This window comes from Streptomyces typhae, assembly GCF_009755605.1.
Lineage (GTDB): Bacteria > Actinomycetota > Actinomycetes > Streptomycetales > Streptomycetaceae > Streptomyces > Streptomyces typhae.
Genome location: NZ_WPNZ01000004.1, coordinates 287,459 through 508,939, shown reverse-complemented (window position 1 = coordinate 508,939; position 221,481 = coordinate 287,459). Strand labels below are relative to the sequence as shown.

Below are 221,481 nucleotides of genomic sequence, written 5' to 3'. Positions count from 1 at the left end.
GCGGAGGAGGTCAAGGTCGGTATCCAGATCCTGGAGTCGCTGAATCTGCGTCAGCGGCGTCTGGAGATCGTGTCGTGTCCTTCGTGCGGGCGTGCGCAGGTGGATGTGTACAAGCTGGCCGACGAGGTGACGGCCGGGCTTGAGGGTATGGAGGTGCCGCTGCGCGTGGCGGTGATGGGCTGTGTGGTGAATGGTCCGGGTGAGGCGCGTGAGGCGGATCTGGGTGTGGCGTCGGGCAACGGCAAGGGGCAGATCTTCGTGAAGGGCGAGGTCATCAAGACCGTGCCGGAGTCGAAGATCGTGGAGACCCTGATCGACGAGGCCATGAAGATCGCCGAGCAGATGGCGGCCGAGGGTGTCCCGTCCGGGACACCCGACGTCACGGTCGGCCGGTGAGCGCGTCGTACGACCAGTGAGACGGTGAGTCGATCAATCAGTAAGGGGGCCCGAGCATGACCATCCTGGAGACGATCAGGGGGCCGCGCGACCTGAAGGCGCTGTCCGAGGCCGAACTGGGTGAGCTGGCGGCGGAGATCCGGGAGTTCCTGGTGCACGCGGTCGCCAGGACCGGCGGCCATCTCGGGCCCAACCTGGGGGTGGTGGAGCTCACCATCGCCCTGCACCGGGTCTTCGAGTCGCCGGTCGACCGCATCGTGTGGGACACCGGCCACCAGAGTTACGTGCACAAGCTGCTGACGGGTCGTCAGGACTTCTCGAAGCTGCGCGGCAAGGGCGGCCTGTCCGGCTATCCCTCGCGTGCGGAGTCCGTGCACGACATCGTCGAGAACAGCCACGCCTCGACCGCCCTCGGCTGGGCCGACGGCCTCGCCAAGGCCCACCAGGTGCTCGGCGAGCACGGGCACGTCGTGGCCGTCATCGGCGACGGGGCGCTCACCGGCGGCATGGCCTGGGAGGCACTGAACAACATCGCGGCCGCCAAGGACCGGCCGCTGATCATCGTCGTGAACGACAACGAGCGCTCCTACGCGCCCACCATCGGCGGCCTCGCCAACCATCTCGCGACCCTGCGCACCACCGACAGCTACGAGCAGGTCCTCGCCTGGGGCAAGGACGTCCTGCAGCGCACGCCCCTGATCGGCCGCACCCTGTACGAGTCGCTGCACGGCGCCAAGAAGGGCTTCAAGGACGCCTTCGCGCCGCAGGGCATGTTCGAGGACCTGGGCCTGAAGTACGTGGGGCCCATCGACGGCCACGACACCAAAGCCGTCGAGTCGGCGCTGCGGCGTGCGAAACGCTTCCACGGGCCGGTGCTCGTGCACTGCCTGACCGAGAAGGGCCGCGGCTACGAGCCCGCCCTCGCCGACGAGGCGGACCGCTTCCACACCGTCGGCGTCATGGACCCGCTCACCTGCGAGCCGCTCGCTCCGGCGGGCGGGCCCTCCTGGACCTCGGTGTTCGGCGAGGAGATCGTGCGGATCGGCGCCGAGCGCGAGGACGTCGTGGCGATCACGGCGGCCATGCTGCACCCGGTGGGGCTCACCGCGTTCGCCGAGGCCTATCCGGACCGGGTGTGGGACGTCGGGATCGCCGAGCAGCACGCCGCTGTCGCCGCCGCCGGGCTCGCCACGGGCGGGCTGCACCCCGTCGTCGCCGTCTACGCCACCTTCCTCAACCGCGCCTTCGACCAGCTCCTGATGGATGTCGCGCTGCACCGGTGCGGGGTGACGTTCGTCCTCGACCGGGCCGGGATCACCGGTGTCGACGGCGCCTCGCACAACGGCATGTGGGACCTGTCCGTCCTCCAGGTCGTCCCCGGCCTCAGGATCGCCGCGCCCCGCGACGCCGACCAGCTCCGGTCCCAGCTGCGCGAGGCCGTCGCCGTCGACGACGCGCCGACGCTGCTGCGGTTCCCGAAGGAGTCGGTGGGCCCGGCGATTCCCGCCGTGGGGCGGGTCGGGGGGATGGACGTGCTGCGCGGGGAGGTCGGTGCCGGTGCCGGTGCAGGTGCCGGAACCGTCGGCGCCGATGGTCTCGACGGCGTCGACGGCGCCGACGTCCTGCTCGTCGCCGTCGGCGTGATGGCGCCCGTGTGCCTCCAGGCCGCCGAGCTCCTCGCGGAGCGCGGCATCGGCTGCACGGTGGTCGACCCGCGCTGGGTGAAGCCCGTCGACCCGGAGCTGCCCCCGCTGGCGGCGCGCCACCGGCTCGTGGCGGTCGTCGAGGACAACAGCAAGGCGGCCGGGGTCGGCTCGGCGGTCGCGCTGGCCCTGGGGGAGGCCGAGGTGGACGTACCCGTGCGGCGCTTCGGCGTACCCGAACAGTTCCTGGCGCACGCCAAGCGCGGCGAGGTGCTGGCGGACCTGGGGCTCACCCCCGTCGAGATCGCGGGGAGCATCGGCGCGACGCTTGCCCGCAAGGGCGCCACCGGGGTGGCGGGTTCGGGCACTCGGGCCGTGGTGCCTGGCCAGGAGAGGACCGCCCCCAAGGGCCGGAAGAGGCCTGCGGCGGCCCGCAGGAAGAAGGCCGCGGTGCCCGGCGGGGCGGGTGCGGCCGACGCGCCCGGCGAGGTGGGTGAAGCTGCGGCGCCCCGCGGGGCGGGAACAGCCGACACGCCCGGCGGGGCGAGCACGGCCGCGGCGTCCGCCGAGGAGAACCGAGCATGACGAGTGCGAGCCGAGGAGAACCGGGCATGGCTGGTGCGAGTGGGGCGGGCGTGGCCGGCACGGGCGGGCCGGGCGTGGCCGACACGGGTGGGTCAGGTGTGTCCGGTACGGGTGGGTCGGGCGTGGCGGATACGGGCGGGTCAGGTGTGTCCGGTACGGGTGGGTCGGGCGTGGCGGACACGGGGGGGGCGGGCGTGGGCGACACGGGTGGGTCGGGCGTGGTGGACACGGGTGGGTCAGGTGTGTCCGGTACGGGTGGGTCGGGCGTGGTGGACACGGGCGGGTCAGGTGTGTCCGGTACGGGTGAGTCGGGCGTGGCGGACACGGGCGGGCCGGGCGTGGGCGACACGCACGGGCCAGGTGTGGGCGACACGGGCGGGCCAGGCGTGGCCGGTACGGGTGACTCGGGCGTGGTCGGCACGGGCGGGTCGGGCGCGGCCGGTACGGGCGGGCCAAGTGTGGGCGACACGCACGGGCCAAGTGTGGGCGACACGGGCGGGTCGGGCGTGGGCGGTGTGGGCAAGGGGTTCGATCTCGGAGGGCTGCTCGCCGCGCGTGGCGGTGAGCGGTACGACCTGCATGCCCGGTACCTCAACCACCAGCTGCCGCGCATGCTGCACACCATCGGCTTCGACAAGGTCTACGAGCGGGCCGAGGGCGCGTACTTCTGGGACGCCGACGGCAACGACTACCTGGACATGCTCGCCGGGTTCGGCGTCATGGGCCTCGGCCGGCACCACCCCGTGGTCCGCAAGGCCCTGCACGACGTCCTCGACGCCTCCCTCGCCGACCTGACCCGCTTCGACTGCCAGCCGCTGCCGGGCCTGCTCGCCGAGCGACTGCTCACCCACAGCCCGCACCTGGACCGGGTGTTCTTCGGCAACAGCGGCACCGAGGCCGTGGAGACGGCCCTGAAGTTCGCCAGGTACGCCACCGGCAGACCCCGCGTGCTCTACTGCGCGCACGCCTTCCACGGTCTGACCACCGGCTCCCTCTCGGTGAACGGCGAGACCGGTTTCCGGGACGGCTTCGCCCCGCTGCTCCCCGACACGGCGGTGCCGCTCGGCGACCTCGACGCGCTGCGCCGCGAGCTGGCCCGCGGGGACGTCGCCGCGCTGATCGTCGAGCCCGTCCAGGGCAAGGGCGTGCACGAGGCGCCGCCGGGCTATCTGCGCGCCGCGCAGGAACTGCTGCACCGGCACAAGGCGCTCCTCATCGCCGACGAGGTGCAGACGGGCCTCGGCAGGACCGGCGCCTTCTACGCCTACCAGCACGAGGAGGGCGTCGAGCCCGACCTGGTGTGCGTGGCCAAGGCGCTGTCCGGCGGCTATGTGCCGGTCGGCGCGACCCTCGGCAAGGACTGGATCTTCAAGAAGGTCTACTCGTCGATGGACCGCGTCCTCGTGCACTCGGCGAGCTTCGGGTCCAACGCGCAGGCCATGGCGGCGGGGCTCGCCGTCCTCGCGGTCATGCGGGACGAGAAGGTCGTCGAGAACGCGCGGGTGACGGGGGAGCTCCTGAAGTCACGGCTCGCCGCCCTCGTCGACCGCTACGAGCTGCTGAGGGAGGTGCGCGGGCGCGGCCTCATGGTCGGCATCGAGTTCGGCAGGCCACGGTCGCTGAAGCTGCGCAGCCGCTGGGCGATGCTCCAGGCGGCGCGCAAGGGCCTGTTCGCGCAGATGGTGGTCGTACCGCTGCTCCAGAAGCACCGCATCCTCACCCAGGTCTCCGGCGACCACCTGGAGGTCATCAAGCTGATCCCGCCGCTCACGGTGGGGGAGCGGGAGGTCGACCGGTTCGTCGAGGCCTTCACCGCCGTGATGGAGGACGCGCACGGCGGCGGCGGGCTGATGTGGGACTTCGGCAGGACACTGGTGAAGCAGGCGGTCGCCGGCAAGTAGACGGCCCCCAGGGGCGACTCTCCGAAGGCTTTCCGAAGACTGCCCGAAACCTCCCCGAAGACTCCCCGAAGGTTTTTGCCTCAGAGGCAAGAAAGTTGCCCCTGAGGCAACGCTCTGGCTGAATCGGAGCATGAACCCCGCCAATTCCGCCGATCCCGCCGAAGCGGTACCTGCGGTCGACGCCCTGCCCGCCGTCGCCCCCCAGCTCCGGGAGCTGCGCCGCCGCGCCGCCCTCACCCTGGAGGCGGCGGCCCGCGCGGCCGGTCTCTCGCCCGCGCACCTCTCCCGCCTGGAGACCGGACAGCGCCAGCCGTCGCTGCCCATGCTCCTCGCGCTGGCCCGTACCTACGGTACGACGGTCTCCGAGCTGCTCGGCGAGGCGCCCGCGGACCGGGACGCCGTCGTCCGCGCCCCGGACATGGAACCCACGGCGGCCGGCGGCTGGACGTACTGGCAGGCCGGCGCGCCCGGCCGGGGCATGCAGGCGCTGCGCGTGCACGTCCCGCACGGCGCGCAGGGCGACATCGTGCGGGTGCACGCGGGCGAGGAGTGGCTGTACGTCCTCACGGGGCGGCTGCGGCTCAGGCTCGGCGACACCGCGTACACGCTCGCCCCCGGGGACAGCGCGCACTTCGACTCGCTGACCCCGCACCGGATCGCCGCCGCCGACCCCGGCGGGGCCGACTTCCTCTTCGTCCACACCTTGCTGCAGAGCCCCGCCACCGCGCTGTGTCTCGGCGGCACCACCCAGGGAGGCAGACATGACGGAATCTGAACCGCGGGAGCCCGAGCGCCGGATGGCCCTGGAGGAGAAGTTCCCCCGCGCCCTGTGGGTCCGGCTGATCATCTATGTGGCCGTGGGGCACGTGTTCGCGTTCTTCGTCTATCTGCTGTTCGTGCTCGGCGGCAAGAACCAGTGAGGCCGGTGGGGCCCGTGCGGCCCGCGGCGGCCGGGCCCGGCCGTCAGTCCAGCAGGCGCTCGCGCAGCCGCTCCCGTGTTCCCGGCGTGAGGCCGAGGCCGCGCGTGAGGTAGGTCTCGGTGTCGCCCCAGGTCTGCTCGACGGTCTCGAAGGCCGCCGCCAGATACTCGGCGCGGGCGTCGAACAGCGGGCTCAGGAGCTCCAGGACCTCGGGGGACATCGCGTCCGCCGCCGAGCTGCTGCGGCGCACCTTGTACCGGCGGTGCGCGGCGTTCGACTTCAGGTAGTCCGCCAGGATCGCGTCGCGCTCCACGCCGACCGCGAGCAGCGTCACGGCTATGGAGAGGCCCGCCCGGTCCTTGCCCGCCGCACAGTGCATGAGCGCGGGAACGCTGTCCTCGGCGAGCGCGCCGAGGACCTGACCGTGCTCGGCCGTGCGCTCCCTGATGATCGTGCGGTACGAGGAGGACATCCGGCCCGCGGCCCGCCCGTCGGACAGCGCCGTGCGCAGCTGGTCCAGGTCGCCGTCGCGGACCATCTTCCAGAACGCGGCGCCGTCCGCGGGGTCGGACAGCGGCAGGTTCACGTTCCGCACGCCCGGCAGTTCCACGTCCGGGCCCTCCAGACGCTGGTCGGCGGCGTTGCGGAAGTCGAAGACCGTGTGCAGGCCGAGCGAGGTGAGGAACGCCGCGTCGGCGGCCGTGGCGTGCGCGAGATGGCCGCTGCGGAACAGCACGCCGTACCGCGTCCTGCGGCCGTCCACCGTCGGCAGCCCGCCCACGTCACGGAAGTTGCGCACGCCTGCGAGATCGGGCTCGGTCGACGGGACCTGCTGCGTCACTGGGGCTCCTCCTGCTCGGGCGGCGGCACGCGCCGGTCGTGGCGCCCTCGGCGAATCGTTGCGGCATCGGCGAATGTTGCGGCTTTGTTGCGCCTTCGACGATACGACATGGGTTCCTGAGGCAATCAGTCGTGCCGCAGGGGTGACCGGAGGCCCCCGCGGGGCGCGCCGGGACCGTGCGCGCGGGAGTACGCAGACGTTGCCCGGCGGACGCAGGGGCTCGAAGATGTGCGTACCCGGGCGTGCCGGGCATACCTGTGCGGATCCGTCCCGGCGGCTCCCCGGCGGCTGTGGAGGTGTGGTGATCGAAGTCGGCGCGGACGCCCGTACCTGGCTCCTCTCGGGCCCCGCCAGCAGCTACGCCCTGCGCCTCACGGACCGTGACGAGCTGCTGCATCTGCACTGGGGCCCGCGCATCGCGCTCGCGGACGCCGAGGCACTGGCCGCCGCGCCGGTGCCTCCCGAGCGGCCCTTCGAGTCCCGGCTCGACGGGCACGAGGAGTACCCCGTCGAGGGCGGCCCCCGCTTCGTGCGGCCCGCCCTCTCGGTGCGCGGCGCCGGGGTGCGCGGCACCGAATGGTCCTTCGCGACCTCGTACAGCGACACGGACGAACTGACGCTGACCTTCACCGACGCCGTGCACCGGCTCCGGATCACGCTCGGCTACCGGATGCGCGGCGACGTCGTGGAGCGGTACGTGGCCCTCGGCCACGAGGGCCCCGCGGGTGCCCCCGCTCTCGACATCCTGCGCGCCGACTCCGCGACCTGGACCCTGCCCGTGCGCGAGCACTGGCGCCTGTCGCAGCTGCACGGACGCTGGGCCGCGGAGTCCCGCCTCCAGCGGTCCGAACTCACCTACGGCGAGCGGGTCATCGGCAGCAGGCGCGGGCACACCGGGCATCAGCACCTGCCCTGGGTGGCCCTCGACGCGGACGGCGCCACCGAGGAGCACGGCGAGGTCTACGGCTGCGCCCTCGCCTGGTCGGGGTCGTGGCGGATCGCCGTGCACCAACTCCCGGACGGCGCCGTGCAGATCACCGGCGGCAGCGGGCACGACGACTCCGGGCAGCTGCGGCTCGCACCCGGCGCCACCGTCGTCACGCCCGTCTTCGCGGGGCTGTGGAGCGGGCGCGGGTTCGGTGGGGCGAGCCGCGCCTGGCACGCGTACCAGCGCGAGCACGTCATCCCGTACGGGGGCGAGGTGCGGCCAGTGCTCTACAACTCCTGGGAGGCCACCGGCTTCGACATCTGCGAGGAGCAGCAGCGGGAGCTCGCCGGGCGCGCCGCCGCGCTCGGCGTGGAGCTGTTCGTCGTCGACGACGCGTGGTTCGGGGCGCGGGTGTCCGACCGGGCGGGTCTCGGCGACTGGACGCCCAACCCCGACCGCTTCCCGCACGGGCTCGCGCCGCTCGCCGAGGAGGTGCACGCCCTCGGCATGCGGTTCGGGATCTGGGTCGAGCCGGAGATGGTCAACGCCGACAGCGACCTGTACCGCGCCCACCCCGACTGGGTGCAGCACCACCCCGGCCGCACCCGCACCGAGTACCGCAACCAGCTCGTCCTCAACCTGGCCCGCGACGACGTCCGGGCCCACCTGTGGGAACGCCTCGACGCCCTGCTGTCCTCCGCCCCGATCGACTATGTGAAATGGGACTTCAACCGCTGCTTCACCGACCCGGGCTGGCCCGGCGCGCCGGATCCGCAGCGGCTGTGGGACGCGCACGTGCACGCCTTCTACGACCTGCTCGACCGGCTGCGGGCCGCGCACCCCGGCGTCGCCTTCGAGTCCTGCTCGGGCGGTGGCGGCCGCGTCGACCTCGGCGTCCTCGCCCGTACCGACCAGGTCTGGACGTCCGACAACACCGACCCCCTCGACCGGCTCGCCATCCAGCACGGCTTCAGCCAGCTCCACCCCGCGCGCGCCATGGCCGCCTGGGTCACCGACAGCCCCAACACCCAGCTCAACGGCCGCGTCAGCCCGCTCCGCCTCCGCTTCGTCAGCGCCCTCGCCGGGGTACTCGGCATCGGCGGCGACCTGACCCGCTGGAGCGCGGACGAACTCGCCGAGGCCCGCGCGTGGATCGCCCTGTACAAGGACATCAGGACCGTCGTCCAACTCGGCGACCTGTACCGCCTGCGCGCCCCCGACGGCGGGCCGAGCGCTGTGCAGTACGTGCTCGGGGACGAGGCCGTGGTGCTCGCCGTGCTCCCCGCGCAGGCGTACGGGCAGGAGCCCGCGCCCCTCAGGCTGCGGGGCCTCGACCCGGCCGCCGCGTATCTGTGCCGCGAGACGGGCGCGGTGCACCGGGGCGCGGTGCTGCTCCACCACGGGCTGCGCACCGGACTGCGCGGCGACCTGGACGCGGCGGTGTTCCGGCTGCGGCGGGTGCGGGCCGACCAGGGTTCCGGCGCGTATTCCGGGTTGGTGGAAACTTGACCAATGGCTTATCTCACCCCCCGTCAACCCCTTATTACGGTGGCGTAGGTCACTTGGCGGAAGGAAAGATGTGACGACGTGACAGCAGAGTCGACAACCTTCAGAAAACACGCCATCACGGACACCTACACCTCCTACGCAGCGGTCGGCGACAGCTTCACCGAAGGCGTGGGGGACCCCGGGCCCGACGGCGCCTTCGTCGGCTGGGCCGACCGGCTCGCCGTCCTGCTCGACGACCGCGTGCCCGAGCACTCCTTCCGGTACGCGAATCTCGCCGTGCGCGGCAAACTCCTCGACCAGATCGTCGCGGACCAGGTCCCGCGGGCCAAGGAGCTCGGCCCCGACGTGGTCACGTTCGCCGCGGGCGGCAACGACATCATCCGCCCCGGCACCGACCCCGACGAGGTCGCCGAGCGCTTCGAGTCGGCCGTCGCGGACCTCGCGTCCGCCGTCGGCACCGTCGTCGTCACCACCGGCTTCGACACCCGGGGCGTGCCGCTCCTCAAGCATCTGCGCGGCAAGATAGCCACGTACAACGGCCACGTCCGCGCGGTCGCCGACCGCTACGGCTGCCCGGTGCTCGACCTGTGGTCCCTGAAGTCCGTACAGGACCGGCGCGCCTGGGACGCCGACCGGCTGCACCTGTCGCCCGAGGGCCACACGCGCGTCGCCATGCGGGCCGGACAGGTGCTCGGCATCGAGGTGCCCGCCGACCCGGAGCAGCCCTGGCCGCCGCTGCCGCCGCGCGGCCCCCTGGAAGGGCGGCGCGACGACATCCACTGGGCGCGCGAGCACCTCGTTCCGTGGATCGGCAGGAGGCTGCGGGGCGAGTCGTCGGGTGACCACGTCGCGGCGAAGCGCCCCGACCTGATGCCCCTGCTCTGAGAACTGCGCGGGGGTGCGGGCTGGACCGGTGAGGTGACAGGGCGGGAGTGGCGGAGCCGTGCGCGGGCGCGCGGGTGCTGGGATGTCGGCCAGCCGCCGTCCCCGCAGGGGCAGGCGGAAGCCCGCCACAGCGGAAGGACTCCCGCCCATGCCCGCAGCCCCTCACCCACTTGTGCCCGCAGCCCTGCGGGCGGCCGTGCCCGCGGCCTCGCGGCTGCTCCCCTCCCTGCGCGCGCTCACCGCAGCGCTGGCCGCGCTGGTCGTCGTCGGGCTGCCCGTAGCCCTCGCGGGGCCCGCTGCGGCCGCCCCCGCAGGCGGGGCCACCTCCGCGGTCATCAGCCCCGAGCCCGCCCCGGCCACGGTGACCGTCACCGGTACGGGCTCCGCCAGCGCCGCGCCCGACCTGGCCGTGGTCGGCTTGGCCGTGGAGGTCACCGCGCCGACGGCGGAGAAGGCGCTGGCCGCGCAGCACGCCGCCGCCGACGCGCTGCTCGGCGCGCTGCGCGGGCAGCGGGTCGCCGACCGGGACATCCGCACGGACAGCCTGGAGCTCTCGGCCGTGTACGAGGACCGCGGCGGGGTGTCCAAGCTCAACGGGTACCGGGCCGCGCAGAGCCTCAGCGTGAAGGTCCGCGAGCTGCGCCGCACCGGCCGGGTCATCAAGGCGGCGGCGGCCTCCGCTGGGGACGCCGTACGCATCAACGGCGTGTCCTTCGACCTCGCCGACGCCCGCCCGCTGCGCGCACAGGCCCGCCGCGCCGCGCACGAGGACGCCCGCGCCAAGGCCGAGCACTACGCGAGCCTGACCGGCAGCAGCCTCGGCCGCCTGGTCTCCCTCAACGAGGCCGAGTCGAGCGCCCCCCGCCCCCTCGCGGTCTCCCCGGCGGCCTTCGCCAAGCAGGACGGCGTGCCGCTGGCACCGGGGGAGATCGAGGACACGGTGTCGGTGGTGGCGGTGTACGAGTTGCGGTGAGGGGCTGAGGGGCCGGGACCGAATCCAGGGCGGGGGCCGGGGCCGGCGGGTGGCGTCAGCGGCCGAAGTCCGCGGGAGACAGGCCGAGTTCCCGCGCCAGCGCCTCGTCCGCCCAGGAGCGGGCCCGGGCGCGGGAGACCGCGCCGGGGTAGGCGGTCATCTGGACGGCGAGGCCGTCGAGGAAGGCGGTCAGGCGCAGGGCCGCCCCGTCGGGGTCGGGGCAGCGGAACTCACCCGCGGCCACGCCCTCCCCGATGACCTCGGCGAGCGCCGCCTTCCACCGGCGGTCAAGATCACGGGTGACCGACCGCAGCGCGGGCTCGCGCAGGGCCGACGCCCACCCCTCGATCCACAGCCGCCACCCCTTGGCCGGACCCGTCGGCGCGTACCAGCGCACGGCCGCACGCAGTCGGCGCGTCGCGGAGGTGCGGCGGCCGAGGACCTTGTGCAACTGGGCCAGATCGCTCTCGGCGGCGTGCGCGAACGCGGCGGCGACGAGCTCGTCCTTGGTGGCGAAGTGGTACAGGACCAGGGCGTTGCTCACGCCGAGCACGGCCGCGACGTCCGCGATGCGTACGGCCGCCACCCCCCGCACCTCGATCTGCTCGACGGTGGCGGCCAGCAGCTCCGCCCGCCGCTCCGCCACGCTCAACCGCACTCTTGTCACGCCGTGCACCCTACCTACGCGCGTCACGCAGCGATGACGCACGTCACGCCGGTCGCACGCCGCGTGCTCGCCGGGTCGTGGCCACCCCTCGGGCCCCCTCCGGCCCGGGGACGGGCCCGAGGGGCGGCCGGGGAGGGGGAGCACATAATGGGGGAGCCTGAGCAATTCTGTTTCTGGAGGTGCCGTGTCCCGGTTCTCGAGCTCCCGGCTGCGTTCGCTGCGGTCCGCCGCGTTCGGTGCGGATCCCACGGGCGAGCGCCTCGCGCGCATCCGCCGCTCGCCGAACTTCGCCGACGGCTCGTTCCAGAACCCGGTGGGGGCGAGGACCAGACCGTCCGGGTCCGCCCTGGAGTTCGCGAAGATCTACTTCCGCAAGGAGGAGCGGGCCCGCCGCGCCCCGTCGTACCCGGTGCCGGTGCACGCGACGACCCTCGCCGACCTCGCCGGGCCCCCGGCGAGCGGGCTCCGGCTCACCTGGATGGGGCACTCCAGCGTCCTCGCCGAGATCGACGGGCGCCGGGTGCTCTTCGACCCCGTGTGGGGCGAGCGCTGTTCGCCGTTCCCCTTCGCGGGACCGAAGCGGCTGCACCCGGTGCCGGTGCCCCTGGCGGCGCTCGGCCCGGTCGACGCGGTCGTCATCTCGCACGACCACTACGACCACCTGGACATGCCCAGCGTCAAGGCCCTCGCCGGCACGGACACGGTCTTCGCGGTGCCGCTCGGCGTCGGCGCGCACCTGGAGCACTGGGGGGTGCCCGCGGACCGGGTGCGCGAGCTCGACTGGCACGAGTCCACGGAGATCGGCGGCCTGACCCTCACGGCGACGCCCGCCCGGCACTTCTGCGGCCGCGGCCTGCGCAACCAGCAGCACACGCTGTGGGCGTCCTGGACCGTGCGCGGCCCCGAGCACCGGATCTTCCACAGCGGGGACACCGGCTACTTCCCCGGGTTCGCGGACATCGGCGCCGAGCACGGCCCGTTCGACGCCACGATGATCCAGATCGGTGCGTACTCGGACTTCTGGCCCGACATCCACATGCGCCCCGACGAGGGCATGCGCGCCCACCTCGACCTCCAGGGCGGCAGGCCGCACGGCGTGTTCCTGCCCATCCACTGGGGCACGTTCAACCTCGCGCCGCACCCCTGGGCGGAGCCGGGCGAGGGCACGCTGGCCGCGGCCCGTGCCGAGGGCGCCCCGGTCGCCCTGCCGATCCCCGGCGAGCCCTTCGAGCCGACGTCCGACTCCGTGCCCGACCTGCCGTGGTGGCGGGCCTTCGCCGGGGACGCGGCGAAGGCCCACGAGGCCTCCGGAACCCCGGCCGCCCCGGGGGCCGCGGGCGCCGCGGAGAGCCCCTCGGAGAGCCCCGCGGAGGGCGTCACCGACGGCGGTCCGGGCGCGCCCCGGCGCAAGCCGAGGCCGAACACCGCCGGCCCCGAGGTCGCCGGAGTGGGCTGACCCTCCTGCCCGACCGCCGGCGCGGAGCCGCGGTCGGCGCACGGCCGACGGTGCGGGGAACGGACGTGCGACCCCGCGCCGCTCGACCGTGCGAGCGTTTTCGGGCAACTGTGCGAGGGCTCATACCGGAGCGGGACGCTGCCCGCCCGAGTTGGTCAACTGCCCACCGCACGTCCCACGTCGCCGACTACCGTGAGTGGCCGTCGGGCGACGCAGGGATCACATCAGGGCCTGCCGGCCGGCATCGCGATGCCATCGACGATGCGCCGCAGCGGTCCGCCGCGGCGTCCGTCGCAACGTACCGAGGACGCTGATGTCTCACCTTCGCGCACCGGCAGCACGCGCAGACCGCCGGGAGGGCGGCCGGCACGGCAGGTCCGGGAGCCGCGCCGCGCCGCCGCTGCCCGAGGCCCGCATACGGCCCCAGCTCCTGCGCATCGCCGTGCTGCCCGCCGTCGCGGTGGGCCTGTGCGGCACCGCCGCCGTGCTCTCGCTGCTCCAGGCGGCCGGGGACCGCCCGCGTCCGCCGCTGATCGCCGCGCTCTCCGCCGCCGCGGTCCTCGGGCTCGGGTGCGTCGCGGTCGCCGCCGTCGCCGCCGACCGGGCCGCCAGGTCGATGCGCGACCGTGTCGTCGGGCTGCGCCGCGCCACCGCCCGTGGCCAGGCGGAGCTGCACGAACTCGTCGAGCAGTTGCGCCGCGGCGGGACCCCGCTCGCACGGGGGCCCAAGGCCGCCCGGCACGCGGGCCCGGCCGCGGGCGACGCCGACGAGTTCGGGCTGCTCGCCGAGGAGATGTCGCGGGCGCACGACGGCGCCGTCACCGCCGTCGTGCAGGCCGCGCAGCTCTCCAGCCAGGCCGGCAGCGAGCAGAAGGTGGAGGTCTTCGTCAATCTCGCCCGGCGGCTTCAGTCCCTGGTGCACCGCGAGATCTCCCTCCTCGACGAGCTGGAGAACACCGTCGAGGACCCCGAACTGCTCAAGGGCCTGTTCCACATCGACCACCTCGCCACCCGCATCCGGCGGCACGCGGAGAACCTCGCCGTGCTCGGCGGCGCCGTGTCCCGGCGCCAGTGGAGCAGGCCGGTGACCATGACGGAGGTGCTGCGGTCCGCCATCGCGGAGGTGGAGCAGTACTCCCGGGTCAAACTGGTGCCGCCGATCGAGGGCAGTCTGCGCGGGCACGTCGTCGCCGACGTCATCCACCTGCTCGCCGAACTCATCGAGAACGCCACCGTGTTCTCCGCCCCGCACACCCAGGTCCTGCTGCGCGCCGATCTGGTGACCGCGGGGCTCGCCGTCGAGGTCGAGGACCGCGGGCTCGGCATGACCCTCGCCGAGCAGAACCGGATGAACCGGCTGCTCGCCGACCCCGATCAGGTCGACGTCGCGAGTCTGCTCCAGGACGGGCGCATCGGGCTCTTCGTCGTGTCCGCGCTGGCCCGCAGGCACGGCATCGCGGTGCGGTTGCAGTCCAACATCTACGGCGGGGTGCAGGCCGTCCTGATCGTGCCCCAGGAACTCCTCGGCGCCGCACAGGACGACGACGCTCCGGCCGCCGCCCGCGCCACCACCAGGGCCGTACCCGCGACCGCCGCGACCGGCCTCGTACCCCCACGCCAGGAACCCGCCCTGCCCCCGGCCGCGTCGCCGTACGCGACCCCGGCCCCGTACGGTGCGGACCCGGCGTGCGCCACGGACGCGAACCCCGCGAACGCGACCCCCGCCCCGCCCACCGCCGCCACCCCGCCGGCCCCCCTGCCCGTACGGGAACCGCGAGGCGACCGGCCCACCCCGGCCGACGCCGTGCCGGGGATCCGGCCCGAGGACCGGGAGAGTGCCCTGCGGTACACCGCCTCGCCGCCGGTGCCCCGGAACGGGGCCGTGCGCGGCCGGGTCGGCAGGCCGCAGCTTCCCCGGCGGCGCGCCCAGGAACATCTCGCGCCCCAGTTGCGCGATGCCCGCGCGCCCCGTCCTGAGGACGATCACGTCGGTCACGACCCGGGGCTGATGGCCGCCTTCCAGCGCGGTATCGGCCTCGCGCAGGCGGCCGAGCCGCGCGACGTGCCGACCGCCAGGGCCGACCGGAGCGGCTGACCCCGACACCGACAACGCCGAGAGCGCAGCCCACGCCTCTCACGCCGACAACGCCGACAACGCCGACAACACCGACAACGCCGACAACGCCGACAACGCCGAGAACATCGAGAACCCCCCGTACTTCAAGGAGTCGATCCCCCATGGCGAGCGATGCGCCGACCGGCCAGGTATCCGATCTCGACTGGCTGATGAGCGGCCTCGTGCAGCGCGTGCCGCACACCCGGAGCGCCGTCCTGCTCTCCTGCGACGGACTCGTGAAGTCGGTCCACGGCCTCGACCCGGACAGCGCCGACCACATGGCGGCCCTGGCCTCGGGGCTGTACTCGCTGGGGCGCAGCGCGGGCCTGCGCTTCGGGGACGGCGGGGACGTGCGCCAAGTGGTCGTGGAGCTGGACTCGACGCTCCTGTTCGTGTCCACCGCGGGTTCCGGCACCTGCCTCGCCGTCCTCGCGGGGCGCGACGCGGACGCCGCCGTCCTCGGGTACGAGATGGCGATGCTCGTGAAGAGCGTGCGGCCCTACCTGGTCACGGCGCCGCGGCAGAGCGCCGCCGAGCCCGCCTCGATGAGGACCTGAGCGTGGGGGCCCCGCACGACGGGCCGTGGCTCGACGACGCCGCGGGGCGGCTCATCCGCCCCTACACGGTCAGCGGCGGACGCACCAGACCCACGGCGGACCTCGATCTGCTGTCGCAGGTGCGGATGACCGGAACGGTCCCGGCCGGCTATCTGGGGCCCGAGCACGCGCAGGCGCTCGGCATGTGCGAGGCCCCCACGTCCGTCGCCGAGATCGCCGCCCAGCTGAAGCTGCCCGCGGTGGTCGCCAAGGTGATCCTCTCCGACCTCGTCGACTGCGGGGCCCTCACGACCAGGGCCCCGGACTACTACCACCACCCAACTGACCGGTCCCTGTTGGAGGCAGTGCTCGATGGACTACGACGACAGCTCTGAGCCCTTCCCCACCGCGCTGAAAATCCTCGTCGCGGGCGGGTTCGGGGTCGGCAAGACGACCTTCGTGGGCGCGGTGAGCGAGATCGCGCCGCTGAGCACGGAGGAGTTGCTCACGACGGTCAGCGAGGGCACCGACGACCTGTCGGGCGTGGAGAACAAGACCACGACGACCGTCGCCATGGACTTCGGCCGCATCACCCTCGACCCCCAGCACGTCCTGTACCTGTTCGGCACCCCCGGGCAGGAGCGCTTCTGGTTCATGTGGGACGAACTGTCCGAGGGCGCGCTCGGCGCGGTGGTCCTCGCGGACACCCGCCGCCTGGAGGACTGCTTCGCCGCCGTCGACTTCTTCGAGCAGCGCGGCATGGGTTTCGTCGTCGCCGTCAACGAGTTCGACGGCGCCCACCGCTACGAGCCGGAGGAGGTGCGCGCGGCCATCGACCTCGACCCGGAGGTGCCGGTGGTCCGCTGCGATGCCCGCATCTCCAGCTCCGGCGTCCAGACGCTCCTCACCCTCGTACGCCACCTGCTCGCCCACGCGCCCGCCACCTCCACCTACGGAGCCCGCACCACATGACCCCTGGAGCACGCCGATGACGTACGAAGCGACCGGCAGGCTGCTGCTCACCCCGGTCGACAAGCAGGCACCGGCACGGGTGCGGCGGCTGCGGGAGCTGGGCCTCGGGGAGCTGTCCGAACCCGCGCTCGACGCGTTCGCCGAACGGCTCGCGCGGGTCCTCGACGCGCCCTACGCCATGGTCAACTTCATCGGTGAGGAACAGCAGTTCTTCGCCGGCCTGCACACGCCGCAGCCCGCGCCGCCCCGCGACCGGGCGGCGGAGCCGGGCACGGGGGTCGTGGGGCGGCACATGGCGCGCGAGCGCGGCTACTGCCCGCACGTGGTGGTGCGGGGCAGAGCGCTGGCCCTGGAGGACGTCGGCGACTTCCCGAGGTTCGCGGGCAATCCGGTCGTCGACGAGCTGGGGATCCGCTCCTATCTGGGCGCGCCCCTCCTCGACCGGTCGGGTCTCGCGCTCGGTACGGTGTGCGTCGCCGATGTGCGGCCGCGGCCCTGGGGGCACGAGGGGCTCGACACCATCAAGTCGATGGCGGCCGAACTCACCGGCCGCATCCTGCGGCGCGAGGACGAGGGGAACGCCGACGCCCCGCTGTGACACCGCCGCGTGCCGCCACCGGCCCCGCTGCGACAACAACGGCCCGCTGCGCCGCCACCGGACCCGCTGCGACAACAACGGCCCGCTGCGCCGCCACCGGCCCCGCTGTGACGCCCTTCCGTCTAGAGGGTCAGCTCCTCTCCGTCGGGGAACGCGATCCGCACCGTCCCGTCCCGCACGGTGCACCCGATCGCCTGCCGCAGGACCTCCGGACGCACCTCGTCCCGGGTGAGCGCGACCACGGTGACGTGGACACTCGCGCCGCCCGGGTGGTCGGGCGCGAGGAGGCACGGCGTGGCCGAGTGCGGGCCGAAGGCGTTGGCCTGCACCTCGCGGACCACGTCGCCCGCCGCGTCGCCCCAGCCGTGCAGCGCCACGACCGCGCTGGTCAGCCCCCCGTCCGTACGTGCGAGCGCCCAGCCGCTGCCGCGCTCGACGCGCGGCGGTGTCCCGTCCGCCACCGCGTACCCGCCTTCGCGGACCGTCGCGCCCGCGGGCGCCCGCACCCGGTGCACGCGGATCTCCCACGGCCCGTACAGCGCGCTGGTGGTGTGGATCGGATACGTGTCGCCGGTGCCGGGGAAGCACGCGTCGTGGCGGGAGGAGGCGATGCGCCCCGCGCAGGTCAGCGGGTGGATGCGGCGGCGGCGTGAGGCGGTGCCGTCCGCGGCGAGCAGCGCCAGGTGGCTGTCCGCGGCCCGGTCCCAGGCGCGCGGCGCCGTCTCCGGGGCCGTCGCGGTCGAGTAGGCGAACTTGGCGTAGTGCGGGTCGTCGGTGGCCGGTGCCTCGTCGTCGTCCGGGGGGTTGTGGTCGCTGCCGTGGTTGACGAGGCGGACGATGCCGTCGTGCCGGGTGCCGTGCAGCAGCCAGCCCGGTTGGGGGAGCGCCGTGTACCGGTCGGACTCCTCGACGGGGAGCGGGAGTTCGCGGTCCGTCCACACCGGGTGGTCCGCGGGCAGCAGCAGACCGAGGAACCCCTTGCTCGCCCAGTACGGCGACGCCGGTCCCGAGTACGCCTGCGTCGACGGCAGATGGGTCCCGTACCAGCCGAGCGGCAGCAGCCCCCGCTCGTCGGGAACCCCGCGCTCCACGAAGTGCCGGGCCGTCCCCGAGGCAAGGCGCCGGGTCAGGCCCGGAGCGAGCGGCGAGCAGTCCGCGAGGGCGCCCAGCCACACCGGCGCCGTGACGGCGAGGCGGTAGGCGAGGGAGCGGCCCTGGTGCACGGGCGCGCCGTCGGCGCCGAAGAAGTGCGGGTAGGTCTCGAGGAACCGGGCCAGGCGCTCCCGGTAGACCTCGCCGCGGCCGCCGTCGCCGTCCGGGCCCGCCATCCGCGCCCAGAGCAGCGGGTACAGGTGCAGGGCCCAGCCGACGTAGTAGTCGTAGTTGCGGCCGTCGCCGTCGCTGTACCAGCCGTCGCCGCGGTACCAGTCCTCGATGCGGTCGAGGCCCCCGTCGATGTCGGCCTGCCGGTGCGGCGCGCCCACCGAGGCGAGGAACTGCTCCGCCACCACCTGGAACAGGCGCCAGTTGTTGTCCCAGGTGCGGGCGGAGACGAAGCCGGAGAGCCAGTCGACGACGCGCTCCCGCACCCCGGTGTCGAGCCGGTCCCAGATCCACGGCCTGGTCTCGTGCAGCCCGATCGCGACGGACGCCGCCTCCACCATCTGCTGCGAGCAGTCCGTGAGTTCCGGCCAGGTCTCGCCGCCGCCCGCCCCGGCCGCACCCCGTCGCTCCGTGCCCGCCGCGATGCCCTGCGCATACCGTTCCACCAGCGCCGGGTCCACCGCGCCGCCCGCACCCGCGATGCGGAACGAGGCCAGCAGGAAGGACCGGGCGAAGCCCTCCAGGCCGTCGGAGACGACCCCCGACCAGCTTCCGCGCCCCGGCAGGCGGTACTGCGCGAACCGCGGCGTCGCGTACGGCAGGAGCGCCTCCAACTGCCGGTCGGCGAGTGCCTCCCAGTGCGCCCGGGTCCAGCCGGTCAAGGGGGAGCGGACACGGTCGGCGGGCGGCAGGGTCAGGTGGGGTGCGGTCATGGACAGCAAGCGTGTACTGCGGCGAGGCTGTACGCCAGATGCTGCCCGGAAGGAAGTGCAAGGAGGTGGCCACGAGGATCCCCTGAACCGCTAGAAATCGCTTTCTGTCTTGTCTCTGCCGACCTCCGCACAGGAAAGGCACCCCATGACCGACCTCCGTCTCGGCGTACTCGGCTACGGCCTGCGTGGCTCGCTCGCCCGCACCGCGCACCGGCCCGGCGCGGGCTTTCGCGTCACCGCCCTCGCCGACCCCGACCCGGCGGCCCGTGCCGCCGCCGCCCGGGACTTCCCCGGAGCCCGGATATCCGCCGACCACCGCAAGGTGACCGAGGACGCCGACGTCGACGCCCTCGTCCTCCTCACCCCCGACCACACCCACGCCGCGCTCGCCTGCGAGGCGCTGCGCGGCGGCAAGCCCGTGTTCGTGGAGAAGCCCCTCGCCACCGACATCGAGTCCTGCGACGCGATCCTGCGCACCGCGTACGAGAGCGGCACCCGGCTGTACGTGGGGCACAACATGCGCCACATGCCGGTCGTCCGGCTGATGCGGGACATCGTCGCGCGCGGCGAGATCGGCGCCGTGAAGACCGTCTGGGTGCGGCACTTCGTCGCCTACGGCGGCGACTGGTACTTCAAGGACTGGCACGCCGAACGGCGGTACACCAACGGTCTGCTGCTCCAGAAGGCCGCGCACGACATCGACGTGCTGCACTGGCTCGCGGGCGGCTACACCCGTCAGGTGCAGGCGCTCGGCGACCTCATGGTCTACGGCGACAACCCGCACCGCCGCGCGCCCGGCGAGCCCAAGGCCGGCGACTGGTACACCGAGGACGGCCACTGGCCGCCGGACACCCAGCGCGCCCTGAACCCCGTCATCGACGTCGAGGACGTGTCCCTGGTCAACATGCGCCTGGACAACGGTGTCCTCGCGGCCTACCAGCAGTGCCACTTCACGCCCGACTACTGGCGCAACTACACCGTCATCGGTGACGCGGGCCGCCTGGAGAACTTCGGCGACGGACCCGGCGGCGTCGTGAAGGTGTGGAACAGCCGGCGCTCGCCGCACCGTACGGACGGGGACGCCGAGTACGCGGTGCCGGACGTGCCGGACGACGACGAGCACGGCGGCGCGGATCCGCTGCTCGTCGCGGAGTTCGTGCGCTTCGCCAAGGACGGCGGAGCCACCGACACCTCGCCGGTCGCCGCGCGCATGGCCGTCGCCGCCGGGGTGCGGGCCACCCAGTCGCTGCGGGACGGCGGCAGGCCGCGCGAGGTACCGGAACTCGATCCGGAGCTGGTCGCCTACTTCGCCCGGGGGCAGGTCCGCTAGGCCTGTCCCGCGCTTCCCCCGGCGGGCCCGCGTGCGGGCGGGCCACCGGGACCCGGTCTGAAGCGAACCCGGTCTGAAGCAAACCCGGTCTGAAGGAAAGCTGCGACAGCGCTTAAGAAATCCTCGATGGACCAGGGCCGCGAGGTACGGAAGATTGCTGTGCGTCGGTGTGCGACCGGTGTGGGCCACCGGTACGGGACGTGCGCGAGTCGTACGGGACGCCGGCGACCCCCTGAGGCACGACAGGAGCCGTCGCGTGAAAGCGCTGGTCAAGGAGAAAGCGGAGCCGGGTCTCCGACTGATGGAGGTACCGGAGCCGGAGATCGGCGCCGGGGACGTACTGATCAAGGTGCTTCGCACCGGCATCTGCGGTACCGACCTGCACATCCGGGCCTGGGACGGCTGGGCCCAGCAGACCATCGCGGCGCCGCTCGTCGTCGGGCACGAGTTCGTCGGCGAGGTCGTCGAGACCGGCCACGACGTCGCCGACATCAAGGCGGGCGACCTGGTCAGCGGCGAGGGCCACCTGGTCTGCGGCAAGTGCCGCAACTGTCTCGCCGGACGCCGCCACCTGTGCCGCGCCACCGTCGGCCTGGGCGTCGGCCGCGACGGTGCCTTCGCCGAGTACGTCGCGCTGCCCGCCTCCAACGTGTGGGTGCACCGGGTGCCGGTGGACCTGGACGTCGCCGCGATCTTCGACCCGTTCGGCAACGCCGTGCACACCGCGCTCTCCTTCCCGCTGGTCGGCGAGGACGTGCTGATCACCGGCGCCGGACCCATCGGCCTGATGGCCGCCGCCGTCGCCAAGCACGCGGGCGCCCGCAACGTCGTCATCACCGACGTCAGCGAGGAGCGCCTGCAACTCGCCCGCAAGACCGGTGTCAGCCTCGCGCTCAATGTCGCCGAGTCGACCATCGCCGACGGCCAGCGCGCGCTCGGTCTGCGCGAGGGCTTCGACATCGGCCTGGAGATGTCCGGCAATCCGCGCGCGATGCGCGACATGGTCGCCAACATGACCCACGGCGGCAAGATCGCCATGCTCGGCCTGCCCGCCGAGGAGTTCGCCGTCGACTGGGCCCGGATCGTCACCTCGATGATCACCATCAAGGGCATCTACGGCCGTGAGATGTTCGAGACCTGGTACGCCATGTCGGTGCTGCTCGAAGGCGGCCTCGACCTCGCCCCCGTGATCACGGGACGGTACGGGTACCGCGACTTCCAGGAGGCCTTCGACGACGCGGCGAGCGGCCGCGGCGGCAAGGTCATCCTCGACTGGACCGCCTGAGCCGCACGGCTCGGCCCTGCCCCCCGAACTCCCTCACCCCGCGAAGGACTTCTCGATGTTCGACTCCGTACGCGACGACCTCGCCGCCACCCTCGACGAGATCCGCGCCGCCGGTCTGCACAAGCCCGAGCGCGTCATCGGCACCCCGCAGTCCGCGACGGTCGCCGTCACCTCGGGCGGCCGCCCCGGCGAGGTGCTGAACTTCTGCGCGAACAACTACCTCGGCCTCGCCGACCACCCCGAGGTGATCGCCGCCGCGCACGAGGCGCTCGACCGCTGGGGCTACGGCATGGCGTCCGTACGCTTCATCTGCGGCACCCAGGAGGTGCACAAGGAACTGGAGGCGCGGCTCTCGGCGTTCCTCGGCCAGGAGGACACGATCCTCTACTCCTCCTGCTTCGACGCCAACGGCGGTGTCTTCGAGACCCTGCTCGGCGCGGAGGACGCGGTGATCTCCGACGCCCTCAACCACGCCTCGATCATCGACGGCATCCGCCTGTCCAAGGCCCGCCGGTTCCGCTACGCCAACCGCGACATGGCCGACCTGGAGAAGCAGCTCAAGGAGGCCACCGAGGGCGGCGCCCGGCGCAAGCTGATCGTCACCGACGGCGTGTTCTCCATGGACGGCTACGTCGCCCCGCTCGCCGACATCTGCGACCTCGCCGAGCGCTACGACGCCATGGTCATGGTCGACGACTCGCACGCCGTCGGCTTCGTCGGCCCCGGCGGCCGGGGCACGCCCGAGCTGCACGGCGTCATGGACCGCGTCGACGTCATCACCGGCACGCTCGGCAAGGCGCTCGGCGGTGCCTCCGGCGGGTATGTCGCCGCGCGCGCCGAGATCGTCGCCCTGCTGCGCCAGCGTTCGCGCCCCTACCTCTTCTCCAACACCCTCGCCCCCGTCATCGCGGCTGCCTCGCTGAAGGTCCTCGACCTCCTTGAGTCGGCCGGTGACCTGCGGGAACGCCTCGTCGCGAACACCGCTCTGTTCCGGTCCCGGATGTCCGCCGAGGGCTTCGACGTACTTCCCGGCGACCACGCGATCGCGCCCGTCATGATCGGCGACGCGGCGGTGGCGGGCCGCATGGCCGAGCTTCTCCTGGAGCGCGGCGTGTACGTGATCGGCTTCTCCTACCCCGTCGTCCCGCAGGGGCAGGCCCGGATCCGGGTGCAGCTCTCCGCCGCGCATTCCGCTCAGGACGTGGACCGGGCGGTCGACGCCTTTGTCGCTGCGCGGGCCGAGCTGGGCCCGACGGGGGTGTAGCTCGAACGCCGGAAGGGCTGAGGGCCCCCGGCGGGCGGGTGCGAGAATGCGGGCATGATCGAAGCTCGGCGGCTGCACATCCTGCGCGCGGTGGCGGACCACCGGACCGTCACCGCCGCCGCAGCCGCCCTGTACCTCACGCCCTCGGCCGTCTCCCAGCAGCTCACCGCCCTGGAGCAGGAGACGGGCCACCGCCTGGTGGAGCGCTCCGCCAGGGGGGTGCGCCTCACCCCGGCCGGCGAGATCCTGCTGGCCCACACGAACGCCGTCCTCGCCCAGCTGGAGCGCGCGGAGGCCGAGCTGGCCGCGTACAGCTCCGGTGCGGCGGGCACGGTGACCCTCGCGTCCTTCGCCACCGGCATCGGACTCGTCGTGGCCCCCGCCCTCGCCTGGCTGGCCGAGACCGCGCCCGGGATCCGGGTGCGGGTCCAGGACGCCGAGGGCGACGCCAGCCTGCCGATGGTCCTCGACCGGCAGGTGGACGTCGCCGTGGCCGTGGAGTACCGGGGCGCGCCCGGCGCCGACGACTCCCGGCTCACCCGCGTCGCGCTGTACGCCGAGCCGTTCGACGCCGTGCTGCCCGGCGGGCACCGCGCGGCCGACAGCGAGCGGATCCCCCTCGCCGAGCTGGCCAAGGACCCGTGGATCGGGCCCTTCCCCGGCAACCCCTGCCACGACGTGGTGGTGCTCGCCTGTGAGCAGGCCGGGTTCCAGCCGGTCCTGGAACACACGTCGGACGACTTCCGGGCGGTCGTCGCGCTGGCCGCGGCGGGCGCGGGCGTCGCCCTCGTACCGCGATCGGCGCTGCGGGGCATGGAGGTCACCGGCGCCGTGGTCCGGCCCGTGGACGGCAACGCGCCCACACGACGGGTCTTCGCCGCGGTGCGCACGGGTGCGGAGGGCCATCCGCTGATCGCTCCCGTGCTCGACGCGCTGGGCGAAGCGGCCGGATAGCGGCAGCCGCCCGGAAGCAGCGGACGGGACGTGCACGCATTCCGCCGATGGCGGCGTGCTGAGCGCTGTGGTGGTTGGTGTACTTCCGGCGGTGGAACGAACGCTCTATCCGATGCTGCTGTTCGCTCAGGCCGGGCCGGGGATCGCCGTCGGCACGCCGTTCGGTACGGGATTGACACCACGTGGGCGGGGCAGGGTGTGCCGCACAGCCCACGTCAAGGAGAACGCCGATGCCGGACCACGACCACGCCACCGGGGCAGGGGTCACCCACACCGCGGGACTGCTGAACGCGCCCGACGGCGTGCCCGTCGCCACCTACACCTGGCTGCCCGCCGAGGCCAGGCCCCGCGCGGTCGTGCAGATCGCGCACGGCGCCGCCGAGCACGGCCTGCGCTACGACCGCTTCGCCCGCCACCTGGCCCGGCACGGGTACGGGGTCGTCGCCTCCGACCACCGGGGCCACGGAGCCACTGCCCAGTCCACGGGCGGCTACGGGGTGACCGACACCACCGGCACCACCGGCGACGCAGCCCTGGATTCCGGGGCCGACAGCTGGCGGGCCGTCGTCGACGACCTGAAGGCCATCGGCGACCAGGTCCGCGCCCTGCACCCGGACGTCCCGGTCGTGCTGCTCGGCCACAGCCTGGGCTCGATGCTCGCGCGCGACTACGCCCAGGAGTACCCGGACACCCTCACCGGACTGATCCTCTCCGGTACGTTCCGCTCGCTGCCGGGCGCCGAGACCGACACGGCGCTCGCCCGGCTCGGCGCGGAGATCACCGAGGGCGGCAGGGCGGCGCCCTCGTCGTTCGTCGGGGAGCTCTTCGCCTCCTTCAACGACCCCTTCGCGCACCGCACCGGCTTCGAGTGGCTCTCCCGCGACGAGGCGGAGGTCGACGCGTACGCGGCCGACGAGCGCTGCGGCTTCGCCTTCTCGGCGGGCCTCTCGTACGACTGGATCCGCGCCGTCCGAAAGATCAACGACCCGCGGAACCTGGCCCGGATCCCCGCCGACCTGCCCGTGCACGTCGCCGTCGGCACCGAGGACCCCTGCAACCAGCGGATGACGCTCGTGTACGAACTCCTCGAGGACTTCCGGTACGCGGGTGTGCAGGACCTGACCTGGAAGGGGTACGAGGGCGCGCGGCACGAGATCCTCAACGAGACGAACAGGGACGAGGTGCAGCAGGACCTGACGGACTGGCTGGACGCGCGGATTCCGTGAGCCGGGGTCCGCGACGGCGGACTTCGCGAGGACGATTGTCAGTCGGGTTGGCTACCGTTCTGGCCATGGTCAACGCCGACGACGTACGCCGCACCGCGCTCGCCCTCCCGGACACCACGGAGAAGGTCGCCTGGTCCATGCCGACCTTCAGGGTCGCGGGAAAGATGTTCGCCACGCTCCCCGAGGACGAGACGTCCATCGCGGTGCGCTGCCCGAAGCTGGAGCGCGACGAACTGGCGCTCGCCGAGCCGGACAAGTTCTGGATCGCGGAGCACGAGGCGAGCTTCGCCTGGGTGCGGGTGCGCCTCAAAGCCGTGGACCAGGAGGAGCTCGGCGACATCCTCGCCGACTCCTGGCGCCAGGCCGCGCCCACCCGACTCCTCGACGCGCACCCGGAGTTGGGGTTGCCCGCGGGGGAGTGAGCCGCGCGCCGCCCACCCGCCGGCGGCGGAAATCCGGCTGAGCGTGGCCGGATCCCGTGGCATGATCCTGCGCGGTCGTGACGTCGGGCGGTGTCAGCGGAGGGGCGGAGATGACAGGGGAGTCGTCGGGGGACAGGGGGTCGGGGGACATACGGGGCGCGCGCGGGCTGTGGAGCCGGGACTTCGGGCTCTTCTTCGTGGCACGCGCCGTGGCCAAGCTAGGTGACACCATGCTGCCGGTCGCCCTGGCGGCCGGAATGCTGCGGCACGGATACGGGGCGGGTGCCGTCGGCCTCGCGATGGCCGCGACCGCCGCCTGCTTCGCCGGGCTCGTCGTCTTCGGAGGGGTCTTCGCCGACCGGTTCAGCACCCGCCTGCTGATGATCGGCGCCGACGCCGTACGGCTCGTCACACAGTCGCTCGCGGCCGTCTTCTTCCTCACCGGACGCGTGGTGCTCTGGGAGATCTGCCTGATCGGCGCCGTCAACGGCGCCGCGGCCGCCGTCTTCCAGCCCGGCGTCGCGAGCACCGTGCCCCGGCTCGCGGCGGACGTGCAGAAGGCCAACGGCACCATCCGCGTGGCCGAGTCCGGCGCGCAGCTCGCCGGGCCCGCCGTCGCCGGTGTGCTCGTCGGCGTGGCCTCGCCCGCCGCCGTCTTCGCCGCGCACGCGGGCACGTACGCGCTGAGCGCCCTGTGTCTGCTGCTGCTCAGGCTGCCGCCCGCCGCGCCCGGCACGCACGGGCCGAGCCTCGGCTTCAGGAAGGACCTCGCCGTCGGCTGGCGGGAGTTCCGCGCGCGCACCTGGCTCTGGGGCGTGATCGCCATCTGGTGCGTCCTGATGATCACGACGACGGGCCCCGCGACGCCCCTGGTCGCCGTCACCGTCGTCGAGGAGCACGGCTCGGGCGCCTACGGCCTGGTCAACTCGGCCCTCGGCGCCGGGACGGTGATCGGCGGCCTGGTCGCCCTGCGGCTGCGGCCCCGCCGGATGCTGCGGGCCGGGGCCTGCGCCCTCATCGGCTTCGCCGCGTTTCCGGCTGCCGTCGGGGCGCAGCTCGGTGTGGGGCTCATGGCGGCGGGGGCCGCGGTCGCGGGGGCCGGTACGTCGTTCTGGGCGGTGATGTGGGCCACGAGCGTCCAGACGCAGGTGCCGCCGGACGTTCTCAACCGCATCCACGCGTACGACGTCGCCGGGTCCCTGGCGATGCTGCCCGTCGGGCAGGCGCTTGCCGGGCCTGCGGCCGGGCTGCTCGGGGCGGAGCGGGTGCTTCTGATCGGGGCCGGGATGACGTTGGTGGTGTGTGCGGCGCTGTTGGCCGTGCCGGCGATCCGGGGGTTGGTGCGGGTGGAGTCGGCACTTCGCGCCTCGTCCTCGAACGCCGGACGGGTCGGCAACAGCCCCTCCGGCGTTTGAGGAGCGGGGGCTGGGGCGGAGCCCCGGTTTCGGGAGCCCGCCGCGGGAACCCCTCCCTCACCTCAGAAAGCGGCCGATCCGCTCGCGGAGGGACGCGGCGTCGAGGCCGTGCGCCCGCACATGCTCGTCCACCCGGCCGTAGCGGCGCAGCTCCCCGCGCCCGACGCCGAGGCCGAGCACCCGGTGCTCCACCTCGACGAGGGCATCGTTGGCCGCGGCCGTCGACGTACCGGCGAGATACGGCTCGACGAGCACGACGTCCGCCCTCGCGGCCCCGACCGCCCGCCGCAGCGCCGCCCCGTCGAAGGGCCGCACCGTCGTCGCGTACAGCACCGTCACATCGAGGCCCTCCGTCGCGGCGAGCACCTGGTCGAGCAGCGGCCCGACGGCGACGACGACACCGCGCCCGCCCTCCCGCACGGTCAGGAAGTGCTCGCCGTCCACCGGCATGGGCTCCGCGTTGGCCTGTACGGAGAGCCGCACGTACGCCTTGGTGTCGCTGCCGGTGCCGGGGGCGACGGCGTGCCGCAGCAGCGTCTCGGCCTCGTCCGGGTGGCCGGGCACGTACACCGACCAGTCCTCCAGGGTGTCCATCAGCGCCACGTCACCCGGCGACATATGGGTGAAGCCGCCCTCAGGCCAGTCGAAGGACGCCGCCGCGCTGACCAGGACACCGCCCAGACCCTGATGCCCGAAGTCCAGCTTGATCTGTTCGAAGGGCCGCTCCACGAGGAAGCTCGCGAAGGTGTGGACGACGGGCCGCAGCCCCGCGAGCGCGAGACCGGCGCCCGCGCCGACCAGCAGCTGCTCCCTGATGCCGACGTTGATCACCCGGTCGGGATGCGCGTGCGCCGACTCCTGGAAGGCGTCCTTGCCGATCTCGGCGAGCACGACGGCGACGCGGGGATCCTCGTCGAGAAGCCGTGCCATGACGGGGGCGAACCGGTCTCGCATGGTGTCCATGGGGTGTCCTTCCGGCGGGAGGAAAAGAAGAAGGGGGAGAGAAGGGAAGAAGAAGGGGAGACGGGGGAGCAGGCGAGGTGGGGGAAACAGACGGGGGAAACAGGCGAGGCAGGGGCGGGAGGAAGCGGCGAGCAGGGCGCTGCCGCGTTACTTCGGCTCCCCCGCGTACTCCTTCGACTCCACCCGCGCCACCACCACATGCGGCCGCCCGGCGTGCGGCGCCGTGAACGCCTCGTACAGCGCGGCGTGATCGCGTCCGTCGACGGTGCGCGCGGACCACCCGGCCGCCTCGAAGCGGGCGGCGATACCACCGGGCCTGGCGTAGCTGGCGGAGGCGTTGTCGATGACCAGGGTGTGGAGCTGTTCCAGACCGGCGGGCCCGGCGTAGGCGACGGCCTCGTGATTGCTGCCCTCGTCCATCTCGGCGTCCCCGACGAGCACCCACACCCGGGGGTCCGTGAGGCCCTGGGCCCGCAGGCCGAGTGCCGTGCCCACCGCGAGCGGAAGGCCGTGGCCGAGCGATCCGCTGCCGATCTCGGCGCCCGGTACGAGCACCCGGTCCGGGTGGTGGCCGAGCGGCGAGTCGTACGAGCCGAAGCCCTCCAGCCAGTCCACGGGCAGGAAGCCCTTGGCGGCGAGGACCGCGTAATAGGCCATCGGGCCGTGCCCCTTGGACAGCAGGAAGCGGTCGCGGGCCGGGTCGTCGACCCGTGCGGGGGTGACCCTCAGCACCTGGTCGTAGAGGACCCACAGCGCGTCGAGCGTGGATGTCGCCGCGGGGCCGTGCTTCTCGTCGCCCGTCATGCGGCTCATCAGATGGGGCAGGTCCGCGTAGGCGTAGGTGCGCTCCGTTGTCGTCGTCATGGCACCGAGCGTGCAACTTCAACCGGACTTGAGGTCAAGCGGCGGGAAGGCGTGAGCGATCACCGCCCCGAGTGCGGTATTGTTTCGGTGCGCGTTCGGCCAGGGGAAACCCCAGGTCATACGGGCAACGGGACGTGGCGCAGCTTGGTAGCGCACTTGACTGGGGGTCAAGGGGTCGCAGGTTCAAATCCTGTCGTCCCGACCGCTTCACAGCAGGTCGAAGCAGGTCGAAGGCCGCTTTCGCAGAGATGCGAGGGCGGCCTTTCGTGTTGCTCCGCCCTGGGCGCGGTCCCGCGCACCACCCGCCCCCGGAGTTCTGTGACCGCAGTCACATTTCGCAGGGGTCATTATGAGCCGGACCGTCGTCATGCGGTCGGCGTGACGCGATGCGGACGCCCCCCTTCCCCGGCATGGATAAAAGCGTCAGGGCTTTCACCCGGCCCGATGGCATTTGTCGCCGGATCCCCGGAAGGCCGAGCGAGCCGAAATGGCCAGACTGCGGAAATCCGCCCCTTGAACACCGGACGACCTGGTGGCGGCGGGTCGCCGCCGCCTAGGATCGCCGACGCGAACCTGCGCAGCGGCATGCCGTCCGGGCGCCGCCCCATCACTGTCCCATCCGGAGAATTTCTCGGGAAATTCAAGAGGGAGTGGAAATGTTCACGGGCGGATCGGTAAGTCTCGTATCGCTGTCGCCGGCACCCGCACCGACTCCTGCGTCCGCTCCGGCACCGTCGCCGACCGACGAAATCCGCTATCTGCACACCCTGGGCCCCACCGGCACCAACCTGGAGTCCGCGGCCCATCTGTGGTTCCGCAGACAGGGCCGCGCGGGCGAGGGCCGGGTCGTGCTGCACACCTCCCTCGAACAGGCCATGGGCAGCGTGCCGAGAACCGGCGAACACGCCCTGCTGGCCTGTGCCGTCTACCCCGAACTGCACACCCTCGTCTTCGGCAACCTGCTCACCTGCCGCATGGTGGACTGCTTCCTGTGGCCCACCCACGAGATGGTGTTCGCCGTGCCGCCGGGGGCGTCCGCCGAACCCCGCACCGTCGCCACCCATCCCGCCCCGGCCGGACTCGTGCCGGCCACGAGCACCCGCCGCCTTGTGACCAGCAACGCGCAGGCGGCCATCGACTGCGCCGAGGGCAGGGTCGAGGGCTGCGTCACCACCGTGGTCGCCGCCCGCGCCCACGGCCTGCGGGTCCTGCGCAGCTACGGCGAGGTGCCCATGGTCTTCACCGTCCACCACGTGCGGGAGGGCGACCGGTGAGCGGGCCGGAGACCGCGTACCGCCTCAAGGACGGACTGCTCGACGAGGCGGCCCGGCTCGGCCGCACCCTGATCCCGCGCGTCGACGCCTTCCGCGTCCGCCAGCGCGACGACGGGACGATCCCCGACCCGGACGACCGCGACCGGCGCGCCCTCGCCGCCCTCAAGGACGAGGCCGTCGCCTGGTTCGCCGCCCACGGCAGGAGCGCCCAGGCCGACGCGCTCGCCGCCGACACCGACGACTGGCTGGCCGCCGGGCTCGACACACCCCCGCACTTCGCCCGCAGCCGTGACGCGCTCACCGCGCCCGCCGACGGCGACTGGGCCGCGTTCCTCGCCCCCGTGCAGACCACCAACAGCGCCCCGCCGGTCGGCAGGCGCCTGGAGTTCTTCCTCGTACGCCGCAAAGAACCCGACGCGCTCCCCGAACTCGCCGTCCACTATCCGCACCCCAAGAACAACTGCCAGGCCACCGTGCTGCTCGCGGGCAGCACGGGGCTGCGCGAGGGCAACTGCATCGTCTTCTTCCCGGAGAATGTCGCCGCCCACGACAAGGTGCTCGAACAGAAGTACGCAATTTTCTTCTTCAATAAATTCCGCAGAATTCACGAGCGGTTCGCACTGCCGTCCGCGCAGGCCGTGCTCACCCCCGACAGCGTGCCCCAGGATTCGGCCGGACTCGATCCCGAGGTGTGTTATCAGGCCCGCTCCGTGTGGGGATATCTGCACGACTACTTCCACCACCAGGGCCGGTGGCCGCTCGACCGGCACGTGAAGCTCAAGATGAACTGGTTCATCGGCCTTCTCGAAGAGCTGAAGGTCGACGCCAGGACCGCGCTCGCCTGCCACACGGACACCCTCGTGCCCTACGCCGACGAGCAGATCGCGATGATCCTGCTGGAGCGGATGTTCCGGTACCCGCTCGACGCGCACGCCGTCCGCAACTTCGACGCGGGCACCGGGGTCTTCCTCTACTCCTGGCTGCGCGAGCACCGGGCGCTCGTGACCGACGGCGACGGTCTGCTGCGCCTTGACCGGGAGCGGGTCGTCGAAGCGCTCCAGGACTTGGTCGACGCGATCGAGGGTATGGAAGCGGCTGTCCGGACGCCCGCGGAGTACCGCACGGCGGCCAGGGAACTGGTGCGCACCCTGCTGCGCCCCGGCGCGGAAGGAGACCGCTACGCCTTCACCGACGACCAGCGAGCGCTCCTGCGCGCCCGGCAGCGGCTCGCCGCGCTGCCCCCGCTGCACTTCGCGCCCGCGGAGCTGTGAACCCGCGGAGCGGTGCACCCGCGGAGCTGTGAACCACGTCCCGCGCACCCCAGACCAGGAGACGAGCAGGCATGGCAAGCCTTGACCGGGCCACGATGGAAGCCGCCGTGCGGCAGTACTTCGAGGCGTGCAACAAAGTCGACCGCGACCTCTTCGCGCGCGTCCTGTCCGAGCAGGTCGTGCACTACCTCGCCCACGGCATGGCCGGGCCCGTGCACGGCATCGACCCGATCGTGGAGCGCTGGGGCGCCGACGTGCGCGCCAACTCCTCGTACTGGGCCGTGGACGCCGTCTACGCCGACGAGCACACCCGTGCCGCCGTCTGCGAGTGGACCGCCTTCAAGCCGCGCCTCGGCAAGGTGCTGCGCGGCACCGAGGTCTACCGCTTCGACGACGCGGGCCTGATCGACGAGGTCCGCATCTACTACGCGTCCCGCCGCGACGACACCGAGCCCGCCAACGAACTCGAAGGCTTCCCCTACGCCGAGCGCGGATTCGCCACATGACCGGGGCCGCCCCCGCCCCGGCGCCCACCGCCCCGCTGGCCGACCGGGACGGCGTCATCTGGCTCGACGGCGCCTTCGTCCCCTGGCGCGAGGCCCACCTGCACGTCCTCAGCCACGGACTGCACTACGGCGGCAGCGTCTTCGAGGGCGAACGGGTCTACGACGGCCGTGTCTTCAAGCTCCACGAACACAGCGAACGGCTCGTCGCGTCGGCCCGTCACATGGGCTACGGGCTGCCCTGGACCGCCGCCGAACTCGACGCCGCCACCCGCGAGGCCGTCGCCGCCGCCGGTCTCACCGACGGCTATGTACGGCCCGTCGCCTGGCGCGGCGGCGACACCCTGCGCCTGGCCGCCCCCGACGCCACCGTGCACGTGGCCGTCGCCGCCTGGCCCTGGCCGCGGGTCTTCGACGACGGGCCGCGCGGCATCGGCCTGCACACCTCGCGCTGGCGCCGCCCCGCCCCCGACACCGCACCCGTGCGCGCCAAGGCCGCCGCCCTGTACGCGCTCGGCGCCCTCGCCGGACAGGAGGCGGAGGCCGCGGGCCGCGACGACGCGCTGCTGCTCGACCACCGCGGGCGGCTCGCCGAGGCCACCGGCGCCAACCTGTTCCTCGTCATCGACGGCGACCTGCACACCCCGCCCCCCGACTGCGTCCTGGACGGCATCACCCGCCGCACCGTCATCGGCCTCGCCCGCGACCGGGGCCTCACCGTCGTCGAACGCCACCTCGACCCCGCCGAACTCGACCGCGCCACCGAGGTGTTCCTCACCGGCACGGCCTACGAGGTCCAGCCGGTCACATCCGTCGACGACCGCACCTTCCCGCTGGGCGAGGTGGGCGCCACGCTGGCCCGCGCGTACGCGGAACGGGTACGGGCCGCCGAAGACGGGACGGCGGACGATCCCCCTGATTCCGCTGACTCTCCTGACTCCCCTGACTCCCCTGATCCCGCCGAGCCGACTGCCGCGCCCGCCGCCTCCGCGGCCGGGCCGAGCGAGAGCGGATGACGGGGAGCGGGGCCGAGCGCGGGCGCCCCGCGGTGCCCGCCGACGCGCGCCGGGCCGCCTGGGTGGCGGGCGCCAGGGCGGCCGTGCCGTTCACGGTCGCCATCTTTGCGTTCGGGATCTCCTTCGGGGTGCTCGCCAAGGGCGCGGGCTTCGACGCGCTCGCCGCGACGTCGATGTCCGGTCTCGTCTTCGTCGGCTCCTCGCAGTTCGCGGCCGTCTCGGTGATCGTCAACGGTGGCGGCTGGGCGGCGGCGGCCGTCGCGGGAACGCTCCTGAACCTGCGCTACCTGGTGATGGGCTTCGCCATCCTGCCCGCGCTGCGCGGCGGCCGGGCCCGGCGTGCCGTCGAGTCCCAGCTCGTCATCGAGGAGTCCTGGGCCATCGCCAGCGACGCCGACGGCCGCTTCGACCGGGTGCGTCTGCTGTCCTCCGGGGTGGTGCTCTGGCTCGGCTGGGTCCTCGGCACCCTGCTCGGGGCGCTCGGCCCCTTCAAGGCCGTGGACATCCTCACCTACGGACTCGACGCCGTCTCACCGGTGCTGTTCTTCCTGCTGCTCGCGCCGCACCTCGGCACCGCGCGCAAGCGGACGGCCGCCGTCACCGCGGCCGGCTGCGCCGTGCTGCTCACGGCCGTAGCGGTGCCCGACACGGCCATCGCCGTGGCCTGCGTCGTCGCCGTCGTATGGACCTGGAGGGCCCGTTGAGCAGCGACCCGTGGATCGTCGTCGGCGCCCTGGTGGTGACCACGTTCCTCATCAAGGGCGCGGGTTCCCTGGTGATGGGCGACCGCGAACTGCCCGCCTGGTTCCCGCGGTTCGTGGAGTATCTGACGCCCGCGCTGCTCGCCGTCCTGGTGGTCACGCAGCTGGTGGGCTCGGCGGGCGCGCACGGCATGACCTTCGACGCCCGGATCGCGGGCTTCGCGGGGGCTCTGGTGGCCTGGCGTCTGAAGGCGCCCGTGCCGCTCGTCATCCTGGTGGCCGCGGCGGTCACGGCGGGGGTGCGGGCGCTGGGCTGACCCCGTCGGCCGCGGACCGCACGGCGGCGGCGACCTCCAGGGCCGCCGCGAGCCCCGGCTGGTACCCGCACGTGCGGTGCAGTCGTACGGACCGCTCCACGGTTCTCGCCGCCCTGCCGGGCTGGCCGAGGGCCAGCTGCACGCGGGCGAGTTCGGTGCGCGCCGCCCCTTCGGCGATCCGCAGCCCGGCCTGCCGCGCCGCGCCGAGGGCCCGCCGGGTGCAGGCGAGGGCCTCCCCGTAGTCGCCCTGCTCCCGGTGCACCGCGGCGAGCCCCACCGAGGCCTCGGACTCGGCCCGGCGGCAGCCCGTCGCGCGCGCCGCCCGCAGGGCCCGTTCGTGGTGGTCGAGCGCGCCCGGCGCGTCGTCGAGGCTCAGGAGCACCGTCCCGATCGTGTTGAGGGCGTCCGGCTCCACCAGGCGCCGCCGGGTGCGGTGGGTGACACCGAGGGCGTCCACGGCGTACTTGAGGGCGAGCCGCGGGTCGCCGCCGTCCCTGCACACCACCGCGAGGGCGTTGAGCGCGCCCTCGGCCGCGTACGTGGACAGCAGCCTGCCGTCGACGGCGAGCGCACGGGTGAGCAGGTGCTGAGCCTCGTCCGCCGCGCCGAGCGCGTGCCGGGCGCTGGCGAGACCCCACAGGGAGAGCATGACGGTGTGCTGGTCCGCGGAGCGGTCGGCGTGCTCCCGGGCCCGTGTGAAGTGCGCGAGGGCCGTCTCGACGCGGCCCTGGTCGAGGCGGACGGCGCCGAGCAGGAACAGCGCCCACGCCGCACCGGCGGGCTGCCCACCCTCCTCGTACAGCGCGAGGGCGCGTTCGGCGTCGTGGGCCGCCTGGTCGAGGGCGCCGTGCTCGCGGTGCGCGGCGGCGAGCCCGAGGACGCCGCCGGCCCGCTCCACGGGCGCCCCCGTGCGGGTGAACAGCGTCTCCGCGTGGGCGCTGTGCCACAGCGCCTCGTCGTGCCGGGCCAGCTCCCACAGGACGTAGCACAGGCTCCAGTGCATGACGGCCCGCGCGTGGTCGTCCCCCTCGGCCTCGGCGGCCCGCAGCCCGGCGCCCGCGACCCGCAGCCAGTCGGTGCGTCTGCCGTGCTCCATGAGGTGGCCGTGCAGGGCGAGGGCGAACTTCCAGGCGAAGGGGCGCGGACCGTGCCGGACGGCGTGCTGGGTGCAGGCGAGCAGCACCGGACGTTCGTCGTCGAGCCAGGCGAGGGCGTCGGCGGGGCCGCGGAAGACGAGGGGCGCCGTGGGGGAGCCGTCCGGTTCCGGCGGGTCGGCCGCGTACCAGGAGTAGAAGGTCCCGTACAGCAGATGGGCGGCCCGCTCGGCGGTCGCGAGGCACCATGTGAGCAGCCGCTCGACGGCCTGTTCACGCAGCTCGGCGGTGTCCTCCGCCTCGGCCCGCTCACGGGCGAAGAGAGCGACGAGGGCGTGCAGGTGGAACCGGCCGGGGTGGGGCGTCTCCAGGAGGTTGCGGGAGACGAGCTGGTCCAGGAGCCGGGCGGTCGCGGGCAGCGCGGCCCCGGCGAGGGCGGCGGCGGCCGGGGCGGAGATCTCGGGCCCCGGCGCGAGGGCGAGCAGCCGCAGCAGGTTCCGCTCGGGCGTGGGCAGGGACCGGTAGGAGAGCGCGAGGACGCTGCGCACACCGGTGTGCGCGTCGTGGTCGAGGGTGAGCGTGTCGAGGCCTTCGGCGCCGCGCAGCTGCCGTACGACCTCCGCGATCGGCGGGTTGCGGTCGCCGATGAGGTGGGCGGCGACGATCCGTACGGCCAGCGGGAGCAGTCCGCACCGCCGGACGGCCTCGGCGGCCGCCTCCGGCTCGTGCCGCACCCGGTCCGCGCCGATGACGCGGGCGAGCAGCGCGAGGGCCTCCTCCTCGCCGAACACGGCGAGGCTCACCCGGTGGGCGTCGTGGAAGGCGGTCAGGCCCCGCAGGTCGTAGCGGCTGGTGACGACGACGAAGCAGGTGGGCGACCCGGGCAGGAGCGGCCGCACCTGCTCCAGGCCGGCCGCGTCGTCCAGGAGGATCAGCATGCGCTTGCCCGCGAGCAGCGAGCGGTACAGCGCGGCCTTCTCGTCGGTGTTCTCGGGCAGGTGCGCGGTGGAGACGCCGAGGGCGCGCAGGAGCTGGCCCAGGGCCTCGTCGGCGGTGGTCGGGGGCGCCGGGTCGTGGCCGCGCAGGTTCGCGTAGAGCTGGCCGTCGGGGAAGCGGTCGGCCACGCGGTGCATCCAGTGCACGGCGAGCGCGGTCTTGCCGACGCCCGCCATGCCGGAGACGGAGGAGATCACCAGGGTCTGTCCCGGGCCGGTCTCGTGCTGCGCGAGGAGCGCGTCGAGCTGGCGCAGATAGTCGGCGCGGCCGGTGAAGCTGGCGATGTCGGGCGGGAGCTGGCGGGGCACGGGGCGGACGGGAGGCAGGGGAGCGGCGGCGGGCGCGCGGTCGGCGGCCGGGCCCGGGGCACCGGTGAGGTCGGGGTCCCCGACGAGGACGCGCTGGTGGAGTTCCTTGATGCGGCGACCGGGCTCGATGCCCACCTCGTCGTCGAGGAGCTGGTAGAAGTCGCGGTACGTGGCGAGGGCGTCGGCCTGGCGCCCGGAGCGGTGCAGCGCCAGCATCAGCTGGCAGCGCAGCCGTTCGCGCAGCGGGAACTCGGCGACCAGGGCGGTCAGTTCGGCCACCGACTCCTCGTACCGTCCGAGTTCGACGAGGGCGTCGAGACGGTCCTCGCGGGCCACCAGGCGCAGCTCGCCCAGGCGTTCCGCCTCGGCGAGGGCGAAGCTGCGGTCGCTCACCCCTTCGAGGGCGGGACCCGTCCACAGGGCCAGGGCCTCGTCGAGGTGGGCGACCACGGAGCCGGTGTCGCCGTCGACGGCTGCCTTGCGGGCCCGGTCGGTGAGGTGCACGAAGCGCAGGGCGTCGATCTGGTCGTCGGTGACCTCCAGGGTGTAACTGGTGTTGCTGCGGGCCCCGGCGCTGAGGAGGACCTCGAAGCCGGAGGTGGCCCGCCGGCCCGGCTCCAGGATGCGGCGCAGATGCAGGACGTGGGTGCGCAGCGCGCTGACCGCCCCGTCGGGGGTGTCGCCCTCCCACAGGAGCTCGGCGAGCCGGGAGGTGCTCACGGGGTGGCCGCGGGCGAGCGCGAGGGCGGCGAGCAGTGCGCGCTGCTGCGGCCCGAGGCCGACATGGCGGCCCCGGACCTCCACGCTCACCGGGCCGAGGAGGCGGATGCGCACCGATTCCTTCGGTGCCTGCTCCACCTCGGGCCCCGGGGTGCGGCTCACGCGATTCCCCTTACGCCCCTTGCTTCCCTGTCCCCTGGTGCGTCCCCTGGTTTCCGGTCCCGTCGGCGCCCGTACTCCTCGTGTCCCTCGGCCGTTCGCGCCGCCGTCTTCCTCGTGTCTGCCCGTTCTGGCTCTCCTTAGCGATGCGGTGGCGTACGCGGGCTCAGGCGGGGCCGGTGGCGAAGCGGCGGATGATGCCGCCGGACACCGAGAACTCCCAGGCGGTGTCGATGTCGCCCCAGATGTCGTTGTGAAAGCGGGCCTGCACGGACAGACCGTCCTGGGACTCCTCCACCACCTCCATGCGCGCGTGGGACGAGAACAGCTCTCGCTCCACCCACGCGCCTGTGTCGCGTTCGGTTCCGACATCGATGACGGTGGCGTCCTCGGCGAGGACGTTCCACAGCGCTTGCGGGTCCTGGGCGTTGACGGCGTCCACGAAGGCGCGTACCGCCGGGTGGGACGGCGTGCCGTCACGGGGGGTCATCGTTCGTGCCTCTCCTGGTGTCCTGTGTCCTGAGCCCTGTCGGGTGGCGGGTGGTGGATTTCAGGGGGTCGCGGGAACCGCGGGGATCGCGGGAAGTGCGGGGGTGAGGCCGCTCAGGGGGCGGCGGGCGCTCAGGCGTCGTTGACGGCGCGGTGCAGCGCGTAGGTGTCCTCGAAGAGGTGGTAGCGCGTGACCTGGCCGCCGACGACGGTGAGATGGGCGGCGAAGGGGGTGGTCAGCGGCTTTCCGTTGGCCTTGACGGTGTCGCGGAGGTGGCCGAGGATCACGCCCTGCTCGCCGTCGACGACTATGTGCGTGACGGTGAACTCCTCGGGCTGCAAGTACTCGTGCAGTTCGGTGAAGAACGCCATGACCCCCGACTGCCCGGACCGGTTGCCCGACCACGGCACGTCCGGAGAGCCGGGAGCGACCCACTCCACCGACTCCGAGAACAGCCGCACCGCGCCGTCCAGATCCCGTTCCTCGAGCCGGTTCAGATAGGCGTCGATCACCTGTCTGGTGGCCTCGGCGGCTCCCGCGGGGGACTGAGTGGACATCTCACCAACTCCTCGTCACGTGCCGGGCTTGGTCGTGGAGTTCCAGTGTGGTGCGCCTGTGGCGGCGAGCGTAAGCCAGATGCCCCATTCCCGCCACGAGTTGGCTGTCCCCGGCGGTTACGGGTATGGCGCCGGAGCAGGGGTGGTACTCGAAAACTTGCGCGTGGCGCCAATGTGGTGCAACGATGGCGCCATGGAACTCGCGCGGTACGTCGACAGCCTGCGCCAGGAGCTCTCGGGCGTGGTGGAGACGGGGGACGAGGCGACACGGGAACTCGCCGCACGCCTGGTCACGCCGCTGTCGTCCGCCGTCCGTCTCACGCTCCTCGACGCCCTGTCGGCCGCCGCCGACGAGATCACCCAGGAGCTGAGTCCGGGCGCGGTCGAGATCCGGCTGCGGGGTCTCGACCCGACCTTCGTCGTGACGCTGCCCACGCCGGAGCAGCGACCCGACGAGGACCTGCCGCACGACATGTCCCACCCGCCGCACGCACGGAACGGAATGGCGCCATCCATGGCGCCACTGACGCCAGTCACGACGGCCGAGGAGGGAAGCACGTCGGCCACGGAAGGGGGCGCGCCGACCAAGGAGGAGAGCGCCCCCTCGCGCATCAACTTCCGGCCGCCCGAGCATTTGAAGGCGCGTATCGAGGCGGCCGCCGGGCGGGAGCGACTCTCGGTCAACGCCTGGCTGGTCCGCTCGGTGTCGGGACTGCTCGACGCGCACGAACACGACCACCGTCCGGAGCGCCGCGCCCCCCGCGGCACCCCGGGCAGCTCCCAGAGCTTCACGGGCTGGGTGACCTAGGGGTGACCCGGGGGGCACCCGTCCGATGCCCCCGTCCCGAGCTTCGGGCCGGCTGTGCCGACGCACGCCGGTACCGATCCCGCGGCCCCGGAAACCGACCTCCCCCGGCGGTTTCCGGGGCCGCACCCTTTTCCGTACTCCGCTTCTTAGGGATTCCCGCTCCGCGTGTCCGGCTTTTCCGCGCCTTGTTCCCGGCGCGTCACGGATGTCCGTATGACGGGAACAGGTGCGGTTGTTCCTGTTACGGGACCAGGTGCAGTTGTTCCTGGGTTCGCCGGGGCACGGGCGCGGGACAGCAGGGCAAATGCCGTGGAACGGGGCGGTGCGTCAAGCGCTGGTAGGTGTAGGCCGCCGAGACGAGCGTCATGTGGTGGTACCAGCCGGGAAAGGAACGGCCCTCGAAGTCGAGCAGGCCGAAGTGCCGCTCCATGCCCGCCACCGCGGTGGTGGTGCCCGCGCGATGGGTGGCCAGCGAGGCAACGTTGTCGAGTCGTCGGTGGGTCAGGCTGGTGATCCACATGGTTCCCGGACGGCCTTCCGGAAGGGCTTCGGTGAAGAGCCGGTAGGGATATTCCGGGGTGGCGCCCGGCCGCGCGCCGGGCAGCCGTACGAGGACGGACCGGGCGTGGGTGTGCTGCTGCCTCCCGTCCGGCGCGGTGACGAGCACCGGCTCGGTGTTGCCGGAGGAGATGTGGCTCCGCGCGCTCACCGGTTCGGGGGCGCCGGGCGTCCGTTCGCCGACGGGCAGCACCTTCAGATGCTGGGGCACGGCGACGACGAAGTCCCGGGCGCGCTGGCTGAGGCCGCGCAGGAACAGGCTCACGTCCGGGTCGTCGCTCATGTCCGCGACGACGGGCGCGGCGGTTCTCGCGGTCCGGGCCTGCAACGTGTCGACGAGGTCCAGGGCCTGCGCCCACAGCGGGCGGTGGCCGACGCCGTCGGGGATGCGGGCGCGGCGGCGCAGTTGGGGGTCCTCGGTCCAGGGCGCGGGAAGCAGCAGCCGCCAGTCGACGGGGACCTGTAGGGAGCCGATGCCGAGGAAGGCGCCGAGCCCGAGCTGGCAGTTGAGCGTACGCCCCGACGCGGGGTCGAAGTAGCGGTGCACGCCCACCGAGCGGTCGCCGCGCTTGGGCAGGACCGCGCGGCCGATCGCCCAGGTGGCGGCGGGTCCGTGGCCCTCGGCCCAGCGCGTCAGCTCGTGCATGACCGGGTCCCAGTCCCACGGGCTCAGGCTCACGAACTGGCGCAGGGACTGCACCGCGGTGGGAGAGGGGGAGACCGCGCCGGCGAGCCTGCGCACGGACTTCTTGCCGGGAGTGATGAGCAGCCCCGCCAGATAGGCCCCCGCCCAGCGGCGCTGGTCCGCCCGGCGCAGGTTCTGGAAGACCTGATCGGTGAAGGCACTGAAGGGGGACGCGAGACGGGTCTCGGGCAGCTCGGTCTCCTGCACCCCGCTGACCGGAGTCGATATGGGCAATGCGCAGGGCACAACCATGCTGCGATCCCTTCCGGACGTCCCTGGCGGCGGCTGCCGAGCGTCGAGTCTAGGATCCGCGAGCGCGTCGCACCATCTTGCGGCGGGTGTGACCGGTGTGGCAACCACGTCAGCAAACAGCGCCCGCGCGCGCGTGCGCGACGGGCGTGCGGCAGCCACGTCCGGGTGCCCGCGGGCGCCCTCCGGTGCTGGCCGCGGGGGTGCGGGCGGGTCCCGGCCGGGCGGTGCGCGGGGTGTCGGCCGGGTGGTGGCGTGGGTAAGTCCGCACGAGTGCCGCAAGGCTTCCGCTTCCGGTGGCGGCCGCCGACGGAACCTCCCGTTCCGCCCGTAAGGGCCGAACTTCCGTCCCTGTACGTCGACTTGTCCCGACGGCTTGTCACGGCGCCTCGCCGAGCCTCCGGCGAACCGCCCAAGTGATGTGTCTCATACTGGCGTTAAGGGTCCGTATGGAAAACAATGGTGCTCTTTGGACGCCCGAGGATTCCGCTATTGGCCCGCCAATGGCGGCGGTCGCCGCCGGGCCCGGCCGTTCCCTGTCGGCAAACTCGCCGAGGCATCCGCGTTCCCCGGCGGTTCCCTTCTCTTCTGCAACTGTTTCGCCACAAGACCGGTTGGCCGAATTCTTACTTCTGCTGGCGGAAGTTGATCGGTGAAGCACATCCGGAAGCGCGGGATCCGCGTACCGCGCACCCAGGACAGCGATAGCGAAGCTGAGCTATCTTGTTCGAACTTCGAAAAGTCGCGACGAGCGACGGCCTCTTCCTTGAATCTCCAACAGGCGCCGGGTTCTACTCGGGTAGGCCTTGGAAGAGACCGCTTGCGAGACCGGGGGATCGGTGCCGACGGGGGACGTCGACGACCGCCACCTGATCACGTGAGGGGTCGTGGTCGAGGCGAACGGGGCGAGTAGTTGAACGGGGCGAGTACTTGATGTACGTATCTGCACACATGCCGACTGAATGCCTTCTGCGCGGTCCTGACCGACGCGCCGAACGGCCGGACCTGCCCGTGCGCTGTGCCGGCGGCCACCTCGAACGGTGAGGAAGGGCCGACGGCGTACGAGCACGTTGCCACGCCGACGGATCCAGCCGTGAGTTGACGGAACTCTGACGACCCGAATCGGCGAGTGGCTTGAACGAGCCCTCATCCGGCCGATCGGCTGTGATTGATTGGCCAGCCTGTGCCTCGCGATGCGCGAGGGCGCCCGATCCGTGAGGGATCCGGACTTGGCTGCGCCATACCCGCATGGCTTTTTCCCGTTCGGACGGGGACTGTCGCGTCCGCGTCCGTTCGACGTTCATTCACATGGAGGCATGATGACGAACCAGGTCAGCGACGTAGAGGACTCCAAGGTCGTGCTGTTCCGCAGAAACGCGACCGCGGTTCCGCGGCAGCGGAAGGCCGCCGGAGTGGACGAGCGTCGTGGCCAGGTCCTGACGACGAAGGTGGGCCTGCAGATGCCGGCCGGGCTGACCTTCGAGGATTGGGAGCGGGCCGGACGCCAGCTCTCCGGAATTGTCAATTCCTCTTCCTGGTGGCTCGGGGACTGGCTGGTATACGGCAAGGACCACTACACCGACCGCTATCAGCGCGGCATTCGCGCGGCCGGACTCCAGTACCAGACGCTGCGCAACTACGCGTGGGTGTCGCGGCGTTTCGACTTCAGCCGGCGCCGCGCCGCGCTGAGTTTCCAGCACCACGCCGAGCTGGCGTCCCTGCCCATCGACGAGCAGGAACTCTGGCTGGACCGCGCCGAGCAGATGCAGTGGACGACCAAGCAGCTGCGCAGCGCCATCCGTGACGCCCGTGAGGACGAGGTGCGTGACGGTTCGGGGACCCCCGAGACGATGCGGCGGCTCGCCGTTCCCGGCAGCCGGCTCCAGTGGTGGCACAAGGCCGCGGAGCAGTCCGGCATCGACTTCGAGCAGTGGGTGCTCGCGACGCTGGACAACGCCGCCGAGCGCGCGCTCGTCGAGGAAGAGGCGGAGCGGGAGCAGGCGGGCATCAGCGCCTGAGCCCTACGGCTCCACCGGCCGGGGCGACCCGGGCGATCGCGGGCCCGGCGGCCTCCGCGAGTGGAACGGCGTCCGCGGGCAGAACAGCATCCGCGGGCGGAACGGCGTCCGCGGGCAGAACAACATCCGCGGGTGGAACGGGGCGTCCGCGGGCAGAACGACGTCCGCCGAGGTCAGGGCTGTTGACCTCGGCGGACGCCCATGCACCGCGGCGGACGAACACGCACCGCGCAGGGCCCGAGCTCCTCCTGAAGGGAGCGCGGGCCCTGCGCCTGCGCGCGTGGCTCCGGCCCGGTTACGGCAGCTTGCTCATCAGCTGGGCCGTGGCCTGGTGCCGGGTGCACTCGCGGCCGCCGAAGGACCGCTGCACCCGCTCCTGGACCTCCTCCGGCTGCTCCTGGCTGAGCTTGAACATGCCCTCGGCCCCGGTGACCTTGATGCGGAACGCGCCCACGGCGGGGACGATCTTCCGGAAGTAGTCGAGGGACTCCGTCATGTCCCATCCGGCGCCGAAATCCTTCTCGTAGGCGCGCACGGTGGCCTGGACGACCTCGAGGGTGTTCTCCGTCCCCTCGATCTTCTCCACGATTCCGTGCACATGGACCGAGGTGAAGTTCCACGTCGGTGCGGCCGGCGTCACCTCGTAGACCGTCGGCGAAACATAGCCGTGTGGTCCCGTGAACGTCAGGAGATTCACGCTGCCCGATTCCAGGGCCTTCCAGTGCGGATTCGCGCGGTTCATGTGTCCGAGGAGCCGGCCGCCCGCGAGGTCGCTCGACCATTCGCCGTGCCACTCCGGGTCCTGAATCACCGGCAGGTGCGTGACGAACGGGCCCTCCTCGGGGCTGCCGTTGCTCACGAACTGGGCCAAAGGATTGCCGCGGATGATGTCCAGCATCCACGAACTGTCCGGCTGACGGTACTGGCTGGGAACGAACATCCGGAGTTCACCCCTTCGTTATTATCACTCACGGTATGGTGTCAACTCGCCGACGCTACCAGGGCATTGAGAGCGGTCGGCAAGAAAGTTGGCTGCGCCACCGGGCTGTCCTGTCGGCAGGACAACGGCGCTTGGCAGACGGTACGGCCAGGTCCCCTTGAAAGGTACGTCCGGCCCCTCTAAGTTGGCGTGGCGGTGTTCTCCAGCGCAATACTCAACGCGTGTCTCCCGGATCACCGGTCGAGATTATCGAGACCATCAGCCCTACGTCGGACGAGAGTTGACAGCATTTTCGAAGCGAAGCGTTCACATCCAAGATCACCTTGGTTGACCGCAATTGCCGCATCGAAAATGCGGAAGTCCCTGTCGAAGTCGAAGCTACACCAGCGGGAGATTAATCATGGGTACTCGTGAGCGCGAGATATACGACATCGTCGGCATCGGGTTCGGCCCGTCCAACCTGTCTCTCGCCATCGCCCTCGAGGAACATCAGGAGAATGCCTCGGGACGGCCGGTGACGGCCGCGTTCTTCGAGCGCCAGCCGGAGTTCGGCTGGCACCGCAACATGCTGCTTCCGCAGGCGACGATGCAGATCTCGTTCCTGAAGGACCTGGCGACGTTCCGCAACCCGCTGTCGAAGTACAGCTTCGTCTCGTACCTGCACGACTCGAACCGCCTCGTGCAGTTCGTGAACAACCAGGACTTCTTCCCGACCCGGCAGGAGTTCCACCAGTACCTTCAGTGGGCGGAGGCGGGCTTCAAGGACCGCGTCTCCTACAACTCCGAGGTCACCGAGGTCCGCGTGGTCGACGAGGAGAGCGCGGGCGAGGGCCAGCACCTGGAGGTCGAGGTCCGCGACACCGTCGGCGGCGGCACCCGCGTGGTGAAGGCCCGCAACGTCACCGTCTCCACCGGCCTGGTGCCCCGCATGCCCGAGGGCATGGAGCGCGACGAGCGTGTGTGGCACAGCTCGGAGTTCCTCGCCAAGTTCGCCACCGTGCGGCCCGAGGAGCTGAAGAGCGTGGCGGTCGTCGGCGCGGGCCAGAGCGCGGCCGAGATCACCAAGTACCTGCACGACATGCTGCCGGGGGCGCAGGTCTCCGCGATCCTGCCGTCGTACGGCTACTCCGTCGCGGACGACACGCCCTTCGCCAACCAGGTCTTCGACCCGAACGCGGTCGACCACTACTACTTCGGCACCGAGAAGACGCGGGACGCCTTCTGGCGCTACCACAAGAACACGAACTACTCCGTCGTCGACGACGACGTGATCAGGGAGCTGTTCCGGCGCAGCTACGAGGAGGAGGTCGCGGGCGCCCAGCGGCTGCACTTCCTGAACCTCACCCGGGTCAAGGAGGTCAAGCGCTCCGGCGACGACACCCGCGTCGTCCTGCACTCGCTGCTCGACGGCGAGACGGAGCAGGAGATGGACGTCGACGCGCTCGTCTTCGCCACCGGCTACAGCACCATGGACCCGACCGGTCTCCTCGGCGACCTGGACCGCTTCTGCCTGCGGGACACCGAGGGCCGGCACCAGGTGGAGCGCGACTACCGCGTCGTCACCACGCCGGAGCTGTCCTGCGGCATCTACCTCCAGGGCGGCACCGAGCACACGCACGGCCTCACGTCGTCGCTGCTCTCGAACATCGCCGTGCGCAGCGGTGAGATCGCCGACTCCCTCGTGGAGCGGCGCGGGGCCGGCGCGAAGGTCTGATCCGGCCGGGCGCCCTGACGCTCGGCACCCGGGCACCTGGCGCTCGCCCACCCGGCCCCCCTGACGCTCGGCCACCCGGGCGCTCAGCCACGAACGGCCCGTCGCGCCCTCGCCGACGGGCCGTTCGCATGCCCGCGGCAGGTCAGGGCGGTGCACGGGGCGGTGCACGGACATGGTGTACGGACATGAGTGGGCCCCGGTGCCGGACGGCACCGGGGCCCATCGCGTCGAGGACGCTGCGGCCGAAGCCCGGCTCAGGCCGCCGCGTCCGCGGCCATCGCGTCGCGCAGGCTCTTGGGGCGCAGGTCGGTCCAGTTCTGCTCCACGTAGTCCAGGCACTCCTGGCGGGCGGCCTCACCGAACACGACCCGCCAGCCGGCGGGGACCTCGGCGAAGGACGGCCACAGCGAGTGCTGCTCCTCGTCGTTCACCAAGACGTAGAACTGGCCATCCGCGTCGTCGAACGGGTTGCTGCTCATGGTCCACTCCAATTCAAGCCTGCTCGGTGCCTTTTCCGTCTGAAGGCACCGATTCCATGTACTGAGTGACACAAGTCCGAGCCGCCGGGCTTGCGTCCCGATCGAGCCTGGCACAGACGCGCCAGCCCCGTCATTGTCGGACGATACGTGCCCGGCGTCCAGACCCGGCCGCGCACGGGCGAATTGCCCGCCGCCGACGGGCGTCCGCCGTGGCAACTCCGTTAAATCCGCGCAGCGGTCCCGACAATGTCCGGGAAAATGTGACGGGCATCCCACGGGGACCGCGATCCTGCTGTCCGCACCACCGCGGAACCCCTGCGGGGCGGTCCATGCAGGCGCTCGTGGGCTCCGGAAACGGAGTTCTCGGGGCCGTCGGTGACGGTCACCGGCTGTCCTGTGGACGGGACAGCCGGTGCCGGGAGCCTGAATTGCCTGTAGTTTGTTGCGGGTTGTCGGCTCGGGCCATGTCATTGCTGGTGGCCCCCCTCGGCTTTCTCAGGCAACTGGGAACTTCCACCAAGGAGTAGTAGCGCCATGAGCGTCACGGCAGCAAAAGGCTTTTCGGCCGCGGGTGTTGCGGCCGGAATCAAAAGCAACGGAAATCCGGACCTGGCCCTGGTCGTGAACACGGGACCGCGACGGAGCGTGGCGGGCGTCTTCACCTCGAACCGCGTGAAGGCCGCCCCCGTGGTGTGGAGCGAAGGGGTCATCAGGACCGGCGCCGTCGGCGCCGTCGTCCTCAACTCCGGCGGCGCCAACGCGTGCACGGGCCCCGAGGGCTTCCAGGACACCCGCGCCACCGCCGAGAAGGTCGCGGCGAGCCTCGGCGGGCTGCGCGCCGGTGAGGTCGCCGTGGCGTCCACGGGGCTCATCGGCGTACGCCTGCCGATGGACAAGCTGCTCCCGGGTGTCGACACCGCCGCGGGCGCGCTCTCCGCGGACGGCGGCGAGGACGCGGCCGTCGCCATCAAGACCACCGACAGCGTGCACAAGACGGCCGTCTTCGAGGGCGAGGGGTGGACGGTGGGCGGCATGGCCAAGGGCGCGGGCATGCTCGCCCCCGGCCTCGCCACGATGCTGGTCGTCCTCACCACCGACGCCGACCTCGGCAACGACGTACTGAGCAAGGCGCTGCGGGCGGCGACCCGGGTCACCTTCGACCGGGTCGACTCCGACGGCTGCATGTCCACCAACGACACCGTGCTGCTGCTCGCCTCCGGCGCCGCCGGGGTGGCCCCCGCCTACGCGGAGTTCGCGGACGCCGTGCGCACCGTCTGCGAGGACCTGGCGCGGCAGCTCATCGGCGACGCGGAGGGCGCCTCCAAGGACATCCGCATCGACGTCGTGAACGCGGCCAGCGAGGACGACGCCGTGGAGGCCGGGCGGTCCATCGCCCGCAACAACCTCCTCAAGTGCGCCATCCACGGCGAGGACCCCAACTGGGGCCGGGTGCTCTCCGCCATCGGCACCACCGCCGTCGCCTTCCGCCCCGACCGTGTGAACGTCGCCATCAACGGCGTCTGGGTCTGCAAGGACGGCGCGATCGGCGCGGACCGGGACTCGGTGGACATGCGCGGCCGTGAGGTCGTCATCACCGCGGACCTCGCCGCCGGCGGGGCGGCGGCCACCCTGTGGGCCAACGACCTCACCGCCGAGTACGTCCACGAGAACAGCGCGTACTCGTCATGAGGATCAGCACCCAGGAGCACCCCGCACTGGTCAAGGCGCAGTCCGTCATGGACGCGCTGCCGTGGCTCAACCGCCACCAGGGCAAGATCTGCGTCATCAAGTTCGGCGGCAACGCCATGATCGACGACGAGCTGAAGGCGGCCTTCGCGCACGACATCGTCTTCCTGCGGCACGCCGGCCTCAAGCCCGTCGTCGTGCACGGCGGCGGCCCGCAGATCAGCAAGGCCCTGAAGCTGCACGACATCGAGAGCGAGTTCAAGGCGGGCCTCCGGGTCACCTCGCCCGAGGCCATGAACGTGGTCCGGATGGTGCTCGCGGGACAGGTGCAGCGCGAGCTCGTCGGCCTCATCAACCAGCACGGCCCGCTCGCGGTCGGTCTCACCGGCGAGGACGCGGACACCATCACCGCCGTCAAGCACTGGCCGGAGGGCGAGGAGGGCGAGAAGGTCGACATCGGCCGGGTCGGCGAGATCGCCGGAGTGAACGCCGGTGCCGTCGAGGCGCTGCTCGCGGACGGCCGTATCCCGGTCATCTCACCGGTGGCCCGCAGCGTCGACGACGACTACGTCTACAACGTGAACGCCGACACCGCGGCCGCCGCCGTGGCCGCCGCCCTGAACGCCCACACGCTGGTCTTCCTCACCGACGTCGAGGGCCTGTACGCGGACTGGCCGGACAGCGACGAGGTCATCAGCAGGCTCAGCGCCAGCGAACTGGAGAAGATCCTGCCGGAGCTGGCCGACGGCATGGTCCCCAAGATGGCAGGCTGCCTGCACGCGGTCCGCAACGGCGTGGGCAGCGCGCGGGTGATCGACGGGCGGGTGCAGCACTCGGTCCTCCTGGAGATGTTCACGCGCGAGGAGATCGGCACGCTGGTCATGCCCGACATCGAGGATGATCTGCGATGACCGGAGCCGCCGACCGAGGGCCGCGATGAGCGCGGCCGTCACCGAGGGGATGCGATGACCGAAGCCAGCACAGCCGGCACAGCAGGCACAGCCAGGACCGCCGGCACCGCCAGGACCGCCACGGGCGACGAGAGCGGCACCGGCGGCACCGGTGACACCGGCGCCGCCGCGGGGGAGCGGGGCAACACCAAGCTCACCGAGCGCTGGCAGGCCTCGCTGATGGACAACTACGGCACACCGCGGGTGCCGTTGGTGCGCGGCGAGGGCGCCGCGTTCTGGGACGCGGACGACAAGAAGTACCTCGACTTCCTCGGGGGCATCGCCGTCAACTCGCTCGGCACCGCGCACCCCGCCGTCGTCCGGGCCGTCAGCGAGCAGATAGGCCGGCTCGGCCATGTCTCCAACCTGTTCGTCGCCGAACCGCCGGTCCTCCTCGCCGAACGGCTGTTGCGGCTGACCGGACGCCCGGGACGGGTCTTCTTCGCCAACTCCGGCGCCGAGGCGAACGAGGCGGCCTTCAAGATCGGCCGGCTGACGGGCCGGCGCCGTATGGTCGCCGCCCAGGGCGGCTTCCACGGCCGCACCATGGGCTCCCTCGCCCTCACCGGCCAGCCCGCCAAGCGCACCGCCTTCGAGCCGCTGCCCGGTGACATCACGCATGTCCCGTTCGGCGATGCCGGAGCGCTGCGCGCCGCCGTCGACACCGACACCGCGCTCGTCGTCATCGAGCCGATCCAGGGCGAGAACGGCGTGGTCGTCCCGCCCCCCGGCTATCTCGCCGCGGCCCGTGAGATCACCCGCGCCACCGGGGCGCTGCTCGTCCTCGACGAGGTGCAGACGGGCATCGGGCGCACCGGGCACTGGTTCGAGCACCAGGCGCACGGTGTCGAGCCCGACGTCCTCACGCTCGCCAAGGGCCTCGGCGGCGGCCTGCCCATCGGAGCGACCCTCGCCTTCGGACCGGCCGCCGAGCTGATGTCACCCGGCGCACACGGCACCACCTTCGGCGGCAACCCCGTCTCCTGCGCCGCCGCGCTCGCCGTGCTCGACACCATCCACGGCGACGGACTCCTCGACCACGTCAAACGACAGGGCGAGAACCTGCGCCAGGGCATCGAGGCCCTCGGGCACCCGCTCGTCGACCGGGTCCGCGGCGCCGGTCTGCTGCTCGGCATCGTCCTCACCGAGCCGTGCGCCCCGCAGGTGCAGCAGGCCGCGCAGGACGCGGGGCTCCTGGTGAACGCCGCGCTGCCCGACACGATCCGGCTCGCCCCGCCACTGATCATCGGCGAGGACGAGGTGTCGACGTTCCTGCGCACGCTGCCGGGCGTGCTCGACCGGGCGCGGCGAGGGTCCGGCGTCTGACACGCCGACTCAACGGGCCGTCCACACAGGGGTGGACGGCCTTTCGTCGTGTCCCCCGACCCGGCCTGAGCCACGGCGAGTGGTGGGGGTTTGCGTTGGCGCCATCATGATGCCATGGTGGCGTCATGGAATCCGTGCCGCAGCCCGGCCGTCTCCGTCACGCGCCGCCCGCGTGCCCCCGCACCGGCATACGCGGCGCCTGACCCAGGCGCCCGGCCCCCGCGCCTCCGCGGGCACCGCCGCTCTCCGCCGCCTCCCGCCGCGCGGCGCCCCTTCGGCGTGACCGCCCGGCGGCCTCTTCCCGCAGCGCCCCGGTGCACCCTCGCGCAGCCCCGCACCGTACGGTCCCCGACCGTGCGGGCGTACTTCCGCACACCCTGGAACAGGTGAAATATCGTGACTTACCAGTCACTGACTTCTTTGCCGCTGCCCCCGTCACCCCTCGCCACGCTGGTCGACGCGTGGCAGGCACCCAAGGAGCACTTCTGGCTCCGCGGCACCCGCGCGGAGCAGCCCGTCGAGTTCGACGACGACACCGGCGTCTGGAACGTCCACGGCCACCCCGAGAGCGTCGAGGTCCTGTCGAACCCCGGCAGCTACTCGTCGGACACGGTGCCGGTCCTCGTACCCGACACGCCGGAGTACGAGAAGCGCGGTCTGCTCACCCAGATGGACCCGCCCGACCACCGCAAGCTGCGGCGCCTGATCAGCCGGGCGTTCACGCCGCGGCTCGTGGCCGGACTCGCGCCGCGGATCGCCGCGCTCACCCGCGACCTGCTCGACCGCGCCGACGCACGCGGCACCGGCACCCTGGAACTCGTCGACGACCTCGCCCACCCGTTGCCGGTGACCGTGATCGCGGACATGCTCGGCGTGCCGAGCGGTGACCGCGCCCTGTTCCGGGAGTGGAGCGACGCCATGATCCCCCGCGACCACGCCTCCGTGGGGGAGTCGCTGACCACCGAGTCCGCCGCGGCCGTGTTCGCGCTGTCGCGCCGGATGAGCGAGTACTTCGCGGGCTACGCCGAGGAACGGCGGAGCGACCCCCGGCAGGACCTGCTCACCCAGCTGGTGCGGGCCGAGGTCGACGGGGAGCGGCTGACCGGCGCCGAGATCGGCAACCTGGCCCAACTCCTGCTCGTGGGCGGGCACGTCACCACGACCATGACGCTGGGCAACGCGATCCTCTGCCTGGAGGCCCACCCGCACGAGCGGGACCGGCTGCGGCGCGATCCCGCGCGGATGCCCGGCGTCGTCGAGGAGACGCTGCGGATGCTGACGCCGTTCCAGGTCTTCCACCGCGTCACCACCAAGGACGTGCGGCTCGGCGGCCGGACGCTGGGGGCGGGGCAGCTGGTCGCGGTGTGGGCCGGCGCGGCCAACCGCGACGAGCGGGTCTTCACCGACCCTCAGGAGTTCCGCCCCGAGCGTGATCCCAACCCGCACCTGGCGTTCGGGCGGGGCATCCACTTCTGTCTGGGGGCACCGCTGGCCCGCCTGGAGGGCCGGGTCGCGCTCGGCATCCTCCTGGAGCGCTACCCGGAACTGAGCGCCGACCCCGACAGTCCGCCGGTCCTGATGCGGAGTCCCGAACTGACGGGGCCGCGCTCGCTGCCGCTGCGCACCGGCCGGTAGGAGGGCGGCCCGTTGGCGGGCGGCACGGCGGGTCCCGCGCTCAGTCGCCGGACCCGCGGTCCTCCGCCGGCCCGGCGAAGCCGAAGTCGAGGCCGCCCTCCGGCTGGAGCGGGCCGACGAGGGAGTGGAAGACGTCGTCGAGGGTGGCCCGGTGCACGGTGATCGCGGTCGCCTCGACGGCCGCGCCGTCCAGCGCGTCGAGCACGGCCCGCACGTCCGCGACACTGCAGTCGCTCGGCAGGTGCAGCGAGAGGTCCTCGCGGTCCGCGCGCACACTCTCGAAGAGCTCGGCGGCTTGCTCCATGCCGGTGACGGTGTCGAACTGCAACCGGATGCTGCCGCCGCACGGCCCCGCGGCGGACAGCGGGAGCGCCGGTGCCGCCGCGTCGGGGGCCGCCCCGCTCCGCGCGCCCGCCGGGCGCTTGCGCGCGGCGGGTGGCGGTGTCACCACGAACTCGGGGTCGAGCCCTCGCAGTTGTACGACCACCGAACCCGGGGCGAGGTCGCGGTTGACCTCGCCCATGGCGGCGCACAGGGCGTTGAGCAGGGTGAGCCGGGCGGCGGACTGCAGGGGGCCGGTGAGCTGCCGGGCAAGGGCACGGGTCTCGGCTCCGCCCGCGTCCGCGGCGACCGCGAGCTCCTGGCGGAAATCGTCGAGGTACGGGGTGAGGTCCATGACGTCATCATGGCACAACGGTGGCGCCATTCAAGCGCCATTGGACATTCGTCAAGCCTTGTGGCCGATTACGGGCCCTGCCGATTTTTGCCGGAACCCGACCGTGCGGCCTGCGGATGCGGGGGTAGACGGGTGGGGTGCAACGGTCCGGAGCGGGCGGGTCGGCCGGGGCCGAATCCCTGGTCTGGAGCGGGTGAGGCGATGTGCGGGGTGCGTCGACGCGGGAGTGGCGCGCTGCCTCCGCGCGTCCGCCCGGAGCGCGCGACCAGCGCGTGTGCCACCCCTTTCAGGCTGGCGCCGCACGGGTGCCAATCTGTGCTTGCGGTGGCGCCATCGTGGTGCCATAGTTGCGTTGCGGGTCGTGCTCCCTACCGGAGCAAGGTGTGGTGTTCCCCTCTCGTCCCCTCGCCCCCTTCGACCGCCTCATTCCTGACTACCCGACAGGAGTCCTCCTCGCCGTGGCTACCCTCCTCTACAAACTGGGCCGCTTCGCCTTCCGGCGACGCGGCGTGATGGCTCTGCTGTGGGTGCTGATATTCGGCGGCGTGGGCTTCGCCGCCTCGTCCGCCCCGGCACCCCCCGCCGACACGTTCTCGATGCCCGGCACGGAGTCGCAGAAGGCGTACGACCTGCTGGAGGACAAGTTCCCGGACGCGAGCGCCGACGGCGCCACCGCCCGTGTGGTGCTGCGGACGTCCGGCGACGGAAAGATCACCGACCCCGGTGCCAGGGCCGATGTGGGCAAGGTCGTCGCCGCGCTGCGCAAGGCGCCCCAGGTCGCAAGCGTCAGCGACCCCTACGCGGGCGGCGCCGCCGTCAGCAAGGACAAGACGACCGTCTATGTGTCCGCGACCTACGAAGTGATCGCGACCAAGGTGTCGGAGAAGGCGCACGACGCCCTGGACGACACACTCGCCGACGCGCGCAAGAGCGGACTGAAGGCCGAAGCGGGCGGTGACGCCGTCAAGATCGAGCAGACCATGAACGGCTCCGCCGAAGCGATCGGCATCGCCGTCTCCGCGATCGTCCTGCTGCTCACCTTCGGCTCGCTGATCGCCGCCGGCATGCCGCTGCTCACCGCGCTCGTCGGCGTCGGCGTGGGCATCTCCGGCATCACCGCGCTCGGCTCCACGCTCGGCCTGTCGTCCACGACCACGACCCTGGCCATGATGATCGGGCTCGCCGTCGGCATCGACTACGCCCTGTTCATCGTCTCCCGCTACCGCGCCGAGATCGCCGAGGGCCGCGAGCGCCAGGACGCCGCAGGCCGCGCCGTGGGCACCGCGGGCACCGCCGTGGTCTTCGCCGGACTCACCGTCATCATCGCCCTCGGCGGCCTGATCGTGGTCGACATCCCGATGCTCACCAAGATGGGCATGGCCGCGGCGGGCACCGTCGCCGTCGCCGTCCTCATCGCCGTGACCCTCGTCCCCGCGCTCCTCGGCTTCGCACCCGTCAAGGTGCTCGCCCGCAAGGACCGCGCACGGTTCAAGGGCAAGCCGCTCTCCGCCCGCAAGCAGCGCAAGGCCGCGAAGCGCGAAGCCAAGCTGCAGCGCCCCAACCTCGGTGCCCGCTGGGCGCGCTTCGTGCTCCGCCACCCCGTCGCCGTCCTGCTCCTCGCGGTCGTGGGCCTCGGCGCCGTCGCCGTACCCGCCGCGAGCATGAAGCTCGGTCTGCCCGGCGAGGGCACCATGGCGCCCGACACCACCCAGCGCAAGGCCTACGACATGATGTCGGAGTCCTTCGGCAAGGGCTTCAACGGCGCCCTGATGGTGACCGTCGAGGACAAGAACGCCAAGGCCGAATCCGCGGACGTGCGGGCGAGGATGGCGAAGGAGCCAGGCGTCGCGTCCGTCGGCCCCGCCACGGTGAACAAGGCGGGCGACACCGCCATCGTGAACGTGGTGCCCACCACGGGCCCCGACGAGGAGGACACCAAGGACCTGGTGAAGTCCCTGCGCGGGATGGCGAAGGACATCAGGGCCGACCACGGCCCGGAGATCCTGCTCACCGGTCAGACGGCCTCGTTCATCGACTTCTCCAAGACCCTCGACGACGCGCTCCTGCCCTACCTCGGCACCGTCGTCGGCCTGGCCTTCCTGCTCCTGATGCTGGTCTTCCGCTCCATCCTCGTACCCCTGAAGGCGGCCCTCGGCTTCCTGCTCTCGGTGGCCGCCGCGCTCGGCGCCGTGGTGGCGGTCTTCCAGTGGGGCTGGCTCGCGGACGTCTTCGGCGTCGACCAGCCGAGCCCGATCATGAGCACGATGCCGATCTTCATGATCGGTGTGGTGTTCGGCCTCGCGATGGACTACGAGGTGTTCCTGGTGACGCGGATGCGTGAGGCGTACGTGCACGGCGTCGAGCCGCGCGAGGCGGTCGTCACCGGCTTCCGCTACGGCGGGCGGGTGGTCACCGCCGCCGCGATCATCATGATCAGCGTCTTCTCCGGCTTCATCATGGAGGAGAACGACCTGGTGAAGATGATCGGCTTCGGGCTCGCCGTCGCCGTCCTCTTCGACGCCTTCGTGGTCCGGATGGCGCTCGTGCCCGCGCTGTTCGCCCTGCTCGGCAGGGCGGCGTGGTGGCTGCCGAAGTGGCTCGACTGGCTGCTCCCCAACATGGACGTCGAGGGCGAGAAGCTGTCCCGGCGCCTGGCCGAGCAGCAGCGCACCCGGCCGTGGCAGCGGCAGCGCGAACCGCAGTACCGGGCCTGACCCGGCCCTCTCACCCAGTTCACACAGCGGGCTCCTCCGGCCTCACCGGCCGGCGGGGCCCGCTCCCGATGCCGGCCCGCGCGGCGCCGATCCAGCACGTCACCCCCGGCAGGGCCGGGGGACGCCCGGCAGAGTCACGAGGAGCAGACCTTGCCCACGTTCGACACCCCAGAGCCGATCACCGCCACGGTCCACATCGCCGTCGGCGTCGCCCACATCACCGCGGGCGGGCGCGCCCTCACCGTGGTCGAGGTGCACCCGCGCGACAAGGACAACGACGCCGACGTCCGCACCGCGCGCGGCACCCGCGTCGACTTCGTACGGAACCGCCTCACGGTGCGCACCCCCGAACCCGGCAGCAAACGCGCCGACGCGGGCTCGGTCCTCGTCGAGGTGCGGCTGCCCGGCGGCTCGCGCCTGAACGGCACCGCTTCCCTCGGCGACTTCTTCGGTGAGGGCCCCCTCGGCGAGTGCGCCCTGAACACCCTGGACGGCGACATCCGTCTCGACCGGACGGGACCGGTACGGCTGCGCACGGAGCGCGGCGCCGTCACGGTGAACCACATCGACGGCTCCGCCGAGGTGACCACGGGCTCCGGCCGGGTGCGGATCCACGAGATCGACGGCGCCGCGGAGATCAGGAACTCCAACGGCGACACCTGGGTCGACCGGATATCCGGCGAACTGCGGTTGAAGGTCGCCAACGGCAACGTCTTCGTGGGCCGGGCGGACTCCGACGTCGCCTCGAAGTCCGCCAACGGGGACATCCGCGTCGCGGAGGTCGCCCGGGGCCGCGTCGACCTCCAGACGCAGACCGGCAACCTGGAGATCGGCATCCACCCCGGCACCGCGGCCTGGCTCGACGTCAACTCCCGGGCGGGCACCGTGCACAACAGCCTCGGCCCCGTCGACGGACCCGGCCAGGGGACACGCACCGTGCATGTGCGCGCCCGCACCGGCCTCGGCGACATCGTGGTCCGCCGCGCCCAGGGCCACCCCGAGACAGGTGGTGACCGTCGGGTTACGGCCAGTTGAAGCACAGGAAAACGCCAGGCGTACTCGGTGTGGGGCGTGGCCCGACGCGCCCTGGGTACTGAGGGGTCATGCGAGTGAGCGTGCTGGATGTGGGATCGCGCACCGTGCGCCTCGTGGTGGCGGACGCCGCTGGTGGGGCACCGTTGCCCGTGCACACGGAGAAGTGGAAGCTGCGGCTCTGCGACCGGGTGGAACCCGGTGCCCCCTTCGAGGAGGAGGCCGTGCGCCTGCTGGTGCGGGCGGTCGACGCCGCGGCGTCCACCGCCGAACGCTGGGGGTCCGCGCTGCCGCTGGCCTTCGCGACGGCCGTGGTGCGTGACGCGCCGAACCGCCTGGAGGTCCTGCGCGCGGTGCGGGCCGGCACCGGCGTCGCGCTGTGCACGCTCCCCGGCGAGGTGGAGGCCGAGCTGACCTTCCTCGGCGCGCGGCGGTGGCTGGGCTGGCAGGCGGGTCCGCTGGTCCTGTTCGACATCGGCGGGGGCTCGCTGGAGGTGGCCTTCGGGCGGGGGCGCCTGCCGGACTTCGCGGTGTCGCTGCCGCTCGGCGCGAACCGGCTCACCCACGAGTTCCTCACCGGCGAGGACCCCCCGTCCGAGCAGACCCTCAAGGCGATGCGGCGCAAGGTCCGCCACCAGATGCGGGACGTCGGGGCGCGCATCCGCTGGGAGGGCCCGCGCACCGCGGTCGCGACCTCGCGCACGTGCCAGCAGCTGGCACGGCTGACCGGCGAGGCCCCCGGGCGGCAGGGGCCCTTCGTGCACCGCAGCCTGGACCGCGAGTCCCTGCGGTGGGCGAAGGAGAGACTCGCCCGCCTGCCGGTGGCCGAGCGCGCGCGCCTTCCGGGCATCTCGGCGCCGCGGGCGGCGCAGAGCCTGGCCGGCGCGGTCGTCGGGCACACGGCCATGAAGCTCATGGGCATCAGGACGGCGGAGGTGTGCCCCTGGGCGGTGCGCGAGGGCATCCTGCTGCGTCACATCGAGGAGGGACCGCAGTGGTGGGCCGGCCTGACCGCGCGGCTCGCCGACGCCCACGACGGCAGCGACGACATCGACGACTGCCCCCTCCCGGCGCCGGTGGCGCTGCGGGTGGCCAGGCGCTGACGCCCCGCGGCGCACGTTCCGGCGGCCGGTGCCGGAACGCGCACCGGAGTCAGGGCGCGGACGTGCTCAAGCCGCCCGCACGGGCCCCCTTCCGGGCCCGCTGGGCACCACTGCCGCCACCGGCCGCGCCGTTCCCGTTGCCGTTGCCGTTCCCGTTTCCGTTCCTGTTGCCGTTGCCGTTGGTACGGGCGGCAGCGGGCACCGCCTCCCGGTCCGGGGAGGCCGCGGCGGCCGGGACCACCCCGGCCGTCGGCTGCGCCTCGGCCGCGGCCCGTGCCTCCGCCTTCAACCGGTCCCGCATCTGGAGGAACTTGGCGTTCATCTCGTCCACGGCGATGAACTTGTTCACCCCCCGCTCGCTGACCTTCGGCTCCTGCCGCGCCATGATGTCGTTGTCCTGCCGGTCCTGGACGTACTGCTCCATCATCAGCGAGAGCCTGAGGATCGGCGGCCGCAGCCGCTTGAGAGGCACCATCGCCTTGAGCATCGGATACTCGTAGAGCCGCATGATCGCCTGGGTGTTGTGCTCGTCGATCGGCACGAGCCAGGTCGTGACCTCCAGGAGCCCCTGCCGTACGTGGGTCATGCACGGCGCCTGATAGATGAGGTCGAAGTGCCAGATGTTGGAGGGGTTGCCCTCCTCGCACTGGTCGAAGGTGTTGCGGATGATCGTGCCCTCGACGTCCACACGATGGTTCACGATCTTGTTGGCGGCGATGTAGCGCTCCCGGCCGTCCAGCCAGAGCTTGCGCCAACTTCCGTACATGAAGGTGTAGTCGATGATGTTCGCCCAGTGATCGCGGTGCACGAACGTCACGTGGTAGAACTCGAGCAGGCTCTCGATGTAGCGCGTGTAGTGCACCGGACGGCTGAAGGTGATCGTCTCGTAGGGCCTCGGGTGCTCCGCGAGTTCGTGCGGCAGCTCGATGTCCGGCAGGACCTCGCGCTTGTCGCCCCACCACAGCCACACCAGGTCGTGCTGTTCGCGCACCTCGTAGGTGTCGATCTTCAGGGACGCCGGGATGCGGCCGTCCGCGCCGAGCGCGGGCACGTGCCGGCAGGCGCCCTCGGCGGTGAACCGGAAGCCGTGGTACGGGCACGCGATCGAGTTGCCCACGAGCCGCCCGTCGGCGAGGTTCGCGCCCTTGTGCGGGCAGCGCGCCGACTGGCACACCAGCTTGCCGTCGAGGTCGCGCCAGAGCACGAGCTCCTCGCCCAGGCGCCGGGCGCCGGTCGGCGCGTCCCGCTTGATGTCTTCGGTCCGCAGAATCGGATACCACTGGTTCGGGATCATCTGGAGCGTCTCGCTTCCTCTCGTGTACCGCGGGTGCTGTCCCGGCGGGCGGGGCGCTCAGCCCTCCACGACCTCGACGACACCGGTGTCGCCGTCGACCATGACCATGTCGCCGGTGTTGATCACTTGCGTGGCGTGTTTGGTGTTGACCACCGAGGGCACGTTGAACTCCCGCGACACGATCGAGCTGTGCGAGAGCATCGAGCCGATGTCCGTGACGACCCCGCCGGCGATGGCGAACAGCGGTGTCCAGGAGGCGTCCGTGTGCCGGGTCACGAGGATCTCGCCGGCCTGGAACTCGTCGGCCTGCCACACCAGGTCCTCGACGATGCGGGCCCGCCCCACGATCCGCCCCGGACTGGAGCCGAGCCCCGCGAGCCGCGCCCCGTCCTTCACGGGCCGCACCGCGCGCGTGCTGTCGTGCTCGCCGACGAAGGTGAGCGGCGGCTCCGGCAGTCGGTTGCGGTACTCGTGCACCCGCCGCCGCTCCTCGATTCCGGCCCGCGGGAACACGACGCGCGCGGGCAGTTCACCGGCCAGATAGCGGCGTACGTCGGCGAAGTCCAGGTAGGCCACCTCGTCCAGACAGTGCAGCAGCCCCTCGTCGACGAGCCGCCGCCCCACCTCGTACACCACGTTCCTGACCAGCCAGATCGACGTGATCATCGACATCCGGGTGGTCTCGCGCAGCTCGCTGCACAGGGCGTACATCGAGATGAGGCCCTCAAGGGTGGCCCGCTGCGGCAGCGGCAGCTTCTTCAGGACCTCCCGGGCGTCGCCCTCCTGCCGGGCGCGGCTGCGGCCCATGATGTCGTCGGCGGTGAAGCCGTCGGCGGCATAGCGGCGGATCATCTGGAAGATGTACGAGGGGTCGTCGATCCAGCGCTTGTGGGTGAGCTCCATCTCCTGCCGGCCCCGGGTGCCGTTGGCGCGCAGGAACGGTTCGATGTGCGCGTGCCAGAACGCCTCGCCGTCCGGATCGGCGCGCAGCCGGTCCGCGACCTCCTCCAGGGGCGCCGCCTCGATGATCTCCATGACCCGCGGCCGGGCCTTCGCGGCCTGGGCGACGGCCCAGATCTCCTGCGCCGACGCGACCGTGCGCAGGCTCGACATGTCGGTCTTGATGCGGTTCTGCAGGTTGTCGCCCGCCGCGCCGAGCCAGCGGGAGCACAGCTCGGTGAGGATGCCGTAGAAGCCGAACGCGTTGATGTAGTACGGCATGTAGCCGACGTGCGCGTCGTGGAAGTAGTCCAGGTAGCGGCCGAGTTCGGCGTGCAGTTCGCGGCGGCCCATCCGGGTCAGGTCCAGGCGCCGGGCCCGGTCGAACTCGTAGAGCCGGGCGTCCACCATGGTGCGGGCGCGGCCCTTCATCACCATCATCTCGTTCGCCGTGGCGCGCAGCCAGTGCGTGGCCGAGAGCAGGTCCCGCAGGCCGCCGGGGAAGGTGCCGAAAGGATTCTCGTACGTCGCGAGGTCCACCTCCTCGCTGACGAACCGGCGGGTGAAGTGCCGCTGGTCACGGGTGGGCAGGGCCTGGCCGAGGAGGTAGGAGGTGTAGGAGATGTTGAGATACACATGGCCCTGGAGGAAGCCCATGTGCAGGCCGACGTCACCGGTGTCGCGCACGCCGAGCGCCGCCGCGCAGTCGCCGTGCACATGGTCCTGGTAGTGGCGGGCGAAGCTCAGGCCGAGCGGCGTCATCAGGCCGACGAAGATCTCCCCGATGTCCATGCGCGACCACAGGGTGCCCTGCCGCACGGCGTCCGGCTGCTCCTGGAGGCGCTCGGGGAGGTAGGGGCTGCGCGCCTCGCCGGAGGTCTCGGGACGGGGCCGGGTGGTGATCGGGCGGGCCTGGAGCAGGTACAGCGCCCCGTCGCGCATCGCCCATTCGATGTCCTGCTCCGTGCCGTACTCCGCCCGGACGTCGAGGGCGAGCCGGGCGAGGGCGGTGAGCTGGTCACGGGTCAGGCAGGGGGCGTCGCGGTCGGCGGCGTCGACCTTCGTCATGCCGATGCGTCCGGGCGCGAGCGGCGCGCACTTGGTGACCTTGTAGCGCACGCGTTCCTCGACGACGTCGAGCGTGCGGTCGTCCACGACGAAGAAGTCGCTGGACACCCTGCCGGACACCAGGCCCTCACCGAGCCCGCAGCAGGCCTCCACCACCAGGCGGTGCGGCCTGCCGCCGATCGGGTCGACGGTGAACACGACCCCGCTGACGTCGGCGGGCACCATCTCCTGCACCACGACCGCGATGCCGCCGGCGGGCTCGCCCGCGCGGTAGGCGGCGGCACGGTCCGACCACAGCGACGCCCAGCAGGTCCTGACCGCGTCGAGGAGCGCCGCGTCCCCGGACACGTCGAGCACCGTGTCGTGCTGGCCCGCGTAGGACCGCTCGGCGGAGTCCTCGCGCGGCGCGGAGGAGCGCACGGCGACCCGCGGCCGGCCGAGGTCCGCGTACGCCGCCAGGATCGTCCGGGCCAGGGGCTCCGGGACGTCCCCGGCCAGGACGACCTCACGGACGGCGGCCGGGGGCGCGGAGCGGGCCTCGGCGGCGCGGAGTTCGGCGCCGAGGCCGCTCTCGCGCAGGAACAGCTCGAAGAACCCGGTGGTGAGACAGAACGCGGGCGGCACCGGGAGCCCCGCCCCCATCAGCTCGTCGAGCCGGGCGCCCTTGCCGCCGAGCGCCTCGGGTCCTGCGGTGTGCGGGCCGCCGAGCACGGCCACGAGGTCCGCGGGCACGGCCGTGCCCGCGGGGACGGCCGTGCCCGCAGGAACGGCGCTCGCCTCGGTCCCGCTCGACGTCTTCAACGCCTCCGTGGCCTCCGTCGCCTCCGTCGTCTCCGCGGCCTTCGTCGCCTTCGTCGCCTTCGTCGTCATGACACGGCCTCCTCGGCGGTGGTGGTGGCGGAGCGGGCCGGGAGCGCCCCGACGGGCCCCGTCGCGGAGTTGACGCCGGTGAACGCGCGGAACGCCTGGCCGGGCAGCACCCGGGTGGCCCGTACGCCGTCGAAGCCGGCCGCGCGCAACTGGCCGAGCAGCTCGTCCGCGCGCGGCAGCGGCCCGCCGAACCGCGCGTTCTCGAACCACAGGTTGAGCACGTCGAGGCCGAGGGCGCCGCTGCCCCGGCACGGCGAGGTGAGCAGCAGCGTGCCGCCGGGGGCGAGCAGGGAGCGGGCGCGCGCGAGGACGTCGGCGCGCTCCTGCTGCGGGAAGTAGTAGATGTTGTTGTGCATCGTCACCACGTCGAACTGCGGTTGCAGGTCGAGCGTGCGCAGATCACCGTGGCGGGTCTCGACGCGGTCGGCGAGCCCCCACTGGGCCATGTTCTTGGCCGCCTGCTCGGCGACCTCCGCCTGGAGATCGACGGCCAGCGCGGTCAGACGCGGGTTGAGCCCGGCGGCGTACCGCACATAGGCGCCGCTGCCGCAGCCGACCTCCAGGAGCCGCACCGGCGCGGTGCGCGGCAGCGTCTTGTTGATCGCCTCCTCGACCAGACGGCGCACCACCAGGGTCGACCGCGCGACGACCAGGCCGTCCTGGTCGGAGAGCGCGAACCGGTCGCCGTCCTGGAGCATCCGCGGGGCGTCCCGCAGCGCCGGCACGTGGAAGCGCAGTAGCTCTTCGAGGGTCGCGGCCACGGCGTCGTTGCCGGCCCGCGCGAGCGCCTTGGCGGTGCGGCTCCGCAGCCGGTAGCAGCCCTCGCGCCGGTCGAGTTCGCCGAGGCGCACCCCGACGTCGAGCCAGGCGCGGAGCCGCCGCCGCTCCTCGGGGGCCGTGCCCAGGTGCGCGGCGAGGCTCTCCAGGTCGCAGGGGCGTGTCGCCATGCAGCGCAGCACGCCGGAGCCCGCCGCCGCGGCCAGGAAGGAGGCCCGGTACAGCGGGGTGAACAGGGTGCGGTTGAGGGCGAGAAGCAGCGGCAGACGCGGGTCGGCGACGATCCGGGCCGTCGCGGCCAGGCCCGTGAACGGCTCCTGCGCCCGGTCCTTGACGGTCCTGGCGAGGCTCAGTAGGTCCATGAGGGTTCCCTCTCCTCGGCGGTACGGGTGAGTTCGGCGCGCAGCTCACGAAGGAGCGGAAGCCGTGCGGGTCCGTTCAGGAAGAAGTGGCCGCCGCGCACCCTGCGGTGCAGCAGCGACGCGGAGGTGCAGACCCGCCACGCCTCCACCTGGGCGGGGAGCGCGATCGGGTCGTCGGTCGCGGAGAACGCCGTCATCGGGCAGCCGAGCGGACGGCGCGGCCGCCAGCGGTAGCGCGCGCACAGCGTGAGGTCGGCGCGCAGCACCGGCAGCCGGCGCTCCAGGTAGGCGCTGCCCACCCGGTCGTCGGGGCGCAGCGCGCCGAGGTCGCGCACGAGGTGCCGCAGGGCGTCGTCGCCGAGATCCTCGCCGTCCGGCCCTCCGTACAGGTGCGGGGCCCTGCTGCCGGACACGAACAGGTGCCGGGGCCCGGCCAGGCCGCGGTCCCGCAGCGCGCAGGCGACCTCGTAGGCGAGCAGCGCGCCCATGCTGTGCCCGAAGAGGACGGTCCCGGTGCCGGGGGCGACGTGCCCGGCCGCGACCAGCGCGTCCGTCGCGTCCCGCGCGAGGTCCGCCATCTCCGTGTATGGGGCCTCGTCGCTCCGCAGCCCCCGCCCGGGAAGCAGGACGGGCACGACGGTGACGCCGGGCCCGAGCCGGTCCGCCCAGTCGCGGAACACGGACGGGGTGCCGCCCGCGTAGCCGAAGCAGACCAGCCGGGGTCCGGCGGGATCCGCGGCGCCCGGCGCGGGCCCGAAGCCGGGGCCGGTGAACCAGGCGTGGGCGGGCGCCTGCGGCCTTTCGGTGCGGGGCATCGGGTTCCTCCCGGGGGCGGGGGTCGGCGGGGACGGCGGGGACGCGGGCGGTCAGGCCCGGTCAGGCCCGGTCAGGCCCGGTCGGGGCCCGGTCGGGGGCCGGGGCTCAGCGCGGGACGCGGGCGCGGCCCTCGGCGGTGTCGAGCCAGGCGAGCGTCCGCCGCACGCCCTCCTCGAAGCCGACCTCGCTCTTGAAGCCGAAGTCGTCGCGGGCCCGGTCGATCGCGTAGGACTGGTCGCGGTCGAAGAGGTGCACGGCGTGCCGGGTGAGCACCGGCCGCGCCTTGATCCGCAGCGCCCCGTAGAGGCCCTCCGACAGCGTCGCCACGCCGCGCGCGACCGGCGCGGGCAGGCTCAGGAACGGGGGTTTCACGCCGAGGCCGCGGGCCAGGGCCTCGACGTACTCGCGCCACGTCGTGCGGTCGGCGTCGCGCAGGTTGTACGTGCCGCCCGCGGCGCTCCCCGACGCGCACGCGGAGATCATGGCGTCGGCGGCGTCGGCCACGTACAGCAGCCCCGCGGGTACGTCGCCGCCGCGGATGTAGACCATCTGCCGGCTCAGGAGCAGCGTGGCGATCTCGACGACGAAGTCGTTGCTGCGCGGCCCGTACACGCTCACCGGGCGCACCACGGTCAGCGGCAGGCCCGCGCGCGCCGCGGCCTCGCGGACGGCCCGCTCGCCGAGGAGCTTGCTGCGGTTGTACGGCAGCCCGATGTCGCGCGGCGGGGTGCTCTCGTCGCAGGGGCGGACCGGGTAGCCGTACACGTCGGTGGTGCTGACGTGCACGAAGCGCTCGACGTCGCCCGCGTGCGCCGCGGCCTCGACGAGGTTGCGGCTGCCGTCGACGTTGACGCGCCGGAAGTCCGCCCAGGGGCCCCAGTCCGCGGACAGGCCCGTGCAGTTGTACACGTGCCGCACCCCGGTGGCCGCGCGCCGCAGGCTGTCCGGATCGCCCAGGTCCCCGACGGCCACCTCGACGTCGGCCCCCGCGAAGGCGGAGCGGTCGCTGCCCTCGCGGACGAGGGCCCGCACGCGGTGGCCGCGTTCGGCGAGGCGGCGGGTGAGGTGTCCGCCGATGAACCCGGCCGCGCCCGCGACCAGGACGTCGGGCGCGGCGGGTGCCGCGGGCGCCGCGGCGGGGGCCGTTCTCGACGCCGCCACGGGTGGCGCCGCCGGTGCTGTCGCCGGTGCCGTCCCGTTCGTCGCCGCCGGTGTGATCTCGCGGGCCGCCCCGGCCGCGGGCTCCCGTGCTGTCCCGGCCGCGGGCTCCCGTGCTGTCCCGGCCGTGGTCTCGCGCGCCGTTCCGGGGCGCGGCCCCGTGCGTGCGGTTCCGTTCGTCCTGCGCTGCGTCATGGCATGCCCCAACAGGTCCAGTGCGCGGTCGAGTTCGTCCTCGGTGTGGTCGGCGTTGATGAAGAAGCGCAGGCGGCACGCGTCGCGCGGCACAGCGGGGTGGCCGATCGGCATCACGTTCACGCCGAGGCGGAGCAGCATGTTGGAGAGCGCCATGGTCTCCTCCCAGCCGCCGATGACGACCGGGACCACCGCCGAGGCCCGCGACACGCCGATGTCGAGACCACGGGCGCGCGCCGAGTCGCGGAAGTGCTCGGCGAGGTGCCGCAGCCGGGCCACCCGCTCCGGTTCGGCCCGCAGGACCCTCAGGGCCTCCAGGGCGGCGGCGGTGTTGGCGGGCGATATGCCGGTGCTGAAGATGTGCAGCGGCGCGGTGAACTTCAGGTACTCGACGATCGTGCGCCGCGCCGCGACATAGCCGCCGAGGCTGCCGACGGCCTTGCTGAGCGTGCCCATCCACAGGTCGACGTCGGCGCGGTCGACGCCGAAGTACTCGCCGACGCCCCGCCCGGTGCGCCCGAGCACACCGAGGGAGTGCGCCTCGTCGACCATCAGGAGCGCGCCGTGCCGGTTCTTGACGTCGATGAACTTCGGCAGGTCGGGGAGGTCCCCGTCCTGGCTGTAGGCGCCCTCGACGAGGACGAGGGCCCGGCGGGCACGGGCCCGGGACCCGGCGAGGGCGCGGTCGAGCGCCCGCCAGTCGTTGTGCGGGAAGGGCAGCCGCCGCGCGCCCGACAGGACGCTGCCGCGCACGGCGCTGTCGTGGATCCACTCGTCGTGAAGGATCAGGTCCTCGGGGCCGAAGAGGTGCCCGATGGTGGCGACGTTCGTGGCGTGCCCGCCCGCGAAGACGATCGCGGCCTCGGTGCCGAGGAACGAGGCGATCTCGGCGTCGAGGCGGTGGTGCAGCGGTGTCTCGCCGAACAGCAGCGGCGTCGCCGAGCAGGACGTGCCGTACCGGTCGACGGCGTCGCGGGCGGCCTGCCGGACGCGCGGATGGTGGGACAGTGCGAGGTAGTTGAACGCGGCGAAGTTGAGGACGGTCCGCCCGTCGACATCGGCCCTGCCGCCGTTGTAGCCCTCGTGCGTGCGCCCGTAGGGGTTGTCCCCGTCGGCGGTGGCCTGCCGGAGCCGCCCCTGCAACTCGGTGTACTCCGGCCACTCCTCGAAGACACGCTCCTGCCGTACGGGCGGGTCGGCGACGTCCGGTACCGAAGGCGCCGCGGGCGCGGACACCGGCAGGGCGGCGTCGCGCAGGGTTGCGGCGCCCGTGAGGAGCGCGGCGAGCTGCGCCACGGTCGGGTCCTCCGGAAGCCGCTCGCGGTTCCCGTTCAAGTGCCCCGGGAACAGCCGTTGCAGGGCCCGCTCCAGCTCCGTGCGCATCAGCGAGTCGAACCCGAGGTCGGCGCCGAGGCGCGCCTCGTACGGGATGTGCGCGACGGGGTGCCCGCAGACGCGGGACACCTGGGCGAGGACGGTCTGCGGGGCGTCGGGGGCTTGCGGGGCGGACGGTGCTTCTTGCGGTACGAGGTCTGCCGCGTCCTGCGGTACGTGTGCTGCCGCTGCCTCGCGCACGGGAGCGGGTACGGGTGCGGGCGCGAGGGCGGACACGTCTCCCTGCGGAGGCGCTTCTCCCCGCGCAGGCGGCGTGAACCAGTACCGCTCCCGCTCGAACACCGCGTGCGGCACCGGTACGACGGGACCGCGCCGCCCTTCGTCGAGGGCCGCCCAGTCCACGGTGGAGCCCGCGCAGTGCAGCCGCCCCAGGGACTGGAGCAGCGTCTCCCAGTCGCCCGCGGCACCCGGCACGGCACCGGCGCGGCCCCGCCGCAGCGAGGGCAGCCAGAGCAGCGGCTCCGTGTCCGTGCCGGATGTCGTCATCGACCGGCCGAGCCCGAGCAGCGTCGGATGCGGGCCCACCTCCACGAACGCGGTGCAGCCGAGCCGCCGCAGCGTGCCGAAGCCGTCGGCGAACCGTACGGTGCCGAGGAGATGGTCCACCAGCGCGTCGCCGTCGACGCGGCCGACGGTCTCACCGGTGGCGTCCGACACCCACGGGACGACGGGTTCGAAGAAGCGCACGTCGCGCGCCGCCGCGCGCAGCGGTTCCGCGGCACCCTCCATCAGCGCCGAGTGGAAGGCGCCCGACACGGCGAGGGGCTTGACGACCACGGAGCGCTCCGCGAGTGCCGCGCGAGCCCGTTCGATCTCCGCGCGGCCACCGGACAGCACCAGGTGCGTGGGTGAGTTGACGGCGGCCACGGACAGCGGTCCGTACCGCGCCGCGACGTCCCGTACGACCGACGCGTCGCCCAGGCAGGCGATCATCGCGCCGTCGCCCGGCTGTTCGTCCATGAGCCGCCCGCGGACCGCCGCGAGCCGCAGCGCGTCCTCGAACGTCATCGCCCCGGCCACGTACGCGGCGGCGTAGGCGCCGATGCTGTGCCCGAGCACGGCGGCGGGCCGCACGCCCAGCGACATCCACAGCTCGGCGAGGGCGATCTCCAGGGCCACCAGGGCGGGCTGGCAGCAGCGGGTGGCGCGCAGCCGTCCCGTCCCGTCGTCGGTGAACAGCAGCTCGGTCAGGGGCACACCGAGGTGCGGCCGCAGCACGTCGTCCGCCCGGTCGATGTTCCGGGCGAAGGGCGGGTGCGTGTCGTACAACCCCTTGCCCATGCCCGGGTACTGCGTGCCCTGGCCGCCGAAGAGGAACGCCGTGCGCGGCCCCGGGCCGTGCCCCGCCGTGCCGCGCACGACGGCCGTCGAGGCCGTGCCGTCCGCGAGCGCCGCGAGGCCCGCGTCGAGCGCGGCGGCCGAACCGCCGACGAGCACGGCGCGGTGCGCGAGTGCGGCCCGTCCGGTGCCGGCGGCCCGGCACAGGTCGGCCGGCGGCGTGTCGGCCCTGGCCGCCAGGTGGGTGCGCCAGCGCCGGGCCAGGGTGGTCAGCGCGGTCGGCGTGTGACCCGACAGGCACAGGGCGTGCACCGGCCGCGCGGACGCCGGGACGGCCGGGGGCGCGGGCAGTTCACCGGACGCACCGGACGCACCGGACGCACCGGACGCACCGGACGCACTGGACTCACTGGACTCAGCGGGCTCAGCGGGCTCGGGGGGCGACTCCAGGACGACGTGCGCGTTGGCGCCGCCGAAGCCGAAGGAGCTGACGGCGGCCCGCACCGGCCCCCGTCGCGGCAGCGGCGTACGGCGTGTCGGTACGTCGAGTCCCGCGCCGTCCCAGTCGAGTCGCCGGTTGGGCGTGGTCAGGTGGAGCGTCGGCGGGACCTCGCGTTCCCGTACGACGAGGGCCGCCTTGATGAGGCCCGCGACGCCCGCGGCCGCCTCCAGGTGCCCGATGTTGGTCTTCACCGAGCCGACCAGGCACCGGGCGCCGTCCGGGCGCCCCTCGCCGTACGCCCCCGCGATGCCCTCCCACTCGACCGGGTCGCCGAGCGGGGTGCCCGTGCCGTGCGCCTCGACGTAGTCGACCTCGTTGCCGCTCAGCCCGGCGCGCGCCAGGGCCTGTTCGACGACGGCGCGCTGTGCGGAGCCCCGGGGCGCGGTGAGGCCGTTGCTGCGGCCGCCGTGGCCGGTGGCGGAGCCCCTGATCACGGCGTGCACGCGGTCGCCGTCGGCGAGGGCGGCCGACAGCGGTTTCAGGCAGACGAGGCCCGCGCCCTCGCCACGCACATAGCCGCCCGCCGCGTCGTCGAACGTACGGCAGCGGCCGTCCGCCGCGAGCATCCCGCCGTCGGCGAACGCCACCGAGAGGCCGGGCGTCAGCATGAGGTTCACCCCGCCCGCGAGCGCGAGGGAGCACTCGCCCCGGCGCAGGCTGTCGCACGCCAGGTGGACGGCCGTCAGGGACGACGAGCACGCCGTGTCCAGGGCGAGGCTCGGGCCGCGCAGGTCGAGCGCGTAGGACAGCCGGCCCGCGGCGACGGCGTGCGCGTTGCCGGTGGCGCCGTGCACGTCGACGGTGTCCAGGCGGCCCATCTGGAGTTCGGAGTAGTCGTGGCTGCTGATGCCGACGAAGACGCCGGTGGCGCTGCCCGCGAGCGACGTCGGGTCGCGGCCCGCGTCCTCCAGCGCCCGCCACGCGGTCTCCAGGAGCAGCCGCTGCTGCGGGTCCATGCGGACGGCCTCGCGCGCCGACAGGCCGAAGAACCGGGCGTCGAACTCCTCGACGCCGTCGACGAACCCGCCGAAGTCGGGTGCGGCGACCCGGTCGGCGTCCCAGCGGTCCCGGGGCACCTCGGTGATCGCGTCCCGGCCGTCGCGCAGCAGCCGCCAGTAGCTCTCCGCGTCGGGCGCGCCCGGGAAGCGGCAGCCCATGCCGACGACGGCGATCGGCTCGTGCCCGCCGCCGTCCGGCGCGGGCCGCCGGGGCTGCCCGGGTCGCTCCTCGGGCCGCGTGCCCTGCGCGGAGGCGGCGGCCAGTGCCTCGGTGACCTCGGTGGACCCGGCGACGTGCGAGGACTCGGCGGCGTACGCGGGCCCGGCGGCGTGCCGCGCCGGGGCGGGCTCCGCCGTGCCGGTCCTTGCGAGGTGGGCGGCGATCGCCCGGATCGTCGGATGGTCGAAGACGACGGTCGGGGGGATCTCGCGGCCGGTGCGGGCGCTCAGCTCCGCCAGGACGGCGACGGCCTGCTTGGAGTCCAGGCCGAGGGACGCGAGCGGCAGGGCCGGGTCCACCGCCGCCCGGGTGAGCCCGAGGCGTTCGGCGACACGGGCGGTCAGCCAGGCCTCGACGGCGTCGGGGGCCCGGACGGCACCCGCGGCGACCCGGTCGGCGAGCAGCCCGGTCAGCGTGTCGACGCGTGGCCGTACGAGCAGGTCACCGAACGGGACGGCGACACCGTGCCGCCGCTCCAGCTCGCCGACCACGGACAGGAGGTCCTGGTAGCCGAGGCCCAGCTCGGCGAAGGTGTGCGTGGCCGCGCCCGAGAGGCCGGTGACACAGGTGCGCAGGACCTCCTCGACGGCCGCGCCCACGGGCTGCCGCGACGGCCCGGCCACCGGGGCGGGCGGCGGCGTGTCGCGGGCGACGCTGGCCGCGACCACCTTCAGGCCGAGGTCGAGGAAGTCCCGGCGGCAGGCCTGACGCTGGATCTTGCCGCTGGTGGTCCTGTGCACCGTGGACCGCTTCAGGAGGACGACGGCGTGCGGCGCCACCTCGTGCTCGTCGGCGATCGCGGACCGCACCCGCGCGAGCAGGCCCTGCGCGTCGTCGGCCCGCCGGCCGTCGATCTCGTACGCGACCACGAGCCGCTCGGCGCCGTCCACCTCGACGGCGAAGGCCGCGCCGCAGCCCGCGCGGACGGCGGAGTCGGCGCGCTCCACGGTGCGTTCGACGTCGTGGGGGTAGTGGTTGCGGCCCTGCACGACGACGACGTCCTTGGTGCGGCCGACGACGTGCAGCTGTCCGCCGCGCAGGAAGCCCAGGTCGCCCGTGCGCAGATACGGCGTGCCGCCCCCGTCGCCGCCGACGCCCCCGTCCTCGTCCCCGCCGCCGTCCTGCCCGTGCCCGTGCTCGTGCAGGAAGGCCCGGAACGTCGCCTCGGTGGCTTCGGGGTGGCGCCAGTAGCCGCGGGCCACGCTGCCGCCCGCGATCCACACCTCGCCGATGGTGCCCTCGCCCGTGACACGGCGCCGCGTCGCGGGGTCGACGACCGCGACGTCCAGGCCGGGCACCGCGGGGCCACAGCCCACGACCCGGGTGACGCGGCCCGCGGCGGGCGCGCTCGCCCGCCCGGACCCGAGGGCGGCGGAGTCGAACTCCCCGACGACGGGCGGCTCGTCGGCGTGCACACCGGTCACCATCAGGGTGGCTTCGGCGAGCCCGTAGCAGGGCAGCAGCGCGGCGCGCCGGAACCCGCACGGCGCGAACCGCTCGGTGAACCGGTCCAGGGTGTCCGCGCGCACCGGCTCGGCCCCGTTCAGGGCGAGGCGCCAGTGGCTCAGGTCGAGGCCGTCCCGCTCCTCGTCGGTGATGCGGCCGACGCACGCCTCGAAACCGAAGTCGGGGGCGACGCTGGTCGACGCCCGGGTCTCCGACAGGGTCCGGAGCCACAGCAGGGGGCGGCGCACGAACGACATCGGGGCCATCAGATGGGCGGGGAACCCGCCGTACAGGGGCGAGAGGATGCCGCCGATCAGTCCCATGTCGTGGTACGGGGGCAGCCACGACACCATCGCGGACCCGGAGTCGTGGGCGAGCCGCCGGTGGATGGCGGAGAGGTTGTGCAGCAGATTGCCGTGGCCGACCATGACGCCCTTGGGCGCGGACGTCGAGCCGGAGGTGTACTGGAGGAACGCCAACGAGTCGGCGGTCAGCGCCGGTTCGCGCCAGTCGGCGGCGGCGTACGGGGCGCCCGCGCCGTCCGGCCCGCCCGTCACCAGCCACCGCAGCCCGCCGAGCCCGAGCGCGGCGAGCTCGTCGCCGCGCTCGCCCGCGAACCGGGACAGCTCCCCGGTGGTGAGCGCGCGCGTGGCCCCCGAGTCCCGCGCGATCGCCGCGAGCCGCGGCATGGTCTGCCCGAAGCGGCGCGTGTCCGGCGGGTACGCGGGCACGGCGAGAGCCCCCGCGTACAGGCATCCGAGGAATCCGGCGATGTAGTCGAGTCCGGGCGGGTGCAGCAGCAGCACCGGTTCGCCCGCCGCCCCCTCGTGCTGCAGCAGGGCGGCGACGCGGCGGGCCTGGAGGTCGAGTTCGGCGAAGGTCCAGGAGAGGTCGCCGCGGGGGGCGGCGCCGAGTGTGTCGGTCCCGGGAGCGTCGGTGCCGTTCAGGAAGCGGTAGGCGAGTGCGTCCGGCCGCCGGGCGGCGTGTCGGCGCAGCACGGCGACGAGGGTCCGCGGCGCGTCGCCGCGGCCGTGGTTCTCGCTCGGGCCTTGGGTCATGTACGTCTCCGTCACTTGCCGGGCACGGCCCGCGGGGCGGCGCCGGACGCGGGCGCCGCGCCGCCGAGGCGCTGGTAGTCGGTCTTGCCGTTGGCGTTGCGCGGCAGTTCGTCGAGGCAGGTGGCCGTGCGCGGCACCATGTAGCGGGGCAGGTACCGCGCGCAGTGCCGCTTCAGCTCGATGAGTCCGGGCCGCGGGGTGCGCCCGCTGAGGGTGAAGTAGAGGGCGAGGCCCGCGGTTTCGGTGGGCCGGGAGCCTGGTCCGGGACTGGCCCCGGAGCCGGGACCGGCACCGTCTGCGGCACCGGCACCTGCGGTGGTGGCGGTGTCGGCACCTGCGGCGGTGGCGGCACCGGCACGTGCGGCGGTGGCGGCTCCGGCGGCGGTGTCGGCGACGATCACCGCGGCGTGCGCGATGCCGGGGTGCCGCAGCACGGCCGCCTCGATCTCGCCCAGTTCCACGCGGTGCCCGGCGAGCTTCACCATGCGGTCCTTGCGCCCCCGGTACACCAGGGCGCCGTCGTCGAGGCCCACCAGGTCGCCGGTGGCGTGGCGGCCCCGGCGGTGCCCGGCCGCGGCGGGTTCGGAGGCGCGGCGCCAGTAGCCGGGGGTGACGCAGTCGCCCTCGACGACGAGTTCCCCGAACGCGTCGGGCCCGGCGAGCACCCGGCCCGCGTCGTCGACGACGGACACCTCGGCGCCCGGCAGCGGGGTGCCGATGGGGACGGGCTCGTGCCGCGCCAGGTCCTCAGGACGCACCCGGTGATATGTGCACACGTTCGTCTCGGTCGGCCCGTACAGGTTGTAGAGCCCGGTGTCCGGAGTGAGCCGGGCCGCGAGGGCGCGCAGCTGCGGCATCGGGAACACCTCGCCCGCGAACAGGACGTACCGCAGTCCCCGGGCGGTGTCGGCGGTGAGCGCGTCCGACACCGTGAGCAGATGCAGCACGGACGGCACCGAGTACCAGACGCTGACGCCGTGGTCGCGGATGCCCGCGGCGAGCGCGCCGACGTCACGCGTCTGCGCGTCCGGCACGATCCACAGGCCCGCGCCCGCCGACAGGGCGGTGAACAGGTCGAAGGTCGACAGGTCGAAGTTGAACGAGGCGTGGCCCGCGAACACGTCGCCGGGCCCGACGTCGAGTTCGTCGCGTGCCCACCGGATGAAGCACGCGAGGTTCCGGTACGTGACGCGCACGCCCTTGGGCGTTCCGGTCGACCCCGAGGTGTACAGGATCGCGGCCAGGTCGTCGCGCTCCAGGGGCGGCAGCAGGACGACGTGCCCCGCAGCGCTCGACGTGAACGCGGCCCAGCCGTGGACGGCGGGCGTGCGGGACGCCTCGCCGGACGGTGCCCGGCGCTCGGCCGTGTCGGAGCCGCCGCGGTCCCGGCCGCCGCCGGGCTCAGGGCGCGGCGGCTCGCCGTCCGTGAGCACGACCGCCCGTACCGACGCGGGCAGCGCCTTTCCCGCGAGGGCCGCGAGGCGGCGGCCGTCGGTGACGAGGACGACGGGTTCGGCGTCCGCCAGGATCGTCCGCACCCGCGCCACCGGCTGTCCGCCGTCCAACGGCACGTACGCGCAGCCCGCGTGCAGCGCGGCGAGGATCGCCTGCGCGTAGCGCGGCTGCTTGTCCGTCCAGATCGCGACCCGGTCACCGATCTCGGCGCCGAGCCCGAGCAGCCCGGAGGCGACGGCGGCGACCCGCGCCGCCAGTTCGCCGTACGTGCAGCCACCGGGCCCCACGAAGGCGGACCGCGCCGCCTGCCCCGGGTCCCGCGGCCACGGCTTGCGGATGAGCGCGACGTCGGACGGCGGGGTGAGAGCGGCGGCAGGGGCCCGCTCGGCGGCGGAGTCAGGGGAGGCGGGGGAGGCAGGAGAAGAGACGGAGGCGGGGGAGGTGTTGGACGAGGAGGTGGAGGTGGAGCGGAACAGGTCCCGCGCGCGGAGGGTCATCGCGCTCACCCGGCCGACGGCAGGACGCCGGTCTCGCGGGCGGCCTCGACGAAGATCCCCGCGGCCGTCTCCAGGTCGTCGCGGGTGTGCTCGCAGGTCACGCTGACCCGCAGGCGCGCGTCCCCGAGCGGCACCCCGGGGAACACCACCGTCTGGCAGAACAGGCCGCGGGCCCGTACGGCGCGGCCCATCTCCAGGGCCCTGCGCTCGTCGCCGATGACGAGCGGCAGGATGGCGCTCTCGGTGTTCTCCAGGTCGAAGCCCGCGTCGGCGAGTTGCCCGTGCAGGAAGCGGATGTTGGACCAGAGCCGGGCGAGCCGCTCCGGTTCCGCCTCGATGACGTCGAGGGAGGCGATGAGTCCGGCGGCGACCCCGGCGGGGATGTTGGCGGCGAAGACGTAGGAACTCGCGTAGTACCGCAGGTACTCCACGACCTCCTCGTCGCCGACCACGAAACCGCCCATGCCCGCGAGGGCCTTGCTCATGGTGCCGAGCTCCAGGTCGACCTCGCCCTTGAGGCCGAAGTGCTCGGCGGTGCCCGTGCCGCGCTCGCCGAGCACACCGGTGGCGTGTGCGTCGTCGACCATGACGCGGGCGCCGTACTCGCGGCCGAGCCGGACGATCTCGGGCAGGTCGCAGAGGTCGCCGTGCATGCTGAACACGCCGTCGGCGACGACGAGCCTGCCGGTCGTGCGGTCGTCGCAGCGCTTGAGGATGCGTTCCAGGTCCGCCATGTCGTTGTGCTGGTAGATCCTGCGGACCGAGCCCGCGAGGCGGGCGCCGTCGACGATGCTCATGTGGTTGAGCTTGTCGACGATCAGCGTGTCGTAGCTCTTGACCAGGGCGGAGATGGTGCCGAGGTTGGCCGCGTAGCCGCCCGGGAAGACGATGCAGGCCGGCCGCGCCTTGAACGCGGCCAGGCGCCTCTCCAGCTCTTTGTGCAGCATGTTCGTGCCGCCGATGAAGCGCGATCCGGTATGGGTCGCGCCGAAGGTGCGGGTGGCGTCGCAGACCGCCTCGATCACCTTCGGATGGTTGGCGACCCCGAGGTAGTTGTTGGAGGCGAACATCAGGAACTCGCGCTTGCGGCCGGTGTGTTCGTCGAGGATCACGGCGCGGTTGCCGCAGCGGGAGTGCAGCGGCATGCCGTACCAGTAGAGGCGTTCGGCCTCACGGCCGCGCAGATGGGACCGGAAGCTGCGGGCCTTGGCGAAGAGGTCGCCGTCGCGCTCCTCCACGAAGTCCTTCATGGACCGGCTGTCCCAGGGAGTGCCGTCGTCGCCGGGGCGCCGCTGCGCGCCCGCGGCCGTCGCGGCGATGTGGTCGCGCAGCTCGGCGGTCAGACCGCGCAGCGTGGGCGCGGTGAGGGTGCCCGCGAGGTTGTCGGGCAGGCCGAGCTCGCGGGCGCAGTCCGCCACGATCGACACGAGGACCACTGAGTCGACGCCGAGCTCGCCCTCGAAGTCGGCGTCCAGGGGCAGTTGGTCGCGCTGGTACTGGGTGTGGTGCATGGCGGCGCGCAGGACGGCTTCGACGAGGTGGTCGTCGTCGGGGGCGGTCGGTGCGGCGGCCGCGGCCGGTGCGGGCGCGCTGTTCGCCTCGGTACGGGGGAGCGGCTGCTGCGTAAGGGGACTTGGTTCCGTACGGGGGCTTGGTTCCGTACGAGGACCTGGTTCTGTACGAGGACCTGGTTCCGTACGGGGACCCGGTTCCGTGAGGGGACCCGACTGCGCGGCCCGGACGGCTGCGGTCAGTTCGCCGATCGTCGAGAGACCGGCGGGCAGCGGTGCCGTCAGCGCGAAGCGCTCCCGTACCAGGGCGAGGATCGACTCGTGGAGGACGGAGTCGATGCCGAGCTCCGCCTCGAAGTGGCTGTCGGGCAGCAGGTACGACTCGTCGTACAGGGTCCGCGACGCCACGATGTCCACGATCTGCCGCTGCACGGCGGGACCGTCGTGGTGGTGGGGGGCGCCGGGGCCGGGGCCCGCCGGGGACGTGGTGTCCGTGACATCGGTCATCGCACGCTCTCTCCCTGCACGCTCGCTCCTCGCGCGCTCTCTCCTCGGGCCCGCAGCCGTTCGACGAGCGCGGCGATCGAGTCGACGGACCGGAAGTTCGCCGGGGAGATCTCCTGCAGCGGAACGGTGACGCGGAAGTCGCTCTGCAAGTAGTGGACGAGGTCGAAGATCCCGGCCGAGTCGATGATGTTCAGCTCGGCGATGGGGAGGTGGGCGTCGAGGCCTTCGGTGTCCCCGTCGAGCCAGACGTCGGCGATGTAGTTGATGATCGACTGTTCGGTGGTCATGGCGGCCCTACGCCCGGTCTCCGGTGGCCGCCGCCGCGCCCGCACCCGGGCTCGTGAGGGGGCGTCGGCCCTCGATGAGCGCGGCGACCGCCGCGACCGTGTCGCCCGGGGTCGCCGCGTCCTCGCCGATGTCGGCCCTGAACTCGGACTGGATGACGAGGAGCAGCTCGACCAGGAAGAGCGAGTCCATGTCGAGGTCCTCGAACCTGGTGTCCGGGGCGATCTCCGCGCGGTCCACCTCGAACCGGTCGACCAGGAGGTCGACCAGCCTGTCGTACGTCTCGCTGGTCCCGTTCATTTTCATTTCCTGCATCCCGATCGTCCTGGTCATCCCGGTAGTCCCGCTCGTCTCGCTCGTCCTGCTCGTCCTGCTCGTCCTGCTCGTCTCGCTCGTCCTGCTCGTCCCGCTGGTCTCACGTGTCTCGCTCATGCGGTTCTCCTTCTCTCCGGCTCCTCGGCTCCTCGGCTGCGGGCGGGTCCTCAGACGCGGTCGAGCCGCGGCCAGGTCAGCACCGTCGACCCCCAGGTGAGCCCGCCGCCGAACGCGGTGAGCAGGACGCGTCCGCCCGCCCGCAGGACGCCGTCGGTGTGGGCCTGGTCCAGGGCGAGGGGGATGGACGCGGCGGCGGTGTTGCCGACGTCGGCGATGTTGCTGAAGCAGCGCGCCCGCGGGATGCCGACCTCGTCGGCCACGTGGTTGGTGATGCGCAGGTTGGCCTGGTGCCCGACCAGGTGGTCGATGTCCCGCGGGGTCCATCCGGCGCGGTCGAGGACCGCGCGGGCCGACGCGGACATGCGCTGCACCGCGTGCCGGAAGACCTCCTTGCCGTCCATGGCGAAGTAGCGGTCGGCGGGCCGCGGCGCCACGCCCGAGAGGCGCTGCCGCGAGCCGCCCGCGGGCACCGTGATCAGGTCCTCCCTGCCGCCGTCGCTGCCCAGATCGAAAGGACCGAGCGCGCCCGGCTCCGCGGGGTCGCCCGCGCGCAGGACCACGGCGCCCGCCCCGTCGCCGAAGATCACCGAGGTGGACCGGTCCCCGGGGTCGAGCAGCGTGGAGAACGTCTCCGCGCCGATCACGAGGACGCGCTCGGCCGCGCCGGTGGCGATCAGGCCTGCGGCGGTGGCGAGGGCGTACACGAACCCCGTGCAGACCGCGGACACGTCGAAGGCCGCGGTGCCGGTCAGGCCGAGCCGCGCGGCGACGGTGGGCGCCGTCGCGGGACACGGCCGGTCCGGGGTGGTGGTGGCGAGCAGCACGGCGTCCACGACGGGGGTGCCGGAGCACTTGAGTGCCTTGGCGCCGGCGCCGACGGCCAGGTCGGAGGTGGCGGTGCCGGGCGCGGCGAAGTACCGCTGCCGGATGCCGGTGCGGGAGCGGATCCACGCGTCCGAGCTGTCGAGGCGCGCGGCGAGCTCGTCGTTGCTGACGACGGTCGGCGGCAGACAGCCGCCGACCCCCGTGAGGACCGCGGCCCGCTGCGGCGGCGGCTGACTCGGTGGGGGTGCGGTCACGCGTGCTCCTCGGTCTCCCGGACGGCAGGACGCTGGTGCGGCGGTGCGCTGCGGCGCCGCCGTACTGGGCGCGCGGCGCCGCCTCCGTTCTGTTGCTGGCTGCTGGCTGCTGTGTGCTGACTGCTGTGTGCTGTCTGCCGGCTGCGGTGGTGGTGCACCGGCGGGCGGCGGCACGGGTGTGTGCCGCCGTGCCGCGGTGTGTCGGAGGCGTCGCGGAGAACCTGCGACGCATCTCGAGTGTCGCGGGGCGGGCTGACAGGACACGGTCACGGAAGCTGACGGCTCGCTGACGGTGCGCTGATCGGGCCCGGAGCGGCGGCGCGGCCCGCCGCGGACCCGCCCGGTCAGCCATCGGTCAGCGCCCGACGGCGCGACCGGTCAGGCCCGGCCCGCAGACTCGACCTCAAGCGACCGGAGAGGTGGGGCGCATTCCATGAGCACGAGGTACGGCAGGGCCACCGGCACGGCGCCGGACGCGACACGGCTCGACGGGGGCGCTTCGCCTTCCGGCCGGGGCGTCATGCCGTCTTCCGGCGGGGGCGCCATGCCGTCTTCCGGCGGGCGTGTGACTCCGCCTGGCGGTGGGGAGTTGACGCCGCCTTCCGGCGGGGGTGTTCTGTCGCCTCTCGGCAGGCACGGGGCACCGCTCCCCGCGGAGGCTGTGGTGCCGTCTTCCGGCGGGGAGGTGGCATCGTCCCCTGGTGGGGGTGCCCCGGGGTCTTCGGGCGGGGATGTGGCGTCGGCTGCGTTGGCGGCCGCGGTGCCGTCTCCTGGCGGGGAGGTGGCATCGTCCCCTGGTGGGGGTGCCCCGGGGTCTTCGGGCGGGGATGTGGCGTCGGCTGCGTTGGCGGCCGCGGTGCCGTCTCCTGGCGGAGAGACGGCATCGCCCCCCGGCGGGCGCGCCCCGCAGCCCACCGGCACGCACGCGGCACCGCCCCCCGCAAAGGACGTGCCACCGCCCGCCGGCGAGGTCACGGCGCCGCCCCCCGGCGAGCACCCCCCACCGCCCCCTGGCGAGCACATGCCACCGCCCGCCGGCGAGGTCACGGAGCCGCCCCCCGGCAAGAACCCCCCACCGCCCCCCGGCGAGCAAGTAGTACCGCCCGGCGTCGGCGTCGGCGCGTTCGGTGTCGGTGCCGTCGTCGTCACCGGGCTCGGTCTGGTCACCGCCGCGGGCATCGGGGTGGACGCCACCTGGGCCGGGGTGTGCGCGGGCCGTTCCGCCGCGGTGACCGATCCGGGGCTGGAGGGGCTCCCCGTCGACATCTCCTGCACCGTGCCGGGCTTCTCCGCCCGTGCGCACGTCGGGCGGCGCAGCTCCCTGACCCACGACCGGTTCATCCAGCTGTCGGTGGCCGCCGCGCGCGAGGCCGTCGCGGACAGCGGACTGGATCCGCGTACGTGGGACGGGGCCCGCGTGGGCGTCGTCGTGGGCTGCGGCCTCGGCGGGGTCGCGACCTGGGAGACCCAGCACCGCCGCATGCTCGACGAGGGACCGCAGGCGGTCTCGGCCCTCCTGATCCCCATGCTCGTACCGAACATGGTCGCCGGACACCTCGCCATGGACCTGGGCGCCACCGGACCGAACCTGGTGACCGCCACGGCCTGCGCGTCCGGCGCCACCGCCATCGGCACGGCGCTCGCCCTGCTGCGCGACGGCAGTTGCGACGTGGTGGTCGCGGGCGGCGGCGAGGCCGGCGTCACCCCGCTGATGGTGACCGGCTTCGCCCAGATGGGCGCCCTGTCGCGGCGGACCGGCGAACCGGCAGCCGCGTCCCGCCCCTTCGACCGCGACCGCGACGGATTCGTCATCGGCGAGGGCAGCGGCATGCTCGTCCTGGAGCGGGCGGCCGACGCCCGCGCGCGGGGCGCCACCGTACGGGCCCGCATCGCCGGGTACGGCGCCTCGGCCGACGCCCATCACATGACGGCCCCCGACCCGCAGGGCGCCGGGGTGCTCCTGGCGCTGCGGACGGCGCTCGCGCGAGCGGGCGTCATGCCGGACGAGGTCGACCACGTGAACGCGCACGGCACGTCCACCCCCCTCAACGACGCGGCCGAGGCCGCGGTCCTGCGCAAGTTCCTCGGCACCGGCCCCGCGGTCACCTCCACCAAGGGCGTGCTCGGGCACACCCTGGGCGCGGCGGGCGCGATCGAGGCGGCGCTCACCGTCCTCGCCGTACAGCACGGCACGGTGCCGCCGACCGCCAACCTGTGCCACCAGGACCCCGACGTCGAACTGGACATCGTCGCCGGCGCCCCGCGCGAGCGGCCGCTGCACACCGCCGTCAGCAACTCCTTCGGCTTCGGGGGCCAGAACGCCGTGCTCGTGGTGACCGCGGCGTGAGCGCCGGCACCGAGCCTTCGACCCCCCACCGGAGCGAACCCCACCGCAGCGAACCCCACCGCAGCGCCCCGCGCCGAGAGTGAGGCACCCCATGACCTTCCCGGTCCCGCACACCGCTCTGGCGCGCCTGGAGACACAGGTCCAGGACGCCCTGCGCGCCCCCGACGACCGCACCCGCGGCCCGAACGGCACCCCTGGCGCCCCTGGCGCCCACGGCCCCCACGGCTCCCTTGACGTGCTGGGCTACGGCGAGATCACCCTCGTCCTGCGGCTGCGCACCCCGGAGGGTTCCTTCGCCTGCAAGCGGCTGCCCGCCTTCCCCGACGCGGACCGCTTCGCGCGCTACCGCCGCTCCCTCGACGCGTATCTGCACAGCCTGGCCGAGCGCGGCCTGACCGTGGCCCCCACACAGGTGTGGCACACCCGCGGGCCCGGTGGGCGCGTCATCGCCTACTGCGTACAGCGCGAACTCCCGCCGGAGCGCCTGTGCTCCCGGCTCCTGCACACCCAGGACGAGACCTGGGCGAAGAACTTCTTCGCCCGCTTCCTCGACGCCGTCGACGCCGCCGTGCACCCCGGGCTCGGCCTCGACGCGCAGGCCTCCAACTGGATCGACGCGGACGGCGAGCTGACCTACCTGGACGTCACCACACCGCTGATGCGCGACGCCCGCGGCCGTGAACTCCTCGACGTGCGCCTCTTCTTCACCTCGCTGCCGTGGATCCTGCGCGACGCCGTACGCCTGTCCATGGCCGCGTCCATCTTCGACAAGTTCTACGAGACGCGCGGCGTGCTGCTCGACTTCCTCGGCAACCTCCACAAGGAACGCCTCGGCGCGCTGGTCCCCGCGTTCCTCGAACAGGCCAACGCCCGCGTGGCGAAGCCGCTCACCACCGACGAGGTCGCCGCGTACTACCGGGCCGACGCCCGGATGTGGGAGCTGATCCAACGGCTGCGCGCCGCCGACCGGTTCTGGCACCGCGCCGTGCGCCGCAAGCCCTACCCCTTCCTCCTCCCGCCCCCGGTGGACCGCTGACCCCATGGCCCTCCTCGCGCGTACCGCGGCACCCCGTCCCGACGACGGCGTGACCCTCGACCCCGCCCGCCCGCTGCGCGTCACCCACGTCCGCGGCCCCCTGACGCTGGCCGTCGTGTCCATCGCCTGGATGCGGTCCCTCGGCGACGAGGACCGCGCGGCCCTCCAGGCCAGGCACCTGTCCGCCGACGAGGCGGCCCGCGCCGCCGAACTCCCCGTGCCCAAGCGGCGCGTGGAGTGGACGGCCGGGCGCCTCGCCCTCAAGTACGGTGTCAGCGCGTATCTGCGCCGCCACGACGGCGTGCACGTACGCACCCGGGACGTGCGCGTGGACGCGGTGCCCCGGGGCATCCGGGCGGGCAAGCCGATGGTGAACGCGCCGGTGCAGGTCGGCCTCACCCACTCCGGCGACCTGGCCGTGGCCGCCTGCGGCCCCCGTACGCTCGGCATAGACCTGGAACGCACCCGGCAGGTGCCCCGGGCGCTCGCCGAGCTGCTGACCCCGACCGCACCCGGCTGCCCCCTGCTCGCCACCATGCCGCTGTCGCTGCGCTGGGCCTGCAAGGAGGCCGTGCTCAAGCACTTCGGCTTCGGCCTGCGCGTCGACACCCGGGAGGTCGAACTCACCGCCTGGCGTGCCGACGGCCGCTTCTCCTGGCGCCCTGGCCCCGGGCTGCGCCGCTACGCCCCCACCGCGAACGCCGCCCGCCTGGACAGCTGGGCCAGAGAGGTGGACGGCTACTCCCTCGCTCTTATGTGGAGTTAGAGGAGACGAGGAAACGAGGAGAAGAGGAGAACACGACGATGCCCACGGAACGGACCTCTCATACCGACGCCCACCCCGCCCACCCCGACCGCCCTGCTCACCCCGGCGCGGCACGTCCGGCTGCCTCGGCTGTCACTCCCGCCACGGCCGGACCCGTCCCCTTCGCCGACGCCCTCGACGTGGCCGCCCGGATCGCCGTACTCAGCCCCTCGTCCCACAACTGCCAGCCCTGGGCGCTCGCGTGGGCACGCGGCAGCGCGTCGCGGGCGGTGGCGGCGCGACTGCTGGCGGGGCCAGGTGGCGAACCGGCTGTCGGCGGCGGACCGGCTCCCGGCGGCGAGGACGGTGACGGAACGTGTGAGTACCTCGTCCTCGGGCTCGACCGTGACCGCAGCCTCCGCTCCCTGCCCGCCCACGCCGTCGAGATGCTCCTCAGCTGCGGCCTGTACGGGCAGCTCCTGCTGCGGGCCCTGGACGCGCAGGGCTGGACCGCGGACGCGCTGCGCTTCGCCGCGGGACCGGCGGAGGGCGACCCCGCCCCCGGCATGGAGCTGCCGGGCACCGCCTGGCCCCGCGCCTGGGCGGCCCTGTGCGTGGCGCGGCTGCGCCCGACGGCACGGACGGCGACCGGGACGGCGGCATGGACGGGGACCGGGACGGCGGCACGTACAGGGACCGGGACGGCGGCATGGACGGCGACCGGGACGGCGGCACGTACGGGGACCGGACCGGCGGCACGGACGCCGACCGGACCGGCGGAGCGTACCGGTGAGCCCGCCGGAAAGCCCGCCGGAAAGCCCATCGGCGAGCTCACCGGCCAGCCCCCGGGCGAGCCGACCGGCCAGCCCCCGGGCGAGCCGGCCGGCGAACTGGCCGCCCTGCGCGCCACCGCCAGAGCGCGCCGCACCAACCGGGCGCCCTACCGCCCCCACCCCGTACGCCCCGCTCTCCTCGACGGCCTGACGACCCCGTCGGGGTGCGGCGCGGCCCGCGGCGCCGAGGTCGGCGTACGGCATCTGACCTCCGAAGCCGACCGCGCGGCGTTCGCGGATCTCGTGGCGCGGTACGGGGGTCGCGACTTCAGCCACCGCGCGGCCTGGCGCGAGACCCACGCCTACCTGCGGCCCACCGCTGCGGCGGCGGCCGCGCGCGGTGACGGGTTCGCCCTCGACCAGCTCTTCGGGCCGCTGCCGTGGCCGCGCAGGCAGGCCCTGCGCGTGGCACTCGCCCCGGCGACGATGCGCCTGCTCGGCCGTGCGGGCTACGACCGGCTGCTGGCCCGCAGGCTCGCCGACGTCGTACGGCCCACCCCCGCCGTCGTCGCGATGAGCTTCACCCGGCGCACACCGACGGCCGGCGGGGCCCCGACGACCCAGGGCGCGCCGACGACCGGAAGGACGCCGGCGCCCGAGGACACGCCCACACTCGCGGACGCCGTCAAGGGCGGAGCGCGACTGGCCGATTACTGGCTGTGCGCGACGCGCGCCGGACTCGCCCTGCATCCTGTGAGCGTCGTACTCCAGCACGACGACGTGCGCGCCGCCCTCCAGTCGCGTCTCGGTATTCCTGGGCGTGCCTTCTTCGTGAGCCGCGTGGGGTGGCCGACCGCCGAGTTCCCGAGCTCCCCGAGGCGACCCGCGGGCGCCTCCATACGGACGATCTGACTTTCGTCCCGCGCCGTTTCGAGCCATTCTTGTGCTTCTTCCAATAATCCTCGCCCCAAGGCCAGTTGCGCCCACATACTGTTGCAGTGCGGACGGAATATCCCGCACTCGCGCGTCTGCCCCGATACGTCGGCAGAGTGAAGGAGGGGCAGTGTAAATCGCAGATTCGAAGCAGATTCGAACATGCGACGGACTCGTTTACGGGCAGCAGCGACAAGGGGTACCGAAGGCGCATGGTCGTGTCATTCCACAGGGGGCGGCGAGATGAGGAACTGCTGCAAGGAGCACCTTCCGAAAGTCACCGTCGCACCGGTGCGGCCGGCCTGCTCGGGCATGCTGCCGTGACGGGAGACGCGGTCCGGCGCTGCCGGCGCGGCGGCGGGACGCCGTCGACCGGGATGCGGTGAGGCGGCGACCCATGAAGATCCGCGTCCTGGTGTGCTGCGATGAGTCGATCATGTCCGCGGCGATGCGTGCGCTGCTCGATCAGCAGCCGGACATCGAGGTCACGGGCTTTGCCACCGGCCGCGAATCCGCCGCGGCCGTCGCCGAGATGGCACCCCACGTCATGATCGTGGTGGCCCCCGCGCTCGGCCTGGACGACAAGCGCGAGCTCGCCGAGCTCGCCTCCCGCACGAAGATCGTCCTCATCGCCAAGGCCGAGTCCGCGCACCGCTCCGTCGAGGCCCTGTGCATCGGCGTCCGAGCGGTCCTCGCCCCGGACTCCTCGGCGGACGACCTGATCCACGTGCTCCGCACGGTGAGCGCGGGCGCCACCATGGTGATGCCCGCCGCCGCCCGGCGCAGCCTGCAGCGGCTGCCCGAGCGGCCGGGGTGGACGAGCCGTACCGCGCAGATGGCGGCGGAGCTCACGCCGCGCGAGTCCGAGGTGATCGTGCTGCTCGCGCAGGGCAAGTCGAATGCGGAAGTCGCCGAGGAACTGTCGGTGTCACTCGCGACCGTGCGATCCCATGTCCACCATGTGCTCCGCAAGATGGGTGTGAGCACACGCGCCCAGGCAGTCGCCATTGCCTATGAAACAGGATTAATGGCGGCCATTGGGCGGACCACGGAATTCCGCGGTCAAGAAGGGTGAACGGAAGTGCCCACGATCGGGGCGCCTCAACATATTCTCCGCGAGTTTCCCGGACCGGTGCGACCGCCCGGTTTTTCGGTTCGCAACATCAGTGGGACCGGTATCCGGAACCCACTCGGTCTCCGGTCGACTCGGCCACCACCACGGCCATCTTCTCGAAATCGGCGACCAGTCGACGGAATGGCTCGCTTTGCATATCGCGTTCGAAGGCCTCCCGGCCGGTCACCTCGATGATCTCGAAGTACTCGCCGGGCGCCGCGGCCTCGGCGGCGGGCACGCGCAGCACCGTGAACGCCACGACGCCCGGCAGTCGCGGGCAGGTCGCGTAGTCGACGTCCCGGACCCAGGACTCGAAGCGCTCCGGCGTCACGCCCTCGCGCAGACGGATGCGGTGCACGATGACGGTCGAGGCGGCGGAGCTGTGCTCGGGGGCGCTGGAGGACATGGTGGGTGACATCCCGTCAGTCAGTCGGTCGGTGAGTCGGTCGGTGAGTCGGTCGGTGGGGCGGTCGGGGGTCGGTGGCGCGGCCGGGCGTGGCGGCGGCGCGGCGGCGCGGCGTTCGGCGGCTGCCACCGAGGCCGAGCGCGCGGGCGATGTTGTTCTTCTGGATCTCGTTGGTCCCGGAGAAGATGCGGGAGGGCAGCGCGTCCCGCAGCAACGTCTCGGCGTCACCGCCGGTCAGGACGCCGAGCGCGCCCCTCAGCTGGACGGCGTCGAGCCCGATCCGCACGGCCGCCTCGCTCACGGCGAGCTTGGCGAGGGCGGGCGCGACCTCGTCCTCGCTGCCCCCGGCGAGCCCTCGCGCCGCCTTGTCCAGGAGCAGCCGCGCCGACTCCAGGGCGAGCACCATGTCGACGACGCGGTGGCTCACGGCCTGGAAGGTCCCGATGGGCGCGCCGAACTGCTCGCGCTCGCGCACATGCTCGACGGTGGACTCCACGACCCGCCGCATCGCGCCCAGATACGCCGCGAACAGACAGGTGCGCTCCCACTTCATCGACCCGGCGAAGACACCGGCCCCCGCGCCCTCGGCGCCGATGACGTGGTCCGCGGGCACCACGCACCCGTCGAGCCGCACATCCGCCGTCGGTGAGCCGCGAAGACCCACCTTGTCGTACGGGGGCCCGACCGTGAGCCCCGGCGTGTCGGCCTCGACGCAGAACGCCGTGAGCCCGAAGAAGCCCCCGCCGGGTGTCGTCACCGCCTGCACCACGAAGACGTCCGCCACGGGGGCGTTCGTCGTGAACGCCTTGGCGCCGTCGAGGACGTAGTGGTCGCCCTGGCGCACCGCCCGTGTCCGCAGGGCGAGCGTGTCCGAACCGGCTTCGGGCTCCGTGATGCCGTGCGCGGCGATCCGCTCGCCCGAGCAGAGCGCGGGCAGCCAGCGCTGCTTCTGCTCCTCGGTGCCGAACTCCACGATCGGCATCACCGCGGCGAACAGGTGCGCGGCGACGGAGAACGCGAACCCGGTGTCGGGCGTGCCGTGGCCGAGGGCCTCCAGGACGGCCGTCGCCGCCACGGCGTCCAGACCGCTGCCGCCGTAGCGCTCCGGTACGACACTGCCGACGAGGCCCTGTCTGCCCGCGAGCAGCCAGCGCCGCCGGAACTCCGCGTGGTCCGTCGGCTGCGGCGGTTCGCCGAGCTCGCGCCGGGCGAACTGCTCCACCGCGCGGCACATCTCCCGCGTCTCGGCCTCGGCCGTGGTGTCGTGGATGAGGCTCATCGCGGTCAGGCCCTCTCTTCCCGGACGTCGTAGTGGTCGTAGCGGTCGTAGCGGTCGTAGCGGTCGTAGTGGTCGTCCCGGTCGTAGTGGTCCTCGCGGTGCTCCTCGACGAGGACGTGGTAGTTGATGCCGCCGGTGCCGAAGGAGCTGACGGCCGCGCGCCGCGGCCGGCCGGGCGGCCGGGTCCACGGTGCGGCCCTGGTGAGGATCTCGGCGGGGATCGCGGCGAGACCGAGGGCCGGATTGAGCGTGTGCAGCGCGGTGTTGGGTGGCAGCGTCGCCGCGCGCAGGGCGAGCAGGGTGCGCAGCAGTCCGGCGCTGCCCGCCGCCGCGAAGGTGTGGCCGAAAAACGACTTCGCAGAGCCGATGCGCAGGGGTTCGGCTCGCGGCCCGCCCGCGTAGAGACGGGCCGCCGCCGCGATCTCGACGCGGTCGCCGACCTTGGTGCCGGTGCCGTGCGCTTCCAGGTAGTCGACGGTGCAGGGCTCGAAGTCGACCTGGGCGAAGGCGCGTTGCATGGCACGCACCTGCCCGTCGACGTCCGGTGCGATGAGTGACTTGGCGTCGTTGGACGCGCCCACGGCCCGGATCACACCGTGCACCGGGTCGCCGTCGCGCACCGCGTCGTCGTACCGCTTGAGGAGGAAGAGGCCGCAGCCGTCACCCGGTGTGAACCCGTCCGCCGCCGCGTCGAACGGGGCGTTCGTGCTGTGCGAGAGCAGTCCCAGCGCCGAGCACAGCACCATGTCCCGTACGGAGCAGGCGAGTTCGACGCCGCCCGCGACGGCGTAGTCCGCGGTGCCCGAGCGCAGCTCGCCGACGGCGATGTCGAGTGCGGCGAGCGAGGACGCGCAGGCGGCCTCCACGGCGAGCGGCACCGCGTCGAGCCCGTACTCGTTGGCGAGCAGCGCGGCGACACCGCTGGCCAGGCAGCCGTCGAGGAGTGCGGGGGCGAGCGCGTCGCTGTCCCCGCCCCGGTCCGCCCCGGTGGCCGGGCCGCTCGGGCCGGTCCGTTCCCGCAGCCGCTCCAGGAGCTTCTTGCGTTGCAGTGCCGACAGGCCCGCGAGTGCCGCGAGCCCGGTGACCGTGTCGTCGAGGCCGCTCAGGAAGAGGCCGGTGTGGGCGCGCCGTTCCCGTGCGGGACCGAGCGTGCCGCCGACGGCGACGACGCCGCGCCCGGTGGGCCGCCCCCGTGTGCCCCACGGCGCGAACAGCTCCGCGGCGACGGTGAGCGCGAGGCGCTGCGCGTCGTCGAGCACCGCGTACCGCGGCGGCAGCACCGCCGGGTCCTCCGGCGCCTCGGCGGGCACCGGCACGTGGCCGCCCCGGTCGGTGTAGGTGTGGGTGAGGCTGAGGGCACCGGGGGAGTGGTACAGGTCCCGGTCGAGGACGCTGTCCGGCACGGGGGCGATGCGGGTGCGGCCCGACTGGACGACGCGCCAGAACCCGGCCGCGTTCTCGGCCCCCGCGAAGCGCCCGCCGAGCCCGACCACCGCGACGGGCACGGCACGCCGGGGGCGCCACGGCAGGGCACGCCCGGCACGGCCCGGCGCCGGGGCCCTGCCCGCGGGGCCCGTCGGCGCGGCACCGGGCCGCCCCGGCGGTACGACAGGGGGTTCCTCCAGCACCAGATGGCAGAACGTCCCGGTGAGCGAAGCCCCGTGGATCACGGCCCGCCGCGGCACCCCGGCCCGCACGCCCGCCGTCCAGGGCACGCCCGTACACGCACCGGCGGACACGGCACAGGCCCCCTCCGGACCCGGATACCTCCGGGCGTGCAGCGCGGACGCGACCTTGACCAGAGCGGCGAGGCCCGCGTGCGCGAAGGCACGACCGTCACCGGCACCCCGCACGACCCCGCCGACCGGACGGCCGCCGCCCACGGGAGCACCTCCGGCGTCCACGCCGGACCCGATCGCGGACTCCACCGCCTCCACGTACTGCACGCTGTCCGCGTCGACGCCCGCCGCCCGCAGCGAGTCGTCCGCCGTGCGCCGTCGCAGCGCGGCGGAGCGCGAGGGCCGGAAGCAGCCGGGGCGCGGATCGTGGCGGAGCGTGCAGTCGAGGATCGTGGCGTAGACGCGGTCCCCGTCGCGCACGGCGTCCGAGAGCCGCTTGAGGAGGACGGCACCGACGCCTTCGGTGAGCGGAAGAGCGGGCGTTCCCACGGCGCCCGGGGGCCTCTCGGCGCCGGGCGGCCCGCCGCCGGGTGGCCTCACGGCGCCGGGCCGCCGCGAAGTGCCGAAGACGGGCTCCCCGTGCAGCTTGGCGGCCAGCGCCCGCGCCACGTACGGGCTTTCGCGGCGCTGCCCCGCGAGTACCAGGGCCGCGTCCGACACCTCCGTACGCAGCTGCCGCACCGCCTGCGCGAGGGCCACGAACGAGGTGGCCTCCGCCGATTCCACGGCGAGGGTGCGGCCGCGCAGCTTGAAGGCCGCGGCGATCCGCGCGGGGATGGTGCTCGCCATCTCGCCGACCCGGTCGTGCGGCGATCCGCCGAGCCGGCGCGCGAGGGTCCCGCGCAGTTCGTCCGCGGCGCGTGCCGCGCTGTCGGGGTCCGCGCCCGCGGCGGTCGCGGCGCGCTCCACCTCGCGTGCGTACCGGGGCAGTTCGACGCGCAGGGCGTTGGCGTGCTGCCGGTCGAGGGCGAAGCACAGGCCGGTCAGGACGTCGGTGCGCTCGGCGGGCAGCGGCCGGTCCGGGTGGCCCGCGTCGGCGAGGCACCGGCGGGCCGCCTCCAGCATGAGGAGCTGCATCCGGTTCATGGACCTCGCCTGGAGCGGCGGGATGCCGAACCGGGCGACGTCGACCACGACGTCGTCGAGGGCTCCCGGATCGAGTGCGGCGATCCCGACGATCGCGACGGGTTCCCCTGGCCGCGCGGGCCCGGCCCGGCGCGCTTGCGGATCGGACGTCGTCACGGGGCTGCTCCTGCGGTCGTCGGCGGGTTCGCGCTCTTGCGCTTCCCTTCGTGCGGAGAACGCTCTCCCCTTCGTGCGGAGAACGAGCTCTCCTTCGTGCGGAGAACGAGCTCTCCTTCGTGCGGAGAACGACACGTTCCAGAACAACGCGTTCCAGAACAACACCTCTCAAGCGAAAGAAATGCGTGGAGAGGATGTGGAGAAAATGAGCCGAGAGGTCCGTCCCGGCCCGTCTGCGCGGCGAAATCCACGCCGGTGCGGGACGGAGGATGGTGACACGTGATGCCGGACGGGTTCCGTGGCAGGGGAAATGACTCACGGGGCGGCTGTTGCGGTGGAGAGGGAAAGCGCCGGATCCTGCGAAAGGATTTCCGTGTGCCGCCGTTGCAGCACGATTCCCGGCCGCACCCCCAGCTCCTCGTCGAGGCGCCGCCGCGTCGCGTGGAAGAGTTCCAGGGCGTCCGCCTGCCGCCCCGTCCGGTACAGGGCGAGCATCAGGAGCTCGCAGAAGCGCTCGCGCAGCGGGTGCTGGGCGACCAGGCGGCGCAGCTCCGCCACCGCCCGTGAGGTGTCCTCGACCGCGATCCGGGCGCGGACCAGGTCCTCCCAGGCGGTCAGGCGCCGCTCGTCGAAGAGCGCGGCGGCGCCCCGGCAGCGCAGCCCGTCACCGGCGTCGAGGAGCGCGGGCCCCTGCCAGAGCTCCAGGCCCGCCTGGAGCAGCTCGATCGCGCGCTCGGGGTGCACGGACAGCGCGGCGGCGCCCCGGGTGGCGAGGTCCAGGAAGCGATTGCCGTCGACGCAGGCCGGTGGCACGTCGAGCAGATAGCCGCCGCGCACCGCCCGCAGCACGGTCGTCCCGCGGCGCCCCGGGGGGTGGCGGTCCAGCGCCTTCCGCAGCCGGGTGGCGTGTGCCTGGAGCGCGTTGCGGGTGTTGCCGAGCGGCCGGCCCGCCCAGAGTTCGTCGGCGAGGTCCGCGTGCGAGACCGCCCGGCCCGCGTCGAGCGCCAGCGTGGCCAGCATGGCCCGCACCTTGTTCGACTGAATTCCGTGGTGCTTTCCGTCCGCGGCCACGGAGACGGGCCCCAGGACATTGATGTGCATGACGTTCCCCCGGTGCGGCAATCGACATCACTGGGCAGCAAAGGGCAGCACTCGTCGCTCGGAAAAGAGAGAGAACCGGGCTCCCATGGGTCACTGGATTCCCTCTGTTCGGCTTCAATGATTTTTGCAGTCGGTGCCGCGCCGCGGCCATCGATCACCTGACGGGTTTACATGGCATGTGACCCGATCAATTTCCGGAGAACCCCCTCAACCCTTCGTGGAGAAATACCGGAGCGCGTCTCAACGGACGGTCGAGCGGGGTGTGCTCCAGAGGCGCGGGGGCGCCGGAGCGGCGGGCGCGTGCTCCGTCCCGGACTCCGGCGTTCCGCCCTCCTTGACCGACGGCTAAACGCTTGTTTAGTCTGCTGTACATGCGTTCAATGCCCGATGACCGCACCACGCGGGCGGTCATCAGAGACGAGGCTCTGCGGCTGTTCGCGGCGCAGGGCCCCGAAGCCGTCACCATCCGGCAGATCGCGACCGCGGCGGGGGTCTCGCCCGGTCTGGTCGTGCACCACTTCCGCTCCAAGGACAATCTGCGCCAAGAGGTCGACCAGTACGTCCTCGCCGTCTTCGAAGGCCTGCTGAGCGAGCTGACCGGCGACGGCACGGTCTCGTTCGAGGACGCGGGGGCCGCGACCGGCACTCTGGGCGAGATCTTCCTGGAGCACCTGCCCGTCGGCTCGCCGCTGCCCGGTTATCTGCGCAGGCTGCTGCTCTCCGACACGGACGCGGGCCGCGGCCTGTTCCGCCGGCTGTACGCGGTGAGCCGGGAGACCCTCGACGCCCTCGCCGAGGCGGGCGCGGCGTCGCGCGGCAACGACCCGCAGGTGCGCGCCGCGCTGCTGCTGGTCAACGACCTCTCGGTGTTCCTGCTCCGCGATCAGCTGACCGCGGTCCTCGGCGTCGACCCGCTGTCCGCGGCCGGTCTCGCCCGCCTCGGTCCCGAGCTCCTGAGCATCTACGCGGGCGGCCTCAACGCGGACCCCCCGGCACCCGGGATATCACCGGACGCAGCTTCGGGACCAGCACCGCAACCAGCGCCGGAACAGGCACCGCACCCAGCACCGGAACCAGCACAGGCACCGGAAGCAGTAGGAGGTCAGCCATGACCACAAGGCCACAGCCCGCACTCGCGGCCAGGGACATCCACAAGGCATACGGCAAACACCAGGTCCTGCGGGGCGCGGATCTCACCGTCGAACCGGGGCAGCTGGTCGCCGTGGTCGGTGAGAACGGCTCGGGCAAGTCCACCCTTCTGAAAGCGATCGCCGGCACCCTGTCCGTGGACAGCGGCGAGGTCCGCCTCGGGGGCGAGCTCGGCTACTGCCCGCAGGACCCGGTCCTCAACCTCAACCTCACCGTGGACCAGCACCTTCAGTACTTCGCCGCCGCCCACAAGCTCGACAGCCTGGACCGGGCCGGTGAACTGGTCTCTCTGCTCGGCTACGAGAAGTACCGCGGGACCGCGGCGGGCGAGCTGTCCGGCGGCACCCGGCAGAAGCTCAACCTGACCCTCGCGCTGCTGCACGACCCGGACGTCCTGCTGCTCGACGAGCCCTACCAGGGCTTCGACTGGGAGACATATCTGCGCTTCTGGGACCTGGTCGACCAGCTCCACGAGCGGGACAAGGCCGTCGTCGTCATCACCCACCTGGTCTTCGAGCAGGAGCGGTTCGACGTGCTCGCCGACCTCGTCGAGGGCCGTCTCACGCCGCGTGCGACGGCAGTGAAGGAGCACAGCAATGCCGGCGTCTGAAGCCCTCAGGGGCGCCCCGGGCACGCCGGGCGCCCCCGGCACCCCGCTGTACGGCCAGTTCCCGACCGCGCTCAGGTTCTCCGTGCGGGAGCAGAGCCGCAACCGGCTGGCGGCCCTGCTCCTGGTCCTGTTCGTACCACTCTGGTATCTCCTGATGACCTCCATCGCGGGCGACAAGGACCTGGAGTTCAAGCTCTACTCGACCGGCGAGCTGCTGAGCGTCGACGGCAAGCACGTCACGCTGATCACCGCCGGCATGAACTCCCTGACGATGATCTCCGGCTTCGTCGTCTTCGACGCGGTCCGCAAGGCCCTGAACTTCGACAAGCGGCTGGCCTTCGCCGGGTTCCGCCAGTCCACCCTCATCGGCGCCAAGATGCTCGCCATCGGCATCGTCGCGGGCACGATCGCGCTCTACACCGCCCTCGCCCTGCTGATCTACTGGCGCCCGGGGCTCACCGGCTGGGCGACGATCCTCGCCGGGTTCGTCACGATGACGCTCACCTACGGCTCGCTCGGGCTGCTGCTCGGCGTCCTCGTCAAGAACGACCTGGAGGGCTTCTTCCTGATCATCATGGGCGGGCTCACGGACACGTTCCTGCAGAACCCGCTCGGCAACCCGGCCGCCAACAAGCCGGCGCTCCAGTACTTCCCGTCCTTCGGCCCGATGCAGTTCTCCGTCGGCGGCTCCCTCGGCGACACCGTCATGTGGCGCTATCTCGGGTTCGGTCTGCTCTGGGCCGCGTCCTTCGCCGTCATCGGTCTGATCGTGTTCCACCTCAGGACCCGGAGCCGCCGTCCCACACGCTGACGGCTCCGGGCCCCGCACCGGGGCCGCCTACCCCTCGGCGGCCCCGGCGCCGGGACCGGCCTGTTCGAGACGGCGCAGGGACGCCACCAACTGATCGACCTCGCCCGAGGTGTTGTACAGGGCGAGCGAGGCGCGGGCCGCGGACTCCAGGCCGTAGTGGGCGAGCGCGGGCTGCGCGCAGTGGTGGCCCGCGCGCACCGCGATCCCGTCCTTGTCCAGCCAGTTCGCCACCGACGCCGGATCGTGGCCGGCCATCGTGAACGTGAGGACCGCGATCCGCTCGGCGGCCGACCCGATGACCTCGACCCCCGGCACGGTCGCGAGGGCCGTCTGCGCGTACGACATCAGCGCCCGCTCGTACGCCGCCACGGCCTCCTTGTCGAAGCCGCGCAGCCAGTCGATGGCCGCGAGCAGGCCGACGACGCCCGAGATGTGACCGGTCCCCGCCTCCATCATGTGCGGCATCGGCGCGAACGTCGTCCGCTCGAAGCTCACCGAGTCGATCATGTTGCCGCCGCCCTGCCACGGCCGCATCGCCGCCATGGCCTCCGGCGTCGCGAACAGCGCCCCGATGCCGGTCGGCGCGAACAGCTTGTGCCCGGAGAAGGCGTAGAAGTCCGCGCCGAGGTCCTGTACGTCCACGGGCATGTGGGCCACCGCCTGCGCCCCGTCGACCAGGACCTTCGCGTCGTAGCGGTGCGCCAGGGCGGCCATCTCGCGCACCGGGGGCACCGTGCCGAGCACGTTCGACGCCTGGCTGACCACGACCAGCTGGGTGCGGGCCGAGAGCAGGTCCGCGTAGGCGTCCTGGTCGATCGCGCCGTCCGGGGTGAGCGGCACCGGGACCACCCGGGCGCGGGTCTCGTCCGCCAGCAACTGCCAGGGGACGATGTTCGAGTGGTGCTCCAGGACGGGTACGAGGATCTCGTCGCCGGGGCCGAGGTGCCTGCGGCCCCAGCTCTGCGCCACGAGGTTGATGGCCTCCGTGGTGCCCCGCACGAACATGATCGTGTCCGGTGACGGCGCGCCCAGGAGCTGCGCGACCGCGGCGCGCCCCGCCTCGTACAGCTCCGTCGCCTCGCGCGCCATCGTGTGCGCGCCGCGGTGGATGTTGGAGTTGGCCGCGCTGTAGTACGCGCTCACGGCCTCGATGACCTGGCGCGGCTTCTGCGTGGTCGCGCCGTTGTCGAGCCAGACGAGCGGGTGGCCGTTGACGGTGCGGTGCAGGATCGGGACGTCCTTGCGGGCGGCCTCCGGGGAGAAGCCGCCCGACGGGGTCGCCGCGGGCAGCCCGGCGGCGTCACCGGTCGTCGGCGTCGCGGGCACCGCAGGGGCAGTGGGCGTCGCAGGGACACCGAGCACCGCAGGGGCAGTGGGCACGGACTCCGCGGCCGGTACACCGGGGACCGCGGGGACTTCCGTTACCGCGACGGTCGCGGGGGCGGCCGGTACCGCCGGGGCGGCAGTCTCCGCCGGTACCGGTGCGGGGGGTGGCTGCTCGGGGGACCGCAGCAGCGCGCCGAGGTCAGGAATAGTCATGGTAGTTGTTCACCTCGACGTTCTGGAGCACCGCGATGGCGTCCTCGACGAGCACCGCCGTGTTGAAGTACGCCGTCATCAGGTACGAGGTGATGCCCTTCCTGTCGGTGCCCATGTTCCGCATGGACAGGCCCGGTTCGGCCTCGTCGGCGACCTCGGCGGGGCGCAGGCCGACGACGCCGCGGTCCGCCTCGCCCATCCGCATCAGGAGGATCTCGGTGGTGCCGACGGCCGCCCCCGACCCGTTGGAGCCGGCGCCGTTGCTGAACGGCACCTTGTCGGACGGGAGCAGCGGCACCCCGCGCCAGGTGAGCAGGGGGCTGCCGAACCGGCTGTCGGTCACCGGCGGCACGCCGCGCCGGGTGCACTCGCGGCCGAACGCGGCGATGGCCTTGGGGTGCGCGAGGAAGTAGCTCGGCTGCTTCCACACCTTCGCGAGGAGTTCGTCGAGGTCGTCGGGGGTCGGTGAGCCGGTGCGCGTCTGCACCCGCTGACCGGGGGCGACGCTGTGGAACAGGCCGAACTCGGGGTGGTTGAGGAGCGCCGACTCCTGCCGCTCGCGCAGTGCCTCGATGGTGAGCAGCGCCTGCTGGCGGGTCTGGTCGACGTCGCCGCTGTAGACGTCGTGGACGCGGGTGTGCACGCGCAGGACGGTCTGCGCGAGCGTCATGTGGTACTCGCGGGGCGCGTCCTCGTAGTCGACGTACGTGGCGGGCAGGTCGGGCTCGCCGATGTGCCCGGCGGCGAGGTCCACGGGCACCTCGGAGCCGGGCCGTACGCCGTTGCCGGAGACGTACGCGGTGAGGGAGCTCTGCACCCGCTCGTCACGCCCCGCGAGGGAGGCGAGGGCGCCGCGCTCGGCGCACAGGGCGGTACCGGGCGTCAGGGCCTGCACGCGGTACGGCGAGTTCTGCTCGCGGGTCCAGGCGCCGAGGTCGAAGAACTGGCCGTCGCCGATGACCTCGATGAGCTGTTCCTCGCCGTAGCGTCCGGTCACGCGCTTCTCGGCGCGGCCCTGCACGATGATCCACAGCCGGTCCGCGGGGTCGCCCTCCTGCGCGAGCACCTGCCCCGCCTCGAAGGAGACCTCGGTGAAGGCGTCGGCGAGTTCGGTGAGACAGGACTCGTCGGCGTCGCGCAGATAGGGAAGTTCGCGCAGGTCGCCGGGGACCACGCGGGGCGAGCCGCTGTCCGTGTGCGTGGTGATGCGGTCGTCGCCGAGGACGAACGTACGACGGCGGTTCACGCGGTACACACCGGACTTGAGGTCGACCCAGGGCAGGGCGCGCATCAGATAGCGGGGCGTGGTGCCGCGCATCTGGGGTGCGGTCTTGGTGGCGGTCGCGAGTTGCCGTGCGGCATCCGGAGAGAGCGAAAGGCGATCGGTCACGGGGTCCTCCTCGAAGACGGGCAGGGGCCGATCGTCTTCATGCGGATCCGTGACCACAAGGTGTCAGTTTTCAACTATTTCCGACCGTAGGCCGGAAAAAACCGTACGTCAGGTCGGACGGGGCGGGTGCCGCCCCCCGAGCGGCGGATCCGTGGCCTCTCCCACGATGCCTGCCACATGCCCACACGGCATATGCGGCCGGATTTGCTCCCTTACGGGCTGTTCGCGACCCTCCAAAAAGCCCTTATGGAAAGGGTTTTCAGATCGCCTTCTCGCCGCGCGCCACCGGCTGCGCGGACGCGTCCCGCTGCTGGGGGATCACCACGGGCAGCTCCCCCTGCCGGACCGTCACCGTGCGCGTCGGCGCGGGGACCGGGATGCCCTCGGCGCGGTAGCGGCGGTGCAGCCGCTTGATGAACTCGTGCTTGATCCGGTACTGGTCGCTGAACTCGCCCACCCCCAGGATCACCGTGAAACCGATCCGGGAGTCGCCGAAGGTGTGGAAGCGGATCGCGGCCTCGTGCTCGGGGACGGCCCCGGTGATCTCCGTCATCACCTCGTCGACGACCTCGACGGTGACCTGCTCGACGCGGTCGAGGTCGGCGTCGTACCCGACCCCCGCCTGCACCATGATCGACAGCTCCTGCTCGGGGCGGCTGTAGTTGGTCATGTTGGTGCCGGCGAGCTTGGCGTTCGGGATGATGACGAGGTTGTTGGAGAGGTTGCGCACCACGGTGTTGCGCCAGTTGATGTCGACGACATAGCCCTCCTCGCCGCTGGTCAGCTCGATGTAGTCGCCCGGCTGCACGGTCTTGGCGGCGAGGATGTGCACGCCCGCGAAGAGGTTCGCGAGGGTGTCCTGAAGGGCCAGTGCGACGGCGAGTCCGCCCACCCCGAGCGCGGTGAGCAGCGGCGCTATGGAGACGCCGAGCGTCTGGAGGACGACGAGGAAGCCGATCGCGAGCACGATGACGCGGCTGATGTTGACGAAGATGGTCGCCGACCCGGCCACGCCGGAGCGGGACTGGGCCAGGGACTTGACGAGCCCCGCGACGATCCGGGCCGCGGTGACCGTGGCCGCGAGGATGAGCAGCGCCGACAGGACGAGGTTGACGGTGCGGCCGGTGCGCGGGGTCAGGGGCAGCGCGGCGGCCGCCGCGGCCAGGCCCGCCGCCACCGCCGCGCACGGCACGATGGCCCGCGCCGCGTCGACGATGACGTCGTCCCCGCCCCAACGGGTGCGGCTCGCGCGCTCACCGAGCCAGCGCAGGGTCGTACGCAGCAACAGGGCCGCGGCGAGTCCGGAGAGCACCGCGACACCGGCGATCGTCCAGTCGTGCAGGGTGAGGGCTCGGTCCATCAATACGCTCCCGTGGTAGGCCGGTCCGCTGCCGTGCCCGCCGTCGCGCGCACTCCCGCGCCGGGTGACACGGCCGCCCATCCTGCCCTATCCGCACGAATCCTCCACACCGGGCCCCACCTGCGATCTTCGTACCCGCAACCGGCGTTCGGGGCCTTCGGCGCCCGACCCGGACACCTGGCGGGCACGGGCCCGAGAACCCCCTCAGCCGACCAGGCGCAGCGCGGTCCCCGCCACCCCCACCCGCACGCTCTGCCCCCAGCCGAGGCCCAGCGCGTCCGTCTCCATCCCGTCGCCGAAGGCCACGAGCCGGTCCGACTCCACGGTCAGCCACAGGCGCTGATCCCGGGTCAGTTCCCCGTGCACGAGCGAGGTCCCGGTCGTGGGGGACGCCCAGGCCTCCCGGACGAACCACAGCAGCCGCCCCTCGTGCGGATCCGGCGCGCGCAGCCCGGCCCCGGACTGCCGGCGCAGCGACCCCAGCCAGCCGGTGGCGCCCGCCCCGGTGCCGACGATCACACCGGAGGACGCCTGGGCCTCCGCGCCCCCGGGCGCGGCGCCGGAGCTGATGCGGTACCGGGCGGTCTGGTGCCCCGCGGCGCCGACGTAGATCTCGTTCAGGGCGCGCAGCCGCTGCCCGTCGTCCGTGACGGCCTCCACCATGGTGAGTTCCGTCGCGCCGGACGCGCCCGCCGCCGCGTGCGGCAGGAGCTTCGCCGCGTCGGCGGCCCTGTGCCGCACCAGCACGCCGGGGTTGCGCCCCGGCTCGGCGTCGATGCCGACGACCGGCTGCCCCGTCAGATACTTCGCCGCGTTGGCCACGAGCCCGTCCTGTCCCACCACGACCACCACGTCCTCGGGGCCGAACAGGAAGCGGTCCAGGTCGGCGCGTTCCACCCGGGCGCCGCGCCAGCGCAGCGGTACGGCCGCCGCGACGTCGGTGAGGGCCTGCCGCGCACGCCGGTGCCGCTCGGCCACCTCGTCGATGTCCCGGCCGCGCGTGGAGAGGAAGAACGCGGCCTGCCCGTGCGTGCCGTGCCGGGCGAGCAGTTCCTCGTACTCGGTGGTGCGGTGCACGAGGACGGCCCGCGGGGCGAGCGTCACGACGGCTCGCCCCCGGGCCCGGCGCCGGTACGCTCCCCGTGCCCGAGGCGGGCGAGCAGCCCCGTCAGGACGTCCGGGCTGAGCGTGAGGCTCTCGATGCGCGGGACGTTCTCGGCGAGACGGGTGGCCGCGAGGGCGTGCAGGGTCGCGGGGTCGGCGCTCGTGTGGGCGTCGAGCCAGGAGCGCTGGGCGGCGGCGCGTGCCTCGCCCAGCACGCGCGCCGACTCCGCCTCGGCGCGGGCGAGCGCCACCGTCCGGGCGGCCTCGGCGTCGGTGCGCACGGCGTCCGCCGCCGCCTTCTCCTCGGCCTCCCGCCGCGCGTTGGTGCCTCGCTGCTCCACGAGCCGCTCCTCCTGGCGGGCCAGTTCGATGCGGCTTGCCAGCTCGTTCTCGGCGATGGCGCGCTCGCGCTCGACCGCGACGGCGCGGCGCTCGTACGTCGCGCGGTCCGCGTCCTGCTGGATGCGCTCGCGCGCCGGGGTGCGCAGGGCGCGCTCACCTCGGGCTCGGGCCGGATCGCCACGACGCGCACGGCGACGACCTCGATGCCGGTGGCGGGGAGCCGGGGCTCGGCGGCGAGGCCCGCGACGATCCGCTCGCGCACCGCCGCCACGCCGTCCGCGAGGGCCGCGGCCAGCGGGGTGCGGGCCAGCACGTCCAGGGCGTGCTGCTGCGCGGACTCGGTGAGCAGGGTGGACAGTTGCTCCAGGGGCGCCGCCCGCCAGGCCCCCGTGTCGGGGTCGACGGAGAAGTCGACGCGTTCGGCCGCGCGGGCCGGGTCGCTCACCCGGTACGTCACCGCGGCCTGGACCGTGACGTCCTGGAAGTCGGCGGTGCGCGCGTGGAAGGCGACCGCCAGTTCCCGGTCGTCGACGGGCACTTCGGAGAGCGCCGCGCTCAGCGGCCGGAACCAGAAGCTCAGCCCCGGCCCGTCGTGGGCGAGCCTGCCGTTCCTGTGGTGGCGGATGTGGGCGGTGGGCGCGGAGCGCAGATGGCGCAGTCCCGGGCGCCGGGTGATGTCGGCCATGGTGGAACCCCTCCCGTTTTCGTCACTTGGACGATATGAGGAGCGCCTAGTTATCGTCAAGGCGACCCGAAGGGAGCGCCCTGCCGACCCCGGCGCCTCCCACCGCCACGACGCTCCCCACTGCGCCACCCGTCCGCAACCGTGCTTCCCGCTCTGACTGCTGCCCGGCGGGACGCGGCACGCCGCGCGTGATGCGGCACCGTGCGTGACGGGGTGCCCTGTGCCTGCGGCACCTCGCGCCTGCGGCACCCCGCGCCTGCGGCACCCCGCGCCTGCGGCACCCCGCGCCTGCGGCACCCCGCGCCTGCGGCACCCCGCGCCTGCGGCACCCCGCGCCTGCGGCACCCCGCGCCTGCGGCACCCCGCGCCTGCGGCGCCCCGCGACCCGCGGGGCGCCGCCCCTCACAGCTTCCGCCCCACCCCCGCGTGGAGCGGCACCTCGGTCCCGTCCCGGACCTCGTCGTCCGTGGCCAGTTCCGGCCGCCAGTCCGGGGGCCACACCAGGCCCGGCGCCAGCAGGTCGAAGCCCTCGAAGAAGGCTTCCACCTGTGCGCGTGAGCGCGGGACCAGGGTGACGCCGCCCGCCTTGTACATCTCCACCGCGCGGTCCGTGCGCTCGGGCATCCAGTCGCCCGCCATCTGGGAGAGCACCAGATGGCTTCCCGGCGCCAGCGCGTCGACGAGGTGGCGCACGATCTCCCGTGCGCCGTCCTCGTCGCTGACGAAGTGAAGGAGGGCGACCAGGGAGAGGGCGACCGGGCGGTCGAAGTCGAGGACGGCGGCGGCGCGTTCGAGGACGAGCTCGGGCTCGCGTACGTCGGCCTGCACGAAGGTGCTCGCACCGGCGGGGGTGCCGTGCAGCAGGGGTTCGGCGTGCCGCAGCACGATCGGGTCGTTGTCCACGTAGACGACGCGGGCCTCGGGCGCGACGCCCTGGGCCACGCGGTGCAGGTTCGGCTCGGTGGGGATGCCGCTGCCGAGGTCGAGGAACTGGCGTATCCCCGCCGCGCCCGCGAGATGGCGGGTGGCGCGCCGCATGAACCAGCGGTTGTGCCGGGCGCAGTACTTGGTGCTCCCGTCGAGCGCGTCGAGCTGCCGGCCCAGCTCCGCGTCCGCCGCGAAGTGGTCCGAACCGCCGAGGAACCAGTCGTAGACGCGGGCCGGGTGCGGGGTTCCGGTGTCGAGGTCACCGGCGGCGGGCGGTACTGCGGTCATGGGGCAACTCCTCGGTCGGTACGGCTCGTTCGGGCGACCGGTGCCGGCGGTCCCCCGTGACGAGACGGTACCGACAGCGCCAGCCGACGCCCCGGGGCGGGGTCGCGCGCCCGGGTCCGCGGACCGTCCGGCGCACCCGTGTGTGCGCGGGGTCTTCCCGACGGCCCCGCTTTATGCAACTCTCCTCCCGAATCCCGGCGCGAGACGGTCGGATCCCCACCAGTAGGGCCGTCATCGGGCTGCTCCGCCATGTCACCGAGGTGCAGAGCTGATGCGAAAAAGAACGCGTGGCCATGATCTGGCCGCTCTGCGCCGCCTCAACACCACCGTCGTCCTGCGCGCCCTGCACCGCCGCAGCCCCCAGACTCTCGCCGAACTCGCCGCCGGCACAGGCCTGTCACGGCCCACCGTGGACGCCGCCCTGGAGGAGCTCACCGGCCAGGGCTGGGTCACGGAGGCGGAGGCGGGGGAGCGGGCCCGAGGGCGCCCGGCCCGCCGGTTCCGGTTCCGCTGCGAGGCCGGCTATGTGGTGGGCGCCGACATAGGGCTGCACAAGATGGTGCTGCTCCTCGCCGACCTCGGGGGCACGGTCCTCGCCGCCGAACGCTGCGACGTCGCCCCCGAACTGGGCGGCGGCCCCCGGCTCGCCCTCCTCCAGGACGGCATCGACGCCTTCCTCGACGCCCACACCGTCCGCCGCGACCTGGTGCTCGCCCGGTGCGTCGGCGTGCCCGGCGTCGTGGACGCGGGCGGCCACATCACCTCCGTCGTGGTGCCCGAGTGGTCCGGGGTGGATCTCGGCCGGCTGCTCGCCGACGGCGAGTCGGGGCACACGCTCGTCGAGAACGACGTCAACCTCGCCGTGCTCGCCGAGCGCTGGCAGGGCGCCGCGACCCTGGCCGGGGACGTGGTCTGCGTCCTCACCGGCCACCGCGTCTCGTGCAGCCTGACCATCGGCGGCCGGCTGCACCGCGGGGGCCGCGGCGGCGCGGGTGAACTCGGCCTCCTGCCGCTCCTCGGCATGAACACCGCACACGAGGCCCTGCGGTGGAAGGAGGGCCTGCGTACCGGCGAGTCCGAGGTCGCCGCGCTCGCCAGGGCCGCGGGCGCCGACGACCCCCGCGCGCTCGCCGCCCTCGGCGACTTCGCCGACCGCATCACCCCCGGCATCGCCGCCCTCGCGCTCGCCGTCGACCCGGAACTCGTCGTCCTCACCGGCGGCGCCACCCCGCTCGGCCCGCATCTCGTGCCGCTCCTGGAGGAACGGCTGCGCCCGCTGACCCTGCACGTCCCGCGGATCGCGCTGAGCGGTCTCGGCGAGCGCGGGGTCGCCCTCGGCGCGGTGCGCAAGGCGCTCGACCGTGTGGAGGAGGAGCTCCTCGCCGACCCGGCCGGCTGACCGGCGCGTGCCACCGCTGAGGTCCCCCCGGGCCCCGGGGGTGCACCGACGCGTTCCCCCCCAACCTCCCTCCGACCCCACCCCCGTCCCCACCCCCATCCCCAACGCAAGCGGAGGCACGTATGCGCAGGAGGACCCTCCTCTGCTCCGGCCTGGCGGCGGCGTCGGCACCCGTGCTCGCCGCCTGCTCCGACGACGGCGGCGGCGCCGACTCCGGCGGCCGCACCACACTGTCGTACGGCATGTGGGACCCCGCCCAGGTCCCCGGCATGGAACAGGTCATCGCCGCGTTCCAGCAGGAGCACCCCGACATCAGGGTGCGCATCGAGCTGACGCCCTGGGCGAGTTACTGGACCACCCTGAAGACCTCCATGCGGGGCGGCACCGCCCCCGACGTCTTCTGGATGAACGCCGTCAACTTCCAGCTCTACGCGGCCCACGACGTCCTGGAGCCGCTGTCCGAGCACATCGCGCGCGACCGCACCCCCGTCGACCGCCACCCCGAGCAGCTCGTGCGCCTCTACTCCTACGACGGCACCCAGTACGGCCTGCCCAAGGACTTCGACACCATCGGTCTCTGGTACAACAAGGCCCTCTTCGACAAGGCGGGCATCAAGTACCCCGACACCAGCTGGACCTTGGACGACCTGCGGGACGCCGCGGCCGAGCTGACCAACCCGCGCGAGCGCGTGCACGGCTTCTGCTCCGAGATGCACCGCCAGATCGTCCTCTACCCGGCCATCCACGCCGCGGGCGGCCACGTCCTGCGCGACGGGAAGTCCGGGTTCGGCGACGAGCGGACCGTCGAAGGGCTGCGGTTCCTCACGGACATGATCGACCGCGGCTGGTCGCCGCCGCAGAGCGCGATGGTGGAGAACATCGGCCGGGTGCGCTTCTGGTCGGAGAAGACGGCCATGGTGAACGACCTGTCGGCGATGGCCGGGCAGATGTACGCGGTGCCCGCCCTCAAGGACCACGCCGGTGTCACCGTGCTCCCCAAGGGCCGCGAGCACACCACCGTCATCCACGGCCTGGCCAACGTGATCTCCGCCAAGAGCGACAAGAAGGCCGCCGCCTGGAAGTTCGTGCACTTCATGGCGGGACGCAGGGCGGCCGAGATCCAGGCGAAGTCCGGCGTCACCATCTCCAGCCACGAGGGCACCCAGGACGCCTGGCTGAAGTCGATGCCGGAGTTCGACCTCCAGCACTTCATCGACATGGAGAAGTACGGCGTCCCGTACCCCAGCTCGAAGAACACCGCCGTCTGGGAGAACCTCCAGTACCCGCTCCTCGGCGCCGCGTTCAGCGGCAAGGGCGGCATCGAGGGCGCGGCCCGCACCCTGGGCGAGCAGATGGACCGGGCCCTGAAGGAGGAGCGCAAGGCATGAGTGTCTTTCCCGCCACGGCGGCCGCGAAGTCGGCAGGCCGCCGGGCCCCCACCTCCGCCGCGCGGCCCCCGGCGCGCGGACAGCGGGCCGCGTACTGGTTCATCGCACCCCTCGGCCTCGGCTTCGCGGTCTTCTACTTCTGGCCGATGCTCCAGACGTTCTACTTCAGTTTCACGGAGTTCGGTCCCTTCGGCGGTCACACCTGGACCGGAACCGACAACTACGCGCGCGTGCTGCGGGACGTGACCGTCTGGCAGGCGCTCGGCAACACCCTGATCTACTGCGGCATCGGGCTCCTCGCGCTGCCCGTCGCCATCGCCGTCGCCGCCCTGCTCAACCGGCGCGGCCTGCGCGGCGTGGCCGTCTACCGCGCCCTGTACTTCGTGCCGTTCGTGACGCTGCCCGTCGCCGTCGGCCTCGTCTGGAACTGGCTCTACAACGGCGACTTCGGCCTACTCAACGAGGTCCTCGGCTGGTTCGGCGTCGACCGGCGCTACTGGGTGTCCGACCCCTCGACGGCCGTGCTCGCCATCGGCGCCGTGATGGTCTGGTCGACCACCGGCTACTACCTGGTCATCTTCATGGCCGGCATCAAGTCGATCCCGCAGGACTACTACGAGGCCGCGGAACTCGACGGCGCCGGGCCGCTGCGCCGCTTCTTCACCATCACGCTGCCGCTGCTCAGCCCGACGCTGTTCTTCGCCTCCGTCATCTGCATGATCCAGTCCCTGCAGACCTTCGACCTGATCTACATCATGATGGGCGAGAAGAACCCGGCGGTCGGCGACACCCAGTCCGTCGTCGGCCTCTTCTACAAGTGGGCGTTCATCGAGAACGCCCAGGGCGCCGCGGCCGCCCTCGCCTTCCTGCTGATGCTGCTCATCGCGGGTCTCACCTATCTGCAGTTCCGGCTCCAGCGGAAGTGGGTGCACTATGGCTGACACCACGACCACCGACGCCGCCCGGCCGGGCGGCACCGGCCGGTCCCGGACCGCGCGGCCGCCACGGGTGAACGCCGGGTCCGTGGCCACCCACCTGGCGCTCTCGCTCGGCGCGCTCGTGATGGTCTTCCCGTTCCTGTGGCAACTGCTCACCGCCGTCAAGTCGCTCGCCGAGGTCTCCCGCGTCCCGCCCACCTTCCTGCCCGACAACTGGAACTGGTCGAGCTTCGAGGAGGTGTTCAGCGCGCTGCCGTTCCGCGAGATGCTCACCAACAGCGTGCTCGCCACGGCCGGGCGCACCGCGGGCCAGCTCGTGTTCTGCTCCCTGGCCGCCTACGCCTTCGCACGGCTGCGGTTCCGCGGCCGTGACGTGCTCTTCGGTCTCTTCCTCTCGGTCCTGATGGTGCCGAGCTCCCTGCTCGTCCTGCCGCAGTACGACATCGTCCAGCAGTTCGGGCTGCTCAACTCGACGCCCGCGCTGTTCCTGCCCGGCATGTTCAGCGCCTTCGGCACGTTCCTGCTGCGGCAGGCGTTCCTCGCCCTGCCCCGGGAGCTGGAGGAGGCGGCCCGCATCGACGGCGCGAGCACCTTCCGCATCTTCTGGTCGATCATGCTCCCGCTGATCAGGCCCGCCCTCGCCGCGCTCGCCGTCATCACCGCGATGACCGCCTGGAACGACCTGCTGTGGCCCCTCATCGTCAACACCGACCCGCAGACCATGCCGATCAGCGCCGGACTGACCTCCCTTGAGGGCCAGTACGAGACGAACTACCCGGTGATGATGGCCGGTTCCCTCATCGCGAGCCTCCCGATGCTCCTCGTCTACGTATTCCTCCAGCGCCACTTCGTGCAGAGCGTCGCCTTCTCCGGCTCCAAGGGCTGAACCCCCGGCTCGGGGGGCCTGCGGCGCACCCCGCCCGCACCCACGCAACGACCCCACGTACGGACCACACGTACCGAGAAAGGCCAGGTCCTTCATGCCACCCCTGCACATCGGCCTGCTCGGCGCGGGCGGTATCGCCCGCGCACACCTGCCCGGCTGGCTGGAACTGGGCGCGCGGGTCGGCGTCCACACCCAGGACGGCTCCGCCGACAAGCTCGCCGGCGAGTACGCGGAGCTGGGGCACGACGTCACCGCCGTGCCCGACCTCGACGAGCTCCTCTCCCGGTGCCGCGCCGTCGACATCTGCACCCCGACCCCGACCCACAAGGCCCTCGCGCTCGCCGCCGTCGCGCGGGGCAGGCACGTCGTCTGCGAGAAGCCGCTCGCGCTGACCGTGCCGGACGCCGAGGAGATCGCGACCGCCGCCGCGGCGGCCGGAGTGCACCTGCACCCGGCGCACGTGGTGCGCTACTTCCCGGCGTACGCGGCGATGCGGGACGCCGTCGTCCGCGGCGACCTCGGCGACCTCGCCGTCCTGCGCTTCACCCGGGGCGGTGCCCGGCCGCAGTGGGCGCCGTGGTTCGGCGACCCCGACCAGTCCGGCGGCGTGATCATGGACTTGATGGTGCACGACATCGACATCGCCCGCTGGGTCGCGGGCGAGGTGGTGCGCGTGCACGCCCGCACCCGCGGCTCCGAGCGCGCCACCGGCGCCCCGGCCGACGTCGTGACGGCGACGGCCGTGCTCACCCACGCCTCCGGCGCCGTCAGCCACGTCACCGGCCTGTGGGGACTGCCCGACCAGCCCTTCCGCACCACGTTCCGGGTCGCGGGCACGGACGGGCTGCTGCGCCACGACTCCGCCGCCGTGCCCGGCTTCCGCATCACCGCGCAGGGCGTGCGTGCCGCGGGCGAGGGCATCCCGTCGAGCCCCATGACGGAGAGCCCCTACCTCGCCGAGCTCCGCGAGTTCGCCGCCTCCTGGGACGACCCCGCCGTCCGGCCGCGGGTGGACGCCCACGACGGCCTGGCGGCGGTGCGGATCGCCCGTGCCGCGGTCGAGTCGAGCCGCACCGGCGACGCCGTCGAACTGGCCCCGGCCGCACGCCCCGCCCCGCAGGGACCCGGGGCCGCCACGACCACCCGCCCCACCGAGCCCGAGGAGCCCACCCGATGAAGGTCGCCGTCCTTTCGTTCGCCCACGTCCACGCGGCCGCCTATCTCGGACTGCTGCGCGACATGCCGGGCGTGGAGGTCGTCGGCACCGACCCGGACGGCGTCGCCGCCGCCCTCGCGGCCCCGGGCGAGATCCGCGGCCGGGCCTTCGCCGACCGGCACGGGGTCGGTTACGTGGACACGTACGAGGAGGCCTTCGCCTGGGGGCCCGACGCGGTCGTCGTCTGCTCCGAGAACGCCCGCCACCGCCCGCTCGTCGAACGCGCCGCCGCACACCGCGTCGACGTCCTCTGCGAGAAGCCGCTCGCCACCACCGCCGCGGACGGCGAGGCCATGGTCGCCGCGTGCCGGGCGGCGGGCGTGCGGCTCGCCGTCGCCTTCCCGGTGCGCTTCAGCCCCGCGTACGCGGCCGTCAAGCGGGCCGTCGCCGCCGGTGCCACCGGATGCGTCCTGACCGTGTCCGGCGCCAACAACGGTCACATGCCGACCAGGGCGCGCCGCTGGTTCGCCGACCCCGCGCTCGCGGGCGGCGGCGCCCTCATGGACCACACCGTGCACATCGCCGACCTCCTCGACGACCTGTTCGCGGCCCGCGCGGTGCGGGTCTACGCCCAGACCAACAACCTCCTGTACGCGGACGAGGTCGCCGCCGAGACCGCGGGCCTGGTGACCGTGGAGTACGACAACGGCACGGTCGCCACCATCGACTGCAGCTGGTCCCACCCGCGCTCCCACCCCGCCTGGGGCGGCCTGGAGATGACCCTCGTCGGCGAGCACGCCACGCTGGAGATGGACGCCTTCGACCAGAAGGTGCACGGCCACAGCGAACGCCACGGCCGCCCCCTGGAGCTCTCCTTCGGCGTCGACCTCGACTCCCGCATGCTGCGCGCCTTCCTGTTCGGTCCGGGCCCGGACGGCATGGACCTCGCGGACGGCGAGGGCGGTCTGCGGACCCTCAGGATCGTCGAGGCCGGGTACGAGTCGGCGCGGCGGGGGACGGCGGTGGCCGTGGCGGGCGGCTGAGGCGGCCCCGCGCGGCCGTCCCCGGCGGGCCGTGCGCCCCTCAGCCCCCGAAGAGCTGGGTCCAGTACGTCCCCGCCCGGCCGCCGCCCGCGAAGCCGACGCCGAGGTGGGTGAAGGCGGGCTTGAGGATGTTGGCGCGGTGCCCGGGGCTGTCCATCCAGCCCTGCACCACCTCGGCGGCCGAGCGCTGGCCGCAGGCGATGTTCTCGCCGACCGTGCGCTGCGTGCTGCCCGCGGCGGTGGCGCGGTGCCAGGGCTCGCTGCCGTCCGGCGCGGTGTGGGAGTAGAAGCCGCGGGCGACCATGTCGGCGCTGTGCGCCTGGGCGGCGGCGGCCAGGCGGGCGTCGGGGGCCAGGGGCCGCAGCCCGACGGCCGTGCGGTGGCCGTTGGTGAGCGTGAGGACGCCGGCCGCCGTGCGGGCCAGGCCCTGCGGCGTGAGTGGCTCCGCCCACAGTGCCGTCCAGAACACGTCCCCGGTGCGGGCGTCGGGCACGTACGCCGCCGCCGCGTGGACGTACGCCGGGTCGAGGACCGTCTGCCGGGAGCGGGCGTCGCCCAGGCAGTAGTCGAGGAAGTCGGCGGGGGTGCGCGGCCCCGACACCAGATGCTCGCCGACCGCCAGATAGGCATAGCCCCCGGCGGCCACGCGCTGGTGGAGGGAGAGCCCGTCCGCCCCCTCGGAGCCGAGCCGTCCGTGCGCCGCCATGCTCGCGGCGTGCGCGCGGGCCGCCTGCGTGAGCCGGGCGTCGGCCCGGACGGGCGGCACGCCCGCGCGGGTCCGCGCGGCGTTCGCGGCGCTCAGGAAGGGGTCGGCAGCCGGGGGTCCGGCCGGGGCAGCCGGGGGCCCGGCCGGGGCGGGCGGCACCCGGGGCCCGGCTGGGGCGGGCCGGGGAGTGCGCGGGGGAGCGGGGGGCGCCGAGGGCGGAGGGGGTGCGGGGCGCGGAGAGGGCGCGGTGGTTGCCGAGGGTGAAGGGGGCGCGGCGTCCTCGGCGACGTCCAGGCCGAAGTCCCTGGCCACTCCGGCGAGCCCGTCCGCGTATCCCTGACCGAGCGCGCGCAGCTTCCAGCCCGTGCCGCGGCGGTAGATCTCGGCGAGCAGCAGCACCGTCTCGTGCCCGGAGCGCGGCGGTGCGAAGCGGGCGACGGGCTCCCCGCGGGGGCCGCTGACCAGGAGGGCCGGCGCGGGCAGGCGGCCGAGCGGGGTGCCGGGCTCGGCCGGGCTGACGACAAGGGTGACGCGGCTCGCGCCGGGCCGCAGACGGCGCGCGTCGACCGTGATCGTGTCGCCGCTGAGGCGGGCGCCGGACGCGGCGGGCTGGTTGTAGAAGACGAAGTCGGCGTCGCCCGCGACCTTGCCTCCGTCGCCGGTGATCAGGGCCGACAGGTCGAAGGGCCCCGGCACGCGCAGCGTGAGGGCGCCGTCCGGCAGAGGCAGATTGCCTCCCGCCACCAGATCGTTCATCAGCGCCCCCTGCGCGTCGTCCGGGACCGGCCCGCCGCGGCCCCGTGACCCCGTGCGGTGACTGGGAGAACGCACGGCCGGGGCGGCCTGGTTCCCGGGGCCGGGCGCTCCGGGACCGGAGGCGGATTCGGCGCTGCGACGAGCGGTATTAGCGTGGACCTTGCGCACGGCGATCCCGAGCGTCAGCGCAAAACCGGACGTAGTGCAACAAGTAGCTACAAAAACGTCAGAGCTCAAGAGGATCCGAGGTGCCCGCCCCATGCCCAGGCGTACGGAGCTGATCGAAGGACTCATGCAGCGGCACTCCCAGGTGCCGCGCGAGGCCGTGATCAAGGAGGACCTGCTGCGCGGCGGGATCGCCTTCGACGAGTCGGCGCTCACCGACAGCGCCAACGAGGCCACCGGCGACGTCAAGCCGAAGTCGTACTTCATCTTCTCCTTCGACCACGGCACCCTGCCCGAGCTGGGCGAGGCCGCGCTGCGCCGCCCGCCGGAGGAGATCGTGCTCACCGGCGGCCCCTACGAGCTGCGCCGCACGGTGGTGTCGGTGCGGGTGAACCCGTCATCGCCGTACCGGGTGGCCGCCGACGCGGACGGTCTGCTCGGCCTCTACCTGGACGGGCAGCGCATCTCCGACGTGGGCCTGCCGCCGATGCCGGACTACTACCGGCACACGCTCGCGGGCGGCAAGTCCGTGATGGAGGTCGCCCCGACCATCCAGTGGGGCTACCTGATCTACCTCACGGTCTTCCGGGTCTGCCAGTACTTCGGCGCCAAGGAGGAGTGCCAGTACTGCGACATCAATCACAACTGGCGCCAGCACAAGGCCGCGGGCCGCCCCTACACCGGCGTCAAGCCCGTGGAGGAGGTCCTGGAGGCCCTGGAGATCATCGACAAGTACGACACCGCGAAGACCTCCACGGCGTACACCCTCACCGGCGGCGCCGTCACCTCGACGATCGGCGGCAAGGACGAGGCCGACTTCTACGGCCAGTACGCGAAGGCCATCGAGGAGCGCTTCCCCGGCCGCTGGATCGGCAAGGTCGTCGCGCAGGCGCTGCCCAAGGAGGACGTGCAGCGCTTCCACGACTACGGCGTGCGCATCTACCACCCCAACTACGAGGTGTGGGACCGGTATCTGTTCGAGCGCTACTGCCCCGGCAAGGAGCGCTACGTGGGCCGCGACGAGTGGCACCGGCGCATCCTGGACTCCGCCGAGGTGTTCGGTCCGCGCAACGTCATCCCGAACTTCGTCGCGGGCGTGGAGATGGCCGAGCCCTTCGGGTTCAAGACGGTCGACGAGGCCATCGACTCCACCGTCGAGGGACTCAGGTACTTCATGGCGCACGGCATCACACCGCGCTTCACCACCTGGTGCCCGGAGCCCACGACGCCGCTCGGCAAGGCCAACCCCCTGGGCGCGCCCCTGGAGTACCACGTGCGGCTGCTCCAGGAGTACCGCGCCACGATGGAGGAGTTCGGCCTGTCGTCGCCTCCCGGCTACGGCCCCGCGGGACCGGGCAACGCGGTCTTCTCGGTGAGCAGCTTCATGGACAGCCTGCCGGCGTAGCGATCGAGCCCGTCCCGGAGGACGGATGGAGCCCGTCCGGCGATGGAGGACGAGGCCGAAGGCCGATCGACCCGCACACGGTCCCGCCCGCACCCGAACCCGCCACCAGGCTGGAGGCCCCATGCAGTACGTCACCGTCGTCACTGGCGGCACCCGCGGCATCGGCGCCGCGATCGCCCTGCGCCTCGCGCGGGACGGCCACGACGTCGCCGTCGGCTACCGCTCGGACGAGAAGGCGGCCGAGCGCACGGCGGAGGCCGTCCGCGCGGCGGGCCGCCGCTGCGTCGCGGTCCGCATCGACACCACCGACGAGCACGACGTGGACCGTCTCTTCGAGACGGCCGCCGCCGGACTCGGCACCGTCACGGGCCTCGTGAACAACGCGGGCGTCAGCGGCCCGAACGGCCCCCTCGCCGAGGCGGACGCGGAGGGCATGCGCAGGGCCGTCGACGTCAACGTCCTCGGCTATCTGCTCTGCGCCCGGCGCGCCGTGCGGGACATGACCCGCACCGGAGGCGGTGCGATCGTGAACATCTCCTCCGGCGCGGCGACCCTCGGCAGCCCCGGCCAGTACGTGCACTACGCCGCCACGAAGGCCGCGACGGACACCATGACCGTGGGCCTCGCCAAGGAGGTCGCCCCGCTCGGCATCCGCGTCAACTGCGTGGCGCCCGGTGTCATCCGGACCGAGTTCCACCAGGACCCCGAGCGCCCGGCGAAGCTCGCCCCCACCATCCCCATGGGGCGCCCGGGCCGGCCGGAGGAGATCTCCGGCGCCGTGGCGTGGCTGCTGTCGGACGACGCCTCGTACACCACGGGCGCGGTCCTGCGCGTCGCGGGCGGCATGTGAGGCGCAGCACCGCAACCAGGTGGATCCCGCGGTTTCCCGAAGATCCTCAACGACCGCGTCCCTTAAGGGGATTTGGCCTTGGGGGTATTGGTATGTACCAACCCTGGGTGCCACACTTTCCCCAGCGTGCGGGCCTGATGGGGGAGGGGACATGTCCGTCGGCGTGTCGGAGACGGTGGAGCCGGGCTGGGCCGAGTTCGGGCGGCAGTTGCGTTTCCACCGCCGAAGATCCGGGCTCACCCAGTTACAGCTCGGCCGGAGGGTGGGGTACCACCACACCTTCATCAGCAGGCTCGAAGGGGGGCTGCGGGAGCCGCCCTTCGACCTGGTGTGCCGGCTCGACAGCGTCCTGGAGACCGGCGGCCGGCTCGCGGCCGTCCTCACCACACCGCGCCAGGCCCCCCGCCCGCCCGGCAGGAACCTCACGGCCCCCACGCTGTTCTCCCCGATCCCCGGAGCGGACACCCCGGGGGACGAGGCGCCCCCGGTCTTCCCCTGGTGGCCCGCTCGGCTTCCGGCCGAGGGGCTCGCATGCCCGCTGCACGGCACGGTGGGGTGCGCCGTGCCCGACCAGAGCGAGGCGGCGGTCCTCCTCAAGGGCGCGAGCGGGTCCTTCGGCGGCGCCGGTGCGGCGATCGGCGCGGAGTCCGATCTGCTGCACGGCCTCACCGCCGTCCTCGCCTGCCTGATCCGGGAGGCGTTCGCCCATCCCGCCGACGCTTGCGCGGCCACCGTGGAGCGGCTCCTGCGCGGCGTGGTGCGCTGGGCCGAGGCGGTCGACGCGACGGGCCGCCTGCCGTACGGGCAGTTGCGGCTCGCCGCACAGTACGCCCAGGTCGCCGGACGGCTGCGGATGGAGCGGGGGCAGAGCGGCGTCGCCATGGCCTGGTTCGGGCAGGGCCTGCGGTGGGCGGACGCCGCGCAGGACGCGACGGCGCGGGCGACGCTCCTGAGCGATGTGTGCACCCTCGTCCGGCTCGACGGCGACGCCGCGTCGACGCTCGTGTACGCGGAGGCCATCGGCGCGGTCGACACCAAGCGGCGCTGGATGGCGATGCTCGGCGACCTCTATCAGGCGCGGGCGTACGCGCTCGGCCAGGACGCCGCCGAGTGCAGGCGCCACATCACCACGGCCCGGCGCAGGTTCGCGCGCCTCGACGACCGGGACCGCATCGAGGCGCCCTGGCTCACCGGCGCCGAGGGCGTGATGCGCCTGGAGTCCGCGATCGGCGGGGCGCTGCGCGACCTCGCGGTGGCGACCGGGGACCGGACCGCCGCCCGCCGCGCGATCGAGGCCACCGCCCAGTCGTGCGCGCTCCTGCCGCCCCTGATGCGCACCACCCGCGTGCTGCTGACCCTGCGGCTCGCGGACAGCTGGGCGTGCGCCGGCGACCCGGTCGCGGCGGTCGCCCTCGCGGAGCCCGTTCTGGCCGAGGCCATGCGCTCCCGCGAACTGATGATCACCGCCGAGCTGCGCGGGCTGCGGAGCCGCCTCGCCGGGCGCTGGGGCGACCTGCCTCAGGTCCGGGAGCACCGGGAGCGGCTCGGGGACGGCGCGGGATGAGCCGCGTCCCCTGGCCGGTGCAGGACTTGCCAGATCTTGCCAGGACGTGCCGGGCGGCCGGAATTCATTGACCGCGACCCGGCGGGGTGTGAGGGTTCCGCCAGCCATATCTGTGTCATGTCACGGTCAGTTAGAGCGCGAGGGCGGTACCGGGCACCGGGGTTCGCCGCGTCCGGATCTCGCCGGCTGAACGGGGCTTCCACACCTCTCACAAGGAGCCGCGATGCCCAGAAAGACCACGGCGGCCGGGATAACCCTGGCCCTGGTACTCGGAGGGGTGGTGGCGCCGGCCTTCGCCTCGGCCACGGCGCACGCCTCACCCCCGGAGGGCAAGCCGGACCCCCTCGCGAAGGCCGTCGCCGCCGCCGACCAGGCGGCGCAGAGCGGCCTCGACACGCTCGCCAAGGGGCCCGAGGAACAGTACGACCGGCAGCAGGTCACGCCCTTCGGCAAGGGCCTGTACTCCGTCGCCTACGAACGCACCTACCGGGGCCTGCCGGTGGTGGGCGGTGACGCCGTCGTCCTCGCCGACGGGAAGGGCAAGGTGCGCTCCGTCCAGGCGGCCACCGACGCCCGGATCTCGGTCACCACCAAGGCGCAGGTGAAGGCCGCGCAGGCGGAGAGGACCAGCCGCGCGAGACTCGCGTCCGTCAAGAAGGTCGACTCCAGACGCCTGGTCGTCCGCGTCAAGGACGACACCCCGACGCTCGCCTGGGAGACCGTGCTGACCGGCAGGTCCAAGGCGGGCGACCCCAGCAGGCTGCACGTCTTCGTGAACGCCCGCACCGGCAAGGTCGTCGACACCTACGACGACGTCCGCGCGGGCACCGGACGCAGCAAGTGGAACGGCCCGAGCCCGCTGACCATCGACACCTCCAAGTCGGGCAACAACTACGTCCTGCGCGACACCACCCGCCCCGGCCTCCAGTGTTCGGACTACAGCGGCGGCGTGTTCACCAAGACCACGGACGACTGGGGCACCGGCGACCCCAAGAGCAAGGAAACCGGCTGCGTCGACGTCATGTTCGCGGCGCAGAAGCAGTGGAACATGTTCAAGGAGTGGTTCGGCCGCAACGGCCACGACGGCAACGGCCGCAGCTGGCCGGTGCGCGTGGGCCTCAACGAGCTGAACGCCTACTGGGACGGCTCCACGGTCACCATCGGCCGCAACACGGCCAACGAGTGGATCGCCGGCATGGACGTCGTCGCCCACGAGTTCGGCCACGGCCTGGACTCCAACACCCCCGGCGGCGCGAACAACGAGCGCGGCCTCGGCGAGGCGACCGGCGACATCATGGGCGCGCTGACCGAGGCGTACGCCAACCAGTCGGCCCCGTACGACACCCCCGACTTCACCGTCGGCGAGATGATCAACCTCCAGGGCCGCGGCCCGATCCGCAACATGTACGACCCGAGCCGGGTCAACAACGACCCCAACTGCTACAACTCGTCGATCCCGACGACGGAGGAGCACAAGGCGGCCGGGCCGATGAACCACTGGTTCTATCTGCTCGCCGAGGGCTCCAACCCCGGTGGCGGCAAGCCCACCAGCCCCACCTGCAACCAGAAGACCGTGACCGGCGTCGGCATCCAGAACGCCGGCAAGATCTTCTACAACGCCATGCTGCTCAAGACCAGCGGCATGACGTACAAGCGCTACCGCACCGCGACGCTGACCGCGGCGAAGAACCTCGACGCGAGCTGCGACCTGTTCAAGGCCACCCAGGCGGCGTGGGACGCCATCAGCATCCCGACCCAGAGCGGTGACCCGACCTGCGCCGGGCAGCAGAACGACTTTTCCCTCGGCCTCAACCCGACCGCGGGCAAGGTCGACCCGGGCTCCACGGTCAGTGCCACGGTCACCACCGCGACCGTCACCGGCAGCGCCCAGCAGGTCACGCTGACCGCCACCGGCGCCCCCACGGGCGTCGACGTCTCCTTCACCCCCGGGACCGTCACCTCCGGCTCCGACGCCACCATGAAGGTCACCGCCGCGCAGTCCGCGAAGGCCGGCACCTACCCGATCACCGTCACGGGCACCGCGGGCACCAAGACGCACACCGCGCAGTACAACCTGACGGTCGGAGGCGGCGGCAACCCGACGCAGCCGCCGGACATCGACGTGGCCAAGGTGCGGGAGCACCTGACCCAGTTCAACACCATCGCCACGCAGAACGGCGGCAACCGCCGCTCCACCGGCGCCGGCTACCGCGCCTCGCTCGCCTACGTCAAGGGCAAGCTCCAGGCCGCCGGTTACACCGTCACCGAGCAGACCTGCGCCTCCGGGTGCACCGCGGGCGCGGGCAACAACCTGATCGCCGAGTGGCCGCAGGGCGACGCCAACAACGTCTACATGTTCGGCGCGCACCTCGACGGCGTGTCCGCCGGGCCCGGCATCAACGACAACGGCTCCGGCTCCGGCACCATCCTGGAGGCGGCCCTCTCCCTGGCGCAGAACAACCCGACCATGAAGAACCGGGTCCGCTTCGCCTGGTGGACCGACGAGGAGCAGGGCCTGAACGGCTCCGACTACTACGCCTCCTCGCTCTCCGCCACCGAGCGCGCCAAGATCAAGGCGTACTACAACTTCGACATGGTCGGCTCGACCAACGCCGGCTACTTCATCAACAACGTGAACTCCGCCGCGTCGGCGCCGATGCGCGAGTACTGGAACTCCCTGAACCTCGCCCCGCAGGAGAACGTCGAGGGCCAGGGCCGCTCCGACGACGCCTCCTTCCAGCGGGTCGGCATCCCCACCTCCGGCTACGCCACCGGCGCCTCGGCCACCAAGTCCGCGTCCGAGGCCGCGAAGTGGGGCGGCACCGCGGGCCGCGCCTACGACCCCTGCTACCACTCCGCCTGCGACACCACCAGCAACATCAACGCCACCGCCCTGGACCGCAGCGCGGACGGTGTCGCGTACACGATCTGGAAGACGTCGGTGGGTGACACGCCCACCCCGGTGGACGACTTCTCCGTCTCCGCCAACCCGTCGTCGGGCACCGTCGAGCCGGGCTCGTCCGCCAAGGTCACCCTCGCCACCGCCACCACCTCCGGCGAGCCGCAGAAGGTGGCCCTGTCGTCCTCGGGCGCCCCGACCGGCGTGAGCGTGTCCGTGAGCCCGCAGACGGTGACCTCGGGCGAGTCCGCGACCGCCACCGTCGAGGTCGCCGCGGGCACCGCCCAGGGCACCTACACCCTGACCTTCACGGGTGCGGGCAAGACCAGCCACACCACCACCTACACCCTCACGGTGCCCGGTGACGGCGGTGGCGAGACCACCTGGAAGCTGGGCGAGACCTACGCCGCGGGCGACGTGGTGACGTACGAAGGCACCCGCTACCGCTGCGTCCAGGGGCACACGGCCTACCCGGGCTGGGAGCCCCCGAACGTCCCGGCCCTGTGGGAGGCGATCTGAACGCGCTGAGTCCACAGCGTTCCTGACAGCCTGAAGGGGCGGTCCACCGAGGTGGACCGCCCCTTTCCTGTCCGGCTTACCCGTCCGGCGCCCCTGCGTCCGGCGCCTACCGTCCGGACCCCGGTCAGATGATGCCTTCGGCGATCTCCGCCTGCTCCTTGTCGGTGCCGTACGCGGACGGCGTGCTGTAGGAGCGGCGGGCCACGAACCACCACACGGTGGCGAGGATCAGGACCACGGCGAGGGCGATCGACGCGTAGTTCATCGAGTCGGCCGTCACCGGAGAGGCCTGCGGCAGGCAGAACAGGACGGTCACGAAGGCCACCCAGCAGACCGCGATCCAGCCGATCGGCTTGCTCCACCGGCCGAGGTTCCAGGGGCCGGGCTGGAAGCGGTCGCCCGCCCGCAGGCGCAGGAACACCGGGATCGCGTACGCGGGCGTGATGCCGATGACGTTGATGGCCGTCACCGCGCCGTACGCCGTCGCGGAGTACAGCGAGGGCAGCGCGATGACCGCGGCGAGGCCCACCGACAGCCACACGGCGGGCACCGGCGCCTGCGAGCGGGTGCTGACCTTGCGCCAGATCTTCGAACCCGGCAGCGCGTTGTCACGGCTGAACGCGAACACCATGCGGCTGGCCGCGGCCGTCTCGGCGTTGCCGCAGAACAACTGCGCCACGATCACGATGAGCATCAGGGCGGTGGCGCCCGACGTGCCCAGACCGTCGATGAAGATCTGCGCAGGCGGCACCCCGGTCGCGCTCTCCTGGGTGCCCACGTAGTCCTGGATCGCGAAGGTGAGACCGGCGAGCAGGACGAAACCGGCGACCCAGGAGACCCAGATGGCCCGGACGATGCCGCGGGCCGCGGTCACCGAGGCGTTGGAGGTCTCCTCCGACAGGTGCGCGGAGGCGTCGTACCCGGAGAACGTGTACTGGGCGAGCAGCAGGCCGATCATGGTGACGTACAGCGGGTTCGACCAGCCGGTGTCGTTGACGAACTCGCCGAAGACGAACGACGGCGACTTGTGGCTGTCGGGGAAGATCGCGAGGACACCGACGATCACCGCGACACCGGTCAGGTGCCACCACACGGAGATCGAGTTGAAGAGGCTGACCAGCCGCACGTTGAAGAGGTTGAGCAGCGCGTGCAGGAGCAGGATGCATAGGAAGATGACGAACGTGGACCCGGCTGTCGGGTGGAAGTCGGTGTGCATGCTGAGCAGCGCGCCGCTGAACAGGGCCGCGCCGTAGTCGATGCCCGCGATCGCGCCGAGCAGGCCGAGCAGGTTCAGCCACCCCGTGTACCAGCCCCAGCGGCGCCCGCCGAGCCGGTCCGCCATGTAGTACAGCGCACCCGACGTGGGGTAGGCGCTGGTGACCTCGGCCAGCGCGAGCCCCACGAACAGGACCATGAGACCGACGCCCGCCCAGCCCCACATCATCACCGCGGGCCCGCCGGTGCCGAGGCCGAAGCCGTACAGCGTCATGCAGCCCGAGAGGATGGATATGACGGAGAAACTGATGGCGAAGTTGCCGAAACCGCCCATGCGGCGGGCGAGTACGGGCTGGTAGCCGAGCTCTCTGAGCCGTTGTTCCTCGTCCGGCAGCGCGGACGCCGGGACGGAGCTCGACACGGTGGTGCGGGACACGGGTGAACCTCCGGGGGAAGAGCGGGGGTGCGGGGGTGCGGGGATCAAGGGGGGGGAGCTGGGGGGAGTGGGGGAGTGGGGGGAGCGAGGGTCAGCCGTGCGGCCCCGGGCCGCGGGCCGCGTGGTAGCAGCGCGCACGGGCCTGGACGAAGGCCTCGGTGGCCGCCTCCGCGTCGTTGGGCGCCTGCGTGCGGTACGTCCACGGCACGATCGTGAAGAAGGGGTCGAGGGCCTCGAACACCCGGACCGCGTCGTGGAACTGGTGGGCGCCCCACAGCGCGTGCGCCAGATAGTTGAGGTCGAGCAGCGAGGTCGACTCCGGCTGCGCGTGGTCGAACCACAGCTGGAGCGCCCTGAGCGCGCTGCGTGTCGCGTCCTCACCGACCCAGTGCAGGTCCAGGGCGCGCTCGTTGCCGCCCTCGCGCCGGTAGCGCTCCACCCGCGCGTACAGCGGCAGCAGGTGCAGCGCCGAGCCCGCGGGCGCCGCTGCGGACGCCCAGTGCACGAAGTTGACCGCCTCGGTCAGCGGCGCGCCCGGCCTGCGGTTGTAGGCGAACTGGAGCATGCGGTGGTACGCCTCGCGGTTCCCGGGGTCGCGCTTGTCGACCTCGGCGAGGATGCCCCACGGACCGGGGAAAAGCATCGGCTCGGGCGCGGCGAGACGGTGCTCGTCCCAGCGCTGGCCCTCGTCGAGGCCGGCGAGGGCGAGCAGACAGATCCACGGCACCGGGTCCTCGGGCGTGGTCTGCGAGGCGTGCCGGCAGGCGTCGTTGGCCTCCCGCCACAGCTCGTTCGTGTGGCGGTGCCCCGCGCGGTGCGCACGCAGGGCGCGCTCCACGGTGACACGCGTATGCAGGACCGTCGCGGCCACGCTGCGCGGCTCCTCGGAGAGCCAGGCGCGCACCACGTCGGAACCGGCGACGGCCGCGGCCAGGATCTGTGTGCGCTGCGTCCACAGTCCCCAGTCGGGGGTCTCGGTCAGGAGGTTTCTCGTCGACACCCAGCGGCCTGCCTTCAGGTCCTGGAGCACGGCGCGCAAAGGAGCGTCGTGACCGGCCGGGTGATACACCGGGCGGGCTAACGGCATCGGCATGGGTCCTCTGGGCTCTGGCTCCGGAGCGGGCGGGGTGTCCGCAAAGCAGTGGTGAACGGATGGATGGAAGCGGTGGTGAACTGATGGTCGGAAGCGGTGGTGAACTGATGGTCAAGTGGCGGATGTTGTTCGGCGGTCAGTGTAGAGCGGACTCTTTCGATTACTGGCTGGTCCTCGGATCTTTCTTGACCAAGTTGTGTCAACGCGGCGCGCCGGTGTGAACATTGCGTTCTCTTCCGTTCAACACGGACCCCTATTGCGGCATTTGAGGCGAGCCGGGACCCTTGACGATGTCGCACCCGCTGTAGCAGTCTTCCGCGGTGATCACGACTTACTGCGGGCGCTTCTCCGTACGCCGGGGACGGCGTCGATGACGGGCCCGGTGCTCGCCGTCGACCAGGGCACCTCCGGCACGAAGGCGCTCGTCGTATGCCCCGAGCGGGGCGTGATCGGCTCGGGCACCGCGCCCGTGCGGCCCCGGCACCTGCCCGGCGGCCTCGTCGAGGTCGCCCCCGGCGAACTGCTCTCCTCCATCCTCGACGCGGGCCGCGCGGCCCTCGCGGACGCGGGGGAGCCGGTGGCCGCCGTCGGCCTCGCCAACCAGGGCGAGACGGTGCTCGCCTGGGACCCGGCGACCGGCGAGCCGCTGACCGACGCCCTGGTGTGGCAGGACCGCCGCGCCGAGCCGCTGTGCGCGGAGCTGGCCGGCCACGCCGAGGAGCTGAAGGCGCTCACGGGCCTGCCGCTCGACCCGTACTTCGCCGCCCCCAAGATGGCGTGGGTGCGCCGTCACCTCACCCGCGGCGGCGTCGTGACCACCAGCGACGCCTGGCTGGTGCACCGCCTCACCGGCGCCTTCGTCACCGACGCCGCCACCGCGGGCCGCACCCAGCTCCTCGACCTGGACTCCGTGACCTGGTCGGAGCGGGCCCTGGACGTCTTCGGGCTCACCGGCGAGCGCCTGCCGCGGGTCGTCGACGCCGCCGAGAGGATCGGCACCACCACGGCGTTCGGCGCCGAGATCCCGCTCACCGGACTCCTTGTCGACCAGCAGGCGGCCCTCCTGGCCCAGGACGTCACCGAGCCGGGCAGCGCCAAGTGCACCTACGGCACCGGCGCGTTCCTGCTCGCGCAGACCGGTTCCCGGCCGCGGCGCGGCGACTCCGGGCTCGTGGCCTGTGTGGCCTGGCGGCTCGGGGGCAGCTCCAGCTACTGCCTCGACGGCCAGGTGTACACCGCGGCCTCCGCCGTCCGCTGGCTCACCGACCTCGGAGTGATCGGGGGTGCCCGGGACATCGACCCGATCGGCTCCGCCGTGCCCGACGCGGGCGGGGTCGCCTTCGTGCCCGCGCTCGCCGGGCTCGCGGCCCCCTGGTGGCGCGGCGACCTGCGCGGTTCCCTGACCGGCCTCGGCCTGGACACCACCGCCGGGCATCTGGTGCGGGCGCTCTGCGAAGGCATCGCGGCGCAGGTCGCCGAGCTCGCCGACGCGGTGGCCGACGACCTCGGCGCACCGCTGCGCACGCTGCGCGTCGACGGCGGTCTGACGCGCTCGGAGCTGCTCATGCAGACCCAGGCCGACCTGCTCCAGCTGCCCGTGGAGGTCTCGGCCCTGCCCGACGTCACGGCCCTCGGCGTGGCCGCCGTCGCCCGCCTCGGCCTCGACCCGCGCCTCGGTCTGCGCGACGTCGTGCCCGACTGGCGGCCCGCCGCCGTGTACGAGCCGCGGATCCCGCCCGACGAGGCGGCGGCGCGGCGCGCCGGTTTCCGTGCGCAGGTGGCGGCGCTCGTCGAACGTGCGCCGTCGTGAGGGGCGTGGACGACGGGGTGACCGGGGACGCGGTACGGGGTGCCCACGCGGTACGGGGTGCTGAGGCGCATCGCGGTGACGCCCATCCTGGTAGCGTGCATCCCGGTGAGGCGCGGCGGGGCGGCGTTCCCGGCCGGGTCACGCGTACCGGTCCGCTCGCCCCGAGCGCCGACTCGTACGACGCGCGTGAGTCGTATGACGCGCCGCGTGGTGGCCCGTACGGCCACGGCTCGTACGACCCGCATGACCCGTACGACCTGCACGTTCCGTACGGCCCGCACGTCCCGTACGACGTCATCGTCGTCGGCGCCGGTGTGGTCGGCACCGCCATCGCCCGGGAGCTGGCGCGGCACCCGCTCCGGATCGCCGTCGTGGAGGCGTCGGACGACGTGGGCGAGGGCACGTCCAAGGCCAACACGGCCATCCTGCACACGGGGTTCGACGCGGTGCCGGGGTCGCTGGAGGCCCGGCTCGTCCAGGACGGGTACCGGCGCCTCACCGCGTACGCCGCCGCCTGCGGGATCCCCGTGGAGCCGGTCGGCGCGCTCCTCGTCGCCTGGGACGAGGACCAGCTCGCCGCCCTCCCCGGCCTCCTGGAGAAGGCCAAGCGCAACGGCTACGAGGAGGCGGCGCTCCTGGACGCCGCCGAGGTCCGCGCCCGCGAACCCCACCTGGGGCCCGGGGCACTCGGCGCCCTCGACGTCCCTGGCGAGAGCATCATTTGCCCCTGGACGACCCCGCTCGCGTACGTGACACAGGCGGTACGGGCCGGGGTCGACCTGCACCTCAACTGCCGCGTGGAGGCGGTGGAGGCGGTGGGCCAGGGGCGGAGCGCCGGAAGTGCGGTAGGCGCTGGGAGTGCCGAAAGTGCGGGAGGTACCGGGCGCGCCGGGAGTGCGGGAGGTGCCGGAAGTGCGGGAGGTACCGGGCGCGCAGGAGGCACGGGAGGCGCCGGGAGTGCCGGGAGCGAGGGAGGCGCCGTTAGCGCGGGAGGCACGGGAAGTGCCGGAAGCGCGGCAAGCGCCGGAAGCGCGGCAAGTGCCGGGAGTGCCGGTGACACCCCGGGCGCCGCGCCTCCGCCGGCAGGCGACCTGCACACGCTCACCACCACACGCGGCCCCCTGCGCACCCGCTACCTCGTCAACGCCGCCGGGCTGCACGCCGACACCGTCGACCGCATGCTCGGCCACGAGACCTTCACGGTCACCCCGCGCCGCGGCCAGCTCATCGTCTTCGACAAGCTGGCCCGCGACCTCGTCCGGCACATCCTGCTGCCCGTGCCGACGGCGCTCGGCAAGGGCGTCCTCGTCGCGCCCACCGTGTACGGGAACGTGCTGCTCGGCCCCACCGCGGAGGACCTCGACGACAAGCAAGCCACCGAGTCCACCGCCGAGGGCCTGCACCGTCTGCGCGAGCAGGGCGCACGCATCCTGCCCGCGCTCCTCGACGAGGAAGTCACCACCGTCTACGCCGGGCTGCGCGCGGCCACCGAGGACGACGACTACCGCATCCACGCCCGGCGGGGGCAGCGCTACGTCACCGTCGGCGGCATCCGCTCGACCGGCCTGACGGCGTCGCTGGCCATCGCCGCCCACGTCACGGAGCTGCTCGCCGACTGCGGGCTCGACCTGGGCGGCCCGCCGCGGGACCTGCCGCCCGTCGCCATGCCCAACCTCGGGGAGCGCTTCCCGCGCCCGTACCAGCGGGCCGACCTGATCGCGGCCGACCCGGAGTACGGCACCGTCGTCTGCCACTGCGAGCGCGTCACCCGCGGCGAGATCAGGGACGCCCTCACCGGCACGGTCCCGCCCGTCTCGGTCGACGGGCTGCGCCGCCGCACCCGCGCGCGCGGCGGCCGCTGCCAGGGCTTCTACTGCGGCCCCGAGGTACGGCGACTCCTCGAGGACCGCGGCCGACCGGAGGGGCGATGAGAGCGTGATGAGAGCTTCAGGGGCGATGCGCCACGAACGCACCGTCGACGTGCTGATCGTCGGCGCCGGTCCCGCGGGACTCGCGGCCGCGGCCGCCCTCGCCGGGACGGGCGCGGGCCGTGTGGAGATCCTGGAGCGGGAGCAGCGCGCCGGGGGCATCCCGCGCCACTGCCACCACGGGGGCTTCGGTGACGCCGGAGCCGTACGGGGCGGGCCGGGGGCCGGGGACCCGTCCGGCCTTCCCGCCCACCGCAGGCTCCCCGGGCTGCGGGGCCTCGGTACGAGCGGCCCGCGGTACGCCGAGCGGTGCGTCGACGCGGCCGTGCGTGCGGGCGCCACGCTGCGCACCGGCGTCACCGCCACCGGCTGGGCGGGCCCGCTGACCCTGGACACCACGTCCTCCACCGGCCTCGAACGCGTCACCGCGCGGGCCGTCGTCCTCGCCACCGGCGCCCGCGAACGCCCGCGCAGTGCCCGCCTGGTCCCCGGCACCCGGCCCGCGGGCGTCTACACCACCGGCGAACTCCAGCAGGACGTCCACCTCTACCGCCGCCCCGTGGGCACCCGCGCGGTCGTCGTCGGCGCGGAGCCGGTGGCGTACGCGGCCCTCGACACGCTGCGGCGCGCGGGCGTCGAGGTGGTCGCCCAGGTGACGTGGCGGCCCCGGCACGAGACAGCGCCGTGGCGGGCCGCCGGGGCCCGGCTCGTACGCGGGGTGCCGCTGCTCACCGGCACCGCGGTGGCCGAACTGACCGGCCGGGGCCGGTTGTCGGGCGTGCGGCTGCGGCACCGCTCCGGGCGCGAGACGCACGTCGCCTGCGACACGGTCGTGTTCACCGGCGACTTCGTGCCGGACCACGAGCTGGCCCGGCGCGGCGGGGTGCCGCTCGCCGAGGGCACCCGCGGCCCCGCCGTCGACGCGGCGTTCCGCACCGCCCTGCCCGGCGTCTTCGCGGCCGGCAACCTGCTGCACGCGGTGGCGGACGCGGGCGCCGTGGCGGCGGAGGGGACCGCCGCAGCGGCGGCCGTGCGCCGTTTCCTGCGCTCCGGCCTGTGGCCGGACCCGGGCCCCGTCGTCGAGGCGGCGGCGCCGCTGCACTGGGTGACCCCCAACCGGCTCGCGCCCGACGGCCCGCGCCCCGTGGGCGGCCGGTTCCTCCTGCGCGCCACGGAGTTCCTCACCCACCCGGTCCTGGTCGTCGAACAGGACGGCCGCGTGCTGCACCGCGAACGGACCTGGGGACGCCGGGCCCCCGGCCGGACCTGGACCCTGGACGCGTCGTGGCTCCCGCGCGCCGACACGGGCGGAGGGCCGCTGCGCGTGGCGGTGGAGCGTGGCTGAGGACTGCGGTCGCGCGAGGCCGGGCACGGCGGTCGCGTCCGCCGGGGGGAGGGTCCGGCCAGGTGGCTCCCTGTGGTTCCGTAACCCACCGCCACCGCCTACACTCCGAAACTAGCACCGCTAATTTCCGCTGATTCCGCGTACCGAGCCCCTCGCAGCAGATCCGGAGCCCCACCGTGCGCACCGTCCACTTCGCCGCAGCCCGCCGCACCCCCGTCGGAAAGCTCCGCGGAGCGCTGTCCGGCGTCCGCCCCGACGACCTCGCCGCCGCCGTCGTCCGCGGACTGCTCGACGACCTGCCGCAGCTCGACCCGGCCCGCGTCGACGACGTCTACTGGGGCGCCGCCAACCAGGCGGGCGAGGACAACCGCAACGTCGCCCGCATGGCGGTCCTGCTCGCAGGGCTCCCGGACTCCGTTCCCGGCGCCACGGTCAACCGCCTGTGCGCCTCCGGCCTGGAGGCGGTCACCGCGGCGGCCCGCACCATCGCGGCGGGCGACGCCGACATCGTGCTCGCGGGCGGCTCCGAGTCGATGAGCCGCGCCCCCTTCGTCGTGGCCCGCCCCGACGAGGCGCTGCCGCACCGCATGGAGACGGTCGACACCCGCCTCGGCTGGCGCCTGACCAACCCGCGGATGAAGGACCTGCACGGGCTCCTCTCCATGGGCGAGACCGCCGAGGAGGTGGCGTCCCGCCACGGCGTCTCCCGCGAACGCCAGGACACCTTCGCCCTGCGCAGCCACCAGCGCGCCGCCGCCGCCCGCAAGGACGGCCGCTTCGACGCCGAACTGCTGCCCGTCACGACCCCCGACGGCACGGTGGTCGACGCCGACGAGTGCATCCGTGAGGACACCTCGTACGAGAGACTCAGCGCCCTGCGGCCGGTGTTCCGGCAGGGCGGCACCGTCACGGCGGGCAACGCGTCGCCGATGAACGACGGCGCGGCAGGCCTCCTCCTGGTCAGCGAGGAGGCCCTCGACGACCTCGGTCTGGAGTCCCTCGGCCGGTACGCGGCGGGCGCCTCCGCGGGTGTGCACCCGGACGTGATGGGGCTCGGCCCCGTGCCCGCCACCCGCAAGGCCCTGCGCCGGGCCGGCTGGAGCGTCGCCGACGTCCAGGAGGCCGAGTTCAACGAGGCGTTCGCCGCCCAGGCCCTGGCCTGCGTGGACGCACTCGGCATCGACCCCGGCCTGGTCAACCCCGACGGCGGCGCCATCGCCATCGGGCACCCCCTCGGCTGCTCCGGCGCCCGCATCCTCACCACGCTCCTGCACCGCATGCGGCGTACGGGCGCCACTCGCGGCCTCGCCACGATGTGCGTGGGCGTGGGCCAGGGCACCGCCCTGCTCGTCGAGCGGGACTGACGATCACCGTCTGGGAGTTCGCCGTCCTGGCTCTGGCGGCCGGGCTCGTCGGCTTCTCCAAGACCGCCGTCAGCGGCGCGAACACGATCAGCCTGGCCGCCTTCGCCGCGGTGCTCCCGGCCCGCGCGTCCACGGGCGTGCTCCTGCCCGTCCTGATCTTCGGCGACGTCCTCGCCGTCCTCACCTACCGCAGGCACGCCCACTGGCCCACGCTGTGGCGGCTGTTCCCCGCCGTCGGCGCGGGCGTGCTGGTGGGCACGGTGTTCCTGCTGTTCGCCGACGACGCCGTCATGCGTACGTCGATCGGGGCGATCCTGCTGTTCATGGCGGCCGTCACGGTGTGGCGCCGGAGGTCGGCCGAGCGGGCCGCCGCCCGGGACGCGGGGGCGGCGCGGGAGCGGGCGAGCCGGGCCGTCGCGCCCTCCTACGGGGTGCTCGGCGGCTTCACCACCATGGTCGCCAACGCGGGCGGCCCGGTGATGTCGATGTATCTGCTCTCCGCGGGCTTCCAGAAGCTGAGCTTCCTCGGCACGTCGGCGTGGTTCTTCCTCATCGTCAACACGTCCAAGGTGCCGTTCAGCGTCGGCCTCGGCCTCATCGACGGCCCCTCGCTGCTGCTCGACGCGGCGCTCGTCCTGTTCGTGATCCCGGGCGCGCTCATCGGCAGGGCCTGTGTGCACCGCATCGACCAGCGGCTCTTCGAGCAACTCGTGATCGGCGCGACGGTGCTCGGCGGTCTCCAGCTGTTGCTGCGCTGAGGCCCGCAAGCGCCCCTCGGCCGTGGGGCCCGCCGGCCCTAGGCGGCCGTCACCGGCGCCGGGTGGGCCCCTCGTCCCCCTCCGCCTCCCAGGGCGAGCCCCTGCGCGAGGTCCTCCGCGAGCAGCCGCTTGGCGATCGCGTCGACGGCCTCCCAGAGCTTCCCGTCGCCCTCGGCCGCGATGTCCTCCAGGGCACTCCATCCCGCCCCGCCGTCCTCGCGGAGCTGCTCGCGCAGCCAGGACGCCCACGCCCTGCCGATCACCCGGGCCTCGCGCGCGCCGGCCGCCGTATGCTGGAACATGGTGCCGGTGCGGGTCAGGTACCCCTCCTCGGTCATCCGGTCGAAGACCGGCACGAGCACCTCGGGCGGGAGCTGCCGCCGGGCCGCGATCAGATGCAGATTGGCGTGCCCGACGAGCCGCGTGAACAGCTCGACCTGCATCACCGCCCAGGCCCCCGCCATGTCGAGGCGCGTGTCGGACGCCTGGACGACGGCGCGCGCGGTCCCCGGCCCCTTGGACCGCATGATGTTGCCGACGGCGAGTTCGAGCAGCCGCGCCGGGTCGCCGGCCTGCGGCGACGCGAAGCCCTCACCCAGGTCGGACGAGCTCATCCGCGCACTGTCGCGCAGCTCGACCTGCTTGAGGAACAGGGCCACCACGAAACCGACGAGGGCGACGGGGACCGTCCACAGGAACACTGTCTGCAACGTGTCCGCGTACGCCTTGATGAGGGGTGCCGCGGCCGCGCCCGGCAGGTCGTGCAGCGACTGCGGACTCTGCGACGCCTTCGCGACGACATCCGGCGGCGCCGTCCCGGTACGGTCGGCCGCCGCGACCCCCTCACGCAGGTTCGGCGCCAGCGTGTTGGCGTAGATGGTGCCGAAGACGGCCGTACCGAACGAACTGCCGAGCGTCCGGAAGAAGGTGACACCGGACGTCGCGGTGCCCAGGTCCGCGTACGCGACGGTGTTCTGCACGGCGATCGTGAGCACCTGCATGGAGAGACCGATGCCGACGCCGAGCACGAACATGTACAGGGACTCCAGCCACGTACTGGTGTCGCCGCCCATCAGCGACAGCAGATACAGGCCGAGCGCCATCACGAGCGCGCCCACGATGGGGAAGATCCGGTAGATGCCCGTCCTGCTGACCACGTTCCCGCTGAAGATCGACGCGATGAGCAGCCCGACGACCATCGGGAGCGTCCGCACACCGGAGATCGTGGCCGAGTCCCCGTCGACGTACTGCAGATACGTCGGCAGGAACGTCATCGCGCCGAGCATCGCGAAGCCGACGACGAAGCTGAGCACGGAGCAGACGGTGAAGACCGGGTTCGCGAAAAGGCGCATCGGCAGCATCGGCTCCGCGGCCCGCGTCTCCACCACGCAGAACGCGGCGAGGGCGAGCAGCCCGCCGGCGAACAGGCCGATGATGACGCCCGAGCCCCACGCGTACTCGTTGCCGCCCCAGCTCGTCGCCAGGATCAGCGCGCTCGCGCCGAGGGCCACGAGCGCGATGCCCAGATAGTCGATGACGGGCCGCGAGGCGGACTTCACCGCGGGGATCGTGCGCGCCGCCGCCACGACCACGAGGATCGCGATCGGCACGTTCACATAGAACGCCCAGCGCCAGGTCAGATGGTCGGTGAAGAGGCCCCCGAGCAGCGGCCCGATCACCGTCGAGACGCCGAAGACCGCGCCGATCGCGCCCTGGTACTTGCCGCGCTCGCGCAGCGGGATGACGTCGGCGATCAGCGCCATCGCCGTCACCATGAGCCCGCCCGCGCCGATGCCCTGGAGCGCGCGCCAGGCGATGAGCAGCGTCATGTTCGTGGCGAGGCCGCAAAGGAACGAGCCGGTGATGAAGACGACCGCCGACACCTGGAAGACGATCTTGCGGCCGAACAGGTCACCGAACTTGCCGACGAGCACCGTCGCCACGGTCTCCGCGAGCAGATACGAGGTCACGACCCACGACATGTGCTCGGCACCGCCGAGGTCCGACACGATCGTCGGCAGAGCGGTGCCTACGATGGTCTGGTCGAGAGCGGCGAGTAGGACACCCAGCATGATCGTGACAAACACGACATTGCGCCGACGCTTGTCGAGGACGGGCGGCCCCTGCTCCGCTTGCTCCGCTGCGGCCGTTTGCTCTGCTGCGGTCGTGGACTGATCGGAAACGGTCACAGCCTCACCCTCACACCGGCTGTGCCGGGGTGCATGCGGGGCCGTCCGGTCCGGTGACGGGGCTGTCCGGTCCGGTGACGGGGCGGTGCGGTCAGCCGTCGCCGGGGACGGGGCGGTGCGGTCAGCCGTCGCCGGGGACGGAGCGGTACGGTCAGCCGTCGCCGGGGGCGCCGGTGTCGGCGATGGAGCGCCGCAGCAGATACGTATCCATGATCCACCCCTTGCGCGCACGGGCTTCGGCGCGCAGCCGCTGGATGCGCGGGGCGGCCTCGGAGAGCGGGCCGGAGACGAGGATCTCGTCGGGAGTGCCGAGATAGGCGCCCCAGTAGATGTGGAGGCCGAGGCCGTCCCCGTCGTTCCCGTCGTCGACGAAGCGCAGGAAGGCCTGCCGGGCGTCCAGCATCACCACGACGTCGTCCACCCCCTCCGGGAAGCCCTCGTCGGCGAGGCGCCTGCCGGTGGTGACCTGGAAGGGCCGCGCGACCCGGTTGAGCCCGATGCGATGGCGCGCGGCCAGCGACGAGACGCTGCTGACACCCGGTACGACGTCGTAGTCGAAGGCGGCGCCGCCGCGCCCGAGCACCTCCTCCAGGACCGCGATCGTGCTGTCGTACAGCGCAGGGTCGCCCCACACCAGGAAGGCCCCGGTCCCGTCCGGCCCCAGCTCGTCGCCGATGAGCCGCGCGAAGATCTCGGCACGGCGGGCACGCCACGCGTCGACGGCACCCGGGTACCGGGCACCCTCGGCCCCCCGGTCCCGCTCGGGGTCGCGCGCCTCGACGACGCGGTACGCCCCGTCCGGCCGGTGCGCCGCCAGCATCCCGCGCCGCAGGGCCACGAGATCGTCCTTCTCCTCACCCTTGCCGACCAGGAAGAACACCTCGGTGTCCCTCATCGCCCTGACCGCCTGAAGGGTGAGCTGCTCGGGGTCGCCCGCGCCGATGCCGATGACATGAATCTTTCGCACGGGGTGAGTGTGCCGTACGCGGGGGCAGGGGGCGCGGCGCACCCCCTCGGCTCAGCCTTGGTCTCCCTGATCCCCGTGGCCCCCCTGATCCCCTTGGCCCCCTCGATCCCTCTCGCCCCCCTGGTCCTTCGGGGCGAGCCGCGGTGCGCAGGCAGCCGGGTCCAGAGTCCGACCTTCCGCCGCGTACTCCTCCTCTTCCTCTTCCAGCCCTTCCAGGCGCGCGGCCAAGTCCCGCGCCCAGGCCACCACGCCCGGGACATCGATCCCGTACGGCCGCTGCCGCCCCGGCTCGTCCCCCGCCCAGCCCGAGACGGCCCCCGCCCCGCGCAGCAGCAGCCGGGCCCCGCCCTTCGTGTTGCCGCGGGCGGCGTGGGTCAGGCCGACGGCGACCTGGGCGAGCCCCTGCCACAGCCCGCGCTCCTCCTCGGGCCCGGACTTCCAGGCGTCCTCGAACACCTCGTGGGCGTGGAAGGGCCGCCCGGCGTCGAGCAGCGCCTGCGCCTCCGCGACGCTGTCCCGGGGCGCCCGCACCACACCCTCCGGCTGCCGCTCGACACCCTCGGAGCCGTACGGCAACGGCCGCCCGAGCCCATCCCGCGGCCGGGCGTTACGGGCCCGCCCCTCCGCGTCCCGATCCCGCCCAAGTGCACCACTCATGCCCCGATTCTCCCGCGCCCCGCACACCGGGGCAGACCGGGACCCCCACGGGCCACCGACACCGCGCCGGACCACCCCGTGACGTGCGGTAGAGTTCTACCTGCGTGATCACGCGGGACACCGCAGGGACACGCACCGGGACGTGGCGCAGCTTGGTAGCGCACTTGACTGGGGGTCAAGGGGTCGCAGGTTCAAATCCTGTCGTCCCGACGGAAACGTCGCAGGTAGGGGTCATCTTCGGATGGCCCCTACTTCGTTTTTGGGAGCAGTTCTGGGAGCGGGGAGCGGCTCCCTGCGCTCCCAGGGAGCATCTCAGCTGGCTGGTCCGGTGGACGAGGCAAGGGGTCGCGCTGTTCGCCCCCCTTGTCCGATTACTCGTCGTGGGGCCGTGCTCCCACTCGACCCCTTGACGGCTTTCACCGACCCCATGCGGTGCAGGTCGGAGGCGGTGCCGGTTCGGGGGCGCCTGCTCCTGTGGGGGCCCTTGCCACGGCGTAAGTGGGTGTTGGCGTCCATAGGGCGCTGTACAGAGATACTCCGGGCAGGTGTGGTGTCCCTCCCGGCGTGGCCGGGGCCGCGCGCCAGGGAGCCTGGGGCGTGCTCGCCATGCTTGAGGAAGGCGGCGACCGCTGAGGGTCTTCGGCTCGTGAGATGCCAGAGGAGCAGGATGGCAGATGCTGTCACGGAGCCGCGTACCTCACTGTTGTCGAGAAGCGAATCGTCGAGCTTCTCGCTCAGCCTGTCAGCGCCACGTTGCCGCCCTGGACCGGGGTTTCGTCTGCACCGCTCCGCTGAGCCGCTTGGGCGGGCTCTGCCGGCGGAGCAAGGGCGGTCCGGGCTGATCCGCTGAGCTTTTCCGCTCCCTCGCCGCCGTCAGGCCTTGACAGCAGCGACTTCCCGCGCCCGGCACGCCAGTTCCTTTACTGGCCGGGCTCCGGCATGTGCCCGCATCTCTCGGCGCATCGTCCCGAAATGCTCGTCGCCGCGCGCGGAAGAGACGAGCTCGTACTCGTCCAGGAAGCGGTTCCAGGAGGTGCACGCCGCATCCAGATGCCCGTGGGCGAGCTGCCGCTGGGCCAGCAAGGCGTAGGAGTGCACGCGGCCCTGCCGTTCCTGTGCCGGCTGGACCTTGATGGAGTCCTGGAGTGCTTTGATGCTGCCGGGCAGGTCCCGCTCTTCGTACAGGACGTGCGAGAGGTGGAAGAGCCAGGCGGTGCGGTCGTATCCACCCACCGCGTCACGCCGGTTGTCGGCCTTGGACAGTGCGGCTTCGGCCTCGCTCAGCCGGGTGTGGGCCTGCCTGCGGTCCTTGACCATGGATGCGGCATGGGCCTGCTGGCCGCGCAGGAAGGCCACCAGGCGAGGACCTGCCTGCCGTGCGGCCTCGGCGGCGCTGTCGGCGAACTCCAGCCCCTTGCGGCCGTGGCGCAGGCTCGTCATCTGCAACGACATGCCCCGCAGCGTGCGGCAGTACGTCACATGATCCCCGGCCTCGTCCGCGAGAGAGAGGGCTTTGAGATACCAGCGCTGCGCGGCGGCGTGGTCCTTTTCGTACATCGCCATCCAGCCGGTCAGATACGTCAGGTCCGAGGCTGCGGCCTTCATGTCAGCAGCGACGGGCCCCGACGCCTGCGCCTTCATCCACGGCCCTACCGTATTCACCAGGAATGCGGCCGCCATCGGCCGCGCGTGGCCTGCACCGTCCTCGTCCAGGATGTCCGCGATCCTGACCGTGGTGCGCCGCACCGAGGCGACCTGCGAGCCGCCGATCCGTGTAGTGGCCTTGCCCGGTGCGACCGGATCACTGGCGTGCGCCGCCGCCGCGCCGAAGACGGGCACGGCCAGCGCCGCGGTGAAGACACCCGCAGCGAGAACGCCGCGTCGAGAGGGATCCATGTCCGCCCTTCCCAGGTCGATCAACTCCTCTACAGCGTCGAGGCGTTGCGAGCTGTCGGCGGACGTGGGGAGGGTCAGGCCCGCTTCCTCGTGCGTGATGGGCCTACCGAGTTTTTCGGAGAGGGCGGCCACCACAATCGCCCTGACCTGCTGCTTTGGCTGGTGCCCGCGCAGCCACATCGAAACGGACTGGCCGCTGTAGGTCAGCGGCGTCCCCGCGAGGGCGCCGATGCGGTTCACGGCGCGGGCGAGCTCCTCGCGCTGGCATTGCCCCTGGTCAAGAAGGTTGGCCAGCCTGGTGTTCGGCGTACGCGTGGTGCCTGCCATGAGTGATTCTCCCGCCAGCTCCGACAGCTTTTACGGCGTTTACGTGCGCGCTCTTCCTTCACGGTACCCGCGCAGCGTGACCGGTAGTTGGCTGTACGTAAGGAACCAGACGGAACCATCTCGTCCACCCCAGGAGCCCACGGTGACCCTTATCACCACCCCTCACCATCAGAGCAGCGACCCCGTGGACCTGGCCCTCGTCGACATTGCCGTCCACCGCGCCGAAGGACTCGCCGTCGCTGACCCCAGCAGCGTCCTCGCCGACGCCGTGGCCGCCGAACTGGCCACCTACCTGGCCGCGCTGATCACGCCCGCCGAGTACCACCTGGGCCGCATGTCGGGACGTAGTCCTGCCGAGCAACGTGCTCGCGATGTCGTCGCCGACAGCATCGGCCACGCCAGATCCGTTCATCACGACCACCAGACCGGTGCCTTCACCAACCCCGCCGCCCGGCTCTACCTCCTCGCCGGAGCGTGCCGTCTGCTCAAGAACGCGATGGCGCCGACGTGGTGAACCACCGGGGGTGCCGGCCGTTCTCGGCGCCCGGTGCGTTGGAAGTTGGCCGAGACGGTGATCACCACGGTGCTGGCATCGACGGTCGAGATGGCCTTCAGCCTGCTCCTCATCCACACCCTGGCGGACGCCTGACGCTTGCTCCAACTCCCGTGCCGGGCCTGACCGGCCGCTCTCGCTCCTCTGCGAGGTGGTCCGGTACGGGGTCCTGCGGGCAGATCCGCCTGTCCCGAAGCACCACTGACGAAAGGAACCCATCGTGAAGCAAAGCCTGGACCAGTCCACCAGCCTGCAAACCACCACACTCGGCGGCATCGATCTGGGCCCGCTGTTCACCGACCGCGCCCAGTTCGAGATCCCTGATCTGGCAACCCGGTTCGCCTACAAGAAGGAAGCAGGTTCCTCGGACACCAACCACGAGTACGACAGCCTCAAGGTCTGACCCGCCCCAGCGCCCGTACTTGCAAGGCCCGGTCAGGCCCAGACCTCGCCCGGCCGGGCCCTGCATCGCGCCTCCTGGAGGACCCGTGCTCAAACTGCGCATTCAACCCGCCCTGCTGAGCCGCGAGGCGGGCGGCTGGGCGTGGAACAACTCCCGCCTGCAGTGCGGCCCGTCGTGGGTCGCCCCGCTCGATCATCCGTCCCTGGATGCGATCGCCCTTACGGACCGCGACACCGGACAGTCGCTTGTCCATGTCCGCGAGCGTGACGCTCACCGCGCAGGCGATGCGCGACGTGCCGTAGTGGAGCTGGCCTCCACTGCCTTCCGCCTGCTTCGCGCGGAGCTCTTGGCCTGGCCCCTGAACTTCATCGCTATCGATCTTGCGCCCGACGGCACGGTCAGCGTCACGGCCGGTGAACGCGGTACCGCCCCGCTGTATCTGACTGCCGCCGATGGTGTGCTGCACGGGTCGTGGACCACGGCCGAACTTGTCAAACGCATGCCTCGCGTGGAATTCCATGTGGCCGAGACGGCGCGACTGCTCAGCCTGTGGTTCCGCTACAGCCATCACACCTGTTTCACCGGCCTGTACCGGCTGACCGAGCGCACAACCGCCCGCTACGACGGCTATGGACCGGTCCGCTTCGAACAGCCGGCCCCGGCGCTGCACTCCAAGGCTCGCACTCTCGCCGACGACGCCGATGTACTGACCGCATACGCCAACATGCTCGATGCGGTGCTCGACCGGCACCTCTACGACCCGGACACCACCAGCGCGCACGTCTCGGGCGGCTTCGACTCGGCCGTCATCGGCACCCACCTGTCACTGCGTCACCCCGGAAGGATCATCGCTTCGGCGATGCTGCTCCCGGGACCCATGGGAAGGCAGCAGCGCACACGTCGTGCCGAGATGCTCCGCATCGGGCGCTTTCGCACCGACATCACCACGCCGGCCCTGCCACCGTTGCACCCAGACGGACGACGTGCCCTGAGCGGATACGTCTACCCCTACGAGGAGCCCTACCACGAGTCCACCGCCGCCCTCATCTACCAACTGGCCGGGGCCGGCATCCGTACCGTGGTCACCGGGATCGGAGGAGACGAGATGGTCGCCCTCACCCCGCAGGAAGCACCGCACCCACCTGTCGGCCCGGGGCACGCGATGACCGAATGGCTCGGCCCCGCCGCCCGCGAGGCTCTCATGGACGTGGACGGGGACACCTGCCCGCCCGCCGTCGTCAACGAAATGACCCTGCTCGCCATGGCGTCCGCCGCGCCACTGCTGCTCGAGGCCGGGATTTGGCCCCTGCACCCCTTTGCCGATCCGGGCATGATCCGCTTCGGTGAGTGGCTGCCCCGCCCCTGGCGCTCCCGCAAGTGCCTGCACCGCCGCCGCCTGACCGCCCTGGGCCTGTCCGAACTGGTCGTCGAGCCACCCCTGCCGGAGAACTTCACCGACGTCATGAACACCGCGATCCGTACCACCCTGCCTGCACAGGTACGACGCCTACTCGATCAGGGATCTCCCCTCTTCGACGCCAAGCTCGTAGACGCCGACACCCTCACGCAAGCCCTGACGCGCATCGAATCCGGCGACATCCGCGCCACAGACGATCGCCTCGCCGACGTCGTCGCCGCTGACCTCGCCCACCGCGCCGCCCACAACTGAGAGCCTCAAGAACATGTATGTGATGCGTCCCGCCACCGCCCACGACCGTGCCGCCTACGCCGACCTGATCCGCGCTCGCGCCGCCTGGATGCTGCGCACGGGCAAGGTCGGCGGTGTGGACCTCCTCGAAGACGGCCGGGCTGAACAGATCGCCGCACAGGCCGGGAACGGCCACACCCCTGTCTGGGTTCTGCTCTCTCCCGAGGGCGAGTCCATCGGCTTCACCAGCCTCTACGACCAGACCCCCGCATGGGGATGGACCGATGGTGAGCGCGCCGAGCCCGCGCTCTTCCTGGCCACCACCTTCACCCATCCCGACTACCGGGCCGCCAAGCCCGGCACCCTGATGGCCTGGTGGGCTCTGGCTCACGCAGCCCGCGCCGGGAAGCTCTGGGTGCGGCGCGGCTGCGGACACCTCGGACTCGTGCGCTACTACCGCGACCACCAGGGTTTCGACCTCATCCACGAAACCGAGCGAGGAGGCCACCCCGCCTACCTCCTGGCCCGCAAGGCCGAGGAACTCGACCACCTGCCCGTCACCACCGCCTCCGCCGGCACCTTCACCTGACTCCTCGGGAGCCGCACGCATGCCCAGCACAGTCACTGAGCATGACGCCGCGTTCAACCGCAAAGCCTGGGACGCCCGCGCCGCCACCCGCACCGGACAAGAACCAGTCCTGTACTGGCACTTTCGCGACGCGCCGGGGCCCGGCGTCGAACTGCTGGGCTCCCTGACGGGCGAGGCCGTCGCGGAACTGAGGTGCGGCAACGGCAGCCACCTCGCCCACATTCCTCAGGGATCTCGCTGCGCGGTGCTCTCGGAACAGGGCGTCGCGTTGTTCGGTGCACTTTAAGCCGGCGGGTCCGGTGCCTGGGCTGTACCAGTGGAAGTCATCCGTCGGTGAATCTGTCGGCTTCGCGCCGTCATGCAAGCGAGGGGGCAGTTGGGGCAGTCCGAATGCGGGCCAGGACAGAGACGGTCCGTAGCGAGCCCATTCGCTACGGACCGTAATCCGCGGCGCCCGCCGCGCACATCCGCAGCGCACACCCCACCAAGCGAAGCCCCACCGCACCCCCCTCCGCCCCCACTTCGCACGACCGGCCCCTTGACATGTTTGGCGTCAACTCCCGTGCCGTATAGGAAAGATGCCGCTCGGACCGAACCGGTCATCGGATCGACAGCTCCGCGCGACGCGCCCGACCACCGGCCGACGGGTCGGTGGTGATCACTTGAGGCGCGGGCCGTGCGCGTACGGCGGCCCGTGGCACGCCCCCCACGTTCGTCTTCGTGCACCACTCAACGGGAGGACCCCCACCCATGCGTCGTCGACTTTCCGCTCTCGCAGTAAGCGCTGCCGCCCTCACCCTCGGGGCCGGGCTCGCCGCGTCCCCGGCCGCCGCCGTCCCCGCGGACAAGGGGCGGGTGCTCAGCACTTGGACCCAGACCGACGCGGGCAGCTACAACGCCTGGGTCGCCGCCAGGAACAACCAGGGCGCGTGGAGCGCGTACCGGTTCAACTGGAGCACCGACTACTGCTCCTCGTCCCCCGACAACCCCTTCGGCTTCCCCTTCCAGACGTCCTGTGCCCGGCACGACTTCGGGTACCGCAACTACAAGGAGGCGGGTTCCTTCGACGCCAACAAGGCGCGCGTCGACAGCGCCTTCTACGCCGACCTCAAGCGGGTGTGCGCCCGCTACACCGGCGTGCAGAAGACGTCGTGCGACGGTCTCGCCTGGACCTACTACCAGGCCGTCGACAAGCTCGGCCGCTCCTCGGCCGTCGACGGCAGAGCGGCCGCGTAGGTTCCGCCACGGCTCCGGCCGTCACGCGCCGGGGGTCGGCTGTGGCCCCCGGCGCCACGGAGCGGCGCCCCGCGCGGCCCCAGCACCTGAACCTCCCTCGCCACACCCCGCGTCCGTCATGGCGTCGCACACCATGAAACCCGTCGCAGCTGTGGTCCCCGCCCACATGGGCGGCCCCGCCCGGCGACCCTATGTTTCCCGCCATGACCAGCGCACCCGACCACCCCATCCCCGCGGCGCCCGGCGCCGACCTGCGCGGGCGCGTCGCCCTCGTCACCGGCGGCGGCAGCGGCATCGGCCGGGCCTGTGCGACCGCCCTGGCGGCGGCAGGCGCCGAGACGCACGTCGCGGACATCGACGCCGCCTCGGCCAAGGCCGTCGCCGACGCCGTCGGCGGCCACGCGCACGTCGTCGACCTCGCGGACGCCGACGCCGTCGCCGCGCTGCCCACCGGCGTCGACGTCCTCGTCAACAGCGCGGGACTCCAGCACGTCGCCCCGCTCACCGAGTTCCCGCCGGCCCGGTTCGCGCTCGTCCAGCAGGTCATGGTGACGGCGCCGTTCCTGCTCCTGCGGCAGAGCCTGCCGCACATGTACGCCCGCGGGTGGGGCCGCGTCGTCAACATCTCCTCCGTCCACGGCCTGCGCGCCAGTGCCTACAAGAGCGCGTACGTCGCCGCGAAGCACGCCCTGGAGGGGCTCAGCAAGGTCGCCGCCGTCGAGGGCGCCCCGTACGGCGTGACCAGCAACTGCGTCAGCCCCGGCTATGTCCGCACCCCGCTCGTGCAGGGGCAGATCCACGACCAGGCCGCCGCCCACGGCGTCAGCGACGAGGCGGTCGTCTCCGACGTGCTGCTCGCCCGCTCGCCCATGAAGCGGCTCATCGAGCCGGAGGAGGTCGCCGCGGCCGCCCTGTGGCTGTGCGGTCCCCACTCCGGCTTCGTGACCGGCACCTCCCTGACGATGGACGGCGGCTGGACGGCGAACTGAACCGCCCCGCACGGCCGTTCCGTCCGCCCGAAGGGTCGCTCCCTCCGCTCGCACGGCCGCTGCCGTCGCCGGAAGGGTCGCTCCCTCCGTCCGCACGGCCGCTGCCGCCGCCGGAAGGCCCGCTCCCTCCGCCTGCCCGCCCGCTCGCCCACCGCCGTCCCCGCGGCGACCTCCCCGACCGACCCACGACCGAGAACACGGTGAACCCCATGGCGCGTCCCCAGCCCGGCGCAAGCCGGAATCCCGGCACAGGCCACGAGCCCGGCACAGGCCACGAGCCCGGCACAGGCCACGAGCCCGGCACAGGCCACGAGCCCGGCGCAGGCCGCAAGCCCGGCATCGGCCGCATCGTCGGTGCCAGCCTCGTCGGCACCACCATCGAGTGGTACGACTTCTTCCTGTACGGCTCCGCCGCCGCCCTCGTCTTCAACGATCTCTTCTTCCCCACCGCCGACCCGCTCACCGGCACCCTGATCGCCTTCATCACGTACGCGATCGGCTTCCTCGCCCGGCCGCTCGGCGGCGTGGTCTTCGGCCACTACGGGGACAAGGTCGGACGCAAGAAGCTCCTCGTGCTCAGTCTGCTCCTGATGGGCGGTGCCACGTTCGCGATGGGGCTGCTGCCCACGTACGACGCGATCGGCGTCGGCGCGCCAGTGCTGCTCACAATGTTGCGGCTCGTCCAGGGCTTCGCGCTCGGCGGCGAGTGGGGCGGCGCCGTGCTCATCGTGTCCGAGCACGGCGGCGACAAGCACCGCGGCTTCTGGGCCTCCTGGCCGCAGTCGGGCGCCCCCGGCGGCAACCTCCTCGCCACCGGCGTCCTCGCGCTGCTCGCCGCCGTGCAGTCCGAGAGCACCTTCCAGTCGTGGGGCTGGCGCGTGCCGTTCCTGCTCTCCGGTGTCCTGGTCGTGGTCGGCCTGTGGATCCGGCTCTCCGTGTCCGAGTCCCCGGTCTTCCTGGAGGCGCGGGCCAAGGCGGAGGCCGCCGCCGCGCGGGGCGAGACGGAGGAGCCGCCCGTCGTGGAGGTGTTCCGCAGGAGTTGGCGGCAGGTCCTCACCGCCATCGGCACCCGGTTCGGCGAGAACATCTCGTACTACATACTGACGTCGTTCGTGCTCGTGTACGTCACCAAGCATCTGGACCTGCCGAAGAGCACCGCCCTGAACGCCGTCCTCATCGGCTCCGCCGTGCACTTCGCCGCCATCCCGGCCTGGGGCGCGCTCTCGGACCGGATCGGGCGGCGGCCGGTGACGCTCGTCGGCTCGGTGGGCATGGCCCTGTGGGCGTTCGCGTTCTTCGCGCTCGTCGACTCCGAGTCGTTCGCCGTGATCACCGCGGCGGTGACGGTGGGGCTGCTGTTCCACGGCGCCATGTACGGGCCGCAGGCGGCGTTCATCTCCGAGATGTTCGACACCAGGGTCCGCTACTCCGGCGCCTCGATGGGCTCCCAGCTCGCCTCGATCGTCGCGGGCGCGCTCGCCCCGATCATCGCCGTGGAGCTGCTGAAGGAGTACGACTCGTCCGTGCCCGTCGCCGTGTATCTGGCCCTGGCGGCCGTGGTGACCACCGTGACCGTGGCCCTCGCCCGCGAGACCCGGGGCCGCGACCTGCGTGCCGCCGAAGCCGTCCGAGCCGCCGAAGCTGCCGAAGTCGCCGAAGCTGCCGAAGTCGCCGAAGCTGCCGGAGCCGCCCGAGCTGCCGGAGCCGCCGAAGCCGCCCGAGCCGCCGAAGCCGCCGGGCACACCGCGGTGCCCGCGCCCCCGGCCGCCCCCGCGGCCCGAACCGGCGAGGCGGCAGTACGCTCCGGCGAACCCTCCTGAGCAGCGCGCGAAAGGCGACACCCGCATGGCCACCCCCCGCCCCCGCACCGCCCAGCAATCCGCCTACAGCGGCACCGGCGGCACCGGCGGCACCGGCGGCACGGGCGGCACCGGCGGCACGGGCGGCACGGGCGGCACCGGCAGCACCGCGGACCCCGCCGTGACCGCCCTGCGGGACCTGCTGGACCTCCTCGGACGGCACGCACCCGCCGAGGAGTTCACCCGGGCCGCGGCTGCGGCCCGGGACGCGGGGGCGGGCCCGGCCGAACTGGCCTGCGTCGAGGAGGCCACCGAGGCGGCACTCGGCATCCGCGGGACCCTCGACCAGCACCGGCGGCGCGAGGCCGAACTGTCCGCCCTCTTCGACACCGCGGGCGACCTGGCGGCGCTCAGCGACCTCGACGCGGTCCTGCGCGCCATCGTCCACCGCGCCCGGCTGCTCCTCGGCACCGGCGTGGCGTATCTGACGCTCAACGACCCGACGGCGGGCGACACCTACATGCGGGTCACCGACGGCTGCACGTCCGCGAGGTTCCAGGAGCTGCGGCTCGGCATGGGGGAGGGGCTCGGCGGCCTCGTCGCCCAGACCGCCCGGCCCTACGCCAGCGCCGACTACCGCAGCGACACCCGTTTCCGGCACACCGCCACCATCGACGCGGGCGTCGGCGAGGAGGGCCTCCGCGGCATCCTCGGGGTGCCGTTGCGCGTCGGGAGCCGCGTCATCGGCGTCCTGTACGCGGCCGACCGGACGCCGCGCGACTTCGCACCCGACCAGATCGCGCTGCTCGCCTCCCTCGCCGACCACGCGGCCGTCGCCATCGACAGCGCCCGCCTCCTGGAGGAGACCCGCGCCACCCTGGTGGAGCTCAACGCGGCGACGGCCACCGCCCGCGCGCAGAGCGAGGCCATGCGCCGCGCGGCCGAGACCCACGACCGCCTCACCGACCTGGTGCTGCGCGGCGGCGACGTGTCCGACCTGGCCGCGGAGATAGCCGCGCTCCTCGGCGGCGGCCTGGTCGTCCAGGACGCCGAAGGCACCGAACTCGCCCGCGTGGGCGCCGCGTCACCGGCCCCGCCCGCGCGCGGTGTGGCCGCGTCCCGCGCCGCGGGGCGTGCCGTGCGCGTCGACGGCGTCTGGGTGTCCGCCGTGCTCGCCGGACCCGAACCGCTCGGCTCCCTCACGCTGAGCGGCAGGGCCGACCTGCCCGACAGCGACCGCAGGCTCTTCGAACGGGCCAGCCTGGACACGGCGTTGCTGCTGCTCCTGCGCCGCTCGGTGGCCGAGGCGGAGGACCGCGTGCGCGGCGAGCTCCTCGACGACCTGCTCACCGCCGCGCACGCCGCCGACCCGCGGCGCGGCGCGAGCCTGGCCCTGCGCGCACGCCGGCTCGGCGTCGACCTCGGCGAGCCCACGTCCGTGCTCGTCCTGCACTGCGACCCGGGCCTGCGCGGCCGTCTCACGACGGAGGCGGCCCGCCGCGCCCGTACCCTGCGCGGTCTCGCCGGACCCCACGGGGGCCAGGTCGTCCTGCTCGCCCCCACCGCCGCCCCCGGTCCGCTCGCCGAGCGCCTGGCCGCCGACCTCGGCCAGTGCGTCGGCGCCCCGGTGACGTGCGGCGCCGCCGGACCCGCGGCGGCGCCCGCGGGGCTGCCCGCCGTGCACGCCGAGGCGCTGCGCTGCCTGGAGGCGCTCACCGCCCTCGGCCGCACGGGAGACGGCGCGAGCCTCGCCGGCCTCGGCTTCGTCGGCGTGCTCCTGGGCGACCGCGGGGACGTCGACGGCCATGTCCGCCGGGTGCTCGGTCCCGTCATCGACTACGACGAGCGGCGCGGCACCGAACTCGTACGCACCCTGGAGGCCTACTTCGCCGCGGGCGCAAGCCTGGTCCGCGCCAAGGACGCGCTGCACGTGCACGTGAACACCGTCGTCCAGCGTCTCGACCGCGCCGCCCGGCTGCTCGGGCCCGACTGGAACGCCCCCGAGCGGGCCCTGGAGATCCAGCTGGCGCTGCGGCTCATCCGGTTGTCCCGGCCGCCGGGGACTGGTCCGGCATAGCGTCGCGGGACCGGATCCGCTGCGCGGGCACGCCGTCGAGGGTGTCCGTGCGGTACTGGTGCGACTGGAGCTCGAACAGGCGCCGGAACACCTGCGGCCCGTCGGCGGACATCAGGGTCGCGAAGTCGCCGTGCTCCACCAGCCTGCCCTCGTCGAGGACGTAGATGACGTCGGCCTCCTTGACGCTGTGCAGCCGGTGCGTGACCAGGACGATCGTCTGGTCCTTCGACGCGAGGGCGCGGATCTTGTGGAAGGCGTCGATCTCGGCGGCCGGGTCCATGCTGCTGGTCGGCTCGTCGCAGATGAGGATGTCGGCGTCGCGGAAGTAGGCGCGGGCCAGGGCGACGCGCTGCCACTGCCCGCCGGACAGGTCGACGCCGCCCTCGTAGCCCTTCTCGCACAGGGTGTCCCAGCCGTGCGGGAGGTCAGCGAGGACGCTGTGCGCGTCGGCGTACGCGGCGGCGGCGTCCAGGCGGGCGGTGTCGTGGATGGCGTCCGGCCGGCTGATGGCCACGTTGGCGCGGGCGGTGAACGGCCACTGCTTGAAGTTCTGCAGGACCAGGGCGACATGGGCGAAGACGTCGTCGCGGCGCAGCGCGCGCAGGTCGGTGCCGTCCCAGCTCACGGTGCCCGACGTCGGCAGGTACAGGCCCGCGAGAAGCTTGCTCAGGGTCGTCTTGCCCGACCCGTTCGCGCCGACCAGGGCGACGACCTGACCCTTGCGGATGGTCAGGGACACGTCGTCGAGCGCCGGTGCCGCCCGCTCGGGGTAGCGGAACGTCACCCGGTCGAACGCGATCACCTCGGGCGGCTCGGGCACCGGGGCGCCGGTGGCGGGGATGGCCCGGCGCCGCGCCTCCTCGCGGGCGCGGATCAGGTCGTTCATGAACAGGCTCTGCTCGTACAGATGGTGGATGTGCGTCACCATCCGGCGCAGCCCCGCCGTGCCGCTGGTCAGGGCCAGGGCGGCGGTCGCGCCCGCGGCCAGCGGCAGCTGACCGTGCGTGAGCAGCCAGCCGAGCACGGCGTAGGTGGCGCCCGCGGTCAGGCCCGACAGGGCGGACGTGGCCAGTTCCGTGCGGGCCTCCAGGTGGGCGAGGCGCGTCTGCTCGTCCGCGGCCTGCGCCGCCATCTGGTCGAACTGGTCGAGCAGGAAGGGACCCGCGCCGTGCACGCGCAGCTCCGGCGCCGCCCGCTGCGAGATGAGGAGTCGCCGCAGCGCCCCTTGCTGACGTACGTGTTCCAGCCAGATCTGCACCGACTCGTAGGTGCGGCGCGCCGCCCGGACCGTGCCCCAGGCCTTCGGCACCACCACGGCGACCAGGAGCGGCAGGAGCACCGGGTGCAGCACCGCGAGGACGCCGCTGACGGCGATCAGGGCCATGAGGGCCTCGACGATGCCGAGGGTGTGCTCGATGAGACGGCGGGCGGCGGTCTGCCCGTGCTGTCCCGAGTCCAGGGCCGCGTGGAAGTCGGAGCGCTCGATGTGCTCCATCTCCACGCGGATGACCTGCTCCATCATGGACAGGCCCGCGAGCCGTTCGACCTTGGGTCCGAGGCGTCCCGTCGCCGCGAACGACACGGCGCGCAGCGTCGCCGCGAACGCGCTGGCCGCGGCCACCCACAGCAGGGACGGCAGCGCCTCGCGCACCCGGTCGGCGGTGGGGCCCGCGGCGAACAGGGAGACCAGGACGCGGTTGGTGGCGAGGAGCCCGAACGCGGTCGCCGCCGCCTGGCCGAGCTGGGCCACCGCGACCACCACGAGCGCCCACGGATCGGCGTGCCAGGCCAGCGACACGGTGTGCCGGAAGAGGGTGGGGATCTGCCGCAGGATCGAGAGGAACGAGGCGTTCAGGCGCGCCCCCTCGTGTGCGGTCCACCCCCAGGAGCTGCGCAACCGCCCGCCGAAGAGCAGCTGTTCGGGTGGGGACGGCGGGGCGTGCCGCCGCTTGCCTGTCGATTTTCCTGTCGATCGCCCTCCTGACGACTCTCCTGTCGGTCGGGGGGCCGGACGGGAATGACGTACCAAAGTTCCTCCCAGGTGACGCCGGCCGTCCGGCACGGTTGACCGGACGGCCTGTCGCTTCTGTCGATCCTGTCGAGGAGACCGGTGCAACGGTGCATGGCGGACGAAAATTTCGTACGAATGTCTGAAAGAGCCCTGTATTGGCGCTAGTTGATGATGTGGCCGGAATGAGGTCACCGGCCCGTCGGTGCGGGTTCCGGTGCGGGCTCCTCGTGCGGTGTGCGGTCCGGTACGAGGACGACCTTGCCCGCGACCGTGCCGGACTCGGCGAGGCGCAGGGCGTCGGCGGCCCGTGAGAGCGGGATGCGCGCGGCGACCTGCGGCTGGATGCTGCCCGCTGCGAGCAGTGCGAACACCTGACCGAGGTCGGTGCGCAGGCGCGCGCGGAAGGCGTCGGCGTTCCGCAGGCCGGCCCAGATGTTGTAGAAGTGCGCGTGCCGGGAGTTGGGCAGCGCGTTCCACAGCGTCAGGCGCGCGAAGAGCTTCAGGACGGGGGCCTTGGAGGATCCGGCGACGTCCCGGGTGGAGGCGGTGCCGTACGACACCAGGGTGCCGCCGGGGGCGAGCAGCCGGAACGAGTCCACGATGCCCTCGCCGCCCACGTGGTCGAAGACCGCGCGCACTCCGTCGGGGGCGAGGCCGCGCAGCCGCCCGTACAGATCCGGGTCGCGGTAGTCGACGGGGACGGCGCCGAGGTCGCGCAGCCGGTCGTGGTGGCGCCGTGAGGCCGTGCCGATCACCCGCACCCCGGCGATCCGGGCGAGCTGGACCAGGGTGGAGCCGACGCCGCCGTTCGCGCCGAGCACGACGACGGTGTCGCCCGCCTCGACCCCGGCCGTGCGGTGCAGCATCTGCCAGGCGGTGACGCCGTTCACGACGAGCGTCTCGGCGTCGGCCGACGGCACGGAGTCCGGCACCTCGACCAGGTCCGCGGCGGGCACCACGACGTGGCTCGCCCAGCCGCCGGTCTTCGTCAGGGCCGCGTACCGCCGTCCCGTCAGCGCGGGGTCCACCCCGGGGCCGGTCCGCGCGACCCGTCCTACCAGGTCGTACCCGGGCACGAAGGGGAACTTCGGCTGGTCGTAGTACTTCCCGCGGCGCATCTGCTGCTCGGCGAACGAGACGCCGGTGGCCTCCATCGCGAGCAGCACCTCGCCGGGGCCGGGGGCGGGGGTGCCGACGTGCCGGACCTCCAGGCCCTCGGGCTCGACGGCGCCGGGCAGGACGATCTCGGTCGCGACGGCCGTGGGCCGCTGCTCGCTCGTACGCATGGCTCATCCTCTTTCGTGTGGGCGTTGCTCTAGCGTTCGTTAGAGGCTCTAACTCGACGAGCATGCTCCGCTCGCCGACGCCTGTCAAGGCACCTCTTTCGCGAGTTAGAATCTCTAACTCCAGCTGGAAGTCGAGAGAGGGCCGGTGCCATGGCAGGCAGCTTCGGCAGCTCGGGCAGCTCGGACGACGCACACGGCAGCGGCAAGGCCTCCTCGCCCCGCAGCCGCTACCGCGACCAGGTCCGCGCCGAGATCAAGGCCGCCGCCCTGGAGCAGATCAGGGCCGGCGGCGCCCCCGCGCTCAGCCTCAACGCCGTGGCCAAGGGGCTCGGCCTCACGGGACCGGCCCTCTACAAGTACTTCCGCGGGCGCGACGACCTCCTCACCGAGCTGATCTGCGACGGCTACGACGACGCGGCCGCCGCCATGCGCGCGGCCGCCGATCGCGCCGCGGGCGCCCCGCCCCGGCAGCGGCTGCACGCCCTCGCCACCGCCTTCCGCGCCTGGGCCACCGGCGCGCCGCACGTCTACCAGCTCCTCGCGGGCACCCCGTCCCCCGGCTACCAGGCGCCGCCCGAGACCGCCGACCGCGCCCGTGCCGTCCTCGGGCCGCTGCTCGGCGTGCTCGGGCAGGGCGACTGCCGGGGCGCGGCGCTCGACCTGCGCGCGGAGATGCGGTGCTGGCTGAACGGGAGCCCGCCCGTCCAGCAGTGGGTCGAGGGCTGGGCGCCGGACGCCGACGCGGCCACCGCCCTCGCCGGGACGGTCACGGCCTGGGCCCGGCTGCACGGCGTCGTCGGCCTGGAGGTGCAGGGCCTGTTCGGGGGCATGGGGCACCGCCCCGGCACGCTGCTGCACGCCGAGATGGAGAACCTGGCGGACGCGCTGGGGCTGCCCGCCGACTGACCCGGACGGCTCGATCGGCTCGGCGGGCCGGATGACGGCGTGCGCGGCGGGGCAGGATGGACCGGGCCCGCCCGCGCGGAACCGTCCGACGGGGGCGTACCACTGAGCAAACTGAGGAAGCCGAGGAAGGTGTGCCGATGGAGAACGCGGTTCCCGCACAGGCCGGACGGCTCGTCGTCTCGACGGCGACGCCCGACGACTGGCGCCTGGTCACCGACTGGGCCGCGCAGGAGGGCTGGAATCCCGGCTACGGGGACGCGGCCGCCTTCTTCGCGCAGGACCCGGCGGGATTCTTCGTGGGGCGCGTCGACGGCGAGCCCGTCTCGGCGATCTCCGTGGTCACCTACGACGCCGCGTACGCCTTCCTCGGCTTCTACCTGGTCAGGACCGACGTACGCGGCCACGGCCACGGCATCGCGACCTGGCGGGCCGCGCTCGCGCACGCCGGGGACCGGGTCGTGGGCCTGGACGGCGTACCGGCACAGCAGGACAACTACCGCCGCTCCGGCTTCGAGCGCGCGCACGGCAACGTGCGCTACGTCGGCCCCGCAGGACAGCAGGGCGCGGCGTCCGGGCACAGCGGGCACATCAGGCCCGTCGCCGAGGTGGACCCGGCGGCCGTCGCCGCGTACGACAGCTCCTGCTGCCCCGCCGACCGGCCGCGCTTCCTCGACGCCTGGCTGAAGGCGCCGGGCCACCGCGCCCTGGCGAGCGTCACCGACGGGCGCGTCACCGGGTACGGGGTGCTGCGCCCCGCGCTCGACGGGCCCCGCGTGGGCCCGCTGTTCGCCGACACCCGCGCGGACGCCGAGGCGCTGCTCGACGCGCTGGCGGCCGGGACCGGCGGCACGCCCGTCGCCATGGACGTGCCGGAGACGAACGCGCGGGCCGTCGCCCTGGCCGAGGCCCGCGGCATGAAGCCGACGTTCGCCACCGCCCGCATGTACACGGGCCCGGTGCGGGAGTTCGCGCAGGACAAGGTGTTCGGAGTGACCACGCTGGAACTCGGCTGAGCGCGGACCGCCGGGCCCGGCCCAGCCGGGCCCGGCCCAGCCGGGCCCGGCGGTTCGGTCGAGCGTGGGTCCGGCGGTTCGGTCGAGCGTGGGTCCGGTGGCTCGGCCGAGCGCGGGTCCGGCGGTTCGGCCGGGTGCGGGCCTCGCGCCGGGCGGGGGGCGGTCGCTCAGGTCACGGTGAGCGTCCGCTTGGCCTTCGCCGTGGAGCTGTTGCCCACGTACAGGTCGAACCTGCCCTCCTCGACGAGGAACTCGCCGTGCGGGTCGTTCGTCCAGAAGCCCAGGTCCTTCGCCCCGATGCGGAAGCGCACGACGGTGGAGCGGCCCGCGCCGAGCGTGACCCGCCGGAAGCCGCGCAGCTTGCGCACCGGCTGGGTGATGCTCGCCGCGAGGTCGTGGACGTAGAGCTGGACGACCTCGTCGCCCGCGCGGTCACCGGTGTTGGAGACGGTGACCGACACCTCCAGGGTGTCGCCCGCGTGCAGGGCGCCCGCCGGGACGGACGTGCGGCTGAGCTTCGGCGCGCCGATCTCGAAGGTGGTGTAGCTCAGGCCGTGGCCGAAGGGGAACTGCGGGTCCGGGGGCAGGTCCAGGTACTTCGACGAGTACTTGTTGTCGGCGTCGTAGGGGCGCCCGGTCGACTCGTGGTTGTAGTGGACGGGGATCTGGCCGACCGTGCGCGGGAAGGACACGGGCAGCTTGCCGCCGGGGTTCACCTTGCCGAACAGCACGTCGGTGACGGCGTTCCCGGCCTCGACACCGGGGTGCCAGGCCTCCAGGACGGCGGGTGCGTCCGCCAGCCAGCCGCCCGTGGTCAGGGGGCGGCCGTTCACGAGGACGACCGCGAACGGCTTGCCCGTCGCCGCGACTGCCCGCACGAGCCGTTCCTGCGCGCCCGGCAGACCGATGTCGCTGCGGGCCGCGGCCTCGCCGCTCAGCGCGGGCGGCTCGCCCACGACGACGACGGTCACGTCGGCGGCCTCCGCCGCGGCGACCGCCGCCGGGATGCCCGCGGTCGACGTGCCTTCGGGGGTGACGCCGCGCGCGTACGTCACCTTCGCGTCCGGCGCCGCCCGCCGCACCGCGTCGAGGACCTTCACCGACGGGTACTTCTTCGCGGCGGCCGGGACCACCCAGGTGCCGAGCAGGTCGTCGGAGTCCCCGAACGGGCCGACGACGGCGATCGACCGGACCGAGGCCTTCAGCGGCAGGGTCCCGCCCTCGTTCTTCAGGAGCACCATCGAGCGGGCGGCGGTCTCCCGGGCGGCCCTGCGGGTGGCGGCGGTCGGCCCGTCGATCGCGGAGTCCTCGTCCACGTACGGGTTCTCGAAGAGCCCGAGGGCGAACTTCAGACGCAGGACGCGGGCGACCGCGTCGTCCAGGCGGTGCTCGCTGATCCTGCCCTCGCGGACCAGTTCCCTGCCGTGCTCGCGCAGCGTGGTGCTGACCATCTCCATGTCGACGCCCGCGTTCAGGGAGAGCCGCGCCGCCGCGGCGCCGTCCTCGGCGAAGCCGTGCGCGACCAGCTCCTGGACCCCGGTCCAGTCGCTGACGACGACGCCGTCGAAGCCCCACTCCTCCTTGAGGATGCCGGTCAGGGTGTGGGAGTTGCCGTGCGCGGGGACGCCGCCGACAGTGTTGAACGACGCCATGACCGTGGCCGCGCCCGCGTCAAGGGCCGCCTTGAACGGCGGCAGATAGAGATTGCGCAGCCGCGACTCCGACACGTCGACGGTGTTGTAGTCCCGCCCGCCCTCGGCCCCGCCGTAGGCCACGAAGTGCTTGGCGCAGGCGGCGACGCGGTCCTTCGCGCCGTACCCGTGCCGGCCTCGGCCCTGGTAGCCCTCGACCTTGGCGGCGGCGAACTCCGCCGTCAGATACGGGTCCTCGCCCGAGCCCTCGGCGATCCGCCCCCAGCGCGGCTCGTGCGTGACGTCCATCATCGGCGAGAACGCCCAGTGCACACCATTGGAGCGGGCCTCCTTCGCGGACACCTCGGCGTCCCTCCTCGACACGTCCGGATCGAAGCTCGCGGCCTGCGCCAGCGGAATCGGGAACGTCGTCCAGAAGCCGTGGATCACATCGAGGCCGAAGAGCAGCGGAATCCCGAGCCTTGACTCCTCGACCGCGATGCGCTGGAGCGCGTTGCTGCTGCGCGCGCCGAAGATCGAGAGCACCGACCCGAGCCGCCCGGCCCGCGCCGCCTCCTCTACATCCTTGGTCTCACCGCCGCCCGGCCCCGTGTCCCAGGACCAGGCGAGCTGCTGGAGCTGGCCGAGCTTCTCTTCGACAGTCATACGGTCGAGAAGCTCCCGGACCTCGTGGTCGTACGGGGTCCCGCGGCCCCGCGCGGCGCCGCCCGCCACCGGCGGAACGGGCGCGGCCTCGGCCGTCTTGGGGCTCAGGGCGCCGGCAGCGACGGCGGTGCCGCCCATCGCGGACAGCAGAGTACGCCTTCGTACATCACGCATGCGTTCGCCTTCTCACGTTCAGGACACGAGTAACCGGAGTGGTGCGCTCAAGAGTTGAAGCGAAAGTACGTGTCCGTTACAGGCGGGTCAATAGACACGACCGGGGGCGGCGGGGGTCTGTGGGACCGGTGGTGGAACGGGGTGGTGTCACGCTTGACCTCGACATAACTTGAGGTTTTACGGTGCTGTTCATGAGCATGGAGACGACAGCCTGGACCCAGCTGCACAGCGTCATGAACGCCGAGCAGGAACGCCGACCCTTCGCCCGCGCCACCGTGCGCCGCATCGCCGACTTCGCCCGCCCGCACCGGCGCCGCATCACCCAGTTCGTCCTGCTGAGCGTCGTGACCGCGCTGCTCGCCGTGGCGACCCCCGTGCTCGCCGGGCGGGTCGTGGACGCGATCGTGTCCGGCGAGCAGTCCTCGACCGTCGTCCGCTACGCGGTGCTCATCGCCGTCATCGCGGTCGCCGAGGCCGGACTCGGACTCCTCGGCCGCTGGTTGTCTGCCAACCTGGGCGAGGCGCTGATCCTCGATCTGCGCACCGCCGTCTTCGACCATGTGCAGCGCATGCCCGTCGCCTTCTTCACCCGCACCCGCACCGGGGCGCTCGTCAGCCGCCTCAACAACGATGTGATCGGCGCCCAGCGGGCGTTCAGCAACACGCTCTCCGGCGTCGTCTCCAACGTCGTCACGCTGCTCCTCACCCTCGGCGTCATGCTCGCCCTGTCCTGGCAGATCACGCTCCTCGCCCTGGTCCTCCTGCCGGTGTTCGTGGTGCCCGCGCGCCGCATGGGCACCCGGATGGCGCGGTTGCAGCGCGAGGCCGCGCACCACAACGCGGCCATGGGCACCCGTATGACCGAACGGTTCTCGGCGCCCGGCGCGACCCTCATCAAGCTGTTCGGCCGCCCCGCCGACGAGTCCGCCGAGTTCGCCGCGCGAGCCCGCCGGGTACGGGACATCGGTGTCCGCACCGCCATGGCGCAGTCCGCCTTCATCACCGCCCTCACCCTGGTGTCCGCCCTCGCGCTCGCCCTCGTCTACGGCCTCGGCGGCTACTTCGCGCTCGAAGGCACCCTGGAGGCGGGCGCCGTCGTCGCCCTCGCGCTGCTCCTGACCCGTCTGTACGCGCCGCTCACCGCCCTTGCCGGAGCCCGCGTCGAGGTGATGAGCGCCCTGGTCAGCTTCGAGCGGGTCTTCGAAGTCCTCGACCTCAAGCCTCTGATCGACGAGAAGCCGGACGCGCGCAGCGTGCCCGAGGGCCCGGTCGCCGTCGAGTTCGAGGACGTCCGCTTCGGCTACCCCGCCGCCGACAAGGTCTCCCTCGCCTCCCTGGAGGAGGTCGCGGCCCTGGACGGCCGCGGCGGCGCGGAGGTCCTGCACGGCCTCTCCTTCCGGGCCGAGCCCGGCCAGACCGTCGCGCTCGTCGGGTCGTCGGGCGCGGGCAAGTCGACCGTCGCGCAGCTTCTGCCGCGCCTCTACGACGCCGACTCCGGAACCGTGCGCGTCGGCGGGCACGACGTACGCGACCTGGCCGCCGAATCCCTGCGCGACACCATCGGCATGGTCACCCAGGACGGCCACCTCTTCCACGAGTCGGTGCGGGCCAACCTGCTGCTCGCCCGCCCCGGCGCCGACGAGGACGAACTGTGGGACGTGCTGCGCCGGGCCCGCCTCGACGACCTGGTGCGCTCGCTGCCCGACGGTCTGGACACGGTGGTCGGCGAGCGCGGGTACCGGCTCTCCGGCGGTGAGCGGCAGCGGATGACCATCGCCCGGCTGCTGCTCGCCCGGCAGCGCGTGGTGATCCTCGACGAGGCGACCGCGCACCTCGACAACACCTCCGAGGCCGCGGTGCAGGAGGCGCTCGCCGAAGCCCTCTCGGAGCGCACGGCCGTGGTCATCGCGCACCGCCTGTCGACGGTCCGCTCCGCCGACCAGATCCTCGTGGTGGAGGACGGCCGGATCGTGGAACGCGGCACGCACGAGGAACTGCTCGCCGCCGGCGGCCGGTACGCGGAGCTGTACCGGACGCAGTTCGCGGGCAAGGCGGAGGGCAGGGCGGACGGTGACGGGATGAGTGTCGCCGCCTAGGCCCGGCCCGCTTGGGCCCGGCCCGCTTGGGCCCGGCCCGCTTGGGCCCGGCCCGCTTGGGCCCGGCGGGCCGGGCGGCGGCATGGGCTCTGGGCGCCCGGCACGGCGCATGGCACTCTGTTTACAGTGGTCACACCGCAGTACTGCGGATGAAGTAGCAGAGGGAGAGGACCCCATGCGGCAGAACCCGGCCCGGCGCACCGCGCTCCTCGACGCCGCCATCGAGGTGCTCGCACGCGAGGGGTCCCGCGGTCTCACGCTGCGGGCCCTCGACGCGGAGGCGGCGGTGCCCAAGGGCACCGCCAGCAACTACTTCCCGCACCGCGCGGAACTCCTCGCGCAAGTCATGCGGCGCATCCTCGGGCGCCTCACGCCGGAGGAGAACGCGCTCGCCGACACCATGCGCGCCGAACCGTCCACGGAGCTGGTGAGCACCCTCCTCAAGCAGCTCGTGGAACGCATGCGCGCCGACCGCAGCAGCCACCTCGCGCTCCTCGAACTCCGCCTGGAGGCGACGCGCCGCCCCGAACTGCACGTCGAGCTGACGCAGTTCATGACCGAGCAGCTCGAAGCCAACATCGACTTCCACCTCGGCGCCGGGCTGCCCGGGGACCGCACCGGAGTGGTGCTGCTCTACCTCGCCACGCTCGGCCTGATCGTGGACGACCTGACCGTGCCCGGACTCCTCGAGCCGCACTCCACGGACAAGCTCATCGAGGAACTCGCCCAGCGGGTGCTGCGCTGATCCCTGGTTAGGGTGAAGGGTGACCCTGGCGCTGCTGCACACCTCACCCGTCCACATCCCCGTCTTCGACGCGCTGCGCGACGCGGACCACCCGGGCCTCGGCCTGCGCCACGTCGTCCGCGAGGACCTCCTGGCCCGCGCCGGGGCCGACGGCCTGGACGCCGTCGCCGCCGACGTCGGGGCGGCACTCGCCGAGGCCGCCGCGGGCGCCGACGCCGTGCTGTGCACCTGCTCGACCCTCGGGGGCGTGGCCGAGTCGGGCGGTGCCGCCGGGGTGCCCGTGCTGCGCGTGGACCGGCCCATGGCCGCAGCGGCGGTACGGGCGGGGGCCACCGTCGCCGTCGTCGCCACGGTCGCTTCCACCCTGGGGCCGACCGTCGCCCTCGTCGCGGAGGAGGCCGCCCGCGCGGGGCACCCCGGTGACCGCTTCGAGCTGCGCACCGTCCTGGTCGACGGCGCCTGGGAGCGGTTCGTGGCGGGGGACCGCGAGGGGCAGCTGCGCCTTGTCGCCGACGCCGTAGAGCGGGTCGCGCCCTCGGTCGACGCGGTGGTCCTCGCGCAGGCGTCCATGGCCGACGCGGCCGACCGCGTGTCCGCCGTCGTGCGCGTGCCGGTGTTCGCCAGCCCGCGTACCGGCCTCGCGGCGGCGGCCCGGCTCTGCGACCGGGACCGGCCCCGGTCCTGACCTCGGCCGGGACCGGCCCCGGGAAGCCCGCCGACCGCCCCCCGGGCACCCGCCCAAGCTCTAGGGTGCGACCATGACCACACCCGAAGAACCAGTGATCAGTCCGACGGGCTGGGTGGCCGAACAGGCCCGCCGCTACGAGGAGTCGGGCGGGACCAGGGGCACCACCATCCACGGCGCCCCCTGCCTCGTGCTCGACTACAAGGGCCGCCGTACGGGGCAGTGGCGGCGCACCGTCCTCATCTACGGCCGTGACGGCGACAACTATCTGGTCGTGGCGTCCAACGGCGGCGCCGACCGGCACCCCCTGTGGTATCTGAACCTGCGCGACGAGCCCGGCGTCCGGCTGCGTGTGGACACCGAACGGTTCGAGGCCCGCGCTGAGACCCTTTCGGCGCAGGACAAGGAACGCGTCTGGCCGCACCTCGTCGACGTCTTCGCCCCGTATGCCGAGTACCGGCTCAAGACCGCGCGCGACATCCCCGTCGTGCGTCTGAGCCGCACCGACGGCTGACCGGTCGCCGCCGCGCGCCCCGCACGAGGGCCGCGCGGCGGCGGGTCCGGCGGGTCCGGCGGGTCCGGCGAAGACACAGACGCGTGGAGTCGCCGGGCGTGGGCACGCGAGGCGGGAGAGAGTGGAGCGGCCGGGCCCCGGCGCACGCCGGCCCACGGCGTACCCCGGCCCCGGCCACGAGCCGCCTCCGACCCGCTGGAGGAACCATGACCCATCCGTTCCCCGACCCCGTACCTCCGGGACCGACACCGGGACCCGGGCCGACACCGGGCCCCGGGCCGGGCCCCGGCGGCCCCACACCGGGCCCGCCCCCCGACCCCTCGCAGCCGCCGAACCCGGAGCCCGACCCGGTACCGCTGCCCCCGCCGGCACCGTCGCCGAGGCCGCCGGGCCCGGATCCCACGCCGCCGCCGGAGCCGGAACCGTCCCCGATGGGGCGGCCCGTGACGCCCGGGAGCGAGAGCCCCGGCCTCACTTAGGGCCTGGCGCGCCCCGCAGCGGGGACGCACGCCCGGACCGGGGCCCGCCCCGGTCCGGGCACCGGCGCCCGCCGCGTCACGCCGGGACCTCGGAGCGGTCCCCGCCCCACAGCGTGTGGAACGTGCCCTCGCGGTCGGCGCGCCGGTAGGTGTGCGCGCCGAAGTAGTCGCGCTGCCCCTGCGTGAGCGCGGCGGGCAGCCGGTCCGCGCGCAGCGCGTCGTAGTACGCGAGGGCCGCGGCGAAACCGGGCGCGGGCTCGCCCTGACGGGTCGCGGCGACGAGCACGGCACGCCAGTCGTCCTGCGCCTCGCCGATCTCCCGCGCGAAGCCCTCGTCCGCGAGCAGGCTCGGCAGGTCGGAGCGCGCGTCGTAGGCCGCCCTGATGCGGTCGAGGAACGCGGCCCGGATGATGCAGCCGCCGCGCCAGATCGACGCCACCGCACCGAGGTCGATGTTCCAGTCGTACTCCTCGCTGCCCGCCGCGATCTGGTGGAAGCCCTGCGTGTACGACACGATCTTCGAGGCGTACAGCGCCTGCTCGACCTGGTCGGCGAACGCGGCCGCGTCCGCCTTGCCGAGCGGCTCCGCCGTCGGGCCCGCCAGGCCGCGCGAGGCGTCGCGCAGCTCGCGGTGGCCGGACAGCGAGCGGGCGAACACCGCCTCCGCGATGCCCGAGACGGGCACGCCGAGATCGAGGGCGATCTGCACGGTCCAGCGGCCGGTGCCCTTCTGCTCCGCCTGGTCCCGCACGACGTCCACGAACGGCTCACCGGTCGCGGAGTCGACATGGGCGAGCACCTCGGCCGTGATCTCGATCAGATAGGAGTCGAGGCGGCCGGTGTTCCAGGTGCGGAAGATGTCCGCGATCTCGGCGGGGGAGTGGCCGGCGACCTCGCGGAGCAGCTGATAGGCCTCGGCGATCAGCTGCATGTCGGCGTACTCGATGCCGTTGTGCACCATCTTCACGAAGTGGCCCGCGCCGTCCGGGCCGATGTGCGCCGTACAGGGGCTGCCGTCCGCGGCCTTCGCGGAGATCTTCTCCAGCATCGGGCCCAGCGCCTCGTAGGACTCCTGCGAGCCGCCCGGCATGATGCTCGGGCCGTTCAGGGCGCCCTCCTCGCCGCCGGACACGCCCGCGCCCACGAAGTGGACGCCCCGCTCGCGCAGCGCGCGCTCGCGCCGCCGGGTGTCCGCGAAGTGCGCGTTGCCGCCGTCCACGATCATGTCGCCCGGCTCCAGGAGAGGCGCGAACTCCTCGATGACGGCGTCCGTGGGCTCGCCCGCCTTGACCATCACGACGAGGCGGCGCGGCCGCTCCAGGGCCGCGACGAAGTCCTCGGCGCTCTCGGCGGCGACGAAGTCGCCCTCCTGCCCGAACTCCTCCACGAGGGCGCGGGTGCGCGCCGCCGTGCGGTTGTGGACCGCGACCGTATAGCCGTTGCGGGCGAAGTTGCGGGCGAGATTGCGCCCCATCACCGCGAGTCCCGTGACACCGATCTGCGCCGAAGCACCCATGCTGCCGCTCCTGAGTTCCTGGAATTCCGATCCGAGGTACCGCGTCCGTGCGTCAGTACCGCCCCGGGGCGTACCGTGACCGATCCGGGGCGTACCGTGCCATTCCGACACTGTGTTCGACGTACGGGGTCAGCGCGGCGAAGGCGCGCCGGAGCACACGCCGGATCCCGCGGGCGGCGGCCCCGCGCACCACTGAACCCGAGACGACCAGTTCAACGCCCCCTCCGGACTGTGCTCTTGTCACATCCATGGCCGACCGGCTACCTTGCGGCCTGTCCTGTGGCTGACGTGTGACGTTGAGTTCGACGTGTGTCTGAGGGGGCTTTCATGGCCTTACGAGGCCGGCATCGCCGGTACCAGCCGAGCCGGATCAACCGTGCCTCGCTCACGGTCACGGCAGGTGGCGCCGGAATGGCTCTGCCGCTGATGACCGCGGGCACGGGCCACGCCGCGGACGTGGACACCTGGAACAAGGTCGCGGCCTGCGAGTCCACGAACAACTGGAGCATCAACAGCGGCAACGGCTTCTTCGGCGGCCTCCAGTTCACCCAGTCCACCTGGCAGGCCTACGGCGGCACGGTCTACGCCCCGCGCGCCGACCTCGCCACCAAGGACCAGCAGATCGCGGTCGCCGAGAAGGTCCTCGACGGCCAGGGCCCCGGCGCCTGGCCGGTGTGCTCCCAGCGGGCGGGCCTCACCCGCGGCGGCGACAGCCCCGACCTCAGGCCCGCGTCGGCCCCGCAGCGCAAGGCGGTTCCGCAGCAGAAGAAGGCGACGGGCGCCGCGAAGACCGAGGGCGCGCCCAAGGCGCCCAAGCGCACCGTGCGGGACGTCAAGCCCGAGGTCACCCCGCAGTCCAGGGCGGGCACCGCCAAGATGTACACGGTCGTCCGCGGCGACACCCTCTCCGGGATCGCCGACGAGCGCCGGGTGCCGGGCGGCTGGCCGCGGCTGTACGAGGGCAACCGCAGCACCATAGGGGACGACCCCGACCTCATCACGCCCGGCCAGCGCCTCTCCCTGCGCGGCGGGGAGCGCGGCAAGGCACCGGTCAGGCCGCCCGAGCGGCGCGCCGACCCCGACCGTCAGACGCGCCCGGAGAAGCGGCCCGTACAGCACGACGAGCGCAGGAACGACGAGCGCAGGCACGAGAAGAAGCCGGAGCGGAAGCAGGAGCGCAGGTCCGAGCGGTCGCACCCGCCGGCCAAGGAGACCAAGCCCGCACCCAAGCAGAAGCGCGACACCGCGCCGGCGGGCCGCCAGCGCGCCGAGGCCGCCACCTCGTCCGGCGCGAGCGCCCCCGTCACCGGCTCCATCGGCACGCCGTACCACGCCACGGGCAGCTCCTGGTCGAAGGGCTACCACACCGGCGTCGACTTCCCCGTGCCCACCGGCACCTCCGTGAAGGCCGTCGTCGCGGGCACGGTGGTCTCCTCCGGCTGGGGCGGGAGCTACGGCTACGAGGTCGTCATCCGCCACACCGACGGCAAGTACTCGCAGTACGGCCATCTGTCGGCGCTCACGGTGAAGGCGGGCCAGAAGGTCGGAGCGGGCCAGCGCATCGGCCGCTCCGGTTCGACGGGCAACAGCTCGGGCCCGCACCTGCACTTCGAGATCCGCACCGGCCCCGGCTTCGGCTCGGACGTGGATCCGCTCGCCTATCTGCGGGCCCGCGGGGTGCGCATCTGACGTACCTCGAAAAGGCGGAACGCCCCGGGCGACGGCGCGGGGCGTTCGCCGGGGCGAGCCGTGCTCAGTACACGCTGTGTTCGCGCGCCGGCCGCGGCAGGGGTCTGCGCGTGAACGCCATGGGTTGCAGCGGCAGCGCGGTCAGAACGTCGGCGACGCCGGTCACCAGGGTCTCCGGTGTGTCCGGGGCGCGTGGTGCGGGTGCGGCGGCGTCCGGTGCGGGCGTCTCGTGCGCAGGCGATCCCGGCAGCGGCCGCTGCCGGGAGTCGGCCGGTGACCGCTCGTCGTGCGCGGGCTCCCGCTGCTCCACGACCCGGCTCTCGCCGTCGGCGAGGAGGACGGCCGCGCCGCCGGAGGCCGCCGGAGCGGCCGTACGGTCGCCGGACCCGGAGCCCGTGGCCGTGGCCGTGGTCGGCTCGTCGGCGCCGGAGGGCGCGGCGTTCGTGTGCGCGCTGCCGATGCGCTCCGTCGTCAGCAGGATCAGCCCGCCGGCGGCGACGATGCCGCAGGCCAGCGCGAGGACGGTGCCCGACGTCCCGTAGCGGAAGGACTCCCCGAACAGGGTGAGGCCGACGGCGGCCGCTATCACCGGGTTCACGACGGTCACCGCCGACAGCGGTGCTGCGAGGCCCGCGCCCTTGTACGACGCCTGCGAGAGCAGCAGGCCGCTCACCGCGAGGACACCGATGACCGCGAGGCTCGGCGCCTGCCGGGCCAGCGAACCCTGCGCGTCCCAGTCCACGGCGACGGTCTTGGTGAACACCGAGGAGACACCGAAGGCGATGCCCGCCGCCGTGGCGAGCAGCATGCTGCGCACCGCCGGGTGCCGGTGCACGGCGTGCGCGAGCAGCATCAGCGCGACCACGGCGCCGCCGGTGCCGAGCGCGAGCACCACGCGCTCGGTGTCGGCGAGCGACTGCGAGGCGGTGGCCCGTGTCAGGGACAGCATCCCGGCGAGGCCGACCGTCGCCATGATGGCGCCGCGCCACGCGGTGGCCCCGGCCCGGCGGCGCACGAACATGGCGGCCATCGGCAGGGCGAACACGATCGTGAGGGCCCCGAGGGGCTGCACGAGGCTCAGCGGGCCGAAGGCGAGCGCCACCACGTGCAGCAGCCCGCCGAGGCCGTTGAGGACCACCGCGACCCACCAGGCGCCGTTGCGCAGCGGCATGTACTGCTGCTCCGCGGCCCGTGCCGCCACCTGCTCCTGGATGATCGCCCCGCCGGCGTACGCCACCGCGGAGACGAGGGAGAGCACGATGGACAGCGCGAGGGCACTCATGAGGTGCTCCGCGGCGCGCGGCACGACCGGCGAACGCGGTCGGCGTGGTCCCTGTGCACCCGGGGCGACGAGTGCGGCGAGCGGTCGGCTTCCATGTTCACCACGATGTCGCGCGGAGCGTGTTCCGTCGTCGTCCCTGAGCAGTCAATGTGTCCTACTCCCGATGGAGTACGGGTACTCACATGTCCTCCCCAGGTCTGGTTACGCACCGAGAACGCTCTCCTGCTGTACTGCTGCGGTGACCGCACACACCTCTGTGATCGACTGGGACACCGTCGGGTCCGTCGGCGGCTTCTTCGCCGTCAGAACGGGCGAACCCTCTGGTGGGAGCCATGTTCCGCTGGCTCTCGTGTACACGGCAAGGCCACCTGAGGTGGGGCCCGACCAGGGCTCCACCGGGCCTGTGGCGGGCCTCGACCAGGGCTTTGGCGATCCCCTGGTCTTCCGGGTCGCGAAGGTCGCCGGACGGCTCGGCGCCCCCGAGGACCGCGTCGCCGCGTCCGTGGCGCAACTCGGGCTCGCCGCCCGCCTCTGGTCCCTCGCGCTCGGCCCGGCCGCGCTGTACGGACGCGTGCCCGACCTCGACCCGGCCCTGCTGCGCTGGGACGCGGACGGCACCTCGCCCGACGACCTGTGGCTCGCCGGGACCCGGACCCGGCCGGCCGACGCCGCCGGCCTCCTCGCGGCCGTCCAGGACGCCCATCTCGCCCCGCTCGGCGCCGCCCTGCGCGCCCGCTTCCGGATCTCCCCGGCCCTGCTGCGCGGCAACGCGGGCTCGGCCCTGGCGGGCGCGGCCCGTGAACTGCACACCTGGGCCGCCCGCGAGGGCCGCCCCGAGGCGGGCCGCCGCGCCCTCGCCCTGGCCGCGGAACTCTTCGCCCACCCCGCCCTGAGGGCCACCGGCACCCTGGAGGGAACCGCGTTCCGGCGCCGCAGCTGCTGTCTGTACTACCGCTGCCCGAGCGGCGGCCTGTGCGGCGACTGCTGTTTCGACCGGCCGCCGCAGCGGTCTTCCCACGGGGCGGAGTCTGGGTGACCATGAGGGAGCCGGCCGACGACGGGGGGCTCCGCTCGTGAAAGTGGGACTGCTCACCCGCGAGTTCCCGCCGGACGTCTACGGCGGCGCGGGCGTCCATGTCGAGTTCCTGGCGCGGGAGCTGCGCGCGCTCACCGACCTCGACGTGCACTGCTGGGGCGACGGCGCGGGCGACGGCGTGACGCGCCACCACGCCTGGGCCGACCTCGACGACGCCAACGACGCGCTGCGCACCCTGTCCGTGGACCTGTCCATGGCGGCGGCGCTCGCGGGCCGCGACCTCGTGCACTCCCACACCTGGTACGCCAATCTGGCGGGCCACGTCGGCAAGCTCCTGCACGGCATCCCGCACGTCCTCACCTCGCACTCCCTGGAGCCGCTGCGCCCCTGGAAGGCCGAGCAGCTCGGCGGCGGCTACGCCGTGTCCAGCTGGGCGGAGCGCACCGCAGTCGAGGCCGCCGACGCCGTCATCGCCGTCTCCCGCGGCATGCGCGAGGACATCCTGTCCTGCTACCCGGCCGTCGACCCGGCGAAGGTGCACGTCGTCCACAACGGCATCGACACCGGCCTGTACCGCCCGGACCACGCCACCGACGCCCTGGACCGCCACGGCATCGACCCCGGCCGCCCCTACGTCCTGTTCGTCGGCCGCATCACCCGCCAGAAGGGCGTGCCCCACCTGCTGCGCGCGGCCCGCGCCCTTGACCCCGGCGTCCAGCTCGTGCTGTGCGCGGGCGCCCCCGACACCCCGGAGATCGACCAGGAGTTCCGCACCCTGCACGAGGAACTCGGCCGGACCAGGGACGGCGTCATCTGGATCCCGCGCATGCTGCCGCGCCCGGAGGTCGTGCAACTCCTCACGCACGCCACGGTGTTCGTGTGCCCCTCGGTGTACGAACCGCTCGGCATCGTGAACCTGGAGGCGATGGCGTGCGGCACCGCCGTGGTCGCCTCCCGCGTCGGCGGCATCCCCGAGGTCGTCTCGGACGGCACCACGGGCCTGCTCGCGCCGTACGACCCGCTCAGGCCCGACCGCTTCGAGCACGACCTCGCCGTGCTCCTGAACCACCTGGCCGCCGACCCGCAGCGGGCGGCGGCGATGGGCTCGGCCGGACGGCACCGGGCCGTGCGCGAGTTCGGCTGGGACACGGTGGCGCGGCGCACCGTGGACGTGTACGAGGAAGTCATGGCGTTACGCAAGTCCGACTAGCGACCAGGGGGCGGCCATGCGCGGTGGACCTTCGGTGCTCGGCATCGTGCTCGCGGGCGGGGAGGGCAAGCGGCTGATGCCGCTCACGGCCGACCGGGCGAAACCGGCGGTGACCTTCGGCGGCACCTACCGCCTCGTCGACTTCGTGCTCTCCAACCTCGTCAACGGCGACATCCTGCGCATCTGCGTCCTCACGCAGTACAAGTCGCACTCCCTGGACCGGCACGTCTCGACCACCTGGCGGATGTCGAGCCTGCTCGGCAACTACGTCACCCCCGTCCCGGCCCAGCAGCGCCTCGGCCCCCGCTGGTACCTGGGCAGCGCCGACGCCATCCTGCAGTCCCTGAACCTCGTCCACGACGAACAGCCGGACCACATCGCGGTGTTCGGCGCCGACCACGTCTACCGCATGGACCCGCGCCACATGCTGGCGCAGCACGTCGAGTCCGGCGCGGGCGTCACGGTCGCCGGGATCCGGGTGCCGCGCGCGGACGCCGCGCAGTTCGGGATCATCACGCCCGCCGGGGACGGCACCCGGGTGCAGAGCTTTCTGGAGAAGCCGAAGGACCCGCCGGGGCTGCCCGGCTCCCCGCACCAGGTGTACGCCTCGATGGGCAACTACATCTTCGCCACCAAGGTCCTCGTCGACGCGTTGCAGCGGGACGCGGAGGACCCCGACTCGGTGCACGACATGGGCGGTTCGATCCTGCCGTCCCTCACCGAGCGCGGCCTCGCGCAGGTCTACGACTTCGCCGACAACCACGTACCCGGCGAGACCGCGGGCGACCACGGCTACTGGCGCGACGTCGGCACGCTCGACGCCTACTACGAAGCCCACATGGACCTGATCTCCGACCGGCCCGCCTTCAACCTCGACAACCGCCGCTGGCCCATCTACACCCACTCGGGACAGCTGCCGCCCGCCAAGTTCTGCGCGGGCGGCATCGCGGGGGAGTCCGTCGTCAGCCCCGGCTGCGTGATCCGCGGGCAGGTCACCCGCTCCGTCCTGTCGCCCGGTGTGAGCGTCGCCGAGGGCGCCGTCGTGCAGGGCTCGGTGCTGCACGACAACGTGCGGGTCGGCAGGGGAGCGGTGGTGCGCGGCGCGGTCCTCGACAAGAGCGTCGACGTCCCGCCCGGCGCCACGATCGGCGTGAACCCGGAGCGGGACGAGGAGCTGTACACGGTGTCGAAGGGCGGCGTGATCGCCCTGGGCAAGGGCCAGCAGGTGCCGGTCGACGGGACGTCGCTCACGTACCCCTAGACCCCGGGGCACATGCCTGCCCCCAGACCCCGGGGCACGCGCCTACAGGACGCGCCGCCTGCGCCCCAGCCATGTCTGCGCGACGACGACCACCGCGAGGAAGCCGCCGCTGACGACCTGCTGGTAGGCGGAGTCCAGGGAGCCGATCTGGTTGATGACGTTCTGGATGACCTTCAGGAGCAGGACGCCGACGAGGGAGCCGCTGAGGAAGCCGAAGCCGCCGGACAGCAGGGTGCCGCCGATGACGACCGCCGAGATGGCCTCCAGCTCCATGCCGGAGCCGAGGATGGTCACGCCCGACACCAGCCAGGCCGCGTTCAGGGCGCCCGCGAGACCCGCGCACAGGCCCGACAGGGTGTAGACGGCCGTCTTCGTGCGGGCGACGGGGACACCCATCAGGGCCGCCGCGTCCTCGTTGCCGCCGACCGCGTACACGTACTGACCGAAGCGGCTGCGGCGCAGCACCACGGCGCCCGCCACGAAAAGCCCCACGGTGATCCACACGGGCGCGCCGACGCCGAGCACCTTGCCCTGTCCGAGCGTCGCGAAGAACGAGTCCTCGTCGACCAGATAGGTCCTGGAGCCCTCGTCGGTGACGGCCAGGAGGATGCCGCGGGCGCCGAGCATCGCGGCGAGCGTCACGATGAACGGGGCGAGGCGCGAGCGGGAGATCAGCAGCCCGTTGACGAAGCCGACGAGCCCGCACACGGCGAGCGGCAGGAGCAGCGCGACGGCGCTGCCGTACCGCGACCCCCACGCGGCGAGCACCCCGCCGAGCGCGAACAGCGAGCCCACCGACAGGTCGATGCCGCCGGTGACGATCACGAACGTCGTGCCGAGCGCGACCACGGCGAGGAACGCCGAGGACACCGCCATGTTCTGCATGTTGTCGGTCGTCATGAAGGTGTCGAAGCTCAGCCAGGCCGCGAGCACCGCGACCACCAGGGTCACCAGGGCGCCGTGCTGCTGCGCGAACGCGCTCACGCGCTCGGCCCGCGCGGGACCCGGTGGGTCCGCGTCCGTGCCGCCGTCCGCGGGCCGCACGGGGCTCCGCGGGCCGGGTGGGCCGAGCGGACTGCGCGGGCTGTGGGTTCCGACCGTCATCGCCTGCCCCTCTCACGTGCCGCGTACACGGCCAGGATGATCACCACGGCCTGGGCGATCTGCGTCCACGACGGCGGCAGATCGTGCTTGATGAGCGTGGCCGTGAGCAGTTGGATGAGGACGGCCCCCGCGACGGTGCCGCCGACGCGGACCCGGCCGCCGCTGAGCGGGGTGCCGCCGACGACCACCGCGGTGATCGCGGACAGCTCCATCAGATGGCCGAGCGACGTCGGGTCGCTCGCGGTCAGGCGTGCCGTCGCGAGGACGCCCGCGATGGCGGCGAGCGCGCCGGAGCACACGTACACGAGGACGAGCACGCGGCGGACCGGCAGCCCCGCGAGCCTGGCCGCGGGACGGCTGTCGCCGATCGCGAGCAGCTGCCTGCCGAAGGTCGTACGGCGCACGACGAACGCCACGAGCAGCGCGAGCGCCGCCGCGATCAGCACCAGGTAGGGCACTCCGAGGACGTCGCCGGAGCCGAGGGAGGCCATGGTCGGGTCGCGGACGTCCTTGAGCTGGGGGAGCAGGACCAGGGCCAGTCCCCGGCCCGCGACCATCAGGGCGAGCGTCGCGACGATGGGCTGCACCCCGACGAACGCCACGAGCGCCCCGCCCGCCATGCCGACGGCGACCCCGCCGAGCACGGCGACGATCAGCGCGATCCACATCCCGTACCCGAGATACAGGGAGAGCAGCGACGTGGACAGGGCCATCACCGACCCCACCGACAGGTCCACGCCCTCGCTGCCGATCGCCAGGGCCATGCCGAGCGCCACGATCATCACGGGCGCCACCTGCACGGCCTGGGTGCGGAAGTTCTCCGCGGACACGAAGTGCGGGGTGAAGGCGATGTTCACCAGGAGCAGGACGGCCACGCCCAGATGGACGCCGTGGTCCTGGAGGATCCGCAGCAGGCGGTCGCGGTCGACGCGGACACGGCCGCCGACATCGATGTCAGTCATCGTCGCCTCCGGAGGCGGTGCGGACGGCGGGCACGTCGACGGGCACATCGGCGGGCACATCGGCGGGCACGTCGGCAGGCATGGCCGCGACGGCGCGCAGCAGCCGGTCCTCGGTGACGGCGTCCCCGGCGAGTTCCTCGACGACGGCGCCGTCCTTGAGGACCACCACGCGGTCGCTGCCCTCGATCAGTTCCTCCATGTCGGAGGAGATGAGCAGCACACCGAGCCCGTCGTCGGCGAGTTCGTCGATGAGCTTCTGCACCTCGGCCTTGGCGCCGACGTCGATACCGCGCGTCGGCTCGTCCAGGAGCAGCACCTTCGGGTTCATGGCGAGCCAGCGGGCGAGCAGCACCTTCTGCTGGTTGCCGCCGGACAGCTCGCCGACCTTCTGGTGCGGACCCGACGCCTTGATGCGCAGGCGCTTCATGAAGGTGGCCACGACCCGGTCGATGCGGGCCTCGTCGACCAGGCCGAAGCGGGAGAGCCCCGGCAGGGCCGCGAGCGCGATGTTCTCGCGCACCGAGAGACCGGGCACGATGCCCTCGGCCTTGCGGTCCTCGGGCAGCAGGCTCACCCCGGCGCGGATGGCGGCGGGCGTGGAGCCGGTGCGCACCGGCACCCCGGCGACGACGACCCGCCCCGAGTCCGGCGGCAGGGCGCCCGCGATGGCCTTCGCGGTCTCGCTGCGTCCGGAGCCGAGCAGGCCGCCGAGCCCCACGACCTCCCCGGGCCGCACGGTGAGGGACACTCCGTGCAGTTGGTGACGTACGGTCAGCTCCTCGGCCCTGAGGACCGGTTCGGCCGCGGTGTCGTGGCTGCCGCTGAACCTCGTCAGGCCTTGGTCGCGGACGTCGCCGAGCTCCCGGCCGAGCATCAGCGAGACGAGCCGCAGCCGGTCGAGGCCGGCGATCGGGCCGGTGTGCACGGACCTGCCGTCCCGCAGCACGGTGACGGTGTCGCACACCTCGTACAGCTCGTCCAGGCGGTGGCTGACGTAGATCACGGCGATGCCGCGCTCCCGCAGCATCCGGATCACCCCGAACAGCGTGACCACCTCGCGCGGTTCCAGGGACGACGTCGGCTCGTCCATGACGACGACCCGCGCGTCGACCGACACGGCACGGGCGAGCGCCACCATCTGCTGGACGCCGACACCGAGTTCGCGCAGCGGTCTGCGCACGTCGACCCGTACCCCGAGGTCCCGCAGGGCCGCGTCCGCCTCGCGGTGCATCCGGCGGAAGTCGATCAGACCGAGGCGGCCCCGGGGCTCCCAGCCGAGGAAGAGATTGCGGGCCACGCTCATCAGCGGGACGAGGTCGACCTCCTGGTAGATGGTGGAGATGCCCGCGTGCTGGGCCTCCAGAGGGGTGGCGAACTCCACCTCGCTGCCGTCGTACGTGAGGACGCCCGCCCCCGGGGCGGCGGGCGGATCGGGCCGGTACACGCCCGTGAGCACCTTGATGAGCGTGGACTTCCCGGCGCCGTTCTCACCGATCAAGGCGTGCACCTCGCCCGCCCTGACCGTGAAGTCGACGCCGTCAAGGGCCCGTACGCCCGGGAACGTCTTGCTGAGCCCGGCCGCCGAGAGGACGGCGGCCGGGCCCGCCGGGTGCGCGGGCACGTCAGTACGCCTTGCCGAGGTCCGACTCCGCGTTGTCCTTGGTGTAGGCGCTGTCCTCGATGACGATCTCCTGGTCGACCTCGCCGCCCTTGGTGAAGGTGTCCAGGGTCTTGAAGGCGAGCGGCCCGAAGCGCGGGTTGGACTCCACGACGCCGTCGATCCAGCCGTCGACGATGCCGCGCACGGCGTTCCTGGTGCCGTCGATGGTGACGATCTTGATGTCGCCGGCCTTCTTGCCCGCGCCCTTGAGGGCGCCGACCGCGCCGAGGCCCATCTCGTCGTTCTCCGCGTAGATCCCGTCGATGCCCGGCTCGGACTGGATGAGCTGCTCGGTGACCTGCTGGCCCTTCTCGCGGGCGAACTCGCCGGTCTGCTTGAAGACGACCTTCAGGCCCGGGGCCTTCTCCGCGACGCGCTCCTCGAAGCCCTTGGTGCGGTCGGTGGTGACGTTGTTGCCCGCGGCGCCGAGCAGGATCGCGACCTCGCCCTTGCCGCCGGTCGCCGCGATCATGCGGTCGGCGGCGCGCCGGCCCTGTTCGACGAAGTCCGAGCCGATGAAGCTCACATAGTCCTTGCAGGCGGTCGCGTTGATCTTGCGGTCGATGGTGACGATCGGGATGTGCTTGGACCTCGCCTGGCGCAGGACAGGATCCCAGCCCTCGGAGTTGAGCGGGGCGATGACGAGCAGGTCCGCGCCTTTGGCGATGAGGTCCTGGACGTCGCTGATCTGCTTGGAGAACTGCGACTGGGCGTTGGCGGTGAGCAGCTTGACGCCGCGCTTGTCGGCCTCGGCCTTGATGGAGGCGGTCTCGGCGATCCGGAACGGGTTGGCTTCCTTCTCCGACTGCGAGAAGCCGACGGTCGCGGACTTCAGATTGCGTTTCCCGGCGCCGTAGTCGCCGATCACACAGGTCTCGCGGTCGCCCGCGCCGGGCGAGGAGACGACCTGGCCCGCCTCGCCCTCGGCCGCGGACTTGCTGCCGGAGCCGGAGTCGCCGTCCTCCGACTTGGCGCAACCCGACGCGGTGAGGGCGAGCGTCGCGGCGAGGCCGGCGGCGAGCAGGGTGCCGGGCGCGGTACGGCCCGAGGTGCGGCGAGAGTCCGAGGTACGGCTAAAGAAGGTGTTCGGCTTCATGGGAGTCCCCAAACGGCACGGCCCCGGCGCACACTGAGAGCGCTCACGGGAGTTACGGGTTTGCGGTCAACTCAGCTGTACGGGGAGCTTTTTACATCGTTGAAAGGGTGCTGTAAACCCTCCGCGCACCTCCACCCGCCCACGGCTGCCCTGCCACCGCGGCCCGCCCTGCTCACCTTCTGCCGAGCGTGCTCTCCCGCTCCACCAGCCGGAACTCGGCGGTGAGCGTGCGTCCGCCGGGCTCGCCCCCGCCCCCCAGACGGCGCAGGAGCGAGGCCACCGCGAGCCGGGCGATGGCCAGTTTGTCCGGCGCGATGGTGGTGAGCGTGACCGCGCCGAACTGCCCCTCGGCGATGTCGTCGAAGCCGACCACCGCCACGTCCCACGGCACCCTGAGGCCCCGCTCGTGCAGCACGCGCATCGCCCCGATCGCGACCAGGTCGTTGTAGGCGAACACCGCGTCGGGCCGCACACCGGAGTCCAGCATCCGGGCCATGGCCTGCGCGCCGTCGTCCCGGTTCCAGCCGCCGACCGGCCCCACCAGGGACTCCGGCGCGGGCAGGCCCGCCTCGGCCAGCTCGGCGCGCCAGCCCTTCAGGCGCAGGTGGGCGGGGCGGTTCGCGGAGTCCGTGCGGGCGCCGAGATAGGCGATGGAGCCCCGGCCGCGGCTGATCAGATGGCGCACCGCGACCCGCGCGGCGGCGACGTTGTCGATCGCGATGTGGTCGTAGGGCAGGTCGTACTCGCGCTCACCGAGCAGCACCAGGGGCACGTCCGCGTCGATGCCGTCGCGGCCCTCCAGGTCCTCCGCCTCCAGTTCGAGGGGGCTGAGGATCAGACCGTCGATGACCCGCGCCCGGAAGCCCTGGCTGACCAGGACCTCCCGTTCCCTTTCGCCGCGGGTGTGGTCGAGCAGGACGGTGAAGTCGTGCTCGGCGGCGGCGTCGATCACGGCTCCCGCGAGCTCGGCGAAGTACGGGTTCCCCAGCTCGGGGACGGCCAGGGCGATGATCCCGGTGCGGCCCTTGCGGAGGTGGCGCGCCGCCAGGTTGGGGCGGTAGCCGAGCTCGTCGATGGCCTGCTGCACACGGGCCCGCATCGCCGGGGTGACGTGCTGATACTTGTTCACCACGTTCGAGACGGTCTTGATCGAGACGCCCGCCCGTTCCGCGACATCCTTGAGGCTCACCCGCACGTGCCACTCCTCGCGTCGATGTGCGCCCCGGCCGGCCGGGGCGTCCGGCGGCGGTCGCCGCGGACCCTGGACAGCACGCCGGAGCCGTGCTGTCATGCCAACTGCCGTTCCTTCCAACGTTGTACAGACTCGTTGTACCGACTGGAGCGACGAGCCGCCACCCTTCCTCGACAAGGAGGATCCGTGCGCCTTAGACGATCCGGAACGCTCCGCCACCACCTGGCCCTGCTGCTCACCGCGGCCCTGCTGTCCTCGGGGCTCGCCGCCGCGTCCACCGCGACGGCGGCCGGGGACGACCCCGCCGCCACGGCCGGGCAGGGACCCGAACCCCAGGGTCTCAAGGGCGAGTACTACACCCAGTCCGCCCCGGGTGCCTTCGACTTCCACCAGCTCAAGGCCACCGGCTTCGACCGGAACATCGACTTCGACAACCTCGAACCGCGCCTCGGGTTCGCCACCGGCAAGTCCGACGACGCCACCGTCCGCTGGACCGGGAAGGTCGTCCCGGAGAAGTCCGGTGCCCACACCTTCTCCATGATCGGAGACAACGGCTTCCGGCTCTGGATCGACGGGAAGACCGTCATCGACCACTGGGTCGACGACTGGGACCGGGAACAGACCTCCGAGCCCGTGGAGTTGACCGCGGGAAGGGCCCACGACATCAAGGTCGAGTACTTCGAGCACTACGGCGGCTCCCACCTCCGTCTGCGCTGGACCGAGCCCGGTGGGTCCAAGAAGGCGATCCCGCAGTCCGCCTTCCGCCTCCCCGACGGCTTCGACTACGACGGGGCCACCGCCGCCACCGTCCAGCGCGACGGCCGCGCCCTCAAGCTGGAGTTCGGCCAGGAACTGAGCGCGCCGCCCGCCGGACTCGCCGATCACCTCGAAGCGGTGATCGGCGGGGCGAAGTGGCCCCTGGACTCGGCGCGCCCCGACCCGAGCGACCCGCGCGCCCTCCTCGTCGGCCTGAAGCAGCCCGTCGTCGGCAACAAGACCGGCACCGCCCGCGGCACCGCCGAGCTGCGCTACGACGGCAAGGGCGGCCTGAAGGGCGCCGACGGCGACCTGGTCGACGCGTTCTGGAGCAGCGGCTCCAACAAGTCGACGTACGAGCTGCGCTCCAAGTGGGCCGACGAGGTCGGCCCGGACAACGCGCTGCCCGAGTACCCGCGCCCCCAGCTCAAGCGCGCCGACTGGCGCAATCTGAACGGCAGCTGGCAGTTCGCGGGCGCCGCGGCGGGCGAGCGGCCGCCGGTGGGCAGGAAGCTCAAGGAGAAGATCCTCGTCCCGTACCCGGTGGAGTCGCAGCTCTCCGGCGTCCAGCGGCACGAGGACCGCATGTGGTACCGCCGCACCTTCACCGTCCCGGCGGGCTGGAAGGTGGGTGGCAAGCGCGGCGAGCAGCGTCTGAAGCTGAACTTCGGCGCCGTGGACTGGCACGCGAAGGTGTACGTCAACGGCACCGAGGTCGCCGACCACAAGGGCGGCTACGACAAGTTCAGCGCCGACGTCACCGACGCCCTGAAGCCCGGCAGGACCCAGGAGCTGATCGTCGGCGTGTACGACCCGACCGACGCCCCGAACGGCGAGAACCCGCCGGTCGGCAAGCAGCGCCTGGACCCCTCGGGCATCTGGTACACGCCGTCGTCCGGCATCTGGCAGACGGTGTGGATGGAGCCGGTGGCCCGTGACCACGCCGAGTCCCTGAAGATCACCCCCGATGTGCGCGGCAAGCAGGTCACCGTCGAGCCGAGGGGCGTCCGCGCGGGCGTGCCGGTGCGCGCGGTGGCGTACGCGGGCAGGAAGCGGGTCGCGTCGGTGAGCGGCCGTACCGGTGAGCCGCTGCGGTTCACGATCGCCGAGCCGCGCCTGTGGTCGCCCGACGACCCGTTCCTGTACGACCTGCGCGTCACCGTCGGCCAGGGCGGACGGGCCGGGCGCACGGACACCGTACGCAGCTACTTCGGCATGCGGTCGCTGACCGTCGAGAAGATCGACGGCACCCCGCGCACGGTCCTCAACGGCAGGCCCACCTTCCTGATGGCCACGCTCGACCAGGGCTTCTGGCCGGACGGCCTGCACACCGCGCCGACCGACGAGGCCCTCGCGTACGACCTGAGGATGCACAAGGAGATGGGCTTCAACTCGGTCCGCAAGCACATCAAGGTGGAGCCCGACCGGTGGTTCTACTGGGCGGACAGGCTGGGCCTGATGGTGTGGCAGGACATGCCGTCCATGCGCTCCGACCGGAACCCGGGCGCCGCCGCGCGGGCCCAATTCGAGCACGAGATGAAGCAGATGATCGACGAGCACGCGAGCAGCCCGTCCGTCGTCATGTGGGTCACCTTCAACGAGGGCTGGGGCCAGTACGACCAGGCCCGCATCGCCGAGCAGGCCACGGCCTGGGACCCGACGCGCCTGGTCAACGGCATGTCCGGGCTCAACCTCGGAGCGGACGGCGGCAAGGGCGACATCATGGACGAGCACGGCTATCCGAGCCCGGCCATCCCGCCCCGGCCGGACGGGCGACGGGCCCTGGTCAACGGCGAGTACGGCGGCCTCGGCCTCGCGGTGCCGGGCCACGCCTGGTCGGTGCAGCAGAGCTACGTCGACGTCGACCCCGCCAAGTACACCGAGGAGTACCTCACCAAGCTCCGCGAGGTGCACGCCCTCGCCTGCAAGGGCGGCAACGGCGCCGTCTACACCCAGATCTCCGACGTGGAGGGGGAGCTGAACGGCCTGCTCACCTATGACCGCAAGGTCGTCAAGCCCGATGTGCCGCGCCTGCGCGCCGCGCACGAGGCCCTGATCAAGGACGCCTCGCAGGCGCCCGTGCGGGGTTGCGCCTGACGGCTCGTCCGACGGATCGTCGCGCCACGGCCCGCCTCCGAGAGCCGGGGGCGAGCCGCGGCCAAAGATTAACTGAGAGTATCTAGATCGTACTTGACTGTAATTGGCGGTGGGTGATTGGCTGCTTGCTCCCGTTGTCGACTCGGGAGCAAGCCATGACCTCTGAGGGCTCAGATTTGCTCGCACCGCTCGACCTCGCGTTCTGGAGCATCGATTCTCCCGAACACCCCATGCACCTGGGGGCCCTGGGCGTCTTCGACGGCGCGGCGCCCTCCACCGCCGCGCACGCCGCCGATCTGCTCGCCGCCCGCGCGGCGGCCGTCCCGGGCCTGCGCATGCGGATACGGCGGGTGCTGCTGCCGTTCGGCGGCGCCGAACGGCAGCCCGCGCCGGACTTCGACCCGCTGGACCACGTCCGTGTCGCCGCGCCCGCCAGGGATCTCCAGGCCGCGGCGGGCGCGCTCATGCAGCGCCCCCTGGACCGGGACCGGCCGCCGTGGGAGGCGCACGTCCTGCCCGCCGCCGACGGGGCGTCGTTCGCGGTGCTCTTCAAGTTCCACCACGCGCTCGCCGACGGGCTGCGCGCCCTCACCCTCGCCGCCGCGGTCATGGACCCGGTGGAGCTTCCGCCGCGGCGCGAGCCGCCGCCCGCCGTGGACCGCCCGTGGTGGCGCGCGCTCGACCCGCGCCGGCTGCCCGGCGCGGTCGCCGGGGGAGTCCGCGCCACGGTCGCCGACGTCGGGCAGGTCCTCGACATCGGCACGTCCGTGGCGCGCGCGGGCTGGGGCGTGCGCTCCTGCGACGCCCTGACCTCGTGCGCCACCGGCACCCGCCGCACCGCGGGCGCCGTCCTCGACCTCGACGACGTGCACCGCGTGCGCAAGTCGACCGGCGGCACCGTCAACGACGTCCTGATCGCCGTCGTCGCCGGGGCGCTGCGCCGCTGGCTCGACGAGCGCGGCGACAGCAGCGAGGGCGTCGAGCCGCGTGCCCTCGTCCCGGTCTCGCGCCGCCGCCCGCGCACCGCGCAGCCGCAGGGCAACCGCCTGTCCGGCTATCTGGTCCGGCTGCCCGTCGCCGACCCCGACCCGCTCGCCAGGCTCGGCGCGGTGCGTGCCGCCATGGACCGCAACAAGGAGGCGGGGCCGGGGCGCGGGGCGGGCGCGGTCGCGCTCCTCGCCGACCACGTGCCCCCGCTCGGTCACCGGGTCGGCGGGCCCGCCTTCGCGCACGCCGCCCGGCTGCTCTTCGACGTCCTGGTGACCAGCGTGCCGCTGCCCAGCCTCGGCCTGCGCCTGGCCGGGTGCCCGCTGACGGAGGTCTACCCCTTCGCGCCGCTGGCCCGCGGCCAGGCCCTCGCGGTCGCCGTGTCCACCTATCGCGGCCGGGTGCACTACGGCCTGGTCGCAGACGCCGCGGCCGTGCCCGACCTGGACCTGCTCGCGCGGTGCGTGCACGCCGAACTGGCCGGGCTCGTCGTGGCGTGCGAGGACACGCGTCGGGGCTCCCCGGGGGACGCCCGGAGGGCCGGGGGCGACCGTTCGGGTTTGGTGCCGGGCCCCCGCCCTACGTAAAGTTCCGCTTTTGGAGCTTCCGCGGTCACTTCAGACGAGCCGCGGTACGAGTGCGGTGAGGAACGACAGCGCGATGACGGTGACAGAGGACAGCCCGCGGCAGAGCGCCTCGCCGACTTCGACGGGTGCTCTTTCGGAAGCCCTGCCAAAAGCTCCGTCGCAGGCCCCGGCGGAGGCTCCGTCGGGAGCCCTCGTGGACGCTCCGTCACAGACTCCCGCGTACGGGCCCGGCATCGACCCCGAGCGGCTCGCCGTCTGCCTCGCCGTGCTCGCCGAGCTGGACGGACTCGACGTCGACCACCCCGACGCGATCACGGTACGCCGGGCGACCGCGGGCATCTACCGGACGGTGAAGCAGCGCCGCCGCCAAGAGCGCCGCGCCGCCAAGACCGCCCACGACAAGGCCGTCACCGAGGCCACCGCCACCGGCTCCGCGCAGCGCATCGACGACGAGACGGAAGGCATCCTGCCCTCGTCTGCGACGGAGAAGGGGGAGATCGCGGGGATACTCCAGCGCCCCCGCTCCTGCTACACCTGCAAGACGCGGTACGTCGAGGTCGACTACTTCTACCACCAGCTCTGCCAGGACTGCGCCGCCGAGAACCGCGCCAAGCGCGACGTCCGCGCCGACCTCAGTGGCAAGCGCGCCCTCCTCACCGGCGGGCGCGCCAAGATCGGCATGTACATCGCGCTGCGGCTGCTGCGCGACGGCGCGCACACGACGATCACGACGCGCTTCCCCAAGGACGCCGTCCGCCGCTTCAAGGCCATGGAGGACTCGGCGGACTGGCTGCACCGCCTGGAGGTCGTCGGGATCGACCTGCGCGACCCCGCGCAGGTGGTCGGCCTCGCCGAGCAGGTCGCCGAGCGGGGCCCGCTGGACATCCTGATCAACAACGCGACGCAGACGGTGCGCCGCCTGCCCGCCGCCTACGCCGCGCTCGTCGAGGGCGAGAGCGCCCCGCTGCCCGCGGGGGAGCTGCCCGCCCACCAGGTGATCGGCGCCTTCAACTCCGGCGCCGTCGGTGATCTCGGTGCTCCCGCCGCGCTGCCCGTCGGCGTCAGCGGCCTCGACGCACAGGAGGTCGCCGATCTCGCCCTGGTCGCGGGCAACGCCAGTGTCGAGCGGCACCGCGACGGCAGCGCCATCGACGCGGGCGGTCTGGTGCCGGACGTGGTGGACAGCAACACCTGGGTGCAGACCATCGAGCAGATCTCCCCGGTGGAGCTCCTGGAGACCCAGCTCTGCAACTACACGGCGCCGTTCATCCTGATCAGCCATCTGCGCCCGCAGATGGCCGAGGCCGCGAGGAAGGCGGAGAGCGGGCGCGCCTACGTCGTCAACGTCTCGGCCATGGAGGGCGTCTTCGGCCGTGGCTACAAGGGCGCGGGGCACCCCAACACCAACGCCGCGAAGGCCGCGATGAACATGGTGACGCGGACCAGCGCCCAGGAGATGTTCCAGTCCGACGGCATCCTCATGACGTCGGTCGACACCGGCTGGATCACCGACGAGCGCCCGCACTTCGACAAGCTGCGCCTCGCCGAGGAGGGCTTCCACGCCCCGCTCGACCTGGTCGACGGCGCGGCCCGCGTCTACGACCCGATCGTCCGCGGCGAGGTGGGCGAGGACCTGTACGGCGTGTTCCTGAAGGACTACAAGCCCGGCAAATGGTGACGAGTCCATAGCAGGGATGTCCGGATTCCTCCTCTTGGGCGAGCGCCATCGAGCGCGGCCGCGCTCATTTGGTTAACCTGGTGCGAACGGACGGCCACAGGGCGCACACCGGCACTCTCTCCGCCGTCCCGGGACAGGCTGCGACCCACGGCCGCGATCCCGCCCCGACACGGCGCCACCGCGACCGCGAAGACCAGTGTTCTTCCGTTACGCGACACAGAGGAGTGCGCGGTGACACCAGATCCGACCAAGCAGGAGAAACGACCGGCCGATCACGGCGGCGAGGGGGGCGGGCGGCCCCACAGGCTCCGCAGTCTGGAGGCGTGGGCCAAGGCGGCACCCATCCGGCTCGCCGGGTACGAGGATGACCTCGCCGAGCCGCACATCCTCCCCGGCATCGACTGACCCTGCGCACCCTGTACGCAGCCACCGTGCCCCCGTCGCGTCACGCGACGGGGGCACGGTGCTTCCCGGAAGGTCCGCAGGTTCGGCTCATCCGCAGGTTCAGATTTCCCGAATAAATTCTGCAAAAATACTTTTGCGGAATGCCCGGACCGCTCTACGCTCGGACCATGACCGACCACGGATGGCGCCTGCGCGTGCTCGACCCCGAGCGGGAACCCGCCGCGATCAAGGCCCTCACGCACCCGCTGCGGATCACCCTGCTCGGCCTGCTGCGCAGGGACGGCCCCGCCACCGCGAGCGAACTCGCGGCCAAGACGGGCGAGTCGTCCGCCTCCACCAGCTACCACCTGCGCGTCCTCGCGAAGCACGCGTTCGTCGCGGAGGCGGAGCACCGCGACGGACGCGAGCGGCGCTGGCGCTCGGTGCACGACGTGACCACCTGGGACCACGCGGCGATGGAGGCGTCCCCGGTAGGCAGGGACTTCGCCGTCACCATGGCCCGGCGGCAGATCGAGCACCTCGGGGCGTCCCTCGCGCAGCACGAGGCGGACATGGCCGCGGGCCGCATCGGACCGCAGTGGCGGGAGCACTCCGGCATCACCGACCTGATGCCGCGCCTGACCCCCGAATCGCTCGGCGAGCTCCAGCAGGCCTTCGAGGACAAGCTGGCGGAGCTCAGGGCACGGGACGCGGGGGACGACCGGGCCGAGCAGGTGACAGTGCTGCTCGCGACGCTGCCGGTCGCGGAGCGTGCGGGGGGTGAGCCGGAGGATGCCGGGGGAGTGCCGGGGGGCCCGGCAGTCCTGGGAGTCTCGGAGGTGTCCGGGGTCTCGGAAGTCCCGGAAGTCCCGGGAGTCCCCACGCCGCCCCCGCCGAGCGGGGCGGACAGCCCTGCCGGGGTGGACCGGCCCGCGCCGAGACGCGTGCGGGGGCACACCCATGACTGACGGGGCCACCCCCACCACCGGGGCGACCGGCGGCGCCGGGCCCGCGCCCCGGGCCGACGACGCCCTCGATCCGCTCACCGCCCGGCGGCGTTACGTCGTGGTGTGCGCGCTGTTCTGGCTGCCGCTGGGCATGGCGATCGCCCCGATGGTGGCGCTGCTCACCGAACGCGGCCTCGGCCTCGCGGCGGTCGCGGGCTGCGTCGCCGCGCACTCCCTCACCGCTGCCGTCCTCGAACTCCCCACCGGCGGCCTGTCCGACGTCCTCGGCCGGCGCGCGGTCCTCGCCGCCGCGGGCCTGCTCGACCTCGTCGCCCTGGTCCTGCACGCCCTCGGCACCACCGTGTGGGTCCTCGCCCTCGGCATGGCCCTGAAGGGCGCGGGCCGCGCCCTGTCCAGCGGCCCCGCCGAGGCCTGGTACGTCGACACAGTGCACGCGAGCGCGGGACCCGACGCCGAGCTGCGCACCGGCCTGGCCCGCGGCAACGCGGCGACCGCCGCGGCGCTCGCGGCCGGAGTCCTCGTCGGCGGCGCGCTGCCCTGGCTCCTCGGCCTCGGCCCCGACGTCGGCGCCCGCGTCGAGGAGGCCACCGGCGGGCTCGTGCTGCCGCTGTCCGCGCCCGCGCTGCTCGGGGTGCTCGTCGAGGTCGTCTTCCTCGGGTACGTGCTGACCGCGCTGCCCGAGCCGCCCCGGCCGCGGGCCACCCTGCGCGGGGTGCTGCGCGGTGTCCCCGCCACCGTCGCGGCCGGGCTGCGCCTCGGCGGCACGGACGCGCTGGTGCGGCGGATCCTGCTCGGCGCCGCCGCCGCGGGCAGCGCCCTCGTCACCGTGGAGGTCCTCACCCCCGGCCGTGCCGTCGACCTGACCGGCGCGCCGGAGACGGGCGCGGTGCTCTTCGCGGGCCTCGCCTGCGCCGGGTTCCTGTGCTCGATGGCCGGGAGCAACCTCGCGCCGCCCCTCGCCCGGCTCACGGGCGGCAGCGAACGGGCCGTCCTCGCGGGCCTCGGCGCGGCGGCGGCCGGGCTGCTGCTGCTCGGCGGCACCGCGGCAGCGTGGGTGCCCTCGGGGCCTTCCGGACCGGTCCCGCTCGCCCTCGCCGTCGTCGGCTACGCGCTCGTGTACGTCGGGCTCGGTGCCGCGGGCCCCAGCGAGAACGAGCTGCTGCACCGGCGCGTCGACAGCGCGGGCCGCGCCACCGCCCTGTCGGTGCAGTCCCTCGCCCTGCAACTCGTCGGCGCGGGCACGGGGCTGGTCGCCGGCCACCTCCCCGCGGGCGCCCCGCGCTGGCTCCTCGGCGGCACCGTCATGCTCGCGGGCGCCCTGCTGTGGGTGCGCCGCACCTCCGCGCCTGGGTCCGCCCCCGCCGCCCCCGAGTCCGCCGCCCCCGACTCCACCGCCCCCGACTCCACCGCCCCCGAGTCCGCCGACCTCGCGGGCGCCCACCCCGTAGAGACCACCCCGTAGAGACCACCTCGTAGAGAAGAGAAAGGCACCCCTTGATGCGCACCCTCCACGTCGTCACGCACCCGGAGGCGACCCATCACGTCGAGAAGCTGGTCGGCGGCTGGTACGACTCCGAGCTGACGCCCGCCGGGCGGCGGTCCGCGGCGGCGATCGCGCGGGCGCTGCGCGCCGACATCCCCGACGGCGCGGACGTGGAGATCGTCTCCTCGGACCTGAAGCGCACCGCGCAGACGGCGGACGCCGTGGCCGAACTGTTCGGCGTGCGGCCGCTCCTCGACCCGCGGCTGCGGGAGAAGTCGTACGGCGAGGCGGAGGGCAGGCCCCAGGAGTGGCTCGACCGGTGCTTCGTGCCGCCACCGGCCGAGGGCGACCGGATGAACCACCACGAGGGCCCGCGCGGCGCCGAGACCCGGGGCGAGTGCGCGCGCCGCGTCCACGCGGCGGTGGCCGACCTGCTGCGCCGCCCCCGTACGCACCAGATCGTCGTCACGCACGGCTTCGCCCTGACCTTCGTCGTCACCGCCTGGATCGGGATGCCGCTCGCATCCGTGGGTTCGGTCAGCTTCCCCGTGCCCTCCGGCAGCATCACCCTGCTGCGCCAGGACGACTTCTTCCACAACCGGGGGGTCGTGCGGGTGGGAGACGTACCGGAGCCGTGAGGCTCATGAAGCACGGTCCCCCGGCGCCGGCGCGAGGACCCACATCCGGTGGTCCCAGCCGATGTCGTGGCAGGCACCGACCGTGAACCCGGCGTTCTCCGCCAGGGCGGTGAGCCGCGCGGCACTCCGTACGCCGGAGCCGAACGCGCACTTCATGCGCAGGTGGTCGAGCGGGGCGTCGGCGTCGTCCGGGTCGGCGGCGGTGACCTGTTCGACCAGGAGCAGGGTGCCGTCGGCGGCGAGCGCGGCGGCGGTCCCGGCGAGCAGGTGCGCGGCGTCCTCGTCGGCGAGCCACGCCAGCTGGCCAACGCCTTCCTGCCCGAACCCCGGCTGTGGGCGGTCTTCCTGTGCGTGGCCCTGGACGGCGTGGCCACCGGTGTGAGCGTCACCGCGCTGATGGCGGTCGCGCCGAGCCTGGTGCGCCAGGAGCAACTCCCCGCAGCCGGGGCGCTGCTCTCCCTGACCGGGGAGATCGGCTCCATCGCGGCGCCCTTCCTCGGGGGCGACGACGCTGCTGCTTCGCCGCGTCGGACCGCTGCCGCCGCTGCCGCAGGGGCGGGACGCCGAGGCTCCCGGGGGCGCGGTGGGTTGCTCGGGGGAGGGCGCGGGCGTCGGTTCGGGCAGGGGCGCGGACGACGGCTCGCTGCTCGTGGCGTTCCGCCACGCGGTGCGGGACCGCGTCGTCGGCGACCAGCGGCTGGGTGACGCGGGCCGCGCGCCCGGGGCGGCTGCTGCTCGCCGCCGCGTTCACCGGCGGCCTCGCGACCGCCGGGTTCGGGCTCAGCGGCCAGGTGGCGGTCGCCGCCGTGGCGCTGGCGGTCGCGGGCGCGGCGGGCACGGTGTACGAGATCCTCGAGTACGCCCTCGTGCAGCAGCGCACACCGGACCGGCTGCGCGGCCGGGTCGTCGGCGTCCTCACCACGCAGGGCACCGCAGGGGACGTGCTGGGCGACGTCGAAGTCGCCCTGGTGGCCCGCTGGTTCAGCCCCGCGGGCGCGGCCGTGGTGAATGGCGTGGTGTGCGCGTCGGCGGCGGCGCTGGTGGCGGTGTGCGTGCCGGGACTGCGCCGGGCGACACTGCGCGGGGCTGCTGCCTCGGTGCCGGGCGCCCCGGCGCCCGGGGCGCGCACGCTTTCGGGAACGGCGGCGCGTACGCTGCCGGAGCCCGCGGCCCGAAAAGCGGAGGCCCCGGACGCCGCGTCCGGATAGCTTCGCCCGCATGGCCGACGAACTCTTCCAGGACCCGCGGCTCGCCGCGCTCTACGACGTACTGGACCCCGACCGGAGCGACCTGGACGCGTATCTGCGGATCGTGGCGGAGTCCGGGGCGCGGCGGGTCATCGATCTGGGGTGCGGTACGGGGGTGTTCGCGCTGCTCCTCGCCGGGCGGGGGATCGACGTCGTGGGCGTCGACCCGGCGCTCGCGTCCCTCGATGTGGCGAGGGCCAAGCCGGGCGCCGAGGGGGTGCGGTGGATCCACGGCGACGGGGCGGACCTGCCCCCGCTCGGGGTCGATATCGTGACGATGACGGCAAACGCCGCCCAGCAGATCACCGGTGCCGAGGAGTGGCGGGCGACGCTGCGGGGGGTGCGGGCGGCGCTGCGGCCGGGCGGGCGGTTCGTCTTCGAGACCCGTGATCCGGCCCGGCGGGCCTGGGAGACGTGGAACCGCGCGGACTCGTACGGCGTGAGGGATGTGCCCGGGGTCGGGCAGGTCGAGAGCTGGGTCGACGTGACGGCGGTCGAGGGCCCGCTGGTGACGTTCCACTGGAGCTATGTGTTCGCGGCGTCCGGCCAGGTCCTCACCTCGCGGTCGACCCTGCGGTTCCGTGACCGCACGGAGGTCGAGGCCGGCCTCGCCGCGGAGGGTTTCCTCGTGGACGAGGTACGGGACGCTCCTGACCGCCCCGGCAGGGAGCTGGTCTTCCTGGCCCACCGGGCCCCGTAAGCACCGCCGTCGAGCCTGCGTCTGGCCGCGCAGTTCCCCGCGCCCCTTCGTGTGCGCCCCCGCCAGGGGCGCGGGGAACTGCGCGCTCAGCCCAGGGAAATCCGCAGACGCGTCTGCCGGGAACCCCGCAGATGCGTCTGCGGCTGGTTTGTGGCTGGCCGCGCAGTTCCCCGCGCCCCTTCGGGTACGGCCCCGTCAGGGGCGCGGGGAACTGCGCGCTCAGCCCAGGAAGTGCCGCAGTCGCGTCTGTCGGGTGACGCCGCAGACGCGTCTGCGGGTGGTGCGTGGCCGGTCGCGCCGTTCCCCGCGCCCCTGACGGGGGCCCTGGCGGACGCCGGGCCTACGGGGTGCGGGCCGCGGCGGTGCTCTCTCGTTCGATCAGCCGCGGCAGCGGCACCTGCACGGTACCGGCCGGACCGTCGTCGAGGAGCCCGAGCAACTCCCGTGCCGCCGTCCGCCCGAAGGACACGGTGTCGCGGGAGAGGGCGGTCAGCCACGGATGCACCATGCGGCACAGGGCCGAGTCCTCCCAGGCCACCACGGACACGTCGGCGGGGACGGCGAAGCCGAGGGACGCGGCGGCGGCCACCCCGGCGACTGCCATCACGTCGTTGTCGTACACGAGCGCCGTCGGCGGCGCCTCCGCGCCGAGGACGCGCCGCGTCACGGCGGCACCCTCCGCGTCGGAGTAGTCCGTGGTCACGGACCGCACCTCGGTGAGCCCCCGCCGCTCGGCCTCCGCCCGCAGCGTGCGCACGCGCCGCTCGGTGTGGGCGAGGCCGGGCAGCCCCGCGATGTGCACGACCCGCCGGTGGCCGAGGGCGTGCAGATGGCCGACGACGGACGCCATGGCACCCGCGTCGTCGGCCCAGACGGTGGACAGGCCGGGCCGCTGCGGCCGCCCGGGGTCGGGCACCCCACCGGTGACGACCCCGGGCAGCCCCAGCTCGGCGAGCAGCTCGGGCCGCGGGTCGTCGGTGCGGGGGTCCACCACGAGGACCCCGTCGACCCGGTGCTCCGCCCACCACCGCCGGTACACCGCGCACTCCGCGGTGACGTCCTCCACCACCTGGAACAGCAGCCCCAGTTGCCGCTCGGCGAGGACCTCCTGGATGCCCGAGATCAGCTGGAGGAAGAAGGAGTCGACGCCCAGGGTCCCGGCGGGACGCGCCACCACCAGGCCGACCGTCGCGGCCCCCTCGCCCGACAGGGCACGCGCGGCCGTGCTGGGCCGCCACCCCAGCTGCTCGGCGACCCTGCGCACCCGGTCACGGGTGATGTCGGAGACCCCGGGGCGGTCGTTGAGCGCGAAGGAGACGGCGCTCTCGGACACCCCGGCGCGCCGTGCGATGTCCTTCATGGTCGGCCGGCGTGCCGGTGACCGCTTGCCTTGCACCCGTTGCCCCTTTCCGCCGGTACGCCACCGCGCCTGCGCACCGGACTTGGCCCTGTACGGACTAATGCGCTTGAGCTGGCTCAGCCTAAAGCGCTTTAGCTTTCTGCCGCAAGGGATTCAACAAGCTCGCCTGACCTGCTAGTTCGGCAGTGCGAACGGGATCGGAACCAGCAAATCCTCCCCAATCCATTGACTTTTCACTTCCGTTCCATGCAGGGTCTGCCTCGGTGCGATTCCGACGCGGCCGACAGCGCCGCCCGCGATCGCCGCCGCCCCACGCCGGGCCGAGCAAAGGAGCCGTTCACCGTGCGTCAATACCGGAGTTCCCGGATATCGAGAAGCCCCCGCCGGGCGGTCACCGCCGCCGCCCTCGCCGCCGCCCTGCTCGGCCTGAGCGCCTGCGGCAGCGGCGACGACACCGGCTCGGCCGACGCCTCCGGCAAGGTCGAGGGCGACATCACCTTCCAGACCTGGAACCTGAAGGCCAACTTCAAGTCGTACTTCGAGTCCCTGATCGACGACTTCGAGCAGAAGTACCCCGACGCCAAGGTCAAGTGGGTGGACCAGCCCGGCGAGGGCTACGCCGACAAGATCAGCGCGGACGCCGCCGCGGGCACGCTGCCCGACGTCGTGAACGTCTCGCCCGACCTCGTGGCCCCGCTCGCCAAGGCCGGACTCGCCCTGGATCTGGACAAATCGGCCGGGAAGTATGAGAAGGAGTATCTTCCGGGCGCCTGGAAGAGCCACCAGGTGCCTGGTCTCGACGGCACGTACGCCTTCCCCTGGTATCTGAACACCGGGCCGCTGTTCTACAACAAGCGCCTGTTCAAGGACGCCGGCCTGGATGCGGACAAGCCGCCGAAGACGTACGACGAACTCTTCGCCGACGCCGAGGAACTGGCGAGGAAGAGCAAGGGCGAGGTCGCCACGCTCGCCAATGTGCCCACCATCGAGGACTTCGGCCGCTACGGCGTCCCCCTGATGAACAAGGAGGGCACCGGCTTCACCTTCAACGACGCCAAGGGCGTCGAACTCCTCACCGAGTACAAGAAGCTGTACGACGCCAAGGCCCTGGACGGCCAGGCGCTCACCGCGACCCCGGAGTCGACCGGCAAGAAGTTCCTCACCGAGGCCGTCGCCATGAACCCGGGCAGCGCGCTCGACCTGGAGAAGTTCAAGAAGGACGCGCCCCGGCTCTACGCGAACATCGGCATCACCCCGCAGATCAGCAGCACCGGCAAGGACAACATGTACGTGATGGGGGTGATGGTGAACACCCGCACCAAGCGCACTCCCGCCGCCGTGGCCTTCGCCCACTTCGTCACCGACGCGCAGCGCCAGATGTCCTTCGCCAAGAAGGTCGCCATCTTCCCCAGCACCAAGGGCTCCCTGGACGACCCGTACTTCACCAAGGAGGACGGCTCCGACCAGACCCGGGTGCGGATCGCCGCCGCCAAGTCCCTGAAGACCGCGGTGAACTACACGCCCGTGCTGTTCAGCGAGCAGATGAAGGTGGAACTGCGCAACGCCGTCGCCCGCGCCCTTCAGGGCAAGGAGAGCCCCAAGGAAGCACTTGACAACGCTGTCAAGAGCTGTGACCGGCTGCTGAAGCAGAGCTGAGCCCGGTGCCGAGCCAGCTGAGCCACCCCAGGACCAGGGAACGTACGCCATGAAGAGTCAAGGAGCAGCCGCGGCGGCCACCGCGGGGACGGGGGCCGTCCCCGCGACGGCGCGCGGCCGCCGTACCGGAGCGCCCGGCGGCGCGGGGAAGCGGGGGGACCGCGGCGGCGCGCGGGGCACCGCCGGGAACGGGTCCAACGGGCAGGGGCCCGCCGGGCGCCGCGTCCGGCGCCAACTCGTCACCAGCCCCTGGCTGTTCGCCGCCCCGGGTCTCGCGATCGTCGGCGTCTTCATCCTCTATCCGTTCGTCAGCACCGTCGTGAACTCCTTCACGGACAAACGGCAGCTGATCGAGGGCAAGTACGTCGGCCTCGCGAACTTCCGCGAGCTGCTGCACGACGACATGTTCTGGATCGGCCTGCGCAACAGCACGCTGTACGTCCTCGTGGTGGTGCCCGCACTCGTCGTCCTGCCGCTGCTGCTCGCGCTCCTGGTGCAGAAGCAGATCCCCGGCATCACGTTCTTCAGGTCCGCCTTCTACACGCCGGTGGTCGCCTCCATCGTCGTGGTCGGCCTGATCTGGGTGTGGATGCTCGACGAACGCGGCCTGGTGAACGCCGTCCTGGAGGCGGTGGGCGCGGACAAGGTCGGCTTCCTCAGCGACCAGTGGCTGCTGCTGTTCTCCGCCATGGCCGTCACGGTCTGGAAGGGCCTCGGCTACTACATGATCATCTATCTCGCGGCGCTCGCGAACGTGCCCCGTGAACTGCACGAGGCGGCCGCCGTGGACGGCGCGGGACCGGTCCGCCGGTTCCTCTCCGTCACGGTCCCCGCGGTCCGCTCCACCATGGTGCTCGTCGCCGCCCTGTCCTCGGTGGCCGCCTTCAAGGTCTTCTCCGAGGTGTATCTGATGGCGGGCCCCACCGGCGGGCCCGCGGGCGAGGACACCACCCTCGTGATGCTCGTGCAGCGCACCGGCACAGGACTGACCGGACGGGTCGGCTACGCCTCCGCGATCTCCGTGGTCATCTTCGTCGTCACCGTCGCGCTGATGCTGCTCGTGCTGCGCGCGGACCGGAAGGAGGACGCGTGATGGCCGCGTCGAGGACGACCGCCGGGGCTCCTGCTCCGACGGAGCAGCGCCCCGCCCGCAAGGGCCGCACCCGGGTCAGGGACGAGAACGGCCGGCGCATGCCGCTGTGGGAGCTGATCCTGCGGTACGCCCTGCTCCTCGGTGTGCTCGCCCTGATGATCGGGCCGTTCCTGTGGCAGCTCTCGACGTCCCTGAAGGGCCCGCACGAGAACATCTTCAGCTCGCCCCCGAGCTTTCTGCCCTCCGACCCCACCCTGCACAACTACACCCGCGTCGCCGACACCATCCCCGTGTGGGACTACGCCCTGAACTCCCTGAAGGTCGCCGCCGCCAACGTCTTCACCAACTGCGTGGGCGCGGCGCTCGCCGGGTACGCCCTCGCCCGGCTGCGCTACCGGGGCCGCAAGGCGGCCACGCTGGTGTTCATCCTGGCCATGCTGGTCCCCGTCGAGGGCATCATCATCGCCCAGTTCACGACGATGCGGGACCTCGGCCTGAACAACACCCTGATGGGCGTGCTCCTGCCCGGCTGTGTCTCGGCTCTCAACGTGCTCCTGATGCGCAACGCCTTCCTCAATTTGCCCTACGAGGTGGAGGAGGCCGCGTTCGTGGACGGCGCCAACGTGTGGCAGCGGTTCTTCCGCATCGCCCTGCCCGCAGTGAAGGGCACCCTCGCCGTGGTGGCGATCTTCGCCTTCATGGGTGCCTGGGACGACTTCCTGTGGCCGCTGATCGTGCTCAGCGACCCCGACAAGTTCACCCTCACCATCGGCCTCAACTACCTCCACGGCACCTTCGCCAACGACGAACGCCTCGTCGCCGCGGGCACAGTGATCGCGGTCCTGCCGCTGATCGTGCTCTTCGCCTGCCTCCAGCGGTACTTCTTCCGCGGTGTCGGCGAGGGCGCGGTCAAGGGCTGACGGCCACCGCGCGACCTGCCGCGACCTCACCCGCCGTGCCCGCGCCCCGCACCGCCCCAGCTCCCAGAACCAGGATCCGCACGCATGACGTCTGACGACACGACCGGCGCGGCCCCCGCCGCCCGGCCCCGCTTCGGCGCCAACTACACCCCGAGCGAAGGGTGGTTCCACCACTGGCTCGACTTCGACCTCGACGCCGTACGCCGCGACCTCGACGGCGTCGCCGCGCTCGGCCTCGACCACGTCCGGGTCTTCCCCGTCTGGCCGTACTTCCAGCCCAACCGCACCCTGATCAGGCCGCGCGCCGTCGAGCAGCTCGTCGCGCTCGCGGACGCCGCCGCCGAGCGGGGACTCGACGTCAACGTCGACGGCCTCCAGGGCCACCTGTCGAGCTTCGACTTCCTGCCCGCCTGGACCCAGACCTGGCACCGCCGGAACATCTTCACCGACCCGGATGTGGTGTCCGGGCAGGTCGTCTACCTGCGCACCCTCGCCGCCGCCCTCGCCGACCGGCCGAACTTCATCGGCATGACCATCGGCAACGAGATCAACCAGTTCGCGGCGGGTCCGCACCCCGACCCCGACCGCATCACCCCCGAGCAGGCGGACACCTGGCTGCGCACCGTCCTCGCCGCCTGCGAGGAGGGCGCCCCCGGCAGGCTGCACCTGCACGCCGAGTACGACGCCGCCTGGTACCAGGACGACCAGCCGTTCACGCCCGCGCAGGCCGCCACGATCGGTGCCGTCACCGCCGTGCACTCCTGGGTGTTCAACGGCACCGCCCAGCGGCACGGCCGTGATGGCGTCGCCACCGGGCAGCACGCCGCGTACATGATCGAGCTGTCCAAGGCGTGGGCCCTGGAGGCGCACCGGCCTGTGTGGCTCCAGGAGGTCGGCGCGCCCGCCCCGCTCATACCGCCGGACGCGGCCGCGGACTTCACCGAGGCCACCGTGAACGCGGCGCTCGACTGCGCGGACGTGTGGGGTGTCACGTGGTGGTGCTCCCACGACGTGTCCCGGTCGCTCGCGGACTTTCCCGAGCTTGAGTACAGCCTCGGGCTGCTGACGAACGACGGGCGGGTGAAGCCCGCCGGGGAGGCGTTGGCGCGGCTCGCCAAGGAGGGGCGGGACCGGGCCGCGCCCGCGCCCCGGACCACCGCGCTCGTCGTCGATGCCGGGGCCGGGTTCGGCGGGCGGTCCGTGTGTGCTCCCGGGGGTGCGGTGTTCGAGGCGTTCGCCTCGCTGGTGGGGGACGGGGTGCGGCCCGCCCTTGTCCTCGCGGAGCGGGCGGAGGAGGCGGGTCACCTGGCCGCCCGGGGGATCCGGGAGGTGGTCCGGCCGGCCGACGTCCTGGGCTGAGGCGGGGTCCCTGCCGGGGGCTCCCCAGTCCCGCCCCTTCCCGTAACCAGGGGGCTGCCGCCCCCTGGACCCCCGCTTATCGGCGCTTCGCGCCTCGTCCTCAAACGCCGGACGGGCTATCCACAGCCCCTCCGGCGTTTGAGGAGCGGGGTCCGGGGCGCCCCGCGAGGACCCACCACCCCGTACCGCAACCACGAACGACCACCACCCCCTGACACGGAGACCCCACATGCACGACGACCGCACCCTCGTGGAGGGCCGCCTCAAGCGCGTCCTCGACGAGCGCATCCGCCCCGCCGTATATCCCGCCTCCGTCCCCCTGGACGTAGCCGTCTGGAACGCCCCGGGCGAACCGGTCCCGGTCGCCGAGGGCCTGGCCGCACAACCAGGGCCCACCGAGGTGGGCGCCCGCTGGGGCGCGCCCTGGGGGACCAGCTGGTTCCGGGTGTCGGGCACGGTCCCGGCGGAGTGGGCGGGGAAGACGGTCGAGGCGATCCTCGACCTCGGGTTCGACGAGAACATGCCGGGCTTCCAGTGCGAGGGCCTGGTGTACCGGCCGGACGGCACCCCGGTGAAGGGCCTGAACCCGCGCAACCAGTGGGTGCGCGTCGCCGCCCCGGCCGAGGGCGGCGAGGAGGTGCGCCTGCACATCGAGGCCGCCTCGAACCCGGTGATCCTCGACTACCACCCGTTCCTGCCGACGCAGCTCGGCGACAAGGAGACGGCGGGCAGCGAACCGCAGTACCGCCTGGAGCGCATGGACCTCGCCGTCTTCGACGAGACGGTGTGGCAGCTCGTCGTCGACCTGGAGGTCCTCGGCGAGCTGATGCAGGAGCTGCCCGTCGACTCGGGCCGCCGCCACGAGATCCTGCGGGCCGTCGACCGCGCCCTGGACGCCGTCGACCTCCAGGACGTCAACGGGTCGGCGGGCGCAGCCCGCGCCGAGCTTCAGGGCGTGCTCGCCGCGCCCGCGCACGACTCCGCGCACCGCGTCAGCGCCGTCGGGCACGCGCACATCGACTCCGCCTGGCTGTGGCCGCTGCGCGAGACGGTGCGCAAGGTGGCGCGTACGACGTCCAACATGACGGCGCTGCTCGACGACGAGCCGGACTTCGTGTTCGCCATGTCGCAGGCCCAGCAGTGGGCGTGGATCAAGGAGCACCGGCCCGAGGTGTGGGCGAAGGTGAAGAAGGCCGTCGCCGACGGGCGGTTCGTTCCCACCGGTGGCATGTGGGTGGAGTCCGACACCAACATGCCGGGGTCGGAGGCCATGGCGCGGCAGTTCGTGCACGGCAAGCGGTTCTTCCTGGAGGAGTTCGGCGTCGAGAACGACGAGGCGTGGCTGCCGGACACCTTCGGGTTCGCGGCGGGGCTGCCGCAGATCATCAAGGCGGCCGGTGCCAAGTGGCTGCTCACACAGAAGATCTCGTGGTCGCAGACCAACAAGTTCCCGCACCACACCTTCCAGTGGGAGGGCATCGACGGCACCCGGATCTTCACGCACTTCCCGCCCGTGGACACGTACAACTGCTCCATGAAGGGCAGTGAGATCGCCCACGCGGCCAAGAACTTCAAGGACAAGGGCGTTGCCCGGCACTCGCTCGCGCCCACCGGCTGGGGCGACGGCGGTGGCGGCACCACCCGCGAGATGATCGCCAAGGCCGGGCGGATGCGCGACCTGGAGGGGTCGGCGACCGTGACGTGGGAGACCCCGGCCGCGTTCTTCGAGAAGGCCGAGGCCGAGTACCCGAACGCGCCGGTCTGGGTCGGCGAGCTGTACCTGGAGCTGCACCGCGCCACCCTCACCAGCCAGGCGGGCACCAAGCAGGGCAACCGCCGCAGCGAGCACCTGCTCCGGGAGGCCGAGCTGTGGGCGGCCACGGCCGCCGTGCACGCCGGATTCCCGTATCCGTACGAGGAGTTGGACCGGATCTGGAAGACGGTGCTGCTGCACCAGTTCCACGACATCCTGCCCGGCTCGTCGATCGCCTGGGTGCACCGCGAGGCCCGCGCCACGTACGCGGCCCTCGCGGCCGACCTGGACGCGATCATCACCGCGGCCCAGCGGGCCCTCGCGGGCGAGGGCACCGGCACCCTGGTCTTCAACTCCGCGCCGCACACCCGTGAGGGCGTCCCCGCGGGCGGTGCCGCGGCGCCCGCGGCGGTCGGCGAGGCCGCGATCGCCGCGCGCGCGGACGGCGGGTACCTCCTGGACAACGGGCTGCTGCGGGTCGAGATCGACGCCCGGGGGCTCGTCGTCTCCGCGTACGACATCGGTGCCGGGCGCGAGACCGTCGCCCCGGGCGCCGCCGCCAACCTGCCCCAGCTGCACGCCGACTTCCCGAACATGTGGGACGCCTGGGACGTCGACGAGTTCTACCGCCACTCCGTGACCGATCTGACGGACGCCGAGGAGGTCGTCGCGGGGGAGCCGGGCGAGGGCGCCTCCGTGCGTGTCGTGCGGCGCTTCGGGGCCTCGCGGCTCACCCAGGTCCTCACCCTCGCGCCGGGCGAGCGCCGCCTGGACATCGACACGGAGGTCGACTGGCACGAGACGGAGAAGTTCCTGAAGCTGGCCTTCCCCCTCGACGTGCACGCCGAGCGGTACGCGTCGGAGACCCAGTTCGGGCACTTCCACCGTCCCACGCACACCAACACCAGCTGGGAGGCCGCCAAGTTCGAGGCGTGCAACCACCGGTTCCTGCACATCGAGGAGCCCGGCTGGGGCGTCGCCCTCGTCAACGACTCGACGTACGGGCACGACGTGACCCGTGCCGTGCGGGACACCGACTCCGGCACGACCACGACGGTGCGTGTGTCGCTGCTGCGGGCGCCGCGGTTCCCCGACCCCGAGACCGACCAGGGGGTGCACCGGTTCCGGCACGCCCTGGCGCCCGGGGCGGGCATCGTCGACGCCGTGCGGGAGGGCTACCGCATCAATCTGCCCGAGCGCCGCGTCACCGGTGCCGGGGACGCGGTGGCGCCGCTGGTCTCCGTCGGTGACGACGCCGTGGTGGTGACGGCCGTGAAGCTCGCCGACGACGGCAGCGGCGACGTCGTGATCCGCTTCCACGAGGCGCGCGGCGGGCGCGCCCGGACGACGCTCACCCTCGGCTTCGACGCCGGGTCCGTCGCGGTGACGGACCTCCTGGAGCGGCCGATCGACGGGGCGGCGGCCCCGGAGCGGGACGGCGGTGTGCTCACGGTGTCGCTGCGGCCGTTCGAGCTGGTGACGCTGCGGGTGGCCCGCGGCGTCTGAGCCCCTCCGCGGTGGGTGGGGAGGGGCCCTCTCCCCCCACCGCCCGGCCCGCTTCCTCACCTGCCGTGCATGGCGACCGCGTCCGCGGCCATCTGGTCGAGGAAGCGCTGGAGCGCGTCGTTGAACGCGTCCGGGCGCTCCATGTTGGGGTAGTGCGCGCAGTTCTCGACGGTGACCGTGCGGCCGTCGGCCACGGAGTCGGCGAGGCGCGCGGCCATGCCCTTGCAGTTGTCGGAGTCGACGGCGCCGCTCAGGGCGAGCACGGGCACGTCCAACTCGGCGGCGCGCGCCCAGGTGTCGGTGACCGGCAGGATGCTCGGCGGCTCGTTGCCCGTGTGCTTGCTCAGCGTGTGCGTGACCATGTCGCGCACCCGGACGATCACGTCCTGGTCGACGTCGTCGAAGGTGCGGTGCGGCCCCGCCACGAACAGCAGGTGCGCGGCGGCGAACCCGGCCGCGTCACCGGCGGCCGCCGCCCGCGCCCACTCCGCCTGGATCGCCTTCACCCAGGGGTCGTCGAACTCGGGTTCGCTGGTCCCGGCGCCGCTGACCACCAGGGCCCGGACGAGAGCGGGGTGTTCGAGTGCGGTGTCCACCGCGATGCCCGCGCCCATCGAGAGCCCGACGAGCACGGCAGGACCGACGTCCAGGTGGCGCAGGAGCGCGGCGAGGTCGTCGGTCTGGCGGAACGGCACGCTCGCGTTCGACGACCAGCCGTGGCCGCGGACGTCGGGGGCGATGACGCGGAAGTTCCGGGAGAAGTGGGCGATCTGCTCGTCCCACATGCGGTGGTCCACGAAGCCGCCGTGCAGCAGGACCAGCGGAGCGCCCCAGCCGGAGTCGCGGTAGGCGAGCGGGCCGTCGGGGGTGTCGAGGAAGAAGACGTCAGGGGTGTCTGTCATGACAACCAAGGTGTCATCTCCGATCAACTTTGACAACCAAGGTGTCATGTTGACGGGACCGGCCGGGCGTCCGCCCTGGCCTCCAACTTGACACCTCAGGTGTCATACTGGCGTCGTGACCGACGCCGCGGAACCCCTGCCCCCCGATGACCTCGCCGCCCGCCTCACCGAGGTGTTCGACCTCGTGGGCCCGCTGTACCGGCGGGTGCAGCGCAAGGTGGAACTGGCCGCCCCGCTCGACGGGCTCTCCGTGGGCACCCGGGCCGTCATGGTCCTGCTGCGCGAGCACGGCCCGATGACCGTCCCGCAGATGGGCCGCGCGCAGTCCCTGAGCCGCCAGTTCGTCCAGCGCATGGTGAACGAGGCGGCGTCCCGCGGCCTGGTCGAGAGCATCCCCAACCCGGCCCACCAGCGCTCCTCCCTGATCCGTCTGACCGGAGCGGGCACCGCGGCCGTCACCGCCGTCCTGGACCGCGAGAGCGCGCTCCTGCGCCAGGTCGGCGGCGGCCTCACCGACGCCGACGTGACGGCCTGCGTCCATGTGCTGACGCGGATGCTGGCGCTGTTCGACGACGTCGACGTCGACTGAGGCCGGGCCGGGCCCCGCGTCAGTTGCCGATGGTCGCCAGCGCCGGGCGGAACGCGGTGAAAGCGCCGTCGACCGGCTGCGGCGGCGTCCACGTGGTGGCGGGGAACCTGCTCCACCAGATCCGCTCGTCCCCGCCCGCGCCCTTCCACGTCATGTAGACCGAGCCGGAGTACACGGCGAGGGCCGGGCCGACGCTGCTGAGGGCGCCCGGCACGGGCTGGGGAGCCGTCCAGGCCGTCGAGCCCGCGTGGAGACGGCTCCACCAGATCCGCTCGTCGCCCCCGGCTCCCTTCCACGCCATGTGCAGGCCCCCGCCGGGCGGCCCGGCCAGGGCGACGCCCGCGCTGGTCAGGGCGCCCGGCACCGGCTGCGGGCCGGTCCAGTCGTTGGTGCCGCTGTCGCCGCCCCGGTAGGTGTTCCACCAGATCCGCTCGTCCGCGTCGGCGCCTCGCCACGCCATGCGCGGCACCCCGTAGGTGCCGATGTGGTCGACGGCGAGGGCGGGCCCGAAGCCGGTGAGGGCGCCGGGGACGACCTGCGGTGCCGTCCAGCGCCCGAACCGGCTGTTCCACCAGACGCGCTGGTCCCCGCCGAGCCCGCGCCACGCCATGAGGACGCCCGCGTACGGGGCGAGGGCGGGGCCGACCTTGGTGAGGGCGCCGGGCACCGGCTCAGGTCCGGTCCAGGTGGTGCCGTCGAGGCGGTTCCAGAAGATCCGCTCGTCGCCCTCCACGCCCTTCCACGCCATGTGCAGGGCCCCGCCGGAAGGACCGGCCAGGGCGACACCGCCACTGGTGAAAGCGCCCGGCACCGGTTGCGGGCCGGTCCAGCCGCCGTCGTTCCGTACGCCGTTCCAGAAGATCCGCTGGTCGCCGCCGAGCCCCCGCCACGCCATGTACGTACTGCCGTCGCTGTACGTACCGCCGTCGCTCGCGCGGGCTCTCGCGCGCGGCAGGCCGTACGCCTCCGGGGCGGCAAGGCCCGGCACCCCCGCCGCCGCGACCGCCGCCGCGCCCAGGCCGAGCGCCTGACGGCGGCTCAGCGCGGTGGGTGTGCGTAATGCCCGTGCCTGTGACGCCTTCATGATGTGCCCCCTCGGTCGTGGAACCGCCCGCGCGGACAGGGGCGCGGGCCCGTCGACCATGCCGGGGGAGGGCGGCCGCAGGCAACGGCTGTTCCGCTGACCGGAACGGCGCCGCGCCGCCGGGTGCGGGTACGGCTCCCTGCCCGCGGTCCGGGAGCCGCTACGGCCTCCTCCCGCGCGGCGAGGAGAGCCGGGTCGGCGGCCAGAACTCCCGTACGTAGGTCCGCCGCCACCACACCCCGTCCGCCCGCAGCTCCCGCCACGTCGCGAACCGGTACCGGTAGAGCCCGGCCCGCACCTGCGCGGGCGGCGCGTCGGCGGGGAACGGCACCCGGCGCAGGAGCCGCAGCGTGTCCCGGTCCCCGTCGAGCAGCCGCTCCACGAACGGTCCGAACCAGGCGCGGGCGTACGCGGGGGAGAGGCCGGCGAACCACATCATCCAGTCGAGCCGCAGATGGTAGGGCGCGAACTGCCGCGGCCACCGCCGTACGTCGCCGGGCTTGCCCCTGAACTCGTACTCCAGCCACACCGAGTCCGCCCCCGGCACCGTGTCCGCCGTGCCCTCGATCACGACTTCCTGCCGCAGCCGGTTGACGCTGCCGAACGCGCCGTAGGAGTTGACCAGGTGCAGCGGGTCGAAGGAGAAGTTCATGAGCTGCCGCCGCGAGAACAGGTTGCGGGCCGGGCGCAGGCTCAGGCCGAGCAGCGCCGCCGTCACGACGAGGACGAGGACCTCGTACCACAGCGGCGGCGCCGCGAGATCCGTGGGCGGGGCCGCCGTGTCACCGAACAGGAGCGGGAAGTCGACGGCGCTCACCGCGAGCACGATCGTCAGCCAGTTCAGCCACGCGAAGTTGCCGGAGAGCACCAGCCACAGCTGCGTGGCGATCATCAGCAGGGCCGCGCCCGTGGCGACCGGCTGCGGGGTGAAGAGGAGGAAGGGCACGACGAGCTGGGTGACGTGGTTGGCGGCCGCCTCGACGCGGTGCACCGGCCGCGGCAGCCGGTGGAAGAACCAGCTCAGCGGCCCCGGCATGGGCTGGGTCTCGTGATGGAAGTACAGGCAGGTCAGCTTGCGCCAGCAGGCGTCGCCCCGCATCTTGATCAGCCCGGCGCCGAACTCGACCCGGAACAGCACCCAGCGCAGCAGGAACAGCACGAGCACGGGCGGCGCCACGTCGTCGCCCGCGAGGAACACGGCGAGGAACCCGACCTCCAGCAGCAGCGACTCCCAGCCGAAGCCGTACCAGGTCTGCCCCACGTTCACGATCGACAGATAGAGCACCCACGGCACCGACCACAGCAGCATCGCCGCCCACAGCGGAAGCAGCCCGTCGGCGCCCGCGAGCAGCGCCGCCGCGACCGCGCACCCCGTCCAGGCGCACAGCGCGAAGAACCGGTCCGAGTAGTGCAGGTGGAAGAGGCCGGGGGCCCGGCGGAAGGGCACGTTCGCGACGAACCGCGGCACCGGCAGCATGCCGCGCGCCCCGATGAGCGCACGGAACTGCAGCGCCGCGCCCAGGAAGGCCACGAGATACAGCGCGGCCAGCATCCGCTGGAGGACGAGGCGGCTGAGCCAGTAGGAGTCCGCCGTGAACCACTCCACCCCTCCATTGTGACCAGGAGCGGGGAATGAGTCCTGTGCGCCGCGGATCCGGCGGGTGCGGGGCCCCGCGCCGCGGGCCCGGCGCCCGCCTCAGCGCGACGGCGCCACCAGGCCCGTCTCGTACGCGATGATCACCAGATGCACCCGGTCCCGTGCCCCCAGCTTGGCGAGGAGCCGTGTCACATACGTCTTGGCGGTGGCGACGCTGATGTGCAGCCGCCCGGCGACCTCGGAGTTGGTCAGGCCGCCGCCGACCAGCGTGAGGACCTCCCGCTCACGGTCGGTGATGCCCGCGAGGCGCGTGCCGGGGCCCGGTGGCGGGGCGGCCGCGGGGCGCTCCGCGAACTCCTTGATCAGGCGGCCGGTCACGTTCGGCGCGATAAGACCGTCCCCGGCGGCGACGACGCGGACCGCGGTGAGGATCTCGTCCAGGGCCATGTCCTTGACGAGGAACCCGGACGCTCCGGCGCGCAGCGCCCCGTACACGTAGTCGTCGTCGTCGAACGTGGTGAGGACGACGACGCGGGGGGTGGCCGCCGCGCCGGGGCCGGTGATCAGCCGGGTGGCCTCGATGCCGTCCATGCCGGGCATGCGGATGTCCATCACCACGACGTCGGGGCCGAGTTCGGCGGTGCGGCGGACCGCCTCGCTCCCGTTCCCGGCCTCGCCCACGACCTCCAGGCCGTCGGCCTCGGCGATGACCATCCGGAGCGCGGCGCGCACGAGCGGCTGGTCGTCGGCGAGCAGGACCCGCACGGGCGCCGCGGTCATCGCACGGCCTCCGGCACGGGCAGCCGCGCCGCGACCCGGAAGCCGCCGCCGGGGCGTGGCCTGGCGGAGAACTCGCCGTGCAGCAGGCCGACGCGCTCCCGCATGCCCAGCAGGCCGTAGCCGCCGCCCGCACCGGAGGCCGGACCGGACCCCGCCGAGGTGCCCGCACCGGGTCCCGCCCGGACGCCCGGACCGGGCCCGGGGGCGCCACTGCCGCCGTTCAGGACCTCGATGGACAGATCGTCGCCCCGTCTGTCGACCGTCACCCGGCAGGAGCGGGTGCCCGCGTGCCGCACCACGTTGGTGACGGCCTCCTGGATGATGCGGTACGCCGACACGTCGATCTCCGGGGGCAGCGGTCCGCGCCCGCCGAGCCAGCGCACGTCGACGCGCACACCGGCGGCCGTGGTCGCGGCCGCGAGCCGGTCGACGTCCGCGAGGCCGCAGCCGGGGTCGAGCGGAGCCGCCTCGGGGGTCCCGCCGGGCTCGGCGGCGCGCAGCGCGCCGAGCATCCGGCGCAGCCCCGAGAGGGTCTCGCGGCTCGCGGTCTCCACCGCGCCGAGCGCCTCGCGGGCCCGGTCGGGGCGGGTGTCGATGACGCGCCGTGCCGCACCCGACTGGAGCGCGACGATGCCGATGCTGTGGGCCACCATGTCGTGCAGCTCGCGCGCGATGCGCAGCCGCTCCGCGGTGACGGCCTGGGCCGCGGCCCCGGCCCGCAGCTCCTCGGCGTGCTCACGGGACCGGCGGGCCGCGGCGCCGAGCAGCCAGGCGACGACGGCGGTCAGCGCGACGGTCAGCTCGGCGGACGTGCCGACCACCCAGCCGCAGGCGAGGCGCGTGCCCAGATAGGCGGTGAGGGTGCCGAGCGCCAGGGCGAGGGCGACGGCGCCGGTCCTGCGCGGCCGGGTCGCGGCGACGGCGTACACCGCGACGTCGGCGGCCAGGAACTGAAGCAGGGGGATCTCCGCCACGCTCAGGGTCGTCGACGCGAGAGCCGACGCGCCGAGGAGGAGGCCGAGCCCGGCCAGCGGCCGCCGGTCGAGGACACCGCTGCCCGCGAACGCGAGGGCCGTGGCCACGGCCAGCATCACCAGGCCGTCCCAGCGGAAGAACAGGACGCCCTGCTGGGCCGGTTCGGCCTCGCCGGGCAGCCGGAAGCGCGTGAGGAACGTGAACACCGACCCCACGCACCAGGCCGACGCCGTCCACGCGCCCGGCGGCAGACGCTTGAGCAGGGGAGGTGCCGATGTCGCGGACATGCCCGCATCGTAATCGCGTGCTCACCGGTGCGGATCGGGCCACGGGTGTACGACCGGGGTCGACATCCCCGGCGCCGATTGTCCGCGGTCGGCCGATGCCCCGGACGCCCCGCCCCCGGCACCGTCGACGCATGATCGAAGTCAAGGACCTGACGAAGCGCTTCGGCGCGACGACCGCCGTCAAGGACCTCACCTTCACGGTGCGGCCCGGACACGTCACCGGCTTCCTCGGCCCGAACGGCGCCGGCAAGTCCACCACCCTGCGCACGATCCTCGGCCTGAGCGCGCCCTCCGGGGGCTCCGTCACCGTCGCCGGGCGGGCCTTCGGCGACCGTCGGCGCGGCCTGCGGCACGTGGGCGCGCTCCTGGACGCGGGCGACGTGCACGGCGGCCGCAGCGCCGCCGCGCACCTGGCCGTGCTCGCCCGCGGCAACCGCATCCCGCGCGGCAGGGTGGACGAGGTGCTCGCGGAGGTCGGCCTCGCCGGGGCGGCGGGGCGCCGCCGCGTCGCCGGGTTCTCCCTCGGCATGAGGCAGCGCCTCGGCATCGCCACCGCCCTGCTCGGCGACCCGCCGGTGCTCCTCTTCGACGAGCCCCTGAACGGCCTCGACCCGGAGGGCGTGCTGTGGGTCCGCGGACTCTTCCGGCGCCTGGCGGCCGAGGGGCGCACGGTCCTCGTGTCCAGCCATCTGATGTCCGAGATGGAGCACACGGCCGACGAGCTGGTCGTCATCGGCCGCGGTGAACTCGTCGCCGCCGAGAGCCTCGCCCGGTTCGCGGCCCGCGGCACCGGCGCGGGCGTCACGGTGCGCACCCCGCGCCCCGCGGACCTCACCGACGTGCTGACGGCCGCGGGGGCGACCGTCAGCGGGCACGGGCCGCTCCTCGACGTCACCGGCCTGGACGCGCCCCGCATCGGCGACCTCGCCTGCCGCCACGCCCTGCCCCTGCACGAACTTGCCCCCCGCACTGCCTCCCTGGAGGAGGCGTTCATGGAACTCACCGCCGACAGCGTCGAGTACGCCGCAGGAGAATCCCGATGACCGGTGTCCGTACGAGCCTTCGGACCGTGCCGCCGCCGGAGCCCGCCGCCCGCTTCCGCGACCTCCTCGCCGCCGAGTGGCTGAAGCTGTGGTCGCTGCGCTCCACGCCCTGGGCGTATCTGATCGCCGCGCTCGCCGTCGTCGGCCTCAACGTGGGTCAGGCGTACGACACCTACCGCTACTGGACGACGCGGAACACGGCTGACAAGGCCCGCTTCGTCCACGACGGCATCCCCCTCGCCGAGGCCTTCACCGCCGACGCGGCGTCGATCCTCATGCTCGCGGCCGGGGCCGTCGGCGCCGTGACCGTCGTGGGGGAGTACGCGACGGGGCTGATCCGGACGACGTTCGCGGCCGTGCCCGACCGCCGTGCGGTCCTCGCGGCCAAGGCGGCGGTGCTCGCCGGTGCCACCACCGTCCTCGGCGCCCTGATCGCGGGGGTGTCCTTCTTCGCGACCCAGGCGATCCTGTCCGGGCGGGACATCGGCGTCTCCGTCGGCCACCCCGGCGCCCTGCGCGTCATGGTGGCGTCCGCGCTGCTCATGCCGGTGTCCGCGCTGGTGGGCATGGCCGTCGGCGCCCTGCTGCGGCAGCCGGGCGCCACGATGGTGGCGACCTTCGCGACGCTCCTGGTCCCGCCGCTGGTGGTGAGCCAGTACCGGTACTGGTCCGCCCTGCTCGCGCACGCCCTGCCCTATGCCGCGTGGCAGCGCCTGACCGGGGCCGGCTCGCAGACCGTGGCGTATCCGTGGACGCAGGGCGGGGCCTGGACGGTGTACGCGGCCTGGGCGCTGGGAGCCGTTGCGGTCACCGTGTTCACCGTCGGCAGGCGGGACCAGTAGGGCGGGTCCCCGTCACCCGTCCGCCGCACCCGTCCGCGCCCGTGTCCGGTGACGCGGCGGGCAGCGCGCGGGGCGGTGTCCCCGCGTCCACATGCGCTGCTCCGAGGGTGCGCCTAGCGTTGGCGCATGGACGCGGGCACGGGCGGTGTCGAGGCGGCGCTGCGGCGCTGCGGCAGCACTGCATCCGCAGCGAAGGCCTGCGCGTCCGCGCCGGGGGCTCCAGCATCCGTACCGGAGGAGGCGGCGTCGGAGTGTGCCTTCACCTGCTTCCTGGACCGCCACGGCTCCGCCCTGGGCATGGGCAGCTTCGAGTGGGACCTCAGGGCCAACGTGCTGCTCCTGGACGAGGCCGGGCTCGCCCTCTTCGACATGCGGCGCGACGAGTTCGACAACCGGCCGCAGAGCCTCGCCGTCAGGGTGCCGCCGGGCGAGGCCCACCGCCTGGACGTCCAGGTGTCCCAGGCACTCAAGAGCGGCGACATCGGCTACGGCGCGTACTTCCGGGTGCGCCTGCGCGACGGCACGATGCACTGGCGGCACACCCAGGGCCACGTCCTGCACGACGGCTCCGAGCGGCCGCAGCGCATCGTGGGCGTCATCCGTGACGCCAACCAGGAGCTGAGCGACAGCACGGCGCACCGCGAACGCGTCGAGGAGGAGGCGGACCGGCGCCGCCGCACCAGCGTCGTGCAGGGCACCACGGCGGCCCTGGCGCACGCCCGTACCGTCGCCGACGTCATCGACGTCCTGAACGACGCCAGGGGCCTCGCGCACCTGGGCGCCTCGCACCTGGTCATGGGCCTGGTCGAGGCCGGCAGGATCCGCCTGGTCGCGGAGGGCCCACCGGAGGGCTACGTACCGGGCACCCGGCTCACCCGCGTCGACGAGCCGTACCCCATGGGCGAGGTGGTGCGCACGCTGGCGCCGCGCTACATCGAGACGCCGGAGGACTTCGCCTCCTCCTACCCGCAGCTGTGGCCGCACATCGAGCACCTCGGCATCACCTCGGCCGCCTATCTGCCGCTGATCGCCCAGGCCAAGCCGCTCGCCGTGCTCGGCCTGCTCTACCAGGACCGCACCGGCTTCACACAGGAGGAGCGCACCGTCCTCGTGGCCCTCGGCAGCAGCATCGCGCAGAGCCTCCAGCGGGCCATGCTGTACGAGCAGGAGAAGGACCTCGCGCAGGGCCTCCAGCAGGCCATGCTGCCCCGCACCATCCCCGGCGTGCCCGGCGCCGACATCGCCGTGCGCTACCGCAGCGCGGCACTCGGCCGCGACATCGGCGGCGACTGGTACGACGTGATCCCGCTGCCCGGCGGCCGCGTCGGCGCCGTCATCGGCGACGTACAGGGCCACGACACGCACGCGGCGGCGGTCATGGGCCAGCTCCGCATCGTGCTGCGCGCGTACGCCGCCGAGGGCCACACCCCCGCCACCGTGATGGCGCGCGCCTCCGGTTTCCTGCACGAGCTGGACACCGACCGCTTCGTGACCTGCCTGTACGCGGAGGCCGACCTCAGCACCGGCGTGGTGCAGCTGGTGCGCGCCGGGCACATCGACCCGCTGCTGCGGCTCACCGACGGCACCTGCCGCCGGGTGCCCGTGGAGGGCGGCCTGCCGCTCGGCCTGTCCGCGGAGTTCGGGCGGCTCGACTACCCCGCCACCACCGTCGAACTCGACCCGGGCCAGACCCTGCTGCTGTACACCGACGGCCTCGTCGAGGAGCCCGGCGAGGACCTCGACGACGGCACCCAGGCCCTCGCCGCACTGGTCTCCGTCGGGCCGCGGGACCTCCAGGAACTGGCCGACCTGCTGTGCGGACGGGCCGACGACGGGCGCGGCGACGACGACGCGGCGCTGCTCCTGCTGCGCCGCCGCACCGCGGACGCGCCGCGCTCCGGCGGCCGGCTCCAGCAGCACGTCGCCCCGAACGACCCAGAGGCCCTCGCGGAGGCACGGCACATGATCCGGGCCGCGGTGCGCGCGTGGGGCGCCCGCGACCGCGCCGACGAGATCGAGCTGGCCGCCGACGAGCTGATCACGAACGCCCTCATGCACACCGACGGGCCCGCGATCGTCACCCTGCGCGTGGTGTCGGCGGCGGACCGGCGGCTGCGCGTCGACGTCGACGACTCCTCCAGCGCGCTGCCCCGGCTCCGCGAGGCCTCCGACGACGGGGTGTCGGGGCGCGGACTGCTGCTCGTGGACCGGCTCGCGGACGTGTGGGGGGTGGACTCGCGGGGCGGCGGCAAGTGCGTCTGGTGCGAGTTCGTGGTGCCCGCGCGCGGCGCGGCGGACGAAGGGTGAACGACCGATGCCGGAACTGCCCGAGGTACAGGCGCTGCGGGACTTCCTCGACGGGGAGCTGACCGGGCACGAGATCGTGCGGGTCCTGCCGGTCGCGATCAGCGTCCTCAAGACGTACGACCCGCCGGTGACCGCGCTCGAAGGCAGGACGGTCACGGGCGTCGCCCGGTACGGCAAGTTCCTCGCCGTCGACACCGGCGGGCCCCAGCTCGTCACGCACCTCGCCCGCGCGGGCTGGCTGCGGTGGCAGGACCCGCTGCCTAGCGGCGTGCCCCGGCCCGGCAAGGGCCCCCTGGCGCTGCGCGTGGCCCTGGAGACCGGGGCGGGCTTCGACCTCACGGAGGCCGGCACGCAGAAGCGGCTCGCCGTGTACGTCACCGAGGACCCGGCGGCGCTCCCCGGCATCGCCCGCCTCGGCCCCGACCCGCTGGCGGCGGACTTCACGGAGGAGAGGTTCGCGGAGCTGCTGCGCGGGGAACGGCGCCGCATCAAGGGCGCGTTGCGCGACCAGGGCCTGATCGCGGGCATCGGCAACGCCTACAGCGACGAGATCCTGCACGCCGCCCGCATGTCGCCGTACAAGCTCGCGGGGAGCCTGACCGCGACGGAGACGCGGGAGTTGTACGCGGCGCTGCGCGCGACGCTCGAAGAGGCCGTCGAGCGGTCGCGGGGTGTCGCCGCGGCCCGGCTGAAGTCGGAGAAGAAGTCCGGCCTGCGGGTGCACGGGCGCACGGGGGAGCCCTGTCCGGTGTGCGGCGACACCGTCCGCGAGGTGTCCTTCGCCGACTCCTCGTTGCAGTACTGCCCGACGTGCCAGACCGGCGGCAAGCCCCTGGCCGACCGCCGGACGTCCCGCTTCCTCAAGTAGCGGTCGGCGTCCGGCTCCGGGCGGGGCAACCCCGGTCCCCTGTTCCGGGGTTGCCCCCACTCAGCGCGGCCGCAGCGTGAGCAGCCGCCCGCCTCCCGCGGCCCGTACCTCGAACCGCTCGATCCGTCCCGGGCGGAGCCCGGTGCCGCCGCCGGTCTCCATCTCCCGGCCCGGTCCCCGCCAGGTCGTCACGGCGTCCCGGGACCCGTCCGTGCCGACGGCGACCAGTTCGCAGACGCGCGCCGGGCCCTCGTCCCGCACCCGGAGCCCGACCTCCGTCCCCCACTCCCGCTCCCGTGCCGTGAGCACGGCCGCGACCCGGGTGCGGTCGTCGTGCGCGGCGGCCCGCAGCGGCTGCGGGCCGCCGCCCGCGTCCCGTACGGCCACGGCGGACCCGGCGGTGAGAGCCACGGCCGCGGCGACGGCGCCCAGCCCGCGACGGAGGCGCACGAGCCGCCGCTGCCGCCGGTCGTGCCCCGCCGTGTCGAGGAGCCGCCCGAGCAGCCGGGCGGTGGGCGGCGCGGCCGGGTCCAGGACGTGGGGCACGGACCTGCCGTGGGCCCGCAGGGCCCGCGCGGGCAGGTCCAGGTCGGCGACCCGTGCCCGGCAGGTCCCGCACTCCACGAGGTGGTCCTCGAAGCGGAAGGCGTCCGCCGCGTCGAGGACGCCGAGCGCGTAGGCGCCGGCGTCGCGATGCCGCTCCAGGGGCCGCATGGTGGTGGTCCTTGTCGGTGAGGGTGCTCCTTGCCCTCCCGTACGCAAGCGGCCGCGGAATCGTTCAAGGGGCCGTCGACCGCGGGCTCGTGGCCGCGGCGGTCGGCCCGCCCGGGGTCAGAACAGCTGGATGGCCAGGTGTCCGAGCGGCAGTCCGAGCTGCCACGCGGCCGTCCACACCTTCGGTACGTGGTCCTCGTCGTCGTCCCCGGCGTCCCCGTGCCCGGCGCCCGGGTCCGGCTCCCCGGAGACGGCGTCCAGGTCGGGGGCGAGCAGTTCCGTCTCCTCGAGCCAGCGCCAGGCGGCCTCGGCGAGCACGAGATCGGGTGCGGGGCCGCCCGCGGCCGCCGCGTCGGCGCCGCGGCCGTCCAGGCGCTCGCGCACCCACTCCTGCCACGGCTGGTCGTACGCCGTCAGCGAGAGCCAGGTCTCCAGCTGCGAGACGACGCGGACGCAGGACAGCTCCCCGTGCGTGTCCGACAGGAAGATGGTGAGCGCGAGGGCGTCGCGCCCGGCCCGGTACTCGAACGACGTGGGCGGCATCAGGTCGCCGGTGCGCAGCAACTCGTCCGCGATGTACTCGGCGTACAGCCATGCCATCGGGACCGTCAGCTCGTCCCCGTCGGGGCCCTGGGCGCCGTCCGTGCTCTCGTGCAGCATCACGCTCCGCCTTCCTGTGCTCCGTGTGTACGCGTCACCGGCTCATGGCCCCCCACCCCGGAACACGGATGAGGACAGCCGATTACCCAACAGGGGTGCCGAGCAAGGCGCTTTACCGAGCCTTGACCCTGCCTTCGGTTTCACCGCAGGTCGCGGCGGCTGTGTTCTTCGGCTCATCGAGTGAATGCCATGGGGCTATTTCAGTGAATTGCGGGTCATTGCTCCTTGACTCACCCTTGTATTCGTATGTGGATCGGTTTTGACGAAAATCTCCCCATACGGAAGTCCGGTCGATGACACAGCGCACCCGCCCCGCACGGCCCCTCCGCCGCACCGGACGCACCCGGCGCGCCGCCCGGGGCCTCGCCGCTCTCACGACCGTCCTTGTCAGCGTCACCGCGGGCTGCGCCGCCCCGAAGGACTCCGGGCGGGGGACGGGGACGACGCACGAGGCCGCCGCCCGGCACCCGGCGTCCGCACCGTCCGCGGCGGGCGGCGCGAACGACGCCCGCGCCTTCACGCTCGTGGCGTCCGGGGACGTGCTGCCGCACGCCTCGATCATCCGCCAGGCGAACGCCGACGCGGGCGGCGAGGGCTACGACTTCGCGCCCATGCTGGCGGGCGCCAGGTCCGTCGTGTCCGAGGCGGACCTGGCGATCTGTCACATGGAGACGGTGTACGGCCCGCCCGGCGACTACACGGGCTATCCGACCTTCAAGTCGCCCCCGCAGGTGGCCAGGGCGCTGCGCGCCACCGGCTACGACGCGTGCTCCACGGCCTCCAACCACACGCTCGACGACGGCGCGGACGGGATCCACCGCACCCTGGCCGCCCTGGACCGGGCGGGCGTCAAGCACGCGGGCTCCGGCCGGACCGCCACCGAGGGCCGCTCCCCGGCATGGCTGCGCGCGGGCGGCGCCAAGGTGGCCCAGCTCGCCTACACGTACGGCACCAACGACATCCCGCTGCCCAAGGGCAAGCCCTGGTCGGTGAACCTCATCGACAAGGACCGCGTTCTCGCCGACGCCCGCGCCGCCAGGAAGGCGGGCGCCGACGTGGTGGTCGTGTCCCTGCACTGGGGCACCGAGTGGCAGGACGCCCCGGACCGGCAGCAGCTCGGCCTCGGCAGGCAGCTCACCTCGGCGCGCACGGCGGGGCGGCCGGACGTCGACCTGATCATCGGCACCCACGCGCACGTCCCGCAGGCCTACGAGAAGGTCAACGGGACGTGGATCGTCTACGGCATGGGCGACCAGATCGCCGGGGACATGATCAACCACGCGGGCGCCGAGGATCCGCGCGGCAACCAGGGCACCGCGGGCCGCTTCACCTTCGCCGCCCCCGAGCGGCCCGGGGGCCGCTGGAAGGTGGCGAAGGCGGAGTTCGTGCCGTTCTGGTTCGACACGGACGCGGGCCGCGTCGTGAACCTCAACGCCGCCATCGACCGCGGCCGGGACGTCGGCGACCTGCGCGACCGCATCCGGCGCGTCGTCCTGAGCCGCGGCGCGGGCAAGGACGGCCTGGCGATGGGGCGGTGACCGCCCGCCACCGGGACGGACGCGGCCCGGCGGCTAGGAGCCGGACTGCTGCTGCCGCCGCTCCGCCTTGGCCATCTCCGACCTGCGGTAGGAGTACCCGAAGTACACGACGAGCCCGATCGCGAACCACACCGCGAACCGCACCCAGGTCTGCCACTCCAGGAACGTGATGAGCCAGATGGAGAACACCACCCCGAGCGCGGGCACCACCGGCATGCCGGGGCAGCGGAACGTGCGCGGCAGGTCGGGCTGCTTGTAGCGCAGCACGATCACGGCGACGCACACCACGACGAACGCGAGCAGGATGCCGATGTTGGTGAGCTCGGCCGCCTCGCCGATCGGCAGGAACCCGGCGATCGCGGCCGACGCGAACCCGACGATCCATGTCACGCGCGTCGGCACGTGCCGCGTCGGGTGCGTCTTCGCGAACCACTTCGGCAGCAGCCCGTCGCGGCTCATCGAGAACCACACGCGCGTGCAGCCCAGCATGAACGTGAACATCACCGTGAGGATGCCGATGATCGCGCCGACGGCGATGACGTCGGCGAGACCGCCGAGCCCCGCCGCCTTGAACGCCGAGGAGAAGCCGCTCTCCGGGTCGATGTCCTTGTAGTCCTGCATGCCCGTCAGGACCAGGCAGGCGAGCACGTACAGGACCATCGAGATGGCGAGCGAGTACATGATCGCCTTCGGCATGTGCCGCTGCGCGTCCTTGGACTCCTCGGCCGCGGTCGACATGGCGTCGTACCCGAACACGGCGAAGAACACGGTGGCCGCGCCCGTGAAGGCGCCGCTGACGCCGAACGGGAAGAACGGCTCGTAGTTGCCGGTCCTGACGTGGAAGAAGCCGACGCCGATGACGAGCAGGACGACGAGGACCTTGAGGATCACGACGATCATCTCGAAGCGCGCCGCGTTCTTGATGCCGAGGGTCAGCAGATAGGCGATGAACAGGCACAGGACCGCCGCGAACAGGTCCACCTTGTGGCCGTCGCCGGTGCCGGGCGCGCCCAGCATCCACGTCGGCAGCTGGGTGCCCATCTCGTTCAGGAGGAAGTTGAAGTACCCGGAGATGCCGATGGCGACCACCGCCACGATCGCGGTGTACTCCAGGAGCAGGTCCCAGCCGATGAACCAGCCCGCGATCTCGCCGAGCACCGCGTAGCCGTAGGTGTACGCCGAGCCCGCCTTCGGGATCAGACCGGCGAACTCCGCGTACGAGAACGCGGCGGCGGCGCTCGCCACGCCCGCGATCAGGAACGAGATGAGCACGGCGGGCCCGGCCTTCTCGTTCGCGACGGTGCCCGCGAGGGTGAAGATCCCGGCGCCGATGATGCCGCCCACGCCGATCGCGGTGAGCTGCCACAGGCCGAGCGTGCGGGTGAGCCGCGTGGACGCGTCACCCGCCTCGGCGTCCTCGATGCGGTCGATGGGCTTGCGGCGCAGGATTCCCTGCCCCGTCCGGGGAACGGCCATGAGCCTCACCTCTTCGCTGGCGGCGTTCGGCTGACGGCCGATCATGATGGCCCAGCGGTGCGCGGCACGGAAGACACCACGCAGCACGCGTGGGGGTGCGGGGGCGCGGGGAGTGAGGTTCGCCCGGTCGGCTCTACGGCACCACGGTGACCGGCCAGCGTCCCGCCTTCACCAGGCGTACCGCCACCGACCCGACGATGCGGTGCCCCGCCTGCTCCGACGCCCCGACCACCACCGCGTCCGCCTTGAGCTCGTCGGCGGCGGTGACCAGGCCGTTGTAGGGGTCGCCGCGGAAGGTGTGGAACTCCCAGCGCACGTCGAATATGCCCTTCACGCGCTCGGTCGCGTCGCGGATCTCGGCGATCAGGTTCTCCGCGATCTCCTCGGTGGTGTCCGCGATCGGCGCGCCGAGCGCGGCGCCCGCGGCCACGACCGGCTGGACGTAGACGACGGCCAGCAGCGCGTGCTGGCGCCTGGCCAGGCCACCGGCATATGCCGCGGCCCGCAGCGACGAGTCCGATCCGTCGACCCCGGCGACGATCACTTTCGGCCCGTCCGTGCCGCGCTCGAACTGATGGGCCTGTTCAGGGGCGTTTTCGGTCACCCCCCGAGGCTAGCCCAGCCCCCGGCACCCCCCTCCTCCGGGGGTGCGCCCCGTCAGGGGCGCGGGGAACTGCGCGCTCAGCCCAGGAAAAGCCGCAGACGCGTCTGCCGAGTCATGAGCAGACGCGTCTGCGGCTTCTTCGTGGCCGGCCGCGCAGTTCCCCGCGCCCCTGACGGGGCGCCCCCCCCACGCCGACGGGCAGGGTCGGCCGGGGGTTCCTAGAGTCGGAGGCATGAGTGCCTCCGTGGACGAGCCGAGCCGGGACGCCGACGCCCCGCGCCGGCGGGAAACCGCACCGGACGGCCACCGGCACGCACTCGCCAGGACCCCGGAGGGCTTCGCCGGCTTCTTCGGGGCCCTCGGCCTGCTCTGCGCGGCCATCGCGGTGATCGCCCCGCTGCGCCACCTGCTGCGCCCGGTGACACGCTTCCTCGACCTGATCACCGTGCCGGTCAGCGCGAACCTCGCGTACGCCGTGTTCCTCTTCCTGCTGGCGGCGGCCATCGCGGCCCGCAAGAAGGTCGCCTGGTGGCTCGTCGTCGGCTATCTGGGCCTCCTGATCGCCTTCGACGTGCTCGGGATCGCGCTCGGCCACTGGGCCGATTCGGTCCCGTCCCTCGTCGTGTGCGGCGGCGCGCTGGTGCTGCTCGTCCTGGCCCGCGGCGAGTTCGACGCGGACTCGCGGCGCGGGGCGTGGTGGCGGGCGGTGGCCGTGCTCGCGGCGGGCCTCGGCCTCGCGATCCTCGTCGGCTGGGGGCTCGTCGAGCTCTTCCCCGGCACGCTGGTGCGGGGTGAGCGCCTGCTGTGGGCGGCGAACCGGGTCTGCGGCGGGCTCATCCACGGCCACGAGTACTTCGACGGCACCCCGCCGCGCCCCCTGTTCTTCTTCCTCGGCCTGTTCGGCGCCCTCGCGCTGCTCAACGCCGCCGCGACGCTGTTCCGCTCCCAGCGCATGGAAGCGGCCCTGCACGGCGACGAGGAACCGCGCATCCGGGCCCTCCTCGGCCGGTACGGCGACCAGGACTCCCTCGGCTACTTCGCCACCCGGCGGGACAAGGCCGTCGTCTTCTCGCCCAGCGGCAAGGCCGCGGTGACCTACCGGGTCGAGGCGGGCGTCTGCCTGGCCAGCGGCGACCCGGTCGGCGACCGCGAGGCCTGGCCGCACGCGATCGCCGCCTGGCTGGACGTCGCCCGCCGCTACGCCTGGGCCCCCGCCGTGATGGGCGCGTCGGAGGAGGGCGCGAAGGCCTTCGCCCGCGCCGGTCTCGGCGCCCTCCAGCTCGGCGACGAGGCGATCCTGCACGTGCCCGGCTTCGACCTGGACGGCCGCGACATGCGCGTCACGCGACAGGCCGTGAACCGGGTCCGGCGCACCGGCGCCACCGCCCGGGTGCGCCGCCACGCCACCCTCACCGACGAGGAGATGGAGGAGATCGTCGACAAGGCCGACGCCTGGCGGGACACCGAGACCGAACGCGGCTTCTCCATGGCCCTGGACCGGCTCGGCGACCCCGAGGACGGCGAGTGCCTGCTCGTCGAGGCCCTCGACGCCGACGGCGGACTGCTCGCGCTGCTCTCCCTGGTGCCCTGGGGCGGGGACGGCATCTCCCTGGACCTGATGCGCCGCGACCGCGGCGCGCCCAACGGCGTCATGGAGTTCATGGTCGCCGAACTGTGCGCCGCGGCCCCCGGGTTCGGTGTGCGGCGGATCTCGCTGAACTTCGCCGTGTTCCGCTCGGTGTTCGAGGAGGGCGCCCGGATCGGCGCGGGCCCGGTCCTGCGGCTCTGGCGCCGGATGCTGCTCTTCTTCTCCAAGTGGTGGCAGCTGGAGGCGCTGTACCGCTCCAACGCGAAGTACCACCCCGAGTGGTACCCGCGCTTCCTCTGCTACGGCGACACCGGCGCCCTGGCCCGCATCGGCCTCGCGTCCGGCATCGCCGAGGGCTTCGTCTCCGTGCCGTCGCTGCGCAAGCTGTGGGGCAAGGGCCACAAGCCCCGCGGCGTCACCAAGCCCACCAGCACCGAGGGCCTGCCCCCGATCGCGGCACTCGGCCTCGGCGGCACCGCCGACGCGGCCCGCGACCCCGTCGACGCCCTGCCCGAACAGGTCCGCGTCCGGCACCGCAAACTCGACCGGCTGCGCGCGCACGGCATCGACCCCTACCCGGCCGCCGCCCGCGCCCGCACCCACGAACTGGCCCTGGTACGACAAGAGATGACGGGGCGGCAGGTCACCGTCGCGGGCCGTGTCATGCTCGTACGCGACTTCGGCGGCATCGTCTTCGTGGGCCTCCGCGACTGGTCGGGCGACCTCCAGCTCGCCTTCTGCCGGGACCGTTCAGGACGGGACGTCCTCGACTCCTTCACCGCTGACACCGACATCGGCGACCACCTCACCGCCACCGGCGAGGTCGGCCGCAGCGACACCGGCGAACTCACCGTCTTCGCGACCTCCTGGCAGCTCACCGGCAAGTGCCTGCGCCCGCTTCCCGACAAGCACCGCGGCCTGACCGACCCCGAGGCGAAGGTGCGCCGCCGCTATCTGGACCTGGTGGCGAGCCCCGCGGCGCGCACCGCCGTACGCGACCGCTCCACCGCGGTGCAGGCACTGCGGCAGGGCCTGCTCGACCGCGGCTACCTGGAGGTCGAGACGCCGATGCTCCAGCAGATCCACGGCGGCGCCAACGCCCGCCCCTTCACCACCCACATCAACGCCTACGACCTCGACCTGTACCTGCGTATCGCCCCCGAGCTGTATCTGAAGCGGCTGTGCGTCGGCGGCATGGAGAAGGTCTTCGAACTCGGCCGCACCTTCCGCAACGAAGGCGTCTCCTACAAGCACAACCCCGAGTTCACGATGCTGGAGGCCTACCAGGCCTTCGCCGACTACGACGTGATGCTCGACCTCACGCGCGAGCTGATCCAGGGCGCGGCGATCGCGGCCTTCGGCTCCGCGACGGCCCGCAAGGGCGATGCCGAAGGGCAGGTCACCGAGTACGACATCTCCGGCGCCTGGCCGGTCAGAACCGTGTACGGGGCGATCTCCGACGCCCTCGGCGAGGAGGTCGACGCCGACACCCCGCTGCCCGCCCTGCGCCGCCTGTGCGACCGCGCGCAGGTCCCGTACACGGCCGACGACGGCCGCGGCGACGTCGTCCTGGAGATGTACGAACGCCTCGTCGAGGAGCGGACGACGCTGCCCACCTTCTACAAGGACTTCCCGACCGAGGTCTCCCCGCTCACCCGGCAGCACCGCGCCGACCCGCGCCTGGCCGAACGCTGGGACCTGGTCGCCTTCGGCACCGAACTGGGCACCGCCTACTCCGAGTTGACCGACCCCGTCGAGCAGCGCCGACGGCTCACCGCGCAGTCGCTGCTCGCCGCCGGGGGCGACCCGGAGGCCATGGAGCTCGACGAGGACTTCCTGGACGCCCTGGAGTACGCGATGCCGCCCACCGGCGGGCTCGGCATCGGTGTCGACCGGCTCGTCATGTTCCTCACCGGCCGGACGATCCGCGAGACGCTGCCCTTCCCGCTGGTCCGCCGCCGCTGACGCACCCCTGCCCGCCGCCCCGGCCCGGCCGCTGGTCCCATCGGGTGCATTCGACTGCCGCGCCGGTGTCGCGGAGACGCCGTGGCCCACTGCCGTGCCACGGATTATTCATGAAAAACGATCAGATGCCTCCGGGGCGCCGGACCCTGCTCGGCTGGGCCGCCGTGCTCGGGGTGGCCACCACGGCCCGGTTCCTGACCGCGGACACCGCGGAGTCCCCCAAAAGGGCCGCCCCCGAGCCCGGTGCCCGGCCCGCCGGCCGGTCCGGGGCGGCGGCGGAATCCGGCGCCGGGTCCGCCGCCGGGCCGCAGGCGGGCCGCGCCCCGAAGGCCCCCGGGCGCGCCTCCTACCGGCTCCAGCCCATGGCGGGGTACGCCCCCCAGCGCGGCGCCCCGGCCCGGCCGCAGGTGCGCAAGGCGCCGATCCTGCGCATCCCGGGCCTCGTCCGCTCCATGGTCCTGAGCTTCGACGACGGGCCCGACCCGCGGTACACCAGGGACATCCTGCGGACCCTGCGGAGCCACGACGCCCGCGCGATGTTCTTCGTGTGCGGCGAGATGGCGGCGGCCCACCCCGACCTGCTGCGCGAGATGGCCGACGACGGGCACGTGATCGGCAACCACACCTGGAGCCATCCGCTGCTGCCCCGCCTCTCCCGCGCCGGGATCCGCCGCCAGATGGAACGCACCTGCGAGGTCGTCGACGCCGTCGTGGGCACACCGCCGGTGTGGTTCCGGGCCCCGTACGGCGCCTGGAACCGCGCGGCCTTCGAGGTCGGCGCCGACCTCGGCATGGAGCCCCTCGCCTGGACCGTCGACACCCTGGACTGGCGCACGCCCGGCACCCGGTTCATCGTGCGGCGGGTCCTCAGGGGCGCCGGGCCCGGTGTCGTGGTGCTCTCCCACGACGCGGGCGGCGACCGCTCGCAGAGCGTACGGGCGCTGCGCCGCTATCTGCCCGCACTCCTCGACGAGGGGTACCGGTTCACGGTGCCGAGCCGGTACCGGGTGTAGCGCCGGGGTGAAAGGTGTGCGGCGCACGGCGATCGGACCCGCCGTGCGCCGCACCCCCCCCGCCAGGAGGATCAGCGCACGTCCACGAGACGGGCGAACACCACCACGTTCCCGTCATAGCCGTTCTGCTCGGAGTAGCCGCCGCCGCAGGTGATCACTCGCAGCTCCGGGGTGCCGCCGTTGCGGTACACGCGGTCGCCGGGGAACTTGTTCTTCGCGAACACCTCGATGCCGTAGATCTCGAAGACCGCGGTGCGCCGGTCCTTGCGCTCGACCTCGATGCGCTGCTTCTTCTTGAGCGAGCCGAGACCGTAGAAGACGGCGGGCCCCTGCTGGTTGTCCACATGTCCGACGACGACCGACGTGCCGCGCTCACCGGGAGACACCGCACCCGTGAACCAGCCCGCGAGGTGGGAGTCGTCCGGCGGCGGCGCGTCCACCCAGCCCTCGGAGTCCAGGCCGACCGCGATCACGGGGGCGTCCACCTGGATCGGCTTGATGCGGATGCGGTCGACGGGCGAGAACGTCAGCGGCGCGGGCGCGCCCTTCTTGGTGGGAGCGCGGTCCGCCGCGGCGGCCGACGCGGGCTGCGGCGGACCGACGTCGAACTCCCCGGAGCCATTGCGGATCAGCGCGAGCCCGGTCAGCAGCACCAGCGCCATGACGCCCCACGGCGCGCGTCTGCGCTGCCTGTCCTCCTCTTCGAACTCCTCCGACGGCTGGGACGAAGACATTCCCTATCCCCTCTCGACGCGACAGTTGCGGCCACGTCCGTTGCGCGTACGAAAAACGCTATGCGCAGCGCGCCCGGCGTGCGAAAGGGCGGGAGCGAACGGGTGGCCCGCACCGGTGGCCTGCGCCATCCGAGTCGGCGCCCGCAGGAAATTTCTGACGGTCCGTGACCTGCGGCAATATCGACGCGCGCGGACGCCTTCCGGCGTGTCTCCTCACCAGGACGGCCGAGCGTCGACATGCGGCCCCACGCGGCGCGTCCGAGGGTCTGACTGGGAGGCGTTCTCGCCGATCGACCGGGGAAATGGTGTCCCCGGGACGCTTTCCGCGGAGGAAGAGACCCATGCGCAACTCTCGTGCACTCGCGGCCGTCGTGGCCGCCGGCGCCCTGGTCGGGTTCGGCGCGCCGTCGGCCGCGGCCTGGGCGGAACCCAGCAACATCGTCGCGATGCCCAGCGTCATCGCCCGGGGCGGTCATCTGACGGTCACCGTCGACGGCAGCTCCTGCCACGCCGCGGGCAGCTACGTCGAGTCACCGGCGTTCCCGCGCACGCACCTCAAGCCCATCACGGGCGGCTCCACCGCGAGTGCGACCGTCAAGATCAACCACAATGCGCACCCGGGCGCGTACGACATCACGGCCAACTGCGGTGGCAAGCCGCTGACGAGGCCGCACGCCTTCACCGTCATTCACGGCGGAGTGCGCGGCGGCGTCGGCGGCGGCACCACGTCGGGTGCCACCCGGACCGACATGGCGATCGGCGGGGCCCTGGTGACCGTCGCGGTCGTCGGCGGCGGGGTGTTCTGGATGCGCCGCCGGTCCGAGAGCAAGGCCTGACGGCGCCGCGACCTCCCGGCCCCGCGCGACCCCTTCCGCGCCGGGCCGGGACGGCGTGCGTTCCGCGCCGGGCCGGACGGCGTACGCACGGGTGGGGCGGCGGCGCGCACGGGCCTCGGCTTCGCCGGGCGCACGGGAGTCGGCTTCGCCGGGCGCGGGGGCCTCGGCTTCGCCGGGTCAGGAGCCGTGCTGCCCCGTCCGGCGGCGCACCCAGTAGTACGCCGTGCCGATGACGCCCGCGACGAGGGCACCGCCGACCGCGAGCTGCTGCGCGTCGGAGCCGTCGGAGCTGCCGCCGACACCGGCCTTGACGCCCCGGCTGTGGTGCGGGGTCGGCTGGTGGGTGGGGTTGTGGCTGGAGCCGCCGCCGACGATGGTCAGGTCGGTCGTGCCGGACTCCTGGCCGCAGGTGAACGTGACCTCGTACATGGCGCCGGGCTTGGCGTCCCAGAACACCTTCGCGGTGGCTGACGCCTGGCCCTTGGGGATGGTGACGTCGTCGAAGATGCCGGACGTCACCTTGGTGTTGTGGCGGCAGCCGTCGACGCCGAGCGTGACCTGGCCGCCCGCGGCGATCGTGGCGGGGGTGACGCGGAAGCCGAACGAGGTGATGTTCTCCTCGTCGGCGGGGGCCGCCGACGCGGGGGGCGCGGTCAGGGCCAGGGCGGTGGCGGTGAGCAGAGCGGCCGAGGCGACGCGTATCGCGTGCATGATCAATCCTCCGGGTCCCCGAGGAGCAGCCGCGGACCTTCTTCCGCTTGTGCCTGTGGTGCACCTCGATGTCCCGAACGCTAGGCAGGGCCGGGGCGGGCCGCGATCGGTGTCGTGCGAACGGGGCACGCGTGTGGGCCGGACAGGCGAATCTCCCGGCGTGGCGCACCGCCCGAGGCGCGAAGGTGTGGCAGCGGGGTGCGTCCGCGACGGGTGGACCGGCGCGGATCACACGCCGTGTGTTCCCCGTGCACCTACTCGCGCCCCGCACACACTCCCCGCGCGGGCGGGGCAGGGGGTTTGATGGCGCATATGCCGCACGGATGGGGTCCGTAAGGGCCGCGGGGGAACACGGGGGACAGCGGGGGCGTCCGGCGGCAGGGCCACCGGTACTTCCCCCGCGCCGGTGGCCCCCTTCCGACGGGACCTGGTCGCCGATCCTGGGGAACGACGAAACCTGGTCGCCGATCCCCGGGAACGCCGGGACCTAGTCGCCGATCCCCGGGAACAGCGACTCGAACGGTTCGGCCGTCGCCGCGATGCCCCGGCTGTAGGGGGCGTCGAAGTCCCAGATGAGGAAGAGCAGGAACGCGATCAGGGCGGAGAAGAGGGCCGCCAGGATCAGTTCGCGGGCGGTGCGGCGGATCTGGAGGGGGAAGATCAGACCCACCGTGACGAGACCGCCGGTGATCAGGCCGAACCACACCACCCCCGGCATGGTGGCCTCCACGCTGTCGCCGCGGTTGCCGCGGGCCTCGTCGACGAGGGTGATCTGGTCGAGCAGCGGCTGGTAGGCCTGTGCCTGGAAGTCGTTCGCCGGTTCGTGGTCGGTGACGTCGTTGCGCAGCTTCGCGAGCAGTTCGTCGCCGCGGTCCGTCATCACCTCCCGGTCCACCATGGCGTCCCACTCGGTGTTCACGACATGGCCGACATACGCCCTTACGTCGTCGCGGATCCGGTCGCGGGCCTCCGCCGGGTACACCCGGACCCGCTCGTGGACCTCGTGCAGGGCCTGGGCCTCGGCACGCACATGATCCTGGGCCGCGCTGCGGGCCTCCCAGACACCGGCGATGGCGAGTCCGAGGACGATGGCGTAGACCACGCCGATCATCATCGTCATGTACTCCATGACGTCCGGAGTTTCCGAAGCGTCCACATCCGGGGCGGTTCGTCGGCGCTGGAGCACCACGACGACGAGGACGATGCCGCACACGGCGAGCATCGCGAGGGTGAGAACAAGCCATTCCGACATGCGGTCCTCCGGCGGTCAGCGCGGTCGCAGCGCGGCGACGGCGAGCACCGCGGGCGCGGTGATGAGCAGGGTCAGGGTCACGAGCGAGGCGCGGTTGCGGGGCGGCTGCCGGTGCGGGGACGGGCGGTACGCGGGATAGGCCACGGGCGTGGGGCGCGGGGTGGCCCGCGGCGGTGCCGGCTCGGGCTCGGGCGGTGGCGGGGGCAAAGGTGTGACGGGGGCGGGCGGTGGCGGAGGCGGAGGTGTGACACGCGGTGGCGGTGGTGCGGGAGCGGCCTGGGGTGGTGGCGGCGCGGAGGTGCGCGGAGGGGTGGGCTCGGGGGGCGGCGTCGGTCTCGGGGGTGGTGTGGGCTTGGGCGGGGGAGTGGGGTCGGGCGGGTCGGGAGGTTCGGGGGGCGTGGGTCTGGGCGGTTTCGGTGGTGTGGGTTCGGGTGGCTGCGGAGCCGTGGGCTTGGGGGGTTTGGGCGTCGGCTTCGGCGGGGGCGTCGGGGACGGCGTGCACCGCACACCGCTGCCGGCGGCGGCCGTGGCGGTTCCGCCCGACGCGTACGCGCAGGCGTCGGCGGGCGCGGCCGCGGCACCCGTCGGCGCGCCGAGGAGCCAGGCCAGGGTGAGAAGCGCGAGGGCACGGGTGACGGGGGCCCTACGGCCCCGGGATGATCCGGGCACGAGCAGATCATGAGGCGTGCGCCGCACGCGCGGGCGCGAGGAGGTGCACGATCGCTCGAAGGTGGGAGCGGTGTGAACGTATGTTCGTCATTCCGGAGAACGTGCGCTCCCGCTCCCACACCCGTACGCCGCGGGAATTTTTTCGCGGGAGTGTTGAACGCTGCGCCAGTTCCTCGCCGTACCTAGGGCCATGCGTGACGCAGCAGGCGTCACCGTGACGCACGTGGCGTCACCGGAGCCGAGCGACAGCAGGAGTGAGAGATGCGGCATGTATCAGGGGGTTCTCCCGGGGCCCGGCGGAGCGCCTTGCTCGTAGCGGCGGCTGCGGCCCTGCTGACGCTGACGACGGCGTGCGGTCAGGAGAAGGGCGAGCAGTCCCCGAAGGGGCAGAACGTCGGCGCCGAGGCCCCGGTCGAGGGCGGGGCGGGCGACGGCTACGGCTCGGGGGACGGCGAAGGCGACGGATACGGCTCGGGCTCGGGGAGCGCCGAGGGCGCGGGCAAGGCGAAGTCCGCCGGGCAGCTCGCCGTGCGGGACAGCAAGAAGCTCGGCAAGGTCGTCACCGACAGCGCCGGGTTCACGCTCTACCGCTTCGACAAGGACACCGCCCAGCCGCCCAAGTCCACCTGCGCCGACGCCTGCGAGGCCGCCTGGCCCGTCGTCCCGGCCAAGGGCGCGAAGGCCGCCCCGGGCGTCGACGAGTCGCTGCTCGGCGAGGTCGCCCGCGCCGACGGCAGCAAGCAGCTGACGATCGACGGCTGGCCGATGTACCGCTTCGCCAAGGACACCGAGCCCGGTGACGCCAAGGGGCAGGGCGTGGGCGGCACCTGGTACGCGGCGGCACCCGACGGCAAGAAGGCGGCTCCCGGCACCGCGGGCGACGCGGACGGGGACGCGGACGCGGGCGGCGACGCGGACGCGGGCGCGGACGGCGGCGCCGCGAAGCCCGCCGACCGGGCCGGGCTCTCCACCCGCAACGACCCGGAGCTGGGCGAGATCGTCGTGGACGGGAACGGCATGACGGTCTACCGCTTCACCAAGGACTCGGCCTGGCCCATGAAGTCGGCGTGCACCGGCGCCTGCCTGAAGAAGTGGCCGGTCGTCGAGCCGGTCGACAAGAACGACACCCCGGGCATCCTGAAGAAGGGCTTCGTCACCTTCGACCGCCCCGACGGCCAAAAGCAGCAGACGATCGACTGCTGGCCGCTGTACACGTTCGCGGGTGACAAGAAGCCCGGCGACACCAACGGCCAGGGTGTCGGCGGCACCTGGTACGCCGCGGCCCCGGACGGCAAGGCCGTGGGCGCCACCAAGTAGCCCGCCGGAACCCTGGGGGGCGCCGCCCTCGCCCCGCCGCGCCCCTGCCCTTCGTCGACCGGTCCGTTCCTTCCGCACCAAAGGGAGGGAATGGGCCGGTTCTTCGGTCTGTGTACGGCACTTGCCAACGGCAGTGACCGAGAACGGACGGCCAATTTCCGTTTTGACTCGCTCCGTTGGCCGACGATCAGTAGCCTCACCTTCGAACACCGGCTCGCCTCGATCCGCCCGCACCCCCCGATCCTTCCGCCCACGCCTGCGTCCGAATCCTTGGAGAGTTGATGGAGCGTCCCGACTGGGCCCCGCCAGGCATCGACATCACGATGCCGAGCGTGGCCCGGATGTACGACCACTACCTGGGCGGCTCCCACAACTTCGAGGTGGACCGGGAGGCCGCGCGCAGGGCGATGGAGTTCATGCCGGGGCTCCCCAAGATCATGCAGGCGAATCGTGCCTTCATGCGCCGAGCTGTGCGTTTCTGCGTCGATGAGAGCGTCACACAATTCCTCGACATCGGCTCGGGAATCCCTACATTCGGAAACGTGCACGAGGTGGCGCAGCGGGCCGACGAGGGCGCGCGCGTCGTGTACGTCGACCACGACCCGGTCGCCGTGGCGCACAGCCGTGCGGTTCTCGAAGGCAATGACCAGGCCGCCGCGGCCTGCGCGGATCTCCGCAAACCCCGCGACATCCTGGGAAGTTCCGAGGTACGGGACCTCCTGGACCTCGAGCGGCCGGTCGCACTTCTTCTGGTGGCCATACTCCACTTCGTCGAGGACGCGTACGATCCCTACGCGGCGGTCGCCGAACTGCGGGACGCGTTGGCGCCCGGCAGCCTGATCGCCGTGACGCACGCCTCGTACGAAGGGATACCGGTTCCGCAGGAACAGGCCGGCGGGACCGTCGGCGTATACAAGGACATCCGCAATCCATTGATCATGCGATCGCGTGCCGAGATCGCGCGGTTCTTCGAGGGATACGACATGGTGGAACCCGGCCTCGTGCCGATGCCGCACTGGCGGGCCGACACGGAGCTCGTGGACGAGGACCCGTGGTCCTTCTCCGGGTTCGCCGGCGTGGGACGCAAGCGTTGAGCGCGGAGCCGGACGGGCCGGAGGACAGACTGCGCAGGTTCGCCACGATCTGGAGCCGCGCGCTGTTCCCGGTGACCGCCACGTCGATCACCCGCCCCGACTTCGAGCGCCGGCTGCTGCCGCTCGCCCGGCAGTTGCGCGCCGCCCTGGACGAGCGGGTGTTCGTCGCCGCCGGGAGCGAGGCCGTGGGCGAGTCCCTGGTCGCCGCGCACTGCACCGAGCCGGAGGCCCTGAGCCGCACCCTCGACGTCGTCGACGCCTACCTCGTCCTGTACTGCGGCGCGGACGGCGACAGCGGGGAGCGCGAGGAGCTGCGGACGCGCTGCTCCCGGATCCAGCACGCCGTCGCGGCCGGCTTCGCCCGCGCGCTGCGCGAGCGGACCCTGGTCGAGCAGGAGGCGATAGCCCGAGCCGCCCTGGAGGCGCGCGGCACCGTCGCGGAAGCCCTGCACGCCAGCGAGGCGCGGTTCCGCGCGGTGTTCCACGGCGCCGCCATCGGTATCGCCATCGCCGACCTCCACGGCACGGTCCTGGAGGCCAACGACGCGCTGATCCGCATGTTCGGCGGCCTGGAGCAGCACTTGCGCGGGCGCAACGTGGCCGAGTGGACGCACCCCGACGACTCCCCGCACGTGTGGAAGCTGTACGAGGAGCTGGTGCGCGGCGACCGCGAGCACTACCGGGTGGAAAAAGCGTTCTACCGCCCCGACGGCACCGTCCTGTGGACCAACCTGACGGTGTCCCTGCTGCGCGACGCCGACGGGACGCCGCAGTACCAGCTCGCGCTGATGGAGGACACCACCGAGCGCCGTCTGCTGAACCTGCGCCTGCGCTACGAGGCCACCCACGACGCCCTCACCGGACTGCCCAACCGGACGCTGTTCTTCGAGCGCCTGGAGAAGGCGCTCGCGGCGGGCGAGGGCGCCCGGTTCGGGCTCTGCTACCTGGACCTCGACGGTTTCAAGACCGTCAACGACAGCCTCGGGCACGCGGCGGGCGACCGGCTCCTGGTGGAGGTCGCCGACCGCCTCCAGGCCTGCGCGACCGCGCCCGGCGAGATGGTGGCGCGGCTCGGCGGCGACGAGTTCGTGGCGCTGACCACCGGGCCCGACACCGAGCGCGAGGTCGACGAGCTCGCGGGCCGCATCATGAACGCCCTCGCCACCCCGATCCGCGTCGAGGGCCGGGAGCTGACCGTGCGCGGCTCCATCGGCATCGTCGAGGGTCCCGCCGCCGAACGCGGCGCCGCCGAGGTGCTGCGCAGCGCCGACATCACCATGTACCGGGCCAAGCACGCGGGCGGCAACCGCTACGAGCTGGCCGACCCGGAGGCCGACGCCCGCGCCATCACCCGGCACGGCCTCACCACCGCGCTGCCGGTGGCCCTGGAGCGCGGCGAGTTCTTCATCGAGTACCAGCCGCTCGTGCACCTCGGCGACGGCAGCGTGCGCGGCGCCGAGGCCCTCGTGCGGTGGCTGCACCCGCAGCACGGCGTCATCAGCCCGGACCGCTTCATTCCGCTCGCCGAGCACACCGGGCTCATCGTGCCGCTCGGCCGCTGGGTCCTCGAGCAGTCGGTGCGGCAGGCGCGCGTCTGGGAGGCGCGCACCGGGGCCGCGCAGGCCGCGGGCCCGCTGCGGGTCAACGTGAACCTGTCGCCGTGCCAGCTCACCCACCCCGGCCTGGTCTCCGACACCGTGGAGATCCTGGAACGCGCGGGTCTCGCACCGGACTCGCTGTGCCTGGAGGTCACCGAGTCCGCGCTCATCGGCGCCGACGACGACCTGCTCAAGCCGCTGCGCAGGCTCGCCGAGATGGGCGTCGACATCGCCCTCGACGACTTCGGCACCGGCTACTCCAACCTCGCCAACCTGCGCCGCCTGCCGGTCAGCGTCCTCAAGCTCGACCGCGCCTTCACCCAGGGCATGCAGCACTTCCCCGCCGACCCCGTCGATCTGAAGATCATCGAGGGCATCGTGTCCCTCGCGCACAGCCTGGACCTGGCCGTCACGGTCGAGGGCGTCGAGACCGGCGCGCAGGCCGACCAGCTGCGGGAGCTGGGGTGCGACACCGCCCAAGGGTGGTACTACGCGCGGCCGGGGCCGCCGGACCGGTTGCACGAGCTGGCTCTCGCCGACGCGCGGTAGCTGGCGGGGGCGCCTTTGGCGGTTCGCCTCGGGGTGCCTCTTTCGCTTGGGCGCGCGGCTGCGGGTGGGTGGGGGCTGGGCGCGCAGTTCCCCGCGCCCCTGCGGGGCGCTACCCCTGCGGGGCGCTACCCCTGCGGGGCGCTACCCCTGCGGGGCGCTACCCCTGCGGGGCGCTACCCCTGCGGGGCGTCGCCCGCCCCCGGAGCGTCAGCGTGCAAGGAGCATGCTCTGGAGTTCCCGTGCCGCGCGCGGGGGTGCCACGTCGCTGCGGTGGGCCAGTGCGATCGTGCGGCGCAGCCTCGGCCGGGACAGGGGCGTCATGCGCAGGTCGCTGCCGGCGCGCTCGGCGACCATGCGGGGGACGACGGCGACGCCGAGGCCCGCGCGGACGAAGCCGAGGACGGCGTCCATCTCGCCGCCCTCGACGGCGAACTCGGGCTCGAAGCCCTCCGCGCGGCAGGCGGCGACCGTCAGCTCCCGCAGGTCGTACCCGTGCCGGAACATCACGAGCCGCTCGCCCTGGAGGTCGGCGACGCGCGCGGACGCGCCGAGGCCCGGCGCGTCGGGCGACGACACCACGACCAGGTCCTCGCGCAGGAGCTCCACCGTCGTCAGGGCGGGCGACGCCGTCGGCAGCGGAAGCACCACCAGGGCCAGGTCGAGGGCGCCGCGCGCGAGCTGGCGGACCAGGTCGTGGCTGCCGCCCTCCTCGATCAGGAGCTGGATGCCGGGGTGCCGGTCGTGGAAGTCGCGCAGGACCTGCGGCAGCAGACCCGTGCACACGCTCGGCGTCGCCCCGAGCCGCACCCGGCCCCGGCGCAGCTGCACCAGCTCCTGCACCTCGATCCGGGCGGTGTCGGCGTCGGCGAGGATGCGGCGGGCCAGCGGAAGCAGCGCCTCGCCCGCGTCGGTGAGGGCGATGTTGCCGCGCGCCCGGCTGAAGAGCTCGGCGCCCAGCTCGTTCTCCAGGGCCCGCACCTGCTGCGAGAGCGACGGCTGAGAGACGTGCACCTGCTCGGCGGCCCGCGTGAAGTGCCGGGTCTCGGCGACCGCGACGAAGTAGAGGAGCTGCTGGAACTGCATGACCACCACGATAGGCCATGCATAGGACAGGTCTATGGAGATGAGCAGAACCATCTCTTGGACTGATCGGGGCCCTCGGCCGTAGCGTCTCTGACATGGCTCTGGCAACGCGGACGGACCGACGGCCGTCCCTCCCGCGCACGGTGTGGGACTCCACCGTCGGCAAGAAGACCGTGATGGCGGTGAGCGGCCTGATCATGCTGCTCTACCTGGTCGCCCACATGATCGGGAACCTGAAGATCTTCTTCGGCCCCGGGGACTTCAACCACTACGCGCACTGGCTGCGCACCCTCGGCGCGCCCGTCATGCGCTGGGAGTGGACGCTGTGGGTCGTCCGCGTCGGACTCGTCGCCGCCGTCGTCGCGCACGCCGTGTCCGCGTACCAGCTCAGCCGCCGCGACATCAGGGCGCGCCCGAGCAAGTACGTGCACAACAAGCCGCGCGCGAGCTATGCCACCCGCACCATGCGCTGGGGCGGGATCATCCTCGGCCTGTTCATCGTCTGGCACATCCTGGACCTGACGACGGGCACCGTGCACCCGGGCGGCTACGAGCACCTGCACCCGTACCAGAACGTCATCGACACCTTCTCCACCTGGTACGGCAACGTCATCTACATCACGGCCGTGGTCGCCCTCGGCTTCCACGTCCGGCACGGGTTCTGGAGCGCCGCCCAGACCCTCGGCGTGGGCAACGCGACCCGCGACCGCGCCCTGAAGACCTGCGCCAACGGCCTCGCGCTGCTGCTGACCGCGGGCTTCGCCTCCGTACCCATCGGCGTCATGACCGGAGTGGTGAGCTGACCCATGAACGACTTCGTCGAATACACCACCGGCGAGCCCGTCGTCGACACCAAGGCCCCTGAGGGGCCCGTCGCCGAGCGCTGGGACACCCGCCGCTTCGAGGCCAAGCTGGTCAACCCCGCCAACCGCCGCAAGCACACCGTCATCGTCGTCGGCACCGGCCTCGCGGGCGGCTCCGCGGGCGCGACCCTCGCCGAACAGGGCTACCACGTCGTGCAGTTCTGCTACCAGGACTCACCGCGCCGCGCCCACTCCATCGCCGCGCAGGGCGGCATCAACGCGGCGAAGAACTACCGCAACGACGGCGACTCCGTGTACCGCCTGTTCTACGACACCGTCAAGGGCGGCGACTTCCGCGCCCGCGAGTCCAACGTGCACCGTCTCGCGCAGATCTCCGTCAACATCATCGACCAGTGCGTGGCGCAGGGCGTGCCGTTCGCCCGCGAGTACGGCGGGCTCCTCGACACCCGGTCCTTCGGCGGCGTCCAGGTCTCCCGCACCTTCTACGCCCGCGGCCAGACCGGCCAGCAGCTCCTGCTCGGCGCCTACCAGGCCCTGTCGAAGGAGATCGCCGCCGGGAACGTCGAGCTGCACCCGCGCACCGAGATGCTCGACGTCGTCGTCGTCGACGGGCGGGCCCGCGGCATCGTCGCCCGCGACCTCGTCACCGGGAGGATCGACACGTATTTCGCGGACGCCGTCGTCCTCGCGTCCGGCGGCTACGGCAACGTCTTCTACCTGTCGACGAACGCCATGAACTCCAACGCGACGGCCGTCTGGCGGGCCCACCGCCGCGGCGCCTACTTCGCGAATCCCTGCTTCACCCAGATCCACCCCACCTGCATCCCGCGCACCGGCGACCACCAGTCCAAGCTCACCCTGATGAGCGAGTCGCTGCGCAACGACGGCCGCATCTGGGTGCCGAAGGCCAAGGGCGACACCCGCCCCGCGGCCGAGATCCCCGAGGACGAGCGGGACTACTACCTGGAGCGGATCTACCCCTCCTTCGGCAACCTCGTGCCCCGCGACATCGCCTCCCGCGCCGCCAAGAACGTCTGCGACGAGGGCAGGGGGGTGGGCCCCGGCGGCCAGGGCGTCTACCTGGACTTCGCCGACGCCATCGCCCGCATGGGACGCAAGGCCGTCGAGGCCAAGTACGGCAACCTCTTCGACATGTACCAGCGGATCACCGACGAGGATCCGTACCGGGTGCCCATGCGGATCTACCCGGCCGTGCACTACACGATGGGCGGCCTCTGGGTCGACTACGACCTCCAGACCACCGTGCCCGGCCTGTTCGCGATCGGTGAGGCCAACTTCTCCGACCACGGCGCGAACCGCCTCGGCGCCTCCGCCCTGATGCAGGGCCTCGCCGACGGCTACTTCGTGCTGCCGTCCACCATCAACGACTACCTGGCGCGCAACCCGCACCAGGACGAGGTCGACGACGAGCACCCGGCCGTCCGCGAGGTCGTCGCCGAGACCGAGGACCGCCTGAACCTGCTGCTCGCCGTCGACGGCGACCGCACCCCGGACTCCTTCCACCGCGAACTCGGCGAGCTGATGTGGGAGTTCTGCGGCATGGCGCGCACCGACAGCGGGCTGCGCAAGGCACTGGAGCGCATCCCGCAGATCCGCGAGGAGTTCTGGCGCCGCATCAAGGTCCCCGGCAGCGGCGAGGAGTTCAACCAGTCCCTGGAGAAGGCCAACCGCATCGTCGACTACCTGGAGCTGGCCGAGCTGATGTGCCTCGACGCGCTGCACCGCGCCGAGTCCTGCGGCGGCCACTTCCGCGAGGAGTCCCAGACCCCGGACGGCGAGGCCGAGCGCCGCGACGAGGAGTTCTCGTACGCGGCGGCCTGGGAGTTCGCCGGCACCGGCACCGCACCCGTCCTGCACAAGGAAGACCTCGTCTTCGAGTACGTCCACCCCACTCAGCGGAGCTACGCATGAAGCTCACCCTGCGCGTCTGGCGCCAGCAGAACTCCGACGCCG

General features: G+C 73.0%; 169 protein-coding genes, 2 tRNA genes and 4 pseudogenes (1 of these 175 running past the window's edge). 110 read left to right on the top strand and 65 right to left on the bottom strand.

What is annotated here, in order from left to right; translation table 11 throughout:
* The 5 genes and pseudogenes from GPA10_RS10570 to GPA10_RS10550 all read left to right on the top strand — a co-directional run.
* A pseudogene (locus tag GPA10_RS10570) lies at positions 1-396 on the top strand (flavodoxin-dependent (E)-4-hydroxy-3-methylbut-2-enyl-diphosphate synthase); the annotation flags it as partial.
* A 56-nt stretch (positions 397-452) separates the two neighbouring features.
* Positions 453-2,372, top strand: a pseudogene (gene dxs / locus GPA10_RS10565) (1-deoxy-D-xylulose-5-phosphate synthase); the annotation flags it as partial.
* A gap of 758 nt (positions 2,373-3,130) precedes the next feature.
* Positions 3,131-4,525 (top strand): aspartate aminotransferase family protein, encoded by a 1,395-nt coding sequence (locus tag GPA10_RS10560; protein ID WP_425505714.1) that lies wholly within the window; start codon positions 3,131-3,133, stop codon positions 4,523-4,525.
* A 130-nt stretch (positions 4,526-4,655) separates the two neighbouring features.
* Complete coding sequence (locus GPA10_RS10555) at positions 4,656-5,300, top strand: helix-turn-helix domain-containing protein (RefSeq protein WP_157165208.1); 645 nt, start codon at positions 4,656-4,658, stop codon at positions 5,298-5,300.
* A 22-nt stretch (positions 5,301-5,322) separates the two neighbouring features.
* Positions 5,323-5,445: a DUF6126 family protein gene (locus tag GPA10_RS10550; protein ID WP_058847409.1), complete on the top strand. Its 123-nt coding sequence runs from the start codon at positions 5,323-5,325 to the stop codon at positions 5,443-5,445.
* Positions 5,446-5,488: 43 nt separating this feature from the next.
* Here GPA10_RS10550 and GPA10_RS10545 read toward each other — a convergent pair whose 3' ends face one another.
* Positions 5,489-6,286 carry a tyrosine-protein phosphatase gene (locus GPA10_RS10545; protein WP_343040634.1) on the bottom strand — a complete coding sequence of 266 codons (798 nt, stop codon included), beginning with the start codon at positions 6,284-6,286 and terminating at the stop codon, positions 5,489-5,491.
* Positions 6,287-6,587: 301 nt separating this feature from the next.
* Here GPA10_RS10545 and GPA10_RS10540 point away from each other — a divergent pair, with 301 nt between their 5' ends.
* From GPA10_RS10540 to GPA10_RS10530, 3 genes are all read left to right on the top strand, one after another.
* The gene (locus GPA10_RS10540; RefSeq protein ID WP_343040633.1) at positions 6,588-8,723 is read left to right on the top strand and encodes an alpha-galactosidase; all 2,136 of its coding nucleotides are present in this window, start codon (positions 6,588-6,590) and stop codon (positions 8,721-8,723) included.
* A 78-nt stretch (positions 8,724-8,801) separates the two neighbouring features.
* Positions 8,802-9,608 (top strand): SGNH/GDSL hydrolase family protein, encoded by an 807-nt coding sequence (locus tag GPA10_RS10535; protein ID WP_058847406.1) that lies wholly within the window; start codon positions 8,802-8,804, stop codon positions 9,606-9,608.
* A gap of 148 nt (positions 9,609-9,756) precedes the next feature.
* Positions 9,757-10,581: an SIMPL domain-containing protein gene (locus GPA10_RS10530; protein ID WP_246258975.1), complete on the top strand. Its 825-nt coding sequence runs from the start codon at positions 9,757-9,759 to the stop codon at positions 10,579-10,581.
* Between the two features lie 55 nt (positions 10,582-10,636).
* On the opposite strand, the gene GPA10_RS10525 is transcribed toward GPA10_RS10530, so the two are convergent.
* Complete coding sequence (locus GPA10_RS10525; RefSeq protein ID WP_343040632.1) at positions 10,637-11,248, bottom strand: TetR/AcrR family transcriptional regulator; 612 nt, start codon at positions 11,246-11,248, stop codon at positions 10,637-10,639.
* Between the two features lie 184 nt (positions 11,249-11,432).
* Here GPA10_RS10525 and GPA10_RS10520 point away from each other — a divergent pair, with 184 nt between their 5' ends.
* The 6 genes from GPA10_RS10520 to GPA10_RS10495 all read left to right on the top strand — a co-directional run bounded on the left by GPA10_RS10520 (position 11,433) and on the right by GPA10_RS10495 (position 16,926).
* Positions 11,433-12,704 carry an MBL fold metallo-hydrolase gene (locus tag GPA10_RS10520; protein ID WP_343040630.1) on the top strand — a complete coding sequence of 424 codons (1,272 nt, stop codon included), beginning with the start codon at positions 11,433-11,435 and terminating at the stop codon, positions 12,702-12,704.
* A 313-nt stretch (positions 12,705-13,017) separates the two neighbouring features.
* Complete coding sequence (locus GPA10_RS10515) at positions 13,018-14,799, top strand: sensor histidine kinase (RefSeq protein WP_157165206.1); 1,782 nt, start codon at positions 13,018-13,020, stop codon at positions 14,797-14,799.
* Between the two features lie 143 nt (positions 14,800-14,942).
* Positions 14,943-15,377, top strand: a complete 435-nt coding sequence (locus GPA10_RS10510) for a roadblock/LC7 domain-containing protein (protein WP_058847402.1) — start codon at positions 14,943-14,945, stop codon at positions 15,375-15,377.
* 2 nt (positions 15,378-15,379) lie between these two features.
* Complete coding sequence (locus GPA10_RS10505) at positions 15,380-15,751, top strand: DUF742 domain-containing protein (protein WP_343040629.1); 372 nt, start codon at positions 15,380-15,382, stop codon at positions 15,749-15,751.
* Positions 15,729-16,328 (top strand): GTP-binding protein, encoded by a 600-nt coding sequence (locus GPA10_RS10500; RefSeq protein ID WP_157165205.1) that lies wholly within the window; start codon positions 15,729-15,731, stop codon positions 16,326-16,328. Before GPA10_RS10505 ends, GPA10_RS10500 begins: the two co-directional genes overlap by 23 nt.
* Before the next feature lie 16 nt (positions 16,329-16,344).
* Positions 16,345-16,926 (top strand): GAF domain-containing protein, encoded by a 582-nt coding sequence (locus tag GPA10_RS10495; protein WP_157165204.1) that lies wholly within the window; start codon positions 16,345-16,347, stop codon positions 16,924-16,926.
* 122 nt (positions 16,927-17,048) lie between these two features.
* On the opposite strand, the gene GPA10_RS10490 is transcribed toward GPA10_RS10495, so the two are convergent.
* Positions 17,049-18,962 (bottom strand): DUF2264 domain-containing protein, encoded by a 1,914-nt coding sequence (locus GPA10_RS10490; protein ID WP_157165203.1) that lies wholly within the window; start codon positions 18,960-18,962, stop codon positions 17,049-17,051.
* Between the two features lie 145 nt (positions 18,963-19,107).
* On the opposite strand from GPA10_RS10490, the gene GPA10_RS10485 reads away from it, so the two are divergent.
* The 7 genes from GPA10_RS10485 (at position 19,108) to GPA10_RS10455 (ending at position 26,858) form a co-directional block, all read left to right on the top strand.
* Entirely contained in the window at positions 19,108-20,292 is a 1,185-nt protein-coding gene (locus GPA10_RS10485; protein WP_157165202.1) for a Gfo/Idh/MocA family protein, read from the top strand.
* A 256-nt stretch (positions 20,293-20,548) separates the two neighbouring features.
* A complete protein-coding gene (gene tdh, locus GPA10_RS10480; protein ID WP_058847397.1) occupies positions 20,549-21,577 on the top strand; it encodes an L-threonine 3-dehydrogenase in 1,029 nt (342 codons plus the stop codon).
* A 55-nt stretch (positions 21,578-21,632) separates the two neighbouring features.
* A complete protein-coding gene (locus GPA10_RS10475) occupies positions 21,633-22,841 on the top strand; it encodes a glycine C-acetyltransferase (RefSeq protein ID WP_157165201.1) in 1,209 nt (402 codons plus the stop codon).
* A 54-nt stretch (positions 22,842-22,895) separates the two neighbouring features.
* Complete coding sequence (locus GPA10_RS10470; RefSeq protein ID WP_157165200.1) at positions 22,896-23,795, top strand: LysR family transcriptional regulator; 900 nt, start codon at positions 22,896-22,898, stop codon at positions 23,793-23,795.
* A 230-nt stretch (positions 23,796-24,025) separates the two neighbouring features.
* The gene (locus tag GPA10_RS10465; protein ID WP_157165199.1) at positions 24,026-25,021 is read left to right on the top strand and encodes an alpha/beta fold hydrolase; all 996 of its coding nucleotides are present in this window, start codon (positions 24,026-24,028) and stop codon (positions 25,019-25,021) included.
* 65 nt (positions 25,022-25,086) lie between these two features.
* The gene (locus GPA10_RS10460) at positions 25,087-25,443 is read left to right on the top strand and encodes an MmcQ/YjbR family DNA-binding protein (protein ID WP_058847393.1); all 357 of its coding nucleotides are present in this window, start codon (positions 25,087-25,089) and stop codon (positions 25,441-25,443) included.
* A 110-nt stretch (positions 25,444-25,553) separates the two neighbouring features.
* A complete protein-coding gene (locus GPA10_RS10455) occupies positions 25,554-26,858 on the top strand; it encodes an MFS transporter (protein WP_157165198.1) in 1,305 nt (434 codons plus the stop codon).
* 57 nt (positions 26,859-26,915) lie between these two features.
* Here the strand turns inward: GPA10_RS10455 and GPA10_RS10450 are convergent, their stop codons facing one another.
* On the bottom strand, positions 26,916-27,821 hold the full coding sequence (locus GPA10_RS10450) for a transketolase family protein (protein WP_157165197.1): 906 nt from the start codon (positions 27,819-27,821) through the stop codon (positions 26,916-26,918).
* 147 nt (positions 27,822-27,968) lie between these two features.
* Entirely contained in the window at positions 27,969-28,685 is a 717-nt protein-coding gene (locus GPA10_RS10445) for a thiamine pyrophosphate-dependent enzyme (RefSeq protein ID WP_058847312.1), read from the bottom strand.
* A gap of 128 nt (positions 28,686-28,813) precedes the next feature.
* Between GPA10_RS10445 and GPA10_RS10440 the strand changes: the two genes are divergently transcribed.
* From GPA10_RS10440 to GPA10_RS10410, 7 genes are all read left to right on the top strand, one after another.
* Positions 28,814-28,887, top strand: a tRNA-Pro gene (locus tag GPA10_RS10440).
* 454 nt (positions 28,888-29,341) lie between these two features.
* The gene (locus GPA10_RS10435) at positions 29,342-29,959 is read left to right on the top strand and encodes a type 2 periplasmic-binding domain-containing protein (RefSeq protein WP_246258974.1); all 618 of its coding nucleotides are present in this window, start codon (positions 29,342-29,344) and stop codon (positions 29,957-29,959) included.
* Complete coding sequence (locus GPA10_RS10430; RefSeq protein WP_343040628.1) at positions 29,956-31,230, top strand: DUF6421 family protein; 1,275 nt, start codon at positions 29,956-29,958, stop codon at positions 31,228-31,230. The genes GPA10_RS10435 and GPA10_RS10430 overlap by 4 nt, the downstream gene beginning before the upstream one ends.
* 71 nt (positions 31,231-31,301) lie before the next feature.
* Complete coding sequence (locus GPA10_RS10425) at positions 31,302-31,736, top strand: nuclear transport factor 2 family protein (protein WP_198351558.1); 435 nt, start codon at positions 31,302-31,304, stop codon at positions 31,734-31,736.
* Positions 31,733-32,749 carry a branched-chain amino acid transaminase gene (locus GPA10_RS10420; RefSeq protein ID WP_157165196.1) on the top strand — a complete coding sequence of 339 codons (1,017 nt, stop codon included), beginning with the start codon at positions 31,733-31,735 and terminating at the stop codon, positions 32,747-32,749. Before GPA10_RS10425 ends, GPA10_RS10420 begins: the two co-directional genes overlap by 4 nt.
* Positions 32,746-33,453: an AzlC family ABC transporter permease gene (locus tag GPA10_RS10415; protein ID WP_157165195.1), complete on the top strand. Its 708-nt coding sequence runs from the start codon at positions 32,746-32,748 to the stop codon at positions 33,451-33,453. The genes GPA10_RS10420 and GPA10_RS10415 overlap by 4 nt, the downstream gene beginning before the upstream one ends.
* Positions 33,450-33,767, top strand: a complete 318-nt coding sequence (locus GPA10_RS10410) for an AzlD domain-containing protein (protein ID WP_157165194.1) — start codon at positions 33,450-33,452, stop codon at positions 33,765-33,767. The genes GPA10_RS10415 and GPA10_RS10410 overlap by 4 nt, the downstream gene beginning before the upstream one ends.
* Here GPA10_RS10410 and GPA10_RS43620 read toward each other — a convergent pair.
* The 3 genes from GPA10_RS43620 to GPA10_RS10395 all read right to left on the bottom strand — a co-directional run bounded on the left by GPA10_RS43620 (position 33,739) and on the right by GPA10_RS10395 (position 38,091).
* Positions 33,739-37,047, bottom strand: coding sequence for a BTAD domain-containing putative transcriptional regulator (locus tag GPA10_RS43620; RefSeq protein ID WP_157165193.1), 3,309 nt, complete (start codon positions 37,045-37,047; stop codon positions 33,739-33,741). The genes GPA10_RS10410 and GPA10_RS43620 overlap by 29 nt on opposite strands.
* Before the next feature lie 163 nt (positions 37,048-37,210).
* On the bottom strand, positions 37,211-37,534 hold the full coding sequence (locus GPA10_RS10400; RefSeq protein WP_157165192.1) for a nuclear transport factor 2 family protein: 324 nt from the start codon (positions 37,532-37,534) through the stop codon (positions 37,211-37,213).
* A 131-nt stretch (positions 37,535-37,665) separates the two neighbouring features.
* Entirely contained in the window at positions 37,666-38,091 is a 426-nt protein-coding gene (locus GPA10_RS10395; protein ID WP_058847304.1) for a nuclear transport factor 2 family protein, read from the bottom strand.
* 193 nt (positions 38,092-38,284) lie between these two features.
* Between GPA10_RS10395 and GPA10_RS10390 the strand changes: the two genes are divergently transcribed.
* Positions 38,285-38,899 (top strand): hypothetical protein, encoded by a 615-nt coding sequence (locus GPA10_RS10390; protein WP_157165191.1) that lies wholly within the window; start codon positions 38,285-38,287, stop codon positions 38,897-38,899.
* A 241-nt stretch (positions 38,900-39,140) separates the two neighbouring features.
* Here GPA10_RS10390 and GPA10_RS10385 read toward each other — a convergent pair whose 3' ends face one another.
* On the bottom strand, positions 39,141-40,334 hold the full coding sequence (locus tag GPA10_RS10385; RefSeq protein ID WP_157165275.1) for an IS701 family transposase: 1,194 nt from the start codon (positions 40,332-40,334) through the stop codon (positions 39,141-39,143).
* 1,373 nt (positions 40,335-41,707) lie between these two features.
* Here GPA10_RS10385 and GPA10_RS10380 point away from each other — a divergent pair.
* Entirely contained in the window at positions 41,708-42,409 is a 702-nt protein-coding gene (locus tag GPA10_RS10380) for an LmbU family transcriptional regulator (RefSeq protein WP_079086215.1), read from the top strand.
* Positions 42,410-42,704: 295 nt separating this feature from the next.
* On the opposite strand, the gene GPA10_RS10375 is transcribed toward GPA10_RS10380, so the two are convergent.
* A complete protein-coding gene (locus GPA10_RS10375) occupies positions 42,705-43,349 on the bottom strand; it encodes an FMN-binding negative transcriptional regulator (RefSeq protein WP_058847302.1) in 645 nt (214 codons plus the stop codon).
* A 400-nt stretch (positions 43,350-43,749) separates the two neighbouring features.
* Between GPA10_RS10375 and GPA10_RS10370 the strand changes: the two genes are divergently transcribed.
* On the top strand, positions 43,750-45,063 hold the full coding sequence (locus GPA10_RS10370; protein ID WP_058847301.1) for a lysine N(6)-hydroxylase/L-ornithine N(5)-oxygenase family protein: 1,314 nt from the start codon (positions 43,750-43,752) through the stop codon (positions 45,061-45,063).
* 254 nt (positions 45,064-45,317) lie between these two features.
* Here the strand turns inward: GPA10_RS10370 and GPA10_RS10365 are convergent, their stop codons facing one another.
* Positions 45,318-45,542 carry an MbtH family protein gene (locus tag GPA10_RS10365; protein WP_030568432.1) on the bottom strand — a complete coding sequence of 75 codons (225 nt, stop codon included), beginning with the start codon at positions 45,540-45,542 and terminating at the stop codon, positions 45,318-45,320.
* A gap of 534 nt (positions 45,543-46,076) precedes the next feature.
* On the opposite strand from GPA10_RS10365, the gene argJ reads away from it, so the two are divergent.
* The 4 genes from argJ (at position 46,077) to GPA10_RS10345 (ending at position 51,139) form a co-directional block, all read left to right on the top strand.
* Positions 46,077-47,231 carry a bifunctional glutamate N-acetyltransferase/amino-acid acetyltransferase ArgJ gene (gene argJ / locus GPA10_RS10360; RefSeq protein ID WP_157165190.1) on the top strand — a complete coding sequence of 385 codons (1,155 nt, stop codon included), beginning with the start codon at positions 46,077-46,079 and terminating at the stop codon, positions 47,229-47,231.
* Positions 47,228-48,139: an acetylglutamate kinase gene (gene argB, locus GPA10_RS10355; RefSeq protein ID WP_058847299.1), complete on the top strand. Its 912-nt coding sequence runs from the start codon at positions 47,228-47,230 to the stop codon at positions 48,137-48,139. The genes argJ and argB overlap by 4 nt, the downstream gene beginning before the upstream one ends.
* Before the next feature lie 54 nt (positions 48,140-48,193).
* Entirely contained in the window at positions 48,194-49,504 is a 1,311-nt protein-coding gene (locus GPA10_RS10350) for an acetylornithine transaminase (RefSeq protein WP_281364780.1), read from the top strand.
* A gap of 396 nt (positions 49,505-49,900) precedes the next feature.
* Positions 49,901-51,139, top strand: a complete 1,239-nt coding sequence (locus GPA10_RS10345) for a cytochrome P450 (RefSeq protein ID WP_343040623.1) — start codon at positions 49,901-49,903, stop codon at positions 51,137-51,139.
* A gap of 40 nt (positions 51,140-51,179) precedes the next feature.
* Here the strand turns inward: GPA10_RS10345 and GPA10_RS42330 are convergent, their stop codons facing one another.
* Complete coding sequence (locus GPA10_RS42330; RefSeq protein ID WP_246258973.1) at positions 51,180-51,815, bottom strand: hypothetical protein; 636 nt, start codon at positions 51,813-51,815, stop codon at positions 51,180-51,182.
* Between the two features lie 458 nt (positions 51,816-52,273).
* Between GPA10_RS42330 and GPA10_RS10335 the strand changes: the two genes are divergently transcribed.
* From GPA10_RS10335 to GPA10_RS10325, 3 genes are all read left to right on the top strand, one after another.
* Positions 52,274-54,529: an MMPL family transporter gene (locus tag GPA10_RS10335; RefSeq protein ID WP_058847298.1), complete on the top strand. Its 2,256-nt coding sequence runs from the start codon at positions 52,274-52,276 to the stop codon at positions 54,527-54,529.
* A gap of 150 nt (positions 54,530-54,679) precedes the next feature.
* Positions 54,680-55,564, top strand: a complete 885-nt coding sequence (locus GPA10_RS10330) for a DUF4097 family beta strand repeat-containing protein (RefSeq protein WP_157165189.1) — start codon at positions 54,680-54,682, stop codon at positions 55,562-55,564.
* Between the two features lie 68 nt (positions 55,565-55,632).
* Positions 55,633-56,664: a Ppx/GppA family phosphatase gene (locus GPA10_RS10325; RefSeq protein WP_157165188.1), complete on the top strand. Its 1,032-nt coding sequence runs from the start codon at positions 55,633-55,635 to the stop codon at positions 56,662-56,664.
* Positions 56,665-56,713: 49 nt separating this feature from the next.
* Here GPA10_RS10325 and GPA10_RS10320 read toward each other — a convergent pair whose 3' ends face one another.
* From GPA10_RS10320 to GPA10_RS10270, 10 genes are all read right to left on the bottom strand, one after another.
* Positions 56,714-57,958: an aromatic ring-hydroxylating oxygenase subunit alpha gene (locus GPA10_RS10320; RefSeq protein ID WP_157165187.1), complete on the bottom strand. Its 1,245-nt coding sequence runs from the start codon at positions 57,956-57,958 to the stop codon at positions 56,714-56,716.
* A gap of 57 nt (positions 57,959-58,015) precedes the next feature.
* Complete coding sequence (gene redH, locus GPA10_RS10315) at positions 58,016-60,835, bottom strand: undecylprodigiosin ligase RedH (protein WP_246258972.1); 2,820 nt, start codon at positions 60,833-60,835, stop codon at positions 58,016-58,018.
* Positions 60,832-61,974, bottom strand: a complete 1,143-nt coding sequence (locus tag GPA10_RS10310) for an SAM-dependent methyltransferase (protein ID WP_157165186.1) — start codon at positions 61,972-61,974, stop codon at positions 60,832-60,834. The genes redH and GPA10_RS10310 overlap by 4 nt, the downstream gene beginning before the upstream one ends.
* Positions 61,962-62,789: a thioesterase II family protein gene (locus GPA10_RS10305; RefSeq protein ID WP_157165185.1), complete on the bottom strand. Its 828-nt coding sequence runs from the start codon at positions 62,787-62,789 to the stop codon at positions 61,962-61,964. The genes GPA10_RS10310 and GPA10_RS10305 overlap by 13 nt, the downstream gene beginning before the upstream one ends.
* Positions 62,790-62,895: 106 nt before the next feature.
* Positions 62,896-71,040, bottom strand: a complete 8,145-nt coding sequence (locus GPA10_RS10300; protein ID WP_157165184.1) for a type I polyketide synthase — start codon at positions 71,038-71,040, stop codon at positions 62,896-62,898.
* Between the two features lie 11 nt (positions 71,041-71,051).
* Positions 71,052-72,992: an amino acid adenylation domain-containing protein gene (locus GPA10_RS10290; protein WP_246258996.1), complete on the bottom strand. Its 1,941-nt coding sequence runs from the start codon at positions 72,990-72,992 to the stop codon at positions 71,052-71,054.
* Between the two features lie 5 nt (positions 72,993-72,997).
* Positions 72,998-75,010, bottom strand: a complete 2,013-nt coding sequence (locus GPA10_RS10285) for an aminotransferase class I/II-fold pyridoxal phosphate-dependent enzyme (protein WP_157165183.1) — start codon at positions 75,008-75,010, stop codon at positions 72,998-73,000.
* Complete coding sequence (locus GPA10_RS10280) at positions 75,007-75,297, bottom strand: acyl carrier protein (RefSeq protein ID WP_058847291.1); 291 nt, start codon at positions 75,295-75,297, stop codon at positions 75,007-75,009. The genes GPA10_RS10285 and GPA10_RS10280 overlap by 4 nt, the downstream gene beginning before the upstream one ends.
* 7 nt (positions 75,298-75,304) lie before the next feature.
* Entirely contained in the window at positions 75,305-75,727 is a 423-nt protein-coding gene (locus GPA10_RS10275) for an acyl carrier protein (RefSeq protein ID WP_246258971.1), read from the bottom strand.
* Between the two features lie 50 nt (positions 75,728-75,777).
* Positions 75,778-76,809, bottom strand: a complete 1,032-nt coding sequence (locus GPA10_RS10270; protein WP_343040621.1) for a beta-ketoacyl-ACP synthase III — start codon at positions 76,807-76,809, stop codon at positions 75,778-75,780.
* A gap of 1,021 nt (positions 76,810-77,830) precedes the next feature.
* On the opposite strand from GPA10_RS10270, the gene GPA10_RS10265 reads away from it, so the two are divergent.
* From GPA10_RS10265 to GPA10_RS10245, 5 genes are all read left to right on the top strand, one after another.
* A complete protein-coding gene (locus tag GPA10_RS10265) occupies positions 77,831-79,156 on the top strand; it encodes a beta-ketoacyl-[acyl-carrier-protein] synthase family protein (protein ID WP_246258970.1) in 1,326 nt (441 codons plus the stop codon).
* A gap of 91 nt (positions 79,157-79,247) precedes the next feature.
* Positions 79,248-80,192 (top strand): DUF6206 family protein, encoded by a 945-nt coding sequence (locus GPA10_RS10260; protein ID WP_157165182.1) that lies wholly within the window; start codon positions 79,248-79,250, stop codon positions 80,190-80,192.
* A 4-nt stretch (positions 80,193-80,196) separates the two neighbouring features.
* On the top strand, positions 80,197-80,958 hold the full coding sequence (locus tag GPA10_RS10255; RefSeq protein ID WP_157165181.1) for a 4'-phosphopantetheinyl transferase family protein: 762 nt from the start codon (positions 80,197-80,199) through the stop codon (positions 80,956-80,958).
* Positions 80,959-80,996: 38 nt separating this feature from the next.
* A complete protein-coding gene (locus GPA10_RS10250) occupies positions 80,997-82,622 on the top strand; it encodes a hypothetical protein (RefSeq protein WP_157165180.1) in 1,626 nt (541 codons plus the stop codon).
* Between the two features lie 418 nt (positions 82,623-83,040).
* A complete protein-coding gene (locus GPA10_RS10245; RefSeq protein ID WP_157165179.1) occupies positions 83,041-83,718 on the top strand; it encodes a response regulator transcription factor in 678 nt (225 codons plus the stop codon).
* A gap of 88 nt (positions 83,719-83,806) precedes the next feature.
* On the opposite strand, the gene GPA10_RS10240 is transcribed toward GPA10_RS10245, so the two are convergent.
* The 4 genes from GPA10_RS10240 to GPA10_RS10225 form a co-directional block, all read right to left on the bottom strand.
* Positions 83,807-84,163: a RedY protein gene (locus GPA10_RS10240; RefSeq protein ID WP_157165178.1), complete on the bottom strand. Its 357-nt coding sequence runs from the start codon at positions 84,161-84,163 to the stop codon at positions 83,807-83,809.
* Between the two features lie 16 nt (positions 84,164-84,179).
* Positions 84,180-85,442 carry an L-prolyl-[peptidyl-carrier protein] dehydrogenase gene (redW, locus tag GPA10_RS10235; RefSeq protein WP_246258969.1) on the bottom strand — a complete coding sequence of 421 codons (1,263 nt, stop codon included), beginning with the start codon at positions 85,440-85,442 and terminating at the stop codon, positions 84,180-84,182.
* A gap of 5 nt (positions 85,443-85,447) precedes the next feature.
* The gene (locus GPA10_RS10230) at positions 85,448-88,363 is read right to left on the bottom strand and encodes a polyketide synthase (RefSeq protein ID WP_343040618.1); all 2,916 of its coding nucleotides are present in this window, start codon (positions 88,361-88,363) and stop codon (positions 85,448-85,450) included.
* Between the two features lie 315 nt (positions 88,364-88,678).
* The gene (locus GPA10_RS10225; RefSeq protein ID WP_058847283.1) at positions 88,679-89,464 is read right to left on the bottom strand and encodes an AfsR/SARP family transcriptional regulator; all 786 of its coding nucleotides are present in this window, start codon (positions 89,462-89,464) and stop codon (positions 88,679-88,681) included.
* A 371-nt stretch (positions 89,465-89,835) separates the two neighbouring features.
* On the opposite strand from GPA10_RS10225, the gene GPA10_RS10220 reads away from it, so the two are divergent.
* Genes GPA10_RS10220 through GPA10_RS10210 form a run of 3 tightly spaced genes read left to right on the top strand, consistent with a single transcriptional unit; the run spans position 89,836 to position 92,034 of the window.
* Positions 89,836-90,576 carry a TetR/AcrR family transcriptional regulator gene (locus GPA10_RS10220; protein WP_241844928.1) on the top strand — a complete coding sequence of 247 codons (741 nt, stop codon included), beginning with the start codon at positions 89,836-89,838 and terminating at the stop codon, positions 90,574-90,576.
* Complete coding sequence (locus GPA10_RS10215) at positions 90,573-91,223, top strand: ABC transporter ATP-binding protein (protein WP_157165177.1); 651 nt, start codon at positions 90,573-90,575, stop codon at positions 91,221-91,223. The genes GPA10_RS10220 and GPA10_RS10215 overlap by 4 nt, the downstream gene beginning before the upstream one ends.
* On the top strand, positions 91,210-92,034 hold the full coding sequence (locus tag GPA10_RS10210; protein ID WP_058847281.1) for a hypothetical protein: 825 nt from the start codon (positions 91,210-91,212) through the stop codon (positions 92,032-92,034). The genes GPA10_RS10215 and GPA10_RS10210 overlap by 14 nt, the downstream gene beginning before the upstream one ends.
* 27 nt (positions 92,035-92,061) lie before the next feature.
* Here the strand turns inward: GPA10_RS10210 and GPA10_RS10205 are convergent, their stop codons facing one another.
* The 6 genes and pseudogenes from GPA10_RS10205 to GPA10_RS10180 form a co-directional block, all read right to left on the bottom strand.
* Positions 92,062-93,573, bottom strand: coding sequence for a cysteine desulfurase (locus GPA10_RS10205; RefSeq protein ID WP_157165176.1), 1,512 nt, complete (start codon positions 93,571-93,573; stop codon positions 92,062-92,064).
* The gene (locus GPA10_RS10200) at positions 93,560-94,963 is read right to left on the bottom strand and encodes a family 2B encapsulin nanocompartment shell protein (RefSeq protein ID WP_343040614.1); all 1,404 of its coding nucleotides are present in this window, start codon (positions 94,961-94,963) and stop codon (positions 93,560-93,562) included. The genes GPA10_RS10205 and GPA10_RS10200 overlap by 14 nt, the downstream gene beginning before the upstream one ends.
* Positions 94,964-95,222: 259 nt before the next feature.
* Complete coding sequence (locus GPA10_RS10195; RefSeq protein ID WP_157165175.1) at positions 95,223-96,323, bottom strand: mechanosensitive ion channel family protein; 1,101 nt, start codon at positions 96,321-96,323, stop codon at positions 95,223-95,225.
* A gap of 204 nt (positions 96,324-96,527) precedes the next feature.
* On the bottom strand, positions 96,528-97,427 hold the full coding sequence (locus tag GPA10_RS10190) for a hypothetical protein (protein ID WP_343040613.1): 900 nt from the start codon (positions 97,425-97,427) through the stop codon (positions 96,528-96,530).
* A pseudogene (locus GPA10_RS10185) lies at positions 97,424-98,454 on the bottom strand (SPFH domain-containing protein). The gene GPA10_RS10190 and the pseudogene GPA10_RS10185 overlap by 4 nt, the downstream one beginning before the upstream one ends.
* Before the next feature lie 402 nt (positions 98,455-98,856).
* Entirely contained in the window at positions 98,857-99,669 is an 813-nt protein-coding gene (locus tag GPA10_RS10180; RefSeq protein ID WP_157165174.1) for an SAM-dependent methyltransferase, read from the bottom strand.
* A 271-nt stretch (positions 99,670-99,940) separates the two neighbouring features.
* Here GPA10_RS10180 and GPA10_RS10175 point away from each other — a divergent pair, with 271 nt between their 5' ends.
* From GPA10_RS10175 to GPA10_RS10150, 6 genes are all read left to right on the top strand, one after another.
* A complete protein-coding gene (locus GPA10_RS10175) occupies positions 99,941-101,068 on the top strand; it encodes an ROK family transcriptional regulator (RefSeq protein ID WP_157165173.1) in 1,128 nt (375 codons plus the stop codon).
* A 122-nt stretch (positions 101,069-101,190) separates the two neighbouring features.
* On the top strand, positions 101,191-102,456 hold the full coding sequence (locus tag GPA10_RS10170; protein ID WP_157165172.1) for an ABC transporter substrate-binding protein: 1,266 nt from the start codon (positions 101,191-101,193) through the stop codon (positions 102,454-102,456).
* Positions 102,453-103,397, top strand: a complete 945-nt coding sequence (locus GPA10_RS10165) for a carbohydrate ABC transporter permease (protein ID WP_157165171.1) — start codon at positions 102,453-102,455, stop codon at positions 103,395-103,397. Before GPA10_RS10170 ends, GPA10_RS10165 begins: the two co-directional genes overlap by 4 nt.
* Positions 103,390-104,280 carry a carbohydrate ABC transporter permease gene (locus GPA10_RS10160; protein ID WP_157165170.1) on the top strand — a complete coding sequence of 297 codons (891 nt, stop codon included), beginning with the start codon at positions 103,390-103,392 and terminating at the stop codon, positions 104,278-104,280. Before GPA10_RS10165 ends, GPA10_RS10160 begins: the two co-directional genes overlap by 8 nt.
* A 94-nt stretch (positions 104,281-104,374) precedes the next feature.
* Positions 104,375-105,457 (top strand): Gfo/Idh/MocA family protein, encoded by a 1,083-nt coding sequence (locus GPA10_RS10155; protein WP_157165169.1) that lies wholly within the window; start codon positions 104,375-104,377, stop codon positions 105,455-105,457.
* Positions 105,454-106,479, top strand: coding sequence for a Gfo/Idh/MocA family protein (locus GPA10_RS10150; RefSeq protein WP_157165168.1), 1,026 nt, complete (start codon positions 105,454-105,456; stop codon positions 106,477-106,479). Before GPA10_RS10155 ends, GPA10_RS10150 begins: the two co-directional genes overlap by 4 nt.
* Before the next feature lie 40 nt (positions 106,480-106,519).
* Here GPA10_RS10150 and GPA10_RS10145 read toward each other — a convergent pair whose 3' ends face one another.
* Positions 106,520-107,941 carry a CAP domain-containing protein gene (locus GPA10_RS10145; RefSeq protein ID WP_157165167.1) on the bottom strand — a complete coding sequence of 474 codons (1,422 nt, stop codon included), beginning with the start codon at positions 107,939-107,941 and terminating at the stop codon, positions 106,520-106,522.
* A 259-nt stretch (positions 107,942-108,200) separates the two neighbouring features.
* On the opposite strand from GPA10_RS10145, the gene GPA10_RS10140 reads away from it, so the two are divergent.
* The 4 genes from GPA10_RS10140 (at position 108,201) to GPA10_RS10125 (ending at position 115,343) form a co-directional block, all read left to right on the top strand.
* On the top strand, positions 108,201-109,511 hold the full coding sequence (locus tag GPA10_RS10140) for a radical SAM protein (protein WP_058847269.1): 1,311 nt from the start codon (positions 108,201-108,203) through the stop codon (positions 109,509-109,511).
* Positions 109,512-109,632: 121 nt separating this feature from the next.
* On the top strand, positions 109,633-110,361 hold the full coding sequence (locus GPA10_RS10135; protein WP_157165166.1) for an SDR family NAD(P)-dependent oxidoreductase: 729 nt from the start codon (positions 109,633-109,635) through the stop codon (positions 110,359-110,361).
* 151 nt (positions 110,362-110,512) lie between these two features.
* Complete coding sequence (locus GPA10_RS10130; protein ID WP_157165165.1) at positions 110,513-111,925, top strand: helix-turn-helix domain-containing protein; 1,413 nt, start codon at positions 110,513-110,515, stop codon at positions 111,923-111,925.
* A gap of 223 nt (positions 111,926-112,148) precedes the next feature.
* Positions 112,149-115,343 (top strand): M20/M25/M40 family metallo-hydrolase, encoded by a 3,195-nt coding sequence (locus GPA10_RS10125; protein ID WP_157165164.1) that lies wholly within the window; start codon positions 112,149-112,151, stop codon positions 115,341-115,343.
* 124 nt (positions 115,344-115,467) lie between these two features.
* Here GPA10_RS10125 and GPA10_RS10120 read toward each other — a convergent pair whose 3' ends face one another.
* Together GPA10_RS10120 and GPA10_RS10115 are read right to left on the bottom strand one after the other, a co-directional pair.
* Positions 115,468-116,994, bottom strand: a complete 1,527-nt coding sequence (locus GPA10_RS10120; protein WP_198550267.1) for an amino acid permease — start codon at positions 116,992-116,994, stop codon at positions 115,468-115,470.
* 91 nt (positions 116,995-117,085) lie between these two features.
* A complete protein-coding gene (locus GPA10_RS10115) occupies positions 117,086-118,087 on the bottom strand; it encodes a hypothetical protein (RefSeq protein ID WP_157165163.1) in 1,002 nt (333 codons plus the stop codon).
* Positions 118,088-118,457: 370 nt separating this feature from the next.
* On the opposite strand from GPA10_RS10115, the gene GPA10_RS10110 reads away from it, so the two are divergent.
* From GPA10_RS10110 to GPA10_RS10085, 5 genes are all read left to right on the top strand, one after another.
* Entirely contained in the window at positions 118,458-119,897 is a 1,440-nt protein-coding gene (locus tag GPA10_RS10110) for an FGGY family carbohydrate kinase (RefSeq protein ID WP_157165162.1), read from the top strand.
* 257 nt (positions 119,898-120,154) lie between these two features.
* Positions 120,155-121,828: an FAD-dependent oxidoreductase gene (locus GPA10_RS42325; protein WP_246258995.1), complete on the top strand. Its 1,674-nt coding sequence runs from the start codon at positions 120,155-120,157 to the stop codon at positions 121,826-121,828.
* 7 nt (positions 121,829-121,835) lie between these two features.
* Entirely contained in the window at positions 121,836-123,170 is a 1,335-nt protein-coding gene (locus GPA10_RS10095) for an NAD(P)/FAD-dependent oxidoreductase (protein WP_246258968.1), read from the top strand.
* 176 nt (positions 123,171-123,346) lie between these two features.
* Entirely contained in the window at positions 123,347-124,534 is a 1,188-nt protein-coding gene (locus GPA10_RS10090; protein WP_343040612.1) for a thiolase family protein, read from the top strand.
* The gene (locus tag GPA10_RS10085) at positions 124,531-125,292 is read left to right on the top strand and encodes a sulfite exporter TauE/SafE family protein (RefSeq protein ID WP_157165262.1); all 762 of its coding nucleotides are present in this window, start codon (positions 124,531-124,533) and stop codon (positions 125,290-125,292) included. Before GPA10_RS10090 ends, GPA10_RS10085 begins: the two co-directional genes overlap by 4 nt.
* 38 nt (positions 125,293-125,330) lie before the next feature.
* Here GPA10_RS10085 and GPA10_RS10080 read toward each other — a convergent pair whose 3' ends face one another.
* The 3 genes from GPA10_RS10080 to GPA10_RS10070 all read right to left on the bottom strand — a co-directional run bounded on the left by GPA10_RS10080 (position 125,331) and on the right by GPA10_RS10070 (position 129,105).
* Positions 125,331-127,481, bottom strand: a complete 2,151-nt coding sequence (locus GPA10_RS10080; RefSeq protein WP_343040611.1) for an MDR family MFS transporter — start codon at positions 127,479-127,481, stop codon at positions 125,331-125,333.
* A gap of 151 nt (positions 127,482-127,632) precedes the next feature.
* Complete coding sequence (gene cobF / locus GPA10_RS10075; protein WP_343040610.1) at positions 127,633-128,448, bottom strand: precorrin-6A synthase (deacetylating); 816 nt, start codon at positions 128,446-128,448, stop codon at positions 127,633-127,635.
* A 51-nt stretch (positions 128,449-128,499) separates the two neighbouring features.
* Entirely contained in the window at positions 128,500-129,105 is a 606-nt protein-coding gene (locus GPA10_RS10070) for a DUF309 domain-containing protein (protein WP_157165160.1), read from the bottom strand.
* Between the two features lie 136 nt (positions 129,106-129,241).
* On the opposite strand from GPA10_RS10070, the gene GPA10_RS10065 reads away from it, so the two are divergent.
* A tRNA-Pro gene (locus GPA10_RS10065) sits at positions 129,242-129,315 on the top strand.
* A gap of 663 nt (positions 129,316-129,978) precedes the next feature.
* On the opposite strand, the gene GPA10_RS10060 is transcribed toward GPA10_RS10065, so the two are convergent.
* Positions 129,979-131,328 (bottom strand): NsdA family TPR-like regulatory protein, encoded by a 1,350-nt coding sequence (locus GPA10_RS10060; RefSeq protein WP_157165159.1) that lies wholly within the window; start codon positions 131,326-131,328, stop codon positions 129,979-129,981.
* A gap of 142 nt (positions 131,329-131,470) precedes the next feature.
* On the opposite strand from GPA10_RS10060, the gene GPA10_RS10055 reads away from it, so the two are divergent.
* The 9 genes from GPA10_RS10055 to GPA10_RS10010 all read left to right on the top strand — a co-directional run bounded on the left by GPA10_RS10055 (position 131,471) and on the right by GPA10_RS10010 (position 140,622).
* The gene (locus GPA10_RS10055) at positions 131,471-131,842 is read left to right on the top strand and encodes a hypothetical protein (RefSeq protein WP_157165158.1); all 372 of its coding nucleotides are present in this window, start codon (positions 131,471-131,473) and stop codon (positions 131,840-131,842) included.
* A gap of 259 nt (positions 131,843-132,101) precedes the next feature.
* A complete protein-coding gene (locus GPA10_RS10050; RefSeq protein ID WP_157165157.1) occupies positions 132,102-132,284 on the top strand; it encodes a hypothetical protein in 183 nt (60 codons plus the stop codon).
* An 85-nt stretch (positions 132,285-132,369) separates the two neighbouring features.
* On the top strand, positions 132,370-133,953 hold the full coding sequence (locus GPA10_RS10045) for an asparagine synthase (RefSeq protein WP_157165156.1): 1,584 nt from the start codon (positions 132,370-132,372) through the stop codon (positions 133,951-133,953).
* A gap of 13 nt (positions 133,954-133,966) precedes the next feature.
* Complete coding sequence (locus tag GPA10_RS10040; RefSeq protein ID WP_157165155.1) at positions 133,967-134,521, top strand: hypothetical protein; 555 nt, start codon at positions 133,967-133,969, stop codon at positions 134,519-134,521.
* A gap of 19 nt (positions 134,522-134,540) precedes the next feature.
* Positions 134,541-134,807: a hypothetical protein gene (locus tag GPA10_RS10035; RefSeq protein WP_157165154.1), complete on the top strand. Its 267-nt coding sequence runs from the start codon at positions 134,541-134,543 to the stop codon at positions 134,805-134,807.
* Positions 134,808-135,271: 464 nt separating this feature from the next.
* Complete coding sequence (locus tag GPA10_RS10030) at positions 135,272-135,757, top strand: phospholipase (RefSeq protein ID WP_157165153.1); 486 nt, start codon at positions 135,272-135,274, stop codon at positions 135,755-135,757.
* A 203-nt stretch (positions 135,758-135,960) separates the two neighbouring features.
* On the top strand, positions 135,961-136,746 hold the full coding sequence (locus GPA10_RS10025) for a 3-hydroxybutyrate dehydrogenase (RefSeq protein WP_198351557.1): 786 nt from the start codon (positions 135,961-135,963) through the stop codon (positions 136,744-136,746).
* A gap of 209 nt (positions 136,747-136,955) precedes the next feature.
* Positions 136,956-138,566, top strand: coding sequence for an MFS transporter (locus GPA10_RS10020; RefSeq protein WP_157165151.1), 1,611 nt, complete (start codon positions 136,956-136,958; stop codon positions 138,564-138,566).
* Between the two features lie 25 nt (positions 138,567-138,591).
* Positions 138,592-140,622, top strand: coding sequence for a helix-turn-helix domain-containing protein (locus tag GPA10_RS10010; protein ID WP_198351556.1), 2,031 nt, complete (start codon positions 138,592-138,594; stop codon positions 140,620-140,622).
* Here the strand turns inward: GPA10_RS10010 and GPA10_RS10005 are convergent.
* Together GPA10_RS10005 and GPA10_RS10000 are read right to left on the bottom strand one after the other, a co-directional pair.
* Positions 140,582-142,519 carry an ABC transporter ATP-binding protein gene (locus GPA10_RS10005; protein ID WP_246258967.1) on the bottom strand — a complete coding sequence of 646 codons (1,938 nt, stop codon included), beginning with the start codon at positions 142,517-142,519 and terminating at the stop codon, positions 140,582-140,584. The genes GPA10_RS10010 and GPA10_RS10005 overlap by 41 nt on opposite strands.
* Before the next feature lie 302 nt (positions 142,520-142,821).
* Entirely contained in the window at positions 142,822-143,919 is a 1,098-nt protein-coding gene (locus tag GPA10_RS10000) for a medium chain dehydrogenase/reductase family protein (RefSeq protein WP_157165149.1), read from the bottom strand.
* 150 nt (positions 143,920-144,069) lie between these two features.
* On the opposite strand from GPA10_RS10000, the gene GPA10_RS09995 reads away from it, so the two are divergent.
* Positions 144,070-144,825, top strand: coding sequence for a TetR/AcrR family transcriptional regulator (locus GPA10_RS09995; protein ID WP_157165148.1), 756 nt, complete (start codon positions 144,070-144,072; stop codon positions 144,823-144,825).
* A 137-nt stretch (positions 144,826-144,962) separates the two neighbouring features.
* Positions 144,963-145,838: a GNAT family N-acetyltransferase gene (locus GPA10_RS09990; RefSeq protein ID WP_157165147.1), complete on the top strand. Its 876-nt coding sequence runs from the start codon at positions 144,963-144,965 to the stop codon at positions 145,836-145,838.
* Positions 145,839-146,005: 167 nt separating this feature from the next.
* On the opposite strand, the gene GPA10_RS09985 is transcribed toward GPA10_RS09990, so the two are convergent.
* Positions 146,006-148,309 (bottom strand): glycoside hydrolase family 3 N-terminal domain-containing protein, encoded by a 2,304-nt coding sequence (locus tag GPA10_RS09985; RefSeq protein WP_157165146.1) that lies wholly within the window; start codon positions 148,307-148,309, stop codon positions 146,006-146,008.
* A gap of 191 nt (positions 148,310-148,500) precedes the next feature.
* On the opposite strand from GPA10_RS09985, the gene GPA10_RS09980 reads away from it, so the two are divergent.
* The 4 genes from GPA10_RS09980 (at position 148,501) to GPA10_RS09965 (ending at position 152,349) form a co-directional block, all read left to right on the top strand.
* Positions 148,501-150,405, top strand: a complete 1,905-nt coding sequence (locus GPA10_RS09980; protein WP_157165145.1) for an ABC transporter ATP-binding protein — start codon at positions 148,501-148,503, stop codon at positions 150,403-150,405.
* A 175-nt stretch (positions 150,406-150,580) separates the two neighbouring features.
* Positions 150,581-151,150, top strand: coding sequence for a TetR/AcrR family transcriptional regulator (locus tag GPA10_RS09975; protein WP_157165144.1), 570 nt, complete (start codon positions 150,581-150,583; stop codon positions 151,148-151,150).
* A gap of 19 nt (positions 151,151-151,169) precedes the next feature.
* The gene (locus GPA10_RS09970; RefSeq protein ID WP_343040609.1) at positions 151,170-151,835 is read left to right on the top strand and encodes an aspartate/glutamate racemase family protein; all 666 of its coding nucleotides are present in this window, start codon (positions 151,170-151,172) and stop codon (positions 151,833-151,835) included.
* Between the two features lie 73 nt (positions 151,836-151,908).
* Entirely contained in the window at positions 151,909-152,349 is a 441-nt protein-coding gene (locus tag GPA10_RS09965) for a nitroreductase family deazaflavin-dependent oxidoreductase (RefSeq protein WP_157165143.1), read from the top strand.
* Positions 152,350-152,904: 555 nt separating this feature from the next.
* On the opposite strand, the gene gndA is transcribed toward GPA10_RS09965, so the two are convergent.
* Positions 152,905-154,344 carry an NADP-dependent phosphogluconate dehydrogenase gene (gene gndA / locus GPA10_RS09960; RefSeq protein ID WP_157165142.1) on the bottom strand — a complete coding sequence of 480 codons (1,440 nt, stop codon included), beginning with the start codon at positions 154,342-154,344 and terminating at the stop codon, positions 152,905-152,907.
* Between the two features lie 327 nt (positions 154,345-154,671).
* Here gndA and GPA10_RS09955 point away from each other — a divergent pair, with 327 nt between their 5' ends.
* A complete protein-coding gene (locus GPA10_RS09955; RefSeq protein ID WP_157165141.1) occupies positions 154,672-156,033 on the top strand; it encodes a transglycosylase family protein in 1,362 nt (453 codons plus the stop codon).
* 64 nt (positions 156,034-156,097) lie between these two features.
* Here GPA10_RS09955 and GPA10_RS09950 read toward each other — a convergent pair whose 3' ends face one another.
* Complete coding sequence (locus GPA10_RS09950; RefSeq protein ID WP_157165140.1) at positions 156,098-157,315, bottom strand: DMT family transporter; 1,218 nt, start codon at positions 157,313-157,315, stop codon at positions 156,098-156,100.
* 238 nt (positions 157,316-157,553) lie between these two features.
* Between GPA10_RS09950 and GPA10_RS09945 the strand changes: the two genes are divergently transcribed.
* The 3 genes from GPA10_RS09945 to glgC are packed head-to-tail and all read left to right on the top strand — an operon-like array spanning position 157,554 to position 160,822.
* Positions 157,554-158,351: a (2Fe-2S)-binding protein gene (locus GPA10_RS09945; protein ID WP_343040608.1), complete on the top strand. Its 798-nt coding sequence runs from the start codon at positions 157,554-157,556 to the stop codon at positions 158,349-158,351.
* A gap of 37 nt (positions 158,352-158,388) precedes the next feature.
* Complete coding sequence (gene glgA / locus GPA10_RS09940; protein ID WP_343040607.1) at positions 158,389-159,561, top strand: glycogen synthase; 1,173 nt, start codon at positions 158,389-158,391, stop codon at positions 159,559-159,561.
* A 16-nt stretch (positions 159,562-159,577) separates the two neighbouring features.
* A complete protein-coding gene (gene glgC, locus GPA10_RS09935) occupies positions 159,578-160,822 on the top strand; it encodes a glucose-1-phosphate adenylyltransferase (RefSeq protein WP_157165139.1) in 1,245 nt (414 codons plus the stop codon).
* 42 nt (positions 160,823-160,864) lie between these two features.
* Here glgC and GPA10_RS09930 read toward each other — a convergent pair whose 3' ends face one another.
* From GPA10_RS09930 to GPA10_RS09910, 5 genes are all read right to left on the bottom strand, one after another.
* Positions 160,865-161,926, bottom strand: coding sequence for an ABC transporter permease (locus GPA10_RS09930; protein WP_157165138.1), 1,062 nt, complete (start codon positions 161,924-161,926; stop codon positions 160,865-160,867).
* Positions 161,923-162,888, bottom strand: coding sequence for an ABC transporter permease (locus GPA10_RS09925; RefSeq protein ID WP_157165137.1), 966 nt, complete (start codon positions 162,886-162,888; stop codon positions 161,923-161,925). Before GPA10_RS09925 ends, GPA10_RS09930 begins: the two co-directional genes overlap by 4 nt.
* Positions 162,881-164,509, bottom strand: a complete 1,629-nt coding sequence (locus tag GPA10_RS09920) for a sugar ABC transporter ATP-binding protein (RefSeq protein WP_343040606.1) — start codon at positions 164,507-164,509, stop codon at positions 162,881-162,883. The genes GPA10_RS09925 and GPA10_RS09920 overlap by 8 nt, the downstream gene beginning before the upstream one ends.
* 1 nt (position 164,510) lies before the next feature.
* Positions 164,511-165,644 carry an ABC transporter substrate-binding protein gene (locus GPA10_RS09915; protein WP_157165136.1) on the bottom strand — a complete coding sequence of 378 codons (1,134 nt, stop codon included), beginning with the start codon at positions 165,642-165,644 and terminating at the stop codon, positions 164,511-164,513.
* A gap of 172 nt (positions 165,645-165,816) precedes the next feature.
* A complete protein-coding gene (locus tag GPA10_RS09910; RefSeq protein ID WP_058852195.1) occupies positions 165,817-166,839 on the bottom strand; it encodes a LacI family DNA-binding transcriptional regulator in 1,023 nt (340 codons plus the stop codon).
* Between the two features lie 183 nt (positions 166,840-167,022).
* Between GPA10_RS09910 and GPA10_RS09905 the strand changes: the two genes are divergently transcribed.
* From GPA10_RS09905 to GPA10_RS09875, 7 genes are all read left to right on the top strand, one after another.
* Positions 167,023-169,689 (top strand): PA14 domain-containing protein, encoded by a 2,667-nt coding sequence (locus tag GPA10_RS09905; protein WP_343040605.1) that lies wholly within the window; start codon positions 167,023-167,025, stop codon positions 169,687-169,689.
* A gap of 155 nt (positions 169,690-169,844) precedes the next feature.
* Entirely contained in the window at positions 169,845-171,263 is a 1,419-nt protein-coding gene (locus GPA10_RS09900) for a wax ester/triacylglycerol synthase family O-acyltransferase (protein ID WP_157165133.1), read from the top strand.
* Positions 171,264-171,336: 73 nt separating this feature from the next.
* A complete protein-coding gene (locus GPA10_RS09895; RefSeq protein WP_425505710.1) occupies positions 171,337-172,941 on the top strand; it encodes an SDR family NAD(P)-dependent oxidoreductase in 1,605 nt (534 codons plus the stop codon).
* Between the two features lie 231 nt (positions 172,942-173,172).
* On the top strand, positions 173,173-173,346 hold the full coding sequence (locus tag GPA10_RS09890; protein WP_157165132.1) for a hypothetical protein: 174 nt from the start codon (positions 173,173-173,175) through the stop codon (positions 173,344-173,346).
* 167 nt (positions 173,347-173,513) lie between these two features.
* A complete protein-coding gene (locus GPA10_RS09885) occupies positions 173,514-174,293 on the top strand; it encodes an ArsR/SmtB family transcription factor (RefSeq protein ID WP_157165131.1) in 780 nt (259 codons plus the stop codon).
* Positions 174,286-175,755: an MFS transporter gene (locus GPA10_RS09880; protein ID WP_246258966.1), complete on the top strand. Its 1,470-nt coding sequence runs from the start codon at positions 174,286-174,288 to the stop codon at positions 175,753-175,755. The genes GPA10_RS09885 and GPA10_RS09880 overlap by 8 nt, the downstream gene beginning before the upstream one ends.
* A gap of 35 nt (positions 175,756-175,790) precedes the next feature.
* Positions 175,791-176,414: a histidine phosphatase family protein gene (locus GPA10_RS09875; RefSeq protein WP_157165130.1), complete on the top strand. Its 624-nt coding sequence runs from the start codon at positions 175,791-175,793 to the stop codon at positions 176,412-176,414.
* A gap of 3 nt (positions 176,415-176,417) precedes the next feature.
* On the opposite strand, the gene GPA10_RS09870 is transcribed toward GPA10_RS09875, so the two are convergent.
* Entirely contained in the window at positions 176,418-176,846 is a 429-nt protein-coding gene (locus tag GPA10_RS09870) for a methyltransferase (protein ID WP_198351555.1), read from the bottom strand.
* A gap of 269 nt (positions 176,847-177,115) precedes the next feature.
* Between GPA10_RS09870 and GPA10_RS09865 the strand changes: the two genes are divergently transcribed.
* Both GPA10_RS09865 and GPA10_RS09860 read left to right on the top strand, forming a co-directional pair.
* The gene (locus GPA10_RS09865; protein WP_198351554.1) at positions 177,116-177,622 is read left to right on the top strand and encodes a hypothetical protein; all 507 of its coding nucleotides are present in this window, start codon (positions 177,116-177,118) and stop codon (positions 177,620-177,622) included.
* Positions 177,623-177,632: 10 nt separating this feature from the next.
* Complete coding sequence (locus tag GPA10_RS09860; protein ID WP_157165129.1) at positions 177,633-178,361, top strand: class I SAM-dependent methyltransferase; 729 nt, start codon at positions 177,633-177,635, stop codon at positions 178,359-178,361.
* A gap of 340 nt (positions 178,362-178,701) precedes the next feature.
* Here GPA10_RS09860 and GPA10_RS09855 read toward each other — a convergent pair whose 3' ends face one another.
* Entirely contained in the window at positions 178,702-179,721 is a 1,020-nt protein-coding gene (locus tag GPA10_RS09855; RefSeq protein WP_157165128.1) for a LacI family DNA-binding transcriptional regulator, read from the bottom strand.
* Positions 179,722-180,063: 342 nt separating this feature from the next.
* Here GPA10_RS09855 and GPA10_RS09850 point away from each other — a divergent pair, with 342 nt between their 5' ends.
* The 5 genes from GPA10_RS09850 (at position 180,064) to GPA10_RS09830 (ending at position 188,008) form a co-directional block, all read left to right on the top strand.
* A complete protein-coding gene (locus tag GPA10_RS09850) occupies positions 180,064-181,377 on the top strand; it encodes an extracellular solute-binding protein (RefSeq protein WP_058852189.1) in 1,314 nt (437 codons plus the stop codon).
* Between the two features lie 49 nt (positions 181,378-181,426).
* Complete coding sequence (locus GPA10_RS09845; RefSeq protein ID WP_246258965.1) at positions 181,427-182,470, top strand: carbohydrate ABC transporter permease; 1,044 nt, start codon at positions 181,427-181,429, stop codon at positions 182,468-182,470.
* On the top strand, positions 182,470-183,390 hold the full coding sequence (locus GPA10_RS09840) for a carbohydrate ABC transporter permease (RefSeq protein WP_157165127.1): 921 nt from the start codon (positions 182,470-182,472) through the stop codon (positions 183,388-183,390). Before GPA10_RS09845 ends, GPA10_RS09840 begins: the two co-directional genes overlap by 1 nt.
* An 84-nt stretch (positions 183,391-183,474) precedes the next feature.
* On the top strand, positions 183,475-184,749 hold the full coding sequence (locus GPA10_RS09835; protein WP_157165126.1) for a glycoside hydrolase 5 family protein: 1,275 nt from the start codon (positions 183,475-183,477) through the stop codon (positions 184,747-184,749).
* Positions 184,750-184,978: 229 nt separating this feature from the next.
* Positions 184,979-188,008, top strand: a complete 3,030-nt coding sequence (locus tag GPA10_RS09830; protein ID WP_157165125.1) for an alpha-mannosidase — start codon at positions 184,979-184,981, stop codon at positions 188,006-188,008.
* 56 nt (positions 188,009-188,064) lie between these two features.
* On the opposite strand, the gene GPA10_RS09825 is transcribed toward GPA10_RS09830, so the two are convergent.
* On the bottom strand, positions 188,065-188,910 hold the full coding sequence (locus GPA10_RS09825) for an alpha/beta fold hydrolase (protein WP_157165124.1): 846 nt from the start codon (positions 188,908-188,910) through the stop codon (positions 188,065-188,067).
* Between the two features lie 115 nt (positions 188,911-189,025).
* Here GPA10_RS09825 and GPA10_RS09820 point away from each other — a divergent pair, with 115 nt between their 5' ends.
* Positions 189,026-189,499 carry a MarR family winged helix-turn-helix transcriptional regulator gene (locus GPA10_RS09820; RefSeq protein ID WP_343040603.1) on the top strand — a complete coding sequence of 158 codons (474 nt, stop codon included), beginning with the start codon at positions 189,026-189,028 and terminating at the stop codon, positions 189,497-189,499.
* A gap of 19 nt (positions 189,500-189,518) precedes the next feature.
* Here GPA10_RS09820 and GPA10_RS09815 read toward each other — a convergent pair whose 3' ends face one another.
* From GPA10_RS09815 to GPA10_RS09800, 4 genes are all read right to left on the bottom strand, one after another.
* Positions 189,519-190,583, bottom strand: a complete 1,065-nt coding sequence (locus tag GPA10_RS09815) for a hypothetical protein (RefSeq protein ID WP_157165123.1) — start codon at positions 190,581-190,583, stop codon at positions 189,519-189,521.
* 160 nt (positions 190,584-190,743) lie between these two features.
* The gene (locus GPA10_RS09810; RefSeq protein WP_343040600.1) at positions 190,744-192,189 is read right to left on the bottom strand and encodes a lipase maturation factor family protein; all 1,446 of its coding nucleotides are present in this window, start codon (positions 192,187-192,189) and stop codon (positions 190,744-190,746) included.
* 90 nt (positions 192,190-192,279) lie between these two features.
* The gene (locus GPA10_RS09805) at positions 192,280-192,960 is read right to left on the bottom strand and encodes a response regulator transcription factor (RefSeq protein WP_157165122.1); all 681 of its coding nucleotides are present in this window, start codon (positions 192,958-192,960) and stop codon (positions 192,280-192,282) included.
* Positions 192,957-194,222 carry a sensor histidine kinase gene (locus tag GPA10_RS09800; RefSeq protein ID WP_157165121.1) on the bottom strand — a complete coding sequence of 422 codons (1,266 nt, stop codon included), beginning with the start codon at positions 194,220-194,222 and terminating at the stop codon, positions 192,957-192,959. Before GPA10_RS09800 ends, GPA10_RS09805 begins: the two co-directional genes overlap by 4 nt.
* 131 nt (positions 194,223-194,353) lie before the next feature.
* Between GPA10_RS09800 and GPA10_RS09795 the strand changes: the two genes are divergently transcribed.
* The 4 genes from GPA10_RS09795 to GPA10_RS09780 all read left to right on the top strand — a co-directional run bounded on the left by GPA10_RS09795 (position 194,354) and on the right by GPA10_RS09780 (position 199,282).
* Entirely contained in the window at positions 194,354-195,265 is a 912-nt protein-coding gene (locus GPA10_RS09795) for an ATP-binding cassette domain-containing protein (RefSeq protein WP_157165120.1), read from the top strand.
* Complete coding sequence (locus tag GPA10_RS09790; RefSeq protein WP_157165119.1) at positions 195,262-196,107, top strand: ABC transporter permease; 846 nt, start codon at positions 195,262-195,264, stop codon at positions 196,105-196,107. Before GPA10_RS09795 ends, GPA10_RS09790 begins: the two co-directional genes overlap by 4 nt.
* A 297-nt stretch (positions 196,108-196,404) precedes the next feature.
* Complete coding sequence (locus tag GPA10_RS09785; protein ID WP_157165251.1) at positions 196,405-198,414, top strand: SpoIIE family protein phosphatase; 2,010 nt, start codon at positions 196,405-196,407, stop codon at positions 198,412-198,414.
* Between the two features lie 7 nt (positions 198,415-198,421).
* A complete protein-coding gene (locus GPA10_RS09780) occupies positions 198,422-199,282 on the top strand; it encodes an Fpg/Nei family DNA glycosylase (RefSeq protein ID WP_058852175.1) in 861 nt (286 codons plus the stop codon).
* A gap of 60 nt (positions 199,283-199,342) precedes the next feature.
* On the opposite strand, the gene GPA10_RS09775 is transcribed toward GPA10_RS09780, so the two are convergent.
* Positions 199,343-199,996: a zf-HC2 domain-containing protein gene (locus GPA10_RS09775; protein ID WP_157165118.1), complete on the bottom strand. Its 654-nt coding sequence runs from the start codon at positions 199,994-199,996 to the stop codon at positions 199,343-199,345.
* Positions 199,997-200,113: 117 nt separating this feature from the next.
* The gene (locus GPA10_RS09770) at positions 200,114-200,656 is read right to left on the bottom strand and encodes a hypothetical protein (RefSeq protein WP_157165117.1); all 543 of its coding nucleotides are present in this window, start codon (positions 200,654-200,656) and stop codon (positions 200,114-200,116) included.
* 293 nt (positions 200,657-200,949) lie between these two features.
* On the opposite strand from GPA10_RS09770, the pseudogene GPA10_RS09765 reads away from it, so the two are divergent.
* Positions 200,950-201,858 (top strand): annotated as a pseudogene (locus GPA10_RS09765) (CapA family protein); the annotation flags it as partial.
* Between the two features lie 369 nt (positions 201,859-202,227).
* On the opposite strand, the gene GPA10_RS09760 reads toward GPA10_RS09765, so the two are convergent.
* The gene (locus GPA10_RS09760; RefSeq protein ID WP_157165115.1) at positions 202,228-203,670 is read right to left on the bottom strand and encodes an amino acid permease; all 1,443 of its coding nucleotides are present in this window, start codon (positions 203,668-203,670) and stop codon (positions 202,228-202,230) included.
* A gap of 133 nt (positions 203,671-203,803) precedes the next feature.
* Positions 203,804-204,274: a universal stress protein gene (locus tag GPA10_RS09755; protein ID WP_058852171.1), complete on the bottom strand. Its 471-nt coding sequence runs from the start codon at positions 204,272-204,274 to the stop codon at positions 203,804-203,806.
* Positions 204,275-204,506: 232 nt separating this feature from the next.
* Here GPA10_RS09755 and lysX point away from each other — a divergent pair, with 232 nt between their 5' ends.
* The gene (gene lysX, locus GPA10_RS09750; protein ID WP_157165114.1) at positions 204,507-207,827 is read left to right on the top strand and encodes a bifunctional lysylphosphatidylglycerol synthetase/lysine--tRNA ligase LysX; all 3,321 of its coding nucleotides are present in this window, start codon (positions 204,507-204,509) and stop codon (positions 207,825-207,827) included.
* 110 nt (positions 207,828-207,937) lie between these two features.
* The gene (locus GPA10_RS09745) at positions 207,938-208,840 is read left to right on the top strand and encodes a polysaccharide deacetylase family protein (protein ID WP_157165113.1); all 903 of its coding nucleotides are present in this window, start codon (positions 207,938-207,940) and stop codon (positions 208,838-208,840) included.
* Positions 208,841-208,911: 71 nt separating this feature from the next.
* On the opposite strand, the gene GPA10_RS09740 is transcribed toward GPA10_RS09745, so the two are convergent.
* Positions 208,912-209,574, bottom strand: coding sequence for a class F sortase (locus GPA10_RS09740; protein WP_157165112.1), 663 nt, complete (start codon positions 209,572-209,574; stop codon positions 208,912-208,914).
* Positions 209,575-209,915: 341 nt separating this feature from the next.
* Between GPA10_RS09740 and GPA10_RS09735 the strand changes: the two genes are divergently transcribed.
* Positions 209,916-210,410, top strand: coding sequence for a hypothetical protein (locus tag GPA10_RS09735; RefSeq protein WP_058852168.1), 495 nt, complete (start codon positions 209,916-209,918; stop codon positions 210,408-210,410).
* 177 nt (positions 210,411-210,587) lie between these two features.
* On the opposite strand, the gene GPA10_RS09730 is transcribed toward GPA10_RS09735, so the two are convergent.
* From GPA10_RS09730 to GPA10_RS41650, 3 genes are all read right to left on the bottom strand, one after another.
* A complete protein-coding gene (locus tag GPA10_RS09730; RefSeq protein WP_157165111.1) occupies positions 210,588-211,121 on the bottom strand; it encodes a hypothetical protein in 534 nt (177 codons plus the stop codon).
* A gap of 487 nt (positions 211,122-211,608) precedes the next feature.
* Complete coding sequence (locus GPA10_RS09725) at positions 211,609-212,373, bottom strand: bestrophin-like domain (RefSeq protein WP_058852167.1); 765 nt, start codon at positions 212,371-212,373, stop codon at positions 211,609-211,611.
* Positions 212,374-212,388: 15 nt separating this feature from the next.
* Positions 212,389-212,580 (bottom strand): hypothetical protein, encoded by a 192-nt coding sequence (locus tag GPA10_RS41650; RefSeq protein ID WP_198351552.1) that lies wholly within the window; start codon positions 212,578-212,580, stop codon positions 212,389-212,391.
* A gap of 723 nt (positions 212,581-213,303) precedes the next feature.
* Here GPA10_RS41650 and GPA10_RS09715 point away from each other — a divergent pair.
* From GPA10_RS09715 to GPA10_RS09705, 3 genes are all read left to right on the top strand, one after another.
* Positions 213,304-214,359, top strand: a complete 1,056-nt coding sequence (locus GPA10_RS09715) for an SCO0930 family lipoprotein (RefSeq protein WP_157165110.1) — start codon at positions 213,304-213,306, stop codon at positions 214,357-214,359.
* A 281-nt stretch (positions 214,360-214,640) separates the two neighbouring features.
* A complete protein-coding gene (locus GPA10_RS09710) occupies positions 214,641-215,453 on the top strand; it encodes an SAM-dependent methyltransferase (protein ID WP_157165109.1) in 813 nt (270 codons plus the stop codon).
* Positions 215,450-217,600: a putative bifunctional diguanylate cyclase/phosphodiesterase gene (locus GPA10_RS09705; RefSeq protein WP_157165108.1), complete on the top strand. Its 2,151-nt coding sequence runs from the start codon at positions 215,450-215,452 to the stop codon at positions 217,598-217,600. Before GPA10_RS09710 ends, GPA10_RS09705 begins: the two co-directional genes overlap by 4 nt.
* Positions 217,601-217,807: 207 nt before the next feature.
* On the opposite strand, the gene GPA10_RS09700 is transcribed toward GPA10_RS09705, so the two are convergent.
* Positions 217,808-218,683 (bottom strand): LysR family transcriptional regulator, encoded by an 876-nt coding sequence (locus GPA10_RS09700; RefSeq protein WP_198351551.1) that lies wholly within the window; start codon positions 218,681-218,683, stop codon positions 217,808-217,810.
* 95 nt (positions 218,684-218,778) lie between these two features.
* Here GPA10_RS09700 and GPA10_RS09695 point away from each other — a divergent pair, with 95 nt between their 5' ends.
* The 3 genes in view from GPA10_RS09695 to GPA10_RS09685 are tightly spaced (at most 3 nt apart) and all read left to right on the top strand, a layout consistent with a single transcriptional unit that may run on beyond the window.
* Entirely contained in the window at positions 218,779-219,486 is a 708-nt protein-coding gene (locus GPA10_RS09695) for a succinate dehydrogenase (protein WP_157165106.1), read from the top strand.
* A gap of 3 nt (positions 219,487-219,489) precedes the next feature.
* Positions 219,490-221,439 (top strand): fumarate reductase/succinate dehydrogenase flavoprotein subunit, encoded by a 1,950-nt coding sequence (locus GPA10_RS09690; protein WP_157165105.1) that lies wholly within the window; start codon positions 219,490-219,492, stop codon positions 221,437-221,439.
* Positions 221,436-221,481: the 5' end (the start) of a succinate dehydrogenase/fumarate reductase iron-sulfur subunit gene (locus GPA10_RS09685; RefSeq protein WP_058852160.1), read on the top strand. The gene runs 701 nt beyond the window's last position; 46 of the gene's 747 nt are visible here — the first part of the coding sequence; the start codon lies at positions 221,436-221,438; its stop codon lies beyond the right edge, outside the window. The genes GPA10_RS09690 and GPA10_RS09685 overlap by 4 nt, the downstream gene beginning before the upstream one ends.

What these genes read in the sequence shown, in the direction of transcription:
- GPA10_RS10555 (WP_157165208.1), top strand. Translation starts at nt 4,656, where the DNA reads ATGAACCCCGCCAATTCCGCCGATCCCGCCGAAGCGGTACCTGCGGTC.
- GPA10_RS10550 (WP_058847409.1), top strand. Translation starts at nt 5,323, where the DNA reads ATGGCCCTGGAGGAGAAGTTCCCCCGCGCCCTGTGGGTCCGGCTGATC.
- GPA10_RS10530 (WP_246258975.1), top strand. Translation starts at nt 9,757, where the DNA reads ATGCCCGCAGCCCCTCACCCACTTGTGCCCGCAGCCCTGCGGGCGGCC.
- GPA10_RS10515 (WP_157165206.1), top strand. Translation starts at nt 13,018, where the DNA reads ATGTCTCACCTTCGCGCACCGGCAGCACGCGCAGACCGCCGGGAGGGC.
- GPA10_RS10510 (WP_058847402.1), top strand. Translation starts at nt 14,943, where the DNA reads ATGGCGAGCGATGCGCCGACCGGCCAGGTATCCGATCTCGACTGGCTG.
- GPA10_RS10500 (WP_157165205.1), top strand. Translation starts at nt 15,729, where the DNA reads ATGGACTACGACGACAGCTCTGAGCCCTTCCCCACCGCGCTGAAAATC.
- GPA10_RS10495 (WP_157165204.1), top strand. Translation starts at nt 16,345, where the DNA reads ATGACGTACGAAGCGACCGGCAGGCTGCTGCTCACCCCGGTCGACAAG.
- GPA10_RS10490 (WP_157165203.1), bottom strand. Translation starts at nt 18,962, where the DNA reads ATGACCGCACCCCACCTGACCCTGCCGCCCGCCGACCGTGTCCGCTCC.
- GPA10_RS10485 (WP_157165202.1), top strand. Translation starts at nt 19,108, where the DNA reads ATGACCGACCTCCGTCTCGGCGTACTCGGCTACGGCCTGCGTGGCTCG.
- GPA10_RS10475 (WP_157165201.1), top strand. Translation starts at nt 21,633, where the DNA reads ATGTTCGACTCCGTACGCGACGACCTCGCCGCCACCCTCGACGAGATC.
- GPA10_RS10470 (WP_157165200.1), top strand. Translation starts at nt 22,896, where the DNA reads ATGATCGAAGCTCGGCGGCTGCACATCCTGCGCGCGGTGGCGGACCAC.
- GPA10_RS10465 (WP_157165199.1), top strand. Translation starts at nt 24,026, where the DNA reads ATGCCGGACCACGACCACGCCACCGGGGCAGGGGTCACCCACACCGCG.
- GPA10_RS10460 (WP_058847393.1), top strand. Translation starts at nt 25,087, where the DNA reads ATGGTCAACGCCGACGACGTACGCCGCACCGCGCTCGCCCTCCCGGAC.
- GPA10_RS10455 (WP_157165198.1), top strand. Translation starts at nt 25,554, where the DNA reads ATGACAGGGGAGTCGTCGGGGGACAGGGGGTCGGGGGACATACGGGGC.
- GPA10_RS10450 (WP_157165197.1), bottom strand. Translation starts at nt 27,821, where the DNA reads ATGGACACCATGCGAGACCGGTTCGCCCCCGTCATGGCACGGCTTCTC.
- GPA10_RS10445 (WP_058847312.1), bottom strand. Translation starts at nt 28,685, where the DNA reads ATGACGACGACAACGGAGCGCACCTACGCCTACGCGGACCTGCCCCAT.
- GPA10_RS10435 (WP_246258974.1), top strand. Translation starts at nt 29,342, where the DNA reads ATGTTCACGGGCGGATCGGTAAGTCTCGTATCGCTGTCGCCGGCACCC.
- GPA10_RS10425 (WP_198351558.1), top strand. Translation starts at nt 31,302, where the DNA reads ATGGCAAGCCTTGACCGGGCCACGATGGAAGCCGCCGTGCGGCAGTAC.
- GPA10_RS10420 (WP_157165196.1), top strand. Translation starts at nt 31,733, where the DNA reads ATGACCGGGGCCGCCCCCGCCCCGGCGCCCACCGCCCCGCTGGCCGAC.
- GPA10_RS10415 (WP_157165195.1), top strand. Translation starts at nt 32,746, where the DNA reads ATGACGGGGAGCGGGGCCGAGCGCGGGCGCCCCGCGGTGCCCGCCGAC.
- GPA10_RS10400 (WP_157165192.1), bottom strand. Translation starts at nt 37,534, where the DNA reads ATGACCCCCCGTGACGGCACGCCGTCCCACCCGGCGGTACGCGCCTTC.
- GPA10_RS10395 (WP_058847304.1), bottom strand. Translation starts at nt 38,091, where the DNA reads ATGTCCACTCAGTCCCCCGCGGGAGCCGCCGAGGCCACCAGACAGGTG.
- GPA10_RS10390 (WP_157165191.1), top strand. Translation starts at nt 38,285, where the DNA reads ATGGAACTCGCGCGGTACGTCGACAGCCTGCGCCAGGAGCTCTCGGGC.
- GPA10_RS10380 (WP_079086215.1), top strand. Translation starts at nt 41,708, where the DNA reads ATGATGACGAACCAGGTCAGCGACGTAGAGGACTCCAAGGTCGTGCTG.
- GPA10_RS10375 (WP_058847302.1), bottom strand. Translation starts at nt 43,349, where the DNA reads ATGTTCGTTCCCAGCCAGTACCGTCAGCCGGACAGTTCGTGGATGCTG.
- GPA10_RS10370 (WP_058847301.1), top strand. Translation starts at nt 43,750, where the DNA reads ATGGGTACTCGTGAGCGCGAGATATACGACATCGTCGGCATCGGGTTC.
- GPA10_RS10365 (WP_030568432.1), bottom strand. Translation starts at nt 45,542, where the DNA reads ATGAGCAGCAACCCGTTCGACGACGCGGATGGCCAGTTCTACGTCTTG.
- argJ (WP_157165190.1), top strand. Translation starts at nt 46,077, where the DNA reads ATGAGCGTCACGGCAGCAAAAGGCTTTTCGGCCGCGGGTGTTGCGGCC.
- argB (WP_058847299.1), top strand. Translation starts at nt 47,228, where the DNA reads ATGAGGATCAGCACCCAGGAGCACCCCGCACTGGTCAAGGCGCAGTCC.
- GPA10_RS10350 (WP_281364780.1), top strand. Translation starts at nt 48,194, where the DNA reads ATGACCGAAGCCAGCACAGCCGGCACAGCAGGCACAGCCAGGACCGCC.
- GPA10_RS42330 (WP_246258973.1), bottom strand. Translation starts at nt 51,815, where the DNA reads ATGGACCTCACCCCGTACCTCGACGATTTCCGCCAGGAGCTCGCGGTC.
- GPA10_RS10325 (WP_157165188.1), top strand. Translation starts at nt 55,633, where the DNA reads ATGCGAGTGAGCGTGCTGGATGTGGGATCGCGCACCGTGCGCCTCGTG.
- GPA10_RS10320 (WP_157165187.1), bottom strand. Translation starts at nt 57,958, where the DNA reads ATGATCCCGAACCAGTGGTATCCGATTCTGCGGACCGAAGACATCAAG.
- redH (WP_246258972.1), bottom strand. Translation starts at nt 60,835, where the DNA reads ATGACGACGAAGGCGACGAAGGCGACGAAGGCCGCGGAGACGACGGAG.
- GPA10_RS10310 (WP_157165186.1), bottom strand. Translation starts at nt 61,974, where the DNA reads ATGGACCTACTGAGCCTCGCCAGGACCGTCAAGGACCGGGCGCAGGAG.
- GPA10_RS10305 (WP_157165185.1), bottom strand. Translation starts at nt 62,789, where the DNA reads ATGCCCCGCACCGAAAGGCCGCAGGCGCCCGCCCACGCCTGGTTCACC.
- GPA10_RS10300 (WP_157165184.1), bottom strand. Translation starts at nt 71,040, where the DNA reads ATGACCCAAGGCCCGAGCGAGAACCACGGCCGCGGCGACGCGCCGCGG.
- GPA10_RS10290 (WP_246258996.1), bottom strand. Translation starts at nt 72,992, where the DNA reads ATGACCCTCCGCGCGCGGGACCTGTTCCGCTCCACCTCCACCTCCTCG.
- GPA10_RS10285 (WP_157165183.1), bottom strand. Translation starts at nt 75,010, where the DNA reads ATGACCGATGTCACGGACACCACGTCCCCGGCGGGCCCCGGCCCCGGC.
- GPA10_RS10280 (WP_058847291.1), bottom strand. Translation starts at nt 75,297, where the DNA reads ATGACCACCGAACAGTCGATCATCAACTACATCGCCGACGTCTGGCTC.
- GPA10_RS10275 (WP_246258971.1), bottom strand. Translation starts at nt 75,727, where the DNA reads ATGAGCGAGACACGTGAGACCAGCGGGACGAGCAGGACGAGCGAGACG.
- GPA10_RS10265 (WP_246258970.1), top strand. Translation starts at nt 77,831, where the DNA reads ATGCCACCGCCCGCCGGCGAGGTCACGGAGCCGCCCCCCGGCAAGAAC.
- GPA10_RS10260 (WP_157165182.1), top strand. Translation starts at nt 79,248, where the DNA reads ATGACCTTCCCGGTCCCGCACACCGCTCTGGCGCGCCTGGAGACACAG.
- GPA10_RS10255 (WP_157165181.1), top strand. Translation starts at nt 80,197, where the DNA reads ATGGCCCTCCTCGCGCGTACCGCGGCACCCCGTCCCGACGACGGCGTG.
- GPA10_RS10250 (WP_157165180.1), top strand. Translation starts at nt 80,997, where the DNA reads ATGCCCACGGAACGGACCTCTCATACCGACGCCCACCCCGCCCACCCC.
- GPA10_RS10245 (WP_157165179.1), top strand. Translation starts at nt 83,041, where the DNA reads ATGAAGATCCGCGTCCTGGTGTGCTGCGATGAGTCGATCATGTCCGCG.
- GPA10_RS10240 (WP_157165178.1), bottom strand. Translation starts at nt 84,163, where the DNA reads ATGTCCTCCAGCGCCCCCGAGCACAGCTCCGCCGCCTCGACCGTCATC.
- redW (WP_246258969.1), bottom strand. Translation starts at nt 85,442, where the DNA reads ATGAGCCTCATCCACGACACCACGGCCGAGGCCGAGACGCGGGAGATG.
- GPA10_RS10225 (WP_058847283.1), bottom strand. Translation starts at nt 89,464, where the DNA reads ATGCACATCAATGTCCTGGGGCCCGTCTCCGTGGCCGCGGACGGAAAG.
- GPA10_RS10220 (WP_241844928.1), top strand. Translation starts at nt 89,836, where the DNA reads ATGCGTTCAATGCCCGATGACCGCACCACGCGGGCGGTCATCAGAGAC.
- GPA10_RS10215 (WP_157165177.1), top strand. Translation starts at nt 90,573, where the DNA reads ATGACCACAAGGCCACAGCCCGCACTCGCGGCCAGGGACATCCACAAG.
- GPA10_RS10210 (WP_058847281.1), top strand. Translation starts at nt 91,210, where the DNA reads ATGCCGGCGTCTGAAGCCCTCAGGGGCGCCCCGGGCACGCCGGGCGCC.
- GPA10_RS10205 (WP_157165176.1), bottom strand. Translation starts at nt 93,573, where the DNA reads ATGACTATTCCTGACCTCGGCGCGCTGCTGCGGTCCCCCGAGCAGCCA.
- GPA10_RS10195 (WP_157165175.1), bottom strand. Translation starts at nt 96,323, where the DNA reads ATGGACCGAGCCCTCACCCTGCACGACTGGACGATCGCCGGTGTCGCG.
- GPA10_RS10180 (WP_157165174.1), bottom strand. Translation starts at nt 99,669, where the DNA reads ATGACCGCAGTACCGCCCGCCGCCGGTGACCTCGACACCGGAACCCCG.
- GPA10_RS10175 (WP_157165173.1), top strand. Translation starts at nt 99,941, where the DNA reads ATGCGAAAAAGAACGCGTGGCCATGATCTGGCCGCTCTGCGCCGCCTC.
- GPA10_RS10170 (WP_157165172.1), top strand. Translation starts at nt 101,191, where the DNA reads ATGCGCAGGAGGACCCTCCTCTGCTCCGGCCTGGCGGCGGCGTCGGCA.
- GPA10_RS10165 (WP_157165171.1), top strand. Translation starts at nt 102,453, where the DNA reads ATGAGTGTCTTTCCCGCCACGGCGGCCGCGAAGTCGGCAGGCCGCCGG.
- GPA10_RS10160 (WP_157165170.1), top strand. Translation starts at nt 103,390, where the DNA reads ATGGCTGACACCACGACCACCGACGCCGCCCGGCCGGGCGGCACCGGC.
- GPA10_RS10155 (WP_157165169.1), top strand. Translation starts at nt 104,375, where the DNA reads ATGCCACCCCTGCACATCGGCCTGCTCGGCGCGGGCGGTATCGCCCGC.
- GPA10_RS10150 (WP_157165168.1), top strand. Translation starts at nt 105,454, where the DNA reads ATGAAGGTCGCCGTCCTTTCGTTCGCCCACGTCCACGCGGCCGCCTAT.
- GPA10_RS10145 (WP_157165167.1), bottom strand. Translation starts at nt 107,941, where the DNA reads ATGAACGATCTGGTGGCGGGAGGCAATCTGCCTCTGCCGGACGGCGCC.
- GPA10_RS10140 (WP_058847269.1), top strand. Translation starts at nt 108,201, where the DNA reads ATGCCCAGGCGTACGGAGCTGATCGAAGGACTCATGCAGCGGCACTCC.
- GPA10_RS10135 (WP_157165166.1), top strand. Translation starts at nt 109,633, where the DNA reads ATGCAGTACGTCACCGTCGTCACTGGCGGCACCCGCGGCATCGGCGCC.
- GPA10_RS10130 (WP_157165165.1), top strand. Translation starts at nt 110,513, where the DNA reads ATGTCCGTCGGCGTGTCGGAGACGGTGGAGCCGGGCTGGGCCGAGTTC.
- GPA10_RS10125 (WP_157165164.1), top strand. Translation starts at nt 112,149, where the DNA reads ATGCCCAGAAAGACCACGGCGGCCGGGATAACCCTGGCCCTGGTACTC.
- GPA10_RS10115 (WP_157165163.1), bottom strand. Translation starts at nt 118,087, where the DNA reads ATGCCGATGCCGTTAGCCCGCCCGGTGTATCACCCGGCCGGTCACGAC.
- GPA10_RS10110 (WP_157165162.1), top strand. Translation starts at nt 118,458, where the DNA reads ATGACGGGCCCGGTGCTCGCCGTCGACCAGGGCACCTCCGGCACGAAG.
- GPA10_RS10095 (WP_246258968.1), top strand. Translation starts at nt 121,836, where the DNA reads ATGAGAGCTTCAGGGGCGATGCGCCACGAACGCACCGTCGACGTGCTG.
- GPA10_RS10070 (WP_157165160.1), bottom strand. Translation starts at nt 129,105, where the DNA reads ATGAGTGGTGCACTTGGGCGGGATCGGGACGCGGAGGGGCGGGCCCGT.
- GPA10_RS10060 (WP_157165159.1), bottom strand. Translation starts at nt 131,328, where the DNA reads ATGGCAGGCACCACGCGTACGCCGAACACCAGGCTGGCCAACCTTCTT.
- GPA10_RS10040 (WP_157165155.1), top strand. Translation starts at nt 133,967, where the DNA reads ATGTATGTGATGCGTCCCGCCACCGCCCACGACCGTGCCGCCTACGCC.
- GPA10_RS10035 (WP_157165154.1), top strand. Translation starts at nt 134,541, where the DNA reads ATGCCCAGCACAGTCACTGAGCATGACGCCGCGTTCAACCGCAAAGCC.
- GPA10_RS10030 (WP_157165153.1), top strand. Translation starts at nt 135,272, where the DNA reads ATGCGTCGTCGACTTTCCGCTCTCGCAGTAAGCGCTGCCGCCCTCACC.
- GPA10_RS10025 (WP_198351557.1), top strand. Translation starts at nt 135,961, where the DNA reads ATGACCAGCGCACCCGACCACCCCATCCCCGCGGCGCCCGGCGCCGAC.
- GPA10_RS10020 (WP_157165151.1), top strand. Translation starts at nt 136,956, where the DNA reads ATGGCGCGTCCCCAGCCCGGCGCAAGCCGGAATCCCGGCACAGGCCAC.
- GPA10_RS10010 (WP_198351556.1), top strand. Translation starts at nt 138,592, where the DNA reads ATGGCCACCCCCCGCCCCCGCACCGCCCAGCAATCCGCCTACAGCGGC.
- GPA10_RS10000 (WP_157165149.1), bottom strand. Translation starts at nt 143,919, where the DNA reads ATGCGTACGAGCGAGCAGCGGCCCACGGCCGTCGCGACCGAGATCGTC.
- GPA10_RS09995 (WP_157165148.1), top strand. Translation starts at nt 144,070, where the DNA reads ATGGCAGGCAGCTTCGGCAGCTCGGGCAGCTCGGACGACGCACACGGC.
- GPA10_RS09990 (WP_157165147.1), top strand. Translation starts at nt 144,963, where the DNA reads ATGGAGAACGCGGTTCCCGCACAGGCCGGACGGCTCGTCGTCTCGACG.
- GPA10_RS09985 (WP_157165146.1), bottom strand. Translation starts at nt 148,309, where the DNA reads ATGCGTGATGTACGAAGGCGTACTCTGCTGTCCGCGATGGGCGGCACC.
- GPA10_RS09980 (WP_157165145.1), top strand. Translation starts at nt 148,501, where the DNA reads ATGAGCATGGAGACGACAGCCTGGACCCAGCTGCACAGCGTCATGAAC.
- GPA10_RS09975 (WP_157165144.1), top strand. Translation starts at nt 150,581, where the DNA reads ATGCGGCAGAACCCGGCCCGGCGCACCGCGCTCCTCGACGCCGCCATC.
- GPA10_RS09965 (WP_157165143.1), top strand. Translation starts at nt 151,909, where the DNA reads ATGACCACACCCGAAGAACCAGTGATCAGTCCGACGGGCTGGGTGGCC.
- gndA (WP_157165142.1), bottom strand. Translation starts at nt 154,344, where the DNA reads ATGGGTGCTTCGGCGCAGATCGGTGTCACGGGACTCGCGGTGATGGGG.
- GPA10_RS09955 (WP_157165141.1), top strand. Translation starts at nt 154,672, where the DNA reads ATGGCCTTACGAGGCCGGCATCGCCGGTACCAGCCGAGCCGGATCAAC.
- GPA10_RS09950 (WP_157165140.1), bottom strand. Translation starts at nt 157,315, where the DNA reads ATGAGTGCCCTCGCGCTGTCCATCGTGCTCTCCCTCGTCTCCGCGGTG.
- glgC (WP_157165139.1), top strand. Translation starts at nt 159,578, where the DNA reads ATGCGCGGTGGACCTTCGGTGCTCGGCATCGTGCTCGCGGGCGGGGAG.
- GPA10_RS09930 (WP_157165138.1), bottom strand. Translation starts at nt 161,926, where the DNA reads ATGACGGTCGGAACCCACAGCCCGCGCAGTCCGCTCGGCCCACCCGGC.
- GPA10_RS09925 (WP_157165137.1), bottom strand. Translation starts at nt 162,888, where the DNA reads ATGACTGACATCGATGTCGGCGGCCGTGTCCGCGTCGACCGCGACCGC.
- GPA10_RS09915 (WP_157165136.1), bottom strand. Translation starts at nt 165,644, where the DNA reads ATGAAGCCGAACACCTTCTTTAGCCGTACCTCGGACTCTCGCCGCACC.
- GPA10_RS09900 (WP_157165133.1), top strand. Translation starts at nt 169,845, where the DNA reads ATGACCTCTGAGGGCTCAGATTTGCTCGCACCGCTCGACCTCGCGTTC.
- GPA10_RS09895 (WP_425505710.1), top strand. Translation starts at nt 171,337, where the DNA reads ATGACGGTGACAGAGGACAGCCCGCGGCAGAGCGCCTCGCCGACTTCG.
- GPA10_RS09885 (WP_157165131.1), top strand. Translation starts at nt 173,514, where the DNA reads ATGACCGACCACGGATGGCGCCTGCGCGTGCTCGACCCCGAGCGGGAA.
- GPA10_RS09880 (WP_246258966.1), top strand. Translation starts at nt 174,286, where the DNA reads ATGACTGACGGGGCCACCCCCACCACCGGGGCGACCGGCGGCGCCGGG.
- GPA10_RS09875 (WP_157165130.1), top strand. Translation starts at nt 175,791, where the DNA reads ATGCGCACCCTCCACGTCGTCACGCACCCGGAGGCGACCCATCACGTC.
- GPA10_RS09860 (WP_157165129.1), top strand. Translation starts at nt 177,633, where the DNA reads ATGGCCGACGAACTCTTCCAGGACCCGCGGCTCGCCGCGCTCTACGAC.
- GPA10_RS09855 (WP_157165128.1), bottom strand. Translation starts at nt 179,721, where the DNA reads ATGAAGGACATCGCACGGCGCGCCGGGGTGTCCGAGAGCGCCGTCTCC.
- GPA10_RS09845 (WP_246258965.1), top strand. Translation starts at nt 181,427, where the DNA reads ATGAAGAGTCAAGGAGCAGCCGCGGCGGCCACCGCGGGGACGGGGGCC.
- GPA10_RS09840 (WP_157165127.1), top strand. Translation starts at nt 182,470, where the DNA reads ATGGCCGCGTCGAGGACGACCGCCGGGGCTCCTGCTCCGACGGAGCAG.
- GPA10_RS09835 (WP_157165126.1), top strand. Translation starts at nt 183,475, where the DNA reads ATGACGTCTGACGACACGACCGGCGCGGCCCCCGCCGCCCGGCCCCGC.
- GPA10_RS09830 (WP_157165125.1), top strand. Translation starts at nt 184,979, where the DNA reads ATGCACGACGACCGCACCCTCGTGGAGGGCCGCCTCAAGCGCGTCCTC.
- GPA10_RS09825 (WP_157165124.1), bottom strand. Translation starts at nt 188,910, where the DNA reads ATGACAGACACCCCTGACGTCTTCTTCCTCGACACCCCCGACGGCCCG.
- GPA10_RS09815 (WP_157165123.1), bottom strand. Translation starts at nt 190,583, where the DNA reads ATGAAGGCGTCACAGGCACGGGCATTACGCACACCCACCGCGCTGAGC.
- GPA10_RS09805 (WP_157165122.1), bottom strand. Translation starts at nt 192,960, where the DNA reads ATGACCGCGGCGCCCGTGCGGGTCCTGCTCGCCGACGACCAGCCGCTC.
- GPA10_RS09800 (WP_157165121.1), bottom strand. Translation starts at nt 194,222, where the DNA reads ATGTCCGCGACATCGGCACCTCCCCTGCTCAAGCGTCTGCCGCCGGGC.
- GPA10_RS09795 (WP_157165120.1), top strand. Translation starts at nt 194,354, where the DNA reads ATGATCGAAGTCAAGGACCTGACGAAGCGCTTCGGCGCGACGACCGCC.
- GPA10_RS09790 (WP_157165119.1), top strand. Translation starts at nt 195,262, where the DNA reads ATGACCGGTGTCCGTACGAGCCTTCGGACCGTGCCGCCGCCGGAGCCC.
- GPA10_RS09785 (WP_157165251.1), top strand. Translation starts at nt 196,405, where the DNA reads ATGGGCAGCTTCGAGTGGGACCTCAGGGCCAACGTGCTGCTCCTGGAC.
- GPA10_RS09780 (WP_058852175.1), top strand. Translation starts at nt 198,422, where the DNA reads ATGCCGGAACTGCCCGAGGTACAGGCGCTGCGGGACTTCCTCGACGGG.
- GPA10_RS09775 (WP_157165118.1), bottom strand. Translation starts at nt 199,996, where the DNA reads ATGCGGCCCCTGGAGCGGCATCGCGACGCCGGCGCCTACGCGCTCGGC.
- GPA10_RS09770 (WP_157165117.1), bottom strand. Translation starts at nt 200,656, where the DNA reads ATGCTGCACGAGAGCACGGACGGCGCCCAGGGCCCCGACGGGGACGAG.
- GPA10_RS09760 (WP_157165115.1), bottom strand. Translation starts at nt 203,670, where the DNA reads ATGGCCGTTCCCCGGACGGGGCAGGGAATCCTGCGCCGCAAGCCCATC.
- lysX (WP_157165114.1), top strand. Translation starts at nt 204,507, where the DNA reads ATGAGTGCCTCCGTGGACGAGCCGAGCCGGGACGCCGACGCCCCGCGC.
- GPA10_RS09745 (WP_157165113.1), top strand. Translation starts at nt 207,938, where the DNA reads ATGAAAAACGATCAGATGCCTCCGGGGCGCCGGACCCTGCTCGGCTGG.
- GPA10_RS09740 (WP_157165112.1), bottom strand. Translation starts at nt 209,574, where the DNA reads ATGTCTTCGTCCCAGCCGTCGGAGGAGTTCGAAGAGGAGGACAGGCAG.
- GPA10_RS09735 (WP_058852168.1), top strand. Translation starts at nt 209,916, where the DNA reads ATGCGCAACTCTCGTGCACTCGCGGCCGTCGTGGCCGCCGGCGCCCTG.
- GPA10_RS09730 (WP_157165111.1), bottom strand. Translation starts at nt 211,121, where the DNA reads ATGCACGCGATACGCGTCGCCTCGGCCGCTCTGCTCACCGCCACCGCC.
- GPA10_RS09725 (WP_058852167.1), bottom strand. Translation starts at nt 212,373, where the DNA reads ATGTCGGAATGGCTTGTTCTCACCCTCGCGATGCTCGCCGTGTGCGGC.
- GPA10_RS09715 (WP_157165110.1), top strand. Translation starts at nt 213,304, where the DNA reads ATGCGGCATGTATCAGGGGGTTCTCCCGGGGCCCGGCGGAGCGCCTTG.
- GPA10_RS09710 (WP_157165109.1), top strand. Translation starts at nt 214,641, where the DNA reads ATGGAGCGTCCCGACTGGGCCCCGCCAGGCATCGACATCACGATGCCG.
- GPA10_RS09700 (WP_198351551.1), bottom strand. Translation starts at nt 218,683, where the DNA reads ATGCAGTTCCAGCAGCTCCTCTACTTCGTCGCGGTCGCCGAGACCCGG.
- GPA10_RS09695 (WP_157165106.1), top strand. Translation starts at nt 218,779, where the DNA reads ATGGCTCTGGCAACGCGGACGGACCGACGGCCGTCCCTCCCGCGCACG.
- GPA10_RS09690 (WP_157165105.1), top strand. Translation starts at nt 219,490, where the DNA reads ATGAACGACTTCGTCGAATACACCACCGGCGAGCCCGTCGTCGACACC.